Annotated in this window: 173 protein-coding genes and 1 pseudogene (1 of these 174 cut by a window edge); 66 read left to right on the top strand and 108 right to left on the bottom strand. The window is 73.3% G+C overall.

Going from position 1 to position 230,686, the window contains the following annotated elements; genetic code table 11:
• Positions 1–54: 54 nt before the first annotated feature.
• Both B6R96_RS31350 and B6R96_RS31345 read right to left on the bottom strand, forming a co-directional pair.
• On the bottom strand, positions 55–1,197 hold the full coding sequence (locus B6R96_RS31350) for a nitric oxide synthase oxygenase (RefSeq protein WP_053701570.1): 1,143 nt from the start codon (positions 1,195–1,197) through the stop codon (positions 55–57).
• 229 nt (positions 1,198–1,426) lie between these two features.
• The gene (locus B6R96_RS31345) at positions 1,427–2,026 is read right to left on the bottom strand and encodes a GNAT family N-acetyltransferase (protein WP_081524317.1); all 600 of its coding nucleotides are present in this window, start codon (positions 2,024–2,026) and stop codon (positions 1,427–1,429) included.
• A 141-nt stretch (positions 2,027–2,167) separates the two neighbouring features.
• Here B6R96_RS31345 and B6R96_RS31340 point away from each other — a divergent pair, with 141 nt between their 5' ends.
• Positions 2,168–4,465, top strand: a complete 2,298-nt coding sequence (locus tag B6R96_RS31340; protein WP_081524316.1) for a HelD family protein — start codon at positions 2,168–2,170, stop codon at positions 4,463–4,465.
• Here B6R96_RS31340 and B6R96_RS31335 read toward each other — a convergent pair.
• On the bottom strand, positions 4,455–5,948 hold the full coding sequence (locus B6R96_RS31335; RefSeq protein WP_030384254.1) for an FUSC family protein: 1,494 nt from the start codon (positions 5,946–5,948) through the stop codon (positions 4,455–4,457). The two genes, B6R96_RS31340 and B6R96_RS31335, sit on opposite strands and share 11 nt — an antisense overlap.
• 391 nt (positions 5,949–6,339) lie before the next feature.
• On the opposite strand from B6R96_RS31335, the gene B6R96_RS31330 reads away from it, so the two are divergent.
• Both B6R96_RS31330 and B6R96_RS31325 read left to right on the top strand, forming a co-directional pair.
• Positions 6,340–6,810 (top strand): MarR family winged helix-turn-helix transcriptional regulator, encoded by a 471-nt coding sequence (locus tag B6R96_RS31330; protein ID WP_081524315.1) that lies wholly within the window; start codon positions 6,340–6,342, stop codon positions 6,808–6,810.
• Positions 6,811–6,970: 160 nt separating this feature from the next.
• Positions 6,971–10,021, top strand: a complete 3,051-nt coding sequence (locus B6R96_RS31325; RefSeq protein ID WP_237291565.1) for an AfsR/SARP family transcriptional regulator — start codon at positions 6,971–6,973, stop codon at positions 10,019–10,021.
• An 89-nt stretch (positions 10,022–10,110) separates the two neighbouring features.
• Here B6R96_RS31325 and B6R96_RS31320 read toward each other — a convergent pair whose 3' ends face one another.
• Positions 10,111–10,332 carry a hypothetical protein gene (locus tag B6R96_RS31320; RefSeq protein WP_030384251.1) on the bottom strand — a complete coding sequence of 74 codons (222 nt, stop codon included), beginning with the start codon at positions 10,330–10,332 and terminating at the stop codon, positions 10,111–10,113.
• 212 nt (positions 10,333–10,544) lie between these two features.
• Between B6R96_RS31320 and B6R96_RS31315 the strand changes: the two genes are divergently transcribed.
• The 6 genes from B6R96_RS31315 (at position 10,545) to B6R96_RS31290 (ending at position 19,634) form a co-directional block, all read left to right on the top strand.
• Positions 10,545–12,404: an AfsR/SARP family transcriptional regulator gene (locus B6R96_RS31315; protein WP_237291564.1), complete on the top strand. Its 1,860-nt coding sequence runs from the start codon at positions 10,545–10,547 to the stop codon at positions 12,402–12,404.
• Between the two features lie 91 nt (positions 12,405–12,495).
• The gene (locus tag B6R96_RS31310) at positions 12,496–15,858 is read left to right on the top strand and encodes a non-ribosomal peptide synthetase (RefSeq protein WP_081524312.1); all 3,363 of its coding nucleotides are present in this window, start codon (positions 12,496–12,498) and stop codon (positions 15,856–15,858) included.
• On the top strand, positions 15,855–17,249 hold the full coding sequence (glyA, locus tag B6R96_RS31305) for a serine hydroxymethyltransferase (protein WP_081524311.1): 1,395 nt from the start codon (positions 15,855–15,857) through the stop codon (positions 17,247–17,249). The genes B6R96_RS31310 and glyA overlap by 4 nt, the downstream gene beginning before the upstream one ends.
• Positions 17,246–17,959: a DUF2461 family protein gene (locus tag B6R96_RS31300; RefSeq protein WP_081524310.1), complete on the top strand. Its 714-nt coding sequence runs from the start codon at positions 17,246–17,248 to the stop codon at positions 17,957–17,959. The genes glyA and B6R96_RS31300 overlap by 4 nt, the downstream gene beginning before the upstream one ends.
• Positions 17,956–19,026 (top strand): threonine aldolase family protein, encoded by a 1,071-nt coding sequence (locus tag B6R96_RS31295; protein ID WP_081524309.1) that lies wholly within the window; start codon positions 17,956–17,958, stop codon positions 19,024–19,026. The genes B6R96_RS31300 and B6R96_RS31295 overlap by 4 nt, the downstream gene beginning before the upstream one ends.
• Before the next feature lie 26 nt (positions 19,027–19,052).
• Positions 19,053–19,634: a GNAT family N-acetyltransferase gene (locus tag B6R96_RS31290; protein ID WP_053171901.1), complete on the top strand. Its 582-nt coding sequence runs from the start codon at positions 19,053–19,055 to the stop codon at positions 19,632–19,634.
• A gap of 66 nt (positions 19,635–19,700) precedes the next feature.
• On the opposite strand, the gene B6R96_RS31285 is transcribed toward B6R96_RS31290, so the two are convergent.
• From B6R96_RS31285 to B6R96_RS31215, 15 genes are all read right to left on the bottom strand, one after another.
• Complete coding sequence (locus B6R96_RS31285; protein WP_081524308.1) at positions 19,701–20,852, bottom strand: acyl-CoA dehydrogenase family protein; 1,152 nt, start codon at positions 20,850–20,852, stop codon at positions 19,701–19,703.
• Entirely contained in the window at positions 20,849–22,039 is a 1,191-nt protein-coding gene (locus tag B6R96_RS31280) for an acyl-CoA dehydrogenase family protein (RefSeq protein ID WP_079404105.1), read from the bottom strand. Before B6R96_RS31280 ends, B6R96_RS31285 begins: the two co-directional genes overlap by 4 nt.
• 10 nt (positions 22,040–22,049) lie before the next feature.
• A complete protein-coding gene (locus B6R96_RS31275) occupies positions 22,050–23,456 on the bottom strand; it encodes a condensation domain-containing protein (RefSeq protein WP_081524307.1) in 1,407 nt (468 codons plus the stop codon).
• The gene (locus B6R96_RS31270; RefSeq protein WP_081524306.1) at positions 23,456–26,812 is read right to left on the bottom strand and encodes a non-ribosomal peptide synthetase; all 3,357 of its coding nucleotides are present in this window, start codon (positions 26,810–26,812) and stop codon (positions 23,456–23,458) included. The genes B6R96_RS31275 and B6R96_RS31270 overlap by 1 nt, the downstream gene beginning before the upstream one ends.
• Positions 26,805–30,947 (bottom strand): non-ribosomal peptide synthetase, encoded by a 4,143-nt coding sequence (locus B6R96_RS31265; protein ID WP_159396390.1) that lies wholly within the window; start codon positions 30,945–30,947, stop codon positions 26,805–26,807. The genes B6R96_RS31270 and B6R96_RS31265 overlap by 8 nt, the downstream gene beginning before the upstream one ends.
• A gap of 222 nt (positions 30,948–31,169) precedes the next feature.
• Complete coding sequence (locus B6R96_RS31260; protein WP_051778896.1) at positions 31,170–32,444, bottom strand: MFS transporter; 1,275 nt, start codon at positions 32,442–32,444, stop codon at positions 31,170–31,172.
• 89 nt (positions 32,445–32,533) lie between these two features.
• Positions 32,534–33,595, bottom strand: a complete 1,062-nt coding sequence (locus tag B6R96_RS31255) for a winged helix DNA-binding domain-containing protein (protein ID WP_081524304.1) — start codon at positions 33,593–33,595, stop codon at positions 32,534–32,536.
• Positions 33,596–33,607: 12 nt separating this feature from the next.
• Positions 33,608–34,267, bottom strand: a complete 660-nt coding sequence (locus tag B6R96_RS31250; RefSeq protein ID WP_081524303.1) for a 4'-phosphopantetheinyl transferase family protein — start codon at positions 34,265–34,267, stop codon at positions 33,608–33,610.
• Positions 34,267–38,205, bottom strand: a complete 3,939-nt coding sequence (locus B6R96_RS31245; protein ID WP_081524302.1) for a non-ribosomal peptide synthetase — start codon at positions 38,203–38,205, stop codon at positions 34,267–34,269. Before B6R96_RS31245 ends, B6R96_RS31250 begins: the two co-directional genes overlap by 1 nt.
• A 15-nt stretch (positions 38,206–38,220) precedes the next feature.
• Complete coding sequence (locus B6R96_RS31240; protein ID WP_081524301.1) at positions 38,221–39,435, bottom strand: cytochrome P450; 1,215 nt, start codon at positions 39,433–39,435, stop codon at positions 38,221–38,223.
• 1 nt (position 39,436) lies between these two features.
• Positions 39,437–39,649 carry an MbtH family protein gene (locus B6R96_RS31235; RefSeq protein ID WP_199815926.1) on the bottom strand — a complete coding sequence of 71 codons (213 nt, stop codon included), beginning with the start codon at positions 39,647–39,649 and terminating at the stop codon, positions 39,437–39,439.
• 64 nt (positions 39,650–39,713) lie between these two features.
• Positions 39,714–40,502, bottom strand: a complete 789-nt coding sequence (locus B6R96_RS31230) for a thioesterase II family protein (protein ID WP_081524300.1) — start codon at positions 40,500–40,502, stop codon at positions 39,714–39,716.
• A 3-nt stretch (positions 40,503–40,505) separates the two neighbouring features.
• Positions 40,506–42,413, bottom strand: coding sequence for a non-ribosomal peptide synthetase (locus B6R96_RS31225; protein ID WP_081524299.1), 1,908 nt, complete (start codon positions 42,411–42,413; stop codon positions 40,506–40,508).
• A complete protein-coding gene (locus B6R96_RS31220) occupies positions 42,410–43,921 on the bottom strand; it encodes an aldehyde dehydrogenase family protein (RefSeq protein ID WP_081525340.1) in 1,512 nt (503 codons plus the stop codon). The genes B6R96_RS31225 and B6R96_RS31220 overlap by 4 nt, the downstream gene beginning before the upstream one ends.
• A 128-nt stretch (positions 43,922–44,049) precedes the next feature.
• Positions 44,050–45,045 carry an AfsR/SARP family transcriptional regulator gene (locus B6R96_RS31215; protein ID WP_081524298.1) on the bottom strand — a complete coding sequence of 332 codons (996 nt, stop codon included), beginning with the start codon at positions 45,043–45,045 and terminating at the stop codon, positions 44,050–44,052.
• Positions 45,046–45,219: 174 nt separating this feature from the next.
• Here B6R96_RS31215 and B6R96_RS31210 point away from each other — a divergent pair, with 174 nt between their 5' ends.
• From B6R96_RS31210 to B6R96_RS31200, 3 genes are all read left to right on the top strand, one after another.
• Positions 45,220–46,821, top strand: a complete 1,602-nt coding sequence (locus tag B6R96_RS31210; RefSeq protein WP_081524297.1) for a tryptophan halogenase family protein — start codon at positions 45,220–45,222, stop codon at positions 46,819–46,821.
• Between the two features lie 84 nt (positions 46,822–46,905).
• The gene (locus B6R96_RS31205; RefSeq protein WP_107475620.1) at positions 46,906–47,526 is read left to right on the top strand and encodes a flavin reductase family protein; all 621 of its coding nucleotides are present in this window, start codon (positions 46,906–46,908) and stop codon (positions 47,524–47,526) included.
• Entirely contained in the window at positions 47,513–48,793 is a 1,281-nt protein-coding gene (locus tag B6R96_RS31200) for a cation:proton antiporter domain-containing protein (protein ID WP_081524296.1), read from the top strand. The genes B6R96_RS31205 and B6R96_RS31200 overlap by 14 nt, the downstream gene beginning before the upstream one ends.
• A gap of 70 nt (positions 48,794–48,863) precedes the next feature.
• Here the strand turns inward: B6R96_RS31200 and B6R96_RS31195 are convergent, their stop codons facing one another.
• From B6R96_RS31195 to B6R96_RS31185, 3 genes are read right to left on the bottom strand one after another with little or no spacing between them, the layout of a single operon-like run.
• Positions 48,864–49,289, bottom strand: coding sequence for a universal stress protein (locus B6R96_RS31195; RefSeq protein ID WP_030384226.1), 426 nt, complete (start codon positions 49,287–49,289; stop codon positions 48,864–48,866).
• Entirely contained in the window at positions 49,289–50,830 is a 1,542-nt protein-coding gene (locus B6R96_RS31190; RefSeq protein WP_053701592.1) for an APC family permease, read from the bottom strand. Before B6R96_RS31190 ends, B6R96_RS31195 begins: the two co-directional genes overlap by 1 nt.
• A gap of 51 nt (positions 50,831–50,881) precedes the next feature.
• Positions 50,882–51,475 (bottom strand): histidine phosphatase family protein, encoded by a 594-nt coding sequence (locus tag B6R96_RS31185; RefSeq protein WP_030384224.1) that lies wholly within the window; start codon positions 51,473–51,475, stop codon positions 50,882–50,884.
• A gap of 70 nt (positions 51,476–51,545) precedes the next feature.
• On the opposite strand from B6R96_RS31185, the gene B6R96_RS31180 reads away from it, so the two are divergent.
• The 3 genes from B6R96_RS31180 to B6R96_RS31170 are packed head-to-tail and all read left to right on the top strand — an operon-like array spanning position 51,546 to position 53,536.
• A complete protein-coding gene (locus B6R96_RS31180; protein WP_159396389.1) occupies positions 51,546–52,307 on the top strand; it encodes a YoaK family protein in 762 nt (253 codons plus the stop codon).
• Between the two features lie 25 nt (positions 52,308–52,332).
• On the top strand, positions 52,333–52,812 hold the full coding sequence (locus tag B6R96_RS31175) for an Lrp/AsnC family transcriptional regulator (protein WP_030384222.1): 480 nt from the start codon (positions 52,333–52,335) through the stop codon (positions 52,810–52,812).
• Between the two features lie 46 nt (positions 52,813–52,858).
• Positions 52,859–53,536, top strand: a complete 678-nt coding sequence (locus B6R96_RS31170) for an HAD family hydrolase (protein ID WP_107475618.1) — start codon at positions 52,859–52,861, stop codon at positions 53,534–53,536.
• Between the two features lie 46 nt (positions 53,537–53,582).
• On the opposite strand, the gene B6R96_RS31165 is transcribed toward B6R96_RS31170, so the two are convergent.
• A complete protein-coding gene (locus B6R96_RS31165) occupies positions 53,583–54,011 on the bottom strand; it encodes a MarR family winged helix-turn-helix transcriptional regulator (RefSeq protein ID WP_081524294.1) in 429 nt (142 codons plus the stop codon).
• Positions 54,011–54,427: an SRPBCC family protein gene (locus B6R96_RS31160; protein ID WP_081524293.1), complete on the bottom strand. Its 417-nt coding sequence runs from the start codon at positions 54,425–54,427 to the stop codon at positions 54,011–54,013. Before B6R96_RS31160 ends, B6R96_RS31165 begins: the two co-directional genes overlap by 1 nt.
• A gap of 136 nt (positions 54,428–54,563) precedes the next feature.
• Here B6R96_RS31160 and B6R96_RS31155 point away from each other — a divergent pair, with 136 nt between their 5' ends.
• The 8 genes from B6R96_RS31155 to B6R96_RS31125 all read left to right on the top strand — a co-directional run bounded on the left by B6R96_RS31155 (position 54,564) and on the right by B6R96_RS31125 (position 61,846).
• Positions 54,564–55,991, top strand: coding sequence for a cytochrome P450 (locus B6R96_RS31155; protein WP_081524292.1), 1,428 nt, complete (start codon positions 54,564–54,566; stop codon positions 55,989–55,991).
• A 112-nt stretch (positions 55,992–56,103) separates the two neighbouring features.
• A complete protein-coding gene (locus B6R96_RS39030) occupies positions 56,104–56,187 on the top strand; it encodes a putative leader peptide (protein ID WP_351276907.1) in 84 nt (27 codons plus the stop codon).
• A gap of 168 nt (positions 56,188–56,355) precedes the next feature.
• Positions 56,356–57,222, top strand: coding sequence for an ABC transporter permease (locus B6R96_RS31150; RefSeq protein WP_237291715.1), 867 nt, complete (start codon positions 56,356–56,358; stop codon positions 57,220–57,222).
• Positions 57,195–57,917 carry an ABC transporter ATP-binding protein gene (locus tag B6R96_RS31145; protein WP_081524290.1) on the top strand — a complete coding sequence of 241 codons (723 nt, stop codon included), beginning with the start codon at positions 57,195–57,197 and terminating at the stop codon, positions 57,915–57,917. Before B6R96_RS31150 ends, B6R96_RS31145 begins: the two co-directional genes overlap by 28 nt.
• 38 nt (positions 57,918–57,955) lie before the next feature.
• Positions 57,956–58,990 carry an ABC transporter substrate-binding protein gene (locus tag B6R96_RS31140; RefSeq protein ID WP_081524289.1) on the top strand — a complete coding sequence of 345 codons (1,035 nt, stop codon included), beginning with the start codon at positions 57,956–57,958 and terminating at the stop codon, positions 58,988–58,990.
• On the top strand, positions 58,990–60,084 hold the full coding sequence (locus B6R96_RS31135; protein ID WP_030384214.1) for an LLM class flavin-dependent oxidoreductase: 1,095 nt from the start codon (positions 58,990–58,992) through the stop codon (positions 60,082–60,084). Before B6R96_RS31140 ends, B6R96_RS31135 begins: the two co-directional genes overlap by 1 nt.
• Positions 60,085–60,206: 122 nt before the next feature.
• On the top strand, positions 60,207–61,256 hold the full coding sequence (locus B6R96_RS31130; protein WP_203351757.1) for an NAD(P)-binding domain-containing protein: 1,050 nt from the start codon (positions 60,207–60,209) through the stop codon (positions 61,254–61,256).
• Positions 61,257–61,393: 137 nt separating this feature from the next.
• Positions 61,394–61,846: a hypothetical protein gene (locus tag B6R96_RS31125; RefSeq protein WP_237291563.1), complete on the top strand. Its 453-nt coding sequence runs from the start codon at positions 61,394–61,396 to the stop codon at positions 61,844–61,846.
• 43 nt (positions 61,847–61,889) lie between these two features.
• Here the strand turns inward: B6R96_RS31125 and B6R96_RS31120 are convergent, their stop codons facing one another.
• On the bottom strand, positions 61,890–62,492 hold the full coding sequence (locus B6R96_RS31120) for a TIGR03086 family metal-binding protein (protein WP_203351679.1): 603 nt from the start codon (positions 62,490–62,492) through the stop codon (positions 61,890–61,892).
• A 146-nt stretch (positions 62,493–62,638) separates the two neighbouring features.
• Here B6R96_RS31120 and B6R96_RS31115 point away from each other — a divergent pair, with 146 nt between their 5' ends.
• Positions 62,639–63,043 carry a hypothetical protein gene (locus tag B6R96_RS31115; RefSeq protein WP_081524286.1) on the top strand — a complete coding sequence of 135 codons (405 nt, stop codon included), beginning with the start codon at positions 62,639–62,641 and terminating at the stop codon, positions 63,041–63,043.
• 49 nt (positions 63,044–63,092) lie between these two features.
• On the opposite strand, the gene B6R96_RS31110 is transcribed toward B6R96_RS31115, so the two are convergent.
• The 3 genes from B6R96_RS31110 to B6R96_RS31100 all read right to left on the bottom strand — a co-directional run bounded on the left by B6R96_RS31110 (position 63,093) and on the right by B6R96_RS31100 (position 66,616).
• Positions 63,093–63,599 (bottom strand): hypothetical protein, encoded by a 507-nt coding sequence (locus B6R96_RS31110; protein ID WP_081524285.1) that lies wholly within the window; start codon positions 63,597–63,599, stop codon positions 63,093–63,095.
• A gap of 227 nt (positions 63,600–63,826) precedes the next feature.
• Positions 63,827–64,690 (bottom strand): endolytic transglycosylase MltG, encoded by an 864-nt coding sequence (gene mltG / locus B6R96_RS31105; protein ID WP_081524284.1) that lies wholly within the window; start codon positions 64,688–64,690, stop codon positions 63,827–63,829.
• Between the two features lie 63 nt (positions 64,691–64,753).
• Positions 64,754–66,616, bottom strand: coding sequence for an ABC transporter ATP-binding protein (locus B6R96_RS31100; protein WP_051778889.1), 1,863 nt, complete (start codon positions 66,614–66,616; stop codon positions 64,754–64,756).
• A gap of 91 nt (positions 66,617–66,707) precedes the next feature.
• Between B6R96_RS31100 and B6R96_RS31095 the strand changes: the two genes are divergently transcribed.
• From B6R96_RS31095 to B6R96_RS31080, 4 genes are all read left to right on the top strand, one after another.
• The gene (locus B6R96_RS31095) at positions 66,708–67,160 is read left to right on the top strand and encodes a MarR family winged helix-turn-helix transcriptional regulator (RefSeq protein WP_030384206.1); all 453 of its coding nucleotides are present in this window, start codon (positions 66,708–66,710) and stop codon (positions 67,158–67,160) included.
• A gap of 40 nt (positions 67,161–67,200) precedes the next feature.
• The gene (locus B6R96_RS31090) at positions 67,201–70,137 is read left to right on the top strand and encodes an FAD-binding and (Fe-S)-binding domain-containing protein (RefSeq protein ID WP_081524283.1); all 2,937 of its coding nucleotides are present in this window, start codon (positions 67,201–67,203) and stop codon (positions 70,135–70,137) included.
• A gap of 160 nt (positions 70,138–70,297) precedes the next feature.
• Positions 70,298–72,202 (top strand): ABC transporter transmembrane domain-containing protein, encoded by a 1,905-nt coding sequence (locus B6R96_RS31085; RefSeq protein WP_081524282.1) that lies wholly within the window; start codon positions 70,298–70,300, stop codon positions 72,200–72,202.
• Entirely contained in the window at positions 72,199–73,980 is a 1,782-nt protein-coding gene (locus tag B6R96_RS31080) for an ABC transporter ATP-binding protein (protein WP_053176459.1), read from the top strand. Before B6R96_RS31085 ends, B6R96_RS31080 begins: the two co-directional genes overlap by 4 nt.
• Positions 73,981–74,098: 118 nt before the next feature.
• Here the strand turns inward: B6R96_RS31080 and B6R96_RS31075 are convergent, their stop codons facing one another.
• A complete protein-coding gene (locus B6R96_RS31075) occupies positions 74,099–74,890 on the bottom strand; it encodes a metal-dependent hydrolase (RefSeq protein ID WP_081524281.1) in 792 nt (263 codons plus the stop codon).
• 144 nt (positions 74,891–75,034) lie between these two features.
• On the opposite strand from B6R96_RS31075, the gene B6R96_RS31070 reads away from it, so the two are divergent.
• From B6R96_RS31070 to B6R96_RS31060, 3 genes are all read left to right on the top strand, one after another.
• Entirely contained in the window at positions 75,035–77,557 is a 2,523-nt protein-coding gene (locus B6R96_RS31070; RefSeq protein ID WP_030384201.1) for a DEAD/DEAH box helicase, read from the top strand.
• A gap of 88 nt (positions 77,558–77,645) precedes the next feature.
• Positions 77,646–78,569: an acyl-CoA thioesterase gene (locus tag B6R96_RS31065; protein ID WP_051778888.1), complete on the top strand. Its 924-nt coding sequence runs from the start codon at positions 77,646–77,648 to the stop codon at positions 78,567–78,569.
• A gap of 8 nt (positions 78,570–78,577) precedes the next feature.
• Positions 78,578–78,979 (top strand): YchJ family protein, encoded by a 402-nt coding sequence (locus B6R96_RS31060; protein ID WP_081524280.1) that lies wholly within the window; start codon positions 78,578–78,580, stop codon positions 78,977–78,979.
• On the opposite strand, the gene B6R96_RS31055 is transcribed toward B6R96_RS31060, so the two are convergent.
• A complete protein-coding gene (locus tag B6R96_RS31055; RefSeq protein WP_081524279.1) occupies positions 78,943–79,758 on the bottom strand; it encodes a DUF6397 family protein in 816 nt (271 codons plus the stop codon). The two genes, B6R96_RS31060 and B6R96_RS31055, sit on opposite strands and share 37 nt — an antisense overlap.
• Before the next feature lie 135 nt (positions 79,759–79,893).
• Entirely contained in the window at positions 79,894–80,292 is a 399-nt protein-coding gene (locus tag B6R96_RS31050) for a roadblock/LC7 domain-containing protein (protein WP_030384197.1), read from the bottom strand.
• Positions 80,293–80,401: 109 nt separating this feature from the next.
• Here B6R96_RS31050 and B6R96_RS31045 point away from each other — a divergent pair, with 109 nt between their 5' ends.
• Positions 80,402–80,839 carry a PPOX class F420-dependent oxidoreductase gene (locus B6R96_RS31045; RefSeq protein ID WP_030384196.1) on the top strand — a complete coding sequence of 146 codons (438 nt, stop codon included), beginning with the start codon at positions 80,402–80,404 and terminating at the stop codon, positions 80,837–80,839.
• Positions 80,840–80,865: 26 nt separating this feature from the next.
• Here B6R96_RS31045 and B6R96_RS31040 read toward each other — a convergent pair whose 3' ends face one another.
• From B6R96_RS31040 to B6R96_RS31020, 5 genes are all read right to left on the bottom strand, one after another.
• Positions 80,866–81,528: a GTP-binding protein gene (locus B6R96_RS31040; RefSeq protein WP_384505190.1), complete on the bottom strand. Its 663-nt coding sequence runs from the start codon at positions 81,526–81,528 to the stop codon at positions 80,866–80,868.
• Positions 81,525–81,905, bottom strand: coding sequence for a DUF742 domain-containing protein (locus B6R96_RS31035; RefSeq protein WP_030384194.1), 381 nt, complete (start codon positions 81,903–81,905; stop codon positions 81,525–81,527). The genes B6R96_RS31040 and B6R96_RS31035 overlap by 4 nt, the downstream gene beginning before the upstream one ends.
• A 17-nt stretch (positions 81,906–81,922) precedes the next feature.
• Positions 81,923–82,366 (bottom strand): roadblock/LC7 domain-containing protein, encoded by a 444-nt coding sequence (locus tag B6R96_RS31030; protein ID WP_030384193.1) that lies wholly within the window; start codon positions 82,364–82,366, stop codon positions 81,923–81,925.
• Positions 82,366–85,008, bottom strand: a complete 2,643-nt coding sequence (locus B6R96_RS31025; protein ID WP_081524278.1) for a sensor histidine kinase — start codon at positions 85,006–85,008, stop codon at positions 82,366–82,368. Before B6R96_RS31025 ends, B6R96_RS31030 begins: the two co-directional genes overlap by 1 nt.
• Positions 85,009–85,171: 163 nt before the next feature.
• Positions 85,172–85,951, bottom strand: a complete 780-nt coding sequence (locus tag B6R96_RS31020; RefSeq protein ID WP_053176281.1) for an MHYT domain-containing protein — start codon at positions 85,949–85,951, stop codon at positions 85,172–85,174.
• A gap of 177 nt (positions 85,952–86,128) precedes the next feature.
• On the opposite strand from B6R96_RS31020, the gene B6R96_RS31015 reads away from it, so the two are divergent.
• A complete protein-coding gene (locus tag B6R96_RS31015; protein ID WP_081524277.1) occupies positions 86,129–86,740 on the top strand; it encodes a class I SAM-dependent methyltransferase in 612 nt (203 codons plus the stop codon).
• A 51-nt stretch (positions 86,741–86,791) separates the two neighbouring features.
• Here B6R96_RS31015 and B6R96_RS31010 read toward each other — a convergent pair whose 3' ends face one another.
• Positions 86,792–87,706 (bottom strand): oxygenase MpaB family protein, encoded by a 915-nt coding sequence (locus tag B6R96_RS31010; protein ID WP_030384189.1) that lies wholly within the window; start codon positions 87,704–87,706, stop codon positions 86,792–86,794.
• A 135-nt stretch (positions 87,707–87,841) separates the two neighbouring features.
• Between B6R96_RS31010 and B6R96_RS31005 the strand changes: the two genes are divergently transcribed.
• The 3 genes from B6R96_RS31005 (at position 87,842) to B6R96_RS30995 (ending at position 90,314) form a co-directional block, all read left to right on the top strand.
• Complete coding sequence (locus B6R96_RS31005; protein WP_030384188.1) at positions 87,842–88,621, top strand: hypothetical protein; 780 nt, start codon at positions 87,842–87,844, stop codon at positions 88,619–88,621.
• A gap of 33 nt (positions 88,622–88,654) precedes the next feature.
• The gene (locus tag B6R96_RS31000) at positions 88,655–89,110 is read left to right on the top strand and encodes an SAM-dependent methyltransferase (RefSeq protein ID WP_081525336.1); all 456 of its coding nucleotides are present in this window, start codon (positions 88,655–88,657) and stop codon (positions 89,108–89,110) included.
• A gap of 193 nt (positions 89,111–89,303) precedes the next feature.
• The gene (locus B6R96_RS30995) at positions 89,304–90,314 is read left to right on the top strand and encodes a polyprenyl synthetase family protein (protein ID WP_081524276.1); all 1,011 of its coding nucleotides are present in this window, start codon (positions 89,304–89,306) and stop codon (positions 90,312–90,314) included.
• A gap of 140 nt (positions 90,315–90,454) precedes the next feature.
• Here the strand turns inward: B6R96_RS30995 and B6R96_RS30990 are convergent, their stop codons facing one another.
• Entirely contained in the window at positions 90,455–90,637 is a 183-nt protein-coding gene (locus B6R96_RS30990) for a hypothetical protein (RefSeq protein ID WP_030384185.1), read from the bottom strand.
• A 181-nt stretch (positions 90,638–90,818) separates the two neighbouring features.
• Here B6R96_RS30990 and B6R96_RS30985 point away from each other — a divergent pair, with 181 nt between their 5' ends.
• The 4 genes from B6R96_RS30985 (at position 90,819) to exaC (ending at position 98,341) form a co-directional block, all read left to right on the top strand.
• Entirely contained in the window at positions 90,819–93,962 is a 3,144-nt protein-coding gene (locus B6R96_RS30985) for a DEAD/DEAH box helicase (protein WP_237291562.1), read from the top strand.
• Entirely contained in the window at positions 93,959–95,224 is a 1,266-nt protein-coding gene (locus B6R96_RS30980; RefSeq protein WP_081524275.1) for an SWF or SNF family helicase, read from the top strand. Before B6R96_RS30985 ends, B6R96_RS30980 begins: the two co-directional genes overlap by 4 nt.
• Positions 95,225–95,455: 231 nt before the next feature.
• Positions 95,456–96,763: a GAF domain-containing protein gene (locus B6R96_RS30975; protein WP_081524274.1), complete on the top strand. Its 1,308-nt coding sequence runs from the start codon at positions 95,456–95,458 to the stop codon at positions 96,761–96,763.
• 54 nt (positions 96,764–96,817) lie between these two features.
• Positions 96,818–98,341 (top strand): acetaldehyde dehydrogenase ExaC, encoded by a 1,524-nt coding sequence (gene exaC / locus B6R96_RS30970; RefSeq protein ID WP_081524273.1) that lies wholly within the window; start codon positions 96,818–96,820, stop codon positions 98,339–98,341.
• Between the two features lie 148 nt (positions 98,342–98,489).
• Here the strand turns inward: exaC and B6R96_RS30965 are convergent, their stop codons facing one another.
• A complete protein-coding gene (locus B6R96_RS30965; protein WP_081524272.1) occupies positions 98,490–99,320 on the bottom strand; it encodes a hypothetical protein in 831 nt (276 codons plus the stop codon).
• Positions 99,321–99,515: 195 nt separating this feature from the next.
• Here B6R96_RS30965 and B6R96_RS37380 point away from each other — a divergent pair, with 195 nt between their 5' ends.
• On the top strand, positions 99,516–99,656 hold the full coding sequence (locus B6R96_RS37380; protein WP_159396388.1) for a hypothetical protein: 141 nt from the start codon (positions 99,516–99,518) through the stop codon (positions 99,654–99,656).
• A gap of 361 nt (positions 99,657–100,017) precedes the next feature.
• Here the strand turns inward: B6R96_RS37380 and B6R96_RS30960 are convergent, their stop codons facing one another.
• On the bottom strand, positions 100,018–100,680 hold the full coding sequence (locus B6R96_RS30960; protein WP_159396387.1) for a hypothetical protein: 663 nt from the start codon (positions 100,678–100,680) through the stop codon (positions 100,018–100,020).
• A 504-nt stretch (positions 100,681–101,184) separates the two neighbouring features.
• Between B6R96_RS30960 and B6R96_RS38310 the strand changes: the two genes are divergently transcribed.
• Both B6R96_RS38310 and B6R96_RS30955 read left to right on the top strand, forming a co-directional pair.
• On the top strand, positions 101,185–101,319 hold the full coding sequence (locus tag B6R96_RS38310) for a DUF4158 domain-containing protein (protein WP_162498488.1): 135 nt from the start codon (positions 101,185–101,187) through the stop codon (positions 101,317–101,319).
• A 5-nt stretch (positions 101,320–101,324) separates the two neighbouring features.
• A complete protein-coding gene (locus tag B6R96_RS30955; RefSeq protein ID WP_159396386.1) occupies positions 101,325–102,596 on the top strand; it encodes an MFS transporter in 1,272 nt (423 codons plus the stop codon).
• Between the two features lie 516 nt (positions 102,597–103,112).
• Here B6R96_RS30955 and B6R96_RS37010 read toward each other — a convergent pair.
• A pseudogene (locus tag B6R96_RS37010) lies at positions 103,113–104,087 on the bottom strand (GlxA family transcriptional regulator); the annotation flags it as partial.
• Between the two features lie 223 nt (positions 104,088–104,310).
• Here B6R96_RS37010 and B6R96_RS30940 point away from each other — a divergent pair.
• Complete coding sequence (locus B6R96_RS30940) at positions 104,311–105,411, top strand: C40 family peptidase (RefSeq protein ID WP_107475615.1); 1,101 nt, start codon at positions 104,311–104,313, stop codon at positions 105,409–105,411.
• 38 nt (positions 105,412–105,449) lie between these two features.
• On the opposite strand, the gene B6R96_RS30935 is transcribed toward B6R96_RS30940, so the two are convergent.
• Positions 105,450–105,821, bottom strand: a complete 372-nt coding sequence (locus tag B6R96_RS30935; RefSeq protein WP_053701939.1) for a VOC family protein — start codon at positions 105,819–105,821, stop codon at positions 105,450–105,452.
• A gap of 147 nt (positions 105,822–105,968) precedes the next feature.
• Between B6R96_RS30935 and B6R96_RS30930 the strand changes: the two genes are divergently transcribed.
• Positions 105,969–106,544, top strand: a complete 576-nt coding sequence (locus B6R96_RS30930; protein WP_081524267.1) for a DinB family protein — start codon at positions 105,969–105,971, stop codon at positions 106,542–106,544.
• Between the two features lie 80 nt (positions 106,545–106,624).
• On the opposite strand, the gene B6R96_RS30925 is transcribed toward B6R96_RS30930, so the two are convergent.
• From B6R96_RS30925 to B6R96_RS37005, 3 genes are all read right to left on the bottom strand, one after another.
• A complete protein-coding gene (locus B6R96_RS30925) occupies positions 106,625–107,302 on the bottom strand; it encodes a hypothetical protein (RefSeq protein WP_081524266.1) in 678 nt (225 codons plus the stop codon).
• Between the two features lie 96 nt (positions 107,303–107,398).
• Positions 107,399–108,913, bottom strand: coding sequence for a DHA2 family efflux MFS transporter permease subunit (locus tag B6R96_RS30920; RefSeq protein ID WP_237291561.1), 1,515 nt, complete (start codon positions 108,911–108,913; stop codon positions 107,399–107,401).
• 199 nt (positions 108,914–109,112) lie between these two features.
• Entirely contained in the window at positions 109,113–110,504 is a 1,392-nt protein-coding gene (locus tag B6R96_RS37005) for a DUF5685 family protein (protein ID WP_107475614.1), read from the bottom strand.
• 271 nt (positions 110,505–110,775) lie between these two features.
• Between B6R96_RS37005 and B6R96_RS30905 the strand changes: the two genes are divergently transcribed.
• On the top strand, positions 110,776–111,153 hold the full coding sequence (locus B6R96_RS30905) for an FKBP-type peptidyl-prolyl cis-trans isomerase (RefSeq protein ID WP_030384144.1): 378 nt from the start codon (positions 110,776–110,778) through the stop codon (positions 111,151–111,153).
• A 263-nt stretch (positions 111,154–111,416) separates the two neighbouring features.
• On the opposite strand, the gene B6R96_RS30900 is transcribed toward B6R96_RS30905, so the two are convergent.
• From B6R96_RS30900 to B6R96_RS30775, 26 genes are all read right to left on the bottom strand, one after another.
• Positions 111,417–112,415, bottom strand: coding sequence for a hypothetical protein (locus B6R96_RS30900; RefSeq protein ID WP_081524264.1), 999 nt, complete (start codon positions 112,413–112,415; stop codon positions 111,417–111,419).
• A gap of 3 nt (positions 112,416–112,418) precedes the next feature.
• The gene (locus B6R96_RS30895) at positions 112,419–112,943 is read right to left on the bottom strand and encodes a hypothetical protein (protein WP_053701935.1); all 525 of its coding nucleotides are present in this window, start codon (positions 112,941–112,943) and stop codon (positions 112,419–112,421) included.
• On the bottom strand, positions 112,940–116,320 hold the full coding sequence (locus B6R96_RS30890; protein ID WP_159396385.1) for a CHAT domain-containing protein: 3,381 nt from the start codon (positions 116,318–116,320) through the stop codon (positions 112,940–112,942). The genes B6R96_RS30895 and B6R96_RS30890 overlap by 4 nt, the downstream gene beginning before the upstream one ends.
• A gap of 121 nt (positions 116,321–116,441) precedes the next feature.
• Positions 116,442–117,176, bottom strand: a complete 735-nt coding sequence (locus tag B6R96_RS30885; protein WP_203351678.1) for an ABC transporter permease — start codon at positions 117,174–117,176, stop codon at positions 116,442–116,444.
• Positions 117,177–117,186: 10 nt separating this feature from the next.
• Positions 117,187–118,101, bottom strand: a complete 915-nt coding sequence (locus B6R96_RS30880) for an ABC transporter ATP-binding protein (RefSeq protein WP_081524261.1) — start codon at positions 118,099–118,101, stop codon at positions 117,187–117,189.
• A 194-nt stretch (positions 118,102–118,295) separates the two neighbouring features.
• Positions 118,296–121,487, bottom strand: a complete 3,192-nt coding sequence (locus tag B6R96_RS30875; protein WP_081524260.1) for an eCIS core domain-containing protein — start codon at positions 121,485–121,487, stop codon at positions 118,296–118,298.
• Positions 121,484–123,490 carry an ATP-binding protein gene (locus tag B6R96_RS30870; RefSeq protein WP_081524259.1) on the bottom strand — a complete coding sequence of 669 codons (2,007 nt, stop codon included), beginning with the start codon at positions 123,488–123,490 and terminating at the stop codon, positions 121,484–121,486. The genes B6R96_RS30875 and B6R96_RS30870 overlap by 4 nt, the downstream gene beginning before the upstream one ends.
• Positions 123,487–124,734, bottom strand: a complete 1,248-nt coding sequence (locus B6R96_RS30865) for a DUF4255 domain-containing protein (protein ID WP_081524258.1) — start codon at positions 124,732–124,734, stop codon at positions 123,487–123,489. Before B6R96_RS30865 ends, B6R96_RS30870 begins: the two co-directional genes overlap by 4 nt.
• Before the next feature lie 7 nt (positions 124,735–124,741).
• Positions 124,742–125,248: a hypothetical protein gene (locus B6R96_RS30860; protein ID WP_081524257.1), complete on the bottom strand. Its 507-nt coding sequence runs from the start codon at positions 125,246–125,248 to the stop codon at positions 124,742–124,744.
• 90 nt (positions 125,249–125,338) lie between these two features.
• A complete protein-coding gene (locus tag B6R96_RS30855) occupies positions 125,339–128,698 on the bottom strand; it encodes a DUF6519 domain-containing protein (RefSeq protein ID WP_081524256.1) in 3,360 nt (1,119 codons plus the stop codon).
• A 16-nt stretch (positions 128,699–128,714) separates the two neighbouring features.
• Positions 128,715–130,889: a hypothetical protein gene (locus B6R96_RS30850; RefSeq protein ID WP_081524255.1), complete on the bottom strand. Its 2,175-nt coding sequence runs from the start codon at positions 130,887–130,889 to the stop codon at positions 128,715–128,717.
• Complete coding sequence (locus tag B6R96_RS30845; protein WP_081524254.1) at positions 130,886–133,489, bottom strand: baseplate J/gp47 family protein; 2,604 nt, start codon at positions 133,487–133,489, stop codon at positions 130,886–130,888. Before B6R96_RS30845 ends, B6R96_RS30850 begins: the two co-directional genes overlap by 4 nt.
• Positions 133,486–136,233 (bottom strand): putative baseplate assembly protein, encoded by a 2,748-nt coding sequence (locus B6R96_RS30840; protein ID WP_081524253.1) that lies wholly within the window; start codon positions 136,231–136,233, stop codon positions 133,486–133,488. The genes B6R96_RS30845 and B6R96_RS30840 overlap by 4 nt, the downstream gene beginning before the upstream one ends.
• Positions 136,230–136,595 (bottom strand): GPW/gp25 family protein, encoded by a 366-nt coding sequence (locus B6R96_RS30835; protein ID WP_053176203.1) that lies wholly within the window; start codon positions 136,593–136,595, stop codon positions 136,230–136,232. The genes B6R96_RS30840 and B6R96_RS30835 overlap by 4 nt, the downstream gene beginning before the upstream one ends.
• Positions 136,596–136,605: 10 nt before the next feature.
• On the bottom strand, positions 136,606–136,923 hold the full coding sequence (locus B6R96_RS30830; protein WP_030384129.1) for a hypothetical protein: 318 nt from the start codon (positions 136,921–136,923) through the stop codon (positions 136,606–136,608).
• Between the two features lie 3 nt (positions 136,924–136,926).
• Positions 136,927–137,454, bottom strand: coding sequence for a phage baseplate assembly protein V (locus tag B6R96_RS30825; RefSeq protein ID WP_081524252.1), 528 nt, complete (start codon positions 137,452–137,454; stop codon positions 136,927–136,929).
• Positions 137,451–138,578 (bottom strand): hypothetical protein, encoded by a 1,128-nt coding sequence (locus tag B6R96_RS30820; RefSeq protein WP_030384127.1) that lies wholly within the window; start codon positions 138,576–138,578, stop codon positions 137,451–137,453. The genes B6R96_RS30825 and B6R96_RS30820 overlap by 4 nt, the downstream gene beginning before the upstream one ends.
• Entirely contained in the window at positions 138,571–138,951 is a 381-nt protein-coding gene (locus B6R96_RS30815; protein ID WP_053176199.1) for a hypothetical protein, read from the bottom strand. Before B6R96_RS30815 ends, B6R96_RS30820 begins: the two co-directional genes overlap by 8 nt.
• Before the next feature lies 1 nt (position 138,952).
• Entirely contained in the window at positions 138,953–139,588 is a 636-nt protein-coding gene (locus tag B6R96_RS30810; RefSeq protein WP_081524251.1) for a hypothetical protein, read from the bottom strand.
• Entirely contained in the window at positions 139,585–139,848 is a 264-nt protein-coding gene (locus B6R96_RS30805; RefSeq protein ID WP_081524250.1) for a hypothetical protein, read from the bottom strand. Before B6R96_RS30805 ends, B6R96_RS30810 begins: the two co-directional genes overlap by 4 nt.
• Positions 139,845–140,726: a hypothetical protein gene (locus B6R96_RS30800; RefSeq protein ID WP_081524249.1), complete on the bottom strand. Its 882-nt coding sequence runs from the start codon at positions 140,724–140,726 to the stop codon at positions 139,845–139,847. The genes B6R96_RS30805 and B6R96_RS30800 overlap by 4 nt, the downstream gene beginning before the upstream one ends.
• Entirely contained in the window at positions 140,723–141,493 is a 771-nt protein-coding gene (locus B6R96_RS30795; RefSeq protein WP_081524248.1) for a hypothetical protein, read from the bottom strand. The genes B6R96_RS30800 and B6R96_RS30795 overlap by 4 nt, the downstream gene beginning before the upstream one ends.
• An 8-nt stretch (positions 141,494–141,501) precedes the next feature.
• Complete coding sequence (locus B6R96_RS30790; RefSeq protein WP_081524247.1) at positions 141,502–142,023, bottom strand: phage tail protein; 522 nt, start codon at positions 142,021–142,023, stop codon at positions 141,502–141,504.
• Between the two features lie 11 nt (positions 142,024–142,034).
• Positions 142,035–143,576, bottom strand: coding sequence for a phage tail sheath family protein (locus B6R96_RS30785; RefSeq protein ID WP_081524246.1), 1,542 nt, complete (start codon positions 143,574–143,576; stop codon positions 142,035–142,037).
• A 51-nt stretch (positions 143,577–143,627) separates the two neighbouring features.
• Complete coding sequence (locus B6R96_RS30780) at positions 143,628–144,401, bottom strand: AfsR/SARP family transcriptional regulator (RefSeq protein WP_081524245.1); 774 nt, start codon at positions 144,399–144,401, stop codon at positions 143,628–143,630.
• Between the two features lie 376 nt (positions 144,402–144,777).
• Positions 144,778–145,455: a DUF4232 domain-containing protein gene (locus B6R96_RS30775; protein WP_081525333.1), complete on the bottom strand. Its 678-nt coding sequence runs from the start codon at positions 145,453–145,455 to the stop codon at positions 144,778–144,780.
• A gap of 211 nt (positions 145,456–145,666) precedes the next feature.
• On the opposite strand from B6R96_RS30775, the gene B6R96_RS30770 reads away from it, so the two are divergent.
• Entirely contained in the window at positions 145,667–146,998 is a 1,332-nt protein-coding gene (locus tag B6R96_RS30770; protein WP_081524244.1) for a helix-turn-helix domain-containing protein, read from the top strand.
• Between the two features lie 89 nt (positions 146,999–147,087).
• The gene (locus B6R96_RS30765; RefSeq protein WP_081524243.1) at positions 147,088–147,528 is read left to right on the top strand and encodes a VOC family protein; all 441 of its coding nucleotides are present in this window, start codon (positions 147,088–147,090) and stop codon (positions 147,526–147,528) included.
• 7 nt (positions 147,529–147,535) lie between these two features.
• Here the strand turns inward: B6R96_RS30765 and B6R96_RS30760 are convergent, their stop codons facing one another.
• From B6R96_RS30760 to B6R96_RS30730, 7 genes are all read right to left on the bottom strand, one after another.
• The gene (locus tag B6R96_RS30760) at positions 147,536–149,158 is read right to left on the bottom strand and encodes an alpha/beta fold hydrolase (RefSeq protein ID WP_081524242.1); all 1,623 of its coding nucleotides are present in this window, start codon (positions 149,156–149,158) and stop codon (positions 147,536–147,538) included.
• 12 nt (positions 149,159–149,170) lie between these two features.
• A complete protein-coding gene (locus tag B6R96_RS30755) occupies positions 149,171–150,739 on the bottom strand; it encodes an alpha/beta fold hydrolase (RefSeq protein WP_081524241.1) in 1,569 nt (522 codons plus the stop codon).
• A 185-nt stretch (positions 150,740–150,924) separates the two neighbouring features.
• On the bottom strand, positions 150,925–151,899 hold the full coding sequence (locus tag B6R96_RS30750; RefSeq protein WP_030384113.1) for an ABC transporter substrate-binding protein: 975 nt from the start codon (positions 151,897–151,899) through the stop codon (positions 150,925–150,927).
• A 1-nt stretch (position 151,900) separates the two neighbouring features.
• Positions 151,901–153,949 (bottom strand): ABC transporter permease subunit, encoded by a 2,049-nt coding sequence (locus B6R96_RS30745; protein ID WP_081524240.1) that lies wholly within the window; start codon positions 153,947–153,949, stop codon positions 151,901–151,903.
• A 67-nt stretch (positions 153,950–154,016) separates the two neighbouring features.
• On the bottom strand, positions 154,017–155,135 hold the full coding sequence (locus B6R96_RS30740; protein WP_081524239.1) for a quaternary amine ABC transporter ATP-binding protein: 1,119 nt from the start codon (positions 155,133–155,135) through the stop codon (positions 154,017–154,019).
• On the bottom strand, positions 155,132–156,658 hold the full coding sequence (locus tag B6R96_RS30735) for a GMC family oxidoreductase (RefSeq protein ID WP_081524238.1): 1,527 nt from the start codon (positions 156,656–156,658) through the stop codon (positions 155,132–155,134). The genes B6R96_RS30740 and B6R96_RS30735 overlap by 4 nt, the downstream gene beginning before the upstream one ends.
• Entirely contained in the window at positions 156,655–158,163 is a 1,509-nt protein-coding gene (locus B6R96_RS30730; RefSeq protein ID WP_081524237.1) for an aldehyde dehydrogenase family protein, read from the bottom strand. The genes B6R96_RS30735 and B6R96_RS30730 overlap by 4 nt, the downstream gene beginning before the upstream one ends.
• 213 nt (positions 158,164–158,376) lie before the next feature.
• Here B6R96_RS30730 and B6R96_RS37375 point away from each other — a divergent pair, with 213 nt between their 5' ends.
• The 6 genes from B6R96_RS37375 (at position 158,377) to B6R96_RS30705 (ending at position 164,023) form a co-directional block, all read left to right on the top strand.
• Entirely contained in the window at positions 158,377–158,559 is a 183-nt protein-coding gene (locus B6R96_RS37375) for a hypothetical protein (RefSeq protein ID WP_159396384.1), read from the top strand.
• Positions 158,560–158,713: 154 nt separating this feature from the next.
• On the top strand, positions 158,714–159,673 hold the full coding sequence (locus B6R96_RS30725) for an STM4015 family protein (RefSeq protein WP_081524236.1): 960 nt from the start codon (positions 158,714–158,716) through the stop codon (positions 159,671–159,673).
• Entirely contained in the window at positions 159,615–160,808 is a 1,194-nt protein-coding gene (locus B6R96_RS30720; RefSeq protein WP_203351677.1) for an STM4014 family protein, read from the top strand. Before B6R96_RS30725 ends, B6R96_RS30720 begins: the two co-directional genes overlap by 59 nt.
• Positions 160,809–160,869: 61 nt before the next feature.
• A complete protein-coding gene (locus tag B6R96_RS30715; protein ID WP_053701946.1) occupies positions 160,870–161,676 on the top strand; it encodes an STM4013/SEN3800 family hydrolase in 807 nt (268 codons plus the stop codon).
• Positions 161,673–163,043, top strand: a complete 1,371-nt coding sequence (locus tag B6R96_RS30710; RefSeq protein WP_081524234.1) for an STM4012 family radical SAM protein — start codon at positions 161,673–161,675, stop codon at positions 163,041–163,043. Before B6R96_RS30715 ends, B6R96_RS30710 begins: the two co-directional genes overlap by 4 nt.
• 5 nt (positions 163,044–163,048) lie before the next feature.
• Positions 163,049–164,023, top strand: coding sequence for an STM4011 family radical SAM protein (locus B6R96_RS30705; protein WP_081524233.1), 975 nt, complete (start codon positions 163,049–163,051; stop codon positions 164,021–164,023).
• Here B6R96_RS30705 and B6R96_RS30700 read toward each other — a convergent pair.
• Positions 163,914–165,113 carry an amidohydrolase family protein gene (locus B6R96_RS30700; protein WP_081524232.1) on the bottom strand — a complete coding sequence of 400 codons (1,200 nt, stop codon included), beginning with the start codon at positions 165,111–165,113 and terminating at the stop codon, positions 163,914–163,916. The two genes, B6R96_RS30705 and B6R96_RS30700, sit on opposite strands and share 110 nt — an antisense overlap.
• Positions 165,114–165,281: 168 nt before the next feature.
• On the opposite strand from B6R96_RS30700, the gene B6R96_RS30695 reads away from it, so the two are divergent.
• Entirely contained in the window at positions 165,282–166,367 is a 1,086-nt protein-coding gene (locus B6R96_RS30695; RefSeq protein ID WP_081524231.1) for an alpha/beta hydrolase-fold protein, read from the top strand.
• Positions 166,368–166,422: 55 nt separating this feature from the next.
• Here the strand turns inward: B6R96_RS30695 and B6R96_RS30690 are convergent, their stop codons facing one another.
• The 8 genes from B6R96_RS30690 to B6R96_RS30655 all read right to left on the bottom strand — a co-directional run bounded on the left by B6R96_RS30690 (position 166,423) and on the right by B6R96_RS30655 (position 185,720).
• Entirely contained in the window at positions 166,423–168,123 is a 1,701-nt protein-coding gene (locus B6R96_RS30690) for an ABC transporter ATP-binding protein (RefSeq protein WP_081524230.1), read from the bottom strand.
• Positions 168,110–179,089, bottom strand: coding sequence for a non-ribosomal peptide synthetase (locus B6R96_RS30685; protein ID WP_081524229.1), 10,980 nt, complete (start codon positions 179,087–179,089; stop codon positions 168,110–168,112). Before B6R96_RS30685 ends, B6R96_RS30690 begins: the two co-directional genes overlap by 14 nt.
• A 61-nt stretch (positions 179,090–179,150) precedes the next feature.
• Positions 179,151–180,944 carry an ABC transporter ATP-binding protein gene (locus B6R96_RS30680; RefSeq protein WP_081524228.1) on the bottom strand — a complete coding sequence of 598 codons (1,794 nt, stop codon included), beginning with the start codon at positions 180,942–180,944 and terminating at the stop codon, positions 179,151–179,153.
• Positions 180,941–182,002 carry an iron-siderophore ABC transporter substrate-binding protein gene (locus tag B6R96_RS30675; protein ID WP_081524227.1) on the bottom strand — a complete coding sequence of 354 codons (1,062 nt, stop codon included), beginning with the start codon at positions 182,000–182,002 and terminating at the stop codon, positions 180,941–180,943. Before B6R96_RS30675 ends, B6R96_RS30680 begins: the two co-directional genes overlap by 4 nt.
• 126 nt (positions 182,003–182,128) lie before the next feature.
• Positions 182,129–182,983, bottom strand: coding sequence for an ABC transporter ATP-binding protein (locus B6R96_RS30670; RefSeq protein ID WP_081524226.1), 855 nt, complete (start codon positions 182,981–182,983; stop codon positions 182,129–182,131).
• Positions 182,984–183,029: 46 nt separating this feature from the next.
• Positions 183,030–184,091, bottom strand: a complete 1,062-nt coding sequence (locus tag B6R96_RS30665) for a FecCD family ABC transporter permease (RefSeq protein WP_081524225.1) — start codon at positions 184,089–184,091, stop codon at positions 183,030–183,032.
• On the bottom strand, positions 184,088–185,146 hold the full coding sequence (locus tag B6R96_RS30660; protein WP_079404183.1) for a FecCD family ABC transporter permease: 1,059 nt from the start codon (positions 185,144–185,146) through the stop codon (positions 184,088–184,090). Before B6R96_RS30660 ends, B6R96_RS30665 begins: the two co-directional genes overlap by 4 nt.
• 298 nt (positions 185,147–185,444) lie before the next feature.
• Positions 185,445–185,720 carry an isoamylase early set domain-containing protein gene (locus B6R96_RS30655; protein ID WP_030384091.1) on the bottom strand — a complete coding sequence of 92 codons (276 nt, stop codon included), beginning with the start codon at positions 185,718–185,720 and terminating at the stop codon, positions 185,445–185,447.
• A gap of 314 nt (positions 185,721–186,034) precedes the next feature.
• Here B6R96_RS30655 and B6R96_RS30650 point away from each other — a divergent pair, with 314 nt between their 5' ends.
• The 4 genes from B6R96_RS30650 (at position 186,035) to B6R96_RS30635 (ending at position 196,025) form a co-directional block, all read left to right on the top strand.
• Positions 186,035–188,287, top strand: a complete 2,253-nt coding sequence (locus tag B6R96_RS30650) for an MMPL family transporter (RefSeq protein ID WP_237291560.1) — start codon at positions 186,035–186,037, stop codon at positions 188,285–188,287.
• 53 nt (positions 188,288–188,340) lie between these two features.
• Positions 188,341–192,996 (top strand): type I polyketide synthase, encoded by a 4,656-nt coding sequence (locus tag B6R96_RS30645; protein WP_081524223.1) that lies wholly within the window; start codon positions 188,341–188,343, stop codon positions 192,994–192,996.
• A gap of 155 nt (positions 192,997–193,151) precedes the next feature.
• Positions 193,152–195,593 carry a SpoIIE family protein phosphatase gene (locus tag B6R96_RS30640; protein WP_081524222.1) on the top strand — a complete coding sequence of 814 codons (2,442 nt, stop codon included), beginning with the start codon at positions 193,152–193,154 and terminating at the stop codon, positions 195,591–195,593.
• Positions 195,594–195,782: 189 nt separating this feature from the next.
• On the top strand, positions 195,783–196,025 hold the full coding sequence (locus B6R96_RS30635; protein WP_053701883.1) for a response regulator transcription factor: 243 nt from the start codon (positions 195,783–195,785) through the stop codon (positions 196,023–196,025).
• A gap of 40 nt (positions 196,026–196,065) precedes the next feature.
• Here the strand turns inward: B6R96_RS30635 and B6R96_RS30630 are convergent, their stop codons facing one another.
• The 7 genes from B6R96_RS30630 to B6R96_RS30605 form a co-directional block, all read right to left on the bottom strand.
• Positions 196,066–197,085 (bottom strand): serine/threonine-protein kinase, encoded by a 1,020-nt coding sequence (locus B6R96_RS30630; RefSeq protein WP_081524221.1) that lies wholly within the window; start codon positions 197,083–197,085, stop codon positions 196,066–196,068.
• Positions 197,086–197,332: 247 nt separating this feature from the next.
• A complete protein-coding gene (locus B6R96_RS30625; RefSeq protein WP_159040439.1) occupies positions 197,333–197,890 on the bottom strand; it encodes a PE family protein in 558 nt (185 codons plus the stop codon).
• A gap of 155 nt (positions 197,891–198,045) precedes the next feature.
• Entirely contained in the window at positions 198,046–198,522 is a 477-nt protein-coding gene (locus B6R96_RS30620) for a hypothetical protein (protein ID WP_081524220.1), read from the bottom strand.
• Between the two features lie 117 nt (positions 198,523–198,639).
• Positions 198,640–199,242: a hypothetical protein gene (locus B6R96_RS37370; RefSeq protein WP_030384083.1), complete on the bottom strand. Its 603-nt coding sequence runs from the start codon at positions 199,240–199,242 to the stop codon at positions 198,640–198,642.
• Positions 199,243–199,568: 326 nt separating this feature from the next.
• Positions 199,569–200,033, bottom strand: coding sequence for a hypothetical protein (locus tag B6R96_RS30610; protein ID WP_237291559.1), 465 nt, complete (start codon positions 200,031–200,033; stop codon positions 199,569–199,571).
• 18 nt (positions 200,034–200,051) lie between these two features.
• Positions 200,052–200,243 carry a hypothetical protein gene (locus B6R96_RS38305; protein WP_237291558.1) on the bottom strand — a complete coding sequence of 64 codons (192 nt, stop codon included), beginning with the start codon at positions 200,241–200,243 and terminating at the stop codon, positions 200,052–200,054.
• A gap of 143 nt (positions 200,244–200,386) precedes the next feature.
• Positions 200,387–202,738, bottom strand: coding sequence for a WD40 repeat domain-containing protein (locus B6R96_RS30605; RefSeq protein ID WP_081524219.1), 2,352 nt, complete (start codon positions 202,736–202,738; stop codon positions 200,387–200,389).
• A 257-nt stretch (positions 202,739–202,995) separates the two neighbouring features.
• On the opposite strand from B6R96_RS30605, the gene B6R96_RS37785 reads away from it, so the two are divergent.
• The 3 genes from B6R96_RS37785 (at position 202,996) to B6R96_RS30595 (ending at position 207,539) form a co-directional block, all read left to right on the top strand.
• Positions 202,996–203,121, top strand: a complete 126-nt coding sequence (locus B6R96_RS37785) for a class III lanthipeptide (protein WP_199815919.1) — start codon at positions 202,996–202,998, stop codon at positions 203,119–203,121.
• A gap of 99 nt (positions 203,122–203,220) precedes the next feature.
• A complete protein-coding gene (lanKC, locus tag B6R96_RS30600) occupies positions 203,221–205,944 on the top strand; it encodes a class III lanthionine synthetase LanKC (RefSeq protein ID WP_081524218.1) in 2,724 nt (907 codons plus the stop codon).
• Positions 205,941–207,539 carry an ATP-binding cassette domain-containing protein gene (locus B6R96_RS30595; RefSeq protein WP_081524217.1) on the top strand — a complete coding sequence of 533 codons (1,599 nt, stop codon included), beginning with the start codon at positions 205,941–205,943 and terminating at the stop codon, positions 207,537–207,539. The genes lanKC and B6R96_RS30595 overlap by 4 nt, the downstream gene beginning before the upstream one ends.
• A gap of 27 nt (positions 207,540–207,566) precedes the next feature.
• On the opposite strand, the gene B6R96_RS30590 is transcribed toward B6R96_RS30595, so the two are convergent.
• The 9 genes from B6R96_RS30590 to B6R96_RS30550 all read right to left on the bottom strand — a co-directional run bounded on the left by B6R96_RS30590 (position 207,567) and on the right by B6R96_RS30550 (position 218,111).
• On the bottom strand, positions 207,567–210,524 hold the full coding sequence (locus B6R96_RS30590; protein WP_081524216.1) for a helix-turn-helix transcriptional regulator: 2,958 nt from the start codon (positions 210,522–210,524) through the stop codon (positions 207,567–207,569).
• Between the two features lie 107 nt (positions 210,525–210,631).
• A complete protein-coding gene (locus B6R96_RS30585) occupies positions 210,632–211,306 on the bottom strand; it encodes a response regulator (RefSeq protein ID WP_030384078.1) in 675 nt (224 codons plus the stop codon).
• A complete protein-coding gene (locus B6R96_RS30580) occupies positions 211,294–212,478 on the bottom strand; it encodes a sensor histidine kinase (RefSeq protein WP_159062076.1) in 1,185 nt (394 codons plus the stop codon). Before B6R96_RS30580 ends, B6R96_RS30585 begins: the two co-directional genes overlap by 13 nt.
• Positions 212,479–212,644: 166 nt before the next feature.
• Entirely contained in the window at positions 212,645–213,304 is a 660-nt protein-coding gene (locus B6R96_RS30575; protein WP_081524215.1) for an alpha/beta fold hydrolase, read from the bottom strand.
• Positions 213,301–214,116: a DUF1295 domain-containing protein gene (locus B6R96_RS30570; RefSeq protein WP_081524214.1), complete on the bottom strand. Its 816-nt coding sequence runs from the start codon at positions 214,114–214,116 to the stop codon at positions 213,301–213,303. The genes B6R96_RS30575 and B6R96_RS30570 overlap by 4 nt, the downstream gene beginning before the upstream one ends.
• Positions 214,113–215,408 (bottom strand): SAM-dependent methyltransferase, encoded by a 1,296-nt coding sequence (locus tag B6R96_RS30565; protein WP_081524213.1) that lies wholly within the window; start codon positions 215,406–215,408, stop codon positions 214,113–214,115. Before B6R96_RS30565 ends, B6R96_RS30570 begins: the two co-directional genes overlap by 4 nt.
• Positions 215,405–216,166: a DUF1365 domain-containing protein gene (locus tag B6R96_RS30560; RefSeq protein ID WP_443069988.1), complete on the bottom strand. Its 762-nt coding sequence runs from the start codon at positions 216,164–216,166 to the stop codon at positions 215,405–215,407. The genes B6R96_RS30565 and B6R96_RS30560 overlap by 4 nt, the downstream gene beginning before the upstream one ends.
• Complete coding sequence (locus tag B6R96_RS30555) at positions 216,163–217,419, bottom strand: NAD(P)/FAD-dependent oxidoreductase (RefSeq protein WP_257789503.1); 1,257 nt, start codon at positions 217,417–217,419, stop codon at positions 216,163–216,165. The genes B6R96_RS30560 and B6R96_RS30555 overlap by 4 nt, the downstream gene beginning before the upstream one ends.
• 5 nt (positions 217,420–217,424) lie before the next feature.
• Positions 217,425–218,111 carry a sigma-70 family RNA polymerase sigma factor gene (locus B6R96_RS30550; protein WP_078972291.1) on the bottom strand — a complete coding sequence of 229 codons (687 nt, stop codon included), beginning with the start codon at positions 218,109–218,111 and terminating at the stop codon, positions 217,425–217,427.
• Between the two features lie 98 nt (positions 218,112–218,209).
• On the opposite strand from B6R96_RS30550, the gene B6R96_RS30545 reads away from it, so the two are divergent.
• A complete protein-coding gene (locus tag B6R96_RS30545) occupies positions 218,210–219,277 on the top strand; it encodes a MerR family transcriptional regulator (RefSeq protein WP_107475611.1) in 1,068 nt (355 codons plus the stop codon).
• Positions 219,278–219,294: 17 nt separating this feature from the next.
• Here the strand turns inward: B6R96_RS30545 and B6R96_RS30540 are convergent, their stop codons facing one another.
• From B6R96_RS30540 to B6R96_RS30530, 3 genes are all read right to left on the bottom strand, one after another.
• The gene (locus tag B6R96_RS30540; protein WP_081524212.1) at positions 219,295–220,674 is read right to left on the bottom strand and encodes a cryptochrome/photolyase family protein; all 1,380 of its coding nucleotides are present in this window, start codon (positions 220,672–220,674) and stop codon (positions 219,295–219,297) included.
• Positions 220,675–220,750: 76 nt separating this feature from the next.
• Positions 220,751–222,295 (bottom strand): SDR family oxidoreductase, encoded by a 1,545-nt coding sequence (locus B6R96_RS30535; protein ID WP_081525330.1) that lies wholly within the window; start codon positions 222,293–222,295, stop codon positions 220,751–220,753.
• A 111-nt stretch (positions 222,296–222,406) separates the two neighbouring features.
• Complete coding sequence (locus tag B6R96_RS30530) at positions 222,407–223,045, bottom strand: fasciclin domain-containing protein (protein WP_030384066.1); 639 nt, start codon at positions 223,043–223,045, stop codon at positions 222,407–222,409.
• Between the two features lie 221 nt (positions 223,046–223,266).
• On the opposite strand from B6R96_RS30530, the gene B6R96_RS30525 reads away from it, so the two are divergent.
• The gene (locus B6R96_RS30525; protein ID WP_081524211.1) at positions 223,267–223,851 is read left to right on the top strand and encodes a sigma-70 family RNA polymerase sigma factor; all 585 of its coding nucleotides are present in this window, start codon (positions 223,267–223,269) and stop codon (positions 223,849–223,851) included.
• The gene (locus tag B6R96_RS30520) at positions 223,848–224,606 is read left to right on the top strand and encodes an anti-sigma factor (RefSeq protein WP_053704621.1); all 759 of its coding nucleotides are present in this window, start codon (positions 223,848–223,850) and stop codon (positions 224,604–224,606) included. The genes B6R96_RS30525 and B6R96_RS30520 overlap by 4 nt, the downstream gene beginning before the upstream one ends.
• Positions 224,607–224,632: 26 nt before the next feature.
• On the opposite strand, the gene B6R96_RS30515 is transcribed toward B6R96_RS30520, so the two are convergent.
• A complete protein-coding gene (locus B6R96_RS30515; protein WP_081524210.1) occupies positions 224,633–225,625 on the bottom strand; it encodes a GlxA family transcriptional regulator in 993 nt (330 codons plus the stop codon).
• Positions 225,626–225,785: 160 nt separating this feature from the next.
• Between B6R96_RS30515 and B6R96_RS30510 the strand changes: the two genes are divergently transcribed.
• Positions 225,786–226,376, top strand: coding sequence for an isochorismatase family protein (locus tag B6R96_RS30510; protein WP_081524209.1), 591 nt, complete (start codon positions 225,786–225,788; stop codon positions 226,374–226,376).
• 69 nt (positions 226,377–226,445) lie between these two features.
• Here the strand turns inward: B6R96_RS30510 and B6R96_RS30505 are convergent, their stop codons facing one another.
• Positions 226,446–230,686: the 3' portion of a TIR domain-containing protein gene (locus B6R96_RS30505; protein ID WP_107475609.1), read on the bottom strand. Its footprint extends 1,630 nt past the window's final position; 4,241 of the gene's 5,871 nt are visible here — the last part of the coding sequence; its start codon lies beyond the right edge, outside the window — the gene reads right to left on this strand; its stop codon occupies positions 226,446–226,448.

The raw sequence follows: 230,686 nt of genomic DNA, 5'->3' as shown, positions 1-230,686 counted from the left end.
TGGAAACCCTCTCTCTGCCGTCGGATCCGTCCGGAGCCGACGGTAACAGAAGGTCTAGACCAAATCCCGCCCCTGGGCCCGCTCCTGCGCGCCGGGGTGGTGGACGTATGCGGTGCTGCTGGCGAGGTCCTCGTAGGTGCGGTGGAACACCGGGGTCGCGGAGCCGGAGATGGGCGGCACGATCCAGGACCAGTCGGCGCCCACCTCGCGCCCCTTGCGCTCCTCCCGCTCCATGTGGGACAGGAAGCGCCGCGACTCGGTGTGATGGTCGGCGATGGTGACGCCGGCGCGGTCGAAGGAGTGCAGGACCGCCCGGTTGAGCTCGACGAGCGCGCGGTCCTTCCAGAGCGAGCGGTCGCTGGAGGTGTCCAGACCGAGGCGGCGGGCGACCGCGGGAAGGAGGTTGTACCGGTCGGTGTCGGCGAGGTTGCGCGCGCCGATCTCGGTACCCATGTACCAGCCGTTGAAGGGTGCGGCCGGGTAGTGGATGCCGCCGATCTCCAGGCACATGTTGGAGATGGCGGGTACGGCGTGCCAGCGCAGCCCCCAGTCCGACCAGCCGTCGCCGTCGCCGTCGGGGTGGTCGATCGGCACCTCGAGGACGGCGTCCGCGGGGGTGTCGAACCAGCGGGGTTTGTCGTCGACGCCCTGCACCACCAGCGGCAGGAGGTCGAAGGGGGTGCCGGCGCCGCCGGACCAGCCGAGCCGGAGCAGGGCCTCGGTGAGCGGGGCGTTGCGGGCATCGCCGACGGTTATGGAGGGGTGGTCCCCGTATCCCGCGTACCGGATCAACTGCTCGCTCCAGATCAGCGGGCCGGGGCGGTCCGGGGCGTCCGGGGCGAAGACCGTGATCGTGGGTCTGACCCTGCCCCCGTTCGTCGCCTCGCGCAGGTGCTCGAAGCACTCGGCGGCGATGTCGTCGGCGTCGGTGAGCCCGCGGCGGTCGCGGACCCGCAGCGAGTTCCAGTAGAGGCGGCCTATACAGCGGTTGCTGTTGCGCCAGGCGACTCGGGCCCCGTGGACCAGCTCCGCGGGGGTGTGCACATAGCTGCCGGTCTCGGCGAGTTCGGCGCGCACGGCGGCGAGCCGGGCGCGCGGATCTCCGGCGTCCGCGTTCTCCCTGTGGAAGAGTCGGATGAACTCCTCGGCCGCTTCCCACACCTGAGCGGTGGTGGAGCGCTGTTGAAGAATTTCCATTCCGGGCCGTTACCCCCTGTCCGAGCAGATCCACCCTGTACATGCCGCATGAATGTGCAATAAACAATTACCCGTTGTACATGTCGCAGGTCAGCGCGGGGTGGTCGGCGGGCACGGAGCACTCCTCCGGGTGATCCCTCATGAATCGGGCTGCGGCAGGACGCTCGGGGGCGTACGATCCGGCGCAATCCGGGAGTTGGCCGTGCGCCGGGACGGCGCGCCAGCGCGCTCAGCGGCAGGGACGGCTCATGTAGAGCGCCTGCTCGCCCGCCGCGGGCGTGCCGCCGTACAGGGCGGTGTCGAGACCGCAGAAGGTGAACCCCATGCGCCGGTAGGCGTGCACGGCCGGGGCGTTGACCGAGCTGACCTCCAACCACAGGTGCTCCGCGCCCCGTTCCCGGGCGAACCGCTCCGCGCACTCCATCAGCGCGCGGCCGATGCCGCGGCCCCGGTGGCCGGGAGCGACCTCGATGTCCTCGATCGTCAGCCGCCGGTTCCAGGCGGCGAACCCGACGGCGGCGAACCCGCACAGCAGCTCGCCGTCGAGGGCCACGAAGGTCCGGGCGTCGGCCTCGGAGTCCTTCCCGCCGCCGAAGACCTGCTCGTCGTGCTCCTCCGGCGGGAACGACTTGTGCACGGGCGGGTCCACCGGGACCTCGTGCAGCAGGAAGCCGAAGCCTGCGCCGGCGTCCGGGCCGGGGCCGCTCACCTCGAAGACCGTGGCGGTGGTGAAGGAGCTGTCCAGGGCCTCGATGGCGCCCGCGTCCTCGGGGCGGGCGAGGCGGTAGACGATTCCGTCGGCGGCGGCCGGGCCGTGTGCGGTGGTCATGAGATCCACCGTACGCAAAAAATCCCCCGGCCGAATTGGCTGCCGAGGGAGGAGAGAGCGTATATTTATTGATTCACGACTTCGCTCAGAACGAAGCCGTGAAGAAGCTTACGAGGACACTGTATCGCGGCAGGAGTGCAATTGTCAACCGAGGAATTCCGGAAAGAGCAGCAATTCGTCACCGACCTCTATACGCGCCTCGACGGCCTGCGTGACCAGGCCGAACGTGCGGTCGAAGGAGCGCTGCGCGATGTCGGGACCGGGTTTCAGGCTCGGCTGGAGCGGGATGTCCTGGTCGCCGAGCAGTCCGGGCTGCTTTCCGCTCTGAATGCGGGCGAGAACGGCCTCTGTTTCGGCCGTCTGGAGTTCTCCGACGGCCGGGACCACCACATAGGCCGGCTCGGAATCCGGGCGGACGACGCGGACCGCACGCCGCTGGTCCTGGACTGGCGCGCCGAGGTGGCCCGCCCCTTCTACCTCGCCACCGGGCACACCCCCATGGGGCTGCGCCGCCGCCGGCACATCAGCAGCCGCGGGCGGGTGGTCACCGCCCTGCACGACGAGATCCTCGACCTGACCGACGCGGAGCGCACCGGGCACGAGGGCGCGGACGCGGACGCCGTGCTGCTCGCCGCGCTCGACGCCGCCCGGACCGGCCGCATGCACGACATCGTGCGGACCATCCAGGCCGAGCAGGACCGGATCATCCGCTCCACGCACCGCGGGGTGCTGGTCGTCGAGGGCGGTCCCGGTACCGGCAAGACCGCCGTCGCGCTGCACCGCGCCGCCTACCTGCTGTACGCCCACCGGGAGCTGCTCGCCAAGCGCGGGGTGCTGATCGTCGGACCGGGCCCGGCCTTCCTGGGCTACATCGGCGGGGTGCTCCCGGCGCTCGGCGAGACGGGCGTCCTGCTGGCCACCCCGGGGGAGCTCTTCCCCGGGGTGCACGCCACCGGCGCCGACCGCCCCGGGGCCGCCGCGGTGAAGGGCCGGGCCTCGATGGCGGAGGTCCTCGCCCGGGTGGTGGCGGACCGGCAGCGCCTGCCGGAGACGGTGCCGGCGGACACCGGCGAGGAGTACGACACGGTGCCCGAGCCGGCGCTGGAGATCGACCACGAGGAGTACGGGACCCTGCTGCTGGACCGGACCATGGCGTACGGGGCGCGGGACCGGGCACGGGCCACCGGCCTGCCGCACAACCAGGCGCGCCCCTCCTTCGCCTTCCCGATCATCGACGCGCTGACCGCGCAGCTCGCCGACCGGCTGGGCGCCGATCCGTACGGCGGGCCGAACCTGCTGGGCCCGGACGACGTGGCCCAGCTCGGCAAGGAGATCGCGACGAGCGCCGCCGTGCACGCGGCGATCGACTCGCTGTGGCCCTCCCTCACCCCCGAGCGGCTGATCAGCGACTTCCTGGCGGACCCGACGCACCTGCCCGCGCACGAGGCCGACCTGATCCGCCGCGCGCCCTCGGCCCGGCCCGACTGGACCCCGGCCGACGTACCCCTCCTGGACGAGGCGGCCGAGCTGCTCGGTGAGGACGACAGTGCCCGGCGAGCCGCCGAGGAGCGGGACCGGCAGCGGCGCATCGCCTACGCGCAGGGCGTGCTGGACCTGTCCGAGGGCTCGCAGTCGTACGAGTTCGAGGACGAGGAGAACGAGTTCCTCGCGGCCCACGACATCATCGACGCGGAGCGGATGGCCGAGCGCCACGAGGAGGCCGACCACCGCAGCACGGCCGAGCGGGCGGCGGGCGACCGCACCTGGGCCTTCGGCCACGTCATCGTGGACGAGGCGCAGGAACTGTCGGCGATGGCCTGGCGGCTGCTGATGCGGCGCTGCCCGACCCGGTCGATGACGCTGGTCGGCGATCCGGCGCAGACGGCCGACGAGGCGGGCTGCGGCTCGTGGCAGGGCATCCTCACGCCGTACGTGGGCGAGCGCTGGGAGCTGGTCCGGCTGGGGGTCAACTACCGCACCCCGGCCGAGATCATGGAGGTGGCGGCCGCCGTACTGCGGATGCGCGATCCCGGTTTCGAGCCGCCGCGTTCGGTTCGGTCCACCGGGGTGCGGCCGTGGGCCCTGGCGGCCGACGACCTGGCGGGGGCGACCCGGGAGGCCGTGGCGCGGGAGCTGCCGGCCGAGGGGCGGCTCGCGGTGATCGCGCCGCGGGCGCGGCACGCGGCCCTGGCCGCCGTACTGCCCGGGGTCCGGGCGGGCGCCGAGCCGGACCTGACGCGGGAGGTGGTCCTGCTGGACCCGCGCCAGGCCAAGGGGCTGGAGTTCGACACGGTGATCGTGGTGGAGCCGGACGAGCTGCGGCCGAGCGACCTGTACGTGGCGCTGACCCGGGCCACCCAGGCCCTCGGCGTGGTGCACACCGCCGGCCGGCTGCCGGCGGGGCTGGCGGACGCGCGGGGCGAGCTGCTCAGGCGCTGATGACGAGCGGTGCCCGGGGGTCGGTGCGCAGCGGCGTGGCGAGGGCCACGAGGGTGTGCTCCAGGCCGTGGAGGTGGGCGAGGGCCGGCTCCGCGGCGGCGGGCCGGGGGTGCGGGACGGTCGCGGGTCCGGGGGTGCCGTGCGGGGCGGTCAGGGCCTCCACCGCGGCCTCCACGCGCCAGCAGGCGGCGGCCAGCCGGGCGTCGTGGGAGGCCTGCGGGTCGGCGGCGACCACGACGAGCCCGCGCACGTCCCGGGCGCAGTCGTCGAGCAGGGCGAGCACCTGCCGGGCGCGGGCCTTGCGGGCGCGCAGCGGGCTCAGGGGGTGGACGAGCGGCGCGAGGGCCATGCGGACCCGGGCCAGCAGCAGTTCCAGCTCGGCGGCGTGCGGGGCGGGGTCGGCGTCCGGGTCGCCGGCGAGGCGTTCCAGGGCGGCCGCGGTGGAGGCCCGTACGCAGTGCAGGGCGCGCTGGATCCAGGCGTCGTTGGCGGCGTGGGTGGTGACCGGGAGGATGAGCACGACGGCGAGGGCGGCGCCTATCGCGCCGATCGCGGTCTCCTGGAAGCGCAGGAGCAGCAGTCCGGGGTGCAGGACGCCGAGCAGGCCGTAGAGCAGGCCGGCCATGACGGTGACGAAGAACATCATCCACGAGTACGAGGGCGCGGCCGTGTAGAAGATCCCGAAGACGCATACGGCGACCAGTGCGGCGGTGGGCACCGGTGCGCCGTGCAGCGGTACGGCGATCAGCAGGCCGGCGGCGATGCCGACGACGGTGCCGAGGACCCGGCGGAAGCCCCGTACGAGGGTCTCGCCCCGGGAGGCGGTGTTCACGAAGATCCACCAGGAGGTGCCGACGGCCCAGTACCAGCGGTCGTCGGAGAGCGCCTGGCCGATGCCGAGCGCGAAGGCGCAGGCGGCGGTGGCCTGGAAGGCCTGCCGGGTGGTGGGCCGTGCGAGCCCGGTCCCGGGCAGTCCGGGCGGGGCGGCGGCGGGCGGGGTGCGCCGCTCGATGGGCCACAGCAGGAAGCGCACGGCCCCGGAGGCGACGAGCGCCAGCCCGACCGCGGCGTACAGCTCGGGCAGCTGCCCGGGTACGGCGTGCAGGAACTGGGTGACGAAGAACATCATGAAGCCGAAGATCCCGAGGGCGTGTCCGCGGGGGCCGAAGCGGCGGGCGTACACCCCGGCGAACACGACGGCGAGGAAGGCGGCGTCGCGGGCGAGCGGGATCCCGTGCAGGGTGGTGGCGAGGGCCAGGACGGGGAATCCGGCGACGGGCAGCAGGGCGGTGGTGAGGCGCTGGGCGCGGACGTCCGCGTCGAGCACGGTGAAGAGGGCGAGCAGGGCTGCCAGTCCCCCGGTGATGGAGGCGGTCAGGGAGAGACCGCACACCTCGGCGAGCGCGACGGCGGCGGCGACGCCGATCACGGCGCGGGCCGAGTTCCTGAGTCTCATACGCCCCGGATCCGGAGCCACGAACATCCTCTTCACGGCGGTGTGCCGCCCCCCTTGCAGTGCTGCGCGCCGGCCGTCTCCGCCCGGGGGTGGTGGGCGGCGCACGGGCACGGCGAAGGCGCCGCGCTCCGGAACCGGCCTCGTTGCCGTCCGGCGCTGCGCGGCGCCGTAAGTACATGGATACGACACAGATAAGCACCTGGAGGCCCACTGGCTCAACCGGACCCTTCGAGACTGTGCCATTGGTACAGCGGTGGAGCGGACATGTCGGCCATGGGCCGACCATCGGACCACCCCAGACGGCAGCGGCCCGCCGGCCGGGTCCGGCCGGGTCGCGCCCGCGGCGACGACTCTCGTCGGCGTGACCACGCGCTGTTATCGTGCAGCGACCCGCGGGGCGTACGGAAGGGGACCGACGTTGACGCGCAAGGGGGAGTCCGGGGAGGCCGAGGCCTTCAGCCGCGCCGCCGTGGCGGTCTTCCGGCTGAACGGCCGGTTCACCGCGGCCCTCGATCGGCTCGCGCTCGTGTTCGGCCTGAGCGCCGCACGGTGGCAGATACTGAGCACGGTGACGGGGGAATCACTGTCCGTGTCCGAGGTCGCCCGGCGGGTGGGGACCACCCGGCAGAGCGTGCAGCGCATAGCGGACCTCCTGGTGCAGCAGGGGCTCGCCGTCTACCTGGACAATCCGGCGCACCGGCGGGCGAAGCTGCTCACCGCCACCGAGCAGGGAGTCGCCGCGAAACGGGAGATCGACTCCTGCCTCGCCGAGCTGGCCCGGCAGTTGTGCGAGCACCTCGGCGGCGAGGACGAGGTGCACCGTACGGCCGAGGTCCTGCGGGGTCTGTCCGGCGCGTTGTCGTCGATCGGATCCGGCAACTCTGCGTGAATGCCTTGCACGTGTCCGCCGCTATACGGACAAGCTGGCCTGAAACTGACCGCATTTTTCCAAAGAGTTGACTGCACCGAGGAATGCTCTTTGCGGTACCGTTCGCGCCTGACGCGGGGTTTCAAGGCCGGGGGACCTTTTGAATCGGTTTGTCTTCAGAGTGCTGGGGCCGCTGGTCGTCCAGACCGATGACGGTCCGCTGCGCATCAATGGCCGGCGCCAGGGCACCGTCCTCGCGATGCTGGTCCTCTATGCCGACCGGATCGTTTCGGTCGACACCCTGGTGGACGCCGTCTGGCCGGAATCTCCTCCGGCGACGGCGCGCAACCAGATCGCCATCTGCATGGCCACCCTGCGCAAGACCTTCAAACAGGCCGGGGTGACCGATCTGCTGATCACCTCTCCCCCGGGCTACCTGCTGGCCAAGGGCGAGCACCGGATCGACGTCCAGGAGTTCATGGAGCGGGCCGAGCAGGGCCGGGACGCCGCCCGGCACGGACGGACCGAAGAGGCCTGCACGCACTTCGAGGAGGCCCTGAGCATCTGGCGGGGTTCCGCACTGGACGAGCCGTCCGGCTCCCGGCTGGAGGCGGAGACCACCCGGCTGGAGCAGATGCGGCTCGCACTGGTGGAGGAACGCGCCGGGCTGATGCTCCAGTTGGGCCGGCACCGCGCGCTCACCGGTGAACTCACCGAGCTGGTGGCCCGGCACCCGCTGCGCGAGCAGTGCCGCGAACACCTCATGCTGGCCCTGTACCGGTCGGGGCAGCGGGCCGAGGCCCTCGAAGTGTTCCTCCAGGGGCGCCGGTTACTCACCGAGCAGCTCGGGATCGAACCGGGTCCCGGACTGCGGCAGCTGCACGACCTGATCCTGCGCGACTCCCCCGAACTGACCCGGCCCCCCGCCGTGGCGGCCCCCGCGCCCGCGGCCCTGAACACCATCCCGGCGCAACTGCCCGCCGACGTCATGGCGTTCACCGGCCGGCAGCGGGAGATGACCTCCCTGGACAGGCTCCTGAAGGAGCCCTACAACCCGCACACCCCGGCGCTGGCGACCATCGTCGGCGTGGGCGGCGTGGGCAAGACCGCCCTCGCGGTGCACTGGGCGAGCCAGGTCGCCGACCAGTTCCCGGACGGCCAGCTCTTCGCCGACCTGCGCGGCTACGACGAGGAGCACGCGCCGGTGTCCCCCGCCGCCGTGCTCGACCGGTTCCTGCGCGCCCTCGGCATCGGCGCGCCGCAGATCCCGCCGGACGCCGACGAGCGGGCCTCGCTGTTCCGGAGCCTGCTCAGCACCCGCAAGACACTGATCGTGCTGGACAACGTACGTTCCTTCCACCAGCTCAGACCCCTGCTCCCGGGGGGCGGCCGCAGCGTGGTGCTGGCCACCAGCCGGGAGAGCCTGGGCGACCTGACCGGGGACTACACGGCCCTGACCATCCGGCTGCGGATGCTGGAGCCGACCGAGGCGACGGCCCTGCTCATCAAGCTCGCCGGGGCCGACCGCTTCGGCAGCGACCCGGTGGCGGTGGAACAACTCGGCGCACTGTGCGACTGCCTCCCGCTCGCACTGCGGATCGCCGGGGCGCGCCTGGCGGCCAAACCGGGCCTGAGCGTACGGAGCCTGGTGGCGCGGCTGCGCGACCACCGGTCCCGGCTCGACGTACTGAGCCCGGGCGAGGGCGGGGTGCGGGCCGGCTTCCGGCTCACCTACCGGGACCTGGCCCCCGAGGCGGCGCGCATGTACCGCAGGCTCGGGCTGCTGCGCACGGCGGACTTCGCCGCGTGGGCGGGAGCGGCCGTACTGGACACGGACGTCTGGCACGCCGAGGAGCTGATCGACCACCTCGTCGACGCGCAGCTGCTGGAGGTCGCCGACGCGGAGCCGGGGCGGGTCACCCGTTACCGGTTCCAGGACCTGCTGCGGCTCTTCGCCCGTGAGCGGGCGGAGTCCGACGAGCCCGAGGGCGAGACCGACGCCGCGCTGGACCGGGCCTTCGCGGCCTGGGTCTGGCTGGCGGAGGAGGCGCACCGGCGGATCGACGGCCGGGAGTTCCCGGTGGGCCGGGACCCCGCGCCGGCACCCCACTTCCTGGTGGAGCCGGCCGACGAGCTGCTGGCCGCGCCGATGGACTGGTTCGAGTCGGAGCGCACGGCGGTGGCGGACCTGGTGGGCCACGCGGCGGAGACCGGGCGGGCCCGGTACGCGTGGACCCTGACCGAGAGCACGGTCCCGCACTTCGAGACGAAGAACTACCTCGAGGACTGGCAGCGTTGCGCCGAGCTGGCGCTGGCCTCGGCCCGGCGCACCGGCGACCAGCCGGGCGAGGCGACGATGCTGCGGCTGCTGGGCTCGCTGGCGATCTACCAGCGGCGGTACGAGCAGGCCGAGGGCTGGAACATGGCCGCGCTGCGGCTGCTGCGCAACACCGGGGACGTGGGCGGGGCGGCGCTCGCCCAGCGGAACCTGGCCATGTGCGCGCGGTTCCAGGGTGATTGGGAGCGGGCCCTGGAGTTCTGCGAGGCGGCGCTCGCCGGTTTCCACGCGTCGGGAGACATCGGGAACGAGGCCCATCTGCTGGGTTTCCAGGCGCAGATCGAGCTGGACCGGGGCAACATGGGTGGCGCGCTGCCCCTCGCGGAGAGGGCGGTGGCGCTGAGCCGGCGTACCGGATCGGTACGGGCCGAGGCGCAGAGCGTGTACCGGCTGGCCGAGGTGCGGCTGCGGGCGGGGGACCTGGGCGAGGCCGCGGAGGCCTTCGACGCGGTACTGCGGCTGACCCGCGGCGAGGGCGACCGGGTCGGGGAGGCGCATGCGCTGCGGGGACTGGGCCAGACGCAGTGGAGCCAGGGCCTGCTGTCAGCGGCGGGGGGAACGCTGCAGCAGGCCCTGGAGATCACGGAGGAGCTGGCGGATCGTTTCCTGTATGCCCGCGTGGAGACCGATCTCGGATGTGTGGAGGCGATCGGCGGCCGCCTGACACAGGCGGCGGAGAGGTTCCGGCGGGCACGGGCCGCGTTCGGGGAGGTCGGCGCGCAGCCGTGGCGGGCGCAGGCGGCCAGGCTGCTGGCCGCGGTCCAGAGCGCGGCGGGCGAGCCGGGTGGTGGGGGCCGGCCGGTCGCCGGGGGCGCCGTGGGCTCCGCCGAGCCGCCGCATCGTTCCTTCACGGCGGCGGAGTTGACCGTACTGCTGACGCGTCCGGAGGACTAGGCCCAAGGGCTCCGCCGAAGGACTGGGCCGGAGAGACGGCCCGGTGGGGATTCCGCTGGGTGCGGCGCGTCGGGAGGTGCGGGGGCGGGTCAGCCCCAGGGCATGTCCCCGTTCGTACCGGGGGTGCCGGGCTGCGGGGGGACCACCGGCTGGACGATGCCCCAGGGCATGTCGTCCGCCTGCGTGGTCACCCTCGTGTCCGTCAGCACGGCCGACGTTCCCCCCGTACCCACGAACACTCCGGCAAGAACGACCAGGCAGGCCGCCGCCGTCTTCGTGTTCGCCGTCTTCGCCGTCCGCGTGCTGCGCATCTGGGAATCCCCTCTCGGTGGATCATCGCTGCCGCTCGCTGCGGCATGAATGGAACAGTAGGGACGCCTCCTTTTTCTTCTGTGTTCCATCGATTTCGTGACCCCGGCCGCCCTCGAAATCGCCACGATATCGAGGAGACAACGCACTCCACTAGCTTCGTTCAGAGATTCTTCTCCATGAATCACGGATGGGGCGGTAGATGGAATTCCGAGTGCTCGGGCCAGTCGAGGTACGGCGGGACGGCCGCCGGGTCGCGATCTCCGGGGCGAAGCTGCACACCGTGCTCGCGGCGCTCCTCGTGGCACGTGAAGAGGTGATCTCCGACGAACGGCTGTGCCGGCTGCTGTGGGGCTGGGCTCCGCCGGCCACCGTCAGCGCACAGCTCTACACCTATGTTTCCCGCTTGCGCAAGATTCTCGGCGACGATGTTCTGATCGATCGTAGGCCGCCCGGATATGCCATGAGCATCGGTAATGCGACCCTCGACCTGACGGAATTCGAGAAGCTGGCACTCAGTGGTCGTGAGGCATTGATCGCGGAGGACTTCGAAAAGGCCGGTGAGCTGCTGCGCGGCGCCCTGGCCCGGTGGAACGGACAGCCCTTCGCCAACGCCACGGAATACCTCGCCGACGCCGAGGCGCCCCGGCTGACCGAGGCCCGGGCGGTCACCCTGGAGCACCGCATCGCCGCGGACCTCGCGCTGGGCCGGCACGAGCAACTCACCGGTGAACTCACGGGCCTCGTCGCCGAGTTCCCGCTGCGCGAGCGCATCCGGTGCCAGCTGATGACCGCGCTGTGCCGCTCCGGGCGGCAGGCGGACGCCATCCACCTCTACCACCACGGCCGGGCGGTGCTCGCCGACGAGCTGGGCGTGAACCCGGGCGAGGAGCTGCGGGCCACCTACCGGGCGCTGCTGGAGGGCACGCTCGACCGGCAGCCGCGCCCCGCCGCCGTGGTGGTGTCCGGTGGCCGGCGGGAGGGCCCGGAGCGTACGGCCGGCGCCCCGGCCATGCTGCCGCCCGACACGGTGGACTTCACGGGCCGGGAGCCCGAGCTGGAGCTGCTGTGCCGCGCGCTGGCCCCCGACGGGCAGGGCTCCGGCCGGCCCCGCCGGGTCCTGGTCACCGGCATGGCCGGGCTCGGCAAGACGGCCCTCGCGGTGCATGCCGCCCACCGCTGCCAGCGGCACTTCCCCGACGGGCAGTTGTACGCCGACCTGCGCGCCCCGGACGGAACGCCCCGGCACCCCACCCGGGTGCTGCGCCGGCTGCTGCGCGCGCTGGGACCTGCGGAGGAGGTACCGGCCACCGAGGACCAGGACCAGCTGGTGCGGCTCTACCGGGAGCGGACCCGGGGCCGGCAGCTGCTGATCGTGCTGGACAACGCCTCCGGGGCCGCCCAGCTGGGTCCGCTGCTGCCCAACACCCCGGAGCCGGCGGTCCTGGTCACCGGGCGGACGGCGCTGCCCACCGTGGCGGGGGCGCACACCGTGGCCCTGGCGCCCCTCGCGCCCCGGGACTCGCTGGAGCTGCTCTCGGCCGCGGCCGGTCCCGCCCGGGTGGCCGCCGCGCCCGGCGCTGCGTCCGCGATCGTCGAGCACTGTGCCGGTCTGCCCCTGGCCCTGCGGATCGTCGGGACCCGGATCGCCGCGCGGCCGCACTCCACCCCGGACCGGCTCGCCCGCAGACTGGCCGATCCCGTCACCCGGCTGCGGGAGCTGCACTCGGGGGACCTGGACGTGCACACCTCGCTGCTGCCGTCCTGGCGGGCACTGGACCCCGAGGTGCGGGCGGTGTTCCCGGCGCTGGCCGCGCTCGGCCCGCAGCCGTTCCCCGCGGCGGACGCGGCGATGGCGCTGGGCCTGCCGGAGGCCGAGGCCGAGCGGCTGCTGGAGGCGCTGGCCGACGCGGCCCTCCTGGAGGTCAGCGGCGCGGACGAGTGGGGCCAGCCCTGCTACCTGTTCCACCCGCTCGTACGGCTCTTCGCGCTCTCCCTGGCCGAGGGGGCCGCGCCCGACTGCGCACCCGCCGCCCGTACGGAACATAACCGGCGGCTAACCCACCGCCCCTAGCCTCGCCCTGCCCCGCAGCAGGGCGCTCCGGCCCGTATCGACCCCAGGCACGCACAAGCCACCGGCCCGTAACACCGAATGGAGTTGGACCATGACCGAGCTCCTGCCCGCTCGCGCGGACAGTGCCGCGTCCTTCCCGATGACCGAGACGCAGCAGGCACTGATGATCGGGCGAGGTGAAGCAGTCGAACTGGGCGGTATCGGCTGCTACGGATACTTCGAATGGGAGCGCCCGGACCTCGACCCCGAGCGTTTCGCCGCCGCCTGGCGCAAGGTGGTCGCCCGTCACGACATGCTCCGCGCGATCGGCCGTACCGACGGCACCCAGTGGGTGCCGGCCGACCCGCTGCCCTTCTCGATACCGGTCGAGGACCTGCGCGGCCTGTCCGAGGACGCCGCGGGCGAACGGCTCGCCGCGCTGCGCGACGAGATGAGCCACGTGGTCTTCCCGGTGGGCAGCTGGCCGCTGTTCGACCTGCGGATCATCCGGCTGGGCGGTCCGCGCGACCTGGGCCGGGTCCACCTCGGCATCGACCTCCAGGTGCTGGACGCCTCCAGCGCCTTCCAGGTGCTCTTCCCCGAGCTGGTCGACCTCTACGAGAACCCGGACGCCGAACTCCCCGCGCCCGGTATCGGCTTCGCCGAGTACGCCCGCTGGCGCGCCGACGCCCTGCCGCACACCGAGGCCTTCCGCACCGCCCGCGACTACTGGGTGGAGCGGCTGCCCACGCTGCCGCCGGCCCCCTCGCTGCCGACGGGCGGCGCCGGCGACGCCGGGCGCGAGGTGCGCTTCGACCGGCGCGAACACCGTCTGTCCCCCGCGGACTGGCAGTTGTTCTCGGCCCGGGCCCACGAGGCGGGGCTGACGCCGTCGGTCCTGCTCACCGCGGCCTTCGCCGAGGTGGTCCGGTGCTGGGCGGAGGAGTCGGACTTCACCATCAACTACCCGATCTTCCAGCGTCCGGCGGTGCACCCCGACATCACCGGTGTGCTCGGCGACTTCACGAATGCCGTGATGCTCGCCGCCGACGGTTCGGGCGCGACCTTCCTGGACCGGGCGCACGCCCTGCGCGACCAGCTCGCCCGCGACGCGGAGCACGGCGCCTTCAACGGCGTGCGGGTGCTGCGCGAGCTGACGCGGCTGCACGGGGTGGGCGCGCAGGCCGGCATGCCGGTCGTCGTCACCAGCCTGCTCGACTACCCGGTGCGCCGTCCCGTCACCGACCTGGGCCGGGAGGTGTACTCGATCTCCCAGACCCCGCAGGTCTCGCTCGACGTGCAGCTGCGCGAGCTGGCCGGTGAGCTGCGCGTCATCTGGGACTTCGTCGACGGGGCGTTCGCGCCCGGCTTCGTCGACGCCGCCTTCGGCGTGTACGTGGACCTGCTGGAGCGGATCACGCGGGACCCGGAGTCCCTGCACGCCCGGCGCTTCGACCTGATCCCGGCGGCCGAGCGGACGCTGCGCCGCGAGGTCAACGACACCGCCGGGCAGATCCCGTACACCACCCTCCACGAGCTGTTCGCCCGGCAGGCCGAGCTCACGCCCGGCGCCGAGGCCGTGGTGGACGCCACCGGGCGGCGCCTGAGCTACGCCGAACTGGCCTCGTACGCCTGGCGGATCGGGCACACGCTGCGGGAGCACGGGGCGGCACCGGGTGAGCTGGTGGCCGTCGTGATGGAGAAGGGCTGGGAGCAGTACGCCGCGGTGTACGGGATCCTCGCCTCCGGCGCCGCCTACCTGCCGCTGGACCCGTCCGTGCCGGCGGAGCGGCTGCGCCGGCTGCTCGCCGAGGCCAAGGTGGACCGGATCCTGACCCAGTCCCGGCTGGACTCCCGGATCAGCTGGCCCCCCACGGCCCGCCGCTACCGGGTGGACAAGGACTTCGAGTCCGGCACGGACACCCGGCCCGGCACGGCGCAGACCCCGGCGGACCTCGCGTACACCATCTTCACCTCGGGTTCGACGGGTGAGCCCAAGGGCGTGATGGTCGACCACATCGGTGTGGTCAACCTGATCCGCGACGTCGCCGAGCGCTTCGAAGTGGGCGCCCGGGACCGGCTGCTGGCCATCTCCGGGCTGCACTTCGACGCCTCGATCTACGACGTGTTCGGGGTTTTGACGCAGGGCGGGACCGTGGTGCTGCCGCCGCCGTTCGAGCACGCCGAGCCCGATGTGTGGGCCGATCTGGTGCGGGCGGAGCAGGTCACGCTGTGGAACTCCGTGCCCGTCCTGATGGAACTGCTCGTCGGTGAGGCCGAGGTGCGCGAGCGCCGCGGCGGCGGCCGGCCGCTGGAGTCGCTGCGGCTGTCGGTACTCTCCGGAGACTGGATCCCGCTCACGCTGCCGGACCGGCTGCGGGCGCAGAGCCCGCGGATCCAGGTGGTGGGTTCGGGCGGTCCGACCGAGACGATCTGCTGGTCGCTGTTCCAGCCGATCGGCGAGGTCGACCCGTCCTGGACGAGCATCCCGTACGGCAGGCCGATCACCAACCAGCGCTACTACATCGTCGACCCGGCCGGCTACGAGCGCCCGCTCGGGGTGGTCGGCGAGATGGCCGTGGCCAGCGACGTCGGGCTCGCACTGGGCTACTGGAACGACGCGGAGCGCACCGCGAACCGCTTCGTGCACCTCCCGGAGAGCGGCGAACGCGCCTATCTGACCGGTGACCTGGGGCGGTATCTGCCCGACGGCAGCATCGAGATCCTCGGCCGGGACGACTTCCAGGTGAAGATCCAGGGCCACCGGATCGAGCTGGGCGAGATCGAGGCCGTCCTGCGCCAGGACCCCGAGGTCGAGGCGGCCGTGGTGGTGGCCCCGGCCAGTGCCCACGGGGTGCGCCGGCTGCACGCCTTCGTCGTGGCCGCCGCCGACGCGGCGGGGCCGGTGCTGGAGCGGCTCGCCGCGCAGCTTCCCGGCTCCATGGTGCCGGCCGCGCTGACCGTGCTGGAGGAGCTGCCGCTGACCCGCAACGGCAAGGTCGACCGGCTGCTGCTGGCCTCCTCCGCGGGGCGGCAGCAGTCCGCCGACGAGGAGGCCGTGCGGGAGGCCGGGGACGGGCCGGGCAGTGCGCTGGAGTTGGTGCTGTGCGCGGCGGTCGCCGACATCCTCGGCCTGGACGCGGTGGCGCCCGGCGACAACTTCTTCAGCCTGGGCGGCGATTCGCTCAGCGGTACCCGGCTGGCCGGCCTGCTCAAGGAGCTGCTGGGGGTGCCGGTGCCCGTCAAGACCGTGTTCCAGAACCCGCTGCTCTCCGAGCTGGCCGAGAAGATCGCCGCGGACGAGCAGCACGGCGCGGAGGCGGTCGCCGCCGCGGAGGCCTTCGGCGAGCTGGAGGCCGACGGGACGGATGCGCCGGACGTGGACGCAGACGCGGACGTGGACGCAGACGCGGACGTGGACGCGGTCCGGAACAGCAAGGTCAGCACGGACGATTCCGAGAGGGGACAGTCATGAGTCTCACCCTGCCCGCGCCCGTCACCGAGCCGGAGCTGCCCGCGGCACCGGGCACCGGACCCGCGCCCGCGCCCGACCTGGTCGATTTCGCCGGGCACGCCACGACGCGGCTCAGAGAGCGCGACGCCACGCTGTACGCGCTGCTGGCCAGGGAGTCGGCGCGCCAGCGCGACACCCTGATGATGGTCGCGGCGTCCAGCGTCGCGGATCCCTCCGTACTGGCCTGCGAGGGCAGCACGCTCGGCAACCTGACCGCCGAGGGCTTCCCCGGGAACCGCTACCACGCGGGCTGCGGCGTCGCCGACGAGATCGAGCGCCTCGCGATCGACCGGGCGTGCGCGGCGTTCGGGGCCCAGGACGCGATCGTGCAGCCGCACTCCGGCTCCTCCGCGAACCTCGCCGTGATCACGGCGCTGCTCGGCCCGGGCGACAGCCTGCTCGGCCTGGACCTGGACTGCGGCGGCCACCTCACCCACGGCTCCCCCGCCTCGGTGACCGGCCGGTACTACCGCGCCCACGGCTACCGGGTGACGCCGGAGGGGCTGCTCGACTACGACCAGATCCGCGAGCTGGCCCTGGAGCACCGGCCGAAGCTGATCGTCTGCGGGGCGAGCGCCTACCCCCGCAGCATCGACTTCGCCCGCTTCCGGGAGATCGCGGACGAGGCCAACGCCTATCTGCTGGCCGACATCTCGCACATCGCGGGGCTGGTCGCCGCCGGCCTCCACCAGAGCCCCGTCGACCACGCCCATGTGACGACCACCAGCACCTACAAGCAGCTGTACGGCCCGCGCGGCGGGCTGATCCTGCTCGGCCGCGATGCCCGCAAGGCCGGGCCCGAGCGCGGCACCCTGGCCGCGACCCTGCGCCGCGCCGTGTTCCCCTTCACCCAGGGCACCCCCGACCTGGCGTCGGTGGCGGCCAAGGCGCGCGCCCTGGACTTCGTGGCGAGCCCCGACTTCGCCGAGCTCGCCAAGCGGCTCGCCGACGGCGCGCAGGCGATCGCCGAGCGCCTCTCGGACCGGGGGTTCCGGCTGGTCACCGGCGGTACGGACACCCACATGGTGCTGCTCGACCTGCGCGGCAGCGGCGTCACCGGGGACATCGCCGAACAGGCCCTGGAGGCCTGCGGGATCGTCGTCAACCGCAACCGGGTCCCGGGCGACACCACGCCGGTCCGGGTGACCGGCGGACTGCGGCTCGGCACCAACACGCTGGCCGCGCGCGGCATGGACCACGCGGTGGCCGCCGAGTGCGCCGACCTGGTCGCCGACGTCCTCGTGGCGCTGCGCGCGCAGGGCGGCGTACTGCCGGACGCACTGCGCGACCGGGTGCGCACCCGGGTCTCCGAACTGTGCGCCGCCCACCCCCTGCCGGGGTATCTGCCGTGACCTTCAGCGGCTTCCCGCCCTCGGCACTGCGCCTGTACGGGGACCTCGCGGCCGACAACAGCAAGGAGGCGTGGCGACTGCGCCACCGCGAGCGGTACGAGCGCGACGTACGTGCGCCGATGGACGAGCTGGCCGCTGAACTGAGCACGTATGTCAAGGAGTCGGGCTTCAGGGAGTCGACCGGGTCGGGCGGGCCGGGCGGGGTGCAGGTGCTCGGCCCGGTCCGGGACACCCGGATGTCCCACGACAAGTCGCCGTACAAGACCTACCAGGGCGCCTATCTGGACCTGCTGCCCTGTCTGGGCCTGTGGGTCCACCTGGACCGGCACGGCCTGTACGCCTCCGGGCGGTGGTACCCGTACGCCGGGGCCGAGGTCGCCCGCTACCGCGCCGCCGTCGAGCAGGAGGACGGCGGCGCGGAGCTGGCCGCGATCGCGGGCCGGCTGGAGGCCCAGGGGTTCGTCCTGGGCGGCGACCGGCTCAGGTCCCGGCCGCGGGGGGTCCCGGCGGACCATCCGCGGCTGGGGCTGCTGCGCCACCGCAAGATCGACGCGGGCCGCCGCTACGGACCGGACGCGGGCCTGCACACGGCGCGCGCCGGGGAACTGGTGCGGGAGACCTGGCAGGCGGTGCGCCCCCTGTTGGACTGGATGGCGGCCCGCGAACTCACCCCACAGCCCCGCGAGCGAGGAGTTGACGTACCGTCATGAGCATCGGGAGTTCCGAGACCGCCGACCTGCGCAGCGACACGGTGACCCGGCCGGGTCCCGGGATGCGGGCGGCGATGGCCGCCGCGGAGGTCGGCGACGACCTGTTCGGGGAGGATCCGACCGTCCGCGCGCTGGAGGACCGGCTCGCCGGGATGTTCGGCTTCTCCGGCGCCCTGTTCACCCCGTCCGGGGTGATGGCCAACCAGATCGCCCTCCAGCTCCTCGTCGGCCCCGGCGAGGAGCTGGTGTGCGATGCCGAGGCGCACGTCCTGGCGCACGAGGAGGCCTCCCCGGCCCGCTACGGCGGGATCCAGACCCGCACGGTGTCGGCCGAGCGGGGGGTGATCACCGCGGAGCTGCTGGCCGGGGTGGTCCGGCGGGGGAACCCGTACACGCTCGGCACCCGCGCGGTGGAGGTCGAGCAGACCCACACCCGGGCCGGCGGTACGGTCCACCCCCTGGAGACGCTGCGCGCCGTACGGGAACTGACGGCCGGCGCGGGCCTGGCCGTGCACATGGACGGCGCCCGGATCTGGAACGCGATGGCCGCGACGGGAACGGCGGCGCGGGAGTACGGGGAGACCGCCGACTCGCTGTCCGTGTGCCTGTCGAAGGGGCTGGGCGCGCCCGTCGGGTCGGTCCTCCTGCTGCCGGTCGAACAGCTGTCGCGGGCCCGGAAGTTGCGGCACGGCCTGGGCGGCGGGATGCGCCAGTCGGGCATCCTGGCGGCTGCGGGACTGTACGCGCTGGACCACCACGTGGAGCGGATCGCCGAGGACCACGCCCACGCCGCTCTGCTGGCGGCGGGCCTGCGGGACGCGGGGTTCACCGTGCGCCCGCCGGAGACCAACATCGTCATCGTCGAGGTGGCCCGGGCCGACGAGGTCGTCGCACGGGCCGCGCAGGAGGGAGTACTGGTGACCGCGCCCGGCCCGGAGACGGTCCGGCTGGTCACTCATCTGGACGCAGGGCACAAGGTGTGCCGGCGCGCCCTGGACGTGCTGGCGGCCGTGATGACCGACGTCGTCACCGGGGTGCGGAACACCGCGCCCGCGGGACACCTGTAAGCAGCGGAAGAGAGCGAAGTAGCAGCATGAGCTTAGAAGTACGGCCCGCCACGGCGGATCTGTGGGACGACATCCAGCAGGTGCTCCAGCCCAAGAAGAGCGCGCACACCTGCTGGTGCATGGCGTGGCGGCTGTCCACGGGAGACTACGGGCGGCTGAGCGCCGACGAGCGCGGCGAGCACCTGCGCGGCCTGATGGAGAAGGCCGATCCGCCGCCCGGGGTGCTGGGGTTCCTCGACGGCGAGGTGGCCGGCTGGTGCAACGTGGCGCCGCGCCGCCAACTCGACCGGCTGACCTCCTCGAAGACGATCACGCCGGTGGACGATCTGCCCGTGTGGTCGGTGACCTGCTTCGTGGTACGCAAGGAGTACCGCGGCAAGGGGGTCGCCTCCGGTCTGCTGGAGGGTGCCGTCGAGCACGCGCGCGCCAACGGCGCGCCCGCCGTCGAGGGGTATCCGGTGGACCCGGAGGGCGGCCGGGTGAACCCGACCCTCGCCTATGTCGGGACGATGGACATGTTCGAGCGGGCCGGCTTCCGCCGGGTCCACCGCACCGAGGCCAAGAGCGACAAGCGCCACCGCTGGGTCATGCGCCGCGACCTGGTCTGACGGCCGCGGCCGGAACGCAGAAGGGGCCCCCGCGGTGCGGGGGCCCCTTCCTTCGTGCGGCGCCGGTCAGGGCGTGTGCGCCGCGGTGTCCCACAGGTGGGCCGGACGCCCGCAGCGCATGGCTTCCCAGGCCGCGCGCCGGTAGCAGCCCGCCACCAGGCCGTCCCGGACCAGGCCCGAGGCGCCGTGCAGGTGGACGGCGTCACGTGTCACGTCGAGCGTGGTCTCCGCCGTGAGGGCGATCAGCCCGGCGGCCTCCCCCACGGTGAGCCGGTCCTCGTCCAGGTCCCGGGCTGCGTCGCCCACGGCCCAGCGCACGGCGTCGAGGCGGGCCAGCAGGCCGGCCACGCGCAGCCGGGGGCCCTGGTGCTTGACCAGGGCCTGGCCGAACTGCTGCCGGCCGCGGATCCGGGAGACGACCGCGGTCAGGGCGGCCGCGGTGATCCCGGCCAGCAGCGAGGCCTGGTGGACGGCGGCGCGCAGACCCACCCGGGCGAGGGCCTGTTCGGCGGCGAGGCCGCGCAGCAGCACCGCCTCGGCCGGCAGTCGCACCTCGTCGAAGACGGCACTGGCGACGGCTCCGCCGCCGTGGTCGCGCAGCGGGCGTACCTCCACTCCCCCGGTGGGCAGGCCCACGAGCGCCACGCACGGGCCGTCGGGACCGCCGGCGAGGACGAGCAGGGCGCCGGGCCCGACGCCGGCGGCGAAGGGGCCGCCCACGCCGGTGAGGACGACGGCGCCGGTGTCCCCGTCCGGCTTCCACGTGATCCCGGGCGGTACGGTGCCGCGCGGATCGGGCAGCCGGCCCGGCACGGCGATCTCCAGTTCCCCGGTCCGCACCCGGTCCAGGAGGCTGTCGGTGGCCCCGGGGGCGAGGGGGCCGAGGCCGGCGACCAGGTCCAGGGCGAGGAGGGTGTCGGTCAGCGGGACGGGCTGCATCGCGTTGCCCGCCTCCTCGCAGACCATGGCGATGACGGCCTGGCCGAGGTCGAGGCCGTCCTGGCCGATGGGGAGGGCGAACTCCCAGGCGCCCACCTGGGTCAGCGCCTCCCAGGCCCCGGCGGGGGTGTCCCCGTCGACCTCCAGGCCCTGCCGGACGGTGAGCCGGAGCTGCCGGAAGAGCGAGTCCTCGTCCTCCCGTTCCCGCCACCGCTCGGGCACCGCCGGAGCGCCCCGGCCGCCGCCGGTGCCGTTCCCGCCTACCGCCTTTGTCGTCACGGCCGTACCTCCGCACCTGAGTCGAGACGCAGCCGGGCCAGCGTCTCCAGCATCATTTCGGCGGTGCCGCCCGATATCCGCATCCCCGGGGCTTCGCGCAACGCCGCGTCGAGTGGGTGTGCCACCCCGTCGACCTCGGGGTCGTCGAGGGTCATGCTGCGGTCGCCGTCGAGTTCCGCGGCCCACCAGGCCACCTCGGCGGCGAGTTCGGTGGTGTACCACTTCGCGGCGGCGGCCTCGTCCTCGTTGAGTTCGCCCCGGTCGAGGCGGGTGAGGACGCGGCGGACCAGCGTGCCGGCCGCGAGCAGCCGGGCGTTGAGCTTGGCCAGGCCGATCTGGTCGTGCTGGCCGGCCTCGAGCCGGTCGGTGTGGGCCTCCAGCCGTTCCACGGCCGCCCGGTACCAGCGCAGCGCCTTGACGTAGTAGTCGAGTCCGGTGCGCTCGAAGGCGAGGGTCTTGACGACGATCGCCCAGCCCTGGCCGGTCTCGCCGACCACGTCGTCGGCGGTGACGGCCACGCCGTCGAGGGTGACCTCGTGGAAGGCGTCGTCGCCCATGCCCGGGATCTGCCGGATGGTGACGCCCGGCTGGGCCAGGGGGACGAGGAACAGGCTGAACGCGTCGTCCTCGCCGCGGGCCAGGCACAGGCCGTAGTCGGCGAGCCGGGCGAAGAGCGAGTGGACCTTGGTGCCGTACAGCTTGTAGCCGCCCCGGCCGTCGGAAACGGCGCGGGTGGAGAGGATGTTGAGGTCGGAACCGGCCTGGGGTTCGCTGAACAGGACGCAGCCGAAGGCGGTGCCGGCCGCGAAGCCGGGCAGGTGGCGGGCCTTCATCGCCGGGCTCGCGACGTTGAGCAGGGTGGATCCGACGATCTGCACGGTGAGGGTGTGCAGCAGGTCGGGTACGTCGTGCATGGCCAGTTCCTCGACCAGTACGGCGGCCGCGACCTGGCTGATGCCGCGGCCCCCGTACTCCTCGGGCCACTGGGGCGCGAGGAGGCCCTGTTCGCCCAGGGCCCGGTGGATGGGGCGGGGGTCGCGGGTACGCCGGGCCTCGGCCACGGGAGCGGAGACCAGGATGTCGTGGATGTCCTCGCGCAGGGCCCGCATGGGGGTGCGGGGCACGTCGGCCCCGCTCCGTACGAGCCCGCAGTCCGCGGGCGCGCGGTAGAACTCGGTGGTGAGCACGGGCAACTCCCTAGGTGGTCAGCGGGGATGCGGGCGCGGCGGCGGCCCGGTCCAGCACGTCCTCGATTCCGGTGAGCAGCGCCCGCACGTCCTCGGGCGTGGCCGCGTGGCGGTTGTACTCGGCGGTGCCGCCGATCTCGCCGTCCCGTTCCACGAGGCCGATGCAGGCGAGGGCGGCAGCCGGGTCGGGGCTGTAGAGCTCGAGGTGCCGGGCGGGCGGCCCGGGCAGCTGGCCGACCGCGATCCCCGGCAGGTCCAGGGGGACCGCCGGGTAGTTGTGGAGGGCGAACAGGACGTTGTACGGCGGGGGTGTTCCCTCTCCGAACAGGACGTCGACGGGCAGGCGTTGGTGGGCCAGTGCGTCGGCTACGGCGGCCCGGGTGCGGTGCAGCAGCTCCCGGAAGGCGGGGTCTCCCGTCAGGTCGAGCCGGATCGGCACGACGGTGGTGAACTGTCCGACGGCGCCTTCGAGGGCTCCGGCGAAGCGGCCGGCCGCCGGGGTGCCGATCACCAGTGAGGTGCGGCCCTCCCGGCGGGCGAGTACGACGGCCAGCGCGGCGAGCAGCGTCATGAACGGGGTGGCTCCCTCGGCCGCGCCCAGTTCCAGCCCGGCGTCGACGGGCCCGCGGGCCAGCCGTACGGGCACATGACCGCGTTCGAACCCGCCGGGTGCCCGGGCCGCGGGCGGGTCGGCGGCGAACACGGCCCGGCGGCGGGCGAGTTCGGCGGAGCCGTCGGGTCCGGCGAGCCACCGGTGCTGCCAGTCGGCGTAGTCGGGGAACTGGAGTGCGGGCGGGGCCGAGGCGCCCGGACCCGCCGGGCCCTCTCGGTAGCCGGCGGCCAGGTCCGTGAGGAAGACCCCGGAGGACCAGCCGTCGAAGACCGCGAGGTGGGAGGCGAGGATCAGGACGTGCTCGTCGGGGGCGAGCCGCAGCAGCCGGAAGGCGCTGGTGCGGCCGCTCTCCAGGTCGAGGACGGTGGAGGCGCTCTCGTTGCTCTGCAGGGCCACGCGTTCGGCCGCGGCCTGCGGGGTGAATCCGGAGAGGTCGGCCCGGGTGAGCCGCAGAACCGGTTCCCCGTCCACGTGCAGCCGGGGTTGGCCGCTGGTGGAGACGCCGATCCGGGTGCGCAGGGCCTCGTGGCGGCGCAGCACCCCGGTGAGGGCCGCCACGAGCCGCTGCGGGTCGAGCGGGCCGGTCAGCCGCAGGGCGTGCGAGCCGGTGGCGACGGCCGGGTGGGTGCGCTCGCGGCGCCACAGCCGGGACTGGAGCGCGGTCGGGGGGACCGGCCCCGCGCCGGAGCGCGGGGCCGGGTGGGCGGGTACGGGCTGCCGGGCGGCCAGCATCAGCCGGGCGAGTTCGCGCTTCGCCTCGGGGAGCGCGGCGAGCGCCCCTTCGAACCCGGCCGGGTCTGCCATCAGGAACCGTCCGGCTGCTGGAGGGAGCCGAGGAGGGCGGCGGCCTCGTCGTCGCTCATGTTCTCGATCTGCTCGAAGACCGCGAGCAGCCGGTCCTGTTCGCCGGCGGCCTCGGCCTTGGCGGTGCGGACCAGTTCGGCGAGCCCGGAGACGGTCGGGCGGCCGAAGAAGTCGGCGAGGGCGATGTCGATGCCGAAGAGGGCGCGGACCCGGGAGACCACGATGGTGGCCTGCAGGGAGCTGCCGCCGAGGGCGAAGAAATCGCCCTCCACGTCCGGGTTCTGCCATTCCAGCAGCGGGGTGAGGATGTCCCGGCAGATCTGCTCCTCGATGGCGTCGCGGGGCGCGGTGCCGCCCTCGGCCGACAGCTCGGTGGGCTGGGGCAGTGCGGCGGTGTCGACCTTGCCGTGCGGGGTGAGGGGCAGTTCGTCCAGGACGACGACGACCGGCACCATGTAGCCGGGCAGCCGGCCGGCCGCGTACGCGCGCAGGCCCTCGGCGTCGGCGACCTCGGAGGCGTACGAGCCCACCTGCTCGACGGTGACGTAAGCGGTCAGCATGCGCTCGCCGCCCGCGGCGGGCTGGGCCACCACGACGGCCTGCTGCACCGACGGGTGGCCGGTGAGCACGGACTCGACCTCGCCGGGCTCGATGCGGTGGCCGCGCACCTTGAGCTGGCGGTCGGTGCGGCCGAGGAAGTCCAGGTTGCCTCCGGGCAGCCAGCGGACGAGGTCGCCGGTGCGGTAGAGGCGCTCGGTCTCGGGGCCGTCCGCGTAGGGGTTGTCGGCGAAGCGGTCGGCGGTGAGCTCGGGGCGGCCCAGGTAGCCGCGGGCCACGCCGGGTCCGGCGACGCAGAGTTCACCGGGGACGCCGGGCGGGACCGGGCGCAGCCGCTCGTCGAGGACGAAGGCCTGGTGGCCGGGCATGGGGCGGCCGATCGGCGGGTTGCGGTCGTAGCTGCCGGTGCAGTCCATCAGGGTGACGGCGACGGTGGCCTCGGTGGGGCCGTAGCCGTTGACGAACCGGCGCTCCCCCGCGGTCCATTCGGCGACGAGCCGGCCGGGGAAGGCCTCGCCGCCCACCGAGACGAGCCGCAGGTCGGGCAGGGCGGCCTGGTCGAGCAGGGGCAGCAGGGCGGGCGGGAGTTCCGCGACGGTGACCGCGTCCTCGCGCATCCGGGCCTGGAGCAGGGCCGGGTCGCGGCGCTCGTCGTCGGTGGCGATGACGAGCGAGCCGCCGGCGAGCAGGGTGGTGAAGATCTCGAAGACGGAGACGTCGAAGGTGAGGGGGGCGAACTGCAGGACGCGGTCCTCGGCCCGGATCTCGTAGGCCTTGGCGATGGTGCGGGAGAAGTGGGTGACCGAGCGGTGCTCGATCATGACCCCCTTGGGGGTTCCGCTGCTGCCGGAGGTGTAGAGCACGTAGGCCAGGTCGCCGGGGTGCGAGGTCGGCGCGAGGGAGGGGACCTCGCGGACGGGGGCCGCCGTTCCGGTGGTCACCAGCTCCAGCGGGACGGGCAGCTGTGCGGATTCGTCGACGAGGGCGTGCCGGACCTTGGCGTCGGCGAGGACCGTACGGGTCCGCTCGGCCGGGGCGGCCGGGTCGACCGGGATGTAGTGGCCGCCCGCCTTGAGCACGCCGAGGACTCCGGCGACGGCGGCGGGGCCGCGGGCCACGCACACGGCGACGGGATCGCCGTGCCGCACCCCGCGGTCGCGCAGCCGGTGGGCGATGGCTTCGGACCAGCGGTCGAGCGCCGCGTAGTCGAGGCGGGTGGAGCCGTGGCGGACGGCGACGGCGTCGGGGTGGATGGTGGCCCGCTCGCGGAACGCGCGGTCCAGGGTGGTGGTCCAGGCGGCCTCGTCGACGGGGCCGCCTCGGGACAGCTCGCGGGCGTGCCGGGAGGCGGCCGGCTCCTCGACCAGGCTGATGTCGCCGACCTGGAGGTCGGGGTTCTCGGCGACCTGCTCCAGCACCTGGCGGAAGGCGGCGAGCAGGGCGCCGGCGGTGCCGTGCCGGTAGAGGGAGGTGTTGTACTCGAGGGAGAGTTCCAGGCCGTCGTTCTCGCCGACGAGGAAGCTCATGTCGAACTTGGCGGCGCCGTCGTGCAGTTGGTCCATGGTGAACTCGACGTCCGCGGCCTGCGCCCGGTGGGTGCCCCAGCGGCCCAGCGAGGTGAACTCGATCTGGAAGAGCGGGTGCCGCAGCGGGTCGCGCACCGGGCGGACGGCCTCGACCACCTGCTCGAAGGGCAGCTCGCTGTTGGTGAAGGAGTCCATGACGGAGGCCGCGGTGCGGGTGACCAGCTCGCGGAAGGTGAGCCGGTCGGTGACCTCGGTCCGCAGCGTGATCATCTGGACGAAGCAGCCGATGACCTGCTCCAGGTCGGGGTGCGGCCGGGAGGCGCTGGCGGTGCCGACGACGACGTCCTCGGTACGGGTCCAGTGCCGCAGCAGCGCGTTGAACGCGGCGAGCAGGGTGGTGAAGACGGTGGTGTTGTTGGCGTCGGCGAGCTCGGTGAGCCGGTCCAGCAGCTTCTGGTCCAGGGTCAGTTTCAGACCGCGCCCGTCGCCCCGGGTCTCCGGGCCGCGCGGGTGGTCGGGCAGCACCTCGGTGGCCACGGCGCCGGCCAGGATCTGGCGCCACTTGCCCGCCAGGGCCCGGCCGTGCTCGTCGTTCTCCAGCTTGGCGCGCTGCCAGGCCGCGAAGTCGGCGTACTCGACGGCGAGCCGGGGGGACTCCGGGCGCTTGCCCGCGGCGGCCGCCGCGTAGCTGGCGGTCAGCTCCTCGGTGAAGATCCGGGTCGAGCCCGGGTCCCAGGCGATGTGGTGGACGACCCAGAGCAGGACGTGCCGGTCCGCGGCGAGCCGTACCAGGTGGGCGCGGACGGGCGGGGCGGCGGCCAGGTCGAAGGGGGCGGCGGCGCAGGTGGCGGTGAGCTCGGCGAGTTCGCGGTCGGCGTCCTCGCTGCCGGACAGGTCGGTGCTCTGGACGCCGAGCACGAAGGAGGGGACGGGCTCCTGCCAGGGGACTCCGTCGATCTCGACGAGTTTGCTGTGCAGCACCTGGTGGCGGGCGACGACGGCGTTCAGCGCCTCGTGCAGGGCGGCCCGGTCGAGGGGGCCGCCCAGGCCTATCGCCAGGGCTATGTTGTTGCGGGCCTTGCCGGCGCCGAGCTTGTCGACGAACCACATCTGCTCCTGCTGGAAGGAGGAGCGGGAGCGCGGTCCGTGGTCGGCGCGCTTCAGTTCGATGCGGCGGCCCACGCCGGCCGTCATCTGGTTGCGCATGCGTCCCAGCAGCCGGGAGCGCTGCCCCTGGGGCAGCCGGCCGAGCCGTTCGGCGAGATCAGACATGGGTTCCTCCGTTGCGGTGCAGGTCGGCGAGGAGAGCGGCGAGCCGGTCGGGCAGGTGCTTGGCGAAGTAGTGGCGGCCACCGGGGAGCACGGCGAGCCGCACGTCGGCCGCGTACCGGCCCCAGGCGCGGTAGCCGTCCTCGTAGCCCTCGGTCGCGTCGTCGGCGTCGCCGATGATGCAGGTGAGGGGGGTGGTCAGGGGCAGGTCGTAGCCGTCCGGGGTGCGGGCGAAGAAGCGGGCCGCCTCGGTCATGTCGTGGCGGACCATCCGCAGGACCGCGGTGAGGTCGCTGTCGTCGAGGACGCCGTCGAAGCCGTCCATGGTGGTGAGGTACGCGACGAGGTCGTCGTCGCCGGAGACCCGTTCCATCTCCAGGGCGTACTCGGGGTCCTCCTCCGGGAGGGCCGCGGCGAGGTCCAGGGCGATCGGGCGCTGCCCCAGCCGTTCCAGTACGCGAGTGGTCTCCAGGGCGGTGACGACTCCGGCGCAGTGGCCGTAGACCGCGTACGGTCCCCGCACGGTGCGGGCGATCTCCTCGGCGGCGCGTTCCGCGAACTCGGGCACCGGCAGCATCGGGCCGGGGCGCAGCGGGTCGTGGCCGGGCGGGGAAACGGCCAGGAGCTCGATGTGCGGCGGGAGCTGGGCCGCGAGCGGCTGGTAGGCGATGGCGTCGCCGCCGCCGTGCGGGAAGCAGACGAGGGTCAACGCGGTGGTGCCGGCAGGGCGTTCGGGAGTGAGCCGGTGCAGCAGCCGGTGGTGCTGCGCTCCCCCGCCCGCTCCCGTTCCGGGTCCCGCGAGTTCCGCGGCCCTGGCGGCGAGCCCGGCCGGGGTCGGGTTGCTGAAGAGGTCGACGACGCGCAGGGCGGCGGCTCCGCCGTCCGGCAGGGCGGTGGCGACGGCCCGGACGGCGCGCACGGCGGCGAAGGAGTCCCCGCCGAGGGCGAAGAAGTCGTCGTCGGGCGCGACGTGCGCAGCTCCGAGCACCTCGGCCCAGACGGCGGCGATCCGCAGGGCGACGGGGTCCCCGTCGGCGGGCGCGGCGGTGGTCCGGCCCTCGGGAGCGTATGCGGGGGCGGAAGCGGCCGCGGGTGCAGCGGCGGGGGCAGCGGGGCGCGGGTCGGGCAGGGCGCCCCGGTCCACCTTGCCGTTGGGGCTCAGCGGCAGCCGCTCCAGCAGGACCAGTTCGGCGGGGACGCAGTGCGGCGGCAGGACGGTGGCGAGCGCGGTGCGCAGCGCCGCGGGGTCGAGGCCGGCGCCCTCCTCGGGCACCACGTAGCCGACGAGCCGGTCGGAGCCGGCGGTGCGGCGCGCGGCGACGACAGCCTCGCGGACCCCGGGGCGCTCGCGCAGGGCGCTCTCGACCTCGCCCGGCTCGATGCGCAGTCCGTTGAGCTTGATGCGGAAGTCGGTGCGGCCGAGGAGTTCGATGGTGCCGTCGGCGCCGTAGCGGGCCAGGTCTCCGGTGCGGTAGAGCCGTTCGGTGCGACCGGGCTCCAGTTCGACGCGGACGAACTTCTCCTCGGTCAGTTCGGGCCGGCCCAGGTAGCCGCGGGCCAGTCCGACGCCGCCGAGGTGGAGTTCACCGGGGACGCCGACGGGGACGAGGCGGTCGTTCGGGTCGAGGATGTAGGTGAGCTGGTTGGCCATGGGCCGCCCGTAGGGGAGCTTCGTCCACTGCGGATCGACCCGGCCGACGGGGAACTCCACCGAGTGGATGGAGGCTTCCGTCGCCCCGCCGAGCGCGACGAAGGACAGGCCGGGCGCGAAGGCGCGGATCCGGTCGGGCTGGGTGACGGGGATCCAGTCGCCGCCGAGGAACGCGGTGCGCAGCTTCGGCAGCCGGGGCCCGCCGGCGTGTTCGAGCTGGTCGGTGAGGAGCCCCAGGAGCGCCGGGGCCGAGTTCCACACGGTGACGCCGTGCCGGTGCACCAGGTCGGCCCAGTGGGCCGGGTCCTTGGCGGCGGCCGGGTCGGGCAGGACGAGCGTGCCGCCCGCGGCCAGGATGCCGAGGGTTTCGTAGACGCTCATGTCGAAGCTGGGCGAGGACAGGGCGAGGACCGAGTCGCCGGGCCCGATGCCGTACGAGCGGTTGAGGTCGAGGATGTTGTTGACCACACCGCGGTGTTCCAGGGCGATGCCCTTGGGCGTGCCGGTGGAGCCCGAGGTGAAGATGACGTAGGCCAGGTCCCGGGAGGTGACGGGGACGGCCGGCCGGGTCGCGGGCAGCTCGGCGAGCGCGGCCCGGTCGGTGTCCAGGAGCACCTGCTCGGTGCCGGCGGGGACGGGCAGCCGGCCGATCAGCTCCGCGTCGGAGACGACGATGGGCGGTGCGGAGTCCCGCAGCAGCAGCGCCAGGCGCTCGGCCGGGTAGTCCGGGTCGAGGGGGACGTAGGCCCCGCCGGCCTTGAGGACGGCGAGGATCGCGGTGACCAGTGCGGGACCCCGGCGCAGGCACAGGGCCACGGTCCGGTCGGGGCCGGCGCCGGCCAGGGCGAGCCGGTGCGCGAGCCGGTTGGCGCGCTCCTCCAGCTCCCGGTAGGTGATGTTCCAGCCGCCGAGGCCGCCGAGGATCACGGCGGGCGCGTCGGGCCGCCGGTCGGCGTGCTGCTCGAACAGCTGGTGCAGGCAGGCGTCCTGGGGGAAGGGGGCGCGGGTGGCGTTCCAGTCGTCCAGGGCGGCCCGGCGCTCGCCCTCGGTGAGCAGCGGCAGGGCGGACAGCGGGGCGTCCGGGCGGTCGACGGCCCCTTCCAGGGTGGTGAGGAAGTGGCCGAGGAGCCGGTCCACGGTCGCGGCGTCGAACAGGGCGGTGGGGTATTCGACGAGGGCGCGGACGGCGGTGCCGGTGTCGTGCACGCTGATCATCAGGTCGTACTTGGTGGCGTGCGAGGAGAAGTCGATGGGCTCGGTGGCGACGCCCGCGAGGCCCGGCGCGGCGTCCGGGGTCTCGTCGAGGAGGAACATCACGGAGGTGAGCGGCGGCCGGCTGGGGTCGCGGGGCAGTCCGAGGGCGTCGACGATCAGGTCGAAGGGCAGTTCCTGGTGCGCGTACGCCTGGAGCGTGGTGTGGCGGGTGGCGCGGACCAGTTCGGCGAAGCCGGGGTCGCCACCGGTTCTGATGCGCAGCGGCAGGGTGTTGACGAAGAAGCCGATGAGGTCGCCGAAGGCCGGGTGGTCGCGGCCGGAGACCGAGGTGCCGACGACGATGTCCTCCTGGCCGGTCCAGCGGCGCAGGGTGGCGGCGAAGCCGGCCAGCATCGTCATGTAGAGGGTGGCGCCCTCGGACTTGCCGAACTCCCGCAGCCGGGCGATGAGCCGGGGCGGGAGGTCGATGTAGCGGGAGGCGCCCGCGTGGCCGAAGACGGGGGGTCTGGGCCGGTCGGTGGGCAGGTCCACGGGGGTGGCGCCGGCCAGTTCCTCCCGCCAGAAGGAGGTGAGGCTCTCCAGCCGGTCCCCGCTGACGCGGCGGCGCTGCCAGGTGGCGAAGTCGGCGTACTGGAGGGCGAGCGGGGGCGCCGTCTCGGCGGGTGCCCCGGTACGGGCGGCGTAGGCGCGCTCCAGTTCGGTGTAGAGGACGCGCATGGACCAGCCGTCGGTGACGATGTGGTGCAGGTTGAGGACGAGGACGTGGTCCTCGGGGCCGATCCGGCCGAGCCGGGCCCGCAGCGGGACGGCGCCGGCCAGGTCGAAGGGGGCGCCCGCGTCGGCGTCGTAGAACGGCCGGGCCGCCGCCTCGTCGGGGAGTTCGGTCAGCGGCAGGGGCAGCCGGTAGCCGTCCACGACGCGGGGCACGGCCTCGGTGGCGCCCTCGTGGTAGGTGTAGACGGTCCGCAGCACCTCGTGGCGGTCCACGATGTCCTGGAGTGCCGCGTGCAGGGCGGGGACGTCGAGCGGGCCGCGGATGCGGGTGGCCACGGGCACGTTGTAGGCGGGGCTGCCGGGCTGCAACTGGTCGATGAACCAGAGCCGGCGCTGTGCGAAGGAGAGCACGGGCGGGTCGGCGGGATCACGGGGTGCCGGCTCGGGGTCCTCCCGTACGGCGGCGCGTCCGCCGCCCCGGCCGCCCGTCAGGGCCTGGAACAGTGCCCGGCGGGACTTCGGCAGTGCGGCTATGCGTTCGGCGAGGGACTCGCTCACCTTGAGCCTCCGTGCGTCTTCGGGAGTCGGGAGTCGGGAGAGGAATACGGCGAGGTGGCGCCGCGGGTGCGCGGCGCTGGGCGTTCGGGCGGGTACGGGAGCACGTGCGGGTACGGCTGTGCCCCCTGGTGCGGGTGCGGGGGTACGGGGTGGGGCGCGGGGCGCGGTGCGGAGTGGGTGCCGTTCGGCAGGCACCCACTCCCGCTCCCCCTGGTGTGCCGGTCAGGCGGTGATCCTGGCCTCGTCCGCGGCCGGGGCCTCCTCGCCGGCGCTGTCGCCGACGGGCATTTCCTTGATCTTGGACACCGGGCCGCCCAGCAGGGTCAGGCCGCCGACGATGGTGACGGCGCCGGCCACCGCGAGGCCGCCGGTCAGACCGATCCCCTCGCCGAGCGCGCCGCCGGCGAAGTAGCCGAGGGACAGGGCGCCGTAGACCGCGGAGAGCGCGGTGCCGCTGACGCGGCCCATCTGCTCGTTCGGGGTGACCCCCTGGACGAGGCTGAGGACGTGGATGTCGAACATCGGCGAGACGAAGCCGATGACGGCCTGGACCACGATCAGTCCGACGAAGCCGCCGACCGCGCCGCCCGTCGGGACCAGGATGTAGCCGGCGCCGAGGACGACGGCGGTGATCACCAGGAGGCGGCCCACGGAGAGGCTCTTGGAGACCACCTCGGAGAGCACGGCGCCGACGATGACGAAGACCGACATGACGGCGAAGGCGATGCCGACCTGGCCGGGGCTGAGGTCCAGCACCTTGTAGGCGTAGACGATCAGGAGCGCGTCACCCATCGCGGCACCGAGGTTGACCACGACGTTGGCGGTGAACAGGCCGCGCAGGACCGGGTTGCCGAAGAGGGTCTTCATGCCCTCCTTCATCTCCGCCTTGGCGGAGGCCTTCCGCTCCTCGGTCCGCTCGCGCACGTCCCGGTGGCGGATGACGAGGAGGGCGAGCAGCGAGATGAGGAAGGTGAACGCGTCGGCGGTGATCGCGCGGGCGGCGCCGAGGACCTGGATGAGCGCGCCACCGGCGCCGGCTCCGACCGCTTCCGCGACGCTTCGGCTGATCTGGAGTTTCGTATTGCCTTCGATGAGGTTCTCGGTGCCGATGAGCTGGGGCAGCCAGGACTGGTAGGAGACCTCGAAGAAGGTGGTGAGGACACCGGTGAGGGCGGCCACGATGTAGACGTGGGTCATGCTGACGGAATCGAGGGCGAACGCCAGCGGAATCGTGCCGAGGGCCAGGAAGCGGCCCAGGTCGGCGACGATCATGACGGTGCGCCGCGAGACCCGGTCGGCCACGAGCCCCGCGAACGGGGCGAGCAGCAGGAACGGGAGGAAGCGCAGCGCGCCGAGCACGCCGACCTCCAAGGCTCCGCCGTCCAGCACCACGACCGCGAGGGTCGGCAGTGCGAGAAGGGAGATCTTGTCGCCGAAGTTGCTGACGGTCTGCCCGAACCACAGGCGATTGAAATCGGAATGCCGACCGAGTGCCATGTCGACGCCCTTTTCTGATTGGGTACGGAATTGTCGGACGGCACTCAAGCTAGGGACCCGGAGTTAGGGTCCGGTTATGAATTCCGGGACTATAGACCGCTTGTAGACAGGCGATGAGTTCCGCTGGAGAACCGTGCGATGTCGGCGCTCTCGCGGGCGATTCCGGCGGCCACGGCCGGGCTGTGGGGCTCCGTCCCGGGGAAGGGTTCGACGGTCACCGGCGCCCCGCGGCGGCCGCCCGACCAGGTGCCGACGGCCAGGCCGTCGACCAGCACGGTGGCCCGGATCTGCCCGCCGCCGGGCCACACCCGCCGTTCGTGCTCGGCGGGCACGGACAGGTCCCGGCTGCGGTAGCCGACCAGGTAGTTGTCGTAGGCAGGCAGCAGGCGTACGTCGGGTTCCCCCGGGGTGGGCGCCGGCTCGGGCCCGGTGTCCCGTACGGCGGCCCACGCGTTCTTGCCCGTGGTGGCCTTGAGGCCCGACCAGTGGACGAAGTCCAGGGCGTCGGAGGGTCCGTACGCGGCGCGGTAGCGGCGCGCGAGTTCGCGTTCGGCGGCGGCTCCGGTGAAGGGCAGCGGGCCGCTGGCGGGCAGCCAGTCGTCGAGGAGGACGAAGGTGGCCTCGCCGCCCTGCTGCGGTCCGTGGCAGATGCGGCCGGCCAGCGCGGTTCGGCGGATCAGGTGGAAGGCGGCCTGCCCCTTCGGTTCCACCCCGAGGGTGGTGAGCAGGTCGGTGAGCCGGGCGCGCGTCAACGGCCCCTCGCCGTCGATCGCTTCGGTGATGAGCCGCTCGGAGCGGGTGCACAGGGACTCGTCGAGGCCGAGTTCGCGCAGCCGCCGGGCGGCGAGGGCGAGGTAGACCGGGCCGAAGAGGGCGAGCAGCCAGCGGGCGTCGGCGGCCGGCACCAGTTGGAGGGTGCCGCGCATGAACCAGCCGCGCACGGCGCTGCGTTCGGTGTCGGTGGCCCGGCGCACCGCGTCCTGGGTCAGCCCGCGCGCCCGCGCCCGCAGGCCGAGCTCCGCCGCGGGCAGGTCCTGGGCCTGCACGGCCAGCACCCGGTCGAGGACGGCGGCGACCGTATCCTCCCGGACCTCGCCCCCGATCGCCTGTGCGCGCGCCCTGAGCAGCCGGTCGGTCGTACGTCGTTCCACGGGTCCAGTCTTTCAGCCGAGCAGCCGCAGCCGCATCTCCACGCGGGCCGCCACGCATCCGACGGCCCGCTCACCGCCCCAGTCCAGCAGCCGCCAGCCGCGCCAGCGGGGCGGCTGCTGCCCGTACACGGGAATGTCGAGGCCGGCCGCCGCGTCGAGCGCGGCCGCCCCGACCTTGACCAGGGACTCCTTTCGTACCCACTGGCGCAGGAAGGCGCGCTGCGGGTCCTCGTCCGCCCGTACGGCGACCAGTTCCTCCTCGCTGCAGACGGCCTCGGCCACCCGCCGGTCCAGCGGGTGGCCGTCGAGCGTCTCCACGTCCACACCGACGACTCCGGGGGCCGCGGCGGCCGCGACCCAGCCGCGGGTGTGGGCGAGGCTGATGCCGGTAGCGGGTGCCTCGACGAGCCGCGGCCTGCCGTGCGGCCGGTCGCAGCTCCCGCAGCTCTGAACGACGGTGAGGCCCTGCGCCGGGCGGCCGAGGAGCCGCCCGGCGCAGAGCCGGACCAGTGCGTGCGCGGCCAGGAAGTCGTCCCGGTCGCCGGCCGACCGGAGGGCGCCGGCCCGGTCCAGTTCGGTACGGGTCAGCAGCTCCCGTACGTCCCCGGCCGCGGCCAGCACCACTGCGGTCGGCCCGGCCAGCGCGAGACCGGCCGGTGCGGCAGCGGCCATCAGCGCCTGCGGCGCAGTACCGCGTAGTAGCCGGGCAGCCGCAGGGCGTCCGCGTCCGACTGGGGGTCGATCGCGTGCAGTTCTATCGCCTCGTCCTCCACGACCTCCCAGGCGTCCGCGCCGAACGCCTCGGCCAGTTCGGGGCGGGTGAAGCGGTGCGAGTGCCGGACCCCGGCCGCCTCCAGCGGGCCGACCAGGTCCTCGGCGCGGCCGCGCTTGCCGCCGACGAAGCCGAGGTAGCCGAAGGAGTTGCTGGAGTAGTCGGGCTCGTGGACGATCAGGGTGCCCTCGCTGCCCAGCAGCCGGTCGGCGACGGCGGCGAGCCGGGACCGGGCCTCGCCGTCCAGGACGTGGAAGACACCGCGGACGAAGATGTTGTACGGCCCCTCCCCCAGGACGGCGGCCTGCTCGGCGTCGGTCATGTCGATCGCGAGGTAGTCGACGTTCGCGACGCCCTCGGCCTCGCGCCTGGCGTGCTCGATGGCGCTGGCCGAGACGTCGACGCCGATGACCGAGGGGTAGTGCGGGGCGAGTTCGCGGCTGTAGCGGCCGTTTCCGCAGCCCAGGTCGATGACCGGCAGGCCGCTGCGGAAGTGGCGCTGCGCCTGGCCCAGCAGCCAGTGGAACTCCTCGCCGCTGTCGGCGTCCCAGATGACGTCGCCGCCGCGTCCCGTGCGCCGGATCCCCGCCCAGTACCGCTCCCAGGCGTCGCCGGTGTCGCGTTCCTCCGCCGTGCCGGGGGCGGCGCTCTCGTCGCCGGGCGGCGGGGAGTGGCGCTCCCAGACCTCGTCCTCGCCGAGGGCCTCCAGCAGCCCGGTGAACTCCTCGAACATGGCGTCGATGAGGCCGTCGGGGTAGACGGCGGGCAGGAAGTCCCAGTTGAAGGTGAGGCCGTCGGGCTTCTCGAAGACCTGGAAGTCGAGGGAGACCTGCGGGGTCTGGGAGATGCCGTAGACGGGTGCGCCCAGTTCGGTCTCCTCGTACTGCGGCGGGTGGCCGGCCAGGCTGGTCATCACCACGGGCATGGCCGGGGCGAGGGAGCCGCGCAGCTTGGTCAGCTCGCGCAGCACCTGGACGCCGCTGAAGTAGCGGTGCTCCAGGTCGGCCCAGAGCCGGCGCTGGACGGCCTGGGCCCGTCCGGCGAAGGTGTGGTCGGTCTGCTCGACGGCGAGCAGCAGGGTGGTCGTGGTGTCCGCGAGCAGGGCGTTGACCTGCGGGTGCAGCGGAAGGCGGTTGAAGAGCGGGAAGTTGATGGTGAACCGGGCCTGTCCGGCGGCCCGGCCGAGGACCTCGGCGTAGGCGGCGGCCAGTACCCCGGACGGGGTGACCTCGCGGGCGTGCGCCCGCTCCTGGATACGGGTCCACAGCTCCGGGGCGACCACGTGGCTGCGGCGCTCGAAGCGGACCGGCAGCTCGGGGGCGTCGGCCGGGCGCTCGGGCAGCCCGGGGGCGGGCGGGAGGGTGGCGAGGCGGTCGCGCCAGTACCACTCGGAGCGGCGGTAGAGCTCGCTGTCGCGCAGCGAGTTCCCGACGGCCAGGACGTAGTCGCGGAAGGTCAGCTCCAGCGGGGCGAGTTCCGCCCCGGGTTCCACGTAGTAGGTGACCAGGTCCGGGATGAGGACCTGGAAGTAGCTCCAGGCGTCGGCGACGAGGAAGTCCAGGCAGAGGTGGATCCGGGCGCGGCCGCCCCCGAGGAGGCTGATCCGTACGTCGAACAGCGGCCAGCTGTCGCCGTCGAGGACCTGGTGGGACAGCCGCTCGCGCAGGGCGGCCAGTTCGGCCCCGCGGCTCTCCTCGTCGAGGGCGCCGAAGTCGATGACGGGGATCGTGTAGGCCGGGATCTCCTCGAACACCTGCTGCGTGCCGTCGGGCAGCACCCGGGTGCGCAGCGCGTCGTGGCGTTCGACGAGCCGGCGCCAGGCGCCCTCGAAGCGGGCGACGTCGAGCTGCTCGCTCTCCCACTCGAAGTAGCCGTGGCAGCCGACGTTGCCCAGTTCTACGAGCCCGCCGCGGCCGATCCACAGCGCCTGCTGGCTCTCGGTGAGCGGGAAGGGCTCGAACCGGGCGGCGGGGTCGGGGACGATCGCGGGGAGTCCGCCGAAGGAGTGGCGGCCGCCGGTGCGTTCGGTGGTGACGAGGGTGGCGAGCTCGGCGACCGTGGGGCAGGTGGAGAGGTCGGAGAGGCTGAGCTCGACGCTGTAGCGGCGGCGGATCTCGTCGATCAGCTGGAAGGCGAGCAGCGAATGCCCGCCCAGTTCGAAGAAGTTGTCGTGGATGCCGACGCCTTCGGTGCGGAACACCTCGGCCCACAGCCGGCCGATGCCGTCCTCGACCTCGTTGCGGGGGGCCTCGTAGCCGGCGCCGACCGCGTCGCGTCCTTCCGGGGGCTCGGGCAGGCTGCGCCGGTCGACCTTGCCGTTGGGCAGCCGCGGGAGCACGGGCAGCACGACGACGGTGGCGGGGACCATGTAGTAGGGCAGGGTGCGGGCCACGTCGGCGCGGACCGCGGCCGGGTCCGGTTCGGCCGCGCCGGCCGGGGACACGTAGGCGATGAGCCGCTTGTCGCCCGGGCCGCGCTCCTGGGTGACGACGACGGCCTCGCCGATGTCGGCGAGCCGTGCGATGTGCGTCTCGACCTCGCCGAGCTCCACGCGGAAGCCGCGGATCTTCACCTGGGAGTCGGAGCGGCCGAGGAGTTCCACGGCGCCGTCCTCGCGGCGGCGGGCGAGGTCGCCGGTGTCGTAGAGCACCGGGTGCGGGTCGTCGGCGACGAAGTTGGGGTGGAACTTCGCGGCGGTGAGCTCGGGGCGGCCGTGGTAGCCGGCGGCGACGCCGGCGCCGGAGACGTGCAGGCGGCCGACCTCGCCCTCGGGCACCGGGCGGCCGTCCTCGTCCAGGAGGTGGACGCGGAGGTTGGCGATGGGCACGCCGACCGGGACCTGGCGGGTGGTGCGGACCTCGTCGGAGGTGGCCTGGCTGGTGAAGTCGATGCCGGCGCCGAGGTCGAGGCAGGACAGCACGTTGGTGGTCTCGGTGGTGCCGTAGGTCATCACGACGCGGAACGGGGTGTCGACGGGCGGCCAGCTGTGCACGCGCTCGGCCGTGGTCACCAGGATCCGCAGCGCGGTGTCCGCCGGCCAGTCCAGGCCCCACGCGGGCTCCGCCAGGGCGGCCACCAGCATGGTGTGGGTGATGCCCTCGCCGGCCAGCCAGTCGCGGATCTGCTCGGGGGTCTGTGCCTGTCCGGCCTCGGGGATGTGGATCGCCGCGCCGGCGGGCAGGTAGGCGAGCCACTCCATGATCTGGACGGCGAAGCCGGGGGTGGACATCCAGGAGGCGCGGTCGCCGGGGCGTACCCCGTAGGCACGGGTGGTCCAGTGCACGAGGTTGGTGAGCGCGCCGTGCCGCTCCAGTACGGCCTTGGGGGTGCCGGTGGAGCCGGAGGTGTAGATGAGGTGGCTGACGGTGTCGGGTCCGGTGACGACCGCGGGCGCGGTGTCCGGCTGCCCCTGCCCGGCGGTGGCGACCTCGGCCCGGGGGACGTCCTCGGGTATCCGGCGGCCGAGGTCGGCGGGGGTGAGGACCAGCAGCGGGGCGGCGTCGGCGATCATCGCCGCGAGCCGGTCGTCGGGGTTGACCGGGTCGAGGGCGACGATCGCGGCGCCGGTCTTGAGGATGGCGAGGGAGCCGATGACGTATTCGGCGCTGCGCGGGTAGCAGAGGCCGACGCGGGTGCCGGCGACGGCTCCGCGGGCGATCAGGGCGTGCGCCAGCCGGTTGGTGGCGGCCTCCAGTTCGGCGTAGGTCCAGCTGCGGTCGCCCTGCGCGAGGGCGGTGGCCCGGGGGGTACGGGCGGCCTGTTCGGCGAGGAGCTGCGGATACCCGGTGGCGGGGAACGCGGCGTCCGAACGGTTGAAGTCGACGAGTGCGGTGGTCACAGTGCGGGCCCTTTCTTACTTCGCGAAGGCTCGGCTGCGCAGCAGCCGCACGGGGAGACTGTTGATCCCCCAGGTGAAGTTGGAGGAGTTGAAGGTGACGGGTCCGGCGAGTTCGAAGCCGTCGAGCACGCCGAGCATCTCGGTGAGCAGGGCGCCGAGTTCGAAGCGGGCCAGCCGCGCGCCGAGGCACAGGTGGCGGCCGTGCCCGAAGGCGACGTGCCGGTTGGGGCGGCGGTCGACCCGGAAGGAGTGCGGGTCGGCGAAGACGTCCTCGTCGCGGTTGGCCGAGACGTTCCACAGCGTCACCCGGGCGCCCTTCGCCACCGGGATCCCGTTGATCTCGGTGTCGCGGACGGCGGTGCGCAGGGCGTGCACCCCGGGGGTGGTCCAGCGCAGGATCTCCTCGACCGCCGGGGCGATGCCGCTCTCGCCGAGGCCGCGCAGCAGCCGCCACTGGTCGGGGTGTTCGGCGAACATGTGGACCGCGCCGGCCGCCGAGTAGCGGGTGGTCTCGTTGGCCCCGGAGAGCACCCCGTTGAGGTTGAAGACGATCTCGTGGTCGCTGAGGGGCCGTTCGACGCCGTCGCCCTCGTCCACGAGGGTGTCGTGGGCGATCTGGCTGACCAGGTCGTCGCCGGGGCGGGCCCGGCGCTCGGCGAGCAGCTCGATGAAGTAGAGGAAGATCTCCGAGTGCGCGTTGGTGCGCACCTCGTCGTCCGGGGAGTCGAAGGCGTCGGTGGTCAGGGCCCCGATCCAGGCCCAGTCGGCGCGCGGGATGCCCATCATGGCGCAGACGACCCGGTTGGGGAGCTGCTTGGCGAGGTCGATGAAGTCCAGTTCGTCGCGTTCGGCGGCCTCGGCCACCAGCTCGCCGACCACCTTCTCGACCATCGCCTCCAGCCGCGGCATCTGCGCCGGTCCGAAGGCCTGGTGCAGGGCCCGCTTGAGGCGGGTGTGGTGGGGCACGTCGGAGACGATGAGCATGCGCTGGGCGACGGCGGCGACGGCCGCCGGGTCGCTGCCCAGCCGCATCCCGCGGGCCGAGCTGAAGGTGTCGCTGTCGGCGTACACCTTCATGATGTCGCGGTGCCGGCTCAGCACCCAGAAGCCGCCGTCGTCGCTGCCGGGCTCGGGATGCCAGTGGACGGGCGAGTGGGCGCGCAGCCAGGTGAAGGTCGGCCAGAAGTCGTTGCGGCCGAAGGGGCCCGGGTCGAGCAGGTCGATCTCCATCTCAGGCTCCTCGCAGGCTCAGCGGGCGGGTGTCGGGCCACTGGGCGTCCACGAAGCCCGCGCACTCGTCCTCGGTGCCGTCGAACCCGGCCGGCGTCCAGCCGTCGGGGGTCTCGCGTGTGGCGGGGTACAGCGCGTACTGCCCCTCGTGGTTCACGAGAACCTGGTGGGTGGTGGGCACGGTGTCCTCCGGACTCGGGCGGGTGTGGGCGATCGGACGGGCGGCGGGGCGGACGGGCGGCGGGGCTGCGGCTGCGGCTGCGGGCTGCGGGCTGGGGTCAGGCGCCGGTCGCGGTGGGGGCGGGGGCGGGGGCGGTTCCGGGCGATTCGGGGGAACCGGCGCCCGCGCCCCGCAGCAGGGCAGTCAGCTGGTCCAGTACGGGTTGCGGGCGGCGCAGTACGGCGTGGTGGCCGCCCGTGGTGGTGTGCCGGGTGAAGGCGGCGGTGGTGACCGCGGCCCAGCCGTCCAGGTCCTGCGAGCTGACGGTCTCGTCGCCGTCGGCCCCCCAGGCGTGGACGGGCACGCCGAGGCGTACGCCCGGCTTGTGGACGTAGCTCAGGGACAGTTGGGCGTCCTTGCGGAGCATCGCGACCATCAGGGCCCGGGTGTCCTCGTCGAGGAGCCGGGGGTCGAGGTCGGCCGTGTCGAAGAGCTTGTCCAGCTCCTCCCCGTCGTCGACGATGCCGCGGCCGGCGCCGTCCCAGTGACCGGGGGCCCGGCAGCCGCTGACCACCAGGGCGCTCGGGGCGACCCGGCGGGAGACCTCGTAGCCGAGCAGGCCGCCGAAGCTGTGGCCGAAGACGATCAGCGGCCGGCCGGCGGCGGTGATGTCCCGCAGTTCCGCGGCGATGGCCTCGACGGCCTCGTCGAAGGTCTCCGGCATGGACTCCCGCCAGCGGTTCTCCCGGCCCGGCAGCTGTACGCCGCACACCTGGGCGGTACCCGCCAGCACGGGCTGCCAGGAGCGGAACTGCTGGCAGCCGGCCCCGGCGGGCGGCAGGCAGAGCAGGACGGGCAGGGCCCGGTCCGCGGGGTCGTTGCTCCAGGTGGAGATCCAGGCGCCCATGGCTCAGGCCCCTTCGGCGGTGTCTTCGGCCGGGTCCGCGGCGGCGGAGGCCTCCCGTTCGGCGGCGAGCCGGTCGAGTTCGGCGGCGACGTGCGCGGCGGTCGGCTCGGCCAGCAGCGCGCCGAGGCCGACGCGCAGTCCGGTGACGCGGCGCAGTTCCGACACGGCGCGGGCGGCGGCCAGGGAGTGGCCGCCCAGGTCGAAGAAGTCCGCGTCGGGTCCGGGGATCTCGGTGGCGAGCACGTCGGCCCAGACGGCCATCACGATGCGCTCGCTGGTGGTCGGAGCGGCGCCCGGGGCCACCGCCTGCGGGGCGGGGGCGGCTTCGGGCGCCGCCAGGGCCGTGGCCAGCGCCTCGCGGTCGGCCTTGCCGGTGCTCAGGGTCGGGATCCGGTCGAGCACCCGGACCGTACCGGGCACGGCGGCGGCGGGCAGCTGCTTGCGGCAGCGTTCCACGACCAGGTCTGCGAGGCCCGCCGGGTCGGCGCCGGGAGCGGCGACGACGGCGAGGCCGAGGGTCTGGGCGGAGGCGAGCGGGCAGCAGGCCGCGGCGACGACCTCGGGAAGTTCGGCGGCGATCCGCTCCACCTCGCCCAGTTCGATGCGGTGGCCGCGGATCTTCACCTGGTCGTCGCGGCGGCCCCGGTACTCCAGTTCGCCGCTCGGGCGGCGCACGACCACGTCTCCGGTGCGGTACATGCGCGTGCCGCCGCCCTGGAACGGATCGGGCAGGAAGCGGCTCGCGGTCAGTCCGGGACGGCCCCGGTAGCCGCGGGCGACGGCGGGGCCGCCGAGGTAGAGCTCGCCCTCGGTGCCGGCGGGCACCGGGCGCAGCTCCTCGTCCAGCACGTAGGCCCGGTAGCCGGGCAGCGGTCGTCCGATGGTGGTCACGTCGTCCCCTCGTCGGCTGTCGGCCCAGGTCGCGGCGATGCTCACCTCGGTCGGCCCGTAGACGTTGAGCAGCCGGCGGCCACGGGCGAACCGTTCGGCCAGTGCGGCCGGGCAGGCCTCCCCGGCGACCACGACCACCTCGGCGGTGTCGATGCCGCCTCCGTGGGCCGCGAGCAGCGACGGGGTGAGGGACACGGTGCGCAGGCCGGCGGGCAGGGGCTCGCGGCCCTCGGCGGCGGCCCGGCGCAGCCCGTCCAGGGAGAGGTCGGTCAGGGCCACGCCCTGCCCGTGCGTCAGGTAGAGCAGGGTGCACCAGAGCCAGCCGTCGAAGGCGGGCGAGACCGCGTTGAGGCCGAGGCCGCCGGGCGGCAGGCCGAGGGTGGCGAGGGCATCGACGAAGGTGTCCAGGCCCCGGTAGGTGACCTCGACCCCCTTGGGGCGGCCGGTGGTTCCGGAGGTGTAGATGAGGTACGCGCAGCTGTCGGGGGCCGGTACGGACACCGCGAGCGCGCCGGGGGCGCTGCGGCGGATGTCGGCGGGGGCCAGCAGGGTGGTCCCGCCGGTCTCCAGCCCGGTGGGAGCCTCGGGGGCGACCAGGACGGCGGCCCCGGCATCGCGCAGGACGCGGCCGAGGCGCTCGACGGGGTGCGCGGGGTCCAGGGGGACGGCGGTCGCGCCGAGGCTCCAGACGGCGAGCAGGGCGGGCACGCTCTCCCGGGACCGGCCGAGGAGCAGTCCGACGGAGGTCTCGGGGCCGGCTCCGGCTGCGGCGAGCGCGGTGGCGTACCGGGCGGTGCGGGCGGTGAGCGCCGCGTGGGTGAGGGTGCCGTCGAAGGCCTTGACGGCGGTCTCGTTCGGCTGTTCGCGGGTCCACCGTTCCAGGCGTGCGAACAGGGGTGGGAGCGTGCCGTCCGCCGCTCCGGCGGGGGCGGGTTCCGCCCGGGCCGCGCGGGGCGGTGCGTCGTCTGCCGGTACGCGCGGGGCGGTGGCCCCGGCGGACTCGGCGTGCCGGTCGGTCATCCGTCGTTCCTCTCGGTGTCCGCGGGGCGGGCGGCCGCGGTGGCCCGCAGCCGCGGGCCGACCACCTGGCCCCCCGCGCCCTGCGGGAGCTGCATCGACTTGGTCTCCAGGAAGGCCTCCAGTCCGGCAGCGCCGCACTCGCGCCCGATCCCGGACTGCTTGAACCCGCCGAACGGGGCGGCCGGGTTGAACTGGCCGCCGTTCACGTCCACCAGGCCGGAACGGAAGCGCCGGGCGGCCCGCTCGGCGCGGGCGCCGTCGGCGGACCAGACGGCTCCGTGCAGCCCGTAGCGGGTTCCGTTGACGATCCGGACCGCCTGGTCCTCGTCGTCGTAGGGGATGACGGAGAGCACCGGCCCGAAGATCTCCTCCTGGCCGATGGTGCTGAGCGGGTCCACGTCGGCGAAGATCGTCGGCTGCACGTAGTAGCCGGTGTCCAGGCCGGCGGGCCGGTCGGGGCCGCCGCGGACCAGGCGGCCGGCGCCCTCGCCGATGCCGCGCCGGACGTAGTCGCTGACGCGGGCGTGTGCGGCGGCGGACACCAGCGGGCCGAGGTCGGTGGCGGGGTCGCGCGGGTCTCCGGTCACGTACCCGGCCATGGCCTCGTCGGCGAGGCGTACGGCCTCGTCCTGCCGGTCGCGGGGCACCAGCAGCCGGCTCCACTGGAGGCAGGTCTGGCCGGTGTTGAAGAGCATCTGGTCGACGGTGGCGGCCACGGCGGCGGCGAGGTCGGCGTCGTCCAGGACGAGGCTGGCGTTCTTCCCGCCGAGTTCGAGGTGGATGCGCTTGACGGTGTCGGCGCCGAGGGCGGAGACCTCGCGGCCGGCCCGGGTGGAACCGGTCAGGGAGACCACGTCGACCAGCGGGTGGGTGACGAGCGCGGTGCCGACGGCGGCGCCGGTGCCGACCACCATGTTGAAGACGCCGGGCGGCAGATCGGCCTCGGCGATCGCCTCGGCGAGCAGCCGGGCGTGCAGCGGGGTGATTTCGCTCGGCTTGTGCACGACGGTGCAGCCGGCCGCGAGCGCGGGGAGGATCTTCTGCACGGTGAGCAGCAGGGGGGTGTTCCACGGGGTGATGCACGCGGCCACTCCGGCGGCCTCGCGCACGACGAGCGAATGGCCGACGCGCTCCTCGAAGGCGTAGGAGGCGGCGGTCTCGACGCAGTGCGCCGCCATGCCGAGGGAGAGCCCGACGTGGGTCTGGCGGGCCATCCGGGCGGGCGCGCCGACCTCGGCCGTGATGGTCTCTGCGAAGCGGTCGGCCCGGACCTCCATGGCCTCGACGACCCGGCGCAGCAGTGCGGTGCGCTCGCGCAGCGGGGTGGCGGCCCAGCGCGGGAACGCGGCCGCTGCGGCGCGCGCGGCGAGGTCGGCGTCCCGGGCGGTGCCCGCGGGCACGGTGGCGAGGGCGCGCTCGGTGGCGGGGTCGGTGACGACCAGGCGGCCGTCGGCGTCGGAGGCGACCCAGGCGCCGCCGATCCACTGGTCGGTGTGGCGGGGCGGCAGGGCCGCCGCGCCGGGCTCGGCCCCGGTCGGTCTGGAGTCCTGCGGCTGGGTCGGCACGGTCAGCACGGTCACGGTGGGGTCCTCACTCGGTCACGGGATCACGGGCTCGCTGAACAACTGGGTCGGTGTCACGCGGTCGCCTGGTCGGCCGCGCGGGCCAGGGAGGCCCCGGCCCGGTTGTCGGGCCTGGCCCGCCGTACGGGGCGGGCCAGGACGGTCGTACGGGCTTCCGGGCTCCAGGCGGGGGTCCCGGCCCGGCGGGCCGGGGGCCGCAGGGCCCGGACGACGGCGGGCGGGGCGCCGGACGCGGTAGGGGCGTTCGGGGCGGCGGCGCGTGCGGCGGCCGGGACCAGGGTGGCCAGCAGCCGCCGGGTCTCCGGTTCGGGCGCCACGGCCAGCTCGTCGCGCATCCGGCGGGCGCACAGCTCGTACCAGCGGCGGACGCAGGCGAGTTCACCGCGTCGGCCGTGTGCGGCCATCAGCGCGCGGTAGGTCTCCTCGTGGTGGCGGTCGATCTCCAGCGTGCGCCTGCAGACCTCGATGAGCTCGACGAAGTCCTCGCGGGCCTCGGCGTCGGCGCGCAGCACGCCGAGGGCGCGCAGGGCGAGCGCCCTGAGGTATTCGCGCTGTTCGACGACCCAGTCGGCGCTCTCGCCGCGCAGGAACTCGCCGCCGTAGAGGGCGAGCGCCGCCCGCAGCCGGGTGCGGGCGAGCGGGGCGTCGCCGGCCGCGGAGGCCCGCAGCCCGGTGTGCACCAGTTCCTGGAACCGGTCGAGGTCGGACCAGAGCCCGGTGATGTGCAGGACGTAGCCGAAGTCGCGGTAGACCAGCCGGATCCCGGAGTCGCCGGGGCGGTCGGGGTGGGCGTCGAGCACCCGGCGCAGTGCGTGGGCGGCGACCTTGAGGGAGCTGCCCGCGGCGGCGTCGGCGCCGGGCCACAGGGAGGCGTAGAGCCGGTCGCGGGTGAGCATCTGGCCGCGGTGGACCACGAGGTACTGGAACAGGCCACGGGCCTTGCCAGCTCGCCAGCGTTCGACGGGGGTGCCGTTGACGGTCAGCTCGAAGTCGCCCAGGAAGCGGACTCGTACCGCCGGCCCCGCTGTCCCGTTCGCTGCGGTGGTCATCGCGTCCTCCCGGTGGTTTTCAGCCTGCCGCTCTGCCTGCGAGGAGTGTGTCCGGGGGGTCTACGACGGCCCTACAACGGCCGGATCGCATCGGTGTAGAGCGGTGATAGGGCGGCTTTCGACACTGATGAGCACGACCACCCGAACCGCCGAATCCGAAATGAGGGCTGTTTCATGACCAGCAGCGACACCCGGCTTCAGAAGGTCGTCATCCTGGGCGGCGGCACGGCCGGCTGGATGACGGCCGCATACCTCGGAAAGGCGCTGCAGGGAACGGTCGACATCACCGTGCTCGAAGCGCCGTCGATCCCGCGCATCGGTGTCGGCGAGGCCACCGTGCCCAACCTGCAGCGTTCCTTCTTCGACTACCTGGGCATCGCCGAGGACGAGTGGATGCGGGAGTGCAACGCGAGCTTCAAGATGGCCGTGCGCTTCGTCAACTGGAGGACCGACGGTCAGGGCGAGTCGACGGCGCGCGAGCTGCCGGGCGGCGGTCCCGACCACTTCTACCACCCGTTCGGGCTGCTGCCCGACTACGACCAGACCCCGCTGTCGCACTACTGGTTCAAGCGCAAGTACGAGGGCCGCACCACCGAGCCGTTCGACTACGCCTGCTTCCGCGAGCCCCCGGTGATGGACGCCATGAAGGCCCCGCGCTGGCTCGACGGCCGTCCGGCGACCCGCTACGCCTGGCACTTCGACGCCCAGCTGGTCGCCGACTTCCTGCGCCGGTTCAGCACCGAGAAGCAGGGTGTGAACCACGTCCAGGACGAGATGGTGCGCGTCGAGCAGGACGGCCGCGGCTACGTGACGACGCTGCACACCAAGGGCGGACTGGCGCTGGACGCCGACCTGTTCGTGGACTGCTCGGGCTTCCGCGGCCTGCTGATCAACCAGGCGATGGCGGAGCCCTTCATCGACATGAGCGACCACCTGCTGTGCGACAGCGCGGTGGCGACGGCGGTGCCGCACGACGACGAGGCGAACGGGGTGGAGCCGTACACCTCGGCGATCGCCATGTCGTCCGGCTGGGCGTGGAAGATCCCCATGCTGGGACGCTTCGGCACCGGCTACGTGTACTCCAGCAAGTTCGCCGACCAGGACACCGCCACCCGCGAGTTCGCGGACATGTGGGGCCTGGACGTGGAGGAGACGAAGTTCAACCACATCCGCTTCCGCGTCGGCCGCAACCGCCGCGCGTGGGTGAAGAACGTCGTCAGCATCGGCCTGTCCTCCTGCTTCCTGGAGCCGCTGGAGTCGACGGGCATCTACTTCATCACCGCCGCCATCTACCAGCTGGCCAAGCACTTCCCGGACAAGACCTTCAACGAGGGCCTGGTCAACAGCTTCAACCACGAGATCGAGGTGATGTTCGACGACACCCGCGACTTCATCCAGGCGCACTTCTTCTACGCGCCGCGCAATGACACGCCGTTCTGGCAGGCCAACAAGAAGCTGGTCCTCCCGGAGAACATCCAGCAGAAGATCTCCGCCTACAAGGCCGGCCTGCCCATCAACTCGCCGATCACCGACGAGTCGACGTACTACGGCAACTTCGAGGCCGAGTTCCGCAACTTCTGGACCAACGGCAGCTACTACTGCATCTTCGCGGGCCTCGGCCTGGAGCCGGACGCCCCGCTGCCCTCCCTCGCGCACCGGCCGGACTCGGTGGCCAGTGCCGAGCCCCTCTTCGACGCGGTCAAGCGCCAGCAGCAGAACCTGCTGGAGACCCTGCCCAGTGCCTACGACTACCTGCGCCAGCTGCACGGCGCGTAAGGCCCGCCGCTCGGGCGGCCCGGCAGCACGGCCCTCCCGCCGGCTGCCGGGCCGCAGTAGCTTCAGCCACCTCAGGAGTCAGACATGCCCCATCGCTCCGTGCCTCATCCCGCCGCACCGGACGAGTCGGCCGGGGGCCGGCCGGCGGACCTCCGCCCCTTCATGGCCGCCTTCCCGACCGGGGTGTCCGTCGTCACCACGCTGGATTCGGATTCCGTACCGCACGGCCTGACCTGCACCTCCCTCGCGAGCGTCGCCCTCGAACCGGCGACGCTCGTGGTGTGCATACGGGCCGCGAGCCCGACCCTCGCGGTGCTGCTCGCCGAGGGGCACCTCGCGCTCAACCTGCTGCACGAGCGGGCCCGCGGCACCTCGGACCTGTTCGCCTCCGGGGCACCCGACCGCTTCGACCGCGTCGAGTGGCGGCTGCCGCTCGGGGCGGGCGGACCGCACCTGACGGCGGACGCCCACGCGGTCGCGGACTGCGCCGTCGTCAGAACCGTCGGCTTCGGGGACCACACGGCCGTCTTCGCCGAGGTCCGCCGCGTGACCGTACGGGACGACCGGCAGCCGCTGCTCTACGGGCTGCGCCGCTACGCCCCCTGGTCCGCGGCGGCCGCGGCCCCCCAGCCGGCGGCGCGCGCAGCCGTGCCCGCCGCCCTGAGACCCGCCACGACCGAAGGAGGTACCCGTGTCGTCCGTTGACCCGCTGCCCGCCCTGCTGATCGCCGTTCCGGTGGTGATCCTGGCCAGCCAGGTGGGCGCCGCCGTCTGCCGCAGGTTCGGCCAGCCCCCGGTGGTGGGCGAGATCGCGACCGGCATCCTGCTGGGGCCCTCGCTGCTGGGCTGGCTCTGGCCGCAGGCCCAGCACGCGCTCTTCCCGCCGTCCGTCCTGCCGTACACCTCGGTGCTCGGGCAGCTCGGGCTGCTCGCCTTCATGTTCCTGGTCGGGCTGGAACTGGACCTGAAGAGCCTGCGGGGCCACACCCGGGTCGCGGTGGCGGTCAGTCAGGCGGGCATGCTGCTCCCGCTGGCCCTGGGCGCGCTCCTGGCGGTCGCGATGTACGGCGGGTTCGCTCCCGAGGGGGTGGGCCGGATGCCGTTCACCCTGTTCATGGCCGTGGCGATGGCCATCACCGCGTTCCCGGTCCTGGCCCGGATCCTCATCGACCGCGGCCTGTACGGGACCCCGCTCGGCGCGCTCGCCATGGCCTGCGCGGCCGTGGACGACGTCGTCGCATGGTGCCTGCTGGCCCTGGTGGTGGCCCTGTCCACGGCCGGGTCCCCGATGGAGGCGGCCACCACGGCCGGGCTCGCCGTGGCCTTCACCCTGGTGATGCTGTATCTGGTGCGGCCGCTCCTGGCCCGCTGGGCGGCCCGCGCCGACCGGGCCGGGGACGCGGTGGTCCTCGTGGCGATCTTCAGCGGGCTGAGCCTTTCCGCGCTGGCCACCGACCTGATCGGCGTGCACGCGCTGTTCGGGGCGTTCCTGTTCGGGGTGATCACCCCGCGCACCGGGCAGCGCATCGAGGCCTCGGCGGCCCGGCTGCGCGCGTTCACGGTGCCCGTGCTGCTGCCCCTGTTCTTCGTGCACACGGGGCTGCGTACGGACATCGGGGGCCTGACGGCCTCGCCGGAGCTGTGGCTGTGGACGGCCGCCATCCTCCTCGTCGCCTTCCTCGGCAAATGGGGCGGCGCGACGGGTGCGGCGCGCGCCTGTGGAAGACCGTGGCGGGAGGCCCTGTCGATCGGCGCCCTCATGAACTGCCGGGGCCTGACCGAACTGGTGGTGCTCAACGTCGGGCTGGAACTCGGTGTCATCGGACCGCAGCTGTTCACCATGCTGGTGCTGATGGCCCTGGTGACGACGGCGATCACCAGCCCGGCCCTGACCCGGCTGCGCGCGGGGAAGGAGGTGGAGCGCCGGGCCCCGGTGAAGGCCGAGCCCGAGAACGCCCTCTCCGGTCCCTGACGGCCGGCCGGCGACCGGCACCGGGCCGGGGGATCCGTCCGCGGCAGCCGCGCCGCGGCTGCCGGGACGTTCAGGCGTCCTCCGGCCCGGTCGGTACGCACAGCACCGGGATCGGCGACAGGTGCAGGAGCTTGTGCGGGGTGGAGCCGAGCAGGGCTCCGCGCATCGGGCTGTCGCCCCAGCTGCCGACGATGATGACCCTGGCGTGGTGCCGCTCGGCGGCGTCCAGCAGGGCCTGGGCGGGCTTTTCGTCCGCCACTTCGACCGCCGTCGGCACGCCGGCCGCGTCGGCCTCCTCGACCGCGTGCGCCAGGGCGCTGCGGCCGGCCTGGCGTACGGCCTCGTGGTGGGCGCGGTACTCCTCGCCCGTGGGGCCGGGGGCGGCCGCGCCGTAGACGAGGACGAGGGGTTCGCCGAAGGCGGTGGCCACCTCCAGTGCCACGTGCAGGGCCCGTTCCGCGCCCGGTGACTCGTCGTACCCGAGGACCACGGACATCAGGACACCCCCTGGTGCTTGCCGGCGTGGACCAGGGCCGGGTCGGCGACCGTGCGCCGCTCCTGCCAGAACCTGCCGTCCCGTACCCGCCAGAAGCACATGACGGCCACGCCCACGAGGGCGATCGCGATGCCGATGACCAGGGGCGGGCCGAGCCCGAACCAGGACACGCCGCTGGCCGAGTTCTCCGGGTTGGACATGTCGCCGATCGACTCCACCAGCAGCCAGGCCAGCAGGCCGGCGCCGAGGACCGGGCCGAGTCCGATCAGCAGGAAGTTGTGCAGGTTCTCCAGCAGGTGGCGGCGGTAGTAGATGGCGCAGGCCAGGCCGGTGAGCGCGTAGTAGAAGGCGATGAGCAGGGACAGCGCGGTGAGCGAGTCCAGGAGCGCGTTCTCGCTGATCTGGTTGACGACCAGGTACCAGCCGATGGCGATGCCGGCCACCCACCAGGTGCTCACGTCCGGGGTCCGGAACCGCGGGTGGATGTGCGCCAGTCCGTGCGGCAGCGCGTGCCGGCGGGCCATGGACAGGGCGGTGCGGGAGGCGGGGATGATCGTGGTCTGGGTGGAGGCGAGCGCGGAGGTGGAGACGGCGAGGAGCACCACCCAGTCCCAGCCGCCCATGACCTCGTGGGCGAGCACCGCGAAGATGGCCTCCTCCTCGCCCGCGTTCTCGGCGAGGTAGGCGGTACCGGAGTAGGCGACGACCGCGAAGCCCACGGACAGGTAGGTGACCAGGAGGATGACCGTCGACCAGATGCCCGCCTTGCCGGGCGCGGTGGCGGAGTTCTCGACCTCCTCGGTGAGGTTGACCGCGGACTCCCAGCCCCAGTAGATGAACACGCCGAGCAGCAGCCCTCCGGTGAGGGCGGCGCCGCCGGCGCCGAAGGGGTTGAGCCAGGAGAGTGAGGGCTCGATCTCGTCCAGGGTGCTGGTGCCGGCGTAGACGCGGTAGATGGCGACCACGGCGAAGGCCAGCAGGAAGAAGACCTGGGCGAGGATGAGGATGTCCTGGAGGTGGGCCGAGAGTTCGGTGCCGATGACGCAGATCGCGGTCATGACCAGGATCACGAGGACGGTGAGGATCTGCCGGATCCAGGCGTTGGCGGCCCAGCTGTCGAGTCCGACGGCGAGCAGGCCGAAGTGCACGGCGACGTCCGCGAGCGAGCCGATGACCAGGACGCCGGTCATGGCGATGGCCCAGCCGCCGAGCCAGCCCGCCCAGGGGCCCATGGCCCGGGTGACCCACGAGAAGGTCGTCCCGCAGTCCTGGTCGACCTTGTTGAGGTAGTAGAAGGCGGCGGCGATGAGCAGCATCGGGACGAAGGAGGCCAGCATCACGCCCGGTGCGTAGATCCCGACCAGCGCCACGATGGGCCCGAGGACGGCGGCCAGGGAGTACGCGGGCGAGGTGGAGTTCAGGCCGATGACGAGCGCGTCGAGGAAGCCGATCGCATTGGCCTTGAGCCCCTCGTCCTGCTCGTCCGCCGGCCGCGGTCCGCCGCCCGCACCGCCCCGGTCCGTGTACCCGTCGTCACCCATGTACGAATGGTCACGCAGACGGCACCACCGCGCGAGGCGAGGACTCCGAGGTCAGGGGCGGGTGTTCCAGCCCGCGATCACGGGGAGGGCGTGCTCGGTGGAGAGCATGCTGACGGTTCCGGTGCGCAGCAGGAAGAGCCGGCCGTGCTCGGGCTCCAGGTGCAGGTATCGGGCGGTGAGGACGCGCAGGAAGTGGCCGTGGGCGACCAGCACCACGTCGCCGTCGTCCGCGCGGAGCACGGGGGCGACCCGGGCCAGGACGTGGTCGGCCCGGGCCCCGACCTGGGCGGCGCTCTCACCGGGGTGCTCGGCGTCGCCGGGCGGGACGCCGTGGGTCCACAGGGACCAGTCCGGAGTCGTCCGCCGGATCTCGGCGGTGGTGATCCCCTCGTAGCCGCCGTAGTCCCACTCGTACAGGTCGGGGTCGGGCTCGCCGCCGGTGAGCCCCGCGAGCTGTGCGGTGGCGACGGCCCGGCGCAGCGGGCTGGTCAGTACCAGGGCGGGGCTGTGGCCCCGGAAGAAGGGGGCCAGCGAGATGGCCTCCTCGACCCCGCGCGCGGTCAGCGGGATGTCGGTGCGTCCCGTGTGCCGCCCGTTCGCGCTCCAAGCGGTCTCGCCGTGCCTCACCAGCAACAGGTCACTCATCCTTCGGACCCTATGCCTTCCGGCATGTCGGCGCGGGGGGACCCGGGCGGGCGTGTCACTGTCGGGCGTCATGGACGAGAACCGGGAGGCCGGGCGAACGGCCGGTCCGCCGCTGCTCCCCCCGCACATGCCCGCGCTGATGGTCGTACTGACCGGGGTGACGGGAATGGTGGAGGCGGCGAGCCTGCTGGCGCTCGGGCCGGCCTTCACGGCGATGCAGACGGGCAACGTGCTGTTCCTGGCCTTCGGCGCGGCCGGGGCGGGGAAGCTGGAGACGCTCGCTCCTGGGGTCTCGCTGGCCGCGTTCGCCGTCGGGGTGGTCGCCGGGTCGCACCTGGAGTCCGTGAGCGAGATCCGCGGGAGGCGCTGGTTCGTCATCGGCCTCCTCGCCGAGGCGGGGCTGATCCTGATCGCCGCGGGCATCGGCTGGGGGCTGGCCCCGCAGTACGGATCCCCCGCCCCGCGGCATCTGGTGGCCACGGCGGTGCTGGCCCTGGCGATGGGGCTGCGCAACACCACGATCATGCGGGCGAACGTGCCGGGCGTACCGACGACGCTGGTCACCCGGTCCATGACCGCCTTCATCGGCGCTTCGGCCATGGGGCGGGAGAACACGTACGGATTCGGGACGGCGGGCTGGAAGCTGCGCGGCCTGTCCATCCTGGCCATGTTCGCCGGCGGGTTCCTCGGTGCGCTGATGCTGCGGGCCGGCTGCACGGTCGGCTGGCTGCTGCTGCCGGCCGCCGCGACGGTGCTGGTCGTGGGCCTGCTCTACCGGAGCCAGCCCGGGCTGCACACCGACCAGGCGCCTGGCCGGGAACGGCCGGGGTGAACGGGGCCATTGGTACAGTCGAGGCGTGGCGGTGGACGAGCTCGACACCAGAATCCTGCGCCTGCTGATCGAGCAGCCGCGCACCAGCGTCCGCGAGTACGCCCGCATCCTCGGCGTCGCGCGCGGCACCCTGCAGGCACGGCTGGACCGGCTGGAGCGCACCGGCGTGATCACCGGGACCGGACCGGTGCTCTCCCCCGCCGCGCTGGGCCACCCGGTGCTGGCGTTCGTGCACATCGAGGTCACCCAGGGCCATCTGGACGACGTGGGTGACGCGCTGGCCGCCGTACCGGAGATCATCGAGGCCTTCTCGATCACCGGCGGCGGGGACCTGCTGACCCGTGTGGCGGCCCGGGACAACGGACATCTGGAGGATGTGATCCAGCGGCTGATCCAGCTGCCGGGCGTGGTCCGCACCCGGACGGAGGTGGCCCTGCGCGAGCGGGTGGCGCACCGGCTGCTGCCGCTGGTCGAATCCGTGGGCAGAAGCGCCGGCAAAACCTGACAGGATGAGCAGGACAGGACACAAGCGGGCAGGACGGGTGCAACGGATGATTTCTGTCATATTCGATCTCGATGGCACCCTCGTGGACAGCGAGCCGAACTACTACGAGTCCGGACGCCGCACCCTGGAGCGGCACGGGGTCCCCGATTTCACGTGGGAGCAGCACTCCCGCTTCATCGGCATCGGCACGCGGGAGACGCTGGAGATCCTGCGGGAGCGGTACGGGATCCCGGCGCCGGTGGACCGGCTGCTCGCCGAGCAGAACGCCGCCTACCTGGAGCTGGCCCGCACCCGGACCGAGGTCTTCCCGCAGATGCGCACGTTCGTCGAGCGGCTGCACACCGAGGGCGCCCCGATGGCGGTGGCCTCCGGCTCCTCGCGCGAGGCGATCGACGCCGTCCTGGCCGGCACCGGGCTGGACGCGCTGCTGACCACGGTGGTCTCCGCCGAGGAGGTCGCGCACGGCAAACCCGCTCCGGACGTGTTCCTGGAGGCGGCCCGCCGGCTGGGCGCCGATCCCGCCGACTGCCTGGTCGTCGAGGACGCGGCGCCCGGCGCGCGGGCCGCCCACGCCGCGGGCATGGCCTGCATGGCGGTTCCGTACACGCCGGACATCGCGGACGACCCGGCCTTCGCGTCCGCGGGGCTCCTCTTCCCGGGCGGGCAGCCGGAGTTCACCGCGGACGCGGCGTACGGCTGGCTGACCGCGCGCCGCAGCGGCTGAGCCCACCGGGCTCCGCCGCGGCGCGGGCGCGGGCGCGGACGGGGTGTCAGCTGTCGGGCCGGGCCAGGCGGCCGAGCAGGGCCACCGCGTCCTCGACGGGTACCGGCCGGAAGAACTGGGCGTCCGCGCCCTCGACGGCGGCAATGGCCCGCGGGGCCAGGTCGGCGCCGGCGTCGGTGACGCGCAGCCGTTTGGCGCGGGTGTCGGCCGGGTCGACCTCACGCGCGACAAGACCCTTGTTCTCCAGGGTGCGCAGGACCTGGGAGGTCATCTTGACGTCGGTACCGGCCTGGCGGGCGAGCGCCAGCTGATTGGGCTGCTCGCCCTGGCTGTTGAGCCACCAGGTGCAGGCGAGCAGCACGAACTGCACATGGGTGAGATCGAGCGGGGCCAGCGCCGCGGCGATCTCGCGCTGCCAGCGCAGGGTGGCGTGCCACAGCAGGAATCCGGGACTTTCACCGGGGCTCAGGGCCATCAGCGAAGCGCCGCCTCGGCCAGCGAAGCCATCGTGTCGGGCCAGTCGGCGGTGATGCCCGGGCCGATCTGCGGGCCGACCTCGTCGGCGCCGGTGCCGGTGATCTCCATCCGGTACACCACCCGGATCCGGTCCTGGCCGATCCGGTCGATCCGGTGGGTGGTGCGCAGCAGGAGGCCGTCGAAGCGCGCCTCGTCGACGAACCGTTCGCCCTCGACCGCCTCGGCGATGTGCAGCACGATCGGGTCCTCCCCCGGCGGCGTCATCGTGATCCGCGTACCGGCCGCGAACGGGCCGCTGATGTCGATCTTCTGGATCTCGGCGTTCCAGGCGCCCCAGTTCTCCACGTCCGCCCAGAGCCGCCAGATCGCCTCGGGGGTGGCGCCGGTCTCGATGCTGTGCTCGTACTCCCACATGGCGGGCTCTCCTCGACTAGATGATCCATCCAGAGATTATCTGCGCGAAGACTATTAGTCAACGGCGCGGGGCCGTGTCCGAGGAGACCCGGTCCGCTCTCTGGCGCCCTGCGGGGACGGCTGTCACCATGCCTGCGTGACCGCGACCCTGCCCCCGGGCGCCCGCAGCGGCGGACCGCGCCGATGGCCGCTGCTCGGCAACCTGCCCGCATTCGCCCGCGATCCCCTGGCCTTCTTCGAGTCCCTGCGCGACGACCACGGGGACTGGGTGCCCTGGGCGCTCGGCCCGCAGCGCAACATCCTGGTCTCCCGGCCCGAGCACGCCGGCGAACTCCTCGGAGCCGTCGAGTCCACCTTCCGGCCGACCGAACTGGGCTGGGCCTTCCGCCAGTTGCTGGGCAACGGGGTGGTCGTCGCCACCGGGGACGACTGGCGGCGCAAGCGGGCCCTGGTGCAGCCCGCCGTCCGGCCGCGTCAGGTCCGCTCGTACGCCGCCACGATGGTGGAGTGCGCGGACGCCCTGGCGAGCCGGTGGCGCGCGGGCGAACGGATCGACGTGCACCGCGAGATGGCCGGGCTCACCCAGCGGATCGCGGTGCGCACGCTGTTCGGGAGCGACGCGGCCGGCCGGGAGGCGTCCATCAGCGCGGCCATGGCCACGGCGCAGCGCGAACTCGGGGCGGAGTTCCGCGGGCTGACGCTGTTCCTGCCGCCGTGGGTGCGCACGCCCGGGCGGCGCCGGATGCGGGAGGCCGTGGCCGTGCTCGACCGGGAGATCGAGCACGTCATACGGGAGCACGAGGCGGCATCGAGCGCCGGTGCGGAGCGCGACGACCTGCTGAGCCGACTGCTCGCGGCCCGCGACGAACACGGCGAGCCGCTCTCCCGCACGGAGCTGCGGGACGAATCGATCACCCTCTACATCGGCGGCCACGAAACCACCTCGACCACCCTCACGTGGGCCTGGCAGCTGCTGTCGGGGGCGCCGCGGGCGCGGGCCCGGCTGACGGAGGAGCTGGACCGGATGCTCGGCGGACGGCTGCCGGCCTACGACGACTACGCGCGGCTGCCCTGGACCCGGCAGGTGGTCAAGGAGGCCCTGCGAATCTATCCGCCGATCTGGCTGATCTCGGCGGTGGCCACGCAGGGGGCCACCCTCGGCGGGCGCGCCGTACCGGCCGGGACCTCGGTGTGGACCAGCCCCTGGTCGGTGCACCGGGACGCCCGGTGGTTCCCGGACCCGGAGGCCTTCCTTCCGGAGCGGTGGGACGCGGACGCCCCGCATCCGGTGCCCGAACACGCCTGGTTCCCCTTCGGCGGCGGCCCGCGGGCCTGCCTGGGGGCGCGGTTCGCGCTGGTGGAGGCCGCGCTCGTACTGGCCGTGCTGGCGCAGCGGTTCCACCTGGACAGCGGGAGCGAACGGGTCGGGGTCTTCCCGGGACTCACCCTGCAGCCGACCGGTCCGGTCCTGGCCACGCTGCGCCCTGCCGGCAGCGGCACGGACACCGGGACCGGCAGGGGGTTCGGCACGGGGTTCGGCAGGGACGACACGAAGGCCCGTTGAGTCACCGGGGACGCGTCCTGCCTCACCGGCCGAACCCCGTTTTCGAGACGGCACGTCCAGTGAGCGAGACGCCCATTGACCCCGACCGGGCGGGGTGGCTAGGTTTCGCCGCATGTTGCGTTCAGCCATGCTCACCACGCGCGGTCACATCGACCTGCTGCGGGTGGCCTCCGCCGCGTGTCGCCGCGGCTGCTGACGCCTTCTTCCTGATCTGTCACGAGCGCTCCGCGCTCTCCCCCGGCGTGCCCGCACATCCCTGAACCCCTCCCCCGACCGGCCCCGTTCGGCCGCGCGGGTACGAGGGCGGCCGGTGTGCACGCTCGCGCCCGCCTCGCCGCCCTCCTTTCGTGGAGCTCCCATGAGCATCAGCATCAGCCATGCCCCGCCCGACATATCCCCCGTAGCCGGATCCGCGCAGCCCGCCGCCCCCGCGCTCGTGCCCGTCGTGGCGATCTCCGCGCGGCGCCGTCCCGTACCCCGCTGGATCCGCCGGACCGCCGGACCGCTGCTGCTGCTCGGCCTGTGGCAACTGGCCAGCAGCCTGGGGTGGTTGCCGGCCGACACGCTCGCGCCGCCGTCGACGATCGCCGCCGCCGGGGCGGACCTGATCGGGGACGGCACGCTGCCGGGGGCGATGGCCGTGTCGCTGCAGCGCGTCGCGATCGGCCTGGTCATCGGCGGGACGGCGGGGACGGTACTGGCGCTGCTGTCCGGCCTGTCCCGGCTCGGCGAGGACCTGATCGACGCGAGCGTGCAGATGCTGCGCACGGTGCCCTGGGTGGGCCTCATCCCGCTCTTCATCATCTGGATGGGCATCGGCGAGGCACCGAAGGTGGCACTGATCGCCCTCGGCACCGCCTTCCACCTGTACCTGAACGTGTACGCCGGGATCCGCGGGGTCGACGAGCAACTGATCGAGGCGGGCGGGGCGTTGGGGCTGGGGCGCTGGGGCCTGGTGCGGCACGTGGTGCTGCCCGGGGCGCTGCCCGGCTTCATGACCGGCCTGCGGTATTCGCTCGCGACGGCCTGGCTGGCCCTGGTCTTCGGGGAGTCCATCAACGCCGACGCCGGAATCGGCTTCCTGATGAACCAGGCGCGCGAGTTCTTCCGTACCGACGTGATCGTGGTCTGCCTCGTCGTCTACGCCTTCCTCGGTCTGACCGCCGACCTCGTCGTCCGCACTCTCGAAAGGCTGCTGCTGCAATGGCGACCGACGTTCACGGGGCAGTAGCCACCGCCGCCGCCGTCAGGGTGACCGGGCTGACCCGGTCCTTCGACGGGCGGGCCGTCATCGACGGGCTCGAACTGACCCTGCGGGCCGGGGAGTTCACCGTCCTGCTCGGCCGCAGCGGCTGCGGCAAGTCCACCCTGCTGCGGATCCTGGCGGGCCTGGACCGCGAGATCGAGGGCGACGTACTGGTACCCGAGCGGCGGGCGGTGGCCTTCCAGGCACCGCGGCTGATGCCCTGGAAGCGGGTCTGGCGCAACGTGCTCCTCGGCCTGCCGGGCCGGCCGGAGCGCGAGCGCGCCGAGCGGGCTCTGGCCGAGGTCGGGCTGGAACACCGTACGGACGCCTGGCCCAAGACGCTGTCCGGCGGCGAGGCCCAGCGGGCCTCACTGGCCCGGGCGCTGGTGCGCGAACCGGATCTGCTGCTGCTGGACGAGCCGTTCGGCGCGCTCGACGCGCTGACCCGGATCAAGGCCCAGGAGCTGGTGGCCCGGCTGTGGCAGCGGCGCGGCTGTGCGGTGCTGCTGGTGACGCACGACGTCGACGAGGCGGTGCTGCTGGCCGACCGGATCCTGGTGATGAACGAGGGGCGGATCGCCCACGACACGCAGGTGCCGCTGGAGCGGCCGCGCACGGTCGGCGACCCGGGATTCGCGGCGCTCCGCACCCGGCTGCTCGCCGAACTCGGCGTCTTCTGAATACCTTTCACCCCGTCAAGAGAACGAAGAGAAGCGACATGAGACGCCATTCCCTGCCCCTGCTCGCCACCCTGATCCCGCTGTCCCTGGCCCTCTCCGCCTGCGGCGGCAGCTCCGCCGCCGACAGCGGTACGGCGGCGACCTCCGGGAGCGGTGCGAAGGTCACCCTCAGCATCGGGGACCAGAAGGGCGGCAACGAGTCGCTGCTGAAGGCCGCCGGCGAGCTGGAGAACCTCGACTACACCATCAAGTGGTCCACCTTCACCTCCGGTCCGCCGCTGCTGGAGGCCGTCAACGCCAAGGCCGTGGACATCGGCGGCGTCGGCAACACCCCGCCGGTGTTCGCCGCGGCCGCCAAGTCGAAGATCACGGTGGTGGCCGCCACGCACGGCTCCTCCGCGGGCGAGGCGATCCTCGTACCCAAGGGCTCCGCCCTCCAATCGGGCGCCGACCTGCGCGGCAAGAAGATCGCGGTGGCGCAGGGCAGTTCAGCCCACTTCCAGCTCATCGCGAGCCTGGAACAGGCCGGCCTGAAGCCCACCGACGTGACGATCAACTTCCTCCAGCCCGCCGACGCGCTGGCCGCCTTCAACAGCGGTTCGGTCGACGCGTGGGCGGTCTGGGACCCCTACACCTCCCAGGTGCTGCGCACCGGCGCCCGGGTCCTGACCTCCGGCGAGGGACTCGTCAACGGGCTCGGCTTCCAGGTCGCGGCGCCCGCGGCCCTGGAGGACGCGGCCAAGAGCAAGGCCATCGACGACTACCTGAAGCGGCTCCAGCGCGCCCAGGAGTGGGTGTTCAAGCACCCGGAGGAGTGGGCGAAGGTCTGGGCGAAGGAGACGGGACTGCCGTACGAGGTCGCCCTCGACGCGGTGAAGCGCAGCAACGGCACCCGGGTCCCCGTCGCCGTCGACGATGCGGCCGTGGTCTCCGAGCAGAAGATCGCCGACACCTTCACCGAGCTGAAGCTGATCCCCGGGAAGGTCGTCTTCAAGGACTTCGTCGACACCCGTTTCAACGGGAACCTGCCGCCGTCCACCACCGCCCCGCGCAGCTACGGGAAGGACTCCTGATGACCGTTCGCCTGCACTGGTTCCTGCCCACCGGCGGTGACGGCCGCACCCTGGTCGACCGGCACGCCTACGCGCACAACGCGTCCGCGCCCGGCGTGCGCGAGCCCGACATCGAGTACCTCGCGCAGATCGCCAAGGCCGCCGAACGGCTCGGCTTCGAGGCGGTGCTGACGCCGACCGGCACCTGGTGCGAGGACGCCTGGCTGACCACGGTGGCGCTCTCGCAGCACACCGAGCGGCTGAAGTTCCTGGTGGCCTTCCGGCCCGGGGTGATCTCGCCGACCCTCGCCGCCCAGATGGCAGCGACCTACCAGCGGATCACCCGCGGCCGGCTGCTGCTCAATGTGGTGACGGGCGGCGACTCGGCCGAGCAGCGGCGGTTCGGCGACCACCTCGACCACGACCGCCGCTACGCGCGCACCGCCGAGTTCCTGTCCGTCGTACGCGGTGCCTGGCGCGGGGAGCCGTACGACTTCCACGGCGAGCACTACCGGATCGACGGCGGGCTGACCGCGCTGCCGCCGGACCCGCTGCCGGAGATCTTCTTCGGCGGGTCCTCCGCGGCGGCTGGGCCGGTCGCCGCCGAGCACGCCGATGTGTACCTGACCTGGGGCGAGCCGCCGCAGCAGGTCAAGGAGAAGATCGACTGGATCCGTTCGCTGGCCGAGGAGCGGGGGCGGACGGTCCGGTTCGGCATCCGGCTGCACACCATCTCGCGCGACTCGGCGAAGGAGGCCTGGGGTGCGGCGGACCGGCTGCTCGGCGACCTGTCCGACACGGACATCGCCCGCGCGCAGTCCCTGCTGGGCGCGAGCGAGTCGGTGGGGCAGCAGCGCATGCTGGCCCTGCACGGCGGTTCCCGGGACGGGCTGGAGATCTCGCCGAACCTGTGGGCGGGCGTCGGCCTGGTCCGCGGCGGCGCCGGGACGGCCCTGGTCGGCAGTCATGGGGACGTCGCGGACCGGATCGAGGAGTACCACGCGCTCGGGATCGAGAACTTCGTCCTGTCGGGCTATCCGCACCTGGAGGAGGCCTACTGGTTCGGCGAGGGGGTGACCCCAGAACTGGCGGCCCGCGGGCTGCTCGCGCCGTAGCGGGGAAGATCCGGCGCCCACCGCAAGTTGGTAGAACCGTGAACGAAACGGTGCGGTATGCGGTGGAGCCGGGAGAACCGGCGGGATCCGCGGGATCCGCGGGATCCGCGGACGTCGACGTGGTGGTCATCGGCGCCGGGCAGGCCGGCCTGTCCAGCGCCTACCACCTGACGCGGGCGGGGCTCGACCACGTGGTCCTGGACCACGCGCCCCGGCCGGGCGGCGCCTGGCAGTTCCGCTGGCCCTCGCTCACCTACGGCAGGGTCCACGGCATGCACGCGCTGCCCGGCATGGAGCTGACGGACGCCGACCCGCTGCGGCCGTCGTCCGAGGTGATCGGGGAGTACTTCGCCGCGTACGAGGACCGCTTCGACCTGCGCGTACGCCGCCCCGTGGACGTGTCCGCCGTCCGCGAGGGAGAGGCGGGGCGGCTACGGGTGGAGACCTCGGCCGGGGTCTGGTCGCCGCGCGCCCTGATCAACGCCACGGGAACCTGGGACCGGCCGTTCTGGCCGCGCTACCCGGGCCAGGAGACCTTCCGCGGCCGGCAGCTGCACACCGCGAACTACCCGGGGCCGCAGGAGTTCGCCGGGAACCGGGTGATCGTCGTGGGCGGCGGTACCTCGGCGGTGCAGCACCTGCTGGAGATCGCCGAGGTGGCGGCGGAGACCACCTGGGTGACCCGGCGGCCCCCGGTCTTCCGCGACAGCGGCTTCGGCGAGGCCGAGGGCCGGGCCGCGGTGGCCCTGGTGGACGAACGGGTGCGCCGGGGGCTGCCGCCGCAGAGCGTGGTGAGCGTGACCGGGCTCCCGCTGAACGACGCCGTCCGGGCCGGCCTGGCCTCGGGGGTGCTCGACCGGCGGCCCGTCTTCGACCGGATCACCGCCACCGGGGTCGCCTGGGCGGACGGGACCCGCATCGACGCGGACGTCATCCTGTGGGCCACCGGGTTCCGCGCGGCCGTCGACCACCTCGCCCCGCTGCGCCTGCGCGAACCGGGCGGCGGCATCCGGGTCGAGGGGACCCGGGCAGTCCGCGACGAGCGGATCCATCTGGTGGGGTACGGCCCGTCGGCGTCGACCGTCGGGGCCAACCGCGCGGGCGGCGCGGCGGTCCGCGGGATACGCCGGCTCCTGGCCCGCGAAGGGGCGGCGACCCCGGTGACGCGGTGACCCGGCACGTCACACCCCCACCTGCACCCATTGGGGGGAAAAGCGGCTGAAATCCTGCCCGCCACAGCTCGGCGCGGGCCATCGTCTCTCCCGAGACAGTGCTCGACGGCCCCACGGCCGGGCGAAAGGATGAGACCTTGCACCTGAGGCGCACCGGAACGGTCCTGGGCGCAGCCGCGCTGACCCTGCTGACGATCCCGGCCCCCGCGCACGCCGCGGCGGTCGCGTGCGGCGGGGGTACGTCGACCGGCCGGGTGGCGGTCAACGGCTGCATCAGTGCCCAGCGGGGATCGGCGGGAAGGTTCCCCACCCGGGACATCACCGCGCACATCAGGGCGCGCAACACCGGAGCGAAGGGGCTCAACGTCTCCTACGAGGCGTTCTTCCGGGTGGTCGACGGCGGCCACTGGGAGAAGATCGGCAGCAGCCGCACCTACGTCGGGGCGGGTCAGAGCGTCGGCCCGCTGGAGGTGGGCAGCACCACCCGGGTCTGCGGCCCCGTGAAGGTGGAGATCCGCGTCCACGCCCGGGCCGACGGCGCCGCCTGGAGCGGCTGGTCCCCCGCGGCCACGAAGCAGTGCCAGACCTGAGAGCCGGATGCGCGGTGCCCCGGGCGGGCCGGACCCGGCCGCGTCACGGGGACGTCGGCGGCTTCCAGCCCGGGTCGCGCCCGCTCAGCCCGACGGCCCGGTCCAGCAGCGGGGCGTCGTCCGGTACGGGCACGACGGGGCCGAAGATGCCGCCGCCGCGGTCGTCCTCCTCGGCGGCGGCCAGCAGGAAGGCGTGGGAGGCGGTGAGCGCGGCCGGGTCGGGCGCGTAATCCTGGCCGGTGGCCCGGGCCAGGTCCCATCCGTGCACCACCAGTTCGTCGGCCGCCACCGCTCCCGCGATGTCACCGGGCAGGTCCACGCCGCCGGCGCGGGTCATGCCGGTCCAGGCGGCCGGGTCCGTCCAGGCCTCGGCCAGTTCGCCGAGGACGGCGGGCAGCTCCTCGCGCCAGTGCGCGGGGAGCGCGGGCACCGCCGAGCCGGGGTCCGTGTCCGTGGTGGGACCCAGGTCCTTGCGGGCGGCGTCACGGAACGCGACGGCGAGTCCGGTGAGGTGACCCAGCAGGTCGCCGACCGTGTACGCGGGGCAGGGCGTCCGGTCCGCGAGCGCGGAGTCCGGTACGGCCTCCGCGATACGGGCCACGATGCGGGCCTGGGGCCCCAGGTCGAACGTTCTCATTTCGGTCATCTGCCGCTCCTCCCGGGCAATGGGTCTGAAGGGTAGACCGGCCGCGGAGCCCGTACTCATCGCAACACGGCCGGGAGATTCACGGGCGCGCGGCCGGGCGCCCGGCTCGACGGGTGCGCGGCCACCCCGGAGAATGAGGCACTGTGATGACGGTCCTGGTGGTCGGCGTAGCAGAGGGCGCGGAGCTGGAGCTCCTGCGGTCGCGGATCCAGCGCAACCCCCACTTCCGGGTCATCTCCCACGCCCACACACCCGACATCGCCCTCGCGCACGCCCGGATCCTGCTCCCCGACATCACCGTGCTCACCCTGTCCGGCGGACTCGGCGACGACCCGGACGCGCTGGACGTCTTCCAGGGGGTCCGTGCCCTGGATCCGCCGAGCGGGGTGGTGCTCCGCACGAGGGCCGAACGGGCCCCCGGCGACCTCGAAGTCGCCACCGTCGACGGGGCCGTGCACCTGGTGCGCGCGGGCGACGAGGAGGGGCTGATGCGGGCCCTGCGTACGATCGGCCTGCGCCGCGCGACGTGCGACCCGGACGAAATGCCCTGACGGGCCGGCCGGGTGGCCCGGCCGCCGGTCGGCGGCCGGGCCGCAAGGGTCAGGCCGCCTGGCAGAGTTCCGCGGGGCGGGCCGCGCTCCGGGCCACGGGCCGGGCGGTGCGCACGGTGGCCGCGGCCTGCGAGCGGCCGCGTGCGAAGACGACGAGACGGAGCACCGCGAACCGTGCGACACCGGCGAGCGCCGAGGCCGACAGGTAGACGACCTGGGTGAGCAGCGCGCCCGGCGCCACCACCAGTTGCTGGAGCACGAACATCGCCACGCAGGTCACCCCGTACGCCGCCACCGCGGATCCGGCCGACTGCACGTGCTGGTGCCAGGTCGCGCGCCCACCCGCACCGAAGGTGAAGCGGGCGTGCAGCTCGGTGGCGAGGAGCGTGGAGACCGCGGTGATCAGGGCATTGGCCAGGATCCACGGAACCCAGGAGGCGAGGGCGGCCACGGCGAAGCTGGAGGCGAGCCCCACGCCTCCGCCGCAGAGCACGAACCGGGCGAAGGCGGTGGCCGCGCCCGGCGCCGCCTGCCGCCGCCTCTGTGCTGTCTCCATGATCCGACCCCCTCGACGACACACCCCGCGCAACGCACTCCACGGCTTTCGAGGCCGATGAGCGCGCCGCTCATGGCACCATCATGGCGCATCGATGGCACCATGGCGAGCCATTTGGTGCCATTAATGGGGTCAAGGATCTCGAGGTGCACGAAAACAGCAGGTCAGAGGCTGTTGTGCGATGGCTCCGACCGGCATCATTGCGTGCGGGGCGCCGGACGCGCCACTCATTTCGCGGAGGGACCCGCCTGCCCGGTCCGGGCGCCGGCGCTCGCGCGGAGCCGGTTGAACTCGGCCACGTGCCGCCTGTGCTCCTCGTAGGTCGCCGAGAAGCGGGTGTCCCCCGGCTTCACGGTGACGAAGAACAGCCAGTCCCCGGGGGTCGGGGCGACCGCGGCCGCCATGGCCGCCAGCCCCGGGCTGTCGATCGGCGTGGGTGGCAGGCCCTGGCGTTCATAGCTGTTGAAGGGGCTGTCGATCCGCGTGTCGCTCAGCTTGGTGTCCACCGTGCTGCGGTTCAGCGCGTAGTTGATCGTGGAGTCCATCTGGAGCGGCATCGACTTCGCGAGCCGGTTGTGCACCACCCGGGCGACCTTGCCCATGTCCGCGCGGCCCTCGGCCTCCGCCTCGATAATGCTGGCCAGGGTGGCCGTCTGGTACGGGGTCATCCCGTGGGCCTTGCCGCCGTCGGCGACGGCTTTGGTGGCGAGCTTCTCGTTCGCCGTCCGCACCATGTGCGTCAGGAGCGTGGCCGGGGTGGACTTCGAGGTCACCGGGTACGTCGCCGGGAAGAGGTACCCCTCCGGGTTGCCCTTGGCCTCCTCGGGCAGGGCCAGTCCGGCGGTGGCCACCGCCGCCTTCGTGGAGCCCGGCGGGAGCTTCAGCTCGCGGTCGACCGCGGCGTACACCTGCGTGGCCCGCCACCCCTCGGGGATGAGCAGCCGGCGTGGCGCCTCCGGCACTTCGCCACCGCGCAGTATGGGGATCACGACGGCCGAGCCGATCGCCAGCAGCGTGCCGAGGAAGAGCGCCAGCCGACCCCGGCGGGTCAGCCGGGAACGGCGCTGCGGCGGCAGATACTCATGACGCATACGCGCACGCTAACCCGCAATACGTGGCATTTCCGGCATCTAACCCGTGTGCCGGTCATACGGTCACACATTCACCGGAGCCAGCTGGAGGCCCTCGGGCGGCTCGGGCGCCAGTGCGGCGTCGCGGTCCCGGCGGACCAGGGCGGCGTACCGGCCGTCCGCCTTCAGCAGCTCCTCGTGGGTGCCGCGCTCGGCGATGCGCCCGGCGTCGAGGACCACGATCTGGTCGGCGTCGCGGACGGTGGAGAGGCGGTGCGCGATGGTGATGGTGGTGCGGCCCGCCGAGAGGTTGTCGATGGCCTGCTGGACGGCGTGCTCGGTGCGGGTGTCCAGGGCACTGGTGGCCTCGTCCAGGATCAGCACCGGCGGGTCCCGCAGGATGGTGCGGGCGATGGCCAGGCGCTGCTTCTCCCCCCCGGAGAACCGGTAGCCGCGCTCGCCGACGAGGGTGTCGTACCCGTCGGGCAGGGAGGCGATGTGGTCGTGGATCTGCGCCGCCCGGGCCGCGTCGGTGATCTCTTCGTCCGTGGCGTCCGGCTTGGCGAAACGCAGGTTGTCGGCGACCGAGGCGTGGAAGAGGTAGGTCTCCTGGGAGACCACGCCGATCGAGCGGGCCAGCGAGTCGAAGTCGAGGTCGCGCACGTCCACCCCGTCGAGGGCGACCCGGCCGCCGGTGACGTCGTAGAGCCGGGGCACCAGATAGCTGAGCGTGCTCTTGCCCGAGCCGGTCGGGCCGACCACGGCGAGGGAGCCGCCGGCCGGAACGGTGATGTCGATCCCGGAGAGGGTCGGGCCGTTCTTCGCGTCGTACGTGAAGTGCACGTCCTCCAGCGTGACCTCGCCCTTGGCCCGGTCCAGCCGGACCGGGTCCGGGCGCTCGGTGATGTCCACCGGCAGGTCGAGGTACTCGAAGATGCGGGCGAACAGGGCCAGCGAGGTCTGTATCTGCACGCCGGTCGACAGCAGGCTCACCGCGGGCCGGAACAGGCCCTGCTGGAGGGTGACGAAGGCGACGAGGGTGCCGACGGAGAGCGAGGGGGTGCCCGTCTGGAGGGCTATGCCGGCCGCCCAGTAGATCAGGGCGGGCATCGCGGCCATGACGATGCCGATGGTGGACATCCGCCAGCGCCCGGCCATGCTCGAGCGCACCTCCAGGCCCACGAGCTTCTCGGACTCTGCGGAGAAGGCCGAGGTCAGGGATTCGGAGCGGCCCATGGTGCGGCCGAGCAGGATGCCGCTCACCGAGAGCGACTCGGTGACCGTCGCGGCCATGGCGGCCATCTGCTTCTGCCGCTGCGTGGTGATCCTCTTGCGCTCGTGGCCCACCCGCCGGCTGATCCACACGAACACGGGGAGCAGGAGCAGCGAGACCAGGGTGAGCCGCCAGTCGAGCGCGAGCATGGCAACGACGGTGGCGATGACGGCCGTCAGGTTCGAGACGAGCGAGGTCGCGGTGGAGGTGACGGTGGCCTGCATGCCGCCGATGTCATTGGCGATGCGGGACTGCACCTCTCCGGTGCGGGTCCGGGTGAAGAAGGCCAGTGGCATCCGCTGGAGCTGCGCGTAGACGGCGGTGCGCAGGTCGTGCATGACGCGCTGGCCGACGGTGGTGGAGATGAAGGTCTGGAGCACGCCGAAGACGCTGGTGACGACGGCGGTCAGGATCATGCCGAGCGCCAGCAGGCTGAGCAGCCCGGTGCGGCCCTCGGGTATCGCGACGTCGAGTATCTCGCGGAGCATGAACGGCGAGGCGACGCCGACCAGCGAGGAGGCGCCGACCAGCAGGCCGACGACGGCGAGGCGGCCGCGGTAGGGCCGGAACAGCCCCACGATGCGCCGCAGCTCCCGCGGCTGCTCGGCCGGGGCGGGGCGGGTGGGGTCGAGGGGGTCTTTCGATGGGATCCACTTCGGTTCGTCGTGCGGCATGGGCACCCTCTCGGGGTTCGGGAGTCAGAGTTGGAGCATAGGTCATTGTTACCTATGCTCACAATGAACGTCATCCTGATATTGTTCCCGCATGAGCTCCGCCTCCGACAGCGATCGTCTCCTCGCCGAACAGCTCCTGCGCCTGACGCGCAGGCTCCACCGGATCCAGAAGCGCCACCTGGTGCCGCTCGGGATCACTCCCGCCCAGGGTCGTTTGCTGCGCCTCGTCTCGCACTACGAGGGCGAGCGGGCACCCCGGATGGCGGATCTCGCCGCCCGCCTCGAAGTCGTCCCCCGGGCCGTGACCACCCTGGTGGACGGCCTGGAGGCGGCCGGATGCGTACGGCGCGCGCCCGACCCCGCGAACCGCCGCGTGATCCGGATCGAGCTCACCGACGCCGGCCGCGCCACGCTGCGCCGTCTGCGCAACGCGCGGACCGACGCCGCGGAGGAGATCCTGGCTCCGTTGACCCCCGACCAGCGCGAGGTGCTCGGCGGTCTGCTCAACGCCCTGTCGGACGCCCCGGCGGAGCACACCTGCTGAAACGGTCCGCCCGCGGGCGGGGACGACGCGAGGGGCGCCCATGCCGCTGCTGGAACCGAAGCCGGGAGCCCTGCGCCCCCGCAGCGTCGACGGGCCCGCCCCCGACCGGGTCCCCGACCACCGGGCCGCCGGCACGCCGGAGCCGCTGCGCACCGAGCTGGCCGAGCTGCTCGGCCCGCAGAAGGTGCTGTGGAAGGTCTCCGACCTGGTCCGCTACGCCTCGGACGCGTCCCCGTACCGCTTCGTGCCCCAGGTCGTGGTGGTCGCCGAGGACATCGACGACGTCTCCGCGGTGCTCTCGTACGCCCACGGCCGACAGCGCGAGGTCGTCTTCCGTGCCGCCGGTACCTCGCTCAACGGCCAGGCCCAGGGCGAGGACATCCTGGTCGACGTACGCCGCCACTGGGCCGGGATCGAGGTGCTGGAGGAGGGCCGGCGGGCCCGGATCAGGCCCGGTACCACCGTGGCCCGGGCCAACGCCGCCCTCGCCCGCCACGGCCGGGTCCTCGGCCCCGACCCGGCGAGCGCCATCGCCTGCACCGTCGGCGGGGTCGTCGCCAACAACGCCTCCGGGATGACGGCCGGCACCACCCGCAACTCCTACCGCACGCTCTCCTCCCTCACCTTCGTCCTGCCCGGCGGCACCGTCGTGGACACCGCCGATCCGCTCGCCGACGAGGAGCTGGCACGCGCCGAACCGGCCCTGTGCCACGGGCTGATGGAGATCAAGCGGGAGATCGAGGCGGACCCGGCGCTGGTCGCCCGGATCCGGGCCAAGTACGAGATCAAGAACACCACCGGCTACCGCCTCGACGCCTACCTGGACGGCACCACCCCCGTCGAGATCCTGCGGGGGCTCATGGTCGGCTCGGAAGGCACCCTCGGCTTCATCTGCGAGGTCGTCTTCGACACCCTCCCGCTGGAGCGCGAGGTCTGCACCGCCCTGCTGTTCTTCCCCTCGCTGCCCGCGGCGGCCGCCGCGGTCCCCCTGTTCAACGCGGCGGGAGCCGTCGCCGTCGAGCTCATGGACGGCAACACCCTGCGCGCCTCGGTCAGCGTCCCGGGGGTGCCCGCCGACTGGGCGGACCTGCCCCGGGAGACCACCGCCCTGCTCGTGGAGTTCCGGGCGCCGGACCCGGCCGGCCGGGACGCCTGCGCGCAGCGGGCCGCCCGGGTCCTCGACGCGCTCGACCTGGTCGCCCCGGTGCCCTCGGTCACCAACGCCTTCACCAGCGACCCGAGGACCGTCGGCGGCTACTGGCAGGCCCGCAGGGCCTTCGTCACCGCCGTCGGCGGCGCCCGCGCCCGGGGCACCACCCTGATCACCGAGGACTTCGCGGTGCCGCCGTCCCGGCTGGCCGAGGCCTGCGAGGCGCTCCTCGCCCTCCAGGCGGAGCACGGCTTCGACGCGGCCGTCGCCGGTCACGCGGCCCACGGCAACCTTCACTTCATGCTCGCCTTCGACGCCGCCGACCCGGCCGACGTCGAGCGCTACGGGGCCTTCATGGAGGCCTTCTGCCGGCTCACCGTCGAGCGGTTCGACGGCTCCCTGAAGGCCGAGCACTCCACGGGCCGGAACATGGCCCCCTTCCTGGAACTGGAATGGGGGCCCGTCGCCACCGGGCTGATGTGGCGGACCAAGCACCTCGTCGACCCGGAGGGGGTACTCGCCCCACGCGTGCTCCTCGACCGCGACCCGCGGGCCCATCTGCGCGGCCTGAAGACGATTCCGCAAGTGGAGGAAGTGGTCGACCCCTGCATCGAGTGCGGCTTCTGCGAACCGGCCTGCCCCAGCGGGGACCTGACGACCACTCCGCGCCAGCGGATCGTGCTGCGCCGCGAGATGCTGCGCCAGCAGCCCGGCTCCGCCGTACTGGACGGACTGCTCGCCTCCTACGGCTACGACGCGGTGGACACCTGCGCGGGCGACTCCACCTGCCGGCTCGCGTGCCCCGTCGGAATCGACACCGGGGCGCTGATGAAGGACTTCCGCCACCGCCGCCACGGCCCGCGCGAGGAGGCCGCCGCCGCGCTGGCCGCGCGGCGGTTCGGGGCCGCCGAGTCCGCCGCCCGGCTGGCCGTGTACGCCGCCGACCGGATCCCCTTCCGCATCGGCGCGGGGCTGCTGGGGGCGGTGACCGCGGCCGCGCGCAGGGCCGTACGTCCCGACCTGGTTCCGCAGTGGCCGGCGCGGCTGCCCGGCCCCGCCGCGCGGCACCTGCCGCCGACCCGGCGGGTGGGCGCCACGGCCGTGTACTACCCGGCCTGCGTCAACCGGATCTTCGGCGGCCCGGAGGGCCGGCCCGGCCCCTCCCTGCCGGAGGCCGTGGTGGCCCTGTCGGAGCGGGCCGGGCGTCCCGTCTGGATCCCCGGCGACCTGGGCGGCACCTGCTGCGCGACGATCTGGCACTCCAAGGGCTACGAGGCCGGCGCCCGGGTGATGGCCAACCGGATCGTCGAGGCCGCCTGGGGCTGGACGGCCGGCGGGCGGCTGCCGCTGGTCGTCGACGCCTCCTCCTGCACGCTGGGCATCGCGCGCGAAGTGGTCGCGTACCTGACCCGGGAGAACCGGGCCCTCCACGCGCAGCTGCGGGTCCTCGACTCGATCGTGTGGGCCGCCGAGGAGCTGCTGCCGCACCTGGAGGTCCGGCGCACGGTGGGCTCGGCCGTGCTCCACCCCACCTGTTCGATGCGGCACCTGGGCGACGAGGACCGACTGCGCGCCGTCGCCGAGGCGTGTGCCGAGGAGGTGGTGGTCCCCGAGGAGGCGGGCTGCTGCGCCTTCGCGGGCGACCGGGGCATGCTGCACCCGGAGCTGACGGCCTCGGCGACGGCGCGCGAGGCGGCGGAGGTGACCGCGCGGCCCTTCGACGCGCATCTGTCGGCGAACCGGATGTGCGAGGTGGGCATGGACCGGGCGACGGGGCGAAGCTACTATTCGGCGCTGCTCGAACTGGAGCGCGCCACCCGCCCGTGAGCGCCGGGGCGCGCAACCCCCGTGACCAGGCAGCACGTTGCCGCCCCACGCGGTAAACCCGGCGGCCCGAGCACCTGGTCCACGGAAAATCGATTGCCCGGCACTGGTCCGGAAGGCGAACCTTGCACGGTTTGGACCACTCGACCAGTCATGGGGCGTCATGCAGATCAGCGATCTTCCGTATCCGGATCCAGGGGTACCCGACGCTCGTTCCGGCCCCCGGTTCCTGCTGTGGCTGGGGCGCGGTCAGCTCGGCGGACAGCTCAAGAGCCTGTGCTGGGGGATGCTCCACTTCTCCGGCGTCGCCGGACTGCCCTACGCCGTGGGCCTCGGCGTCGACGCGGTCGTCGACCGCGAGCCGGACCGGCTGCTGCTCGTCGGCGCACTGCTCCTGGTCATCGGCGTCGCCATCTCGGTCGGCGATGCCATGCTCCACCGCACGGCCGTCACCAACTGGATCACCGCCGCGGCGCGCGTGCAGCAGCTCCTCGCGCGCAAGACGGCGGAGCTGGGCTCCGCCCTCACCCGACGGGTCGCGGCGGGCGAAGTGGTCGCGGTGTCCACGGGCGACGTGGAGAAGATCGGATGGTTCGTCGAGGCGGTCTCGCGTTTCCTCGCGGCCGTCTTCTCCATCGTTCTGGTCTGCGTGGGCCTGCTGTTCTTCGCCCCCGACCTCGGCGTGGTCGTGGCCGTCGGCGTCCCGCTGATCGCACTGGCCTCGCTGCCGCTGCTGCCGCGCGCCACCAAGCGTGCCGACGTCCAGCGGGAGAAGGCGGGCAAGGCCACGGAGCTGGCCTCCGACACCGTCGCGGGGCTGCGCGTGCTGCGCGGCATCGGCGGCGAGGAGCTGTTCCTCGGGCGCTACCGCGAGGCTTCGCAGGAGGTCCGCAAGGCCGCCGTGCGCAGTGCACGGATGTGGGCGCTGATCTCCGCGATCCAGGTGGTGCTCCCGGGCGCGCTGATGATCACGGTGGTCTGGTACGGCGCCACGCTCGTCTCGGACGGGCGCATCGCGGTGGGCGAACTCGTCGCCGCGTTCAGCGCGGTGGCCACCCTGCTCTATCCGCTCCGGCACTTCGAGGAGATCGCCATGGCGTACTCCTTCTCGCGTCCCTCCGCCAAGCGGGCCGCCCGGGTGCTGTCGCTGACCCGGACGGACGCCGCCGAGCGTCCTGCGGGCACCGATCCGGTGAAGGCACCGGCCCCGGGCGGGGACCTGTACGACCCGCAGACCGGCCTGCTGGCCCCCGCGGGCCGGTTCACCGCCGTCGTGTGCGGGGACCCGGACCTGGCGGGGCGGCTCGCCGAACGCCTCGGCGGCCACCCGATGGACGTGGCTCCGGCGGCGGACGCCGGGGCAGAGGCGGCCACGGGGGCCGAGGACGGGGCAGGGGCGCGAGCCGGGGCCGACGCGGCTCCGGCGCCGTCCGTGCTCCTCGGCGGGGTCGCGCTGGACGAGCTCGAACTGAACACGGCGCGCACCCTGGTGCTCGTACAGGACAAGGATCCGGTGCTGCTGTCCGGGACCCTGCGGGAGCTGTTCGACGTACCGGCCTCCGGAACGGTCGCCCCGCCCGCAGCGCTGGACGCCGCCCAGTGCGCGGACGTCCTGGACGCGCTGCTGCAGTCGGCGCCGGACGGGGTCGAGGACCCGATGGACGCCCGGATCACCGAGCGCGGCCGGTCCCTGTCGGGAGGCCAGCGCCAGCGTCTCGCGCTGGCCCGGTCCCTGGTCACCGACCCGGAGGTGCTGGTGCTCGACGAGCCGACCTCCGCGGTCGACTCGCACACCGAGGCGCGGATCGCGGACGGCATCGCGGCCCTGCGTGCCGGTCGGACCACGGTGGTACTGGCCTCCTCGCCGCTGCTGCTGGACCGGGCGGACCGGGTCGTCCTCATCGACGGGGACACGGTGGCGGCGGTCGGTACCCACCGCGGGCTGCTGCACCTCGAACCGCGCTACCGGGCCGTGGTCACCCGCGAGACCGACGAGGAGCAGCGGCTCGGCGGGCTGGAACTGACAGAGCTGGAAGAAGCACTCACAGAGATCGAGGAATCCGCATGATCGGCGTGGCGCCGCCGGAGTACGATCCGGCCGCCCCCGAGTCGGCCGCGACCCTGCCCGTGGGCACGTCGGCGACCGTACGGGGCTATGTGCGCGGCCTGTTCCGGCGCCACCGGCGGGCCTTCGTGGTGCTGGTGAGTGTCAACGCGGCCGCGGTGATCGCCTCCATGGTCGGCCCGTACCTGCTGGGCCGGATCGTGGACGATCTCTCGGCGGGGGCGCGCGAACTGCATCTGGGGCGTGTGGCACTGCTGTTCGCGCTGGCACTGGCGGTCCAGACGTTCTTCGTCCGGCTGGTCCGGCTGCGCGGGGCGATGCTGGGCGAGGAGATGCTGGCCGATCTGCGCGAGGACTTCCTGGTGCGCTCGGTCGGTCTGCCGCCGGGCGTGCTGGAACGGGCCGGTACCGGTGATCTGCTGTCGCGGATCACCACCGACATCGACCGGCTGGCGAACGCCATGCGCGAGGCCGTCCCGCAGCTGGCCATCGGCGTGGTGTGGGCGGGCCTGCTGTTCGGGGCGCTCGCGGTGACCGCGCCGCCGCTGGCGCTGGCCGCGCTCGTAGCGCTGCCGGTGCTGGTGATCGGCTGCCGCTGGTACTTCCGGCGGGCGCCCTCCGCGTACCGCTCCGAGGCAGCCGGCTACGCGGCCGTCTCGGCCGTACTCACCGAGACGGTGGACGCGGGACGCACGGTCGAGGCGCACCGCCTCGGGCCGGAGCGGATCGCGCTGTCCGAGCGGCGGATCTCCCAGTGGGTCGCGTGGGAGCGGTACACGCTCTTCCTGCGGACGGTCCTCTTCCCCGTCATCAACGTCACCTTCGTGACGATCCTCGGCTCGGTGCTGCTCATCGGAGGCTTCTGCGTGCTCCAGGGCTGGATGTCCGTCGGGCAGCTGACCACGGGGGCGCTGCTGGCGCAGATGCTGGTCGACCCGATCGGTCTGATCCTGCGCTGGTACGACGAACTACAGGTCGCCCAGGTCTCGCTGGGCCGGCTGGTGGGCGTACGGGAGATCGAGCCGGCCGCGGGGGACGCGAAAGTGGTGCCCGAGGGCCGGGACGTGCGGGCGCAGGAGGTCCACTTCGGCTACCGGGAGGGCGTGGACGTCCTGCACCAGGTGTCCATGTCCGTGCCGCCGGGCACCCGGATGGCGCTGGTCGGGCCCTCGGGCGCGGGCAAGTCCACTCTGGGACGGCTGCTCGCGGGGATCTACGCCCCGCGGACCGGTGAGGTCACCCTCGGCGGGGCGCGGCTGTCGCAGATGCCCGCGGAGCGGGTGCGCGAGCACGTGGCCCTGGTCAACCAGGAGCACCACGTGTTCGTGGGCACGCTGCGGGACAACCTCCGCCTCGCGCGGACGGGCGCGGGCGACACCGAGCTGTGGGCGGCGCTGGGCGCGGTGGACGCGGACGGCTGGGCCCGGGCCATGGAGGCCGGGCTCGACACGGAGGTCGGCTCCGGCGGCACGGCGCTGACCCCCGCGCAGGCCCAGCAGATCGCGCTGGCCCGGCTGGTGCTGGCGGACCCGCACACGCTGGTCCTCGACGAGGCCACCTCGCTGCTGGACCCGCGTGCGGCGCGGCACTTGGAGCGCTCGCTGGCCCGGGTGCTGGACGGCCGGACGGTCATCGCCATCGCGCACCGGCTGCACACCGCGCACGATGCGGATGTGATCGCGGTGGTCGAGGGCGGCCGGATCAGCGAACTCGGTTCGCACGACGAGCTGGTCGCGGCCGACGGGGCGTATGCGGCCCTGTGGCGGTCCTGGCACGGCTGAGCCGGGCATCGGACGCCGAAGGGCGGCGGGCGGGAGCTGATCCCACCCGCCGCCCTTCGGCGTCCGGGCCTACAGGAGCACCGCCCCCGCCGGCGTCGTGCGGATGCTTCTGCTGCCCCTAGATGAAGCCCAGGGCCGAGGCGCCGCCGAAACCGCCCAGCAGGATGAAGACCGGCATCAGGACCTTGAGCTCCACCCAGCTGCCGGCCCGGAAGCGCATCGCCTTCGGCGGGCCGATCGGGTACCAGCGCTTGCCGGCGATCGGCAGCGGCCACAGGACCGGGCAGCCCGAGACGGTCAGCGCGTCGCCGATGTCGTGGACCAGGGCCCCGAGCACGATCGGCAGGCCGAGCCACAGGTACTCCTGGCCCGGATCGGTGAACAGCCAGTTCGCTCCGTTGCCCGGCTGGTCCAGCACCCCGGCCAGGATCCACGCGCTGGTGGCGCCGAGCAGCCAGACCAGGACGTCGCTGGACATCCTGGCCGCCCGCCACAGCAGGCCCTCGACCGCCAGTACCAGGTGTACGAAGAGCAGGGCGAGGACGCCCCAGCGCTCGGTGGTGACGGCCAGCACGGAGGCGCCGCCGCCGATGAGGACGGCCCAGAGCCAGGTGTGCGTCAGGGTGCGGTGGCCGCCGGTGCGGCGGGCGTCCTTCTTGGAGCGGGTCCCCTTGTAGACGGCGTAGGAGATCTTGTCGACCACCTCGCACACCCCCTTGGAGAGGGGGCCGAAGGCACGGGAGATCGTCGCCGACTTGTGGTCCAGGTCGGGGGCGAGCGCAGCCCCGGCGCAGATCAGAGCGCCGACGACGAGGACGGGCCAGGGCATGGGGTATCCGGCGGCTGCGGTGGCCGCGCCCACCCCCAGCCAGGCCGCTGCCCCGGACAGTGAGTGCGCCGGACCCATCATGGTCGTTTCCCGCCCCGGTGGTGTGTGGTCGGGCCCGGTCGACTGTTTCGTTCGGGCCTCATCGACGGCACAGCGTACCGTCGGTGATCTTCGTTCCGTCCGCCGGTTCCCTGATCCGGGGGGAAGCCAGGCAAGATGGGGGGTGTGACCCTCATTGATCAGCTCCCGCCGAACGCCGACCCCGACGCCCTCTTCGAGGCTTTCTCCTCGTGGGCGGAGGATCAGGGCATCACCCTGTACCCGGCTCAGGAGGAGGCGCTGATCGAGGTCGTCTCCGGGGCGAACGTGATCCTTTCCACCCCGACCGGCTCCGGCAAGAGCCTGGTCGCGGCCGGCGCGCACTTCACGGCCCTGGCCCAGGACAAGGTCACCTTCTACACCGCCCCGATCAAGGCGCTGGTGTCGGAGAAGTTCTTCGACCTGTGCAAGCTCTTCGGCACCGAGAACGTCGGCATGCTGACCGGCGACGCCTCCGTGAACGCGGACGCCCCGGTGATCTGCTGCACCGCAGAGGTGCTGGCCTCCATCGCCCTGCGCGACGGCAAGCACGCCGACATCGGCCAGGTCGTGATGGACGAGTTCCACTTCTATGCCGAGCCGGACCGCGGCTGGGCCTGGCAGATCCCGCTGCTGGAACTGCCGCAGGCACAGTTCATCCTGATGTCGGCGACCCTCGGCGACATGAAGCGGTTCGAGGAGGACCTGACCCGGCGCACCGGCCGGCCCACCTCGGTGGTCCGTTCCGCGACCCGGCCCGTCCCGCTCTCGTACGAGTACGTCACGACGCCGATCACCGACACGATCACCGAGCTGCTGGAGACCCGGCAGGCGCCGGTCTACATCGTGCACTTCACGCAGGCCCAGGCGGTCGAGCGGGCGCAGTCGCTGATGAGCATCAACATGTGCACGCGCGAGGAGAAGGACAAGATCGCCGATCTGATCGGCAACTTCCGCTTCACCACCAAGTTCGGCCAGAACCTCTCCCGCTACGTCCGGCACGGCATCGGTGTGCACCACGCCGGCATGCTGCCCAAGTACCGCCGCCTGGTCGAGAAGCTCGCACAGGCCGGTCTGCTGAAGGTCATCTGCGGTACGGACACCCTCGGGGTCGGCGTCAACGTCCCCATCCGCACGGTGCTGTTCACCGCCCTCACCAAGTACGACGGCAACCGGGTCCGCACGCTGCGCGCCCGCGAGTTCCATCAGATCGCCGGACGCGCAGGCCGGGCCGGCTTCGACACCGCGGGCTATGTGGTCGCGCAGGCGCCCGAGCACGTCATCGAGAACGAGAAGGCCCTCGCGAAGGCGGGCGACGACCCGAAGAAGCGCCGCAAGGTGGTGCGCAAGAAGGCTCCCGAGGGCTTCGTCGCCTGGTCGGACACCACCTTCGAGAAGCTCATCGCCGCCGACCCGGAGGCGCTGACCTCGCGCTTCAAGGTCACCAACATCATGCTGCTGTCGGTGATCGCCCGGCCGGGCGACGCCTTCCAGGCGATGCGCCACCTCCTGGAGGACAACCACGAGCCCCGCAAGGCCCAGCTGCGGCACATCCGCCGGGCCTTCGCGATCTACCGCTCGCTGCTGGACGGCGGCGTGGTGGAGAAGCTCGACACCCCGGACGCGGAGGGCCGCACCATCCGGCTCACCGTCGACCTCCAGCAGGACTTCGCGCTCAACCAGCCGCTGTCCACCTTCGCCCTGGCCTCCTTCGACCTGCTGGACCCGGAGTCGCCCTCCTACGCGCTGGACATGGTGTCCGTCGTGGAGTCCACGCTGGACGACCCGCGCCAGATCCTGGCCGCCCAGCAGAACAAGGAACGCGGCATCCAGGTCGGGCAGATGAAGGCCGACGGGATCGAGTACGAGGAGCGGATGGAGCGGCTCCAGGACGTCACCTATCCCAAGCCGCTCGAAGAGCTGCTCTCCCACGCCTACGACGTGTACGCCAAGAGCCACCCGTGGGTGCGCGACCACCCGGTCTCGCCGAAGTCGATCATCCGCGACATGTACGAACGCGCGATGACCTTCACCGAGTTCACCTCCTTCTACGAGCTGGCCCGCACCGAGGGCATCGTGCTGCGCTACCTGGCCAGTGCCTTCAAGGCGCTGGACCACACCATCCCCGACGACCTCAAGTCCGAGGACCTCCAGGACCTGATCGAATGGCTCGGTGAGCTGGTCCGCCAGGTCGACTCCAGCCTGCTCGACGAGTGGGAGCAGCTGGCGAACCCGGAGGTGGAGACGGCGGAGCAGGCCCAGGAGAAGGCCGACCAGGTCAAGCCGGTCACCGCGAACGCCCGCGCCTTCCGGGTCCTGGTCCGCAACGCCATGTTCCGCCGTGTGGAGCTGGCCGCCCTGGACCACGTCAACGTGCTGGGCGAGCTGGACTCCGAATCGGGCTGGGACGCGGACGCCTGGGGCGAGGCCATGGACGGGTACTGGGACGAGTACGACGACCTGGGCACCGGCCCCGACGCGCGCGGCCCCAAGCTGCTGCAGATCGAGGAGGACCCGGCGCACGGCCTGTGGCGCGTCCGGCAGACCTTCGCCGACCCCAACGGGGACCATGGCTGGGGCATCAGCGCCGAGGTGGACCTGGCCGCCTCCGACGAGGAGGGCAGGGCGGTCATCCGCGTCACCTCGGTCGGCGAGCTCGGGGCGCTCTGACCTCCTGCCGCCGCCCGCCGTACCCGCCGTACCTGCCCGACCCGCCGGACCCGCCGGACCCGCCGGACCCGACAGTGGAGATCCTCTGATGACGAACCCCGCCGAGAGACTGGTCGATCTGCTCGATCTGGAGCAGATCGAGGTCAACATCTTCCGCGGTGCCAGCCCGCAGGAGTCCCTCCAGCGCGTCTTCGGCGGCCAGGTCGCCGGCCAGGCGCTGGTGGCCGCGGGGCGCACCATCGAGAGCGACCGCCCGGTCCACTCGCTGCACGCGTACTTCCTGCGCCCCGGCATCCCCGGGGTGCCGATCGTGTACCAGGTGGAGCGGGTGCGCGACGGGCGTTCCTTCACCACGCGCCGGGTCACCGCGGTCCAGCAGGGCAAGACGATCTTCAATCTCACCGCCTCCTTCCATCATCCGGAGGAGGGCGGCATCGAGCACCAGCTGCCTCCTCACCACGTCCCTCACCCGGACACGCTCCCGAAGGTCGCGGACGAGATCCGCGAGCACCTCGGGGCGTTGCCGGAGGCGCTGGAGCGGATGGCCCGCCGCCAGCCCTTCGACATCCGGTACGTCAACCGGCTCCGCTGGACTCCCGAGGAGCTCAAGGGATCCGATCCCCGCAGCGCGGTGTGGATGCGTGCCGTCGGCCCGCTGGGCGACGACCCGCTCGTCCACACCTGCGCCCTCACCTACGCCAGTGACATGACCCTCCTCGATGCCGTGCGCATCCCGGTGGAACCCCTGTGGGGGATGCGCGGTTTCGACATGGCCTCACTGGACCACGCCATGTGGTTCCACCGGCCCTTCCGGGCGGACGAGTGGTTCCTCTACGACCAGGAGTCACCCATCGCGCACGGCGGCCGGGGGCTGGCCCGGGGCCGCATCTACGACGTGGAGGGCCGGCTGCTGGTGTCCGTGGTCCAGGAGGGGCTCTTCCGTCCCTACCCCGCCAAGCCGTCCCGGCCGGCCCAGCCGGACCGGCAGTCCGAGCCCACTCCGGAGAACTGAGCACACCCATGCCCACCCCTGCCCTCCCCTGCCCCTGCGGACTGCCCGCCGCCTACCCCGAGTGCTGCGGCCGCTTCCACTCCGGTGCCGGGTCGGCCCCCACCGCCGAGCTGCTGATGCGTTCCCGGTTCAGCGCCTTCGCTGTCGGCGACACCGCCTACCTGCTGCGCTCCTGGCACCCCTCCACCCGTCCGGCCCGCCTCGATCTGGATTCCGAACAGCGCTGGGAGCGGCTGGAGATCCTGGCGACCGAGCGCGGCGGGATGTTCGAGACGGAGGGCTCGGTGGAGTTCCGCGCCCACTACCGCGAGGGGCGGCACACCGGCTCGCTGCACGAGCACAGCAGCTTTTCCCGCGAGGCCGGGGCCTGGGTCTACGTCGGCCCCCTCTCCCCCGTCGACTTCGACTGATCCCGCGCCCCCGTGAGGGCGAAGTCGAGACTGGTGCGGTACCAGTGGATCTCGTCCGGCGGCCCGGCCTTCAGCAGCCGCAGCGCCACCGCCGCGGCTGCCGGAACCTGTGGGTGCCCGTACGGCGGGGGCGGGGCGAGGGCGGCCAGCACGATCCGCTCCGCCGGGTCGGGCACGGCCTCGCGCAGCTCGTCCTCGGGAAGCACCCAGGCCAGCACGGCGGCGCGCTCCCAGGGGTCGACGGTTCGCCGCAGCAGCAGCCCGACGTGCCGGCCGCGCCACGTGCGCGGGCGCAGATCCGCCCCGGCCGCCATCAACTCCCGGTCCGCCGGGGGCGCGACCCCGCGCAGCATCCCCGGGTCCCGTGCGGCGAAGCCCCGTAGCTCTGCGGTCAGATAGAGCCACACCACCGCCCGGTACCGGTTGATCCGGTAGCCGACGGGTGTCACGTGGCCGCAGCGTGCGAGCCGGGTGAAGCGGCTCGGGCCGACTCCCACCACCTCGGCCGCGGCCTGCGCCCCGGCCACCGTCTCGACCCGCTCGCGCAGTGCCTCCGGCGGGCCCGCCGCCGACCTGACGCGGTCCAGCTCGGCCCGTGCGTAGCGCGCGGCGCCGCCGAGCGCCCGCGGCCCGGGCCGCACGATCCCCAATTGGACGGCCCTGGCGAACTCGCTTCGGCTCAGGCCCAGTTCACCGGCGGCCTGCACGCCGCCCACCAGCACGTCCGCAGCTGCGTCGGCCACGCCGTCCCGCAGCACGGTCCCTGTCTGCATCGTCATCACGGTCCTCCCCCACGAGCAGCAATTACTCTGTGTGAAGACCGTAACCGAACGTGACGACACCTCGCGAGGCCTGTGGAAAACCTCGCGCGAACACCCCCCCCCGTACCAGCCGCGCCGGCCGGATCAGCCGCCTCAGCCGCCGGTGATGCGCCGTTCCGCCACTCCCAGGTGCTCGCCCACCCGGTTGACCAGCAGCGTCATCTCGTACGCGACCTGACCGATGTCCGCCTCGGCGGCGCTCAGCACGCACAGGCTGCTGCCGGCGCCCGCCGCCATGACGAAGAGCACCCCCTCGTCGTACTCGACCATCGTCTGGCGCACCTCACCGGCCCGGAAGTGCCGCCCCGACCCCTTCGCGAGGCTCTGCAGTCCCGCCGCGACGGCCGCCAGGTGCTCCGCGTCCTCCCGCGCCAGCCCCGCACTCGCCCCCGTGACCAGGCCGTCGTTGGACAGCACCACCGCGTGCCGCACCTGCTGGACCCTGCGCGTCAGGTCGTCCAGCAGCCAGTCCAGTTGCTTGTCCAGTGCCATTCCCAGCCCCTCCCCGTCGACGCCGGCCGGTTGGCCGTCGCGCCCCACCCCGCGTACTCGTGCCGCAAGCCTTCCCCACCAGCGCCTTTCGGGCAAGGAGGATGTCCCCATGGCGAAGAAGATGACTCAAGAGGAATGGCGGGCTTTCGTCTCCCACTCCACCCGCACCGGAAAGCTCTCCACCGTGTCCGCCGACGGGAGCCCGCACATCGCTCCCATCTGGTTCGTACTCGATGGCGATTCCTTCGTTTTCAACACCGGAAAGGACACCGTCAAGGGGCGCAACCTCGCCCGTGACGGCCGGGTCGCGCTCTGCGTGGACGACGACCGGCCGCCCTTCTCCTTCGTCGTCCTCCAGGGCCGCGCCGAGATCAGCGAGTACGGCGACGACGCGGACGCCATGCTCACCTGGGCCACCCGGATCGGCGCCCGCTACATGGGCGAGGAGCACGGCGAGGCCTTCGGCCGCCGCAACGCCGTCCCGACCGAACTCCTCGTCAGGGTCCCGATCACCAAGGTGATCGCGCTCGCCGACGTCGCCGACTGACACCGGCCCCGCCGGACCGGGCCGGTTCACACGGAGTCGGCCTGCGGCTCCACCGAGTCCAACAGCCGGGCGGTGTGCACCCGCCCGGCGTACTCGACCAGCCTGATCAGGACTTCCTTCCCCGAGTCCCGGTCCCGCGCGTCACACAGCACCACGGGTGTGCCCTGCTCCAGGTCCAGTGCCCGTGACACGTCGTGCGCCCCGTACCGCCGTGCGTCCGTGAAGCAGTTCACGGCCACGACGAACGGGATGCGCCGGTGCTCGAAGTAGTCCACCGCCGGGAAGCAGTCCTCCAGCCGCCGCGTGTCGGCGAGCACCACCGCCCCCAGCGCGCCCTGCGACAGCTCGTCCCACAGGAACCAGAACCGGTCCTGCCCCGGGGTGCCGAACAGGTACAGCGACAGACCGGACCGGATGGTGATCCGGCCGAAGTCCATGGCCACGGTCGTGGTCGTCTTCTGGTCCACGCCGCCCGTGTCGTCGACCAGTTCGCCGGCCTCGCTCAGCACCTCCTCCGTCCGCAGCGGCCGGATCTCGCTGACCGCGCCGACCAGCGTGGTCTTGCCCACCCCGAACCCGCCCGCCACCAGGATCTTCAGCGCGAGTGCCGCCAGTTCGGGATCCTCCCCGGGGCCGGTGTCCACATCCGGCGCCGCTCCGGCAGTCCGGTCGTCATGCTGTCCCATCAAAGCGCTCGCAATCCCTCGATGACTTCACGCAGAATCCGCTCGTCCGGCAGTTGTGCGGGCGGCACGGGCCGGCTGACCCTCACGTGGCCGCCCTCCAGCAGGTCGCCGAGGAGCACCCGCACCACGCCCACGGGCAGGTCGGCGTCCGCGGCGAGTTCGGCCACCGACTGGGTCTCGGAGCGGCAGAGCCCGAGCAGCGCCCGGTGTTCGGGGCCCATCAGGGACTCGGCCGCCGCGTCCGCGCCCTGCGGGTCGACCGCGACCAGCGCGATCAGGTCGAAGCGGACCCCGTGGGGTCCCGGCTTGGTACGCCCGCCGGTCATGGCGTACGGACGGACGAGCGGGCCCGCTTCGGCGTCGTACCACTGGCCGTTCATGTGCCGGACCGCCGCGCTCAGCCGGCGGCCGGCGGCCGCGCCGCGAACCGGGGCGGGGTGTAGAGGTGCTCGCCGACCCTCTTCACCAGCCGGGCCATCTCGTAGGCGATCAGGCCGATGTCGGCGCTGGCGGCGCTGAGCACCGCCAGGCAGGAGCCGTCGCCGGCGGCCGCGACGAAGAGGAAGCCCTCGTCCATCTCGACCATCGTCTGGCGCACGCCCCCGGCGTGGAAGTGCCGGCCCGCGCCCTTGGCCAGGCTGTGGAAGCCCGAGGCCACCGCCGCCAGGTGCTCGGCGTCCTCCCGGCTGAGTGCGCTGGAGGCGCCCACCGCCAGGCCGTCGTTGGAGAGGACCACGGCGTGCCGGACCTCGCGGACCCGGTGCACCAGGTCGTCGAGCAGCCAGTCCAGTTCGCCGGACCTGCGGCCCCCGTCGAGGCCGATTCTCTGGTGTTCGATCATCACACTTCTCCTTCGCTGCCTGCGTGGGGGGAGTTCTCCTGCTCGCCGCGGACCCAGCCGGCCCGGTAGGCCGCCATCCGGTCCCGGGCCTGCTCCGGGCTGCGGCCCGGCGGCTCCTCGGGAAGGAGGGAGCCGGCCGGTTCCTTGGCGGCGGGCGCCTCCCGGAGCTGGGGGACGAGGCTGGCCTGACGCACCCGGCGCGGCAGTTCCGTCACCGACGCCGACGCCGAGGCCGAGGGCGTCGCGGCCGGGGGACGGCCGGCCGCGCCACCGGGGGCGCGCGGCCGCAGCGAGGCCACCGGGGCCGGGCGCGGCTCCTCCCGTACGGGGGCCGGGTCCGGGGTCTGGGCCGCGGCCGGTACGGAGGCGCGCGCGTCCTCCCGCACGACGGTCATGGCGGGTGGCTGTTCGGCCATGACGACCACCTTCGGAGCTGTCTTCGGAGCCGCCTGCGGCGCGTCCTTCGCCGCTGCGGACGGGTCCGCAGCGGCGGTCTGCGGCACGGCCGCCGCCTCGGGTCCGGGAGCCGTGGCGGAGGCGGCGCCGGGGGCGGACCCCGGGGCGGTGCGGGCGGAGCGCCCCGGGGCGGCTCCGGCCGTGATCGCGCCCTGGAGCATGGAGTTCGGCAGGAGCACCACCGCGGTGGTGCCCCCGTAGGGCGAGGTGCGCAGGTGCACCTTCACTCCGTGGCGGGCCGAGAGGCGGCTGACCACGAAGAGCCCGAGCCGGTCGCTGTCGAACAGGTCGAGGGACTCCGACTGCTCGATGCGCCGGTTGGCGTCGTTCAGGGATTCGCGGCCCATGCCGAGTCCGCGGTCCTCGACCTCCAGGACGTAGCCGGTCCCGACGGGTTCGCCGCTGACGCGGACCTTGGTGTGCGGCGGGGAGAACTGGGCGGCGTTCTCGATGAGTTCGGCGAGCAGGTGGGTGAGGTCGGCGACGGCGCCCCCGACCACGGCGGCCTCGGCGAGCTGGCGGACCTCGATCCGCGGGTAGTCCTCGATCTCGGAGACCGCGGCCCGCACGACGTTCGTGAGGGGGACCGGCATCCGCCAGGCCCGGCCGGGACTGGCACCCGACAGGATGATCAGGCTTTCCGCGTGCCGGCGCATCCGCGTGGTCAGGTGGTCGAGCCGGAAGAGGTCGCCGAGCTCGTTCGGGTCGTCGGCGCGCCGTTCCATCGAGTCGAGCAGGGTGAGCTGCTTGTGCACGAGGACCTGGCTGCGGCGGGCGAGGTTGACGAAGACGCCGGAGATCCCGCTGGCGAGTTCCGCGCGCTCGACGGCGGCGCTGAGCGCGGCCCGGTGGACGGTGCCGAGCGCCTCGCCGACCTGGGTGATCTCGTCCTCGGCCGGCGGCCCGGGCGGGGTCTCGGCGGCGACGTCGATCTCCTGGCCGGCTCGCAGCCGTTCCATCGCCTGCGGCAGTTTGCGGTGGGCGATCTCCAGGGCGGTGTTGCGCAGCGAGACGAGTTCGACGACCAGGGCCCGGCCGATCCGGACCGAGATGACGAGGGAGGCCGCGACGGCCGCCAGGCCGAGCAGTACGGCGGCTCCCGCCGGGGTGAGCGCCCCGTCGGCGAGCGGGTCGGCCCGGTCGGCGGCCGCGGCCTGCGCGCTCTGCTGGATCTCGCGCATCGAGGAGGCGATGGCGTTGTGGGCGCCCTCCCATCCGGTGGGCGCCCCGCGGCTGTCCTTGGAGGTGCCCAGGGCCAGCGCCCGGTCCTCGGCGCCGGTGAGGTCAGCGTACGCGGCGCTCTTGGCGGCGGATTCCCAGGCGGCCTGCTGGGCGGCAGGGAGGTCGCGGGCCGAGGCGTCGGTGAGCGCGCGGCGGGACTCGATGGCGCCGGTCAGCTGCCGAAGCGTTTCGGCGGTGCGCGGGCCCGGGGCGGCGAGCAGCGCGTCCTCCCGGGACAGCAGTTCCGCGGCGCGGGCGAATTCGAGCAGGACGCGGGCGTCGGGGCCGAGTTCGGCGGCCTCCCCGCCGGTCAGGGCGCCGCCGACGGCGAAGGCGGAGTCGACCACGCGGGTGTAGATCGCGTGGGCGGCCTCGGGGGTGGCACGGCGGTCGGTGATGTCCTTGCGGGCGGATCCGAGGCCTTCGGCCGCGGCGACGAACTCCTCCAGCCGGACCACGATGTCGGAGCGGTAGTCGCCGGAGTCGGCGACGGTGTGGCGGTCGCCGAGCCGCAGCCGCTGGACGGCGGCGTCGGTGCGCCGGGCCTGCTGGTCCAGGGCGCCCGGGTCGGCGGCGGCCGGGTCGGCCAGCAGGCGGACGGCGGCGCGCCGTTCGGCCTGCAACTCGGTGACCGCGGCGGCGACGGGCGTGCGTATCTCGGCGTCGACCTGGTGGATGCGGCTGAGCCGGGCCATGTCCTGGGCGGTGTTGACGGTGGCGAAGGCCCAGAGGGCGAGGAGCGAGACGACCGGGACCATCAGCAGCGAGACGATCTTGGCGCGGACGGTGGCGGGGCGCAGCCTCAGCCGGGGTCCGCTCGTGCGCGCGGCGGCCGGCTGGGGCTGGTGGGACCGGAGTTCCGCCGGTTCCTCGGCCGGCGGCCCGGCGTGGGCCCGGCGGCCGCGTGCCGGGGGCGCGGGCAGCCGCGGCGCCGCTGCTTCCGGTTTTCTGCGGGGTGTTCGCATGGGCTCCTCGTTCCGGGGCGGTGCTTACGGGTGCGGTACGGCGGTGAGGTGGGGGGCCGGTCCTACGGGGCGCGGGCGGTCCTACGGGGCCGGGGCGCGGGCGGGGCCGGAGCGCGGGCGGGGCCGGGCGCGGGCGGGGCCGGGGCGGCGCCGATCGGCCCGCTCAGTGGGCGGTCACGGTGGGCTCCCCCAGGTGGCGGACCGAGGCGGAGGCGTCGCGCTCGCCCACCGTCGGGGAGAGCGCGACGAAGGCGGCGGTGATGAAGAGGTAGGAGCCGAGCCCGACGGCGAGCGGGAAGATGAACTGCATGGCCGTGGCGCCGGGCAGGGCCGTGTCCGCCGGGCTGACGCTGACGGCGACGGCCATCATCCCCGTGTAGTGCATGCTGCTCACGGCGGCGCCCATGACGAGCGAGGCCACGGCGACCGCCACCGGCGACTTGATGTTGAGCGCGGCCCACAGGGCGGCGGTCGCCGCGATCACGGCGATGGCCACGGAGAGTCCGACGGCGAGCGGGTCGTAGGAGATCTCGCCGTGCAGGCGCAGGGCCGCCATGCCCAGGTAGTGCATGCTGGCGACGCCGAGCCCGGTGGTGAGGCCGCCGAGTACGAGGGACCGCCTGCGGTCCTTGCCGTAGCCGACGGCGAAGACTCCGGCGCCGACGACCAGCACGGCGACGAGCAGGCTGAGGATCGTGAGCGGCACGTTGTAGTGGATCTCGGTGCCCGTGACCTCGAAGCCGAGCATCGCGACGAAGTGCATGGTCCAGATGCCGGTGCCGATGGCGGAGGCCGCGGTGAGGAGCCAGTTGCGGCGGGAGGCTCCGGTCGCGGCGAGGGCGCGGACGGTGCAGCGCAGCCCGAGGGCGGCGCCGATCGATGCCATCACGTATGACAGCGCGGGTGTCAGCCACCCATAGGCGGCGTGGTCCAGATGTCCCAGGTGTCCCATGGCCACGGGACGCTAGTCCGGGTGAGGGCGCGAACAGGGGGCGCATTTCGAAAGCCGCTGGAACTGCTGGAATATGACAGAGCTACGTTCATCTCCGATCACACCACGTGCCAGCTTGCGCACGGCCCGCAGAGCCGCGCTCGCGCGCCCTTGGGGGATCATGGGCGCATGAGCGACGACCACACACACGTGCAGGAGTTCTTCGGGGCGCGCGCTGCCGACTGGGACCGCAAGTTCCCGGGGGACGGGCCGGCCTTCACCACCGCCGTGACCGAATGCGGACTCCGCCCCGGGGACCGCGTGCTCGACGCGGGCTGCGGCACCGGGCGGGCCATCACCGCTCTGCGGGCCGCGGTAGGGCCCACCGGGATCGTGCTCGGCGCGGACGTCACCCCGCAGATGCTGGCCGCCGCCCGGCGGGCCGGGCGGGACGCCGAGGGCTCCCTGCTGCTCGCCGATGTGGCCCGGCTGCCGCTGCGCGACCACGTGCTCGACGCGGTGTTCGCCGCCGGGCTCATCGCCCACCTGCCCGACCCGGCGGCAAACCTGCGCGAGCTCGCCCGGGTGGTCCGCCCCGGCGGCCGGCTCGCCCTGTTTCACCCGATCGGGCGAGCGGCCCTCGCCGCCCGCCACGGTCGCGAGCTGACCGCGGACGACATGCGGGCCGAGCACAACCTCGGGCCGCTGCTGTCCGGTTCGGGCTGGCAGATGACCTCGTACGCCGACGAGGACGACCGCTTCCTGGTGCTCGCCGTCCGTCCCCGTCATCCGCATCCGTGACATGCGCCTGTACGTCGGCCCCGCGCCCGGGGTCCGCGGAGGTGCCCGGGATCAGGCCGGAGGCTGGGCCTCGGCTCCGGCGGGCCGGCGTGGATGCGGAACGGGGCAGCCGCCCGAGCCGGGCACCGGGAACGTGCCGAGCTCGCCCACGTCGTAGCCGTGGGGGTAGCCCTTGATCTCCGGGTTCTGCCGGGCGTAGTGCGGGTCCCGGCGCGGCGGCAGGAGTCGTACCGCGCGACCGCGCAGCCACAGGGCGCCCCGGACCAGCCGCCGGAGCGGCGGGCGCGGGGGCTCGTACCGGAAGGTGCTCAGCAGCGGCTCGTCGAGGAGGGCGAGGCTCGCGCGCCGCACGGCGGGGGCGACGGGCGCCGGGTACCAGGAGGCCATGAGGTCGAGGGTGGAGTCGGCGACCCTGCGCCCGCCCTCGTCCCAGCCGAAATGGGCCTCCTCGTAGGCGTCCAAGGTGGATTCGAACTCCTCGTAGGAGTCCGGAATGTCCGTGATGCCCAAGTGGCGGCCGAGGGTGGCGTAGTAGTTCGCGCAGGCCCGGCGCTCGTGGTGGGTCAGCGGACGCCAGCCGTAGGCGTCCAGCCAGCGTGCCGGAATCACCACGAACGTGCACAGGACGTAGCGCATGTCCTCGTTCGAGATGTCGTAGCTGCGGTGCATCTGGTTGACACGGCGGATCGCGGTGCGTGCGGTGTCGTTCTCGAAGCCGTGCTCGACGACCGCGTCCAGGAGCAGCGCCGTGTCGTCGTAGCGCTTCTGGGCCCGGTCCGTGAACTCGGCCGTCTCGGCCAGCAGGCCACCGATGCTCGGGACGGCATAGGTCCGGAACAGGGCGAGTTCCAGGGCCCGGGTGAAGTCCCAGGGGAACTCGTAGGTGGCGGTGAGCCGGTAGATGGCGAGGAAATCCTTGTCGGGGTCGAGACGGAGGATCTCCCTCAGCCGGTCGTAACGCTGCACCGGGTGTCCCTTTCTGTGGCGGGTTCCCAACTCTACGTGCAGGTAGCAGCCTTGGAAATCGTCGCCCGCAAGCTCTCGACGTGCGGGTTACCCGCTGGTTAAGGTGCGCCGACGAGAGAGCTACCAGGAGGCCAGGTGTCCGACGACGAGGGTGGCGGCTCGCTGTACGTGCTGACCGCTGTGCTGCTGACCCCGGCGCAGTTCCCCAGCATCCTGGGCGACGACTTCCCGGGTGCCTGCTCCCTGCTGGGCGTGGCGCCGAACAGGGACGGGTACGGGTTGGTGCTCGGCCAGGACGAGGAGGGCGCGCGCTGGACGGTCGTCGTGAACGACGTCTCGCTCGTCGCCGCGGCCATCGCCTCGTGGGACTGCGGCATGGAGTACGACCTGTCCCCCGACGAGCGGAGCATCGTGGTGTCGCTGGCGGGCTGGCCGCTGGAGCTGTCGGTCGCCGCGTCGGGCATCCCCGAGCCGCACGATCCGGAGCAGGGCGCGGACGGTACGGGGCGTGTCCCGCTCACGCCGCCCTCGGCGGAGGCGTGGGGCCCGGTGCAGCGGCGGATGGGCGCGGACCAGATCGCACGGGAGTGGGCCGACTGGCGCGAGCGCGTGGCCGTGGACGGCGGAGCGGCGGCCGCCGCGCACCCCGGGCTGGCGCGGGCCCTGGAGGAGGCCGTGGGGTATACGAAGACCCCGCCGCCGCCGGGCCGGGTACGGTCCTCGTTCGCCGGCGAGGGGGCCCGGACGCTGCGGGTGGACGGGCCGGGCTGGTCGCTGGTGGCCCGTACCGGCGAGGCGGCCTTCGTGCTGCTGGACGAGGAACCGGGCGAGGTGCTCACGGTCCCTCACGAGGGGGATCCGGACCTGCCGCACCTGCTGGCGGAACTGGACCGCATCGCGGTCCGTCCGTCGTGAGCGCGGGGCGGCGCGACGAAGGGGGACGCAGTGGTGGAGTGCGAGCCGGTGGGCGTGGTCGTGGGAGGCCGCGCCGAGGTGGCCGATGACGACTGGGGGCGGGAGACGGCGGTGATCCGGCTCGACGACCACCGGTTCGGCCCGGAGGCGCTGTACGGGCTGGAGGACTTCTCGCACGTCGAGGTCGTCTACCACTTCGACCGGGTGCCGGTGGAGAAGATCGAGACGGGCGCGCGGCGCCCTCGCGGCAACCCGGACCGGCCGCTGGTCGGCATCTTCGCCCAGCGCGGCAAGAACCGGCCCAACCGGCTGGGGGTCTCGCGCTGCCGGGTGGTGAAGGTGGACGGCCTGGACGTGCACGTGGAGGGACTCGACGCCGTCGACGGCACCCCGGTGCTCGATCTGAAGCCGTACATGGACGAGTTCGGGCCTCGGGGCGAACGGCGGCAGCCGCAGTGGGCGACGGCGCTGATGCGCGACTACTACTGATCGGTCCGGCGGCGCCCGGCCTCCGGGCGCCGTGCAGTTCTGACCCCCACGTTCGAAAAGAACCGGCCAATTGGGCCGGAAATCGCTCTGGATCCCCTTCCTCCGGAATGATCGAATCGGCCAGTCACGCGGCTCAAAGGTGCGCACCTCGCCCCGGCGGCCCATTCCACGACGGAGGCCATTCTTGAATTCCATGTCCTACCTGGACCTGCACCGGGAAGTTGCGCAGGACATCGACGCGGAGATCGAAACCGCGCTGGAGCGGCTCGGCCCGATGGCGGGCACGACCAGGAACTCTGTGGCCAAGCTCTTGGACCACCGCAAACTGAGACATCCCCTCTCCGTACTGCCGCTGCTCGCCCACGCCATAGAGACCGGAAATCCAAGGCCGGCCATTCCGCTTTCCGCCGTCCACCTGCTGTGGTGGACCTCGGCCTGCTACCTCGACGACCTGGCGGACGCCAACGGCGCCTCGATCTCCGGTGAGCTCACGGAGAACGAAGCGCTGCTCGCGTCCGTCATCACGGGAAACGCGCTCCCCATTCAGATCCTCCTGGAGCAGGATCTCCCGTCGCCGGCGCGCAGCGCGCTCATTGCCGAGATCCTCAACGGCTGGATCATCGGCGTCGACGGCCAGATCGACGACATGCGCGGGGACGTCCGCAGCGCCTCACGGAAATCGGTGATCGAGACCTATCGCGGCAAGTCCGGCGCACCTTTCGGAATGATCACCGCAATGGCCGCGATATTCTCGGGCACGTCGGCCGAAAAGGTGGAGCTGTGGCGTGAATTCGGCTTCGTCTTCGGCATCCTGTGGCAGATCTTCAACGACCAGGAAGACATTCTGTCCGGCCGGGACGAGGACCTGCTCAACGGCACCGTCACCTATCTTCTCGCCTCGGTGATCGAGGACGCTCCGCCCGGTGCGCGGGAGCACCTCCTGAGCCTGTGCGCCGCTGCCGGCCGCTCGCATCACGCCAGGTCGGAGCTTGCGGGCCTGCTGCGGACGCCCACCGCCCTCGACCGGTACCGGGCCGAGATCGACGCGTTCCGCGCCGAGGGGTACCGCATCCTGGACGAACTGGGCGGCGACGAGACCTACTTGCCGGTGCTGCGGCACCTCGTGGACCACGCGTCCCAGATGCTGCTCGAACCGGACTACGCCGAGGAACTCGCCCCGGCCGTCGTGAGCGGCGCCGCCTGACCCGGCCGCCCGGGCGGGCCACACCCCCTGCGGCGCCACCGCCTCCCGGCGGCAGCGCCCGGTACCCAAGCCCCGCGGCCGCGCCTGCCGGGCTCCGCAGTGACGCCGGAGCCCGGACAGGACCTACGCCTCGGCCGCGGTCAGCGGCCGATCTGCTTCCTGGACAGACCCCGCAGGCGACGCCGCTGGGAGGAGTCCAGCAGGAGGTAGGCGGCGACCGGCACGCCGATCAGGACCAGCAGCCCGGCCCAGAACCCCACCGCCCAGAACAACACGATGGCTGCCACGACTCCGGCAACCGCGACTTTTCCGCTCGTGGACATCTGCGGACACCTCCTCCTGCCGTCGACCACTACCCCCTCAACGCGCCGCCGCGACCGCGCGTTCCCCGGCGCCCGATCGCCCTCGGAAGTGACCCGGGTCACGGCCGCGCCCCCGTCGCCGGGCGCTCCCGGTGGGGTACTCTCGGCCGCCCCGTACCCGGTAGTCAAGTTTGAGGAATGCGTGCTCCCCGAGATCTCCGGCCTCATCCACCACTGTGCCGTCTTCCTTCCCGCCGACCCGGCCCGCAACGGCCGAATCGCCCTGTGGCGGGCCGACGGCGCGGCGCCCCGTGCCGACACAGGCCGTTGCGACGAGCTCACGGTCATCACCCCCGACCTGAGCCGGGCCACCGTGGTCGCGCTCGTGCTCTCCGTGGACGAGGCCCTGCCCCTGCTCACCCGCGCCCGCTCCACCGCGGCCGGGGCACGGGCCTCAGCCGGCGCCGGGGCAGCGGCTGGGGCCGGGGCCTCTGCCGGAGCCGAGGCCGCGGCTGGGGCCGGGGCAGCGGCTGGGGCCGGGGCGACCGGAACCAGTGCCGACGGCGAGGCCGCCGGTAGCAGCGCCACTGCGTTCTGGGGCGCTGCCGCGCTGCTCGCCCTGCGCTTCGCCGCGCGCGGGCAGTTGCTGCCCGGGCTGAGTCCCACCGGGCACGACACCTGGCGGATCGGCCCGCTGGATGCCTCCGACCTCGCCGAGGTCCGGGAACTGGCCGCCGCGATGCCACCCACCGCCCACTGCGTGCCGCTGACCGCCGACGGGCCGCCCCGGCTGCCCGCGCCGGAGCCGCTGCTGCGGGCCTTCCTCGACGCCGTCGCCGACACCCTCCCGCGTTCCCCCGCCGCTCCCGCGGCCGCCGGTGGGCCGGCCTACGCCGCCCGCCCCCCGCGCCGCCACCCCGAGCTGCGCGGCTGGGCCGCCGAGGTGGCCGCCGGCCACGACGCCGGCGTACGGATCTCCGTACGGATCGAGCTCGACCGGGATCCCGAGGCCGGGCCCGGGGCGGGACCCGACGCCGACTCCGGGCCCGGGACCGAGCCCGGGGCCGACCACGAGGCCGCTCCCGTCTTCCGCGCCGTCCTCCAGTTGCACAGCCCGGCCGACGCCGCCCTCGTCGCCGATGCCGCCGAGGTGTGGGCCGGATCCTCGGCCGCCGCTGCCGCCTTCCCGCCCGGCGCCCGGATGGACGCCCTCCGCGCGCTGCGCCGCGCCGCCCGGCTGTGGCCCCCGCTCGCCCCGCTGCTCGGTGCAGCCGTCCCGGACTCCGTCGAACTCGCCGACGAGGAGGTCACGGAGCTGCTCGGCGAAGCCGCCGCCGCCCTGGCAGCCGACGGGGTCCAGGTGCACTGGCCGCGCGGGCTGCTGCGCGACCTGAGCGCCCGCGCCGTCCTCGGCTCCCCCGACGACACCGCCGCGAGCACCCGGCCCTCCGGGCTGCTGTCCCCCGGCTCCCTGCTCTCCTTCAGCTGGCGCCACGCCCTCGGAGACCAGGGCGATCTGACCCGTGCCGAGCTCGACCGGCTCGCCGAGGCGAAGCGCCCCCTGGTCCGGCTGCGCGACCGGTGGGTCCTGATCGACCCGGCCGAGGCCCGCCGGGCCCGCGCCCGCCAGGACCGCAGGATCGCGGCCGCGGACGCGCTGGCCGCCGTACTCACCGGGTCGGCCGAGGTCGACGGCAGGCGGGTCGCCGTAGAGGCAACCGGTCCGCTGGAGGGACTGCGGGCCCGCCTGGCCGCCGACCCGCAGGAGGAGGCCGACGCCCTCGGTGCGCCGCCGGAACTGCGCGCCACCCTGCGCGACTACCAGCTGCGCGGCCTGCGCTGGCTGGCCCGGATGACCTCGCTCGGCCTGGGCGCCTGCCTCGCCGACGACATGGGCCTCGGCAAGACCGTCACCCTCATCGCGCTCCACCTGCACCGCAACCGCCCGGAGGACCCGGGCACCGCCCCCGATGCCGACACCGGCGCCGGCACCGGCCCGGACACCGGCACCGGCACCGGCCCGGACACCGCCGGGCCCACCCTGGTGGTGTGCCCGGCCTCGCTGCTGGGCAACTGGCAGCGGGAGATCGAGAAGTTCGCGCCGGGCACACCCGTACGCCGCTTCCACGGTCCGGGCCGCAGCCTCGCCGGCACGACCGGAGGCTTCGTCCTCACCACCTACGGCACCATGCGCCTGGACGCGCCCGAACTCGCCGCCACCCGCTGGGGCTTGGTCGTCGCCGACGAGGCCCAGCACGTGAAGAACCCGCGTTCCTCCACCGCGCGGGCCCTGCGCACCATCCCGGCCACGGCCCGCGTGGCCCTCACCGGCACGCCCGTCGAGAACGACCTCTCCGAGCTGTGGGCCGTCCTCGACTGGACCACGCCCGGGATCCTGGGCCGCCTCGGCACCTTCCGCTCCCGCTTCGCCGACCCCGTCGAGAGCGGCCGTGACCCGCAGGCGGCCGCCCGGCTGTCCGCGCTCGTCCGGCCGTTCCTGCTGCGCCGCAAGAAGTCCGACCCGGGCATCGCGCCCGAGCTGCCGCCCAAGACCGAGACCGACCACACCGTCGCCCTCAGCCGCGAACAGACCTCCCTCTACGAGGCCGTCGTACGCGAGACACTCGCCGCCATCTCGGAGGCGGACGGGATGGAGCGGCGCGGTCTGGTGGTCAAGCTGCTGACCTCCCTCAAGCAGATCTGCAACCACCCGGCCCACTACCTGCGCGAACACGCCCCGGCGGATCGCGGCGCCAAGGAGTCCGCAAGCGGCACGGGCGCCGCCGCCGACACCGGCTCCGCCCGCTCCGGGAAGCTGGAGCTGCTCGACGAACTCCTCGACACGATCGTGGCGGAGGGCGGTTCGGCCCTCGTCTTCACCCAGTACGTGGCGATGGCCAGGATCCTGGAGAAGCACCTCGCCGGGCGCGGGATCGCTTCGCAGCTGCTGCACGGCGGGACGCCGGTGCCGCGCCGCGAGGAGCTGGTCGACCGGTTCCAGGCGGGCGAGGTCCCGGTCTTCCTGCTGTCGCTGAAGGCGGCGGGCACCGGCCTGAACCTCACCCGGGCCGGGCACGTCATCCACTTCGACCGCTGGTGGAACCCGGCCGTCGAGGAACAGGCCACCGACCGCGCCTACCGCATCGGCCAGACCCAGCCCGTACAGGTCCACCGGATCATCGCCGAGGGCACCGTCGAGGACCGCATCGCACAGCTCCTGGCACGCAAGCGGGCCCTCGCCGACTCCGTCCTCGCGGGCGGCGAGAGCGCGTTGACCGAACTGACCGATGCCGAACTGGCCGAGCTCGTGGCATTGCGCCCGACGCACGCGGGGAGTGAGCGATGAGCACCCGGGACCGGGACCGAGACCCGTACGAGAAGACCTTCCCCGCCCTGCCGCCGGCCCCCGGCCGCGCTTTCGCCCGCACCTGGTGGGGCCACGCCTGGCTGCGCGCCCTGGAGGACAGCGCGCTCGACGGGGCGCAGGTCAAGCAGGGCCGCCGGTACGCGCGCTCGGGCGCGGTCGGTGCGGTCTCGGTGCGCCCCGGCGGGCTCACGGCGGTGGTGCGCGACCTGGACGGGACGGCGCACCGGACGGACGTGCTGGTGCAGGAGTTCACGGAGGCGCACTGGGACCGCCTGCTGGGTCTGGCGGCCGCCGAGGCGGGGTACATCGCGGCGCTCCTGGACCGGGAGGTGCCGCCGGAGCTGGCCGAGGACGCGGCGGCCGCCGGGGTGGAGCTGCTGCCGGGCATCGGGGACCTCGATCCGCGCTGCGACTGCGGCGAGTGGGACCACTGCCCGCACACGGCCGCGCTCTGCTACCAGGTGGCCCGGCTGCTGGACCAGGACCCCTTCGTTCTGCTCCTGCTGCGGGGGCGCGGCGAGCGGGAGCTGGTGGAGGAGCTGGAGGAGCGGAGCACGGCGGGGGCGCAGGCTCCGCGGGAGCCCGTCGACGAGGGCATCCCGGCGGCGGTGGTCTTCGCCGCCGGGCGTGCCCGGCCCGCGCTGCCGCCGCTCCCGGGGCTGCCGCAGGCGCCGGGCCAGCCGCCGACGCTGGACACGGAGACCGAACCGGAACCGGACCTCGATGTGGACGCGGTGGAGTTCCTGGCGCAGGCGGCCGCGACCGAAGCCCATCGGCGGCTCGCGGAAGCATTGGCTCCGAGCCACGCCGATCGCGCCCCGGCGGCCCCGCTCACGCTCTCCGAGGACGCCGTACGACTCACGGCCGAGGCCGGTGACTTCCGGGTCAGGTCCCGGCTGGCGGCGGCTACCGGGCGCAGCCGCGCCGACATGGAACTGGCCGTACGCGCCTGGGGCTTCGGCGCGGCCCCGGGCCTCGCGGCGCTGGAGGACGACTGGACGCCGGACCGGAGCACACTGGCCCGCGCCCGTGCGGCCCTGGTCGCGGCGTGGGCGGACGGGGAGGCGCCGGTGCTCCGCCGGGTCCGCGCCCGCTGGACGGAGGCGGGCACCGACCGCCAGCTGCGGCTGGGCCGGGAGGGACGCTGGTGGCCGTACCACCGCGAGGCCGGACGGTGGATCCCGTCGGGCCCCTCGGCCCCGGATCCGGGCTCGGCGCTGGAGGCCGATCCCGCCCGGTGAGGGTCCGGCCGCGCGGGTTCGGCGTACGGCCGCTGCCCGGGCGGACGTACGCGCGGGCGCCCTGGCCGACGTACCCGCCGGCGGCCTGGCCGACGTACGCGCGGGCGCGCTGGCGTACGCGCGGCGCTGGCCGACGTATCGCCGGCGCCTGGCCGACGTACCGCTTGCCGGGACCCGGTGCCGGTACGACGATGGGGGCGCTCCGGTACCGCGGCACCACGGGAGGGTGACATGGGCGATCCGTCGGTGGCGCTGCCGGGCGGGGCCGATCCGGCCGCGCTCACGCGCGAACTACGGCGGGCCCATGCGGCTTTCACCCGCGACGGGCGGGTCGAGGGCCCGGTCCGGGCGGTGATCGCGCGGTCCTGGCGGCGGTGCGCGCGGGCCCGGGTGAGCCCGGAGTGCGCGCCCCGGGTGGAGCTCGGGGACGCGGAGCTGCGCGCGTACCGCGAGGAGCATCCGCTGGCCCGGGTGATGCCGCTGTTCCGGGATCTCGTCGGGGCGTTCGCCGCGCACGGGGCGCATCTGCTGGCGGTGTGCGACGTGCGGGGCAGCCTGCTGTGGGTGGAGGGCGAGCCGGGCACCCTGCGGCGGGCCGAGGGCCTCGGCTTCGTCCCGGGTGCGCGCTGGGCGGAGACGGCGATGGGGACCAACGCCCCCGGGACGGCGGTCGCGACGGGCGAACCGGTGCAGGTCTTCGGGGCCGAGCACTTCAGCCGCCGGGTCCACCCGTGGACCTGCGCGGCGGCTCCGGTGCGGGATCCGCGGACCGGCCGGGTGCTGGGTGCGGTGGACATCACCGGCGGCGACGGCCTCGCCCACCCGCACTCCCTCGCCTTCGTACAGGCGGTGGCGCGGGCGGCGGAGGACCGGCTGACGCTGCTCGCGCCCGACCCGGCGACCGCCGGGGACACCCTCGCCGCGCTCGGGCAGGACGAGGCGCTGCTGGTCACCGCCGGTCGCACCGTCCGGCTGGGACGTCGGCACAGCGAGATCATGGCGCTGCTCGCGCACCATCCCGAGGGGCTTTCGGGCGAGGAGCTGGCGATCGCCCTGTACGAGGACGAGTCGGTGTCACCGGTGACCCTGCGCGCCGAGATCTCCCGGCTGCGCGCCCTGCTGGGACCGTCGGCGCCGCTCTCGCGCCCCTACCGCACCGCCGCTCCGCTGGACGCGGACTTCACGGCCCTGACCCGGCAGTTGGCCGCCGGGGCCGTGTCCGCCGCCCTCCACCGCTACCCCGGACCGCTGCTGCCGGCCTCCACCGCCCCCGGCATCGTCCGGTTGCGCCGCCGGATCGAGGACCAGGCGCGGGCGGCCGTGATCGCGCGGGCCGATGCCGGGCTGCTGACCGACTGGGTGTGCGGCCCGTGGGGCGCGGACGATCCGGAGGCGTGGCGGGCGCTGGCGGCGGCGCTGCCGCCGGAGCGCAGGCCGGCCGCGCTGGCCCGCGTACGGGCCCTGGACCGTGAACTCGGCGCGCGCCCGGACCCCCGCGGGCGGCGGCGTGCAACGTATCCGCAACCTGCCCGCTCCTAGCCTCCACCCGAGCGCTGTCCGACGGCGGCCGGCGCCCGGCAAGGGGAGGACTCCATGGCCCGTTACGCTGCCCCCGGTACCGAGGGGGCGCTCATGTCGTACGCGCCCCGCTACGACCACTTCATCGGCGGCGCGTACGCCCCGCCCGCCCGCGGCCGGTACTTCGAGAATCCCTCCCCCGTCGACGGCCGGGTCTTCACGGAGGTCGCGCGGGGCACCGCCGAGGACGTGGAGCGGGCGCTGGACGCGGCGCACGCGGCGGCCCCCGCGTGGGGGCGCACCCCGGTCGCCGAACGGTCGTCGGTCCTGCTGCGCATCGCGGACCGGATGGAGCAGAACCTCGAAGCCCTCGCGGTCGCGGAGACCTGGGAGAACGGCAAGCCGGTCCGGGAGACGCTGGCGGCCGATCTGCCGCTGGCCATCGACCAGTTCCGGTACTTCGCGGGGGCGCTCCGCGCTCAGGAGGGCGCGCTGAGCCAGCTCGACGACGACACCGTCGCGTACCACTTCCACGAACCGCTGGGTGTGGTCGGGCAGATCATCCCCTGGAACTTCCCGATCCTGATGGCGGTGTGGAAGCTGGCCCCGGCGCTGGCGGCGGGCAACACCGTGGTCCTCAAGCCGGCCGAGCAGACCCCGGCCTCCGTCCACTACTGGCTGAGCCTGGTGGCGGACCTGCTGCCGCCGGGTGTGGTCAACATCGTCAACGGCTTCGGGGAGGAGGCGGGCAAACCGCTCGCGTCCAGCCCCCGGGTGGCGAAGATCGCCTTCACCGGGGAGACCGCCACCGGCCGGCTGATCATGCAGTACGCGGCCGAGCACCTGAAGCCGGTCACCCTGGAACTGGGCGGCAAAAGCCCTAACCTCTTCTTCGACGACATCTGGAGCACGGACGACGACCTGCGCGACAAGGCCCTGGAGGGCTTCACGATGTTCGCCCTCAACCAGGGCGAGGTGTGTACGAGTCCGTCGCGCGCGCTCATCGAGCGCGGACGGTACGCGGACTTCCTCGACGCGGCCGTGGCCCGCACGGAACTGATCGTCCCGGGGCACCCGTTGGACACGGACACGATGATCGGGGCGCAGGCCTCCGAGGAGCAGCTGAAGAAGGTCCTGTCGTACGTGGAGATCGGCCAGCGGGAGGGTGCGAAGATCCTCACGGGCGGCGAGCGGCAGCATCTGGAGGGCGAGCTCGCGGGCGGCTTCTACGTACAGCCGACCATCTTCGAGGGCGACAACCGGATGCGGATCTTCCAGGAGGAGATCTTCGGCCCGGTGGTGTCCGTGACCTCCTTCCAGGACTTCGAGGACGCGGTCCGGATCGCGAACGACACGGCGTACGGCCTGGGCGCGGGCGTCTGGACCGGGGACATCAACACGGCCTACCGCGCGGGACGCGCGATCCAGGCGGGCCGGGTCTGGACGAACTGCTACCACGCCTACCCGGCCCACGCCGCCTTCGGCGGCTACAAGCAGTCGGGCATCGGCCGCGAGACCCACAAGATGATGCTGGAGCACTACCAGCAGACCAAAAACCTTCTCGTGTCGTACTCGCCGAAGCGTCTCGGCTTCTTCTAGAGAACAGAAATCCGTTGCCTGGAGCGGGCATAGCCCTCTCCAGGCAACGTTCGCTCCGCGGGTCTCACTGGCTCTTCCGAGCCGGGCCCACGTCCTGACCGCCCGCACGCATCGCATCACCCGGATCTCCGATGGAGGGCCCTTCGCGTCAAGCGAGCGGATGTCCTCCGTGGCCGGCTTGGCCTGGGGGCACAACGTCGCGCTCCCATGGCGAGACGCGGTACGCATGGGGAGCCTGGTCGTCTCGGTGTCCGGTCTCCGCACCCCTGACGTCGGAGGGATCCAAGCGGATCGTGGCGAGAGACTCGCGCTGGTCTCGGAAGTTCTCCATGACCCCGGAGAAGTTCTTCAAGAGGCCCTGATCCAGCATCAGCTTGGCCAGCACCAATTCCCCTCCCCTTTGCGGCTCGTCCTGCTCGCCCGCCCGAATGTCCCTCAAGAGGAAGAGAACGTCAGCGACGGTCTCGGGGCTCGACGCCCAAAGGTGGTCCAGGAAGTCGCGCGGCTCACTTCCCGGCTCAGGCCGCACGGTGGGTCGTGCGGGCACGACGAGCCCCTCAGGCAGCATTCCTGGCAACTTCCAATACTCAAGCCCGTCCCGCACAGCCTCCGCGACGGACTCCTGAAGCTCCACGGGGAGCGACGGCACGTCCGCGACGAGTTCGGCGATTTCGTCCACCGCCGCCGCCTGCCACAGGGCGTCGAATCGATCGATCTGCTCCTCTGGAGTGGTTCTGCGGGCACGCGCACCCAAGACCTCAACAAGTGAGTCCAAGACGTCCCGGCTCGGCAGCACCGGGCTGGTGAACGCGGCATGGAGCGTGCTTCGCGAGGCCCGTGTCGACGCATCCATGGCCTGGAGCATCACGCTCAGAGACGGCCGCCCCGCCCAGAGGTGGAGCGTGTGCAGCGCATCGTTCAGAGCCTTCAGCGGCCCCTCTGGCAACTCCGGCCTCTTGAACAGACCCGGCTTCCCCATAGCGCGCCCCCTGCGTCCAGAACCGTCCAGAACCGTCCACCAGCATCTCACCTCGTACGCGGCCGTCGGATTGCTTCGCACTGCGTTCGGGTTCGTGGGAATCCGTGGCCGTCCGTCTCCATGCGTCCTAGCAGGTCACAGCCCCGTGCACTCTGGAATCAGCGAGCAAGTCACTACAACTCAGGGGCCGTTGACATGCACGAGTTGCTGAACCTCGCCCTCGAAGGGCTCCTCACCAACATGCCATCGCAGATCCTCTGCAGCGCAGTAGGAGCCGGCGTCGCCATCGCCTGGAAGCGGTGGCGACGCCGCCGCCAGGAGCCGCCGCAGCAGTAGCAGGGCCCTCTTTGCCGAGTCGGCAGAGGGGGATCCTTCCCTGCCCCTGTGCGCACTTCGGCAACACGCCACCGGACGTGTCCGCCTGAGTGTCCGGGCAGGGGCGGACGAGCCCCCGCACGAGGTGTTCCGCACCCGCGGCATGACGGACCACGCCGTCAGCCTGCACGGCTTCTCCAAGGGCCGTGCTCCCGGGCTCCCTCTTCACGCCCTCCGACGGGCGGTACCTGCGGTTCGGCGTCGCCGCACTGCCGGAGCGCCAACTCGGCCGACTGCGGGCACGATGACGGGCTTCGGGGGCGTGCGGGAACACATGACCCCGCGGACGGCCCGTGTCATGCGGGGCCGCTCGGCGCCGTTCTCACCAAGGGCTCCGCACCCTGACGCCGAGGGCCCGGACGCGATCCTGGGCCTGCGGGTCGAGCTTGCGCAACAGGTCCTCGCCGACGACTCCGTCGCGCCGCCAGATGGTGCAGAGGGTCTCCAGACCCGCTTCGGCGACCTCCGGCTCCGCGTCGGCCGAGGTCCGCACCAGGGCCTCGACGACCGGCCTGCCCTGCAGTCCCGCGAACGCCCGTGCCATACGGGCCCGCTGCTCCGCCGGGACGGCCGGGTCGGCGAGCGAGCGCAGCACGTCCGCCGAGTCGTGGGCGTCCTGGCAGGGCAGCACCCAGACCAGGTACACGACCTGCGCGCCGAGCACGATCAGGTACTGCAGCAGCGCGAGCAGGGCCGCGGGCAGCAGCAGGAGCAAGGGCAGCACGATCAGCCAGCCGCCCCGGATCCGCGAGGCGCCGCCGGTCGGCGGTTCGAACCGCCGACCGGCCAACAGGACGAGTACGAACATGGTCACGAGCGTGAGGAGCGGCACCACGATCAGCCCCGCTCCCAGCCCCGCGCCGAACGACGACCAGAAGGGATCGTCGCCCAGAACGGGCAGCACCAGGGCCGCGGCTACCCAGCCGAGAGCGGTGGTCATGACGTAGCGCTGTAGGCAGACCCACAGCCATCTTCCCGTACTCATGGCAGCTTCCTCATCCCAGCAGCGGTTCATGCAGGTGCCATTGCCCCACGCCCGGCCGTCACGACCCCTTGCAGAAGAGGCCGTCGAGAGCGTCGGGGGCATCGTAGCCGCTGGTACGGGCCGTGCTGTCGTGGGGCGTTCCACTGCGGCCTCTGCGGCTTCTGGTGCTTCTGATCCTGCACGACCTCCCTGTCCGGGTACGCGTCGTCCGTGCGGCTCACGGACACGGAATCCTTGGTGGGAGCGCTATGAAGCCATTGGCCTCGAGACTGACATGGAGTGCCCAGCGGCCAGTTGACGGCGCTTCGGGGGCAGCGCCATCAGCCATCACCTCGACCTGGTCGAAACCCGATCCGACGAAGGTGTGCTCCGTCGAGTGGATCGCTGCGCCACACCCACACGACGCAGTGAGCACCGCTCTCGAGGAGGGCGGACGATCGCCCATCGCCGGGCGTAGGGTGGCTCGTTGAGCTGGTCGGGTGACGGTGAGGCGAGGGGCGGCGAATGGCGACGCGGGGTTCCAGTGATGAGGAACCGGAGGTCCTGCGGTCGTTCCCGACGATCGTCAAGGACGAGCTGGTCCGGTGCTTCACCCTCACCCCCGCCGACGAGGCCCGCCGGGACGGTGCCGCCCGGTGAAGGCCGTGACCCAGCAGAGCGGGCTCCTCGGCCTCCTGCGCGTTCGCAAGGTCCGCCTTCCGCTCGTCGCCCAGACGGTCTCCGTCTTCGGGGACATGGCCCTCTTCATCACCCTGGCCATCTGGGCGAAGGAGCTCACCGGCAGCAGTTCGGCCGCGGGCGTCGTCATCCTCGCGCTCAGTACGGGGAGTCTGACGGGGCCGGTGACCGCGCGATGGATCGATGCGCACCCGCCCCGGCGGTGGCTCATCGCGGCCAACCTGGCCGGCGCCGCGGTCACTCCCGCCCTGCTGCTGGTCCACAGCGCGGGCGGGGTCTGGATCATCCATGCCGTCGCCTTCCTGTACGGCCTGATCGGCACGGTGGTCTCGGCTGCGCTCACGGCCTACCTCAAGGAGACCGTCCCGCCCGAACTGGCCGTTCCCGTCAACGTGGAGATCCGGGCGCTCACTGAACTGATGCGGATCGCCGCGCCGGCCGCGGGAGCGGGGCTCTACGCCCTCACGGGAATGCAGGCCGTGGTCCTGATGGACATCGTCTCGTTCACCGCTGCGGCGATCCTGTTCAGCCGGTGCGCAACGGCGGAGCCGAAGGGGACCGCTTCCGCCCCGCCGCAGGGCTTCGGCGAAGAAGCGCGTGCGCTGATCACGGACCGACGTCTGCGAACGGTCGTTCTCCTGGTACTGGGTGCCCACCTGGTTCAGGGCTTCGCGCAGACCCTCGGCTTCCTGATCGCCGATGCCCTGGGCCGCGATGCGAGTCTCGTCGGTGTCTTCGTCACCGTCCAGGCCTCGGCCGCGTTCGTCATCACGCGGTTCCAGCGGATCAGGGCCCTCAGTCCCCTGGCCCTGGCCAGGACGGGCGTGCTGGTGGCGGCGGTCGGCTACGCGATCCTCCTCGTGCCCAGCCTGCCGACGGCCATGGCCGCCTTCGTGGGCGTCGGTGCCGGATTGCCTCTCATCCTGATCGCCTTCGCCAGTGCTCTGCAGCTCTACGGTCCCGGGGAGTCGACCGGCCGTCGAGCCCTGGCGGGGTACTCCGCGCTCGGACTGGTCCAGGTGATCTCCATCGGCGTGGGCGCGGCGCTCGCCCTTTTCGCCTCCTGGCAGGTGCTGGTGCTGATCATGGCGATCGCCCTGTTCGGCCTGGGTGCCGCGCCGGTTAGGGTCCGCTCCGGGCAGCACGCGGTACGAGCATCCCCGGCGGCACGCCTCACACAGCGCGCAGCTGACGAGGAAGGAACCACGGCTCGGAGCCACGATCCTTCCTCGTCCTGAACGGCTTCGACAACGGCCTCCCACCATGCCTGTTGCTCGTCGGCCGCGACCGCTCGCGCTCCGATCCGTCAGATCGCCCAGCCCCGTGCCTGACGGTTCACCGCTGGCCCGGCCCACGACGTGCCGGGCCGGGCTGCGGCTGCGGCCGATCTACTGGCCCGGGACTCCGTCGACCACGTGTGCGGGCGGCACCGTTGGTGGACCCGCCAACTCGGCGACCAGCAGGCCGACTCGGCTGACAGCCCTCACAGACGCGCCGTGCCCACACTCCACACCGTTTCTACGAGACCGCGGATGAGGTCGTTCTCCACCTCGGTGCGCCATACCAGGCCCCACCGTAGGGACCGTTCCTCGTCGAAGGGCAGGTAGACGATGTCGGGGTGGGCGTTGTAGCGGGTGGCGTGTGCCCCGGTGAGTGTCACCATTCCGCCGTCGGCCACGATGGCTATGTTCTCCTCCCAGTTCGCCGCCACCTCCAGGCGCGGGACCTCGCGGCCCGCCGGAGTGAAGAAGGGTTGGAAGGCGTTCTCCCAGGGAGCGGGCACGGGCGTCGCCGGCGACAGCACCCCGAAGTCGGCGAGATGTTCCAGCGGGGCTGGGATAGCCGCTGTCGCTCGCGACGCGTCCCACGCTCTGCTTCGAGTCCTCCAGCAGGCGGCGAGCGGTTTCGAGCCGGGTCCGGTCGACATAGCGGCCGGGGGGCGTACCCGTTTCGGCGGTGAAGGCCCGGGTGAACTGGCGAGGTGAGAGGTTGGCCCGCCTGGCGAGGGCCTCGACGGTGAGGTCGGCGCCGGGGTGGGTGGCGATCCAGTCCTGTACGTCGCGCAGGCACTGCCGGTCGGCGAGTTGTGCGCGCAGGTGGGTGCTGAACTGGCGCTGGGTACCGGGACGGCGCAGGAAGACGACCAGATGGCGGGCGAGTGCGGTGGCCGCGTCGTGGCCCAGGTCTTCCTCGATGAGGGCGAGCATGAGGTCCATGGCACTGGTGCCGCCTGCGGAGGTGGCGATGCGCCCGTCGCGGATGAAGATGGGGTCGCCGTCCACCCGGACTTCGGGATACGCCGCCGCGAGCTGCCCGGCCATGCTCCAGTGGGTGGTGACCCTCTTGCCGGACAGGAGTCCGGCTGCGGCGAGCACGAACGTGCCGGTGCACAGGCCCACCACCCGCCGGGACCGCGCCGCGTTCTGCCGCAGCCAGCGCACCACGTCCGCATTGACGGGGGCCATGCCGGCGCCGCTGTACGGACCGGGCACGAGCACGGTGTGCGGCGCGACGGTCTTCTCCAGGACGGCGTCCGGGACAAGGGTCAGACCGCTCGGACTGCGTACCGGCGTGCCGCCCGGACTGGCGGTGAGAATGCGGTAGGGCGGCCTTTGCCCCCGGGCTCCCGTGGCGTGCGCGTTCGCCGCGGACAGCAGTTCCAGCGGACTGACCGCGTCCAGTGCGTCCATGCCGTCGAAGAGCACGACGACGGCGGTACGGCTCCTCATGCCACAAGCCTGCCCCCGCATCCCGGCGTCCGCAATGCCGTGTATCCCACCTTTTACGCCACCGGCTGGGGGCTGCGGTGCGGAGCTCGCGGTCGACGCGGCGCCGCGGAACCCGCGGCGGCGGCGCGTACCTACTGTCCGCATCAAGCCGATTCCACGACCCATTGGGGGACAGCCGGGTCGGCGGGGTTCGCGGGTGCGGCGCGCTGGACAGGATCGACGCATGTACTCCGCGAAGACCGTCCTTGCGACCACTGCCGCAGCCCTCCTCGCCCTCACCCTCGCGTCTCCGGCCACCGCGGTCCCCGACGCCCCCACCGCCGCGCCACGCCCCTGCGACGCCGCCCCGACCTGCTACGTCGACGTGGCGGTCGCCCAGGTCTGGGTCAGCCCCGAACAGGTCCGTCCGGTGGACGCCCGGGCGACCACCAATCCCGCTGACGTCCGCGGCTGGCTGGCCGGCATGTCCCTGGACGAGCGGCGTGACGTCGCCGGGGAGACGCAGGCCCTGCACGGCATCCGGGTGACCGTCGACCGCAGCGAGTGGCACGGCGGCCTGCGCTGGGACCACGTATGGGTGCACGGCCAGCCCACCCCCAGGGACCAGGCCGGACTGGGCGCGTACCCCGGCTGGATTCCCGACCGGCAACTCACCTCGGAGCACCGCCGCCCACCCGCCGGTACGCACGAGGAACGCGTCGACCGGCCCACGGCCCGGGGCTTCGCCACCGCGCGGGCCGCGCTCGACGGCCGCGGAGCCGGGCAGGTCGGTGAGTACTCGTACAACACCTCCTTCCCGGTGGAGGCCGGTCCGCTGCCCGGAGTCGTCACCGCCCACTCCCCCAGCGGTGGCCGGGTCTTCTTCCGGGCCGCCGATCTGGCGAGGGTGCCGTCCGTACGGAGCGGCGCGGACGTGGTCGCCGCCGCACGCGCCTTCCTGGGCCTGCCCTACCTGTGGTCCGGCACCTCCGGATTCGGCTACGACTGCTCCGGCCTCACCAGCCAGGTCTACTCCGCGCTCGGCGTGACGATCCCCCGGGACGCCGAGCCGCAGTTCGACGCGGGCGGCGGGCAGGTACCCGCCGGCTCGGCGGCGGGGGTGCGGATCACCGGCACGGAGGACCTGCGGCTCGGCGACATCGTCGCCTTCCGTCCCGCCACCGGCACCGGCACCGAGGTGACGCATGTCGGCATCTACTCGGGCACGCGGAACGGCGAACCCATGATGATCAATTCACCGCGAACGGGTGACCCGGTAAGGGAGGAACCCATCGGTTCCACCGGCCGTGTCTACGTCGGAGCCACCCGCTTCCTCACCCGCTGACGCCCGTTTCCGCAGGCGCGCCCCCAGCAGGGCCGGAATCAGGCTCCCTCAGGAGTGATCAGGCAGAAGGGATGGCCGACGGGGTCCGCGTAGACGCGGTAGCCAACCGGCTTGTCCGAACCGTCCAGCAGCGTCGCACCGAGGGCGAGCACCTGGGCCTCAGCCGTATCGAGGTTCGCGACCATCACGTCGAGGTGCATTTGCTGAGGGCGGGCGGAATCCGTCCACCGCGGCGCGCGAAAGTCGTCCACCCGCTGGAAGAGAACCACCGGGGTGCCCGCCGCGTTCTCGAGCACGACGAATTCGCCGGTGTCCGGCTGCCGTGAGAGCGACAGCAGCTTCTCGTAGAATCCGGCGAGCTCATCCGGGTCGGGGCAGTCGATGACAACGGTGTACAGGCTTCCGATCATTGGGCTCACTATGCCACCGGCCCGCAAACGGGCCAACGCGCAGGCGCCCCGGCCCAAGGTTGAACGACAGGCTGAGACGGTGCCTGTCGTTGCGGACCGTGTACGGGATCTTGAGGGCATGGGCGGCCCATGGCAGGCTCGTGCCGCATGATCGATGAATTCGCGAAAGACAACCTGCACGGCAGACTGCGGCGGGACCGCTTGGCGCTGATCTGGAAGCTCGACGGCCTGTCCGAGTACGACGTCCGCCGGCCTTTGACAACGACCGGGACCAGCCTCCTCGGCCTGGTCAAACATGTGGCCAGCGTCGAGGCCAGGTACTTCGGCGAGGTCTTCGACCGTCCTTCCCCGGAAGCGCTGCCCCGGTGGCAGGACCACGACGGCAGCGATCTGTGGGCGGCCGAGGACGAGACCCGCGATCAGATCGTCGGGTTCTACCGGCGCACGTGGGAACACTCGGACGCGACGATCAACGCGCTTCCCCTCGACGCCCCCGGGCACGTGCCGTGGTGGCCGGAGCCTCGTCCCAACACGAACCTGTTCGCCGTCATGGTCCATGTCCTCGGCGAGTCCAACCGGCATACCGGGCACGCCGACATCCTGCGCGAGGGCCTCGACGGCCGGACCGGGTTGCGCCCCGAACACGAGCAGCAGATCGATGCGGAAGCCCGTGCGGCCCACTGCGCGAAGATCGAGCGGGCCGCCAGGTACCACGTGGCGTGATGTTCGTGCGGCATGCCGGTCGTCGGTCGCGGGCCGTCGTTCGCTGCTCGTCCGCTCGCGGCCTGACGGCGAGGCACCCGCTAGTTCTGCCGTGCGGGCCCGAAGGCGGGGGGCCTCCGGTGGTCCCCGGCAGGGCCGGGGTCGCCGTGCTTCCACTGCGGGTCGTAGGCGCAGGGCATGCTGGCGCCGCCCCTGACGTACTCCCGGTCCGCGTACCAGGTGAAGGACATCCGCTCGGCGCCGCCGTCCCGCTGGACGAACAGCTGCCAGTCCCTGCCCTGCTCGCCCTCGCCGTAGGACGTGACCTTCCAGCCCTTGTCCTTGAGGAACTGATGCAGCCGGCGGAAGCCGGGGACCGCCTGGCTCGCCGGCACGTGGTCCAGTGCCCAGTCGTGGCTCATCGAGTAGGCGCCTTCGACGGTCTTGGCGTCCAGCCCCAGCAGGCCCCCGTCGTAGCAGAGGCTGGATCCGAACGTGTTCTCCGTACTGACGCCGAGCTTCTCGACGCCGGGTGGGATGGTGCGTTCGAACCCCATGACCTCGTAGGCCTCCTGGGAACGGTGCAGCGCGCGGTTCGCCATCTCCTCGGGTGCGACGCGGTCGTAGTCCGTCGCCGACCTCCATGCGAGCGCGATGACGAGAACGAGTACGCCGACGAGCGCGGCGCCCCCGCATCCCAGGACCCCGCGGAGGCAGGAGGAGGCCATGGACGGGCTCGGGTCAGGGACGGCGGCGCTCGGCACGGTCTCGTGGGGCATACGAGGACGCTAGGCGAGCGGGATGCGCGGCGGATGAGTGCGGTTACCGGTCCCGGAGTGAGTACGCGTACTCACTCCGGGACCGGTGCTCGTAGGTCAGCCGGGGGTGTGGGCGGCTTTGCTCGTCGTGGTGCCGTCCTCGTCCTGGGGCTGCGCCGCGGCAGGCTGTTGCGGAGCGGGCGGGGTGCGGATCAGCAGCGCGACCAGTACGGCCAGGACGCCGATCCCGGCGCCGATGCCGAATCCCCACCGGATGCCCGTAGCAAGTGCGCCGGTGGCGTCGGCTCCCTCGGCGGCTGCCGTGGCGGCGCGTCCCGACATGACACTGATGACCAGGGCGGTGCCGGCGGCGGCCGCGACCTGCTGGAGCGAGCCCAGGATGGCGGAGCCGTGCGGGTAGAGGTGCGGCGGGAGTACGGACAGACCGGAGGTGAAAACGGGGGTGAAGACGAACGCCATGCCCGCACTCAGGGCCACGTGAAGGGCGAGCACCAGCCACGGCGAGGTCTCTTCGCCCGTGAGGGCGAACAGCGCGAGGCAGAGCGCCGTGAGTGCGGCTCCGGGTACGACCAGGCGTGGCGCGCCGAGCCGGTCGTAGAGCTTGCCGACCTGCGGTCCGAGCAGGCCCATGGTCAGGCCGCCGGGGATGAGGAGCAGCCCGGTCTGCAGGGAGGTCAGGCCGCACACCTCCTGCAAGTAGATCGGCAGCAGGATGAACGCACCCATGAGGGCCATGAACGACAGGCACATCAGGCCCAGCGCCACGGAGAAGTGGCGAAACGTCAGTGCGCGCAGGTCCAGGAGCGGGGTGGAGGAGCGCTGCAGTGCCAGTTGCCGCCATACGAACAGCGCCACGAGCACGGCGCCGGCCACGGTGGTGGCCTCCGGGGGCACGGGCGCCTGGGCGGCGTTCTCCGCGCCGAGCCCGCTCAGGCCGTAGACCAGGGCGCCGAAGCCCGCTGCCGCCAGGGGGACGGACATCCAGTCGATGGGGGCGGCCTGCGGCTCACCGATGTTGATCAGGTTGCGCCGGCCGAATATGGCCATGGCTCCGGCGATGGGAAGCACGGCCAGGAACAGCAGGCGCCATGAACCCAGCTGCAGCAGCACACCGGAGACGGCGGGGCCGAGGGCGGGTGCGACGGAGATGACGAGGGTGATGTTGCCCATGACACGGCCGCGGTCCTGCGGGGGCACGAGGGTCATCAGCGTCGTCATGAGCAGCGGCATCATGACGGCGGTGCCGCTGGCCTGGATGACGCGGGCGGCCAGCAGGACGGGGAAGGCGGGCGCGACCGCGGCCAGAGCCGTGCCGACGAGGAACAGGGCCATGGCGAGGCCGAAGGCGGTTCGGGTCGTCACGCGCTGGAGGAACCACCCCGTCACCGGGATGACGACGGCCATGGTGAGCATGAAGGCCGTGGACAGCCACCCTGCGGCGGCCGCTGTGACGTCGAAATCGCGCATGAGCCGCGGGATCGCATTGACCATGATCGTCTCGTTGAGGAGGACGACGAACGTGGACAGCACGAGGATCCGCAGCACGGCGGTGACGCGGGCGGGCGAGAGGGTGGGCGTTGCATGGGGTGCGGACATGGTGCCTTCCGTCATGTGAGTGTCCTCCGTACGTGGCGGGTCACACTGACAGACTGCGGCGCCGGGAAGAACTCATCGGTCTTCCCTGATCCTGTCGGTGCCGGCTCCCGGGCTCAAACCATTTTCAGGGTCCGCGCCGGAGTGCGGCACCCGGTTCCCCGCCGGGCGGGGACCCGGGCGGGGAACCGAGCGGGGGACCGGGCTCAGCCGTCGTTCAGTCGCAGCAGTCGCAGCAGCACTTGCACGGATTGCAGCAGCCACCGCCACCGCCGCCGCATCCGTCACCCGACCCACCGCCGGAGCCACCAGACCCGCCGGAACCACCGGAACCACCGGACCCCTGACCGCCGCCCCACCCGCCGGAGGAGCCACCCGAGTGGCCGCCGCCCTGGCCGCCGAACCAGCCGTCACCGCCGGAACCGTCCCGGCCCGACCCGCCGCTGCGGTTGCCGTCGCCGAACTGCACGGGCTCCCCGTCATCCGGGCCGGCGTCGTCGTTGCAGCGGCAGCATGCGGTGCACAACCTGCAATCGCGGCACAACCGGCCCCACTCGCGACACCTCCGGCACTGCCCCTGCGACGGCCGGCCCGACGCCGTCACCCCGCGTTCCGGGGCCGCGCCCGCAAGCTCCCCCACACCGCAGGCCGCACCCGTGTCGGTCCCCGACGGCGCTTGCGTCTCCGCACGGCGTCCCAGCCAGGGCAGCATGCGCGGGCCCCGCACCTGGCGGCGCTGCTGATGGTGACGATGCCGAGGGTCGAAGACCCGATCGACGGCACGCTCCAACTCGCCGCCCAGCAGCGCCTGCACCAGCCGTTCGTCGACGAACACCGCGTCGGACAGGGCGAGTCGGATGCCGTGGACGGCGTCGTCGCAGAGCCGGCGCACCTCGGCGCGGTCCGCGCCGGTCACGGCGATCGGGTTCCACGCGCCGGACGCCGCGTCCGCGTCCAGGTCCTCCACCGCGTCCAGCAGATGCGCCAGCCGACCGAACAGACGGCCGGCCTCCGCCAGCGGTTCGGCGTTGCCCGGGCGGTCCGTGAGCACTGCGGTGTACGAGAAGGCGGCTGCGGTCGCCGTCTCCGCGGGCTCCGTGACCGTCAACAGCGAGCCACCGGGGCCGGTCGACCGCTCGATGTCCGGCTGGCGCTCGACCGCCGCGAGGAGCAGCGCGGTGTCGAAGCCGAGTCGTTCGCCGCCTGCGACTCCCGCACGGTCCCAGTTGTGGGCGATCCGGCGGGCCGCCATCGCCACCGGGCGGCGCCCCACCAGGCCGTCGCCATCGGCCACATGGTCACGCATCTTCGCTGCGGCAAGCACCAGCGACACCGTCGCCGCCAGCCGCGCACCCTCACCCTGCGCCACGTCCGCCGACCGCATCCCGCGCAGCGGGCACGGACCGGCACCCCGCCGCCAGTCCCCGGTACGCTCCGACTGCGCTTCGGTCAGCACCGAGACGATCAGGCCGTCGTAGTTGGTGGCCACCCTCGCGAACTGCCCGTACTCGCTGCGCAGAGCCAGGCACAGCCCGCACAGGTGCGCCATCCACTCGGTACGCAGGCCCTCGCCCAGGCGATGACGGCATGGTCTGATGATTCCGAACACCGAAGTCTCCCCCGTAGGAACAGGCGCGACGTCAACCGCATGTGACATCAGCGCGCGGCCGACATCCTAGATGGTCCGTTCGAAGGGTTTCCGGGCAGTCGCGTACGACGGCGTCCGAGGCCGGTGCGTGAACGTCCGGTCACGCCGCGGCGTGCTGCGTGGGGTTTGATGTACTCCGGCCGATCGGTGTTCACGGTGGCGTGCAGGGAGCGACCGTGCGCCCGGCGGCTGGTCTGTACGAGGGATTCCGGCGGAGAGCGATGAGGCGGCGATGAGTGAACTGACGAAGCCCGAGATCGAACTTCCGGGGGGTGACGCTCCCGAGGAGCTGACCGTCCGGGACCTCGTCGTCGGGGACGGGCCCGAGGCGAAGCCGGGCAGGGTCGTCCGGGTCCACTACGTCGGGGTCACCTTCGAGTCCGGGGTGGAGTTCGACGCCTCCTGGGACCGGGGGCAGCCGTTCAAGTTCGCCGTGGGTGGCGGCAGGGTCATCAAGGGCTGGGACCGGGGACTCAGGGGGATGAAGGTCGGCGGTCGGCGCGAGATCATCATTCCCCCGCGCCTCGGCTACGGCAACCAGTCCCCCTCCCCGTTGATCCCGGCGGGTTCCACGCTCGTCTTCGTGGTGGACCTGCTGTCCGTGGTCTGAGGAGGGCCTCCTTCCGGAGCGGTGGAGTTAGGTGGAGCCGGGTGGAGTCCGGAGGAGTCCGGTGCCCGTCGGTGCGTGGCCCGTGCGGGCACCTACGCCGACGGGCACCCGTCGGCGTAGGTCACCCGGTCGGTCGCTCGAGGAACCTGTCGATCGCGGCCGCGATGGGGTACTGCACCCCGGCTGCCAGCTTCGCCTCGATATCCTTGCGCTCCGCGGACGCCTCGCGGTACCGCCGCGCTGCCGCGCTCTGCTGTTTCTGCTTACAGGGTCAGGGCTCCCACGACTCCGGCAGCGGCAGCGACCGCCACGGTCAGCTGTGTCAGGGAGATGCCGGGGCCGGTCCGCGCGTCCGCAAGGGCGGGGGCCGTTCGCGGGCTGTCGTCCGGCGGGATCGCGTGATGCGTGGGAACGCCCCGGTGCCAGAACAGGCAGATCCGCTTCCAGCGTTCCCGCTCCGCGTCCGGTGAGGGTCGCCGCTCCTCGCCGAGTGCCTCCAGGAGGTCGACGCGGTGCAGATCGAAGGCCACCCGGAGGTGCTGCCCGTAGACCAGCGCGGCGTTCAGGGCGCCCCGGTAGGACGCCCAGGCCAGCAGGATGCCGCCCCACAGGCACCCCAGCAGCAGGACGGGCGGGCCGCCCAGGACGGCCACGCAGCCGGCGCCGAGTGCGGCGAAGGCGCAGGAGAGGACGGCGCGCACCAGGAGCGCGGACAACTCCGCACGCGCCGTCACCAGTGCTCCGAGCAACCCTCCGGGGAGCAGGTGGAACAGACGGGGCCAGACGAGTACGGCGTCGATTCCGTAGCGCAGTTGTGGGTACAGTTCGGCGGCCTTGAGGATGTTCCCCAGGCGGGTCGGCCGCAGCTCATGCGGTCGTGATCTCGGCGGGTAGAGGTGCTGTGCCGGTCCGTCGGCGCACCTCAGGAGGCGCATCCGGTGGCATCGGCGTCCCAGCCGGCCGAGCGACAGGTCCGCGATCCGGCCCCAGTACCCTTCCGCGCACCTCAGCAGGGCGGACTGGGCCGAGTCCAGGAACGCGGAGACGAGCAGGACGGCGGCCAGGAAACCTCCCACCAGGAGGACCTTCACCTCGATGGGCTGCGAGGTCCAGCTCCGCAGAACCGCGCTCGGAGGCCGTTCTCCGCCGACCAGCGCGACGGCGGCCAGCAGGGAGCAGAAGAGCAGGCTGGGCAGCAGCACGACGCGGACGAACCGACGGCCCGCGAACTGTGCCGCCTCGCCCAGGGTCGTCGTGAACATCGCTCACTCCGCCCTGATGGCCAGCGGATGCGACGCGTCCTGCGGTCCCGGTCCCGGTCCGGGACCGGGACCGGGGCAGACCGGCGGGAAGTCGGGGTCGTACGCGGTGAGGGTGGTGAGCCGGCCGCAGTGGCAGACGACCCGCGCCACGGGGGTGGCGTACGTACCGGCGAGTACGGCGTCCAGGGGCGACGGGGTGTCGTTGCGCAGCGTGCCACGCGCGGACAGGGTGACCAGGTACGCGGATACGGTGTGCCGTTCCAGCACGCCCAGCGTGCGACCGCGGTCCTGGACCAGCGCACCGTACGGATTGAGCGCCAGCAGGTCGAGCGCCCCGCCGGTGCACAGCTGCGAGAGGGTCATCGGTGCGGGCAGCAGCACGGCGGGCGGAAGGCCGGCCTCCGCGTCGTCGAGCCTGCCCAGTGCGGTGGGCCGGCCCTGCGCATCCACCGTCATGACGTAGCCGCTGTCCGCCCCCGCTTCGGACAAGGGGGTGACGGGGGCCAGGGTCAGTTCGCCGAGTGTCATCGCCAATCTCCTACCAGGGTGAACGGGGCCCAGAAGAACGGGGAAGCGAAGGCGGGCGACGCGTAGTCGGCGGACAGCCTGCCGTGCTGGAAGCGGACCTGTCGTCTCAAGTCGGTCAGGGACCGGCGCTCTTCCGTACCGGGGCCGGTGTCCGGCAGCAGTCCCTCGATCACCGCTGCGGCCCCTGCCGTGTCACCGGCCCGTAGTCGCAGTTGGGCGAGGTCGTGCCCCAGCCGAACGGCGATCGGCCGGTTCGCCGACAGGTTCCGCAGCCGCCCGCACTGCTCGACGGCGTCTCGGAAGCTCATCCTGCGCAGCTCGCCCCGTGCCGCGGACAGCGCCGCCGCGGCGGGGCGGCCGCGCCCGAGCTCCCGGTAGAAACCGGCCATCAGCAAGGCGGTGGAGACGTCGTTGACCGCCCACTGGCTGACGATCACCGCTCTGGCCCCGGCGTGCAGCAGTGCCCTGGTGAGGCCGATCAGTTCGTTGCCCCTGCGGTACTGCTGGGCTCCGGTCTCGCATCCGCTCACGACCACCAGGGAGGCGTCGAGCCGGACGGAGAGGAAGTCCTCCACGGTCAGCCGCCCGTCGGCCAGACGGACCGCCGACCCGGAAGGCCGGGCCGGGTCGAAGCCGTAGTGGCAGGCGAGGTGGAGTACGTCGTACGGCTGCGAACCCAGCCGCTCCAGCAGTCGGCGGCGGGTCGCCGAGCCGCCGGTGTGCACCTCGGCGCGGGGCAGCAGGTCACCGATGAGATGGGCTTCGGCCCGGGCGTGCGGCAGGTCGCCGTCCGGATCGGCCATGATCAGCGCCCGTCCGACGCCCGATCCGCGGTCCTGGTCCCGGGCCCGGTCCCGGCCGAGACGATGCCGCAGCAGGGAGGCACTCGGGGTGGTGCAGAGCGGATTGCGCTCGCCGAGCGGGGTACCGTCCACCTCCACGGCGTGCAGGGGCAGCCCGTGGAGGGGCCCGTCGGGCACCAGCCACAGGGTCTCCCCCGGTGCGGAGTACTCGGTCACCGCCCGCAGCAGGGGCTGCAACGGGTCCCCCCACTGCGCCGGACCGTCGGGGGCGGGCAGCGGCAGCAGGTGGGGGTCCTCGTCCAGGGGCACTGCGAAGGCGGCCGGCGTCGGCCGGTCGGCGCGCACCACCAGGACCAGCATCCGCGAGCCGCGGCGGACGAGTTCACAGAGCACCACGCCCGGCGGCAGCACCGCGCGCAGTTCCTCGAAGCCGGCCGGTGCTCCGCGCCGGTGCCTGACATAGGCCGCGCCGAGCGGTCCGGACGCCTCCAGTTCCGCCCAGACCGCCTCGCGGGCCGCCCGGTACCGCCGCTGATGGGCGGGGTTGATGTCCCCGTGCGCGAAGACGTGGCCGCCCGGGCGCGGGAGGACGCCCTCGCGTACGCGCCCCTGCTCCATGCCTCGTTCCCGGTCACGCAATGCCGTCAGCTGTAGCGGAAGTTCGGGGGCGACGGAGGAGCCGAACACCTCCAGCAACAGCCGGGAGCGGCTGCGTTCGGCGAGCTCGACGGCCTGGGCCGCAGTGAGAGGGGAAGCCCGCCCGTCGACGATGAGTTCGATCAGCCGGGTGCAGGCGGGGGTGAGGTCCAGATCGATCCGTGTGTCGCCGTCACCGACGCGTTCCCGCAGCCGCTCGACGAGATCCACCACGGCCAGGAGCGCGGCGGAGAGGTCCGCCCAGCGGCGCTCCGCCTCGGCGAGGCGGGCCAGCAGCCGATGGGCCTCCGCCTCGATCGGCAGGTCGCCCAGGGAGCGGGCGGCGGCGGCCACCTCTTCGGCGATGTTCCGCGCGGCCGGGGATCCGTTCTCCTGGCACTCCCGCGCGCGCTGCAGCGCCTGACGCAGATCGTGGGCGGCCGGCATCCCGTAGAGATCCAGCGACGCGGCGTGCATACTGCGCGCCCGGGCCGGGGCGGGAAGGTTCGGCCCGAGCATCTCTGCCGCGCGGACGAAGCGCTGCTCGACGAAGCGCACGAACGCGATCTCCTGGGGGTGGTGGCTGCCGAACGGGAGCCACGTCGGCAGCTCGTCGAACAGCCCTTTGGCACACCGCAGGTCGAGCGGCATCATGCGTGCTGCGGCCTGGCCCGCCGTCCGGTCACCGGCCGCCGCCTTCAGCACCAGGGCCAGACAGGCCACCGCCCGGGGCAGATCCGGCCGTACGGCGATCCGTGCCAGCTCCTGGCGGGCTTCCTCCGGCCGGTGCAGGTCGAAGACCAGCACGTCGGCGGCGAGGCAACGAGCGGCCGCCGCATTGCCGTCGAGGCCCGCGGCCGCGTACAGCTCGGCGGCGTGCCGGCGGTTGCGGAGCGCGTAGTCGAACTCCCCGGAAGAGCAGCTCGCTTCCGCCCGGGCCATCGCGGTCATCGCCGTGACGATCCGGGCCGTCGCCGACAGTTCCCGGCGTTGCCCGGCATCCAGTCCGGTGCGCTGGTGGCAGAGCCAGCGCAGCGACTCGGCGGAGGCCTCGGCGGCGCTGATCCACGGCTCGCCCTCCGAGGCGGGCACAGCCCTGACCGGCTGCCAGAGCGTCGGCACCAGGTCGTATCCCCTGCGGGGGGACAGCAGTTCGCGGTGGCGCAGCCACAGCTCCCACAGCGCCATGTCGGGCCGGTGCGGTGGTCGTGTCGCCGTCTCCCACCAGCGTTCGCGGGCGATGGCGTAGAGGCCGAGGGGGAAACGGTCGCGGGCGATCCGCGTCATCAGGAGCGCGACCGCGGCGTCCGCGCGCAAGGCCCAGTCGCCGGTGCGCAACGCGATGAGGGCGAAGCCGATCTCCAGGACGGTCATGGCCGTCGCCGCGGGCAGGAGCACGCCCGCATCCGGCTGGACCACGGCGACGAGCGTCGGAGTCCAGCCGTAGCAGAACCAGGTCCGGAGGCGGCCGAAGCACCGTATCCAGGGTGAGGACACTCCGCGTACCTGCGGCCAGGTGCGGAATTCGCACAGGCAGCCGAGGACGGTGACCGCGGCGGCCGACCCCACGCACAGCACCACCTCGCCCGGGGAGGGGTCCGCTCTGCCCGGCGGCAGCAGCGCCGCGAGCCCCGCCCCCGTCAACAGCAGTGCGGCCTCGGTGCGGGCCCGCCGCCGCCTCGCCGCCCGGCTGATCGCGCGCATGCGCCGTTCGCCGATTCCCGCACGCACCATGACCAGGACGGCGAGGAGCAGGCGCAGGACGTCGGAATCCGATTGGGCGTCCGGCCGGTACGACCAGAGCACGATCGCCAGCGGTGCGGCGGCCCCGGCCAGCCGGACCGCACGCCACCCGCGGTCGCGCAGGTCGGTGGGCCGGGCCTGGATGTCCTCGTAGCGCCGGAGCCGCTCTCGGCCGCGCAGCCGCATCGTGCTCATCCCCCGCGTGGAAGTGGATCGACGACCAGGCTAGGGGTCGGCCGTTGCGGAAACCGGCTCCACGCGGCCTGTCACCCGATCGTGGCAACCGCGGGTCTGCGACCCGGTCGAACCGGTCCCGCTAGTTGGCCTTCCACTGCATGCGCGATCCCGCGAACCAGAGGGTGACGGCGCTGAGCACCGCGAGGACGAGCAGGTCGATCCACAGGCGCCCGGTGACCGGGCCCACCAGAACCTGCCGCAGCGCCGAGGCCGCGTACGTGGTGGGGCTGACATGGCTGATCGTCAGCAGCCATTGGGGCAGCTGGCTCGCCGGGATGATCACCGGCCCGAAGAACAGCAGGAGCATGGTGACGAGCAGGGTGAACGAGCTGGATTCCTCCTGGGTGCGGGCCAGTACCCCGATGACCGCTCCGATTCCGGCAAGGGGAAGGACGCACAGGGGGACGACCACGAGGACGAGCCAGCTCACCGAAAGGCCGACACCGAGCAGCGTGGAGCCGAGCAGCAGGGTGACCACGAGTGCCGGTGCGGAGAGCACGAAGAAGGCGAGAACCGTCGCCAGGATGACCATGTAGCGGCGCACGGGAAGGGTGCCCAGGAAATCCAGCGTCCCCATCGCCTTCATGAAGGCGAAATTCTGCGCCACCTTGTTCTGGTTCTCGAACATCAGCGACAGCAGGATGCTGCCGGTGAGTACGTACGTGAGCGCTTCATGGCCCCGGCCGTGGGCGAATGCCCCGAGGGCGGCGATGCTCATCATGGGGGCGAAGATTCCCGTGACGACCATGGCGCGCCAGGACCATCGCCAGTTGGACAGTTGCATGAGCCACAGGTCGACGAACTGGGCTCCCATTCGCGGGCGTTCAGTCTGCAGTCGCATAGTGAAGGTACAAGTCTTCCAGAGTTGCCGAGTAGAGCCGGTAGTCAACGGATTCGTGCAGCCGCAGTTCGGACAGCAGGGCCGGCGCGCGATCACGCGGGACGGACAGGACGACGTTGTCGTCCGACTTCCAGTGCTGGGGAATGTCCGGCGGGAAGGCGGGTAGCTCACCCGGAGCCAGCCACACTTCGAGACGCATGTGGTCGAGCAGCCCTCGCTTCAGCTGCGCGGGCTGACCGGTCACGAGGAATCGGCCCTGCCGCATGATGCCGACGCGATGGACGATCCGCTCGGCCTCGATCGCGTCATGGGTGATGAACAGGATGGTCGTGCCGTAGTCGGCGTTGAACTTCTTCAGCACCTCCCAGACGTGCTTGCGGTTGACCGGATCGAGGTCGTTGGTCGGCTCGTCCAGCACGGCGACGGGCAACCGTCCGGCCAGGGCCAGAGCGAGCTGCAGAAGGCGCTGCTGACCGCCGGAGAGGCGGGAGCTGGACTTGTCCCGTACCTGTCCCAGCTGCCAGGTCTCGATCATGGCGTCGCGCTCCAGGCGGGCGTCCCGGCGCGTCATACCGCGCAGGTGAGCGGCGAAGTAGATGGCCTCGCGCACCTTCAGCCGATTGAGTGCGCTGCTGCTCTGCGGCATGAAGGCGACGGACCGGCTCACGTGCAGCGGGTCCTGGGCGATGGGGCGGCCGAACAACCGGATCTCACCCGATGTCGAGCGCAGCAGGTTCACCATCTGCCGTACCAGTGTGGTCTTTCCGGCTCCGTTGTCGCCCAGGATGCCGAACACTTCCCCGGTGCGGATGTCGAGCGAGACGTCATCGGTCGCGGGCTCGGTCTGGTGCGGGTAGATCTTCACGAGGCGTTCGATCTCGTATGCCAGGTCCGTCAATTGGCACTCTTTCCGTCTGCGCGCGCACGGCACGAGCGATCGCGAATCACCATTCGTAGGAGACGCTGTGGCTCTTGTCGAGGTCCAGACGGTCCTCTGTGTGATCTGCTGGCTGAATTCCGTGCCTGCTTCGCGTCGTTTCCAGGTGCGTCCGCCGCGGTCGCCGCCCCTGCCCCCATAGAACCGGACGCGGTCTAGAAGCCGAGGCCGGAGCGGACCTGGCCCGCCACGCGGTTCGCGAGGGCGCCGAGGTCGATCTGGGGGACGATCCACTGGATGTCCCGTGCTTCGGGAAGGCGGAGGGGCTGGTCGGAGCGGTAGTGGAACGGGGCGACGAGACCGAACTCCAGCCCCGTGGCGTACGCGTAGGACGCCAGTTGATAGGGGAAGCGCCAGGTACCTCCGACGGCCGCCTCGATCAGGATGTCGGCCTCGATGCGCAGGGTCAGGACGGGCTGCACGCTGATGCGGGCCAGGGTGTCGAAAGCCAGGACCCCCTTCGCGTAGGCGAGCCGGGCACTGGCGTCCAGGCCGCCCCGCAGCAGGACTCCGCCGGTGAGGGTGATGCCGCCGGTGGCGCTGGCGATGGCCACGGACGCGCCGATGCCGGCGCGCACGAACATCTCCAGACCCGCTTCCGCGGGCAGCACGAGGCGGGCCTCCGCCGCGAGTTCGGCGTTGGCCTCCTCCTCCAGGGGATTGAACGCGCCCCGGATGACCATGTCCCGGATCTCGCCGGGGCCGAAGCGGTAGAAGACGGCCAGGCCGCCGCCGATGCGGGCGACCAGACCGACCGCCCCGATACCGAGGGGGATCGCGAAGATCGGGATGTCGGGCAGGCTGTGCCGGAACAACTCGTGCCGGGCACCGCGGGGTTCGAGAAAACGGTACGGGGGGAAGCGCAGCTCGCCGGAGACGCGGAGCTTGCGGTCCCGGCCGTACTCGACGCCGACGGTGGCGACGAGTCCGGGGCGGATCGTCAGGCTGCCGGTGCCACGGCCGCTGATCCGGCCGTCCTCGTCGAGGTGTGCGTCGAGCCGGCCGGCGAACCGTCCGCGCCTGAGCTCGACGGATCCGTCGCCGCCGAAGAGGCCGTCCCGGTAGCGCAGTGCGATCTCGCCCTCGGCGCCGAGCAGGGTGAAGGTCGTGCGGGCGGTTCCCGTCACGCGTTCGCCGTCGTAGGTCACCGCGACGTCCACCGGCCGCAGGCCCGGCACCTTCAGGAGGGTCCTGCCGCCGTAGAGGAGACGGTCCCCGGACCGGCGGACGGTCAGCTGGGCGGGACTGTCCCCAGGCAGCATCACGTCGATCCGGCCGCCGACGCGCCACGCGCCGCCGCCGAGGTCGAGCCGCACCTCGCCGCCGCGCACGAGCCCGGAGGGCCTCGACGCCCGTGCGACGAAGAAGCCGGTGAGCCCCGTCGCGGGGCGGTACTCCACGTCGCCGGTCGCCTCGTCGAGACCGGGGACGTGCCCGACCAGCCGGCCCTTGGCGAAGAAACCCTGCGCGTCCGCACCCGCTTCGACGCGTCCGGTGACCAGGGAGCCGAGGACGAACGCCACATGGCCGCCCACCTGGAGCTGTGGGGCGATGCTCAGCGCGAGGGCGGCCTCGGTGACCTTGAACGGCGGCAGCGACAGTTTGTCCGCGGGCGCCTGCGCCGACCCGCGGAAGCCGTCGCGGTCCCAGTCCACGGTGATCGGGACCCGGGACAGCAGGGGAACGCTGGGGGTGAGGGTGCCGTGCCCGACGAGCCCCTGGTCCGTCGAGGAGAGGGTGAGCCGGCCGGCGGACAGGTACGGGTACAGGAAGCGGATCTCCTGGTTTCCGCCGTGCAGCGAGAGGGCGCCGGTCGTGAAGGGGTCCTTCACGTCCAGGGTGAGCTGCTTGTCCTCGGCCTTCGGAATGCTGATGGGCAGTCGGGTGCCCGTGCGTACCGGGTGCGCGTCGGAGTCGATCCACGCGGTGACGGTGTGCGCGCCCTTGCCCGACGAGGGCCGCTTGAGCTTCTCCAGCATGACGCCGGCGATCAATTCGCGCGCGGCGCGGTTCTCCGGTACGGCACTGGTCTCGATCTCGTCGTGGCCGTCGCCCGCCGGTTTGTCCGGCACCCGCAGTCCCTGCCGGTTCGGGCCGCTGACCAGGGGATAGCTCTTGTACGCGGCCCAGGCGTCGGCGGCCTTCTTCAGGTCGTCCGCCGAGGGCCGCCTCCCGGCCCTGCGGTCCGCCTCGGCGGTGAAGTGGACCTGGAGCGCCGACTGCGCCTTGCGGGAGCCGAAGGGCGGGTCGAGGGGCTTCACCTCCTTCTTGTCGTACCTCTTGGGCTGGTCGGCGCTGCCGAACCACAGCACGATGTGGTCGGGCCGCTTGCGTCCCTTGGCGTGCAGCGCGTCCGAGACGGAGGAGGCGGCCTGCTGCACGTGCCGGGCGATGGTGCGCCCGCTGTCCTCGTTGTCGGGTCCGTCGTGCGGGGCCAGGTTCTCGGGGACGTTGGAGCCGCCGAGCTGGAGCTCGACGATGTGGTCGATCTGCGACTGCACGGAGTTGACGTACGGATCGAAGTCCGCGCCCTTCGTACGGTCGTCCCCGCCTGCGTCCTTCCACCACGCGGCGGCCTGGTCCTTGGGCCACTGCTCGCGCAGCAGCCACAGTCCGCGCAGCTCCTTCGTGGGGGCCCGCTTCTCCCAGAGGCCGGAACTCGGCCGGTTCCCGGACATCTTGACGACCGCCTGGAGGCCCTTCTCCTTGGCGATGGCGTCGTACGTCTCCTTCCACGGGCCCTTGGTCTGCGGGACGAGGAAGGTGCCCAGGTTGACGCGGACCATGTCGGCCGGGTCTCCGGGAGAGCGCTGCTCCTCCTTGACGGTGCGCTGCTCGTCCGCGTACTCGACCGTGTACTGGTCCTTGGCCTCCAGCTTGGTCCAGCTCATGTCGGCGCGGCCCAGGAAGGGGCCGGCGGGCCGCTCCCAGCACCACCCGGCGGGCAGCGGCTCGCCGCGCGCGTGGAAGGCGGACGCCGTGTGCGCCTGCTGTTCCAGCCGGGCGTCGGCGGGCGGCGGCGCCACGGAGGGGTGTGTCCGCAGGAAGCCGGGCGCCGCGGGGTGGCCACGGTGCTGGGCGACATGGGCCAGCTCGTGCGCGATGAGGCTCCGGCCGCGGCGCGACAGCGGATCGTAGGCGCCGTGCGAGAAGACCACGTCGTTGCCCACGGTGTAGGCCAGGGCGCCGAGTTCGGCGGTGGCCCGGTCGGCGGCGGGGCCGGCGTGGACGCGTACGGGGGAGAAGTCGTGGCCGTAGCTGGTGGACAGCTGGTCGCGCACGCCGGGTTCCAGGGGTGCGCCCGCTCCCTGGAGCCCCGAGGCGGCGGCGCTGCCGGCGGCGGTCATGAGGGCAGCCAGCCGCGGATCTCGGCCGCGGCCAGGGGGCGTTCGAGCTTGTCGCTCTCGATCCTGGTGGCCTCCAGCACGTGGCGCATGCCCACGGGTGCGCCCTCGTCGGCGGCGAGGAACGCGGCGTGCAGGGCCAGCTGGGCGATGGTGCCGCCGCTGACGGCCAGTTGGGCGAGGCGGCGGGGGTCGAGCCCCTCGGTGGGCACGCCCGGCGGGAACGCCCCGGCCCACAGCCGTGCGCGCTGCTCGGCGTCCGGGAAGGGGAACGTCACGACGAACCGCATCCGGCGGACGAAGGCGGGGTCGATCGCCTCGCGGGCGTTCGTGGTGAGGATCGCGATGCCGCGGAAGGTCTCCAGGCGTTGCAGCAGGTACGACACCTCCAGGTTGGCGTAGCGGTCCCGGCTGTCGCGTACTTGGGTGCGCTTGGCGAAGAGGGCGTCGCCCTCGTCGAACAGGAGCACCGACCCGGTCTCGGCCGCGTCGAACAGCCGGGCGAGGTGCTTCTCGGTCTCGCCGATGTACTTGCTCACCACCTGGCTGAGGTCCGCGGCGATCACGTCGAAGCCCAGTTCGTGCGCGACCGCCTCCGCGGCCGTGGTCTTGCCGGTGCCGCTCGGGCCCGCGAACAGGGCGGTGACCGCGAGGCCGCGGCTCCGCTCGGCGTACCCCCACTCGCCGTGGACCCGGCGGCGCCGTCGTACGTGCGCGAGCAGCGCGCGCAGGGAGCGGTTCGCCTGATCGGGCAGGACGAGGTCGTCCAGCCCGGCCGCCGGGCGGCGCACCGTCGCGAGACCGTGCAGCGGCCGCTCGGCGACGGCCCGGCAGGCCGCCGCGACGTCGGCGGCACCGGCGCCGGGGTGCTGCGGCCCGCCGGCTCGGGCGCGGGTGTCCCCCACGGCCCCGGTGGCGGGGGCGGAGGCGAGCCGGCCGGTGCGTTCCACGGCCAGCGCGATGCCCGCCGGGGTGAGCGGATGCCGTTCGGCGAGTTCGGCCGGGTCCTCGTTCAGGCGGGCGGCGCCGAGGGCGGCGGCGAACAGGTCCCGTCGCTCGCCCGCCGAGGCGGGCGGCAGGCGCAGCATCGGGAGGTCGCTGCCGGGGGGTGCCTCGTCCGCCGACAGGACGGCGGCGACCCCGAGCGGTGCTCCGGCGGTCAGCAACCGCACGCAGCGCGGGAGGGATTCGGTGGTTCCCTCGACGAGCAGCAGCCGCAGCCCGAGCCCCGCCTCGCGGGCGAGCAGCCGCGCCAGGGTGTCCATGGCGGGCGCGGTGTCGGGGAGGTCGGGGCCGTCGACGGCGAGCACGGTGAGTCCGATCCGCTCGGCGGCGTCGACGACGGCCTGGCGGCGGGTGAGCCGGTCCTCTCCGGTGAGCAGACAGCCTTCGGCGCCGGGTTGGGGACGGACCAAGGCGGCCAGGGAGGCCACGGCGGCACCCTGGCCGGGCGCCAGGCGGCACACCGGGGCGACGAGCCGGGCGCGCCCGGCCAGGCGGTCGTCCGTCGTGTCGGCGCCGAGCAGGGCGTGCAGGATGCGCTCGTCGACGGCGAGGGGCAGCTGCGACAGGCCGCCGGACTCGGTCGGCGGCAGCTGCGCCGGTACGTCGAGCAGGCGCCAGCCGCGCAGCGGTGAATCGGGCAGCAGCGCGCTCCAGTGCGCGTCCGGCAGCCCGGCCAGGGCGCGGGCGAAGGTGACCGGCCCGGTCGCCGCGGGCAGGCCCAGTTCGGGAGCGGCAACCGCGACGAGTACGTCCCGCTCGAATGCGGTGAGGGTGAACAGGCCGCAGAGCCGGTCGAGGGCCGTGGGTGCTCCGGTGCTCTCCCGGACCTCGGCGGCCAGCAGCTCGGCGGCGCGGGCCGGTTGGTCCGCCTCGTCGGGGCGGGCGTCGAGACGGGCCGCGGCGGCGGCCGCGGCCAGGGCGAGATGCCGCTGGTTGTCACGGGCCCACACCCGGTCGCGGTCGGCCGCGTCGAGGCGGGGTTCGGTGTCGGAGAGGGTCACAGGGTCACCACCGTGGGGACGTACAGGCCGTTGGCGTCGAGGCCGGGGAGGCTGCGCGCACCGTCGACCTCGAGGGTGAGGCGGTAGGGGCCCGCGGGGGCGTCGGTCACCGTGAAGTCCACCTGTGCGGTGGGGGGACCGCCGGCCGGCAGGCCGGCCGTGAGGGCGAGCGACACCGCCGAGCCGGGTGTCATGGCATCGAGCAGCAGCCGTACCCGGTTGCCGGGTCCGACCGGTGGGGTGACGGCGGCGGAGACGGTGCCGGTACGCAGCCCCGGCCGGTGGCCGCTGCCGGTCGTGGCGACGACCGCGCCGAGGGTGGGGACCACAAGGACGACGACGGGGGCGCTCACCTGCGCGGGGCGGGTCGGGGACAGGGTGGGGTGCGGCGGCGGCCCGCTTCTGCGGACGGAGATCCGCCGTCGGCCGGGCGCGAGGGCCGGAGCGGTGAGGACGAGGTGGGTGTCGTCCGCGGCGGTCACCCCGGTGACGGGGGCGCCGTCGACCAGCACCTCGCTGGTCTCGCCCTCGCGGGCGGCGAGGGCGTGGCCGTGGAGGTGGAGATCGGGCATCGGGTCGGCGGCCCGGACGGGCGCTCCTCTGCCCTCGGGGCCCGCGGCGCCGTCCAGCCGGGGCGGTGCGAAGGGCGCGGCGCCGACGAGGACGGTACGGACGGGGAGGACCGCTCCGGGGTCTCCGTCGCCGTCCACGAGCACGGGGCCCGCGGTGACGGCGAGCGTCACGGTGAAGGTCGCGGGCGGGAACAGGGCCCACAGCCGGCTCAGTTCGTCGGTCGAGAGGGCCTCGGGAGTGACGCGGACCGGCTCGTCGGCCTGCGCCAGGTCGTTCCCGGCGATCTCGGGGTGGTCCGCCTCCGCGTCGGCGAGCAGGGTGGCGGTGACGTGGGGGACGGTGTGCAGTACGGCTGCCGTCCCGGCGAGGAGCTGCTGTGTCTCCCATTCGTTCGAACCGCGGAAGGTGAAGAGGTAGTGCAGGTCCAGGGCCGCCCGCGGTTTCTGCCGCAGGTGGCCGGCAGAGGAGCGGGTGGGCAGGTCGGCGAGGGACAGGGTCGCATTGCGCGAGACCCGGTACAGGTGCACGCCGACGCGCGCGTGGTCCCCGGTGTCGTCGAGGGGGCCGGGGACGACGACCGGCCGGGGGTTGATCCCGAGCCCGTCCACGGCGTTCTGTACGAGGGTGGTGAGGGCGGCGGTGACGGCCGGCACGGCCAGGGCGTTGCTCATCGGGTCCTCACCACAGCGTGCTGAGGTCGTCGAGGTCGGTGTACCACTGCTCGGTGCCGTTGATCAGGCTTTCGGTGCTCTCGACGGCGCTCTGTCCGTCGTCGGCGAGCGTCTGGCGGACCCGCTCCAGGTTGTACTGGAGCAGGGGGTCGTTCTGGGCCGCGGCCTGCACGGCCTCGGCGTCGAGGATCTCGGCCGTCGCTTCGCGTTCGGCCGTGTCGGCCTCGAGGGCGCTGTTCGCGGTCCGGATGAGCGCGTCGAGTTCCGTACGGATCTGGTCGAAGAGGGGTGCAAGGGCCTCCGTCACCACGTCGGGTACGTCCTCGCGTGCCTCCGGCGGCCGGGGCACGAACACGATCATCCCCGGTCGCAGCCGGTCGAGGTCGAGCCCCGGATTGGCTTCGCGGATCGCCTGCGCGGCCCTCTCCTTCGCCGCCTTGGACGTTCGGGTCTTCACGAGCCGTGCGGCCAGGGCGGCGACGGTCTTCTCCTGATCGACGACGATGATCGGCATCGGTACGGTCCTTCCGGCGTGGGGGTCGGGGGGAGTCGAGGGCGGGAGGGAGCGGGCGGTCCCCCGGCGGCGGGGGTGCCGGAGCCGTCGTCAGAGCACCCCGTCGACGTTGAGCTGGAGCCACTTGGGGTCGATGGTGCCCTCGGCGTCGATGCCTCCTGTGGTGATGTTGCCGAGCACGGCCAGGAATCGGGGTTCGACGTCGAGGTGGATCGACGGACGGCCGCCCCTGGCCCGGTTGCCGGTCACGGTCGCGGTCCCGGCCCGTACGATGAGCGCGGCGGGGTCCGAGTCGCCGTGCTGGCGGAACTGGTTGCCGCAGACGACGGCGTCCCTGGCCACATGGATCCGCGCGGCGGGGTGCTGGGCGGCGCCGGTGAAGGTGTTGGCGGAGATGATCGCGCTGACGTCGTCCGAGACATGGGCGAAGGCGGTGTAGGGGCCGATGAGGTACGAGGCCCGCTCCCCCACGACGGAGACGTACCGGCCGATGTGTCCGGTGAGGCCGTTCTCGGTGCCGGGGTCGGCGTCGTCCTGCGGGTCGTCGCCCACCAGCAGACCGCTCCACGGAGTGTGGCCGTCGTGGTCGACGTCCTCGGTGATCCGCCGGCAGACGTTGCCCTCGATGGTGGTACGGGTGAAGACGCAGATGTGGATGCCGAGGAGCCGGGCGGTCCACTCGGGATCGGTCGGGCCGATCCGCTCGACGGTGTTGGCGTGCACCCGGGACTCCCGGCAGGCCAGCAGCACCACCCCGGTCCTCCGGTCCGGTTCGTCGCCCTCCCCGCGCTCGCCCCGCCCGCCCCGCCCGCCGTCCCCGCCGCGGTCCTGGCCCTCGTCGAACTCGGTGGTGAGTCCGGAGACGGTGTTGGACCCGACCAGTGCATGGGCCGCGCCGACGATGCGGATGCCGTCGGTGCCCTCGGCCACGGTCCACTCCTGCGTGACGAGGTCCCGTACGGTGTTGCCGACGATCACGGCGTCGGCGACCCGGCCGCGATCCGCGACCACGATTCCCCCCGCGGTGGCTCCTTCGACGGTGTTGTGGGAGACGTCGAGGTCGCCGGCGGGCACCCGCACGAGGATGCCCACTCCCCCGATCCGGTTGATGCGGTTGCCGCGGATGCGGGTGGCGCCGCGCAGTACGCCGGACACGCCGCTCCGCAGGACGATCCCGTCGCCCGAACCGGATTCCGGGTCCGGGGTGCCGGAGACCGTGTTGTCCCGGATGGTGTATCCGCTCGCCCCCACCTCGATGCCGACCCCGTTGCTCTGCACGTGGTTGTCGGTGATGTCGAAGGAGGCCCACGGGGAGACGGCGCCGAGGAAGCGAAGCCCCGCGCCCTGGGCGAACACGACCGTGTTGCCGCGGACGGTGTTGCGGAGCATGTGGGCGGCACTGCCGCGGAACTGCACGCCGGCCCACCAGCACATCAGCAGGTTGCCGCTGATCTCCAGATCGGCGGTCAGCAGGTGCGCCCTGACACTGCCGCCTTCGGCATCGCCGGCGGCTTCCGCCTCCGCCTCCGCCTCCGCCGCTGCCTCTGCTTCTGCTTCTGCTTCTGCTTCTGCTTCGCCATCCGTATCCGCGTCCGCGTCCGTGTTCAGGTTCTCCCGGGCCTCGATGCCGATACGGCCGGCGAAGTCGCAGTCCTGGATGCGGGTGCGCAGGCACGCGTGGGACAGCTCCACGGCGGGGCCCTGGCCGCTGCCCTCTCCGCCTCCGGCGATCAGCACGGTGAGCCGGCGGACGGTGACCTCGGCCGCGATGGAGATCTTGATCCCCGGCCGTCGGCTGCTGGAGATCAGCGCGAAGTCCTCCAGGGTGACGAAGGCCGAGAGCCGGATGTCGAAGCCACCCCGCTCGGCGATGAGCAGGGTGCCGGGGCCCTGCCCGTGGATGCGCACCGACCGTGCCCTGCGCATCCGCACGGGTTCGTCGCCGAGGTGGTAGACGCCCTGCGCGAGACAGACCGTGCCTCCCTCCTCCGCGACCGAGTCGACCGCCGCCTGCACCGTCATGACACCGCTGGCGTGCGACTCGGGCGTCACGCAGACCGTGCAGTCCCCGCAGTGCCCGGCGTCCGGCCACAGGGTGCGGCAGTCGTACGCGGTGCCGGGGAAGGTCACCACGGCCAGGCGTGCGTAGTGGTGGTGGATGCCCAAGGGGGGTGCCTGGTCGAGCTTCTCGACGTCGGCGGTGGACGTGCGCGCGGTGAAGATCCAGTGGTCGCCGGGGCGGAAGGCGCCGTCGGGGGCGTCGAGCGCGACGGTGATGCCGTGTTCCAGGACGACGGCCGCTCTCCCGGTCGCCACGGTGATGACCCCGGTGGAGTCCGCGGCGTCGAGGTCCTGGAGTACGGCGCCCTCCGCGTTCTTGATCGTGCCCGCCTGGTCCCAGCGGCGGATCCGCAGATTCCGCCTGAGCGCCTCGTCGGTCGTGGCGGGCAGGTCGCCGGGGAGTGCCGGGCTGAAGGAGACCGTCCCGTCACCGTGCACGGTGGTGATCCGGCGCATCTCCCCCGGCTGCTCGTCGAGTTCCCGGTGGTCGTCGAGGATCTCCACCCAGTCGTTCTCGCGCAGGCCGAGCACCGTGTCGCGGCCCAGGTGCTCGGGCCGCAGCCGGTCGGGGGCCACGACCTCGACGACCCGCATCGCGACGGAGCCGTTGTCGCGGGACCACTTGAAGGTGGCCGTGCCGGGGATTCCGCCGTCGTGGACCTCCACCCGGTAGGTCTGGTTCTCGAGTCCGCGGTAGTCACCGCTGGGCGGCAGCGAGCAGGGGTCGTCGGCGGCCGCCACGGCCACCGTGCCGGTGGTGAGCCTGCCCCCGGAGGGGGCGATGACCCCGGACCAGTCGGGAATGTCCTCGTCCGGGGTGCTGCAGTCGATGTCGGGAGTGTCGGGCTCGTGCACACGCACCCGCCAGACGGTCTGGGTCCGGGCGGTGGTGTCGACGCCCACCGCCTCCTCGACCAGGTCCGGCGCCTGGAGCGGGGTGACCTCGCGCTGCCACACGTCCAGATAGACGAGATGGGTCCCGGTGGTGGGCAGGTCCTTCGGGGCCTCCCAGTAGGGCTGCTGCGCGTACGGGGTGTCCTGCGCGCGCACCGGTTCGGCCAGCAGCGGGTCGAGCACGGTGGCTCCGGTGCCGTGGTTCTCGGCCTGCAGCCCGTCGACGTACATCCGGCCGCGACCGATGGTCATGCCGTCGGCCGAGCTCGTGATCAGGAAGGCGTCGGGTGTCGTACGGGGGACGACGGCGGCTCCGGAGAACCCCTCCGTGACCCCGGGGGTTCCGAGGTCGGCGGCGGCGGCGCGCAGTCGGCGGTCGACGATCGCCACGAACTCGTTCCAGTCGGAGTCGAGCAGCAGTCGGCCCTGCTGCATGACGACGCCGGAGTGGTCGCGCAGCGCGTCGAACCGCACGCGGCTCAGATCGGCTCCCATCGGGAGGCCTCCTTGCTCAGGTCGCGTAGAAGAAGCCCGCTTCGAGTCCGAAGCGGAGGTACTCGTCGAGCCGCAGCAGGAGATCGCTCTCCCGTTGTGGCGTGAACAGCAGGTGGGTGGCGCCCATCTCGCCCTCGTCGTCGGCGCCGCGCCGGACGGTGTCCGGTGTGGCGGTGCCGAGCTGGGCGTACGCGGGGTCGCCGAAACGGAGCGAGGTGAAGTGCGGGCGGTCGGCGCGCCGGGTGCCGGGCGGATCGGCGGGGTCCGGGCGGCAGCGGTACCGGCGGCCCGTGCGCGAGCCCTCCGGCACGTAGCTGAAGCGCAGGCAGCCCTGCTGGCGGCGCCGGGCCCACACCGCGGCTTCCCGGCTGTCTCCCGGTGCGAGTTCGGCGACGAGCAGGGAGTTGGACGCGTCGAGCTCGACGGCGTGGATGCCGCCGACGACGGTGGACTCGTGCAGATGGAGGTGGCCGCCGGGCTCGGCGCCCGGGCCCGTCTCCTGCGCGGCCTCGTCGGGGACGGTGCGCAGTCCGCCGCCGGACGGGGGGCGGCCGCAGTGGGCGACGGCCGTCGGGGCGCCGGCGTCGACGACGCAGTCGGTGAGCGTGATGTCGGCGCCTTCGACGGCGACGATCGGCCCGATGACGCACCGGGTCAGCCGCACGGTGGCGAACGGGTCGAGGACCAGGAGACTGGCCCGCTCCGGGTGGGCCGGCTGCCCGTTCGCGGTCCGGCTCTGGCCGGGGACCAGGGTGCAGTCGCGCAGCTCCACGGTGCGGTTGCCCCCGTCGCCCTGCTCCTCGAGGACGACGGGACCGCCGGTGACCAGGAGCCCGTCGAGGACGACGGTGGTGCGCGGGCCCATCGCGAGGCGCAGTCCGTCGCGGACGACGACCGTGGGGCGGGTGCCGTCGTCGGCGCGTACCCACACCGTGGTGTCCGGGCCGTCCGCCCCGGCCGTGGTGGTGCGTACGGTGTGCAGCTGCTCGTACCGGTCGGAGTCGGTGATGCGCAGGGTCCCCCCGGCGGCGAGCCCGTCGAGGAGGGCCTGCTGCGCCTCGCCGTCGGCGACCTCGCGGTGCGGACGGGGGGCCGCGGCCTCGCCGCGCGCCGAGCCTCGTGCGCCCAGCGGCACGGCGAGGCCGTAGTGGTGGGTGGCGACCGGCTTGGTGGTTCCGGGAACGGCCGTACCGAAGAACACCCGCCCGAGCTCGGGGTCGACCGCGACCTTGCCCGCCGCCGGTTCGTGCCCCCACGCACCGCCGCCGCCGGGCAGGTCGGACAGGTCGCACACGGTGAGGTCGGCGGCCGGGACGGGGGTGAAGGCCCATGCGCCGCCGGGGGTGCGCACGCCCTGGGACAGCAGCAGATCGCGCCCGTTGCCGTAGAAGGCGTCGAGGCGGGTGCCCAGCCCCCGGCGGGTGAGCGGCAGGGGGACGTCCGCGGGCTCGGCGAGGTGGGTGATCTCCGCCTCGGTGCGCGGCGCGCCGAAGAGGGCCGAGTCGCTGCCCAGCGTGTCGAAACGGAAGCGGCGCCGGTCACCCGGGGTGTGGGGGGTGAGCGGTGTGCGGTCGAGGCGTACGGCCTCGGTGCGCCACAGGAAGAGGCCGACGTTCGGGATGGCGTACCGCCCGGCGCGGCGCGGCGGGCGAGCGGCGATGGCGCGTACGTCGGCGGTGTGGGCCAGGTCGTCGAAGGCCCCGTTCATCCGGGTGCTCCAGGACAGCGCCTCCGCGTCGCGCATGTCGGGGGTGGCCCGCGCGTGCGGCCTGGTGTGGTTCATGTACTGGGTGGTCACGAGGCGTTCGAAGTACTCGACGGCGCGGGCCGGCCAGCCGGTGACGTCCCGGGCCAGCTGCTCCAGCGCGGCGGCCGTGCCCTTGCGGCGCCGGTAGGCGATGGTGTGGGCCACCTCGGCGCGGGGTGAGCGCACCTTGCCGGCCACGCCGTGCAGCGGGCGGTAGCCGATGAGGTCGCCGATGTAGGGCGCCACCCAGGGCGCGCAGGTCTCGATGAACTGGTCGTCGTACAGCTGCTCCAGGTCCTCCTCCAGGGCCTCGAGCTGGGTGGCGAGCACGTCGACGAACTCGCGCAGCGGGCCGCCCCGCTCGGCGTCGCGCAGCCGGTACAGCTCCGGCAGCAGGGCGTACAGCCGGTCGGCGGCGCCCGGTTCGGGCCGGGGCGGGGTCACGGCATCTCCTCCAGCCGGTCGAAGGGGGTTTCGGCGAGGGCGAGCAGCTCGGCCGCGACGGGCCTGCCCGCGTGGACGGTCGCCCCCGCGGCGGCGAGGCGGCTCTCGAGGCCCGGTCCGTCGCGGTACAGCGCGTCCAGGTCCACGGCGACGACGCCCGGCACGCCGGCCGCGACGGCAATCACCTGCGAACGGTGCACCGCTGCGGCCAGTCCGCGGGCGAGCGGCGCGTAGGCGGCGCGCAGTGCGGTCTCGACGGCGGCGAGCACGGCCTTCGTCTCGCGGGCGGGGTCCACCCGCACCTTGAGGGCCAGCCGGAAGCGTGGTTGGCGGGCCGGCAGGACCTCGACGCGGGCCAGCGGGTCGCCGTACCGGCGCAGGGCCGCGGTGAGGTGGGCGACGGTGGCGTCGGGGGCCGCCGCTCCGTGGGGCCCGCAGACGCTGACGACGATCGTGCGGCCGGTCCGCAGCCGCAGCACGTCGGCGCGGGCGAGCGAAACGCCGGAGAAGGCGAGTGCGAAGTCGGCGTAGTCGCGCAACGAGACGGCCCGGCCGAGGGTGCGGGTGGCGAGCGGTACGGAGGCCCGTGCGTGGCCCTCGTCCTCGGGGTCGACGCCTCCGTCGGCGGCGACCGGGTTGGTGACGGCCTTGACGCCGAGGGGCCGGTCCATGAGCAGGGACACCCGGTCGGCGGGCAGGTTGCCGGCGAGGCCGGTGCCCTTGCGGTACACGGCCCGGACGTTGTGCGAGCCCGAGGGCAGCCGGGCTCCGCGTACGCCGTCGCCGAACTCCACCACCACGGGGCCGTCGGGTTCGTCGCGGGTGGTGAAGACCCGGTCGCCGGCCTGCGCCCCGTACAGGGTGGGCCGTTCGCGCCAGGCGACCTCGTCGGCCCGGACGGTGAGGGTGGACGCGAAGCCCTGCGGGGTGTCCGCGCGGACGTGGGTGAGCGGGCCGTGCAGCAGCGGCATGCTCTGGAAGGGGCGGCGGGCGTCTCCGTCGCCGAGGACCTGTTGCACGGTCTCGCCGTGGGTGGCCTTCGCGACGTTGCCGAACAGGACCGCGCTCGCGCGTTCGTAGCGGTGCCGGGGCGGTTCGGTCAGGGTGACCAGGGTCCGCCCGCCCGTGTCCCGGACGGTGTCGAGGACGACGACCTCGGCCACCGGTTCGTCCTGCCCGGTCCCGTCGTCGAGCCGGCCCGACAGGACGAGCCGGCGTCCCGGCAGCATGGCGCTCGCGTCGCCTTCGACGAGGAAGGCGCGGGTGGTCAGTGGTTCGGTGTCGGGTGCCTCGACGACCGTGAGGGGTTCGGGCACGGCGAAGACGGTCACGTCGCGCGGTGTCGCCGCCGGGAACCGGTATCCGCCGGACCGGTCCCCGTCCGGGGAGCTCTGCTCTCCGCGCAGGGTGAGCCGGGTGACGGTGCCGGAGACGGCGAACTCCGCGCGGGAGAACTCGGTCCGGTCCACCACCTTGAACAGTTCTCGGTAGAAGGGGGTGTGCTCGCCTTCGTGTTCCTGGGACAGGACCACCCAGGACCCGACCACGACGTCGGGTTGCGATCCGTCGAGGTCGACGACGGTGTGGACCCTCACGGACTCGTCGACGCCGGTGACCGCGCCGAACTCCGGCCACTCGAGGTCGCTCACCTCCCCGCCGTGGACCAGCACGTATCCGGCACGGAACTGCTCGTTCATCGTCGGCCAGAGCGGCGCGTTGTGGCCGAACAGCCGCAGCCGCTTGCGCAGGACGAAGGCGTCCGGGCGGGCGGCCGGTTCGTTGTACGGGGCTCGCGAGCCCAGCCGCCGGTCCCAGCGGACGTGCGTGCGCCGGTGCGGCGGGTCCGGTTCGACGTCGGTCACCAGCCGCACGTCCCATTTGTCGTGGGCGAGGTCGTCGCTCGCGAAGAGGATCGCGTCGCCTCTCCTCACGGGCAGCGTGTCGCCGTCGAACCAGGCGTCGACGCGGCCCTTGACCGGCGGGTGGGGCTTGGTGGGGACGACCGGCAGCGCGTTCCATTCGGGGCGCGCGGCGAGTTCCTCGACCGTCTCGAACATCTGCGGGCGCTCGTCGGGCCCCGGCACGCTCTGCACCCGCAGCCCGCGGGGCAGGTCGGCGGCCGGGGGCGGCGCCGGTGGGCGCAGGCCCGGGTCGGGAGGGAGCCCGGTGGGCTGCCCGGCCTGCGGTGGCTTCTCCAGGGAGAAGGCGAGGTGGGTCTCGGCCGCGACACCGGGCGCGAGCCGGTAGGCGACGAGCCGGCCGAGTTCCTGGAGCGAGATCCGTTCGGTGGCGGTGCGCAGGTACGACTCGTTGGCCAGGCGCTCGTTGTAGAAGGTCAGGACGTCGCAGACGACCGCCCAGGCGTCGATCAGGGCGATCGTCGGGTCGCCGGGGTCACGGGTGAGCAGCCGGGACAGCTTCGGGCGGCTGGTGTGCGAGAGGGCGGTGACCATGCTCGACCGGAAGTCGCCGTGCACACCGCTACGGTAGGCGATCTCCGGCAGCCCGGGCCGGTTGCCGAGGGTGCCGGGGGTACGTGCGGACGTGCCCGAGCAGCAGCCGCAGGTCCCTTCGTCTCCGGTGCGGATGGTCTCGCTCATCGGCCGCCTCCCAGGGTGAGGTCGAGCATGCCGCGCTCGGGGAAGTTCGGGTCGTTGTCCAGGCGGGCGATCTCCAGGCGGCCCATCTCGAGGACGCCGTTCTCGAGACCGCTGGTCTCCGGCAGGCGCTGCCGCTGGAACGTGTGGACGTCCACCGATTCCACTCCGGGCACGGCGTGCACCTCGGCGAGGACCGTGGACAGGTGCACCGGCCGGCCGAAGGTGAGGCGGTCCGGGTGGAACAGGCCGGTGCCGCCGCCCGGCAAGGTGGCGTCGCCGAGCCGGGCGAGGACCGCCGCCCCGACGTCGGAGCGCAGATGGGTGCGTTCCACGCACACCCGCAGCCCGATCTCCAGCGGTACGAACACGGGGCCGTCCACCTCCAGGTCGTAGCCGGCCAGCCGGTAGCGCTCCAGCCGGGCGCGCAGGTCCCGTTCGAAGGCGGCGTCGACGGGCCTGCCGCCGCGCCGGTCCGCGGTGACGAACACGCTGTGCCAGGAGCCCGTCCAGCGGAGGGTGGCCGCCGCGCGCTGGACGCCACCGACGCGTTCCGTCACCTCGGCCCAGTCCGCCTCGGTGACCGCGCGTTCCTGCACGGCGAAGGCCCGGGGCGCGTCGCGGCGGATCTCCCCCGCGGACTCGGGATCGGTCCCGCCCGCGGCGGGCAGCGGGTTGCGTACGGAGGCGACGGCGCCGACGTCGGTCACGACGTGGGCGATCGACTCCGCGCCGACATTGCCCGCGCGCCCGTTGCCCACCCGGTACCGGGCGGTGAACCGGGTGCCCTCCTTGGGCCGCATCCCGTGTTCGTCGTCGCCGAAGCGCAGCCGGACCGTCCCGTCGTGTTCGGCCTCCACGGTGAAGTCGACGGCGGCCGCCGCGCTGTCCAGCAGGTCGGGCCGCGCCTGCCAGTCGCGGCGGTCGGTGCCCAGTTCGCCGACGAGTGCGATGGCCGGGCGCGCCCCGCGGGGGGCGGCGGCGGGGACCGCGGATGCGGGCAGGGGCTGCTGCGACACCAGCAGTTGGTCCCCGGCGAGGAGGACGCGCAGCACGGTCGTGCCGTCGCTGATCGACCAGAGGGGGTCGGCGCCCCGGACGGTGACAGTGTCGCCCGTCGGCTGCCGTCCCTGCGAGCGCAGCAGCGTCCGTAGTTCCTCGTCGTAGGTGAGCGCGGTCAGCTCGGCCAGCAGGGCTGCGGTGGCGCTGTGCCGGAACAGGACGGCGGCGGGGTGGGCGCCGGCGTGGGTGAGGGGGCCGCGGGCGAGCGTGGGGCGGTAGCGGGCGGGTACCGGGTCGGGCGGTGCGGTGCCCGCCCGGCCCGGTCGGCCCACCCTGGCCAGGCGGGATCCCGGGACCTCGCCGAGCGGCTCGCCGGGCCGGTCCTGGCCGGGGACGCTCTGCCCGTGGTCGGCGAGGACGATGTTGCCCCAGGCGCGCGCGGTCTCCCGGCCGTCCTCGACACCGAGGCACAGCGGGAACGGCAGGGCGTCGTCCTCGTGCCAGGCGATCTCGGTCACCGGGAGCGGATCGGCGGTCCGCGGGTCCTCGAACAGACCGCCCACCGGGTCCTCGGAGCCGCGGACGTCGGTGAGGCGGACGGCCCACCGCCGGGTCGGGTCGGCGTCGACGGCCAGTCCGGTGGTCGGCGACACGGACATGGTCTCGGCGAGGACCAGGACGTCTCCGGCCCGCAGGTGCGGATGGGCGCCGCGCAGCGTCGCCGACGTGGCCCCCGCGGGCAGGCAGCAGCCCTGGTCGCCCCAGGTGTGGAAGCGCATCTCGGCGAGATCGGCGTGCAGGAGGGCCGGCTCGACGGTCTCGAAGACGACCGGCTGCGCCGCCAGCGCCGACCGGTGCGCCCGGGACCCGGGCTTCAGCACCGGTGGCGCGTTCGGCACCGTCGTCAGGAGCGTGGTACCTGCGGGCAGTGCGACTGCTGTGCTCCCTTCGACACCGATACGCACCCAGACCCGGGCGTTGCATCCCTCGTGGACGCGGTAGTCGACGAGCCGGGCGTGCCGGCGCAGCGAGATCCGGCTGCGGGCGGTCCCGAGGTAGGCCTCGGTCGCCACGGCGTCCTGCCGGTAGGACAGCTCGTCGGCGGCGTAGGCCAGCAGTTCGACGAGGGCCGTTCCGACGTCCGCCGGGTTGCGCTCGGTCCAGTCGGGTGCGAGCAGCGAGATCCGGTCCAGCATCAGCCGGCGGAATCCCCGGTAGTCCTTGGCCAGGTAGTCGATCGCGGGGGTGTCGGGCGGCTCGGGCCGGCAGGTGTCGACCGGGGCGCAGTCGAACTCGCCCGGGCATTCGACCTTGAACGCGAACTCGGCCTCGGCGAGCAGCGTGTCGAAGCCGGCGGGGGGCAGGTCCGAGCCCGGGCCGGCGACGAGCCGCAGCCGGTAGGTGGAGAAGTCCCCGCGCTCCGCGGTGCGGACGACGAGCACGTGGTCGGGTTCGTCGATGCCGGCGAGCAGTTCGGGCGGCACGTCGGGGCTGTTGCCCGCGGCCGCCCACGCGACGGTCACGGCCGGGATGCGCTCGCCGCCCTCGACGAGGACGTTGTCCTGGTCGAGTCCGGCGGGCACGGGCCGCACCAGCCGGACGTACAGGACGCGTTGGCGCAGCTGCGGGGAGGGGGCGGCGGTGTCGAGGACCTCCACGTACTCGATGCCGTTGAGGTCGCTCAGGGGGCCGGCCTGCTGGAGCGCGAGCAGGCGCTGCGGCTTGGCGCACGGGTAGCGGGTCACGGGCGGCCGCCGGGGGTGCGGAAGGTGGCGATCGCGCGGGTGCGGGTGCGCAGCACCACGTAGGAGACGGTGATCAGCAGGGCGGAGTCGACGGCCTCCACCTCGACCCGGTCGGCGGTCAGGACCTGGCCCAGGTGCCGTTCGAGGGCGCTCTGCACGAGGTACTGCGCGGTGGCGGCGGCCTCGGGGCCGCCCGGTTCGAAGACGAGTTGCAGGAGCCCCGCCCCGAAGTCGGGCCGCATCACCCGTTCTCCGGGCGCGGTGAGCAGCAGCTGCTCGATCATGTCGCGCACGTGGTCGTCCGGATCGGTCGTCGCCGTGCGTCCGCTGCCGCCGATGTCGTAGGGATGATCGATGGTCATGCCGACTCCCTCATGAGGCGATCGCCCGGGTCTGGGCGGCCAGCGGGGTGAGTGGGGTCCCGGTGGGGGTGCACATCGAGGTGCCGGACTGGAGCGCGACGGGTGTGCCGCCCGCCAGCACCCGCACGGCGCCGGCGAGCCACTGGGCGGTGGCGCACGGCGGGGTGGGGGTGCCGGTGAGCCCGCAGGCGGCCACCACGTATGGGGTGGCGAGGGTGACGACGGGCTGGCCCGAGACGGTCACCCGGGGGAAGGGCGTGGTCGGTGTGGCCTGTCCGGCGTGGGTGCACAGGACGGTGGCGCCGAGGTGGAGGATCGGTCCGGGCATCGGTCACACCACCGTCAGTCCGCCGAGGTTGATGTCGGTGGTCGGTCCGGTCAGGGAGATCGTCGCGCCCTTGCCGTTGCTGATGACGATGCCGACGTCGCTGACCGAGATCATGGCGCCGGTCGCGGTGGTGATCAGGATCCCGCCGGTCGGTCCCGGGGCGTCGCTGATCACCAGACCGTTCTTGAGGGTGGTCTGGAGGGTGATGCCGCAGATGCCGGGCGGCACGGTGCGGGACAGCAGCGGGACTTCGGCCGGGCTCCCCCAGTAGCCGCCGACCCAGACCGGGTGGTCGGCGTCGCCGTGCTCGTACTCGATCCAGACTCCGGAGCCGATGGGTGGCACGGTGAAGACGCCGGTGTTGATCCCGGCGAGGGGCAGGCAGGGCATCGCCCACGAGGACACGCTCGGCGAGACGTCGGGGACGATGGCCTGGATCCGGCCCAGTTGCAGCGGGTCGACGTTGTTGGCGACGGTGCCTCGGTACTTGCCGACGAAGCCGGTCACAGCGGGCGTCCTGGTCTGGGTCATACCGGCACCGCCGGGACGGTCGAGACGACGCCGTTGCGGGCGAGCGAGAACGACTGGGTGTAGGAGCCGCGCCGGATGTCGTGCGTGACGCGGGTGACGTAGTAGAGGCCGTCGAAGGCGGTGCCCGCGCCGCGCACCCCCACCAGTCGGCGGGAGCGCAGTACATGGCCGTACTTCGCCACGTCGAGGGTGCCGGCGGCGAACACGGCGTCGGAGTGCTGGGCGGCGTGGGCGACGCCCCTCATCACGGCGGCGAGCGGGGTGAGGTTCGCGGTGTCCGTCATGCGGTGCAACTTCGGGGGGAGCGGGGGGACGAGTCCCAGCGGCGGCCGGATGGGGGCCACGTCGGGGACGGGCAGCTGGAGCGGGGCCTTGCTGGTGCGTTCCTGGATCGCGACGATGGGAAGCTCCCTCTTCTCCTTGTCGAACGTGAAGTTGAGGGTGGCGACGTTGTCGTGGGCGGCGTCGAGGCCGACGCTGAGCGCGGGCTGCGGTGCTCCGAGCCGGATCTCCGGCCCCCAGTACGCCTTGCTCACCCCCGGCACAGGTCCTGGTTCGATGTAGAAGACGTGACCGACCTCCTTGGCGAGGGCCATGACGTAGGCGTAGTCGGTGCCCTGGTGCACGGGGATGCGGTCGACGGGGATCGGTACGTCCTCCAGCAGGCTCGGGATCACGACCGGCGCGCAGCCCAGTGCCGCGTACTTCGCGAGGACGGTCAGGGCGCGCACGGCCGGTGACATCGCCGGATAGGGCAGGCCGTCGAACGGCACCAGGTCCATGACGCAGCTGATGTCCTTGCCCTTCACGTGGAGCACCGAGGTGGGTCCGGCCGCGGTCATGTCCTGGTGGGTCACCACGCCGTCGACGAGGACTTCGGTGATGCCGCGCACCGTGACGGCGACGACGCACCGGAACACGGGCACGGTGATCGGGAAGAACGCCTGGACCGGGGAGTCCTTGGCGATCGAGAAGGTCAGCTCGAACCCGCTCTGTGCGTCCCCGGCGCCGCTCTCGACCTTGAGGCCGGTCAGCGCGTCGACCACGAAGCGCGGCGCGGGCACGGGGACGGCAGGGCCGAGGAACAGCTGGAGCCGGACGGGGCCCGGGGGCAGGTCATTCATCCGGTGCTCCGGGCACGCCTTCGGCCAGGGTGATGCGCAGCCGGCGCCCCGGCGGCAGGGTCATCCGGGCCGGGTCGATGATCCCGTTGGCGTCGGCCAGCCGCCACCACAGCTCCGGGTCGCCCAGCAGGCTCGCCGCGAGCAGGTCCCGGCGGTCGCCCGCCGCGGTCGCGTACTCGTGGAGCAGCGCGAAGCGTTCCGGGGACGGGCACAGCCGGCGGCGGAAGTACGGGACGGGCGGCGCGGGTTCCTCACCGGGCTCGTGCGGCCGGACGTGGGCCGTGATGCCGGCGTCGGCGTAGCGGCTGGTCGGCGGAAGCGCGACGGTGGGCACGGCACCGGCCGCGAGGAGTGCCTGGAGCGGGTCGGGCACCTCAGATCACCTCCAGCCCGAGGGCGGACAGGGCGGCCGAGCCGGCGCGGGAGGCCAGCGCCTCCTTGTTGCGCAGGTGGCTCATGAACAGCGCTCCCCCGCGGTGGCCGAAGCCGAGGTCGTCGACGGACAGGACGCGCATGCCGAGGGTGACCTTGGCGCGGATCGGGTTGAGCAGGGTGTCGAAGGCCTCCTCGGCGATCGACAGCTCGGTCACGCGGACCGGTACGACGCGCTGCTTGCTCCATACGAACAGCGTCAGCGGCGATTCCATGGGCAGGACCTCCAGCATGCCCCTGGCGGCCAGGGCGTCGTTGTCCACGAGCGTGGTGGCCCGTGGGTTGACCAGCAGTTCCAGGGCGGCGAGCTGCGGGTGGATGCCGAATTCGACCGTTCCCGGGTTCTGTTCGGGGAATTCGAGCCGGTCCGTCGCGTCGATCTCCGCCTCCAGGCGCAGCGTCTCGACGGCGACGCCCTTGAGCCGCAGCGCCTGGCCGGTGTCTCCGCCCGCGGCCTGGACGGCGACGGTGCGGGTGAGCGCGTCCGGGTTGTACTGGAGGGCGATCGTCCGCAGGACGCGGCCGCTGGTGACCTCCACCTCGACGAGGCCTCCCTTGACGACACGGGGCGAGATCAACGGTCGCCTCCCAGGGCCGTCCAGATCGCGGCCGCGGCCTGGGCGCCCAGCGCGGCCGCGTTCGGTGCGGGGGTGGGGGCGAGCCGGGGGCGGACCACCGGCAGGGCGCGCCCGGTGAGGGCGGCGGGGTCGGCTCCGGCGGCGAGGGCGCCGAGGGACCGCTCGAGACCGGACACGACGGAGCCGGCCTGGTCCGGTGTCAGGCCGCGCAGCACGACCTCGTCGATGACGATCCGCACCTGCGGCCGCCCGGCGCTCATCGCGGGTCCCGGGTGCCGCGGAGGAAGTCACCGAGGGACAGCGTGCCGGCGCCCGCTGCCGTCCCGCTGCGGAGGACACCGTCCGGCTCCGAAGGGGCGGGCGCGCGTACCGCCGGGGGGACCGCGCGGATCTCGACCCTGCCGATGGTGATCGTGACGGCGGGGGCCGGCTCCCCGGGGGCGGGGAGCGTCGGGGCCGCGGCGGTACGGGGGCGCACCGTCGCCGGGACCGGGGCGGGGAGCGGCGCGGGCCGGGCCACGGGGATCCCGAGGGCCTTCCGCGTCCGCGCCGGCCGCGCGGATTCCTGACCGGGGGCCGCGGGGCGGCGGTGCGGTCGGGGCCCGTCCGGTCCGGGCCGGCCGTGCGGGACCGGGGAGGCGCCTCCGTCATCGGCGGGGGCCCGTACGGCCGGTGCGCCGGACGACGGGGCGGCGGTGGTCGCGGGCGTGGCGGAGACCGGCGCGGCGAGTGGCCGGTGCGGCGCGGTGTCCTGCGGTTCGACGCGGCGTACGGGGCCGGGCGTACCGCGCTCCGCGGCGTCCGCGGCGGGGACCGGCGAAGGCGTGGCCCCGCGGGCGGGGAGGGCGGGAACGGCAACGGGCGGCAGGCCGTGCGGCGCGTCCGCGGGCCCGTGGACGGGCCGGTCGTCGGCCGCACCACGGCCGGTCCCGGCGCCCCGCGCGGTCGCCGCGTCGTCCGGCGGGCGCGCGGCCCCGTCCGCTGCCTCCTGCGGCGTGGTGTCCGCGCCGGGCCCGACGGGCTCCCGCTCCCCGAACGCCCGCCCGGCGGCGGGGCGGGGCGGCAGGACCGCGACGGCGGCGGGCCGGCCGCGCCGTCCTGTGGCCCGGGAGGCGAGGCGGTGCAGCAGATCGGTCATGGCAGTTCCCCTGTGACGATGCGGAGGTAGCTCGCCCTTCGCGGCTCGCTCAGCGCGAGCACCTCGCTCTCGGACCAGCCGTAGGAACGGGCCAGCACGTCGACGTCGAGCAGCAGCTGCCGGCCCCGCGAGTCGAGCTCGGCCCACACGAAGGCGGCCACGTCGAGGTCGGCGGTGAACTGGTGCTCGCAGTCGGGGCACCGGAGGTCGACCAACAGGTCGGCGAGCGGGTCCGCGGACGACATGGCCTCGGTGAGCGCCTCGCGCACCGCACCGGGCAGGTCGGCGGCGGACGACGCCCGGGTGCGCTCCTCATGGCGTGGGCTCAGCAGACATCGCTCGAGCAGCAGCAGCGCGCCGTTGTCCGGGGCGTCCGCCTGCTCCGACTCGGGCAGTTCGGCCACCGCCCGGAGGTCCCCGTACGAGGGGCATCGCCAGGCCACCTCGTACCCGCCGTGCAGCAGGGGCGGCGGGGAGTCGACGATCTTGTCCTCCAGGGCGAGCAGTGCTTCCGTCGTGGCCTGGAACTCCACCGTCCCGCAGCACCCCGGGCAGCCGACCGTGGCCGTCATCAGCGGACCGGCCAGCGCGTTGCGCAGGCGCAGCAGCTGCGCGGTGATGCGGCCGATGGGCCGCTCGGCCGGCGGGACGGCGCAGACGGTGTCGTCGTCGGCCGCGGCGGCCAGGGCGAGGGCACGCGTCTGCGGGGACGCGTCCCGGCACTCGTCCCACAGCCGCAGCACCTCTCCCGCGGGCAGTGTGCGCATGTCCCCTCCTACGGCTCGACGAACGAGGGCTCTTGCGGCTCGACCACGTCCAGGTCGCGCTCCCAGCCCTCGTGTTCGAGCTTGAGCGTCTGGATGGCCACGGCGTTGGCGTTGGAGTCGAGCTCGGGGAGGGACTGGAACTCCGAGACCCAGGCGCGGAAGACCTTGTAGGCGATGACCAGTTGGCCCGCCTCGTTGTACAGCTCGATGATCAGGTCCTTGCGGAAGTCCTTGAGGGAGACCTCCGCCCCGAGCCCGGAGCCGAAGTTCCAGACCTTGTTGGCCCACCGCTCGAACTCGACGTCGTGGGTGACGCCGCGGGTGAGGGTGATGGCCTCGTACTTCGTGCGGCCCGGTGATTTGCGCGCGGTGGAGGGGTCGGCTCCGTCGCGGTGCTCGACGACCTCGGTGGTGCGCTTGAGCGCGCTCACCTTGCTCACGCCGGCCACGAAGCGGCCGTCCCATTTCACCCGGAACTTGAAGTTCTTGTACGGGTCGAAGCGCTGGGCGTTGACGCTGAACTGTGCCATGGGGTCGACTCCTAGGCGGGGATCTGGCCGGCGATCTGCTGCAGCCGGAGGACGACGAACTCGGCGGGCTTGAGCGGAGCGAAGCCGACGAGGATGTTGACGACGCCGAGGTTGATGTCGGTCTGGGTGGTGGTCGTCGCGTCGCACTTCACGAAGTACGCCTCGCGCGCGGTCTTGCCCTGGAAGGCGCCCTGCCGGAAGAGGTTGTTGAGGAAGGCTCCGATGTTCAGGCGCAGCTGGGCCCACAGGGGTTCGTCGTTCGGTTCGAAGACCGCCCACTGGATGCCGCGGAAGAGGCTCTCCTCGATGAACAGGGCGGTACGGCGCACCGGTAGGTACTTCCACTCGGAGGCGATGCGGTCCGCGCCGTTGCGGGTACGGGCTCCCCAGACGGCGTGCCCCGCGCCGGGTGCCAGCCGCAGGCAGTTCACCCCGACGGGATTGAGCAGCCCGATCTCCGCGTCGGTCAGCGGCAGGGCCAGCTCGGTGACTCCGGGCAGGGTGGCGTCGAGTCCGGCCGGGGCCTTCCAGACGCCCCGCTCGGCGTCGGTGCGGGCCAGCACACCGGCGACGGTTCCGGACGGGGCGAAGGACATCACCTGGCCGTCCCGGAGGGGGTCCGGCTGCCTGATCCGGGGGAAGTAGACGGCGGCGTTCTTGCTGCTGGTCAGCGCGGCCGCGCCGGCGGTGGCCAGGGCCACCGTGGTCCAGGACGGGGGCGGGTCGAGCACGACGACGGCACGCCGCTTGGCGGCGTAGGCGAGGGCGGAGGTGATGACCTGGCTCTCGACGTCGCGGTCGCCCGGGTCGCCGGTGCCCGCGTAGGGCGGGATGACGAGCAGGTTGAACAGGTCGGCGTGCTCCAGGGCGTAGAGGCCCTTCTTGTCCGTCTCGAAGTTGGTGCCGGCGGTGATGTCCGCCGCGGTGATCGGCCCGCCGTCGGCCCCTCCGGTGGCGGTGGCCTCCACCGGAAAGCCGCTCTGCGGCTGGGTCGGGAGCGCGGAGTCCGCCCTGACGAGCTGGGATTCGGCCGCGAGGACGAGGTCGACCCGGCGGCCGGCGCCGGGCGCGATGGAGACGTTGCGGAACACCTCCTTGACTCCGGTCGCCGTGTCGAGGACGGTCAGGTTGAACAGCGCCGGGTCCTTCGTGCCGTCGTCGTTCAGCCGGACGTCGTCGTCGACGGTCGCCTTGAGTTTCGCGCCCCAGACCCCGGGCGAGGCCGCGTTGAGCCTCAGCCGCCTGTTGCCGGATCCCAGGGTGATGACGGATGTGTCGTTGGCGGCGGCGGCGTGGACCCGTACGACGAGGGCCACTCCGCCCCCCTGCTGAAAGAAGTCCCTTACGGAGTAGCCGAGATGGCTGTCCGACCAGAGGCCGCCGAAGCTGCGCTCGAAGTCCGCGTAGGAGGTCAGCGTCACGGGCTTGTGGAGCGGGCCGCGCAGGGCGCGGCCGACGAAGGCCGTGACCGAGGTGGGGACACCCGTGATCGTGCGCACGCCGCTGGACAGCTCTTCCACGTACACGCCGGGGTAGGACAGTTGCACCGCCATCGGCTTTCCCTCCGCCAGGTCATCTGTTGGGTATGGCTTATCCCGCCCGTGTCACCACGGCGTCACCGCTCGATCACCGGTGGTGCCGCGCGGGGCCACGACCTGCCCCCGGGCCAGTGCCGTCAGCTGCGCCGAGGGCCGCAGCCCCAGTTCCGCGTCGAGCAGCCGGCGGAACCACTCGTAGTGCCGGACCGCATCGACGGCGTTCCCCTCGGACTGGTGCACCGCGATGACCGCCCTGCTGGCACTCTCCCGGAGCGGCTCCAGGCGAACGGCCTCGAAGGCGAGCTCCAGGGCCCCTGCGAAGCTGCCGTGGACGGCCATGCGATGGGCTGCCGCCTCCAGCGCGTGCAGTCGCAGCTGGCGGGTGTGCTCCTGCTCGAGCAGCACCCACTCGTCGTACCAGCCCGGCAGCAGCTCCCCGCCCCTGAGCAGCCAGGCGTAGCCGTCCTCGTCCACCGGCGGCGGCTGACCGCCGGCGGTCGGTCGCAGTATCCGCCTGATGCGGGCGGTGAATTCCCGGTTGTCGACGACCGTGTCCGGTGCCAGGGCGACGTGGATCCCGCGGGTGACCACCAGGCCGGGTGCCGCCCGGTTCACCCGCCATACCGCGGTCCGGAGGCTGGCCTGCGACTTCTCATCGGGCACCTCGGGCCACAGCACGGCCGCGGCCGCCGATCGTCCGGCGCCGATCCGCAGGGCGAGGTAGGCGACGAGCCGCTGGCCGCTGGGCGGCACGTCGACGGCACGGTCGGCGCACCGCACGGCGAAGCCGTCGAGGAGCCGGATGGTGAACAGGGAAGGGGCGACGCTCGGTACGGACATGAAGTTCCTCACGCAGAGCGACTATCGAGCGATTCGATCGCAGACGGTAGCCGAGCGGCATGGGGCACGCCCTGGCGCGGCAACCCGGCGGCCACCCCTCGGGGTGCGGTGCACGGGCCGCAAGGCCGGGCCCCGGGCGTCCCGCATCGCGGGCGGCGTGTCCACGTACCGGGTGAAGGCCCCCCAAGGGATCAGGTTGACGACCCACCCCGGACCGGGCCTGCGCCGTCCTGTGCCGGGCCGTTGGCGTGCTCCTTGTCCTTCGGCCGGTCACTCCCCGAAGCGGCCCGGCTTCGGGCGTACGCACAACCAAGCCGTCCAGTGGTGGAGTTGGGCGACGGGTCGCGTTCCGGGCGCCCTCGCTGCTGATCCCGGCTCAGGAGCCGAGGGCGTCGTCCATGTCCTGCTGCCAGTAGGTGACCGTCAGCGAGCTGTCGTAGTAGAGGCCCTTGGCGGGCAGCGGCGGGATGGCGGATGCTCCGCCGCTGCTGTTGGGCGTCACGCCCTGGAAGGCGATCGTGAGCCGCTGTCCGGTCGTCCCGCCCTCCCCGCTGCCGTCGGCCGCCGACAGCACGGCTGCCGCGTAACCCGACTCGCCGGGTGCGAGGGAGACCACGGCCTGGGGCTGCGTCTCCTTCCGCGCGGCCGGCGCCCACTGCATCTCGTCGAAGCGGAGCACCGGGTAGTACGTCAGGTCGCAGACCTTCGACCCGGTGTTCTTCACGGTGATCAGCATGTGGTTGAGCGGACGGGGAACCGCCTGGACGGTCACGGCGGTGTTGGAGCCGTTGCACAGGACGCGGCGGTCCGCGGCGGACGGGTCCGCGGAAGCCTTGGGCGCGGCCGGGTCGGAACCCGCCGTGCCGCCACCGGTGGTGGGCGTGGCGGGAGCCGAAGTCGCGGCGCCCGTCGCCGAGGGCGAGGCCGGGGCGGAGCCCGTGTCCGTCGCGGGCCCTCCGTCCTTGAGACCCCCGCCGCCCTGGCACCCGGTGAGGACGAGCACGGCGAGGGCGGCAGCGACGGGCAGGGTGGGGATGCGGCGGGACACGGACATGACGGGGTCCTCTCGGGTACGGGCCTGCGGCGGCCGGTCGATACCGGCTGCCCGGAGGCCGTGTGCTTGGATGACCTGAGCCTGCGCGGTGATCCGTCCCAGGGACCACATCCGATGGACGGTCAGGGATGCTGGGACGGCGGCACAGGGTCTGAGCTGCAGAAACAACCTGTTCCTGGGACGTGGAACGGAACACGGGGTGGGAGGAACGGTGTCACAGGACGCGGCCGGGACCGGGTTCGCCGAGCTGCTGCGGGAGTTGAAGGACCGATCGGGTCTGAGCTACGGAACGCTCGCCAAGCGACTCCACATGAGCACGTCGACGCTCCACCGCTACTGCGCCGGTGACGTCGTCCCGGCGGACTACGCACCGGTCGAACGGCTCGCCCGCCTCTGCAAGGCCTCGTCCGAGGAGCTCGTCGAACTGCACCGGCGCTGGGTACTGGCGGACGCCAACCGCCCGCGCAAGGGCGGCGAGCCGGGCGTCAAGCGACCGGTCGGCGAGCCGACCGCCACCGGCACCGGCACCGCCCGGACGACCCCGCAGGCGTCGGAGGACTCCGCGCCGCCTGCGGTGGCGGAGTCCCCGGTGGACCTGCCCGAGCTCTCCGGTCGGCCCGTACCGGAGCAGCGGCGCCGTCACCGGAAGGCCGCCCTCGCCGGAGCCGCCGTGGCCGTGATCGCCTGCGCGGTCGCGCTCGCCCTGAACCTGCCGGCGCGGCATGCCGATGCCGGCGGTCCGGCCGGCGGCGCCGCGTCCCTCCCGGCCGGCGCAGCGGAGCGTACGGCCGGCCGAACGGCTTCCGCGTCGCCGGCACAGGCCTCGCCCTCGTCCTCGGCATCCGCTCCCGCCGCCCCCGGGGCCGGGGGCGCCGGCACCGACGCCGCCGCGAGCCCGCACCCGTCCGGCCCCGGCGAGCACCCGGCGACCGGTACGCCGGTCACGGTGACGGCCCAGCCCTACACCTGGGAGTCCCCCTGCGGCCAGCACTACCTGATCGACAAGCCGCCGGCCCAGGTGTCCCCGCCGCCTCTGGAACGGGACGCTCCCGCCTGGGTGGCGGCGTCCGGAGCCGTCTCGGCCCGAGAGCAGTACGTCACCCTCACCCTCCAGGGCTCCGGCAAGGAGACGGTCGTCCTGGACGGCCTGACCGTCCGCACCGCCGGGAAGCGCGCTCCCCTCGCCCGGAACGACTACGCCATGGGCTATCCCGGCGTCGGCTGCGGCGCGGGCGTACGCACCCGCTCCTTCAGCGTGGCCCTCGACGCCGCGCGCCCGGCCGTCGTACCGGCGGCGGGGCAGGCCACGTTCCCGTTCAAGGTGAGCGAGTCCGAGCCGGAGGTGTTCTACATCAAGGCCGACGCCTCCGCGTACGACGTCAGCTGGTACCTGGAACTGGCCTGGACCAGCGGCTCCCGCTCCGGCACCCTCACCGTCGACAACCACGGCACGCCCTTCCGTACCAGCGGCAACAACGGGCGCCCCGGCTACGAGTTCCCCCTCGGCGGCGACGGCTGGGTGAAGGCGGGGACGACGTCCTGACCGCTTCGGCAGGGGCGCGGCGCGCACCGCGATCCGCGTGGACACCAGCGGCCACCACCGGCCGCACGAGGGAAGAAGGAGAGACCAGCATGGCGATTCAACGGATGGACAACGTCGGCATCGTCGTCGAGGACCTGGATGCCGCCGTCGCGTTCTTCGTCGAACTCGGTATGGAGCTGGAGGGCAGGGCGCAGGTCGAGGGCCCCGTCGCCGACCGGTGCACCGGACTCGACGGCGTCCACTGCGACATCGCGATGGTCCGGACCCCGGACGGTCACAGCCGGCTCGAGCTGGCGAAGTACCGCAGCCCCGCGGCGATCAGCGCGGGGCCGCACAACCGGCCGCACAACATCCTGGGCACCCACCGCGTCATGTTCGCCGTCGACGACATCGAGGACACCGTGGCCCGCCTGCGCCCTCACGGCGCCGAACTCGTCGGCGGGATCGCCCGGTTCGAGGACAGCTACCTGCTCTGCTACCTCCGCGGCCCGGAAGGCATCATCGTCGGACTGGCCGAGCAACTGCGCTGAGCAGGCCTTACGGGCCGATCTCGAACTCGGGCGCCTCGAGGGTCTTCAGGCATTCGGTCTTCGGCGCGGCCGGGTCGTCGAAGAAGGAGACGGCGATCTCCTGCGCGCACTTCGAGGTCGCGAACACCACGTGCGGCTCGTACGGCACCGTGACGACCTTGGCCCTGTTCAGCGTTCGGGCGACGTACGGTCCGTTGTCCGCGCCGGTCTGGGAGTCGAAGCCGCCCGACAGGGCGAGGGTCGGGATGTCACCGCTCGTGGCGTCCCGGATCGAGGGCGGGGCCGGGGGGACCTTCCACACCTCGCAGTCGGGGTGGAGGTAGGCCAGCTGCGGGGCCTGGGCCTGGACCGAGCGGGGGAAGGTCGGGAAGGTCTCCTGACCGCCCTTGAGCGCGGCGTCCTGCGCCTCGTACGGCGTCCACTCGCTGCAGAAGACTCCGTAGACGAGACCGTGCGCGACCCGTCCCATGGCCTGCGGGCTGAGCTTGCCGCCCGCCCACTGCTGGGCGATCCGCTGCGGCTTGCCGTGGGCCAGTTCGTCGAGGGCGAGCGGTACCTGCGGCGCGATGTGGGTCGCCGAGGTCATCCAGTTCACCAGGGCTGCGCCGTCCAGTACGACCTTGACCGGCTTGTCGCTGCCGGGGACGGTGACGGTGGTGGTGACCGGCTTGGCCTCGAGGTCGCGGACGAGCTTGTCGAAGGTGGCCGACAGGTTCGGATAGCGCTTGTTGCAGGCCGGCTGCGCCGTGCAGGCCTTGAACAGGCCGTCGAAGCCCTGCCGGGCGCTGCTCCAGGTCGCGGCCGAACCGGCCCTGGACGGCGGCAGAATGCCGTCGATGCCCACCGAGCGCAGGCCTTCGGGGTGCAGGCGCATGTAGACCAGCGCGAGGTGGGTGCCGTAGGAGATCCCGTACAGGTTCCACTGCTTGATGCCCAGCGCGGCGCGCAGGTCCTCGTAGTCGGCGGCGCTCTCGGTGTCGTTGTAGGCGCCGAGGTCGATCCCGCGGGCCGCCAGCTGGTCGCGGCAGGCCTTCGTGGCCTCGATGTGCAGGCGTTCGGTGGTCGGGGCGTCGTGGCCGAGGCCGACGGCGCGTGCGTTGAACTCGTCGATGTTGGGGCACAGGAGGGTCGGGTCGGCCGAGTAGGTGCCGCGCTGGGACATGAAGATCACGTCTCGGTCGCGGTTCAGGCCGCCGTCGATCGCCATCTTCGCCTCCCCCACGGCGTCGTCGCCGGGTCCGCCCGCGAGCCACACGATGGGGTCGGGCTTCGGCTTGTCGGTGGCGGCGGGCACGATCGCGACACCGAGTTCGATCGTTTTGCCGGTCGCCCCGGCGCGGTTCTCGGGCACGGTGAGCGTTCCGCAGCGGGCTCCCTGGAGCGCGTCGACCGGTTCGGGCGTCCTGGGGCAGGGGCCGGGTTCGAAGCGGGCGTCGCCCACCGTCCGTGCGACCGTGCCGATCGGGGCATCGGAGCCGGGGCTGGGGCCGGGGCCGGTCCCGGTGCGCGACTGCGCCCCGGCGGGCGCGGCGAGCAGTCCGGTGACCAGGAGACCGGTCGCCAGCCCGGCCGACGTGGCCCGCAGGCGTCGTACGGTGCGGTGGCGGCGGGACGGTTGCCGGTGTGTCATCTGGCCTCCCGGTCACTTCGGGGCGATCGTGAACGGCCCGGGTTCGAGGTCGTCCACGCATGCGGTGTCGGGTGCGGTCGGGCGGGCGAGGAACGAGGCCAGTACGCGCTGGGCGCACGGCGATTGCGGCACCACCCAGTGGCCGATTCCGGGGACCTGGACGGCGGTCGAGCGGGACAGGTCGCGGGCCACGTCCTTCGCCCAACTCGCCCCGGTCTTCGCGTCGAACGTGCCGGAGACGAGCAGGGCGGGCACGCTGCTGACCGTGGCCACCCGCTGGACGGCCGCGCGGTCCGGCACGTTCCAGATCCGGCACACCGGGTACTGGAAGGGCAGTTGCGGCGCCTGGGCCAGGACCGTGTCGGGCCAGCCTGGGAAGGCCTCCCGGCCCGCGGTCAGCACGTCGGCCTCCGAGTAACCCGGCGCCCACTCGCTGCACGCCACCGAGTTCGTCAGGCCGTGCGCGAACATGCCCACGGGCTGGACCGAGCCGGCCGCGCGGGCCTGCGCGAAGCGTTGCGGGTTTCCGCGGGCGAGTTCGTCGAGCGCGGCCGGAAGGTCCTTGGGCCGGGGGGTGGAGGCGACGATCAGGTTGAGCAGTGCGCCTCCGTCGAGGACGACCTCGACCGGCTTTCCGCCGCCCGGTGGCGGGACGTTCAGGGTCAGGGGGTGTGCCTCCAGCTTGCGCACCTGCTCGGTCAGCGTGCGGGCGAGGTCCGGGTACCGGTTCTTGCAGGCGGGCTGGGCGGCGCAGGCGTCGAAGATGTTGTCGATCCCCTCGGCGGCGCTCCGCCACCCCCACGGCAGGGCCGCGGACTGGGGAGGGGTGACCGAGTCGAGCGCCACGGCGCGGATTCCCTCCGGGTGCAGGCGCAGGTAGGTGAGGGCCAGATCGCTGCCGTAGGAGTACCCGTAGACGTTCCACCGGGGGATGTGCAGCGCGGCGCGCAGGTCGGCGAAGTCGGCCGCGTTCTCCGTGGTGTTGTAGGCGCCGAGGTCCACGCCGTCGGCCGTCAGGCGGTCGCGGCACTCCTTCACCGCCTTCAGCATGAGCTGCTCCGCCTGCTCGGCGTCGTAGCCCAGGCCCACGGACTGCTCGTTGAAGCGGTCGATCTCCGGGCAGGCGAGGTTCGGCCGGTCGTGGAGGTTGCCGCGCTGGGCCATGACGATCAGCTCGCGGTCCTTGTTCAGGCCGGACTCGACGAGGAAGGGAATGTCGTCGAACGTGTCGCCGCCGGGGCCGCCCGCCATGAACACCACGGGGTCCTGCGCCGGCTTCGCCGGGTGGGCGGCCGGGAGGACCGCCACGGCCAGCTCGATGGTCCGGCCACCGGGGCGGGCGCGGTTCTCGGGGACTTCGAGGACGCCGCACCGTGCGGTGGCGAGCGCTTCGGCGGCCTCGGGCGACTCGGGGCAGGGACCGGGCACGAACCGGGACGGGGCCGCCGCACCGGGCTGACCGGCGGACTGGCCGGCGGGCCGGCCGGATGCCGTGGCGGCGCCGCTCGCTGCGGGGCCGATCGCTGCCAGGCACATCAGGGCGGCCGCGGCGGTCATCACGTGGATGCTGTGCTGAGGCATGTGGTCTCGTGCCTCCGCCGATATCGGCGGCGGCCCCGCCGGGCCCGGCCGCCACGGTTGGGACGGAACACTCCCTCTCGACGCTACTCGGCGCGGCGTACGCGCGCACGCGGAGCGCAGTCGGGTGCCCGGAGGGGGTCGTCCCTCCGGGCACCCTCACCCGGCGCGGCCGGGCGGCACCCGCGTCAGGACGGGAGCCACGACCGCCAGGTGGCCTCGTTCTCCTTCACCCAGCGGCCCGCGGCCTCCTGGGGGGACAGCTTCTCGTCCGCGATCATCAGGGCGACGTCGTTCTGCATGTCGGTCGTCCACCGGAACTTCTTGAGGAAGGCGGCGGCGTCACCCCCGCCGTCCGCGAAGCGGGCGTTGAGGAACTTCTGCAGCGGGGTGTGCGGGTAGGCGCACTCCACCTTCTGCGGGTCGGCGTCGCAGCCCTCCTTGTACTCGGGCAGCTTCACCTCCGTCATCGGGACCTTCTCGAAGAGCCACTGGGGCTTGTACCAGTAGCTCAGGAACGGCTTCTTCTCCTTGGCGAACTGCTTGATCTGCGTGATCTGCGCCGCCTCGGAGCCCGCGAACACGACCTGGTAGTCCAGGTCCAGGTTCTTCACGAGGGCCTTGTCGTTGGTCACGTAGGACGGGGAGCCGTCCAGCAGCTGGCCCTTGCCGCCGCTCTCCGCGGTACGGAACTGGTCGGCGTACTTGTTCAGGTTCTTCCAGTCGGTGACGTCCGGGTGTTCCTCGGCGAAGTACGTGGGCACGAACCAGCCGATGTGGCCGGTCACCCCGAGGTCGCCGCCCCGCTCGATGGTCCCCTTGTCGTCGATGTACCGCTTCTCCTGCTCCGGGTGGCCCCAGTCCTCCAGGATGGCGTCCACCCGGCCCTGGCTGAGCGCGTCCCAGGCGGGGACTTCGTCGATCTGGACGGTGTCCACCCGGTAGCCGAGCTCGTGCTCCAGCAGGTACTGGGCCACGGCCACGTTGGCCTGTGCGCCGACCCACGACTGCACGGACAGCGTCACCGTGCGTGAGCCCTTCGCGTCGGCGTACGGGGAGGCCTGGCGGGTCATGTCGGCGGCGCCGCAGCCCGTGAGGGCGGTCAGGGAGACGGCGACGGCGGCGGCCGCCGCGAGGGCGGCGGAGCGTGTGGTGCGAGCCATGTCAGGCCCCCTTTCCGGCGAGGTCGCGGCGCTGTGTCGGCTGGGTGACGCGGTCGAGCATCAGGCCGAGGCAGACGATCGCGGCGCCGGCGACGAGGCCGGTCGCGAGGTCGCCCTGGGCGAGTCCGAAGACCGCGTCGTAGCCGAGCGCGCCGCCGCCGACGAGGCCGCCGATGACGACCACGGCGAGGACCAGGACCACGCCCTGGTTGACGGCCAGCAGCAGCGCGGGCCGGGCCAGCGGCAGCTGGACCTGGAAGAGCTGCTGGCGCCCGGTGGCGCCCAGCGAGCGCGCGGACTCCAGCGCCGCCGGGTCCACGGCGCGCACGCCCTGGGCCGTGATCCGTACCACCGCGGGCAGTGCGTAGACCACGGCGGCCGCGGCCGCCGGGGCGCGGCCCACACCGAACAGGGCCACCACCGGGATCAGGTACACGAACTGCGGCATCGTCTGGAAGACGTCGAGGACCGGGCGCAGCGCGCGTCCCAGGCGGGAGCTGCGGGCCGCGGCGACGCCGAGGGTGAAGCCGATCAGCAGGGTCACCGCGACGGCGGCCAGGACCTGGGACAGCGTGTCGAGCGCCGGGTCCCAGACGCCGAGGACGCCGATCGCGGCCATCGCGAGGACGGCGGTGGCGGCGGTGCGCCAGGTGCCGATGAGCAGGGCGAGGGCGCCGACGGCCAGCAGGACCGCCCACCAGGGCAGCCATTGGAGGCCGTCGCGCAGCGGGCCGAGGACCCAGGTGGTGAAGTGGCCGGCCCAGTCGGCGGTGCCGCCGACGAACGGTACGCCGGAGTAGAGGTGGGCGGTCATCCAGTCGACCGCCCGGTTGACGGGTTCGGCGATGTCCAGCGTCCACCCGGCGGGCCAGGAGAGCCCGTCGACGAGGCGGCCGCCGACGACGACCGCGGCGGTCAGCAGCGCGGCGACGTTCCGGGCGAGCCCGCTCCGGGGGGCCACGGGAGCGCCGATGCGCGCGCCGGCCGCGGCGGTGACCCGGTCCAGGACGATGGCGAGCAGCACGATCGGCACACCGGCGGCGAGTGCGGCGCCGACGTCGACGGAGGCCAGGGCCTGGTAGACCCGGTCGCCGAGGCCGCCCGCTCCGATGACGGAGGCGATCACGGCCATACCGAGCGCCATCATGATCGACTGGTTGACGCCGAGCAGCAGTTCCTTGCGGGCCAGCGGCAGCCGGGCCGTCAGCAGGCGCTGCCGGCCGGTGGCGCCGAGGGAGGTGGCGGCCTCCACGACGCCGGCGTCCGCGTCGCGCAGGCCGAGCGCGGTGAGGCGGGCCATGGGCGGAGCCGCGTAGACGACGGTCGCGAGGACGGCCGCGGGCACGCCGATGCCGAAGACGAGGACGACGGGCAGCAGGTACGCGAAGGCGGGCAGCACCTGCATGGTGTCCAGCACAGGCCGCAGGATCCGGTGCATCCGGTCCGACAGGCCGGCGGCGAGTCCGAGGAGGCCTCCGAGCAGCACGGACGCGGCGACGGCGACCACCATCAGGGCGAGCGTCTGCATGGTGGGCACCCACATGCCGAGCAGTCCGCACACGGCGAAGGCGGCGATGGAGGTCAGTGCGAGCCGGACTCCCGCGACGCGCCAGGCCAGCAGCCCGGCGGCGGCGGTGACGCCGGCCCAGCCGAGCGCGAGCAGCACCAGGTACGCGGCGCGGACGGACACGACCACGATGTTGCTGACGTGCCCGAGGAAGTAGAGGAACAGCGGGTGGCTGTCGCGGTTGTCGATGATCCAGTCGCTGGTCCGGTCGAGCGGGCCCGACAGGTCGACGGCGAGCGCGGACGGCCAGCCTCCGCCACCCAGGAGGACGGCGCCGAGGAGGAGGGCGAGGGCCGTGCACAGGCCGATCAGCCGACCGCGGTGGCGCGCGAGCGCGCGCAGCACACCGGGTCCTGCGTCGGTGGAGGCCTCGGTGGTCCCGGGGGCCTTGGTGGTCGCGGAGGAGGTCGCGGGGGCAGCGGGGGCCGCCGCGTTCTCGGTGCCCGTGGACTCCGGGGGCACAGGGGTGACGGTTGCGGTCATCGGGCCCACCGCCCGGTGTCGGCGCCGGTCGTGCCGCACGGCGGCGGCCAGGTCGTATGGTCGTACATCAGGCCACCGCCTTCCCCGTCGCGGCGGGGACCCCGGCGACGACACCGAGCAGTCCCGCGTGGTCGACCACACCGAGGCACCGGCCGTTCTCGACGACCCGGGCGTTCTCGCCCGTGCGGGCGACGGCCTCGATGGCCTCGTGGACGGTGGCGCCCGGGGCGAGTGCGGGGCCGGCCTCGGACTCGCCGATGAGAGCGGGGCGCATCGCCGAGCGGACGGTCAGCACCTGCTCGCGCGGCACGTCGCGGACGAAGTCCCGGACGTAGTCGTCGGCGGGGGCGCCGACGATCTCCTCGGGCGTGCCGAGCTGGACGATCCGGCCGTCGCGCATCAGCGCGATGCGGTCGCCGAGCTTCAGCGCCTCGTTCAGGTCGTGCGTGATGAAGACCATCGTGCGGCCCTCCTCGCGGTGGAGGCGTACGACCTCCTCCTGCATGTCACGGCGGATGAGCGGGTCCAGTGCGCTGAACGGCTCGTCGAAGAGCAGGACCTCGGGGTCCACGGCGAGTGCGCGGGCCAGGCCCACGCGCTGCTGCTGGCCGCCCGACAGCTGGCTCGGCCTGCGCAGCTCCATGCCCTCGAGGCCGACCTTGGTGACGAACTCGGCCGCGCGGTCGCGGCGTTCGCCGCGTCCCACGCCCTGGATCTCCAGCCCGTAGGCGATGTTGTCGAGTACCGTCCGGTGCGGCAGCAGCCCGAAGTGCTGGAAGACCATCGCCGCCCGGTGCCGGCGCAGCTCGCGGAGCCGGCCGGTGTCCATGGACAGCACGTCCTCGCCGTCGATGGAGATCGTGCCCGAGGTCGGCTCGATGAGCCGGGTGAGGCAGCGTACGAGCGTCGACTTGCCCGAGCCGGACAGGCCCATGACGACGAAGACCTCGCCCTTGCGGACGTCGAAGGAGACGTCGCGGACGGCGGCGGTGCAGCCGGTGCGCTCGCGCAGCTCGGCGGCGTCGAGGGCGGCGAGTTCCTTGTCGGCGGGCACGCGGTCGGCCTTCGCGCCGAAGACCTTCCACAGGTTGCGTACGGAGAAGACGGACTCCGCGGGTGTCTGCGGCGGGGCGGCGGAGTGCGGGGTCGTGCGGTGCGGGGTCGTGCTGTGCGGCGGAGTGTTCATCGGGTGGTTCCTCCCAGCAGGTCGGCGCATTTCTCGCCGACCATGAGCACGCCGATCATGGGGTTGACGGCGGTCATGGTGGGGAAAACGGACGCGTCGGCGATCCGGATGCCGGTCAGGCCCCGGATCGTCAGATCGGGTGCGACGACCGCGAGTTCGTCGTCGACGGCCCCCATCCGGCAGGTGCCGGCGGGGTGGTAGACGGTGTGGGCGACCTTGCGGGCGTACGCGCTCAGCTCCTCGTCGGAGGTCACCTCGGACCCGGGGCACACCTCGCGCTTCAGCCATCCGGCCAGGGGTTCGCTCGCCGCGATCTGCCGGGCGATGCGGATGCCGTCGACGAGGGTGCGGCCGTCGTAGTCGTCCTCGTCGGTGAAGTACCGGAAGTCGAGCGCGGGCTTGACCTCCGGGTCGGCGCTCGTCAGGTAGAGCCGGCCGCGGCTGCGCGGCTTGGGGATGTTCGGGGTCATCGACACGCCGTGCGCGGGCCGTTCGTACCCCAGGCGCTCCGGATTGTCGGTGAAGGGGATCTGGTAGAAGTGGAACATCAGGTCCGGGCCCTCGGACGCCGGGTCCCGGCGGACGAACAGCCCGGCGTCGGAGTCCATCGCCGAGTTCTCCGGGATCGGACCGTGCGTCTCCCACACGATGACCGACTCGGGGTGGTCGAGCAGGTTCTCGCCGACGCCCGGCAGGTCGTGCACGACGGGGATGCCGAGCTTCTCCAGATCGGCGCGCGGCCCGATGCCCGAGTGCAGCAGCAGGCGCGGGGTGTCCACGGCCCCGGCGCACACCAGCACCTCGCGCCGGGCGCGTACGACGTGCTCCGCGCCCTCCTTGGTACGGATGTGCACGCCGGTGGCGCGGGTGCCCTCCAGCTCCAGCCGGTACGCCCAGGTCTCCAGCGCGATGTGCAGGTTCGGCCGGTCCAGGAAGGGGTGCAGGTAGGCGACGGAGGCCGACGAGCGCTTGTTGGTCTCCGGGTGGTAGGCGAGGTCGAAGAAGCCGGCGCCCTCGTGGAAGGGGGCCTTGTTGAAGCCCTCGACGTGCGGCACGCCGAGGGCGCTCTGCGCCGCGTCGACGAAGTCCCGGGCGATGGCGTTCCGGTCGGCCTCGCCGACGGGGACGACGTTGTTGCGCAGCCGGGCGAAGTAGGGGTCCATGGCTGCCGCGTCCCACCCCTCGGCGCCGGCCTGCGCCCACTCGTCCCAGTCGGAGGGCAGCGGCTTGAACGCGATGAGGGTGTTGTGCGAGGAACAGCCGCCGAGCACCCGCGCACGACTGTGGCGGATGTGCGAATTGCCCCGGGGCTGCTCGGTGGTGGGGTAGTCGTAGTCCAGCTCGCCGCCGAGCAGGCCCATCCAGCGGCGCAGGGTGAGGACGTCGTCGCGGCCGACGTCGCTGGGGCCGCCCTCGATGACGGCGACGCTGACGTCCGGGTCCTCGGTGAGCCGGGAGGCGATCACGGAACCGGCGGTGCCGCCGCCGACGACGACGTAGTCGTACAGGTGCTGGTCGCTCATGCCTGGCCCTTCGCCGTCGCGCCCGCGAACCAGCGCACGGGGCGCGGAGCGAGGTTCTGGTAGATGTGCTTGGCCTCGCGGTATTCGGCGAGGCCGCCGGGGCCCAGTTCGCGGCCGATGCCGGACTTCCCGAAGCCGCCCCATTCCGCCTGCGGCAGGTAGGGGTGGAAGTCGTTGATCCAGACGGTGCCGTGGCGCATCAGGGCGGCGACCCGCCGGGCGCGGTTCTCGTCGGAGGTCCACACCGCTCCGGCGAGGCCGTACTCGGTGTCGTTGGCGAGGGCGACGGCCTCCTCCTCGGTGCGGAAGGTCTCCACGGTGAGGACGGGGCCGAAGACCTCCTCGCGGACGACCCGCATGCCGCGGTGGCACCGGTCCAGGACCGTGGGCCGGAAGAAGTAGCCGGGGCCGGCCGGCTTCGTGCCGCCCGCGCGCAGCTGCGCGCCCTCGGCGAGGGCGGAGGCCACGTACGCCTCGGTCCGTGCCAGCTGCGCCGCGGAGACGAGCGGGCCGCACTCGACGCCCTCGTCGGTGCCGCGTCCCAGCCGGATCAGTTCGGCCCGGCGGGCGAGCTCGGCGACGAAGCGGTCGCGCAGCGGCTCCTCGATGATGAGGCGGGAGCCGGCGGAGCAGACCTGACCGCTGTGGATGAAGGCGGCGTTGAGCGCCTGGTCGACGGCGGTGTCGAACCCCTCGGGCGTGGAACACGCGTCGGCGAACACGACGTTGGGGTTCTTGCCGCCCAGTTCGAGGGCGACCTTCTTGATGCTGTCGACGGCCGCCCTGGCGACCTTCGTACCGCTGACGAGTCCGCCCGTGAACGAGACGAGGTCGACGTCGGGGTGTTCGGCGAGCCGGGCGCCGACCGTGTCGCCGGGACCGGTGACGATGTTGGCCGCACCGAGCGGGAGTCCGGCCTCCAGCAACAACTCGATCAGCACGACGGTGGTCAGCGGGGTGATCTCACTGGGCTTGATCACGAAGGTGTTGCCGGCGGCGAGGGCGGGAGCGATCTTCCAGCTGGCCTGGAGCAGCGGATAGTTCCACGGCGTGATCAGGGCGCAGACGCCGACCGGCTCGTGCACGACGACGCTGCGGATCTCGTTCGAACCGGCGTCGACGATCCGGCCGCCATCCTCCTTCTCCACGAGGTCGGCGAAGTAGCGGAAGGCGTCGCGGACGCAGTCGACGTCGACGCGGCCCTCCTCGAGCGTCTTGCCGGCGTCCTGGCTCTCCAGGGCGCCGATCCGCTCGCGGTCGCGCTCCAGCAGGTCGGCGACGCGACGCAGCAGGGCGGCCCGCTCGGCGACGGGGGTGCGCGGCCAGGCGCCGGCGTCGAAGGCGGCCCGCGCCGCGGCGACCGCGTCGTCGGTGTCCGGTACGCCGCCCTCCGCCACGAGCGCGAAGGGGCTCGCGTCGACGGGGTCGATGATCTCGCGCGTGGCCCCGGACAGGGCTTCGCGCCACTCTCCGCCCACGTGGATGGTCTGCTGTGGTGCCGTCACGTTCCGTATAGCCTTTCGTTCCTTTGCGTCCCCCTGCCGGTCAGACCGACTTGATCCGCCCGCCTGCCCCGGCTCCCCGAATCCATGCGCAATACATTGCGGAGAGTGGCCTGCTTCACGCACGAAAATGCACCAAATTTGGACATACGTGATATCTGCTCGGCATCCCGGACTCACCCGTTCGGCGTACTCGCCCAGGGCGCCGCGGGTCGGGTGTTCACGCAGGTCGCATGCGCCGGGAACCGGGTGCGGACGGGGAGCCCCAGGAACGGCATCGCTTTCCCCGGACGCTGGCTCAACCGGATCGCCCACGACCACGCGCCCGGCTCGGCCGGCATCGGCCTGTTCCTCTCCCGGCTCGTGTCCCCCGGCGAACGCGCCTTCGCCGACCTCTGACGGCCGGACACCGCCGTCCCGCCGCGTCCTCCTCCGACCACAGGGGCCCGGTCCGGCAACGGCGTTCCGCCCGACCTGCCTCCGGGGCTGTCAGTGCCGCTTGGTACAACTTGCAGCACATCGGACGCGACAGGCGAGGAACGGCGGGCACCCCATGAGCTACGCGAACCATCTGACGGGATTCGGCGGACTGCCCGTCATCGACTTCCCGGGCCCCGGCGACGCGGACACGACCCGCCTGCCCGAGGCCGACGACGTCGCGTGGCGGATCGCCAGCGACAGCTACGACAGCGAGGAGAGCTGGACCGAGGCCTTCGCCCGGTTCCGCAAGGCGGTCGACACCACCGCCGTCCGCGCGATCGTCGTCGGCTCCTGGGAGGAGGCCTACGACAGCGGCCCCGAGGAGATCATCGCCGCCCTCCTCGACGCACGCTCCCAGCTGCCCGCCCTGCGGGCCCTGTTCCTCGGGGACATGGAGTCGGAGCAGTGCGAGATCTCCTGGATCAACCAGGGGGACGTCGGCCCGCTCCTCGACGGCTTCCCGGAGCTGGAGCAGTTCGGCGTACGGGGCGGCTCCGGGTTGGTCCTCCCGGCCGTGACGCACCACAAGCTGCGCTCCCTGACCGTCGAGACCGGCGGGATGCCCGCCGAGGCCGTCCGCGGCGTCGCCGCGAGCGACCTGCCCGCCCTGGAGCACCTCGACCTGTGGCTCGGCACGTCCGAGTACGGCGGGGACGCCGCCCTCACCGATGTGGCGCCGATCCTCGACGGGGAGCGGCTGCCGCGCCTGCGCCACCTGGGCCTGCGCAACAGCGACATCCAGGACGAGATCGCCACCGCCGTCGCGTCCGCGCCCGTCGTCGCCCGCCTGGAGACCCTCGACCTGTCCATGGGCGTCCTCACCGACGAGGGGGGCGCGGCACTGCTCGACGGCCGGCCCCTGACCCACTTGAAGAAGCTGGACCTGCACCACAACTACCTCACGGAGCCGCTGCGCCGGCGCTTCCAGGAGGTGCTCGGCGGCGCCGGCGTCCTCCTCGACCTGGACCGCGGCCATGCCGAGGAGGACGAGTACGACGGCCGCACCTGGCGCTTCGTCGCCGTCGGCGAGTAGCGCGCGGACCGTGACGGACCACGCGCAGCCGCCGCGCTGGGCGGTCGTCGGCAACCCGGAGAACCGGCGCGTCGCCCTGTTCTCCGGGGCCGTGCGCGCCGCCGGGCTCCCCGCGCCGCGCGTCGTGCCCTGGACGGACGTGCTGCGCGCGGGCGGCGCCGCCTTCGCCTCCGACGAGATCGTCCGGATCGAGTCGCCTGGTGAGAACGCCGCGGTCGACCGGCTCCTGCGCGGCGCCGACGACCCCACCCGGGTGGAGGGCGGGGCCCGCTGGTACGCCGCCTTCACGGCTGCCGTCCGTACGCTGACCGGCGGCCTGCGCCTCGACGACCCCGACGAGCTGGCGGTCCTCTTCGACAAGCGGAGCTGCCACCGGACCCTCGCCCGCGCCGGGGTCCCCGTACCGCAGGCGCCGACCTCCGGCGGCGCGGCACCGGTGCGCGGCTGGGACGACGTACGGGCCCTCATGGCCGCGCACGGCATGCCGCGGGTGTTCCTGAAGCCCGCCCACGGGTCCTCCGCCTCCGGTGTCGTCGCCGTCGAGACGGCCGGCGGGGGCCGGATCAGGGCGACCACGTCCGTGGAGAGCGCGGCGGACGGCCGGCTGCACAACTCCCTGCGGGTACGTCGCCTCACGCGCGAGCCGGAGGTGGCCGCGCTGGTCGACGCCCTCGCCCCCGACGGACTCCACGTCGAGCGGTGGTGGCCCAAGGCCTCCCTCGGCGACGGTGCGGCCGACCTGCGGGTGGTGGTCGTGGCCGGGCGGGCCACCCACGCCGTGGTGCGCACCAGCCGGACCCCCATGACCAACCTGCATCTCGGCGGCCGGCGCGGCGACCTGTCCGCCGCGGTCCGGGCCGCGGGCCCGGAGGCCTGGGCCGAGGCCCTGCGGATCTGCGAGCGGGCCGCGTCCTGTTTCCCCGGCACCCTGTGCGTCGGCGTCGACCTGCTGCCCGCCGTCGGCTGGCGCCGGTTCGCCGTCGCCGAGGTCAATGCCTTCGGCGACCTGCTGCCGGGCCTGACCGGTCTGCCGGGCAGCGGCGCCGAGGGCCTGGACACCTACGCCGCGCAGGTCGCCGCCGCGCGCAGACATCTGCAGCACCACCCCACGAGGAACCACCGTGCACCCGACTGACACCCCAGCGCTCCCCCTGCCCGTCCCCGTCCCCGTCCCCGTCCCCGTCCCCGTCCCCGACATGAACGAGGTCGTCGGCCGCGACGACCTGCTCCTGCTCACCCTGGACACGCTGCGCCACGACGTCGCCGTCGAGCTGGCCGCCGCCGGCCGCATCCCGAACCTGGCCCGGCACCTGCCCGGCGGTGCCTGGGAGGAGCGGCACGCCCCCGGCAGCTTCACCTACGCCTCCCACCAGGCGATGTTCGCCGGTTTCCTGCCCACCCCGGCCCGGCCCGGTCCGCACCCGCGGCTGTTCGCCGCCCGCTTCGCCGGCAGCGAGACGACCGCCGGCCGGACCTACGTCTTCGACACGCCGGACCTGGTGTCGGGCCTCGCCGCGGCCGGCTACCGCACGGTGTGCATCGGCGGCGTCGGCTTCTTCAACAAGCAGGGCGCCCTCGGCGACGTACTCCCGGGCATGTTCCAGGAGAGCCACTGGGAACCGGCGTTCGGCGTGGCGTCGCCCACCTCCTTCGAGGCCCAGGTCGAGCGGGCCGAGCAGGTCGTCGCCGCGCTGCCCGCCGAACAGCGGCTGTTCCTCTTCCTCAACGCCTCCGCCCTGCACCAGCCCAACTGGTTCCACCTGCCCGGTGCCACCGCCGGGGCCGGCGACACCCGCGCCACCCACGCCGCCGCCCTCGAGTACATCGACCGGCACATCGGCCGGCTCCTCTCCGCCATGAGTTCGCGGCGCCGCTGCTTCGCGATCGTCTGCTCCGACCACGGCACCACCTACGGCGACGACGGCTACACCGGCCACCGCCTCGCGCACGAGGCCGTCTGGACCGTGCCGTACGCCCACTTCTTCCTGGAGCCGTCCGCATGACCTCCCCCGCCCCCGCACCCGCCCCCCTCGCCCCCACCGCGCCCCTGCCGGGCAGCCCGTACAGCGCCTACGTCTACGCGTACCCCCACAAGACCGCCTACCGGGAACTGCCCGACCCGCCCCTCCTGCGGGACCTGTGGCGGGGCGAACGCAAGGACGCCCTCTCCCTCTACCTCCACATACCCTTCTGCGAGGTCCGCTGCGGCTTCTGCAACCTCTTCACCCGCATCGGCGCCCCCGACGGGCTCACCGGCCGCTACCTCGACGCCCTGGAGCGCCAGGCCGCCGCCGTCCGCGACGCCCTGGGCGACGAGGCACCCGTCTCCTTCGCCAACGCCGCGTTCGGCGGCGGCACCCCCACCTTCCTGACGGCCGGCGAGCTGGAACGGCTCTGCGACATCGCCGAGCTGGGCATGGGGGCCGACCTGCGCGCCGTACCGCTGTCCGTCGAGACGTCCCCGGCCACCGCCACCGCCGACCGGCTCGCCGTCCTCGCCGGGCGCGGCGCCACCCGCATCAGCATCGGCGTGCAGAGCTTCCTCCCCGAGGAGGCCCGGGCCGCCGTGCGCCCCCAGCGCCGGGCCGACGTCGAAGCGGCGCTCGGCCGCATCCGCGACGCCCGCGTCCCCGTCCTGAACATCGACCTCATCTACGGCATCGACGGCCAGACGCCCGCCACCTGGCGCACCTCCCTCGACGCCGCGCTGGCCTGGCGCCCCGAGGAGCTGTACCTCTACCCCCTCTACGTCCGCCCCCTCACCGGGCTCGCCCGGCGCACCGCCCTCACCGACCGGGCCTGGGACGAGCAGCGCCTGACCCTCTACCGGCAGGGCCGCGACCACCTCCTCGCCCACGGCTACGAGCAGGTCTCGATGCGCATGTTCCGGCTCGCCGGTGCGGCCCCGCAGGGCCCCGACGACCACGCCTGCCAGACCGACGGCATGATCGGCCTGGGCTGCGGCGCCCGCTCCTACACCTCGTCGCTGCACTACTCCTTCGACTACGCGGTCGACATGGGCGAGATCCGCGGGATCATCGACGACTACACCGCGTCCGAGGACTTCACCCGCGCCGTCCACGGCCGGCCCACCGACGGCGACGAGGCGCGCCGCCGCCATCTGCTCCAGTCGCTGCTCCAGGCCCGGGGCATGCCGGTCGCCGACTACCGGGACCGGTTCGGCAGCGACCCGCACGAGGACTTCCCCGCCGAGCTGTCCGCCTTCGCCGCCCGCGGCTGGCTCGCCGAGGACGGCGCGGGCCCGCTGCTGCAGCTCACGCCCGAGGGGCTCGCCCACTCCGACGCGCTCGGCCCCGAGCTGTTCTCACCGGCCGTGCGGGCCGCGATGGCCGCCTACGAGACCAAGTAGCCGCCGTGGACCTCACTCTGCTCTACCGCGGCCCGCTGGCCTCCTGCGACTACGACTGCCCGTACTGCCCGTTCGCCAAGCGGCGCGACACCACGGCCCTGCTGCGCGCCGACCGGGCCGCGCTGGAACGGTTCACCGACTGGGCGCGTTCGCGTACCGAGGACCGGCTCTCCCTCCTGTTCACGCCCTGGGGCGAGGGGCTCGTGCGCTCCTGGTACCGCCGCGCCCTGGTCGAGCTCTCCCACCTGCCGCACGTCGAGCGCGTCGCCATCCAGACCAACCTCAGCTGCCGCACCGACTGGCTGGCGGACGCCGACCCCGCCACCCTCGCGCTGTGGTGCACCTACCACCCGGGGCAGACCCCGTACGACCGCTTCCTGGCCAAGGTGCGCGACCTCGCCGACCGGGGCGTGCGCCACAGCGTCGGCATCGTCGGCCTCCCGGAGAACCTGGAGCACGCCCGCCGGCTGCGGGCCGCCCTGCCCTCCCACGTCTACCTGTGGGTGAACGCCGCCGACGGCCACACCTACACCGACGCCGAGGCCGGCACCTGGACCGCCGTCGACCCGCTCTTCCCGTACAGCCGGCACCCGCACCGTTCGGCCGGAATGCCGTGCCGCACGGGCGAGTCGGTGATCTCGGTGGACGGCGACGGCACGGTGCGCCGCTGCCACTTCGTGCGCGCCGAGCTCGGCAACCTGTACGACGGCTCCTACCGGAGCGCGCTCGGCCCCCGCCCGTGCCCGCTGACCAGCTGCGACTGCCACATCGGCTACGTCCATCTGGAGACGCTGCCCCTGTACGACGTGTTCGCGGGCGGCGTCCTGGAACGCGTCCCGGCGGCCGGCACGCCGACGCTCGTCCCCCTGCTCAGGAAGCGTCCGGAAGGTCCCGATCGGCAGGATCCGCCAGAGACGGACCGGCCGGCCGCCCACCGGCCACGACCAGCCGGACCGCACGCAACGCCGCGAGATCGGTGAGCGGATCCCCGTCCACGACCAGCAGGTCGGCCCGGAACCCGGCCGCGAGCCGGCCGGTGTCCCCGTCGATCCCCAGGGCCCGCGCCGCGCCCGAGGTGGCCAGGTCGACGATCTCGGCCGGGGCCAGCCCGATGTGCTCGAAGAACTCCAGGCTGGAGACGAACCCGTCGAAGACGGCGTGCGGGACGCCCGCGTCCGTCCCTGGCAGCAAGCGGACGCCGCGTTCCGCCATCCACCGGAGCCGCCCGAACATCTCCTCGGCCCGCTCGGGCCCGAACCGCTGCGCGAAACCCCGCCAGTCGGGGCTCGCCGCGGGACAGACGGCGATACCGCCCGCCGCGATGGCGTCGACCAGGTCCTCCCGTACGTCGAAGCCCGCCCGCCCCATCCACGTGCAGTGCTCGATGGTGTCCACCCCGGCGGCCACGGCGGCCGCGATGCCCTCGGTCCCGTGGGCGTGCGCGGCCACCGGCAACCCGAGGCTCCGCGCCTCCGCCACGACCACGCTCAGCTCCTCCTCGGTGAACTGCGCCTGCCAGACGGCCGGTCCGCCCTTGGTGATGCCCCCGCCGGTGGCCATGACCTTGATCAGGTCCACTCCGGCGGCGGCGTTGCGGCGGACCGCCTCACGGATCGCCCCGATCCCCTCGACCTCACCGCCCATGAACCAGCAGTGCCCGCCCACAGCGGTCAGGGGTGTGCCGGCGGACAGCAGCCTCGGCCCCGGCACCCGCCCGGCCGCGATCTCGTCCCGCAGCCGCACGGCGAGTCCGCCCCGGTCACCGAGGTCGCGCGCGGTGGTCACGCCCGTGGCCAGCAGTCGTCCGGCCCGGTCCGCCATCCCGGCGTAGAGCTCGGCGTCACCGGCCGCCTGCAGGCCTGCCACGGGGTCCGGGCCGGCGTCGAGCGCGAGATGGACGTGGGCATCGATGAGACCGGGCAGCAAAGTGCCTTCGGGGAAAGCCAGTCGGGGAACGTCCGGCCCTGCCTGCGCCTCGACCTCCGCGCGCGGTCCGGCCGCCGCGATCAGGCCCCCGTCGTACAGCACGGCACCGTCCGGGACCACCTCTCCGCCCGGGCCCGTGACCATCCGACCCGCCGATAACACTGCCTGCACGATTGCCCTTCCGCCGTCCCACGGCGCCCCCGCCGCCACGATCCGCCGGGGGAGCCCCTGTCCCGGGCCATCCTCCCCCGGACCCCGCGGGAACGCTGTAAAGTTAGGCTGACCTAACTCCCGTTCCCACCAGGAGACTTCATGCCGCTGGAGACCGTCTTCGCCGCATACGGGCTGCCCGGCGAGCCGGGGTCGCGGGAGTTCTGGGCGGCGGCCGCGGGCCCCGGATCGGTGCCTGCCGGAGACGGTGGCTGGACGACCCTGTTCCTGTGGCGCGGCTCGGCGGCCGACCTCACCTTCGAGAGCTGGTCGCAGGACGTGCCGTTGCGCCGCTGGCGCGACACGGACTGCTGGTACGCCGAGGTACCGATGCCCGCGCGGCTGCGGGTCACATACCGGTTCCTCGTGGGCGGCACCGCGTACGCCGATCCGCTCAACCCGGTCGGCGCCGGGGGCGACCGGTCCGTCGCCGCCACCCCGGACGCCCCGGCCCAGCCGCATTGGCCGCTGCTGGGCCCCGACGACGTACTGCCCGTCCCGCGGACCCGGGTCCGCTGGGCCGGCGAACGGCTCGGCGGGCGCCGGACCGTACGGGTCCACCCGGCGGGCGGCGGCGGACCGGTGGTGCTGCTGCTCGACGGGGACGACTGGCTCTACCTGCACCCGGCGATGACCGCCTTCGACTCCGCCGTCGCCAGTGGCGAGATGCCCCCCGTCACGCTGGTCTTCCTGCCGACCAGGGACCGGGAGGCCGAGTTCGGGTGCCGGCCGGAGCTGTGGCGGGCCGTCCGGGACGAACTGCTGCCGCTGGTCGCGGAATCCGGCGTGCCGGCTGATGTGGACCGCCTGGTGGTCGCCGGTCAGAGCCTCGGCGGGCTGAGCGCGGTCTACGCGGCCCTGGAGTTCCCGGATCTCGTGTCGCGCGTCGCCTGCCAGTCGGGGTCGCTGTGGTGGACACCCGACGCCGTGCGGTCGCCGGACCCGCTCGGCGGGCCGGTCGGCGGCGCCATCGCCGCCCGGTTGCGGGAGCGGCCCGACCTGTCCGGCCTGCGGATCGCCTTCGACGTGGGCGAGCACGAGACCCGGATGCTGCCCCACTGCGAACGGATCGAGACCCTGGCCGAGCAGGCGGGCGCCACCGTACGGGTCTCCCGCTCGCCGTCGGGCCACGACCGCGCGGGCTGGCGCCACGCCCTGCTCCGGGACGTCGGCTGGGCGCTCGCCTAGGGGTGCGCGCGGGGAGGGAGCGGGGTCCCGTTCACGGTTCGGCACCCGCTTCCGGTCAACGGGCCACCGCCAGGCAGTAGTTCTCGTCGCCGGCGAGGAGGTTGCGGTGGGTGTCCTCGGCGGTGATCACTCCGTCGTCCAGGACCAGGACCCGGTCGGCGGCGTCCAGCAGGGCCGGGCTGCTGGTGATCACGACCGTGGTGCGGCCCCGCCGCAGCTCGGCGATGTTGCGTGCGACGATCTGCTCGGTGACGGCGTCCACCGCGGTGGTCGGGTCGTGCAGGACGAGGATGTCGGTGTCGGCGGCCAGGGCCCGGGCCAGGGACAGCCGCTGGCGCTGTCCGCCGGACAGGTTCGCGCCTCGGTCGCGGACGCCGTGGTCGAGTCCCTCGCGGTGGAGGGCGACGACGTCGGTCAGCATGGAGGCCTCGACCGCCGCGTCGACCGTCCGGCTGGTGCCCGACGGGTCGATGTTCGTACGGAGGGTGCCCGCGAAGATCTCCCCGTCGTACGGGTTCACCAGCATGTGCTCGCGAACGGCCTCGATCGACAGCGCGGCGAGTTCCTCCCCGCTGACGCGCACCGCGCCCTCGTAGGCGTGCGGCGGCACCCGCACGGACAGGATCGCGGCCAGGTCGGCCGCGGCGCGCGGCTGGTAGACGGCGATCGCCACGAACTCGCCGGCGGGCACCTGGAACTTCAGGTCGCGCAGGGCCCCGTACCGGACGCAGTCGATCTCCAGGTCCCCACCGGCCGCCGGGCGCTCGGGCCCGGGCGTCGCCACCGGGGGTGCGGTCAGCACCAAGGCCATCCGCTCGGCCGACGCGCGAGCCATCATCACGTACTTGGGCATGTCCGAGAACAGTTTCAGCGGCTCCATGATGAACTGCGCGAGCCCCACGGCCATGACGAGCTCCCCGACGGTGATCCGGCCCTCGAAGGCCAGCCATCCCGCGGTCAGGGTCACACCGGCGGCGAGGGCCGCGTTGAGTGCCGTCGCGGTGCCCGCGTACGCGCCGTTCACCCCGGCCACGGTGATCGCCTGGTGCTTGGCCTCCGTGCTCACCTTCCGGTAGGAGCGGAAGGCGGCGTGGTTGCCGCCGAATCCGTGCAGCGGGCGCAGGCCGGTGATCAGGTCGGCCACCTTGGCGCCCGCCCGGGCCACCCGGGCCTGCTGTTCGCGGGTGCTGGTTCCGATCCGCCGGGACATCACGCTCAGGACGGACAGGATCAGGGCGGTGCCCACGATCACGAGGAGGCCCAGCCGGATGTCGGCCAGCCCCAGGGCGACCGCCGCGACCAGCACCGCGACCACGGAGCTGATCAGCAGGGGCACCACCTCGATGATGTCGGCCGTCTGGTCGGCGTCCTCGGTGGCGATGGTCAGCACCTCGCCGGATTTGAGGCCGGCGTCCCGGGCGACGGGCTGGAGTCCGCAGTCCGCGACCTTGACCCGCCAGCGGTGCGCCTCGGTCGTGTTGGCCTTCTGCAGGATGCGCATGCCGAACCGCCACGACAGGGAGACGGTCGTGATGATCACGGCGAGTACGCCGATCGACAGGGCGAGCGCACCGGGGCTGCGCTCCTGCATCGTGTGCTCGACGATCAGGCCGAGCGCGATCGGGAAGGCGGTCTCTCCGGCCTGGTAGAGGCCCATGAGGACGGTGCCCCAGGCCATGGCGCCCATGTTGCGGCGCAGGGCGGTCTTGAGGATGTCGGACCCCGGTCGGGGCCGCTGCGCGTCAGGCGTTTTCATCGAGGTGGCGGGCAATCATTTCCGGGGTTCGCAGGGTGAACAGGTCGCGGACCGTGATCACTGGCCCGTACTCGCGGCGGAGCAGGCCGATCAGCCTCACCGCCAGCATGGAGTGTCCTCCGAGGGACACGAAATCGCTCACCGCGCTCACCTCGTCGTCGTCCAGGTCGAGTGCTTCGGCGAAGAACTCGCACACCACGGTCTCGGTCCCGGTCCGCGGTCCGCGCTCCCCCGCCGTGGTCAGTGTGCCCAGCGGCCGGGCCTCAGGCAACGCCCTGTTGTCCGCCTTCCCGTTGACGGTCAGCGGGATGCGGTCGACCCGGGCGTAGTGCGTCGGGCGCAGGAAGTCCGGCAGGGCGTTGCCGACCTCGGCGGCGACCGTCGCGAGGTCGCAGCCGTCCAGGACGAGGTAGGCGGCGAGCCGGTACGCGCCGTCGACCTGCGGGTCGGGCTGGGCGACCGCGGCGGCGAACCGGACCGCGGGGTGCGCGGCGAACGCGGCCTCGACCTCGCCGAGTTCGACGCGGTGTCCGCGGATCTTGACCTGCTGGTCGGTGCGGCCCAGGTACATCAGGTTCCCGTCGGGCCGCCGGGCCACCAGGTCCCCGGTGCGGTACATGCGTGCACCGGGTGCGCCGAACGGGCAGGCCACGAACCTTTCGGCGGTCTGGGCGGGCTGCCCGAGGTATCCCCGCGCGATGCCGATGCCCGCCACGTACAGCTCGCCGGGGACCCCGTCCGGCAGGGGGCGCAGCCACGGGTCCAGGACGTAGACGTCCGTGTTGTCGATCGCCACGCCCACCACGGGGTCCTGGCACTCGAAGGTGCCGACGCCGAGGGTGTTGATGGTGTACTCGGTGGGTCCGTACAGGTTGTAGCCGACGGTCCCCCCGGTCTCGGCGAGCCGCTGCCACAGGGTCGGGGTGACCGCCTCGCCGCCCAGCAGCACCAGCGCCGGGCGCCGTCCGGGGTGGTCGAGCAGGCCCTCGGCCACCAGCTGCTGGGCGTAGGTCGGCGTCACGTTGATGACGTCGATCCCGTGCTCCAGGCAGTACTCGACCAGCCGGGGGGCGTCGCGGCGCAGTTCCTCGTCGCAGATGTGCACCTCGTGGCCGTCGGCGAGCCAGAGCAGCTCCTCCCACGACATGTCGAAGGCGAACGAGACGGTGTGGGCGATGCGGAAGACGCGGTGGCCGTGCTCGGCCAGCACCGGCTCGAAGATCCGGCGCTGATGGTTGACGAGCATGTTGGTGAGCCCGGCGTACTCGGTCACCACGCCCTTCGGCCGGCCGGTCGATCCGGAGGTGTAGATGGTGTACGCGGGGTGGCGCAGGCGGTCCGGGTCGTCCGGGGCGAAGGTCACGTACGGCGGGGCCTCGGGCAGGGGCCGGTCCAGCTCGATCAGGTCGCCGGTCAGCCGGGGCGACACGGCGCCGACGGTGAGGGTCACGTCGGGGGCGGCGTCGGCGACGATGGCGGCGATCCGCTCGTCCGGGTGGTCGAGCTCCAGCGGTACGTACGCGGCGCCCACGCGCAGTACGGCGAACAGCGCGACGATCGAGTCGAGGGAGCGCGGGATCGCGAGGGCCACCGTCGTCTCGGGTCCGATGCCGCGGGTGGCGAGCACACCGGCCAGCTCCCGGCTGCGGTCCCGGAGCCGGGCGAAGGTCATGCTCCGGCCGTGGGCGACGAGCGCGACCCGCTCCGGGTCCCGGTCGGCCGCCCGGTCGAACCGGTCGACGACGGTGTCCGTTCCGACGTCCGTGCGGGCGGCGGCCTCGGGCTCCGGTCCCGGGCCCGGCAGCGCGCCCACCGGTCCGGTCCAGGTGGTGAGGTCCCCGAGCAGGCTCAGGTAGTGGTCGAGCAGGCGGCGGGCCGCCGCCGTGTCGTGGTCGCGGTACTCCAGCTTGACGGTGAGCCGGTCGCCGGGGGTGACCACCCAGGTGAACGGGTAGTGCGTGGAGTCGTCGGCCCGTACGGCGGTGATGCCGTGCCGGGCGTTCATCTCGGCGAACGCGTCCATGTCCAGGAAGTTCTGGAGCACGAACAGGTTGTCGAAGAGGGTGTCGTGCCCGCCGGCCCGCTGGATCTCGCCGAGCCCGAGGTGCTCGTGCTCCATCGCCTCGACGCGGGCCGCCTGTACGGCCGTCAGGTAGTCCCGGACCGTGTCGTACGGCCGGGCCCGCGTCCACATCGGCACCGTGTTTAGCAGCACGCCGACGACCTCGGAGAGGTCCGCGCCCTCACGGCCGGAGACCGTCACGCCGAAAACGGCGTCGGCGCGGCCCGTGTGCGCGCCCAGCAGCAGGCCGAACGCGCCGGTCAGCACCGTGTTCAGGGTGACGCCGTACGCCCGGGCCGCCTCCCGCAGGCGCTGCGAGTGTTCGGCGGGGAGCCGGTGCACGAGCGTCCGCGGCAGGTCGTCGACCAGGGTCGGTGCCGGTCCGGCGAGCAGCGTGGGGCCGGGGAGGCCGGTCAGGTGCTCGGCCCAGAAGCGTTCGGAGAGTGCCGGGTCCCTGGCGTCGAGCGCCCGGGCGTGCTCCTCGAAACTCGGCGTGGCGGGGGCCGGGGGCGTGAGCGTGCCCGCGACGGCGGCCTCGTAGGCCTCGAACAGGTCCCGCAGGACGATCTCGCGGGACCAGCCGTCCCAGAGCAGCAGGTGGTAGCTCAGGAGCAGGCCGTCGCGGCCGTCGGGCAGCCGCACCACGGTCAGGCGGATCAGCGGTGGCTCACCGGGGTCGAATCCGGTGTCGCGGTCCCGGGCGAGCAGGGCGTCGACCTCCTCGTCCGTCGCGAGGTCGACGGTCCGGACGCCGACCCGCCGGCCCGCGCCCAGGACCTGGACGGCCCTGCCGTCGTCGTCGGTGGTGAAGCCGGCGCCGACGACCGGGTGCCGGGCGATCACCCAGGCCATCGCCTCGGCGAGCGCGCCGGTGTCCAGGCGCCGGTCGAAGGTGAACCAGCTCTGTGCGACGTAGCGTCCGTCCGGGCCCGCCAGTTGTGCCTGGAAGTACAGGCCGCGCTGGAGCGGGGTGACCGGCGCCGTGCGCTCGGCCGTCGTGGCGGCGTGCACGATGTGTTCCAGTGCGGCGCGCCAGTGCGCGGTGATCTCGTCGGGGATGCCGTCGGCGAGGGTGAAGACGGCGTGCAGGCTTCCGGTGGCGGCGTCCGTCCACGCGTTGACCTCGACGGCGTAGGGGCTGCCCTGGTCCGCCCGGTCGCCGCCGGTGAGGTGGAGGGCCTGTGACTCGCCGCCCCGGCCCAGGTAGTTGAACAGCACCTGGGGCCGGGCGGTGAGCAGCGGGGCCGTCTGCGGGTTGAGGTACCGCAGCCGGCCGTACGCGACGTGCGCGTGCTCGTCGGGCTGGCGTTCGGCGAGCTCGCGGGCCGCGGCGACGGGGTCGGTGTGCGCCGTGAGCCGCACGGGGGCGATGGAGGTGAACCAGCCGACGGTACGGGTGTAGTCGTGGTGGGGCAGCGCGGGGACCCGGCCGTGCCGCTCCAGCTCGATGGCGAGGTCGGTGGGCGAGGACTGCACGCGGGTCAGCGCGGTGCGCAGGGCACCGCACAGCAGCTCGGTGAGGCCGAGGCCGAGTGCGGTGGGCGCGGTGCGCGTCACGTGGTCGCTGAGCTCGGGCGGGAGCACGAGCGTGGTGTCCCGCAGTCCTTCGGCCGCGGGCAGCAGCGGGGGTGCCTGGAGGGTGGTGATCCAGTGCCCGAGGTCGTCGATCTCGTGGGCGGACCGCTGCGCCAGTGCCATGGCGTGGGCGGCGTAGGAGGTGGTGGGGGGCGGGAGCGGCGTCCCGCGCAGGGCGGTGGTGATGTCGTCGAGCAGGACCAGCCAGGACACGGCGTCGACGGCGAGGTGGTGCACGGTGACCACGAGGGTCCGGCTGGTCTCCAGCCAGGAGAAGGCGATGACCTCCCCGGCCTCCGGGTCGAGCCGCCCGGCGGCCTCGTCGGCCGCGCTCGTGGGGTCGGGCGCCTGGCTCCGTACGACGGTGACGGGGCGGGCGGGTTCGGTGCGCAGGGCCCACACCCCGTGCTCGACGAGCAGCCGCAGCCGCAGGGCCGGGTGTGCGGCGACCACGGCGTCCGCGGCGCGCGCGATGTCCGCGAACCCGGTGCCCTCGGCCGTGACCAGGGCCCTGGCCTGGGCGAACCGGGCGAGTGTGCCGCCGAGTTCGCGCTGGCGCAGGATGATCGGGGTCGGCGTCAGGAGGCCGTCCTCGGCGGGTACGGGGGCGGGTACGGCGGGCTCCGCGGCATGCGGCGTACCGGTCGCGGCCTGCGCGGCCTGCGCGGCCAGTTCGCGCGGTGTCCTGAGCAGGAACACGTCGCGCGGGGAGACGGCGAGGCCCAGTGCCCGGGCCCGGTTGACGACGGTGATGGCGAGGATGCTGTCGCCGCCGGCCCGGAAGAAGTCACTGTCGGCGTCCACGGCGGTGCCGGGGAGGGTCTCGGTGAAGATGTCGACCAGTGCGGTCAGGGCGGAGCCGGTCGTGGCGGCCGACGGGTCCCGCGCCGTGTCGTCGCACATCGTGTCGTCGCGCGGCGCGTCGTGGAGCGCGGCGCTCTCGGTGAGGGCCTTGCGGTCCAGTTTGCCGTTGACGGTCAGCGGAAGGGCGTCGACCGGCAGGACCAGGCCGGGGATCATGTGGACGGGCAGCTTCGCGGCGAGGGGCCCGGCGAGGTCGGTGGGCGCCCGGCCGACGATGTGGGCGACGAGGTGGTCGCCGCTCGCGGCCACGGTGACGGCCGCGTCGACCACGCCGTCGAGTTCCCTGATCGCGGACTCCACCTCGCCGAGCTCGATGCGGAACCCCTTGAGCTGCACCTGGTCGTCGGCGCGGCCGATGAACTCCAGCTCGCCGTCGAGGGTCCGGCGGGCCAGGTCGCCCGTGTGGTACATCCGGGAGCCGTCGCCCGCGAACGGGTCCGCGACGAACCGGCCCGCGGTGAGGGCCGGGCGGCCCAGGTAGCCGAGGGAGACCTGGTCCCCGGCGACGTAGACGGCACCCACCCGGCCCGGTGGGACGGGGCGGAGCCGGTCGTCGAGCAGGTGGGTGACCAGGCCGGGGATCGGGCCGCCGATCGGGCTGGCCCCGTCCGCGTGGCGGAAGTCCTCCTCGGTCAGGATCCGGTGGGTGACGTGCACGGTGGTCTCGGTGATCCCGTACATGTTGACCAGCTCGGGCGCGGCGGCGCCGTGCCGCTCGACCCAGGCGCGCAGCCGCCCGAGGTCCAGCGCCTCGCCGCCGAAGATGATCCGGCGCAGGGCGGTGACCGGCTCGTCGGTGTGCCGGTCGGCCTCGATGAACCGGTAGAAGGCCGACGGGGTCTGGTTGAGGACGGTCACCCCGCGCTCGCGCACCAGGCGGTGGAAGTCGACCGGCGAGCGGGTCAGGCCGTAGTCGGGGACGAGCAGTTCACCGCCGTGCGCGAGGGCGCCCCACAGTTCCCACACGGCGAAGTCGAAGGAGTACGAGTGGAACTGGACCCACACGTCGTGCGGGCCGAACTCCATGTCGGGCCGGGTGTTCGCGAGCAGGGTCACCACGCTGGAGTGCGGGACGACCACGCCCTTGGGCCGGCCGGTCGAGCCCGACGTGTAGATCACGTACGCGGGGTCGTGCGGGCCCGCCTCGGGCACGGCGGCGTCCCGGGCCTCCCGCGGCTCCGGCCCGTCGCCCTGTACGAGCACGCGGGCCGGTACGCCCGCCCGGTCCAGCAGCCGGGTGAAGCGGTCCCGGTGCTCCGGGTCCACGAGGACGACCTGCGGGGCCGCGTCGGCGAGGACGTACTCCAGCCGCGCGTCGGGGTGGGCCGGGTCCAGGGGTACGTAGGCACCGCCCGCGGTGACGATCGCGACCAGGGCGACGACCTGTTCGAGGGAGGGCGGTACGGCGACGGCGACCCGTTCGCCCGGCCCGACCCCGGCGGCGCGCAGGGTGGCGGCGAGCTCGTCCTTGGCGGCGGCCAGTTCGCCGTAGGTCAGTGACCGGGCGCTGCCGTCGAGGGCGCACTGGGTGACGGCGGTGGCGGCCGGATCGCGGTGGGCGGTGGCGTCGAAGAGGGCGCCGAGGGTCGTCGGGGTGGTCCGCGCCGGCGGCCGGGCGCCGGTGGGCGCGAGGGCGTCGGCGAGGGCGTCGGGCCGGGTCAGCAGGCCGTCCAGGGCGCGGGTGAAGGTGTGCAGGATCCGCCGGGCGGTCGCCTCGCGCAGCAGCGCGCGGTCGTAGATCAGGTTGAACCGCGGGCGGCCGTCGAGGGCGCGCTCCACCACGAGGGTCAGCGGGTAGTGCGGGGCGCCCTCGTTGACGATGCCGGTGATGGCGAGCGTGTCCCCGGGCCGGCGCAGGCCTGCCGTGTCGGTCGCGACGTCGAAGACGACGAGGGTGTCGAAGAGGGGGCCGGCGCCGCTTCGGCGGCTGATGCGGGCCAGGGAGACGTGCTGGTGCGCCAGCACCGCGCTCTGGTGTGCGCGCACCGAGCCGAGCAGGTCGCGCGCGGTGGTGGCGGCGGTCCACCGGGCGCGCACGGGGACGGTGTTGATGAACAGGCCCACCATGTCGCCGATGCCGGGGACGGGTGCGTCGCGCCCGGACACGGTGGAGCCGAAGACGACGTCCCGGCTGTGCAGGAGGCCTCCCAGGGTCGCCGCCCAGGCGCTGTGGACGGCCACGCTGAGCGGGACGCCGGCGGTCCGGGCGGCCTCGTCGAGGTCGCCCTCGGGCGGTGCGCAGGTGTCGTCGAACCGGTCGGACGGGGTGTGCCCCTCGGCGACGAGCGAGGGGCCGGCCAGTCCGGCCAGTTCCTCGCCCCAGACCCGGTCGCTCTCGTCCTCGTCGCGCTCGGCGAGCCAGCGCACGTAGTCGGTGAATCCGCCGAGCGGGTACACGGTGCCCGGCGCGTGGTACTCGGCCAGCAGGGCGCGCAGCATCGGCGGCACGGACCAGCCGTCGGCGATGATGTGGTGCACGGTCTGCACCAGGACGCTGCGGGCGGTGCCCGTGCGGATGAGGGTGTACCGCATCAGCGGACCCGTGGCCAGGTCGAAGCCGGCGCGGCGGTCCCGCTCGGCGTGCTCGCGGATCTCCTCGTCGGTGATGCCGGGCCGGTCCAGGCTGGTGAACGGGGCCTCCAGCCCGGCCTCGAGTACGGAGACCACCCGGCCGTCGGCGAGGGCCACGAACCGCGCGGCCAGGTTGGGGAACAGGGTGAGCAGCCGGGTGGCCGCCGCGGCGAGCCGGTCGGCGTCCACCTCCCCGTCGAGGGTCAGCAGCTGCTGTTCGACGTAGCTGCCGGCGGAGTCGTCGTCGAAGACCGAGTGGAAGTACAGGCCTTCCTGGAGCGGGGTCAGCGGCAGGACGTCGCGCAGTGCCGGGCCGTCCAGTTCGTCGACGTCGGCCTGGGTGAGCGCCGCGAGGGGGAAGTCGCTGGGCGAGTGGCCGCCCAGGTCGAGCACGGCCGGCGCGGCGAGCCCGGTCAGGGCCTCCCGGAAGTACCGGCCGATGGTCTCGATGTCCCCGTCGGTGAGCAGCCCGTCGGGCCAGGAGAGGGTGGTGACCAGTTCGTAGGCGCCGCCGGCCGGGGCGGGTTCGGCGATGGCGTTGAACTCCAGGACGCGGGGCAGCCGCATCCTCGGATCCCGCCTCTCACCCAACTGCTTGGTGGTGCCAGAGAGTTCCCAGTCGCCGGACGAGCCGGCGTCGTAGCGTCCCAGGTAGTTGAACAGCACCTGCGGGGCAGGGGCGTCGAAGGCGGTGCCGGCCAGGTGGCGCAGGGCGCCGTAGGAGACTCCGTTGCCGGGCACCCGGGCCAGGTCCTCCTTGACCGCCTTGAGGGCGGCGGCCAGGTATCCGGGATCCGTGGGGTCGGTGGCCGCGCCGGGGTCGACGGTCACCGGGAACAGGGTGGTGAACCAGCCGACGGTCCGCGAGAGTTCCGGCTCGAAGCCGGCGGACTCCGCCACGTACCGGCCCTCGCGGCCGTGGCCCTCCAGCTCGATGTGCGCGAACGTCTGGTCCTGGCCGAGGTCGCGGCGCCACCGGGCGAGGGTGACGGCGAGCGCGGTCAGCAGCACGTCGTTGAGGCCCGCGTGGAACCTGGCGGGGAGCTCGCCGAGCAGCGCGGCCGTGACCTCGGGGCGGACCGAGAGGGTCGTCGTCCGCTCCCGGTCGACGGTGTCGGCGGCGGACAGTGCGCGCCGGCCGAGCGGCCGGTCCGGCCCCGGCAGGGGGCGCCGGTAGTGGTCGCGGTCGGCGTCGAAGGCGGCGCGCGCCAGCAGTTGCGTCCAGCGGCGGAACGAGGTGCCGACCGGCGGCAGGTCGATCGGTGCGCCCGAGACGAACCAGCGCCATGCGGTGGAGAGGTCCTCCATCAGGATGCGCCAGGACACGCCGTCGACGACCACGTGGTGCGCGACCAGGACCAGCTGGCGCGCCTCGCGGCGCCAGACGGCGCGCAGCATCACGCCGCCGTCCGGGTCCAGTTGTGCGGTGGCGAGCGCGACGCACTCCTCGAGCGGCCGGTCGCTCTCCTGCCAGCATGCCGCGGCCCGGCCCGCCTCCGGGATCTCGAAGCCCCAGCGCTCGCCGCGCACCAGCTTGGCGCGCAGCATGTCGTGGCGTGCGACCACGGCGGTGAGGATCGCGTCGAGGGCCTCGGCCGTGAGGTCCGCCGGGGTGTTCAGGACCACCGACTGCACGAAGCCGTCGACGGCGTCGGTGGTCTCGCCGAGCCACTGGACGATGGGCGCGCCGACGACGGTGCCGGTGGCGACGTCGCCGTGGTCGACGGCGGCGGCCTCGCGGTCCGCGACCGCCGCCAGCGCGCCCACGACGCTGTGGGTGAAGATCTGGCGGGCCGTGACGTGCAGGCCCGCTTCGCGCAGGGCGCTCAGCAGCGAGATCGCGAGGATACTGTCCCCGCCGAGCTGGAAGAAGTCCTGGTCGACGCCGACCGCGTCGCGCCGCAGGACCGCCGCGACCGCCGCGCACACCAGCCGCTCGTTCTCGGTGACCGGCGGGGCGAGCGCGCCGGCCCCGGTCGCGGGCTCGGGCAGCGCGGCGCGGTCCAGCTTGCCGTTGGCGGTGAGCGGGAACTCCTTCATCACGACGATGTGGGCGGGCACCATGTACTCCACCATGTGCCCGGCGGCCCATTGCCCGACCTCGTCCGCGCGCAGGTCCTCGCTTCCGGCGGCCGGGATCACGTACCCCACGAGGCAGGTGCCGCCCGCGGTGTTCTTCTTCGCGACGACGCAGGTGTGCCGTACCCCGGGGTGCTCGGCGAGGCCGATCTCGACGTCCTCGATCTCCAGCCGCATGCCGCGGATCTTGATCTGGTTGTCGGCGCGGCCGAGGAAGTCCAGCGAGCCGTCCGGGGCGAAGCGGGCGAGGTCGCCGGTCCGGTACAGCCGGGACCCGTCGGCGGCGAAGGGGTTCGCGACGAAGCGGGAGGCCGTCAGGCCGGGCGCGCCCACGTACCCGCGGCCGAGCAGGAACCCTCCCACGTACAGTTCGCCGCCGACCCCGACGGGGACCGGGCGCAGCTCGTCGTCCAGTACGTACAGCTGGGTGTTGGGGTTGGGCCTGCCGATCGAGGTCGACAGGCGTTCGGCCGCGCCGCGGTAGACGACGTGCGAGACGCCGATGGTCGTCTCGGCCGGGCCGTAGCCGTGGTACATGGGTATGTCGAGCCGGGTGCGGAAGCGTTCGTACAGCTCCGGGGTGAGTACTTCGCCGCCGCACCAGACGTGGCGCAGGCTGTCGAGCCGTCCGGAGTCGCCGGCGATCTCCAGCAGGACGTCCAGCATGGACGACACCAGGTAGGTGAAGGTGACGCGCTGCTCGGCGATCACGCCGATCAGGTGGTGGGGGTCGCGTTCGCCGCCGGGGCGCAGGACCACCAGCCGGCCGCCGCACACCAGGGGCAGGAAGATCTCGTTGATGGAGATGTCGAAGGACAGCGGTGCCTTGAAGAGCGAGGCGTCGTCGTGGCCGAAGCCCAGGATCTCGTCGACCTGCCAGAGCAGGCGCTCGCTGATCGCCTCGTGACGGATCATCGCGCCCTTGGGCCGGCCGGTGGAGCCGGACGTGAAGATCACGTAGGCGAGGGCGTCGCCGGCGACGGTGACCCCGGTGTCCCCGCCGGGGTACGCGCCGAACCGCCAGTCACCGAGGTCGACGGGTACGGCTTCCGGTTCGTCCGGAGCGTGCTCGCCCGTGGCGGCCAGTTGCAGGACGACGCGGGCGTCGTCGATGACGACGGACCGGCGGGCGGCCGGCCACTGCGGGTCGAGCGGTACGAACGCGGCTCCGGCCTGGAGGACGCCGAGCAGGCCGATGACCATGGCGGCGGAGCGGTCCAGCGAGACGGCGACGACCTGTTCGCCGGTGACGCCGCGTTCGAGCAGGTGGTGGGCGAGCTGGCTGGAGAGCTCGGCCGCCTGGCGGTAGGTCAGTGAGCGGTGTTCGTCGACGACGGCGACGGCGTCCGGTCGCAGGCGTGCCTGCTCGCGGAACATCTCCACGATGGTCGGGCGGACCCGGTCCGCCCCGGTGTCGTTCCACCGGGCGAGGGTCTCGAGCCTCGCCTCGATGCTGGAGGGGCCGATGGTGGAGACGGGGCGGTCCGGGAAGTCGGCCAGGTCCTCCAGGGCGAGCCGGGCATCGTCGGGTACGACGCCTTCCGGGACGGTGATGCTCCGCCCGCCCGCGGGGTCCGGGGCGACCTCCCAGCCGGTGGGCCCGGCGCCGCCGCTGTCCGCCCAGCCGAGGACGTCCGCGAACAGTGTGCCGGGGGTGAGCTCGAGGCCGTCGGGGCTGTGGCCCGTGGACCAGTACGCCAGCCCGATCGCGCACGCCCGGGCGATGGTCGTGTCCGCGTAGTCGCCGCAGCGCCGGCGCACGTCGGCCAGCCGGGTGGGAGAAAGCAGCACGAGACGAGCGGTCGATTCCGACATCGAAGGCTCAACGTCCCTTCCAGATCGATGAGTTGACCCAACCGGAAAAAGGGCCGGCCGGCTAGCTGCCCTCCCGCCAGGCCCGCCACAGTCGTGCGTAGCGGCCGCCGAGGGCCACCAGCTCCTCGTGCGTGCCCTGCTCCACGACACGCCCCGCGTCCAGTACGGCGATCCGGTCCGCCGCCATCGCCTGGGTCAGCCGGTGTGCCACGAACAGCGTGGTCCGGCCCGCGCACGCGGCCAGGACGGCCCGCTCCAGCTCGGCCGCGCCCTCGCTGCCCGCCTCCGCCGTGGACTCGTCGAGCACCACGACCGGTGTCCGGCCCAGCACCAGCCGGGCCAGCGCGACGTGCGCGACCTTGGTGACGTCGAGGCGTTCGCCGCCCTCGCCGACCGGGGTGCCGAGCCCCTCGGGCAGTGCGTCGACCCATCCGTCGGCCCCGACGGTGCGGAGGGCGTCCCACAGCTCGGCGTCGCTCGCCCCGGGCGCGGCCAGCCGCAGGTCTTCCGCGAGCGGGCCGGAGAACACGTGCGTCTCCTGGGTCAGGATGCTCACCAGGGCTCGCGCCCCGGCCTCGTCCAGGCCGGCGAGGTCGGTGGACCCTATGCGCACCGACCCGGACTGCGGGGTGCCGATGCCCGCGATCAGGGCCGCCAGGGTCGACTTGCCCGCGCCCGTCGCCCCGACCAGCGCGAGCGAACCGCCGGCCGGGATCGTGAGGTCGACGTCCCGTACGACCGGCTCCTCGGAGTCGGGGTAGCGGAAGGTCAGCCCGCGCACCGTGACGGGCACCGGGTCCGGCAGGTCCGCCGCCCGTGCCACGGCCAGGGCGCCCACCAGCCGGTCCTCCGCGTCCTCCTCCAGCACTCCGACGAGGCGGGTCAGGCTCGCGCCGGACTTCTGCGCCTCGTCGAAGGTGAACATGATGGAGCCGAGCGGGGTGAAGAGGCGGTGGAAGAGCAGCGGGGCCGCGGACACCTCGCCGAGGGTCGCGGCGTCGGCCTCCAGCAGGGCGTACCCGACCACGATGATCAGGGTCAGTCCGATGAACTCGGCGCGGTTCTCCCGGCCGACGAAGCGGCCGAAGAGCCGGAACACCTCGATGCCGAGGTCGCGTACCCGCCACGACTCCTGGGTGACCTTCTCGCGGACGGCTCCTTCGAGCCGGTAGGCCCGGACGGTGTCGATCCCGTTCAGTCCGCTGATCAGGGCCTGCGCACGGTCGGCCTGGGCCGCCCGCTGCTTCCGGTAGAGCGGGGCGGAGCGGGGCAGGTACCAGCGCAGGGCCAGCCCGTACGCCGGCAGCGCGCAGGCGCCGGCCAGCCCGAGCCGCCAGTCGAGGCCGAACATGCCGATCGTGGCGATGACGACCAGCACGCCCGCCGAGAACACGGTGGGCACGGCCGTTCTGATGCCCTTGGACAGGACGGCCACGTCGTCCCCGACCCGGGAGAGCACGTCTCCCCGGCCGACCTGCTCGATCCGTGCGCTCGGCATGCCCAGCACCGCCCGGACGGCGCCTTCGCGCAGCCGCGCGAGCAGGTCCGCGCCGAGGCGCCCGATGAGGTACGTCGACAGGGCGGTGGCCGCCGCGCCGAGCAGCGCGGCGGCCACCATCAACACCCCGGTCGTGACCAGGATCGAGCGCGGTCCGCCCGCGACCACCCCGTCGACGACCCGGCCCAGCAGGAGCAGGGGGAGCACCTGGAGGGCCGCCCCCGCCACCGTGGTGAACACGGTGGCGAAGGTCAGCCACGGCACCTCACGACAGTGGGCCGCGACCCAGCGGGTGGCCTCGCGTCCGGTCGTCGTGCGCAGGGTCGACGGGGCGACGCGCGTGGCGGCGATGCTCACACCTGACCGACCGACTTGACGAGCTCGTCGATCGCGTACGGCAGGGAGAGCAGGGTGCCCTGGGACATGGCCGCGCCGACGGCCGGGCCCTCGCTGTCGAGGAGGTAGGAGACCTTGCCGTTCTTGACCGCGTTCAGGTTGGTGAAGAGCTGGAACTTCTTCAGTGCTTCCTGGTCGGCCTTGTCGGCGATGACGAAGATGCGGTCGACGTCGACGAGGTCCATGCGCTCCGGGGAGAGCGTGGTGTAGAACTTGCCGTCCGCGATCTTGTCGATCTCGGTCTGGCCCTTGTAGCCGATGCCCGTCACCAGCCGTCCGCGCACGTCGGTGGTGGTGAACGGGGCCACCGAGTCCTTGTACCAGGACAGCGGGACGGCGGTCTGGGCGGCGAACTCGGGGTGCGCCTTCTTGGCCGCGTCGAGCTTGTCCTGGATGCCCTTCACCAGCTCGGTGCCCTTGGCCTCCTGGCCGAGCGCCTTTCCGATGTGGACGGCGTTGTCCTGCCAGGGAGCGCTGAAGGGCTCCTTCTCGGCCTTGGTGCGGCCCACGGTGGGGGCGATCTTGGAGAGCTTCTCGTAGCCCGCCTGGTCGATCTCGGAGTACACGGCGATGATCAGGTCCGGCCGCAGGGCCGCGATCTTCTCGTAGTTCGGGCCGGTGTCACCGTTGTTCATGATGACCTCGGGGCGGGTGTCGCCCCACTTGTCCTTCACCCACGGCCACTGGGTGTTGATGTCGGGGGACGTGCCCGGCGGGTTCGGGTACTGGTCGACCATGCCGACGGGCTTGATGCCGAACGCCAGGACGGCCTGGTCGTCGGTGTATCCGACCGAGACGACCCGCTGGGGGGCCTTCTCGACCTTCGTGGATCCGAACGCGTGCTCCACGGTGACCGGGAACGTGCCGCCGGCGGCGGGCGCGTTGTCGCTCTTCTTGTCCCCCTGGTCACCCGAGTCGGAACCGCATCCGGCAAGGAGCCCCACGCCGAGGGTCGCGGCGGACAGTGCCGCCGCCCACCTCCGCCAGGGCTTCGTACGTGTTGTTGGCTGGAGAAGCATCCGAAATCCCTTGCTTTCGTGCCGTCCGTCGCGGTCCCGCCCCGTGGGGGGTGTCTGGCGCAGCCAAACCCTATCGCGCTCAAGTGAGGCTAGCCTAGCCTTACTTGCGCCGTAACTTTGTTTGATCTAGAGGGTGTCCTGCTCATCGATCCGCACGTGGGTGCGCCCGATCGGAACGATGAGGGGACGGTCCCCCACCGGGTCGTCGATCACCTGGGCGCGCAGCCCGAACGCCTCGTACAACAGCTCGGCGGTGATCACGTCACGGGGGTGCCCCTGCGCGAGGATCGAACCGGCCTTCATCACGATGAGGTTGTCGCTGTAGCGCGTGGCGAGGTTGAGGTCGTGCAGCACCAGGACGACGGTGCAGCCCGACTCGTGCAGGTCGTCCACGAGGTCGAGCACGTCGATCGCGTGCGCCAAGTCCAGATAGGTGGTCGGCTCGTCCAGCAGCAGCAGGTCGGTGCCCTGAGCCAGCGTCATCGAGATCCAGACGCGCTGGCGCTGCCCGCCGGACAGCGCATCGACGGGGCGGTCGGCCAGGTCGGACACACCGGTCATGGCCAGGGCGCGCGCCACGACGTCTGCATCGTCCGAGGACCACTGGCGCAGCCAGCTCTGGTGCGGATGGCGGCCCCTGGCGACGAGGTCGGCCACCGTGAGCCCCTCCGGCGCGACCGGCGCCTGGGGCAGCAGGCCGAGCTTCTTCGCCACCTCCCGGGTCCGGAGCCTGCCGATGTCCTCGCCGTCCAGTACGACCGTTCCGCTGGTCGGCCGCAGCAGCCGCGACAGGGTCCGCAGCAGCGTCGATTTCCCGCATCCGTTGGAGCCGATGATCGTCGTGATCACCCGTGGCGGGATCGACACGTGGAGGTCGTCGATGACGGCCCGGCCGCCGTACCCGACCGTGACCCCTCTGGCGGCCAGCCTCGAGGTCCCCGTTTCCCCGGACTCGACACCGGCGATCTGCTGTACGGCCACAACTCCCCCTGAGGTAGGCATGTCTGAAGAGGTATCGAGCGATCGGCTAGCGGAGGTTGGCCCGCACCAGCAGGTGGATGAGGAAGGGGCCGCCGATCACGGCGGTCACCACGCCCACCGGGAGGGTGATCGGCAGTGCCGTACGGGCGACCAGGTCCGCGCCGATCAGCAGCAGGGCTCCCACCATCGCGGAGGCCGCCAGCGGCGGCGTCGGGCACTTCGCCAGGCGCATCGCCACCTGCGGCGCCACCAGTGCGACGAACGGGACCGGGCCGGCCGCGCTCACCGCCACACCGGCCAGCAGGACCGCGCACAGCAGCAGCACCGCCCGCACCCTCGTGTAGCGGACGCCGAGGCCCGCCGCCACGTCGTCGCCGAGGTGCAGGGGTTTGAACTGGAAGGCGACGCCGGTCACGACCACCATCAGGGCGAGGGTGCACCACAGCGCGACGCCCACGTCGTCCCACGACCGGTTGTCCAGCGAGCCGACCAGCCACGCCTGGGCCCTGGCCACGTCCCTGATGTCGGCCGTGACCAGCAGCCAGGTCGTCACGGCCTCCATCACCGCGCTCACCGAGATGCCGATGAGGATGAGCCGGAAGCCGTCGATCCCGCGCCGCCACGCCAGGAAGTAGACGAGGAGGCCCGTGCCGAGGCCGCCCGCGAGCGCCGCCCCGGACAGGCCCACGGAGCTGACGACCGCGGCGGCGGTACCGCCGGACACGGTCACCAGGAACACCGCGACCGCGCCGGCGCCTCCGGTGATGCCCAGGATGTCCGGGCTGGCCAGCGGGTTGCGCGCGATGGACTGGGTGATCGCCCCGGAGACCCCCAGCGCCGCCCCCACGACCAGCCCGGCCAGGGCCCGCGGCATCCTCAGGTCCATGATCACGAACTTGTCGACCTGCTCGCCCCCGCCGAGGATCGTGGTGACCACCTGGGGCAGGGCGATGGGGAAGTCCCCGACGCCGATGGACAGGCAGAAGACGAGGAAGGCGGCCGCCGCGAGCAGCAGCGTGACGCACACGACCCACGGCCGCCACACGAAGGAGACCGGGCCGAGCCGCACGCCCGGCGTCACCGCGGCCTTCACGTCGGTCCCGGTCATGCGCTCTTGAACTTTCCGCGCCACACCAGGACCGCGAAGAACGGGGCTCCGAGGAGGGCCACGACCACACCCGCGTCCAGCTCCCCCGGTCGCACCAGCAGCCGCCCCGCCATGTCGCAGACCAGCAGGACGATGGCGCCGAGCAGACCCGCGCAGGGCACCAGCCACCGGTAGTCCGGCCCGGTCAGGTACCGGGCCAGGTGGGCCACCATCAGGCCGAGGAAGGCGATGGGGCCGCACGCCGCCGTCGCCGCCCCCGCCAGCAGGGTGATGGCGACGATGCCGACGGTCCGGCTCAGCACGATGTTGACCCCCAGCCCCCGTGCGACGTCGTCGCCGAGGTTGAGCAGGTTGAGGGCGGGCAGCGTGATCAGGGCCAGTACCAGCCCGACGGCGACGAAGGCGGCCACCGGCCGGATGATGCCGAATCCGACGCCGGCCACGGAGCCCGCGTTCCAGAAGCGCAGGGCGTTCAGCGAGGCCTTGTCCGACAGCGCGACCGCCGTGGTCATCGCGGCGAGGAACACCGTGACCCCCTGTCCGGCCAGTGCGAGCGTCAGCGGATTTCCGGCGCCCCGGCCGATGCTCGCGAGCCCGAAGACGATGACACCGGCGACCGCGGCGCCCAGGAAGGCGAACCAGACGTACTGGAGGGGGTTGGCGAAGCCGAAGAGGGCGATCACCAGCACCACGGCGAACGAGGCGCCGGAGTTGACCCCGAGCAGGCCGGTGTCGGCGATCGGATTGCGCGTGTACCCCTGGATCAGCGCTCCGCCGACCCCCAGGGCCACGCCCGCCACGACCGCGAGCACCGTGCGGGGCACCCGTACGGTGCGCACGATGAGCCGTATCTCGGTGAGCCGCTGATCGGGATCCGGCGGGGCCGATAAGCCGCGCCACACCTCGCCGGGGGTCAGCGCACGCGCGCCGACGGCCAGCGACACCACCATGGCGGCCAGGAGGACCAGCACCAGGATGACCGAACCGGCAACCCGCCGCCGACGGGCCTCTGTTACGCCCCTGGGCACGGGGCGTTCCACTGCGATCGTGCCCATGTCGCTCTACGTCGTCCCTTCGAGCCGCAGCGGGGATCAAGCATGCTCAGCGGGCAGTAACTTAGGCAAAGCTAAGCTGATCCCATGGCGCACTGTCGATAGACAAAACGGGCAGCCGGGAGCGGGGCGGCAGCAACGCGCCCCCCACTGCGCACTGTTGAACGCTTAGCTTAGCCAAACCTAAGCATCCCGTGCGGTGTCATGCGTCCCCGGGGCGGGACAGCGGCGCGCCCCGGCCGCCGCCCCCGGTGCGGGGGTCGACGACCGGGGCGCGCCCGGTGCCGGTAGGTGCCGGCCGTCAGGTGTGCAGGCGGCTGTTGGGGCCGTCCTGGTCCCCGGCGCTCTCGTCGTTGAACCAGTAGTCCCCGGCCGCCAGGTACCGGAACGAGTGGGTGCTCTTGCTGGGCAGCTCGACGGTCACGGCGCGCTTGCCGTCCTTCCGGCGGGCCAGGGTGTGGACACCGGGCTGCCAGTCGTTGAAGTCGCCCACCACGCTGACCGGTCCCGGCGGGGTGTCGACAGGCAGGATGAAGGTGACCTCGGTGCGGTCCTTGCGCAGTTTGCGCTCCAGCATGGTGAGCTCCTGACAACGGCAGTGGGGGTGGTACGCCGCCCATAGTCGGCGGCGGACGCACCGGACGCACCCCGGCGCCGCCACTCCCGTCACGGACCCACCACATCGAGTGACCCCCGCGCACGCAATGTCACCCTGCGTATCGGTGGGCGCCTCCGGACACCGCCGCCCCGGCTCCTGTCAAGGCACGAATGGCCGGGACTACGGCCGTCTCCCGCCCGCGGGCACGGTGGATATCGACCTTCCTGCGCACGAGCAGGAACGCATCGCGTCCGCCATCGGAGGCAGCCATGTTCCGCCGCGCAGGGGCTTTCGTGACCCGCCGCCCCCGACTCGTCCTCGCCGCCGCGCTGGTGTTCCTCGTCCTGTCCGTGCTGTTCGGTGCGGACGCCACCGGCCGGCTGAAGACCCAGGGGTACGACGATCCCCGATCAGGGTCCAGCCGCGCGGCCGTCGTCGCCGCCGAGCGGCTGGGTGCGTCGCCCAATCTCGTGCTGGTGGCACAGACCCGCGGCGGGTCCGTCGACGACCCGGCGGCCCGTACCGCGGGCGGGGAACTGACCCGAAGACTCGCCGCACAGCCCCACGTGAACTCCGTGGCCTCCTACTGGACCGGCGGCGCGGCCGAACTGCGCAGCCGGGACGGCCGCGCGGCAATGCTGGTCGCCCACGTGGCGGGCGAGGGGACGGAGCTCGCGGCGCGCGTCGAGCGGCTGCGCGAGGAACTGGCCACCCCGTCCACCGGCCCGGCCGGCGCCCCGGCCCCCGCCGAGACGGCCCTGACCGTGGACGTCGGGGGGAGCGCGCTCGTCGACGCCGAGCTCCAGGACCTCTCGGAGTCCGACCTGAAGCGGGCCGAAGCCGTCGTCCTGCCCGGCACCCTGGTCCTGCTGGTGCTGGTGTTCGGCAGTGTGGTGGCCGCGGCGCTGCCCCTGCTGATCGGGGTCCTGGCCATCGCCGGGACGCTGCTGGTCCTGAGCGTTCTCGGCAGCGTCACCGACGTGTCCGTGTTCGCGCTCAACCTCACCACGGCGCTCGGCCTGGGGCTGGGCATCGACTACGGACTCCTGATCGTCTCGCGGTTCCGTGAGGAGCTGGCCGCCGGTTTCCTCCCCAGCACGGCCGCCGTACGGACCGTGCGCACCGCGGGTCACACGATCGCCTTCAGCGCCGCGACGGTCTCCGCCGCACTCGCCACGCTGCTGGTGTTCCCGCCGTACTTCCTGCGCTCCTTCGCCTACGCGGGCATCGCCGTGGTCGCGATCGCGGCGCTCAGCGCCGTGACGGTCCTGCCCGCCCTGCTCGCGCTGCTCGGCAAGCGGGTCAACGCCTGGGCCGTGCCGTGGCGCCGCGGGACCCGCTCCGGCTCCGGGTCGGGCTTCTGGGAGAAGCTGGCGCGGATCGTCGTACGCCGCCCGCTGATCGCGGCGCTGCCAGTGATCGGCCTGCTGGTCCTGCTGGCGGCGCCCTTCGCGCACGCCGACTTCGCCACCCCCGACGACCGGGCGCTGCCGGTGAGCGCGTCCGGCCGGCAGACCGGTGACCTGGTGCGCGAGCGGTTCGACATGGCGGGCTCCAGTGCGCTGACGGTCGTCACCACGGGCAGCGCCTCCCCGCAGGAGCGCGAGGGGTTCGCCCGCCGGCTGTCCGCCCTCCCGCAGGTCGCGCAGGTCACGGGGCCCGACGGCGGCTTCCGCGGCGGCGAGCGGGCAGCCGTCCCGGGCGCGGCCGGATCCGCCGCCCGGCCGGCCGCCGGTGACGGCCCGGTCCAGCTCTCCGTGGTGCCGCGGGTCGACCCCCAGTCTCACGCCGCCCAGGACCTCGTCGGCGAGATCCGCAGGGCCCCCGCCCCGGCGGGCACCGAGGTGCTCGTCGGCGGACCCAGCGCGGTCCTGGTCGACGCCAAGGCCACCGTCGGCGACCGGATCCCGCTGGCACTCGCCCTGATCAGCGTCACCACCTTCGCGCTGCTGCTCGGCTTCACCCGCAGCCTGCTCCTGCCGCTCAAGGCCATCGCGCTCAACGGGCTGAGCCTGGCGGCCGTCCTCGGCGCCATGGTGTGGGTCTTCCAGACGGGTCACCTGCACGACCTGCTCGGCTTCACCCCCGGCCCCCTCAGCACGACCATGCCGGTCCTGCTGTTCTGCATCGTCTTCGGGCTCTCGGTGGACTACGAGGTGTTCGTGCTGGCCCGTATCAAGGAGGCGCACGACGCCGGGCAGGACAACGCCCACTCGATCGTCTCCGGCATGGCCCGCACGGGCGGCATCGTCACCACCGCGGGTGCCCTGCTCGCCTTCACCCTGCTGAGCTTCGGCACCTCGCAGGTCTCCCTCCTGCAGTTCTTCGGGATCGGTGCGGGCCTCGGCGTCCTCCTCGACGCCACGCTCGTCCGCGGCGTCCTCGTACCGGCGCTCATGCGCCTGGCGGGCGGCCTGAACTGGTGGGCCCCGCGTCCCCTGCGGCCGGCGGAGCCGAGCCCGGTGTCCCGCCCGCCCCCGGCCCCCGTCCGCCGGTGTCCCGCGGCCCGACCCGCCCTGCGCAACCCGGCCCGCGCACGCCACTGACCACCGCTGCACCCCCTCGCCCCTGCCCCGCCTCACGACAAGGAAGACCTCCCATGACCGACATCGCCATCACCGGACTCGGCTGCCGCTTCCCCGGCGCGCCCGACATCAGCGCCTACTGGAAGCTCCTGCTGAGCGGGCAACGGCAGTTCGCCGCCGTCCCGAAGGAGCGCTGGAACCACGAGACCTTCCACGAACCCGGCGATCCCTCGGCCCCCCACGCCGCCTACACCGACCAGGTCGCCTTCCTGGACGGCGTGGACCGCTTCGACGCCGGGCACTACGGCGTACCGCCCGCACGCGCCCGGGCCATGGACCCGCAGCACCGCCTGCTGCTCGACGTCACCCGCGAGGCCCTGGACGACGCGGGCCTGGGCCGGGGCGACTTCGACCGGGAGAACACCGGGGTGTTCTGCGGACTGTCGGTGTCCGACTACAAGGACCTCATGTCGGCCCCCCTCCGGGCCATCGCCCTGGCCGACGACGCACGGCAGACGGCGGACGGCCACGGCGGCGTCCTCGACGCCGTCAAGGAGCACGCGCAGGCCCTCGGCAGCGTCCAGCCGTTCAGCCTCCCGGGCAGCCTGCTCAACATGGCCCCCGGCACCGTCAGCCGGCACTTCGACCTCGGCGGGCCCAGCTTCGCCGTGGACGCCGCCTGTTCGGGCTCGCTGGTCGCCCTGGACCAGGCCGTGGCGCAACTGCGCCAGGGCCGCTGCCGGATCGCCGTCGTCGGTGGCGTGTACCTCAGCCTCACGCCCGACGGCCTGATCGGCTTCTCCACGCTCCGGGCGCTGTCCGCCACCGGGGTCTGCCGCCCCTTCGACGAGGGCGCCGACGGATTCGTCCTCGGTGAGGGCGCGGGCGCCGTCGTCGTACGGCCGCTGGAGGACGCCCTCGCCGCGGGCGACCGGGTCTACGCGGTGATCAGGGGCATCGGCGCCGCCAACGACGGGGCGTCGCCCGGCCCGCTCGCACCCGCCCCCGAGGGCCAGCTGCGCGCCATGCGCCGGGCCTACGACGACGCGGGCCTGGCTCCGTCCACCGTGGGCTTCGTGGAGGCCCACGGCACCGGTACCGTCACCGGCGACCTCGTGGAGGTGGAGGCGCTGCGCCGGCTGCGCAGCGAGTACCCCGACGACGACCCCTCGCTGTGCTACCTGGGCGCCGGCAAGGCCCTCATCGGGCACTCCCTGTCCGCGGCCGGTATCGCCGGGCTGATCAAGACGGCCCTGGTCGTCCACCACCGCACGATCGTCCCGCAGCCGAAGACCGCCGCCCGGCCGGACCTGGACATCGAGACCGCGGGCCTGCGCCTCGCCGACGGCCCGCGGCCCTTTCCGGCCTCCGGCGCCCCGCGCCGGGCCGCCGTCAGTTCGTTCGGGTTCGGCGGGACGAACGTCCACGTGGTTCTGGAGGAACGGCCCGCCCCCGCACCGGCCCCCGCTCCCTCCCCCGGTGCTCTCCCGGAACGCGGCGGGGCCGCCCGACCGCAGCTCGTCCTGCTCTCGGCCGGTGACGCCGGGCTGCTGGACCAGCACATCGGCGACGTTCTCGACGCACTCGACACGGCGGACCCCGCCCCGCTGGCGGCTGTGGCCCACACCCTCGGCTCCCGCCGGCCGCTGACGGCCCGCCTCGCGATCGTGGCCGACGACACGGAGGCCTTCGTCCAGCGGCTGCGCCACGCCCGCCGGCAGCTCGCCGGCGGGGAGCGGGGCGACCTCGGCGACGGCGCCCACGCCGCCGACGCTCCACTGCCGGCCGACAAGCGCCGCCTCGCCTTCCTCTACCCCGGCCAGGGCAGCCAGCGGCCGGGCATGATGCGGGACCTCCACGAGCGGTTCCCCGGCTTCCGGGCGACCGTCGAGGGGCTCGGCGCCGCGGCCCGCCGGGACAGCGGCTTCGACCTCGGCGACCTGCTGTACGGCGGGGCGCCCGGCGCCGCCGACGACACCGGGTCGCAGGCCGAGGAGATCGGGCGCCGGATCGCCTCGACCGAGGTGTGCCAGCCGCTGCTCGGCACCGTCCAGATCGCCGCCACCCGGCTCCTCGCCAACCTCGGCGTCCGCCCGGACCTGGTCCTCGGCCACAGCGTCGGCGAGTTCGCGGCGGCCGCGGCGGCCGGCGCCCTCACCCCAGAGGACACCGTCCGGCTGCTGGTCCACCGGGGCGCGACCCTGCGGGAGGCCGAGAGCGGGCTGCGCGGCGGGATGCTCGCCGTACAGACGGACAAGGAGACCTGCCGCCGGCTGGTGACCGGCATCGACGACGTGTGGCTCGCCTGCTTCAACCAGCCGCGGCAGGTCGTGGTCAGCGGTACCCCGCAGGGGCTCGCCGCGATGCGGCAGGTCTGCGCGGAGGCGGGCGTCGTCACGGTGGCGCTCGACGTGTCGAACGCCTTCCACTCGCCGCGGCTCGCCGCCGCCGACGAGAGGATGCGCGCGGACCTCGCCGACCGCTCCGTGAGCAGCCCGGTCCTGCCGTTCGTGTCGTCCGTGAGCGCGGCCCTGTGCACCGACCCCGGGCGGCTGCGCGAGCTGTGGGGCCGGCACGCGTCCGCGCCGGTCCGGTTCGACGAGGCCGTCCGTACCGCCTACGACCAGGGGGCCCGCGTCTTCCTCCAGGTGACCGGCGGCAACTCGCTGCTGACGTCGGTCCGGCGCAACCTCACCGACCACGGCGACGTGCACGTCGTCCCCGTCACCGGGGACGCTCCGGACGATGCCCGCAGCCTCGTACGGGCCCTGGCCCGGCTCGCGGTCCTGGGCGTGGCGGTCGACCCGCGCGCCCTGGTTCCCCGGGAGGAGCGCCTCCTGCTCGACCTTCCGGTGGCGAGGCTCGCCACCCGGTCCTACTGGGTGCCCGGCCGGCGCCCCCGGAAGACGTCCGGCCGGGCCGCCGCATCCCCCCTGCCCGTACCGCCCGAGGAGAGCACCATGGACGCGTCGATGCACCACCCGATGGACGAACTGCTGCGACTGGTCCAGCAGCAGACCGCGCTGCTCGCCCGGCTCGCCGGGGCGCTCCCGGAGCACGGTCCCGCCGCGCCGGCGGCAGACCCGCCCGCGGCCGCGCCGCCCGCCGCGGTCGCCGTGCCCGTCGAGGAGGATCCGGCACCGCCCGGGGAGCCCGCCGACGTCAGGGCGGCCGTGCTCGCGCACGTGGCCCGGGTCAGTGCCTTCCCCGTGTCCCGGCTGGGCGACGACCAGCTGCTGGTCGACGACCTCGGTTTCGACTCGCTGATGCTGACCGACCTGTTCACGGCCCTGGGGCAGCAGTGGCCGCAGTGGACGTACAACGAAGCGGTCACCGACCGGCCGACCGTCGCAGCGATCGTCGCGTCCATCGCGGGCGCATCCCCGGACGCCGCCGCGGCCGTACCCGAGCAGCGCTCCGAAGGCGACGAGGTGCAGGCCCCGGACCCCGCTCCTGCCCCCGCTCCGGACCCGGCCCCGGATCCCGCCCCGGGCGCCACCGCGCCGCCCGAGGAGCACACGCGGATCGAGTGCTTCCCCGAGGTCGTCGCCCACGGCGAGCGCATCGCCGCCCTCTCCGGACTGGGGCTGCCCAATCCGTACTTCCTCGTCCACCAGGGCGGTATGACGGACACGACCGTCGTCGACGGCCGGGAGCTGCTCTCCTTCTCCAGCTACAACTACCTGGGCCTGGCGACCCACCCCGAGGTGAGCGCGGCGGCCCGGGAGGCGACGGAACGCTTCGGCACCTCGGTGTCCGCCAGCCGGCTCCTGTCCGGCAGCCGGCCGCTCCACCTGGAACTGGAGAGCGAGCTCGCCGACCTGCTCGGATGCGAAGCGGCGATCACCCTGGCCAACGGCCACGCCACGAACGTCACCGTGATCGGGCACCTCGTCGGCCCCGGGGACCTCATCGTCCACGACGCCCTCGCCCACGACAGCATCCTCCAGGGGTGCAGGCTCTCCGGCGCGACCCGGCGGCCCTTCCCCCACAACGACGCGGCCGCCCTCGACGCCCTGCTGACGCAGGTCCGCGGCGAGTTCCGGCGGGTCCTCGTCGTCGTCGAGGGCGTCTACAGCATGGACGGGGACATCGCCGACCTGCCCGCCCTCATCGAGGTCAAGCAGCGGCACGGCTGCCTGCTGATGATCGACGAGGCGCACAGCATCGGAACGATCGGCCGGAGCGGGCGGGGCATCGGCGAGCACTTCGACATCGACCGCACCGCCGTCGACCTGTGGTCGGGCACCCTGTCCAAGGCCCTGGCGAGCTGCGGCGGCTACGTCGCGGGGAGCCGCCCGGTCGTGGAGTACCTGCGCTACACCGTTCCCGGCTTCGTCTACAGCGCCGGGATGACCCCGGCCGACACCGCGGCGTCCCTGGGCGCCCTGCGCATGCTGCGCGGCGAGCCCGAGCGCGTGGCGCGTCTCGCGGAGAACGCGGCGCTGTTCGTCCACCTCGCGCGCGAGGCCGGCATCGACACCGGCGACAGCCACCGCACGCCGGTCGTCCCGTGCATCGTCGGGAACTCGCTGAAGACTCTGCGCCTGGCCGAGGCGCTGTTCCAGCAGGGCATCAGCGTGAACCCCATCCTCCATCCGGCGGTACCGGAGGAACTGGCCCGGTTGCGCTTCTTCGTCACCTACGACCACACGCCCGGTCGGATCCGGCAGGCCGTGGCCGCGCTGGCGCGCGAGCTGCTGCTCCTCGACACGACCCCGGCCGCGTGACCGCCGTGGACACCGCCCTCCGGCCGTCCGCGCAGGGCCGTGTCCTGCGTTGGTGCTCCTTGCCGCGCTGGATCATCCTGGTCACAGGAGCGCCTGGCCGTGCGGGTCCCGGTGGGACGGCGGCAGCGGAACGAGCGAGGGCGAGATGAGTGGCGATGGAGCGAGTTCCCACCTCTCCTGGTGAGCGGCCCGAGGAGACGGGCGCCTTCGAGTCGGCGTACACGGCCTCGGCCACGATCAACGAGGAGGGCATCGTCACCGAGTGGAGCGAGGGAGCCACCCGTCTCCTCGGCTACGTACCGTCCGAGGTCGTGGGACTGCCCGCCGCCCACCGGCTGGCCGATGTCCTCAGTGACGCGGCGCGTCGGGTTCCGTCCGGGCAGGAGCGGTGGAGCGGCACGGTGGCGTTGCGGCACCGGGACGGCCACCGGATGGACGTGGCGCTGCTCGCGCACCGCTGGACGTCCAGCGGTGGGACCACCAAGTGGTTCGTGGTGTCCGCCGTCGGCGGCGGGGGCCGCTCGCCCTGGGAGGAGCCGCTGAAGGAGTGGGCGTTCACCCAGTCCCCCTGCTTCCTGGCGATCTTCGATGCCGACCTGCGGCTGGTGCGGGCGAACTCCGGCATGGAGCGCACGCTCTCCCTCACGGAGGCGGAGATGCGGGGGCTGCGGCTGCCGGAGATCGCCCCGGATCCGGTGAGCGACGAGACCGAGCGCAGGATGCGTCTGGCGCTGGAGTCCGGTGAGCCGCAGTACATGGACTCCTTCGTCCATCCGACGGGCGGTGGCGCGGATCACGGCTGGGCCACCTCGGTGGCGCCGTTGCGGGATCCGGACGGCCGGGTGCACGCCTTGTGCCTGGCCGCGCACGACCGGAGCGGGGTGGAGAGCGTCCAGCACCAGATGCTCCTGACGGACGAGGTCGACAACGCCGCCGCACCCATCGGGACCACCCTGGACAGTGTCCGCACCGCGCACGAACTGGCCGACGCCGCCGTCCCGCGGTTCGCCGACTTCGCGGTCGTCGACCTGCTGGAGCCCCTCCCGCGCGGCGACGAGCCGTCATCGGTCCCGCTGGACGGGCCGGTCACCGTGTGCCGCGCCGCGGCCCGGTCGGTCCTCGACGGAACCCCGGAGTCCCAGGTCGCCGTCGGGGACACGACGAGCTATCCGCCGCTGTCCCCGCCCGTCGAGGCGCTGATCGCGGGCCGCGGCGCGGTGTACGGGGCGGCGGACCCTGCTCTCGCCCGGTGGGCGGCCGAGGACCCGGGGGCCGCCTGGATCGGCGAGTACGGGGCCCACTCGATCATGGTGGTGCCGATGCGGGCGGGCGGGGGCTCGCTCGGTGTGGCCGTCTTCAGCCGCCACCGGCGGCGGGAGCCCTTCCGCCCGGAGGACCTGCGCGAGGCCGGGGAGCTCACGGCCCGGGCGGCCGCCGGGATCCGCAACGCGTACCGGTCCGGCCGCGAGCACACCACCACCATGACCCTGCAGCGCAGCCTGCTCCCGCACACCCTGCCCGATCAGGCGGCGCTGGAGATCGCCTCCCGCTACCTGCCCGCCGCCGGCGAGGCCGGGGTGGGCGGCGACTGGTTCGACGTGATCCCGCTGTCCGGCGCCCGGGTGGCCCTGGTCGTGGGCGATGTCGTCGGCCACGGGATCCGTGCCACCGCCACCATGGGCCGGCTGCGCACCGCGGTACGCACCCTCGCGGACGTGGACCTGGGGCCCGACGAGCTGCTCACCCACCTCGACGACCTCGTCATCCACCTGTCCGCCGACGAGGGCGACCAGGAGGCCGGCGGGGAGACGGCCGGGGGCATCGGCACCACCTGTCTCTACGTGGTCTACGACCCGGTCATCCGCCGGTGCACGGTCGCCCGGGCCGGTCACCCGCCACCCGCCGTGGTCACCCCGGAGGGCTCCGTGTACCTGCTCGACGTCCCGGCCGGGCCGCCCCTGGGCCTGGGCGGTCTGCCCTTCGAGACGATCGAGGTCGAGCTGCCCGAGGGCAGCATCCTCGCCCTGTACACGGACGGTCTGCTCCAGCCGCGCGACCACGACATCGACGAGGCGCTGGACAGCATGTTCGCGGCTCTCGTTCGACCGGCGGACACCCTGGACGCGGTCTGCGACCGGGTGCTGACGACCATGCTGACGCACCGCCCCGACGACGACGTGGCCCTGCTCGTGGCCCGGACCCGGGGCCTGCACGCCGACCAGGTCGTCGTCTGGGACCTGCCCTCCGACCCCTCCGTCGTCGCCACGGCCCGGCGCCAGACCACCGACCAGCTGACGGCCTGGGGTCTGGAGGAGGCCGCCTTCGTCACCGAGCTCCTGGTCAGCGAGCTGGTCACCAATGCCATCCGGTACGGCCAGCCGCCCATCCAGCTGCGGCTGATCCACGAGAAGAACAGCACCCTGATCTGCGAGGTCTCGGACGCGAGCAGTACCGCCCCGCACATGCGGCGGGCCCGGACCTTCGACGAGGGCGGGCGGGGTCTGCTGCTGGTCGCCCAGCTCGCCCAGCGCTGGGGCACCCGGCACGCGGCCATCGGCAAGACCATCTGGGCCGAGCAGTCCCTCACCGGGTTCTGAGGACGCCCACACGGCGGGGCGGTATGCACAGAAATGTTCCCTGTGACGCGCCTGTGACAGTCGACGGACACCTCCATGAAGTCGCGCCCACAAGCTCTTTAACAGGGACAAACACCGACATTCAGGTACGAGTCCCCTGCTTCCGAGGACGTGAGCAGTGATGACCGGGCCGATCCGTCGGAGGAAATCATGAGTCTCACTCTCACCGCCCCGCAGACCGAAGCGCAGACCGAAGCCACCGCCCCCGCGCTCGCCCCGCGCGAGCAGGAGGCACTGCGACACATCGCCGCAGGCTGCACCTACCTGCAGACGGCCCGCCAGATGGGACTCTCGAAGCACACGGTCGACGCCTACCTGCGCCGCATCCGCGCCAAGCTGAACATCAACACCACGGCCGAGATGACCCGCATGGCCATCTCCATGGGGCTGTGACGCACTCGGGAACGCAAGCGCCCGTAACGGGCGGGGCGGCCTACGGGCCGCCGGCCAGGCCGTAGAACACCGGCCGGGCCCAGGCCGGGGGCTCCTTCGGGGGCCTGGAATTCCCCGGCGCACCGGGGGGACGGGAATTCTCCCGCGCAGGCGGATCGGCCCCACGGCCGGTGCCGCCTCCTCCCGTGGCCACGCGCAACGCGGCCACGAATTCGAGGCAGGACCCGTAGCGGTCCTCGGGGATCTTCGACAGGGCCTTGGTCAGCACGTCGACGGCGGCGGGAGCGATTCCCGGCCGCCTTTCCGTGATGGGGGGCGGGGGGTCGTACTGGTGCGCCCAGAGCAGCGCCGCGTCCTCCTCGCGCTGGAAGGGCGGCGCGCCGGCGAGGGTCTCGTAGACGACGCACGCCAGGCTGTAGAGATCGCACCTGCCGTCGACCGGTCTGCCGGAGATCTGTTCCGGCGCCATGTAGTCGAGCGTGCCGACGAACTCCCCGTCCGTGGTGAACCCGGTGAGCGCCAGCGCCTTCTTCGTCAGCCCGAAGTCCGTGAGGTAGATGTGCTCGGGGTGCTCGCTGTCGGTGCCCGCGGCGACCAGGATGTTCCCGGGTTTCACGTCCCGGTGCACCAGGTCGTGGTCATGGGCCGCGTCGAGTGCGGACGCCACCTGGGCGGCGATGCGCAGCGCCGTAGCGACCGGCAGCGGGCCCTCCCGGTCCAGCAGCGCGCGCAGGTCCAGGCCGGAGACGTAGCGCATGGCGATGTAGAGCACGCCGTCGGTCTCACCGGCTTCGAAGATGGGCACGATGTGCGGGTGGTCGATCGATGCGGCCACCCGTGACTCGTGGGTGAAGCGGCGGCGGAAGGTCTCGTCCCGGGCGCGTTCCGGGGCGATCAGCTTGAGCGCGACCGTACGGTCCAGCCGCAGGTCCTTCGCGCAGTAGACGACGGCCATGCCGCCGCGGCCGATCATGCGCTCCACCCGGTAGCCCGCGATCTGCTTCCCGATGAGGCCCGAGGCGCGCCCCGCGTACACGCTGAGGTTGGAGACCTCGCTCATCGGACGCCCCGCTCCCCGGGCCGTAGGACGCCGCCGGACGCGGCGGGCCGCTGTTTCCCTACCTGGAAGTCTATCGACCGGTCCACCCGTGTGCCCGGTCCCGGCCGCGGGTCCGGGGGTGGATCGCGCCGTGGATCGGGGACACGCGGACGCATCGCGCAGGTGACCGGCCCCCCGTCGGGGGCCGGTCACCTGCGCGATGCTGTCGGTGGTGGTCGTACCGGCCGTCGCGGCGGCCGGTGGGCTCTCAGTCGTCGTCGAAGCCGCCGGCGCCGCCGGCCCCGCCGGTGACGGCGCAGCCGAAGCCGAAGCAGATACCGCCCTCGCCGCCGGTGCCGCCCTTGCCGCCGTCACCGCCGGGCAGCGCGTTCCCGCCGGTGCCACCGGTCCCGCCGTTGGAGCTTCCCTTGCAGGAGCCGGCGCAGATGCCGCCCTTGCCGCCGGTGCCGCCCGTGCCGCCCGGAACGCCAGTGGTGCCGGTGCCGCCGTTGGCGCTCCCGTTGCAGAGCCCGGCGCAGATGCCGCCCTTGCCGCCGGCGGTGCCGTTCACCGTTCCGTTGCAGTTGCCCGCACAGACCCGGTCACCGACACGGACGCTGCCGTTGCCGACCTTGATGCTGTCGAGGACCGCCCTGCCGTCGAAGCGGCCCCCGCCGGGATGGGAGTCACCGGCGGCGTACGCGGGGGCCACCTGAGCGGTGGCCGCAGCCGGCGCCGCCGTGGCGACCGGTGCCATGGCACCCGCACCGATCAGCGTGACCGAAATGACGAGACCGAGTCGAAACTTCGTGGACCGCATACGCATGAGATTCTCCCTTGCCCAGTAATTGCTTTTCCGTATCGGGTGGCCCGATCCAGATCCGGCCGGCTGTTCCCCGAGAGTCGTCGGCGCCCCGGCCTGCTGGAGGCCGGGGCGCCGCGGTGCGCCTTCGTGCTTCGTGCTTCGTGCTTCGTGCTTCGTCAGGGGCGGTTGCTGTCCGCCATCAGTGCGAACCAGTCGCCGTCGACGTAGTACTTCTTCCAGTCGTCGATCTGCTTTTCCGAGATCTTGTACTTGTCGGCGATCTTCTTCGTCATCTCTTCCGGGTCGTCGGCCGCCAGCACGATGAGTGCGATGCGCACCTTGTCCACCACCGTCAGGTCCGCCTTCGGCGTGTTGGGCAGGTCCTCGAACCTGAAGCAACCCACTCCGCCGGGCTGTCCGGGCTCACCCGGCTGACCGGGCTCGCCGCCCCGGCCGCCCTTGCCGCCCTCTCCACCCTTGCCGCCTGCGCCGAAGCCGATGCAGTGCTCGGGCTGGTCGGCCGGGGCCGAGGCGCTGATGCCGGTGGGGGTGTGGGACTGCTGCGACGCCTGCGCGGCGCACGCCGTACCGGCGACGAGGGCCAGAGAGGCCGTGACCAGGATGATCGGACGCTGCCAGGACTTCGTGAACATGGCGTGGTTCTCCGTTTCCGCAAATACCGAGGTGGGGGGATGAGAGAGGGGAAGGGGGTGGGGAGGGTGGAGGCCCGAAGGCCTCCACCCGTTGAGCCGGGTACTGCGGTGTGCGGTTTAGAAGATGCTTCCGCCACCGGCGCCACCGTTGCCGCCCAGGCCACCGATCAGGCCGCCGAGGCCGCCGTCTCCGGCCTTGCCGCCGTTGCCGCCGTTGAAGATGCCGAAGCCTCCGTTACCGCCGTTGCCGCCCTTGCCGCCCTTGAGGAAGCCGTCGCCGCCCCCGCCGCCGCCACCGGCGTTGCCGCCCTGGAGGACGCCGAAGCCGCCGTCGCCACCGTTACCACCGGCGCCACCGATGCGGCCCTCGCCGCCCCCGCCGCCGCCGCCACCGGCGCCACCGAGCAGGAAGCCGTCCCCACCGGTACCACCGTTGCCGCCCTTGCCACCGGTACCGGTGACGCTGCCGCCACCGGAGCCACCGGCACCACCGGCGCCACCGACGAGCCCGCCGGTACCGCCCTTGCCACCGTCACCTCCGGCGCCTCCGGCGTTCGGGAGGACCGTTGCCACGTGGGAGGCCACGGGGGCCGCGGAGGCCATGGACGCCGGGAGCAGGACACCACCGGTGACGACAGCAGCCGCAGCGGCCAGGGTCGCAATGCGGAAGCCGCGACGGGTCGGACGGACAGTGCTGTTGGTGTGCATCTTGCGGTTCATGACTTTCTCCTACCGAATGAAGAGGGATATGTGACCTGCCCGGATTTCCGGGAGGTGCGGATATGAAGGGGAGAAGTGGTCCTCGGTGAGGATTTCCGTCTCTTCCGTCTGCCTCGTTTTGTTTCCGGTGAGGCCCGCACCACAAGTAAGCCCCGGGGGCCATACCCGGGTCATGTTCCGGAATCTCGGGGCTTGACGCCCTCATAAACATCGGCTAAAAGCGCCCGACGGGGGCGAGCGTGTATGCGTCGGTGCCGGGTGAAACGAGCCCGGCCTCCCCTGGCCCCTATAGGGGGGGTGGGGAGGCCGGGCAGAGGGGGGGTGGGTCAGCGGGGTGCGACGAAAGTGCGGCCCTGGTGGCCCTCGGCGGTGCAGGATCGCTTCTCCGCGGCGGTCATCTTGCGGGTCTTCACCACCACCGCGTTGCTCTTGCCGTCCGTGCCGTTCTTGGCCGGGCTGGTGATCGTGTCCTGGAAGAACCAGTAGTAGTGGTCCCACTGAGGGCTGTCGTAGTGGGTCTGCCAGGTGCCGGAGACCCGCTGCATCACCTGGGCGCGCGAGATCCACCCCACCTCGCCCGGCTTCACCGTCATATTGAGCGAGCTGCTCTCGGAGTGACTGCTCGACCAACTGTGGCTGTAACTCGCCGTTACGCTCAGGTCTACGATGCCCGCTATCTTCCCTCCCGCAGTGACGGAGACGCCCAGGGAATCGGTGGAGCCCACCGTGTCGTCCCAGGTCATCGACTGGGTGGAGTCGGACGTGCTGCAGTTGAACAGCGAGTTCGACACCTGGCGGAGCTCACCGAGCTACGCCTCACCGAGCCGGGGCGCATTGAACGTGCACTTGCCTGCGCCCGAGGCGCAGTCGGCCATGAGCTGCTGCCGGGTCGGCTGGTCGGAGGCGGCTGCCGGAAGGACGGTCGCCGCGGCGACGGCACAGGCCGCCACCGTCATGGTCAACGCGCGGGCTGCGTGGCGCCTGACGCGGTGTGTGGTCATCGTGGAACCTCTCACGGTGCTGGGGGGATCGGTGAACCGCCTTACGGCGGGCGCGAATTCACTCGCAGCCCGCCGCACGTTCGATCACCGCCTGTTGCTCCTGAGATTCTCCCGACCGACCGGAGGGGTACGGTCCGATTGAGTCAATCCGCTGCCGGGCGCAGCAGCGCGACCTCCGGGCCGAAGCCGACCACGAGCCGGCCGCCCGGCGCGGCCCCCAGCGCGCCCACCGCGAGCGGCAGCACGTATTCGTTCCCGGCCTCGTCCCCGGTGACCAGGTCCCAGCAGCGCACGGTCTGTCCCTGGCCCACGGCCACCACCGGCAGCCCGGCGCCCGCGCCCGCGCCCGTGCCCGTGCCCGTGCCCGTGACGGCCATCGGCCCGTTCGGGTCCGCGTGAGCGGTCCGCGCCCCGCCGATCTGCCGCATGGCCGCCAGGTCCCACAGGCACACCGTCTTGTCCCGGCTCCGGCTGACCGCGGCGGGCCTCCCGTCGACCAGCACGGTGGCCACCGAGGTCACCCAGTCGGTGTGCCCGGTCAGCGGTTCGCCGATCTGCCGCCCGTCGGCGAGGTCCCACACCCGTACGGTCTTGTCCCAGCTGCCGGTGACCGCGACGGGCCGCCCCGCCAGCTCCACGGTCGCGACGGAGGTCACCCGGCTGGAGTGGCCGGTGAGCGGCTCGCCGACCGGCCGGCGGGTGGCGGGGTCCCAGACGGCCACGGTGCGGTCGGCGCCGGCCGTGACGAGCACCGGCCGGCCGGTCAGGGTCGCCGTGGCCAGGGCCAGCACCCGGCCCTGCCCGGTGGTGACGCTCTCGTGGGGGTGTCCCCCGACCGGGTCCAGCAGGCCCAGCGCGTCGCCGCAGCCGGCGGTGACGACCAGCATCCGGCCGTCGACCACCACCGTGACCATGGCCGTCACCTCACCCTCCAGGCCCGTCACGGGGGCCGTGACGGGCCGCCCTGCGGCCAGGTCCCAGACGCGCACGGCGTGGTCGGCGCCCGCCGTGACGGCCACCGGGGTCCCGTCGAGAACGCCCGTGGTGAGGGCGCACACCGTTCCGGTGTGCCCGGAGCGGGGCGGGCCGTCGCCCTGGACATGGGTGAGGTCCCAGGTCCGGATCGTGTGGTCGGCGCCCGCGGTGACGGCCACCGGACGGCCGGCCAGGGCCGTGGTGGCCACGTCGTGGACCTTTCCGGTGTGGCCGGTCAGGGGCGGTCCCACGGGCCTGCCGGTGGCGCGGTCCCGTACGGTCACCGTGCCGTCCGCTTCCACGGTGAGGGCGATCCGATCGCCGCCGCTGCCGCCGACGACGGCCACAGGAGCGTTGCCGGTCCCGGTGGGGCGGCCGGAGAGGCGTTGCCAGAGGTCACCGGCCCGCTCCGGTTCGTGCGGGAGGACCGGGGCCGCCTCGCCGGCGCCGACGCTCCGGATCACCCGGATTCCGGTCACGTGCTGCTGCCCGTCGTCCGCCAGGTCCCAGATGCGCAGCGTCCCGTCCTCGTCCGCTCCGGCCGTGAGGGCGACCGTACGTCCGTCGAGCAGCGCGGTCTCGCGGGCCCGGTGCCGTGCCAGGGCGCCGTTCTGGCGGGCGAGCGCCAGGGGGCCGATGAAGCGGGGTTCCTCGCCGTCGAGCCCGACGGCCACCAGGCGTCCGTGCACCACGGTCGCGGTGGACACCCCGCCCACCTCCGTGCCCTGGGACAGGGCCGCGGCGGCCGCTGGGGCCGGGGCCGGCTCTCCCGTGGCCAGGTCCCACAGCCGCGGCTCCGCACCTGCCGCCGTCCCTGCCTCCCCTGCGGTGACGGCGAGGACGCGCCCGTCGAGGGTGAGCGTCCGCTCCACCTCCACCGACCGGGCCAGCTGCTCGCCGGTGCCCAGGTCCCACACCCGTACCGTCCGGTCCACGGCGATGTCGTCGACGGTGAGGACGACACGGCGGCCCTCCAGCACCGCGAGGCCGGCCGCCGACGGGAAGGCACCGACCCGGCTGCCCGTGAGCAGGTCCCACGCGCCCAGGGTCCCGTCGGCCCCGAGGGTGAGCAGCACCCGGCGCCCCTCCAGGACGGTGCTCTCGACCAGCCTGACGAACTCCCCCGCCGCGCGGCCCGTGGCCAGGTCCCACGCGAGGACCGAGTCGTCCTCGTGCAGGGTGAGGGCCACCGGCCTCCCGTCGGCCTCCGCCGTGGCCACGGACAGGACCCCTGTCGTCATCGAGGACACCGGGTCGGTGCGGCCGGTCACCGGAGCGTGCAGCTGCTCGCCCGTCGCCAGGTCCCAGAAGCGCACCGTGGTGTCCCGGCTGCCCGAGACCACGATCGCCCTGCCGTCGACGACCGCCGTGGCCACCGACCGGACCGGGGCGCTGTGGCCGGTGAGGGAGCGCAGCCGCCGGTGGTCGGGCACGGGTCCGTCGGCCCACTGCACGGTCCACCGCTGATCGGGCAGCGGGGCATTCACGTCGTCGGGCGCACCCGCGGAGGTCTCAGACATACGGCCGAGGCTAGCCACCGGGTCTGACAGGGCCCGTCTCTACCACACCGCGGGCCGCCGGCCGGAGCGTACGGACCACCACCATTGTGCGCGCTGCGGGTCGGCACTGCGGTGGGGGGCGCGGGCGGAGATTATGCGGGGCCACCGCCCATGTGCGGGTGGAGCGGATGGCGTTGAGTCGGAACTGCCGATCGGCCGGCAAGGAATCGACATCAGCCGCGCGACCCGCGCACTCGACCTTCGAGGAGGTGATCCGGATGAGCGTCCTCAAGCTTCAGAACATGGAAGCCCGCACCACACAGAGCGCTGCCGCCACCGTCAGCCTGACGAGCAGCAACAGCAACTGTTGCAAGTCTCCGCACGAGCCGGAGAACCCGAACTGACCCGGCGGTCCGTGCGGGGGCTCGGCGCGCCCCCGCACGGACCCGCTGTTCCCAACGGCCGCTGCCGTCGGCGGTCCTCGGACGATCACAGAGGCTGACATGCGCAACGAACGCTGGGTCTACCGCTTCCTCTTCGCGTGGAACGACACCCTGTTCTTCGACCCGCTCGACGTCTTCTACGAGCCGAACGCGGACCACTTCCTCGCCGCGTTCGACGAGACGGTGCGGGCCCGGTTCGTCCGCAGCGGCATCTGGTGGAGCCACCGGCACAACCCGGCCCTGCCCGCTCAGGGCTGGAAGATCCACGTGTCGTCGAGCCACCGCCACGTGCGCGAGGTCGCCACCTCGGTGATCGGGCACCTGACGGAGCGCGGGATCGATTTCAAGATCGCTCTCGACCTCAACATCTTCGAGATGCTCAACTCCAAGTCCATCTCCCGGGGCAGCGGCGGCAAGCTCGTCACCGTCTACCCCCGCGACGACGACGAGTTCCGCAGCTGCCTGGCCGACCTGGCCCGCCTCCTGGACGGCGTCGAGGGGGCCTACGTCCTGTCGGACCTGCGCTACCGGGACAGCAAAGCGCTCTACTTCCGCTACGGCCAGTTCCTCGACACGCACACCGTCGACGTCCTCGGGCGCAGGCGGCCGCGGATCCTCGGACCCGACGGCCCCGTCCCCGACGACCGGCGCCCGGGGCACGCGCGGCCCGGCTGGGTGCCCTGGCCGTTCGACGACTGGAAGCCCGAGGGGGACGAGGGGGACGAGGGGGACGGCGAGCTGCTGGGGGGCCGCTTCCGGGTGACCGGCGCGATCCAGTTCTCCAACAGCGGCGGCGTGTACACCGCCGAGGACACCGAGGACGACGACCGCCCGGTGCTCCTGAAGGAAGCCCGCCCGCACACCAACATCAACCCCCGCCAGGACCACGACGCCGTGGACATCCTGGGCCGCGAGTGGATGTTCCTGAACCGGCTGGCCGACGTCGGTGCGTACCCGGCGCCGATCGCGCGGTTCCGGCACTGGGAACACCACTACATCGCCGAGGAGTTCGTCGACAGCTCCGACATCCGCTCCGTGCTCCTCGAACGCAATCCGCTCGCGCGGCCGGGGTTCGACATCGAGCGGTCGCGGGAGTACCTGCGGATCTTCCTGGCGGTCTTCCGCGGGCTGGCCCGCGCGATCCGGGCCGCACACGACCGCGGCGTGATCCTCGCGGACTTCACCGCCGCGAACCTGCTGATCGACCCGGACACCTACGAGGTGACCATCGTCGACCTGGAGGCCTGCCGGCTGGCCGAGACCCCCGACGGGGGCGCCGGGAGCACCGGGAGCGCCGAAGCGGCGCTGGAACAGCCGGTCGAGCTGTACACCCCGGGCTTCAGCCTCTCCCGCAACCGCTTCAAGGCGTACGGGCCGGAGGGCGACCGGTACGCCCTCGCCTCCACCATGGCGTACTTCGTCTTCCCGATCGCCGCCATGTCGTACCTGCGCGAGGACGTCCTCGACCTGTACCGCATCTTCATCACCGAGGGACTGGGCTGGCCGGCGCGGGTCCACGACCTGATCACCGACCTGGCCCGGGACCGCATCGACCTCGACGGCGTGCTGAAGGCCCTGGAGGACGAGGGCGACCTGCTCGACCGGGTCGAGACCGCGCCCCGGCGCCCGGTCGTCGAGGAGCGGCTCGCCCTGGCGGAGGCGGAGGCCGCGGTGGGCGCGTTCGTCCTGGCCACCGCCGACACCGGCCGCGACACGCTGTTCCCCGTGGACCCGTTCGCCCACGTCACCAACCCGCTGAGCCTGGGCTTCGGAGCCGGCGGGGTCCTGTGGGCGCTGCACTCCAGCGGCATCCCGGTCCGGCCCGAATGGCGCGCCTGGCTGAGCCGCAGACTGGCGGGCATCGATCCGGCCCGCTACCCGGACGGCCTGATGAACGGCCTGTCCGGCATCGCCTGGGCGGCCGACACGCTCGGGCTCGGCATCCAGGCGCGCGAACTGCTGGCACAGGCCAACCGGCGCGCGGTGGAGAAAGGCGACCACACCTTCTACTACGGCCTCTCCGGGGTCGGCATGACGAACCTGCGCTTCTTCCTGCGCAGCCACGACCCCCGCGACCTCGCCGCGGCGCAGGAGTGCGCGCAGGCCCTGTGCGAGACGGCGCGGCGCGACGGCGGACGTACCCACTGGCTGAACGAGTTCTCCGCGAAGGGGCCGCTGACCGGGCTGGGCTTCGGGCAGGCCGGGGTCGCCATGTTCCTGCTGCGCATGCACCAGGTGACCGGGGAGGCCCGCTACCTGCGGCTCGGGCGGGAGGCGCTCGACTGGGAGATGGCCCACGCCGAGCCGATCGACGACGAGGGCGGCCCGGTCATGTTCGCGCACGAGGGGACGATGGAGCCGTACGTCGAGGTCGGTTCCGCGGGCGTGCTGAAGGTACTGCTGCGCTACGGGGACCTGGACGCGGCCCGCACCGTCCTGCGCGGGCTGGACGTCCGGTACTCGGTGATGCCGGGGTACGCCTTCGGCATGGCCGGGGTCGCCGACGCGCTGCTGGACGCGGCGCAGTTCACCGGCGACCGGTCGTACCGCGATACGGCGCTGCGCCAGCTCGACTTCGTCCGCAGGGTCTTCCTCTTCGAGCCCTCCGAACGCTTCGGGCCGCCGCGCGCCGCAGGCCGGCCGCCCCTGCTGGCCCTCCCGGGCGACGGACTGCTGCGCTGCTCCACCGACTACCTGACCGGCTCGGCGGGCGTGCTGCGGGTGCTGAACCGGGTGAACCGGGGCGGCCCGGCCGACTTCCTGCTGGACGAGGTCGGGCGGTGAGGCAGCTCTGGCGCACGCTGCGGGGGCACCGGGCCCCGTTCGTGGTGATCCTCGTCGCGGAGACCACCACGAGCGGGTTGGAGGCGCTGCTGCACCCGCTGCTGCTGAAGGCCCTGTTCGACGAGGCGATCCTGACCGCGGACCTGCGGCGCTTCCTGTTCCTCGGCCTCACCTACCTCGTGCTCGGGCTGACCCTCAATACGACGGGGTACTGGATCGCGTGCCGCCGCAAGCGGTTCGAGAACGCGTTCACGCTGGTGCTGGAGACGGAGCTGCTGGGCCGCGCGCTCGGCCTGGACGGCCGGAAGGTGTCGCGGGAGGGCAACGCCTCGTTCGTCAGCCGCATCCACAACGACGTCGCGCAGGGGGTCCTGCCGGCTCTCGACGTGGCGCTGCGGATCGCGCGGCAGGCGGTCACCTCGGCGGTCTTCCTCGGGGTGCTGCTGTACCTGTCCTGGCAGGCGAGCCTGATCCTGCTGGTGATCGTGCCGCCGCTGGTGTTCGTCAGCAACCGGCTCGGCAGGCGGATCGAGGCGAACACCGGCCCCGAACGCGAGGCGGAGGCCCGGTACGTCAACACGCTGACCCGCACGCTGGAGGCGTTCCCCGCCCTGCGCGGGCTGCCGTCGCTGCTGCCGGGCACGCGCGCCGCGAACCGGGACGCCCTGAGCGGGTTCCTCGGCATCGTGTTCGTCAACTTCCGGCTGGCACAGCGCCAGCGGACCCTCAGCGACCTGGTGATGAACCTGTCGGACACCGCTTCGATGGTCGTGGGGGCCTTCTTCGTCTTCTCCGGCCGGATGTCCTTCGGCAGTTTCCTCGCCTTCGTCAACTCGTTGTGGCGGGCGGTGACCGGGATGTTCGACCTCATCAACATGATTCCGCAGGCCCGCCGGAGCACCGCCGTCCTCGAGCGGATCGAGTCCCTGCGGGAGTCCCGGGCAACGCCGTACCACGACGAAGGGGCCCTGGTACGGGTCCACGGGGCCCGCGTCGTGTACGGCGGGGCGGCCGGGGGCGAGGGCGGGTCCGGGGCCGGTGGGGCCGGTGGTGCCGGCGGCGGCGGTAACGGCGGGGTGGCCGGGGTGTCGATCGACGCGTTCGAGCTGCGGGCCGGCGAGCACGTACTGCTGCGCGGCCCGAACGGCTGCGGGAAGACCACCCTGCTGCACATCGTCTCCGGAACGCTCGCCCCCGACGCCGGGTCGGTCACCCTGCCGCCCCGGGTGGCGAGCCTGACCGCCCCGGTGAACCTGCCTCCGCTGCCGGTGCGCGACCTCGTCCCCGACGAGCGGCTACGCGCGGCGCTGGACCTCGGGGCGCAGGCCGGCCGGCTGCCCTCGGAGCTGTCCTCCGGCCAGCGCCAGCGCGTCGCGGTGGCCGCGCTCCTGTGCGAGGACGCGGACGCGTACCTCGCCGACGAGCCCTTCGCGAACCTCGACGACCGCGGCAGGGAGCTGGTGTTCGGGCTGCTGCGCGAGCGGACCGCGGGGCGGGCCCTGCTGGTGGTGCACCACGGGGACGAGGACCTCGACGGACGTTTCGACCGGGTGGTGACCCTGGCGGCCCGGCACCCGCTGGCCCGGCTCTCGTAGCCCGTGGTGTGCTGCCGGTCGGGCCCGTCAGGCGACCAGGTCGCGGGCGGCGCTCGCGAAGGCCGTCCGGTTCGGGTGGCCGGTCTTCTGCAGGAGGTTCGCCACGTGCTTCTCGACGGTGCGCAGCGAGATGTGCAGCCTTCCGGCGATGTCCTTGTTGCTGATCCGTTCGGCGACCAGCCGGGCCACCTCGAACTCCCGGACGGTGATCCCGCACCGGCGCAGGTCCGGCGGGACCCGTTCGGTGCCCGTGCGCCGTTGCCGGACCGATGCGCCCATGCCGCGCAGCAGGGCCCGGCTGGCGCCGGCGACGGCCTGGAGGCCCGCGCCGTGGAAGTACTCCTCCGCCTCGCGCAGCCAGGCGACGGGCGTGCCCCAGCCGTCCTCGTACGCGGCCTGCGCGACCAGGCGCAGGGACAGCCGGCGTGCGACGGGGAAGAGTGCGGCGGCCTCCAGTGCCTTGCCCGCGGCGGCCGTCGCCTCGTCGGGGCGGCCCTCGCGGCCGAGCAGCACGGCGTCCGCGAGGCCGGTGAACTGGTGGTTCCAGCGGGTCCCGCTGATGCTCGCCCGCGCGACCTCGGTGTGGTGGCGCCGCCCCATCCGGCCGTCGAGGACGCCGAGCAGCAGGACGATGCCGTGCTTGCCGAAGTCGCCCAGCGCGGGGTTCTCCGCGTCGTAGGCGAGTGCCTGGGCGAACTCCTGTCCGGCCGCCTCGGGCCGCTCCTCCAGCAGCGAGCAGAACGCCCGGGCCAGCCCGTACGACATCGCGCGGACGCCGGGCGCGGCGTCCAGCAGCGGGGCCAGTCGCTCCAGCGCCCCGCGCATCTCGGCGCGGCGGCCCTGGTGCGCGTACCGTACGGCGTCGGCGAGCCGCAGCATGGCCAGGGGGCGGCCCAGTCCGAGCCGTGAGGCGTCGGCCGCGGCCTCGCGTATCCGGTCGCGGGCCTCGTCGAACCGGCCGTGCTGGATGCGGTCCAGGGCGAGGACGAAGCCCGTCTCGTGGGCCAGCGGCAGCAGGCCCATGCGCAGGGCCTCCTGCCGGGCCGCTTCGATCCGGGCGGGGTGGCCGTCGTGGCTCGCGACCACGGTGGCCAGGTGCACGTCGGCGGCCATCCGCGGTACGGGGAGCCGGCGTGCGAGGGCGATGGCGCGGGCCCTTCGGAAGTGGGCGGCGGCCGTCGGCTCGTCCTGTTCCCGGGCCAGTTGGCCGAGCAGCAGCAGCGCGCGGCAGGCCACGTCCGGCAGGTCGACGCGCTGGGCGGCCTCCAGGGCCCGGTGGGCGTAGCGGGTGGCGGTGCGCAGCCGGTCGGGGGCGAGCCGGCTCAGTTCCACCTGTACGGCGCAGAGGTCCACGAGGGCGGCGTACTGGTCGGCGGGGTGGCCGCCGAGCAGTGAGCGGGCGATGTCGAGGTGCCACAGGGCTTCCGCGGGGCGGCCGGTGAGGGTGGCGATGTCGCTGAGCCGGGCGTGCAGTGCGGCCCGCCGCTGGGCGGGGATGTCGTGTTCGCCGCCGTCGCCGCCGAGGGTGTCCAGGATGGCGGCGGGCGCGGGCAGCCGGTCGAACCGCGCAGAGCGGGCGACGGCGTCGAGCAGCCGCTCCAGCACCGTGGCGTGCAGTTCGGGTGCGGTGCCGGGTTCGACGAGCCGGTGGGCCCGGGTGAGCAGTTCCACCGCCCGGTCCGCGGTGCCCTCGCCGGTCGCGCGGCCGGCCGCCTCGCAGTACAGGCGGATGGCTTCCGGGGTGTCGCCGGCGTGCTCGTGCAGCAGGGCGGCGTGCTCGCACCAGGTGCCGGGCAGGGCGGGGTGCAGGTCGGTGAGCGCGCGGGCCGCCCGGCGCAGGTGTCCTGCCCGCTCCCCCGGGCCGAGGTCGTCCAGCAGGACCTCGGCGACCAGCCGGTGGCGGAAGGTGTACCACTGGGCGCCCGGCCCCTCCGGCGTGATCAGGTACGAGGCGACCGCGGCGCGCAGTACCGCGGACAGCTCGGCGTGGTCGCGGCCGAGGGCGCGCTCCAGTACGGGCAGGGGGAAGCGGTGGCCGAACAGGGCGGCCATGCCGAGGAGTTCCCCGCCGAGCGGGCCGAGGCGCCCGGTGCGGCGCCGGACGTCGTCCGCGACGGTGGGCGGTACGGAGGGGGTCCGCGGGCCGTGGTGGGCGGGGCGGCCGCCGAGGTCGTGGACGAGTTCCTTGACGACGAAGGGGATTCCGGCGCTGCTGTCCACCGCACGGTGGACGAGGTCGGGGCAGACCTCGGCCGGGGGGACGCGCAGTTCGGCGGCGATGAGCAGGTGCACGTCGGGGCGGCTGAGGGGGTCGAGTTCGAGCACGGCGGCGGCTCCGCGCAGCCGGGCCCGGGTGGTCAGCTCGGCTGCTTCGCAGGGTGCGCACCCGGTGACGAGGAGCAGGACGGCCGGTTGCTGCGCGAGGTTGTCGAGGAGGTATTCGAGGACCGCCAGGGTTCCGGGGTCGGCGTCGTGCAGGTCGTCGAGGACGAGCAGGCAGCCGCGGTGTTCCCCGACGACGTCGAGCAGGCGCAGCATCGTCTCGGCGACCATGAGGTGCGAGGCCGCGTCGGCATCGGCGTCGGCGGCCCGGGCGCCGCTGAGCAGCCGGGTCAGGACCGGCCCGTAGCGGCCGAGTTCGTCCGGCTCGGGCAGCAGGCCGGCGCGGGCCAGCAGGAGCAGGGCCTCGACCAGTGGCCGGTAGGGGACGGGCGGGCCGACCGCGCTGGCCCGCCCCCGTACCGTGACCATGTCCGTCTCGGCGGCCATGGCGAGGGCCTCGGCGGCGAGCCGGGTCTTGCCCACCCCGGGCTCGCCGGTGACGAAGAGCGCCGCCCCGCGGCCGGACCGGGCGGCGGCCAGCGCGGCCATGATCTGCCCCATCTCCGGTCCCCGCCCGATGAGTTCGCCCCGTCTGGGGTGCGGGCTGCCGTTCGGAGCCGCGGCGGTACAGTCCTCCGGCAGCGCCGGCCAGAAAATGGACACCGGCTCGTCCCCTTTCCGGCGGGCCCTCCGAGGCGCCGCCGGGGGTGACGATAGGGGTGGTGCGGGTGCCCCTTGTAGCCGTCCGTTTGGGGGGCTTGTGCGGGGGGTCAGCCCGCGTCGAGACTGTCCTCCCGTACCCGCCTGGCCAGATCGAGCTTGGTGTGGGTGGGGCGGCCCGCCTGCTGGTACTTGGCCTTGACCCGGTCCAGGTAGTCCTTGGCGGTGTGGACGGTGATGCCGGCGCGCCGGGCGGCGGACTTCAGGGTGAGTCCGGAGGCGTAGTCGAGCAGGATCTGCCGTTCCCGCGGCGAGAGCCGGGGGCGTGCGGGGCTGTCGTCGTAGGCGCAGGCGAAGGCGAGCTCCGCGGAGAGGGCGCCGCTGCCCGATGCCAGGTCCTTGATGGCGGCGACCAGGGTCGGCAGGTCGTGGTCCTTGGTCAGGTAGCCGTCGGCGCCGGCCCGGACGGCCTCGATGATCCGGGAGCGGTCCGGCACGGTGCTGATCATCAGGACGCGGCTCCCGGTGCGCAGCAGGCGGCGGATGTTGTCGGTGGGGGCGGAGCCGTCGCGCAGGACCAGGTCGAGGAGGACGACGTCGGGCGGGGCGTACCCGGTCCGGCCGAATCCGTAGGGGAGTTGGGCGTCCGGTGCGCCGAGGAGCTCCCCGACGGTGGCGGCGGTCGCCACGAGCCGCAGTTCCGGCACGCCGGCCAGCCAGGCCCGCAGGCCGTCGAGGAGCATCCGGTCGTCGTCGACCACCGAGACGGTGATCACCCGGGCCATCTCAGCTCCACCCGTACGCCCTCGCCGGGAGCGGTGTCCACGGTCGCCCGGCCCCCGACCTCGGCCATCCGGCCGTGCACCGAGCCGCGCAGGCCGAGCCCGGGCACGCACCGCTCGGGGTCGAATCCGGGCCCCCGGTCGACCACGGTGACGAGGGCGCCGCCGTGTGCGTCCGGGTCCCGCGTGGCGGTGAGGTAGGCGTGTCCGGTGCCCGCGTGGCGCCGTACGTTGTTCAGGGCCTCGCGCACGGCGTCGCCCAGGGCGGCGGCGACCTCGGGCGGCACCTGCGGCAGGTCGTGGTACTGGGCGGTGACGCGCAGTTGGAGGCTCTCGACGGAGCAGACGGCGTCCTCCAGGGCCGTGCCGATCTCCCGGTGGTGGACCTCCGCGGCGGTCTGCTGGATCAGCCGGCGCAGGTACGCGGCTTCGCGCGCGCAGCGCCGGCGCACCTCGGGGGCGTTGGCGTCGACCGCGCCGGACGCCAGGGTGGTCAGGGTGGCGAGGACGGTGTCGTGCAGCGCGCGGTGGTGTTCCAGGCGCTCGGCGTAGCGCGCCTTGTGGGACTCCGCGGCGACGGCGCGGGCGTTGGCCTCGTCGAGGAGGCGGCCCTGGCGCAGCAGGTACCACCGGAACAGCCAGGTCATCACGGCGGAGGAGACGATGGAGTTGAGATGGCCGAGAATCACGGCGGGGCTCGCGCCGACCGCCTGGTAGCCGATGAAGTGGGTGATCGCGAGGAGGGCGATCACGGTGAGGGCGTGGAGTCGTTCGAGGGAGATGGCGGCGACGGCGCTCGCCGACCCGCCGAGCAGCATCGCCCAGGCGATCACGGGTGGTTCGCGCACGCCGCCCCAGGCGCAGAGGGCCAGGGGCAGTACGCAGCCGACGACCAGGGCGTCCGCCCAGATGTGCCGCCGGTCGAACCAGCCGCGCCGCAGGGCGGTGGCGTAGGTCAGCGCGCTCAGCCCGAGGGCCACCGCGTATCCCGCGTACTGCAGGGGGAATGCGGAGCCGCGTTGGGCGACGGCGAGGGCGCCCACCGTCAGATGGCTCGCCCGGTACAGCAGGGTGGCCACGACCATGAAGGACTGGGCGCGTTGCAGGCCCGATCCGACCCCGCTCGTCCCCCGTAGTGCCCGTATGCGCCGTACCGGTAAGGACAGCAATGCCAAGACCACACCTTCCCGTACCGCTTTGCCCGTGACATCTGCCATTTTGCCCTAGCAGGTGCACGTCAAATAGGCGCGTATCGGCCTGCTCACGGGCTTGGCCGAGGGAGCACCACGGGTCGGCCGGCGCCGGATCGCTGCCCGGTCGGGTTGTCGGGCGGGCGGGCGGTCAGTCGCGCGTGACCAGACCCGTGACGAGTGCGGCGGTGCGCCGGTGCCAGGCGCCCGCGCCCCGGAGCATCACGTGGCCGCCCGTGTGCATCGGGATGGCGGTGGCGTCGGCGCCCGCGAGCCGGGAGCGGCGGACGAACTCCCAGGATCCGGCGGCCGAGGTGACCCGGTCCTGCTCGTCGTGCAGCAGGTAGAGCCTGCGGCCCGCGAGGTGGTCCACCGGCTCGCCCGGCGGACACCAGGGGGCCAGCGCCACCACGCCGTGCACCAGGGGGGCGCCGGCCGCGCGCAGCGCGGCCCGGCCGCCCATCGAGTGGCCGACGAGGACCACCGGCACGTCCCCGGCGATCCCCCGCAGCCGGTCGAGCGCCGCCTCGGCGTCCCGGGCGGCGTCGCAGCGGGGGCCGTTCCAGCCGCGGTGGCGGTAGCGCACCTCGGCCACCAGGACGCCGCGTCCCCGGGTGGCGCGGGCGACGGCGGCCGCGAAGGGACGCATCCGCAGGGCGGGCAGGTTCAGCCGGGGCGGCGGCTCCGGCCCGTCCTCGCGGCCCCCGTGCAGCAGCAGGACCGCGGCGGTGGGTATCTCGGGGGCGGTACGGACCACCAGCGCCGGGCTCTCGCCGGCTCTCGCCGCGCCGCGCTCCGTCCCGGCCGTCACCGGGCCTCCCCGGTCGTGCGACGGGGTGGGCGCGGGAAGAACCCGCTGGTGCGGGCCGCGTAGGCGGCGTAGCCGGGACGGTCCGCCATGTGCGCCTCCAGCAGTCTCTTGCCGCTGCCCCAGATCAGCAGCGCGCTCATCACCAGCGGTGAGACCAGTGTGAGTGCCGCAGTCTGCCAGGTCGCGCAGGCCAGCAGGTACAGCCCCCACCAGACGAGGAAGTCGCCGAAGTAGTTGGGGTGCCGCGTCCAGCTCCACAGCCCGCGGTCCATGATCGTGCCGCGGTGCTCGGGGCGTTCCTTGAAGCGGGCGAGCTGGAAGTCACCGACCGCCTCGAAGAGCAGTCCGGTGGCCCACAGCAGCAGGCCCGCCGCGGCGAGCGGCCCGAGGGGCTCGGGCGCGTACGAGGCGACCTGCACGGGCAGGGAGACCAGCCAGACCAGCGCGCCCTGGAGGAGGTAGACCTTGCGCAGGGCGTAGAGCCGGGGGCTGCCGGGCGCCCGGGCGAGCATGCGGGCGTAGCGCGGGTCCTCGCCGTGGCCCCGGCCGCGGCCGGCGATGTGCAGGGCGAGGCGCAGCCCCCACACGACCGTCGCGGCGGCGACGGCGAGCCGCCGGCCGTCGTCGCCGTACCCCGCCGACAGCAGCCAGCTGGTGAGCGCCACCGCGGCGAAGGCGACGCCCCAGGCGATGTCGACGATCCGGTGCAGGCCCCGGACGGCGGCGATGGCGAAGGTGACCAGCATGACGGCGAGCGCGGCGCCGGCCGCGGCGGCCAGGTTGAGGGACAGCGCGCCCCCGTCGAGGGTCATCGGGGCTCCCCCGGCTCGTGGTCGGCGGTGAGGAGCAGTTGGCGTACGTCCAGGTAGCGCGAGCGGAATCCGGCCTCGGAGTAGCCGAGGTAGAGCTCCCACATGCGCCGGAAGGTGCGGTCGAAGCCGAGGGCCGCGACCGCGTCCGCCCGGCGGTCGAACTCCTCGCGCCACAGCCGCAGCGTTTCCGCGTAGTGGTCGCCGAAGCCGGTGTCCGAAACGGTGCGCAGTCCGGCCGCGGCGCTCTCGCGGGCGATCGCCTCGCGGGAGGGGATGAGCCCGCCGGGGAAGACGTACTTGCTGATCCAGGTGTGCGTGCGGGCGGTACGGAGCATCCGCTCGTGCGGCATGGTGATGGCCTGGAGGGCGACGCGGCCACCGGGGGCGAGGAGCCGGCGCAGCGCGGCGAAGTAGACGGGCCAGTACTCGGCGCCGACCGCTTCGATCATCTCCACGCTGACGACGGCGTCGAAGGAGCCCTCGACCTGCCGGTAGTCGCGCAGTTCCACGGTTACCCGGTCGCCGAGTCCGGCCGCCGCGATGCGCTCCCGGGCCAGGTCGCGCTGCTCGGCGGAGAGCGTCACGGTCCGCACGCGGGCGCCCCGGGCGGCGGCCCGGATCGCCAGCTCGCCCCAGCCGGTGCCGATCTCCAGCAGCCGGGTGCCCGGTCCGACGTCCGCGAGGTCGAGGAGCCGGTCGATCTTGCGGTGCTGGGCGGCGGTGAAGGTCACGGGCGAGGCGGGGAAGGCGGCGAAGACCGCCGAGGAGTAGCTCATGCTCCGGTCCAGGAACAGCGTGAACAGCTCGTTGGACAGGTCGTAGTGGCGGTGGATGTTCTCCCGGGCGCCCTCGGGGGTGTTGAGCTGCTGCTCCGGTCGCCGGTGCACCCATGCGTCGCGCAGCTTGCGCAGCGGCGCCGGCACCAGGTCGTCGACGTGGACGGCGAGCACGGTCAGGGCGCCGACCAGGTCGTCGCTGTCCCATTCCCCGGCCATGTACGACTCCCCGAAGCCGATCAGGCCGTCCGCCGCGATGCGGCGGTGGAAGGCCTCGGCGTCGTGGAGGATCAGCGTGGGCAGCGCTCCGGCCTGCCGGGGCACTCCGGGCACGGGCCGCTCGCCGTTCCCGTGCCGTACCCGCAGCGGGAGCCGGGCGAACGCGCGGCCCAGGATCCGCTCGGCGACGGCGGTGCGCAGCGCCGAGGCGCGGGGCGGCCGCGCCACGTCGGGCCAGCGGGCCGGGTCGACGGGGGCGAGCGCGTCCTCGTGGGCCGGGGAGTACGAGACGGTCACAGGGTGCCTTCCTGCGGGGGGTGGACGGGGCGGGGGCGGACCGGGAGTCCGCGGAGGTAGAGGCGTACGCCGTGGAACCGGATGCCGACGGAGACCCGGGCGGTGGACCAGGGGTGCCGCAGGGCTGCGCCCAACAGGGCGCGGACGCCGGCCGGACGGTGGCGGCCCCGTACGGTCGCGGTGAAGGGGCAGGTCCCGTCCTCGTGGCGCAGTTGCACGGTCAGGTCGAGGCGGTCGCCGGGGACGGGCAGCCGCATCCGGTAGAAGCCCTCGACCGCGAAGAACGGCGAGACGTAGAAGTCCTTGGGGACGTCGGCGAGTCCGTCGGAGCCGGGGCGCAGCACGTAGCAGTGGCGTTCGCCGTAGGTGTTGTGGACCTCGGCGACGACGCAGACGGGGGTGCCGGCGCGGTCGTGGCACCAGTAGAGGGTCAGCGGGTTGAAGACGTGCCCGAGGACCCGGGCGTGGGCGAGCATCAGGATGCGCCCGTCCGCGTTCTCCACGCCGTGGGCGGCCAGTTGGGCCTCCAGGCCCGCGCGCAGGGTGGGTGCCCGGCCGCCGAAGTGGTCGCGGTGGTCGAACCGGGCCAGCGGGCGCAGCGCCCGGGGTATGCGGGGCGGGTCGTCGATGTCGATGAGCCACAAGTAGGTGCGCTGGCGGAAGGCGTGGTGGACCGGCGCGGTGCGGGCGTGGTCCACGGTGCACTCGTACAGGGCCGGGACGCGGGGCAGGGTCCGCCGCGCGGAGGTGCCGTTCACCACCGCACCCCCAGTGCCTCGGCGGCGGCGACGCCGGAGGCGCAGCCGTCCTCGTGGAAGCCCCAGCCGTGGTAGGCGCCGGCGAAGGCGGTCACCGACGTGTTCAGCCGGGGCAGTTCCTGCTGCGCGGCGACGGAACGCGGGGTGTAGACGGGGTGTTCGTAGACCATGCGGGCGATCACGTCGAAGGGGTCGACGCGGCCGCAGGCGTTGAGGGTGACGATGTGCGGTTCGGCGGTCGGGAGCCGCTGGAGCCGGTTCATGTCGTAGCTGACCTGGACGCTCTCGGGCCGGGCCGAGCAGGACGGGAGCCAGTAGTTCCAGGAGGCGCGCGCATGCGGTGAGCGGGGCAGCAGCGAGGTGTCGCGGTGCAGCACGGTGGGGTTGCGGGAGTAGGTGAACGCGCCGAGGATCCGTACCTCGTCCTCGGTCGGGTCGGCGAGCAGCCGCAGCGCCTGGTCCGGGTGGACGGCGATGACCACGGCCGCGTACGGGGTCGAGTCGCCGTCGGGGGTGAGCACGCGCGCGTGGTCGGGGGCGCGCACGACGGCCCGGACCGGGGTCCCGGTGCGGACGGAGGTGAGGTTCTTGGCCGCCCTGGCCACGTAGTTGGCCGAACCGCCGGTGACGGTGCGCCACTGCGGGGATCCCTTGACGGACAGCAGTCCGTGGTGGGCCAGGAAGCGGAAGAGGTAGCGGGCGGGGTACTGGAGGGCCGTGTCCGGGGCGCAGGACCAGACGGCCGCGACGAGCGGGATGGCGAAGTGGCCGACGAAGTACGGGGAGAAGCGGTGCCGGTCGAGGAACTCCCCCAGGGTCTGCCCGTCGTCCTCGCCGTCCAGCAGCCGGCGGGCGGCGCGGTGGAAGCGCGGCACCTCGGCCAGCATGCGCAGGTGGCGGCCGCGCAGCACGTTGCCGCCGCCGAGCAGGCCGGCCGCGCCGCGGGCGCCCGCGTACTCCAGTCCGCAGCCGTCGCACCGCACGGACATGCTCATCTCGGATTCCTGGGTGGTGACGCCGAGTTCGCCGAAGAGCCGCAGCAGGTGCGGGTAGGTGCGCTCGTTGTGCACGATGAATCCGCTGTCCACGTGGACGGTGCCCGCGTCCCCGGTGGGCAGTTCATGGGTGTGGGCGTGGCCGCCCAGGCGGTCGTCCGCCTCGTACAGCACCACGTCGTACGCGCGTTGCAGCACATGGGCGGCCGTCAGTCCCGCCACGCCCCCGCCCACCACAGCGATTCTCCGCCGGTCCACGTCACTCAACCCCTCGCGCTCGCCTGCCCGGCACGGCCGGTGCCGGGCATTTCACGGGTACTTCGGTGCCGGTCGGCCCGCGGATGGGAATCTTGTTCCGGCGGGTGCCGGTCGCCGTCGAGGCCGTGGCGCATCCGGTGCAGTCCGCGGCGCGCGTGGCTCTTGACGGTGCCGAGCGGCAGGCCGGTGCGCTCGGCGATCTGGGCCTGGGTGAGGTCCGCGTAGAAGGCCATGGCCAGTACCTCCCGTTGTGCGCGGGGCAGTTTCGCCAGCTCGCCGGTGACGAGCAGCCGGTCCAGGACGGTTTCGGGGCCGGCCACCGGCTCGCCGGCGGGCGGCAGGGCGGCGCCGGCCGCGGCGACCAGGTCGAGCCGCCGGGTACGGGCCGTGAGCGCGTCGGCGATCTTCCGGCGGGTGATCCCGACCAGCCAGCCGGGGAAGGAGCCGCGCTCCGGCCGGTATCCGGCGCGGCCCACCCAGGCCGCCAGGAAGACCTGCTGGCTGACGTCCTCGGCCTCCCTGGAGTCGCCGAGGGTGCGGGCCGCCAGGGTGTGGACGAGCCCTCCCCAGCGGCGGTACGCGGCGCTCAGGCAGCGTTCGTCGCCGCGCACGAAACCCGCGGCGACCTCGCGGTCGAGCAGCTGCTCCCCGACCGCGGGCAACGGCCGGGCGGTGACGCTCTGTGCGGTCATGGCGACTGCTCCTCGGGGGCGGGACCGGTACGCGTCCAGACTCCGACCGTGCGCGCATCGATTCCACTCGCATCGGTTGTGCGTCGCATGATGGAGGTATGGACGAGTCAGCAGAGCAGCCCGCCGAGCAGCCCGCCGGGGCCGCGCACGGTGTCACCACGGGAGCCGTCGCGCGCCGGCTCGGGGTCGCCCCCACGACCCTGCGCTCCTGGGACCGGCGGTACGGGATCGGGCCGGCGGCCCGCGAGGACGGCCGGCACCGGCGGTGGACCCCCGGGGACATCGCCGTCCTCCAGGAGATGTGCCGGCTGACCTCGTCGGGGGTCCCGCCCGCGGAGGCGGCCCGCGCCGCCCGGGCCGGATCGGGGCCGGCCGCGGCCGCCGCGCCCGCCGAGCCGGGCGCACCCGCAGTGCCGGTCGCACCGGTCGCACCCGTCGTTCCCGCCGCGCCGGCCCGTCAGCCGGGGTCCGGCAACGGACTGCCGTTCGGCCACGTCCGCCAGGAGTGCCGGGGGCTGGGCCGGGCCGCCGTCCGCCTCGACTCGCCCACCATGGACGAGATGCTCGGCTCCCTGATCAGCGAGTACGGCCTGGTCACCACCTGGGAGGAGGTGATGGTGCCGACGCTGCACGCCGTGGGGCGCAAGTGGGAGACCTCGGGCGACCAGTACATCGAGGTGGAGCACCTGCTGTCCTGGCACGTCTCGACCGCGCTGCGCCGCGTGAGCATCGCCGCGCCGGCCGGACCCCGGGCGGCCGCTCCCCCGATCCTGCTCGCGTGCGTCCCGGGAGAGCAGCACACGCTCCCGCTGGAGGCGCTCGCCGCGGGGCTCGCCGAACTGGGCCTGCCCGCCCGGATGTTCGGGGCGGCCGTGCCGCCCGAGGCGCTCGACCAGGCCGTCCGCCGGACCGGCCCTTCGGCGGTCGTGCTGTGGGCCCAGGCCCGCTCCACCGCCCACCACGCGCTGGCCCGGCACATCGCGGACACCGCGTGGGGGGTCAAGGGGGCACGGGCCCGCAGCACGGTCCTGCTGGCGGGCCCCGGCTGGGCGGGACCTCCGCCCGCCCCGGGCATGCTGCGGCCCGGCGGCCTCCGGGAGGCCCTGGCCCTGCTGCGCGGGCTGTGCGAATCCGTTCCGTCCACGCCGACCGCCGGGCGGGGGTGAGCGGGTCCGAGCGGCCGTCAGGGGGCGTCCTTGCCGCGGGCCTGCCGGAAGCGGGCCAGTCCCTCCGGGAGGCCGACCAGGGGGTCCGGGTAGTCGTACTCGGCCCGCTCCAGGCCGGTCAGCTTCCACGGCTCGTGGACCGAGGGGCCCGGCAGCCCGGCGAGTTCGGGCACCCAGCGCCGTACGTACGCGCCGTCGGGGTCGTACCGCCTGCCCTGGATCACCGGGTTGAGCACCCGGTTGGGGCGGCTGTCCGTGCCGGTCCCGGCCACCCACTGCCAGTTGAGCTGGTTGTTGGCCACATCGCCGTCGACCAGCAGGTCGAGGAAGTGGCGGGCGCCGGCGCGCCAGTCGATGTACAGCGTCTTGGTCAGGAAGGACGCGGCGAGCAGCCGGCCGCGGCCCGGCATCCAGCCCTCGTGGGCGAGTTGCCGCATGGCCGCGTCCACGACTGGATAGCCGGTGCGGCCCTCCTTCCAGGCCAGCAGGTCCGCCTCGGCGGCCTTGCCGCGCCGCCAGCGGTCGGAGCGGGGCCGGTAGTCCTCGACCGCCGCGGCGGGGCGGGCGGCGAGGAGCTGGTACTGGAAGTCGCGCCAGCACAGCTGCCGTACGAAGGCCTCGGCCCCCGCTCCGCCCCGCGACCGCGCCCGGTGCACCGCCTCGGCCGCCGAGACCGCGCCGAAGTGGATGTACGGGGAGAGCCGTGAGGTGGCGTCGCCCGGGAGGTCGTCGTGCCCCTCCTCGTACCCGTCGGCGTACTCCTCCAGCCAGTCCGCGAGCCGTTGCCGGCCCTCCTGCTCGCCCCCGGTGGCCAGGCCCTCGGAGACGGAGGCCACGGCCTTGCGGGAGGGCAGGGGGTCGGAGCGGATCGTGCCGGGCACGCGAACCTCCTGCGGCGGCGCCAGCGGCTCGCGCAGCCGCTCCGCCGACCAGCGTCTGAAGTACGGGGTGAAGACGGCGAAGTGGTCGGATCCGCTCGGTGTCACGGCCCCGGCGGGCAGGGCGGTGACGACGCCGTCGTGGACGTACAGGCGCCGCCCGTCGGCCTCCAGCGCGCTGCGCAGCCGGTGCTCGCGGTGCAGGGCGAAGGCGCTGCACCCGGCCGCCATGTGCACCTCCTCGGCGTCGGCCTCGCGTACGACGGCGCACACCTCGGCGACGGGGTCGCCGGAGCGCACCACGAGCCGGCCGCCGCGCTCGCGCAGCCCGGAGTCGAGACCGGCCAGGCAGTCCGCGAGGAAGGCGAGCCGGTTGGGCGCCGCGAAGCCCGCGCGGTCCACCGCCGGGTCCCGGACGAAGAGCGGAACCGTCTCGTTGCCCGGTCCCAGCGCGGCGCGCAGCGGCGGATGGTCGTGGACGCGGAGGTCCGAGGTGAACAGGACGACCGAGACGTTCATGGAGCTGCTCCTGGCATCGGGCCACCGGACGGCTCTCGACGGGCAGTGCGGTGGTCGCTGGGCTGGGCCTGCCCTGTCATTCGGTGCGGGCGGCCGCGGCGGATGCAGCCGGTCCGCGTTCACCGTCCGCCTCCGCGGTGCGCGCGATGTTGCGGGCCATGCCGCCGAAGACCGCGGCGTGGAACGGGGAGACGCTCCACCAGTAGAGGTGGCCGGCCAGGCCGCGCGGGTGGAAGAGGGCCCGCTGCCGGTAGTGGGTACGGCCCTCCTCGTCGCCCTCGGCGTACATCTCCAGCCAGGCGAGGCCGGGCAGCCGCATTTCGGCGCGGAGCCGGAGCAGCCGGCCGCGTTCGATCTCCTCGACCCGCCAGAAGTCCAGGGAGTCCCCGACGCGCAGGTGTACGGCGTCGCGGCGGCCGCGGCGCAGCCCGACGCCCCCGACGAGCCGGTCGAGCCAGCCGCGGACGGCCCAGGCCAGCGGGAAGGAGTACCAGCCGTTCTCGCCGCCGATGCCCTCCACCACCCGCCACAGGGCCTGCGGCGAGGCTTCGACGGTCCGCTCGCGCACGTCGGAGTACAGGCTGCCGCCGGCCCAGTCGGGGTCGGTGGGCAGCGGGTCGCTCGGCGCGCCGGGTACGGAGGCCGAGGACCAGCGGGTGATGACCTCGGCGTCGCGGACCTTCTTCAGGGCGAAGGCGAGGGCCGTGTCGAAGGGGAGGGGGGCGCCGGGCGGGTCGGGCACCCAGGTGGCGATGTCGTGCTCGTCGCAGACGACCTCGTACTTGAGGGACTCGGCGAGGGGCCGGGCGATGGACCGGGGCACCGGCGTGACCAGCCCCACCCAGTGGCTGGAGAGCCTCGGTGTGAGGACCGGTACGGGGAGGATGAGCCGCCGCGGCAGTCCGTCGACGGTGGCGTAGCGGCGCATCATGTCGAGGTACGTGAGGACGTCGGGACCGCCGATGTCGAAGGCGCGGCTGACGGTGGCGGGCATACCGGCGCTGCCGACCAGGTAGCGCAGTACATCGCGGACGGCGATCGGCTGGATGCGGGTGCGCACCCAGCTCGGGGTGACCATCACGGGCAGCCGCTCGGTCAGGTAGCGGAGCATCTCGAAGGAGGCCGAGCCGGATCCGATGATCACGGCGGCGCGGAGCACCGTGGTGGGGACTCCGGAGCCCAGCAGGATGCGCCCGACCTCGGCGCGGGAGCGCAGATGCGGTGAGAGGTCGTGGTCGGGGACGCCGGGCGGGGTCAGTCCGCCCAGGTAGACGATGCGGCGGACACCCGCGGCGCGGGCCTGCTCGGCGAAGTTCTGCGCGGCCTGCCGGTCGGTGCGCTCGAAGTCGCGACCGGTGCCGAGGGCGTGCACGAGGTAGTAGGCGACGTCGACGTCCCGCAGGGCGGAGGCGAGCGACGCGGCGTCGGTGACGTCGCCGCGGACGATCTCCGCCTGTCCGGCCCAGGGGTGGTCGCGCAGCTTCTCCGGGGTGCGCGCGAGGCAGCGCACCCGGTGGCCCGCGGCGATGAGCTCCGGGACGAGCCGGCCGCCGATGTAGCCGGTGGCTCCGGTGACCAGGCAGCGCAGGCCGGGGGCCGAGGGTCCTTGTGCGTCCGTCATGGAGTCGCTCCGATCCGCCGTCACGGGTGTTTTCCCCCGGAACTCTTCCGGGGGCGCGGTCCGGCCGGATGCACGGACCGTCGCCCACGAGCCGATCGTGCGGGACCGCGGCTACTTCGGCATGAGGACCGTGTCGACGATGTAGACGGTGGCGTTGGCGGTGGGGACGTTGCCGCAGACCACCTTGGAGGTGTTGTTCACCGTGTAGTCGTTGCCCGATCCCATGCTGTTGATCATGCCCTTCTGGAGGGTCTGGAAGGAACCGCTCCCCAGCTGGTCCGGGGCGATCCGCTCGCCGACCACGTGGTACGTGAGGATCTTGGTCAGGGTTTCCTTGTCCGCCAGGACCTTGTCCAGGTCGGCCTTGGGGATCTTCGCGAACGCGTCATTGGTCGGCGCGAACACCGTGATGTCCTGGGCGTTGTTCAACGTGTCCACCAGGCCGGCCTTCTTCACGGCCGCGACCAGCGTGGACAGGGCCGGGTTGTTCGAGGCCGCGGTGGCCACCGGAGCCTCGGCCATACCGTCGAAGGAGCCCGCTCCGGTCTTGGGAACCGAGGCGCACGCCGGGCCGAACGGGTCGCCCGCGGCGGCCCCGGTACCGCCGAGCGGCTCGGGCGAGGAAACGGCATCGGGCGCGCCGGCCCCCTGCTTGCTCGTACTCTCCTGCGAACAGGCGGACAGCGCCAGCGGCAGCAGCACGGCGGCGGTCACCGCGAGGGCGGCACGGCGGAAGGGGTGAATGCTCATGGTCTCTCCTGAGTCTGCGGGGCTCACCCATCGGTGAAGCACGCCGTCTGTTCGGCGCCCGCCGCCGTCCGGATGGCCGACTCACCCGAACGGGTAAGACTTCGAACGCGTATCCGATCCACCGCCTGCGGCTGCCGCCATCCTTGTCCGACACGACCAATCCGGCCGGTCCGCGGCTCCGAATGGGCCGTGCAACCGAGAACTCCTGGAGGACCTCCCCGGTGAGAGAGAACGTGCGCATAGGCCGACACCCGTCGGCCGCTCCTGACCTGCCGGAGCTGATGGGCCGGGTGGCCCGCGGCGATCAGCAGGCGTTCACGGCCGTCTTCGAGGCCGTGTCCGGCCCCGTCCTCGGCCTCGTGCGCTCCGTGCTGCGCGACCCCGCCCAGTCGGAGGAGGTCGCCCAGGAAGTGCTGGTCGAGCTCTGGCGGACCGCCGCCCGGTACCAGCCCTCGCGGGGCTCGGTGATGAACTGGGTCCTGACGCTGGCCCACCGCCGGGCCGTCGACCGGGTGCGTTCCGCGCAGGCCGCGTCCAACCGCGAGAAGCGGGCGGCCCTGCTGGAACACACCACGGCCTACGACGAGGTGGTGGAGCAGGTGGAGACCCGGCTGGAGCGCGAGCAGGTGCGGCGCTGCATGAACGGCCTCACCGAACTGCAGCGCCAGTCGGTCACCCTGGCGTACTACCGGGGCCTGACCTACCGGGAGGTCGCCGAATTGCTGGCCCTGCCGTTGGGTACCGTCAAGACACGGCTGCGCGACGGCCTCATCCGGCTCCGTGACTGCCTGGGGGTGAGCGTGTGAACGCCGTGGATCTGCACACGCTGACGGGCGCGTACGTGCTCGACGCCCTGGAGCCCGCCGAACGGGCCGCCGTCGAACGGCACCTCGCCGACTGCATCTCCTGCACGCAGGAAGTCCGGGAGCTCTCCGAAACCGTCACGCGCCTCGGGCTCGCCGTCGCCGCGACACCCAGCCCGGCACTGCGCGACGAGGTGATGCGCCGGATCGGCACCGTCCGCCAGGAGGCACCCTCGACGGTGCGGTCCACCCGCGGCGGGCACGTACGGCCCCGCTGGCGGTGGGCACCGAACTGGGCCCTGGCGGCCTGCTTCGCGGCGGCCGTCGCGCTCGGCGGCGTCGCCGTGTCGCAGTACGAGCAGGCGCAGGAGGCGCGGCAGCAGGCGTTGCAGGCCCGGATCGCGAACGATGCGGTCGGCGCGGTCCTGGCGTCGGCCGACGCCCGGGTCTCCACCGCGCCCCTGCGGGGCGGCGCCGTGGGCACGGTGGTCGTCTCGCCCTCCCGCAACCAGGCCGTCTTCGCGGCCTCCGGGATGCCGGCGCCGCCGAGCGGGAAGGTGTACCAGCTCTGGTACAACGACGGCGGCGGCAGGATGCGTTCGGCGGGCCTGATGGACAGCGCCACCCCTGCGGCGGCCACGCTGCTGCGCGGGCCGGTCGACGCGGCATCGGGGATGGGCATCACCGTCGAACCGGCCGGCGGCTCGCCGCGGCCGACCTCGGCGCCGGTGGCGCTGCTGGCCTTCCCCACGGCCTGAGCCGGTCGGCACGACCGGTCGGGCCGTCAGACGGGAGAGGACCGGAAGCGGCTGCGGTACTCCGACGGTGTCGTGTCGAGCTTGCGCCGGAAGGCGCGGACGAGGGTGTCGGTCGTGTTGAAACCGCAGACGGTCGCGACGCGTTCGAGGGTGTCGTCCGTGGACTCCAGCCGGTTGCGCGCCACTTCGACGCGGGCCGATTCGATGTAGGCGGCCGGGGTCATGCCCAGTTCCGTCTTGAAGATCCGGGTGAGCTGCCGTTCGCCGACATGGGCCTGTTCGGCCAGGTCGGCGACGGTCAGCTGCTCGGCGATGTTCCGCGTGATGTAGTGGCGCAGGTCCTCGATGCGCCGGGTCGTCGACAGGGGTTCGAGCGGGACGCTGAACTGGCTCTGCCCGCTGGGCCGTTTCAGGTACATCACCAGCTGCCGGGCGACGCGCAGGGCGACGGCCTCGCCGAAGTCCTCGGCGACGAGGGCGAGGGAGAGGTCGAGGCAGGCGCTGATGCCGGCGCCGGTCCACACCTCCTGGTCCCGGATGAAGATCGGATCCGCGTCGACCTCGATCGAGGGGTGCTCGTCGGCGAGTTGCTGCGCGGTCGACCAGTGGGTGGTGGCCCGCTTGCCGTCCAGCAGCCCCGCGTCCGCGAGGATGTGCGCGCCCACGCAGACGGACGCGACCCGCCGGGTCGTCGCGGCGAGGGTCCGCACCCGGTCGACGACGACGGGGTCGGCGAGGGCGCGGACGCGGCCCCGCCCGTCGACCTCGACCGAACCGGGCACCAGCAGCGTGTCGATGCTCCGACCCGCCACGTCCGCGAACGTGAGGTCGGGCAGGATCCTGACCCCGGCGGAGGTGGTGACGGGGTCCAGGGTCTCGGCCGCGAGGGCCACGCGGTAGCCCGTCGCGTCGCCCGCCTCCCGCCGGAGCAGGGCGAACACCTCGGGCGGTCCGGTGACGTCCAGCAGGTCGACGCCGTCGAAGAGGACGACGACGATGAACCGTTCGACGGTGCTCAAGGGTTCTCTCCGTTCGGTGGCCGCTGCACGGCTCCACCGTATGTCGGTTTCTGCACCTTGGATGACATTGCCGACATGGAGGGGTGGGTCATAGCGTTCTGATCACGGCCGCCGCTGCGCGGCCGGCACCCCGAACCAGACACCCCAGGAGGGTATTGCCATGTCCAAGACGACCCTGCGCGAGCTGAGCGGCCTCGACGGGACCCCGGCCTCGCCGGCGGACGCCACGCTGATCCTCGTCGACTACCAGAACACCTACACCCGCGGCGTGATGGAGCTGTCGGGCTGGGAACCGGCGCTCGAGGCCGCCGCCGCGCTGCTGGCCCGGGCCCGGGCGGCAGGCGCGAAGGTGGTGCACGTGGTGAACGACGGCGGCGAGGGGACCCCCTACGACGTCCGGGCCGAGATCGGCGCGATCCACCCCCGGGTGGCCCCGGCCCCGGGCGAACCGGTGGTCGTCAAGACGGTCCCCAACGCGTTCGTCGACACCGACCTGGGCGAGCACGTCGACGCCGCCGGCCACAAGGACGTCATCGTCGCCGGGTTCATGACCCACATGTGCGTGACCTTCACCGCGGAGGGCGCCTTCCTGCGGGGCAACCGGCCCACGGTCGTCGCGGACGCCTGCGCGACCCGGCCGCTGCGCACGGCGGTGGCCGAGGTGTCCGCCGAGCAGCTCCACCACGCGGCGCTGGCGACGATCGCCGATCTCTACGGCGTGGTCGTCCCCTCCGCCTTCTCCCTCACCTGACCAACCGCCCGTACGGTCCCGACCCGCGGCGGGCCGCTCAGCCCGGCCGGGTGTCGGGGGCGTGGGTCGTCACAGTTCCTCGCCGAGGGGCAGTCGGTGGATGCCCGGGAGGTATGCGTCGAGCTCCCCCGGCGTGAACCGGGACATGCCCACCACGTGCCAGAACTCACCGGCCACATCGCCTTCGTACTTGTACCCGCCGGCCGGTGTCAGTGCCGCCCAGCCGTCCGCCATTCCCATCAGCGTCCCGCGCAGGGACGGCGGCTCGCCGTCGGCCGGAAGGTTCCAGAGCCGTACGGTGCCGTCCTCGGCGCCGCTCGCCAGGGTCGTGCCGTCCGGGGAGAAGGCGAGCGAGAGCACGCGGCCGGTGTGCCCGACGAGGTCGGCGGCCTTCTCCCCCGTCTCGGCGTTCCACAGGCCGACGCCGCGGTCGTCGCCCCCGGTGGCCAGCAGCGGGCGGCTCGGGTGGGCGGCGACCGCCCACAGCCGGCCGCCCCGTCCGCGCAGCCGCAGGCGGGCCCGTCCCCCGCGCCAGACGATGGCCGTGCCGTCCCAGCTCGCGCTGGCCAGCCAGGCGCTCCCCGGGCCGTATGCGACGCCGTACACCCGGTCTGCATGGCCGTCGCCGCCGGCGCCGAGGTGGTCCATGAGGCGGCCGCTCCTGGCGTCCCACACCCGTACGGAACTGTCGTCGCAGCCGGTGGCCAGAATGTCGGCGTCCGGGCGGAAGGCGATCGAGCGGACCCGCCCCCGGTGCCCGGTCAGAGTGGAGACGGGGGATCCGGTGGGGCGGAACCACACGTGGACGGAGTCGTCGTCGTTGGCGGTGGCGAGCAGGGTGCCGTCCGCGCTGAAGGCCTCCGCCCAGACGTGCTCGGTCTCGGCGTCGAGCTCCCTCAGGTACTCGCCGCCGACCGGGTCCCAGAGGTACATGTCGCCGTCGTTGCTCGCGGTGGCCAGGATGGCGTCGACGGGGCTGAACGCGGCCGAGACCAGCCGGTCGCCCCGTCCGGTGAGCTCGTCCGTACGCCGCCCCGTGCGGGTCTCCCAGAGCCGTACGACCCCGTCGTTGCCGGCCGTCGCCAGCTGGGAGCCGTCCGCGCTGAAGGCGACACCGCTGATCCGGCGGCCGTGCCCGCGCAGGATGCGCTTGCCCTGGCCGGTGGCGGCGTCCCAGATCTGCGCGCCGCCGTCGTTGCCGACGGTGAGGAGCTGGCTGTCGCCGGGCCGGAAGGCGCACGCCCAGGCGGTGCCGCGGTGCGCGGTCGGCTGCTGGGGGTGGAGGGCGACGGTGTAGCCGTGGGGGCGGCCGGTGACCGTCCACAGCCGGACGGCGCCGTTGCTGTCGCAGGCCACGAGGAGCCTGCCTTCATCACCGAAGAGCACCTGGTAGACGCCGCCGGTGCCCCGTTCGAGGATTCCGGCGGGGGTGCCGACCACCGGGTCCCACAGCCGCACCTGGCCGTCGGTGTCGCCGCTGGCGAGGAGGTTCCCGTCGGGGTGGAAGTCGAGGACGTACACCCGGCCGGTGTGTCCGGTGAACTCGTGCAGCAGCCGCGCGTCGGCCGTCCGCCAGATCCGCACCGTGCCGCCCTGCCCGGGTCCGCCCCGGTCGGCAGTGGCGAAGAGGGTCCCGTCGGGGCTGAACCGGGCACGGTAGACGGCCCCCCGGTGGCCTTCGATCTCCCGGACGCAGTGCCCGGTGCTCAGGTCCCACAGCCGTACCGTCGCGTTCGCGTCCCCGGTGAGCAGCGTTCCGTTCGGGCCGTAGACCGCGGTGTAGACGGGTGCGGTGTGACCCGGCATCCGGTGCAGGGGCTCGCCGGTGCCCACGTCCCAGACCGTGACCAGGCCTTCGCGGTCGCCGGTGGCGAGCAGCGTTCCGTCCGCGTCGAAGGAGACCGGCCACACGCCGTCGGGGTGGACCCGCAGGTGGTGGCGGCACGCGCCGGTCACCGGGTCCCAGAGCCGCACGGCCCCGTCGGAGCCGCCGGTGGCGAGGACGCCCGCCCGGAACTTCACGGCGTACACGCGCCCTTCGTGACCTTGGAGGGTGCGCACCGCCCGGCCGTCGTCGGCGCCGCAGACCAGGATGGAGCCGTCCTCGCTGCCGACCGCGAGGAGTTCGCCGTCGGTGCTGTACGCGATGGGTTCGGGCAGCCGGCTGGTGCGCATGCCGAATCCGTACGGGACCCCGACGGCGGAGGGCCGGAACCCGGCGTCCACCGGCATCCCCGGGGCGATCGCGGCGACGCCGAGCTCGGGGGCCGACCGCACCGCCTCGTCCATCGTCACGTCGATGAGCGCGGCCCGGTGCCAGCGGCTGCCCGTCAGCACGGCGCCCCTCAAGTCGGCCCGGGTCAGCCGGGCCCGGCTGAGGTTCGCGCCGGTCAGGTCGGCGGCGCTGAGGTCGGCCCGGTCCAGGCGGGCGCCGGTCAGCCGGGTGCCCCGCAGCAGCGCGCCGGACAGGTTCGCGCCGATCAGCCGGGCGTCCGTCAGATCGGCGTCGGTGAGGTCGACACCGGAGAAGTCGCGGTGCGAGAGGTCCTCCCCGGCCAGCCGGGCGCCCCGCAGGTCGGCGTTGGCCGGTACCCGGAGCCGGTCGGAGATCCGGACGGCGTTGGCGCGGGCGGCCTCGCTGACCGAGCGCCCCGGTGAGTCGAGGACGTCGCGCACCCACCGGGCGCACTGTTCGTGGTCGGCGAGGTCGCAGAAGAACTCGACGGCGAGCTGGCTGAGCGGCCGTGCGAGGAGCAGGGTGTGCCCGCCCCGGGCGAGCTGGCGGGCGGCCTCCCGTGCCACCAGCCATTCGATGACGGAGCCGTGGATGAACTGGAACACCCCGTCGTCGCTGCGGACCAGCAGGCTGCCCGCGCCGACGGCCTGGGCGCGTTCGGACGGGGTGAGCGGCGAGAGCGCGAGCGGGGAACCGGTGAGTTCGCTGAGGGTGCCGGCCACGGTCTCGGTGAGCTCGTCGAGCCGCAGGGCGCTGCGGCCGCTCTCCCACAGCCGCAGGGCGAGCGCGGTGACCGCCGCCCACAGCTCTTCGAGGCCGAGCCCGGGCGGCGCGCCGGGCCCGCCCTGGCCGCGCCGCTCCTCGTGGCCGAGCCAGGAGGTGAACACGTCCTCGTACAGGCGGGCGGGGCTGAGCGCCCGGCCGGCCCCGGCGACCGCGCGCAGCTGGTCCTGGCTCAGGTCGGCGACGAAGGAGAGCAGCCGGGGGTTGCGGCAGAGCATCAGCAGGTCGGGGATGTTGCGCAGGAGCTGGTAGCGCTGGTCGGCGGTGTGCTCGTCGCCGTAGCTGCGCACCAGGTAGGCGCGGATCTGTGCGGGGGTGAAGCCCTCCACGGCCAGGATCCGGCGCTGCGGGAGCAGGCCGACGCGCTCGCCGAGCGCGGTGAGGACCTGGGCGTGCGACTTGAAGTGCTGGGTGCGGCTGCTGACGACGATCTTGGCGTTGTCGACGGCCGCGTCGAGGAGGACCTGGAGGTGGTCGGCGGCGCGGTCGTAGCTGACCCGGTTGACCAGTTCGTCGAATCCGTCGAAGAGCAGGACCACGCGGCCCTGCGCGAGCATGTAGCGCAGGGCCCGCAGGTCGATGGTGTCGACGCCGTGGCCGGCCAGGTGGGCGGCGACCAGGCCTTCGAGGCTGTGCGCCCGGTCCAGGGAGTCGAGCGGGATCAGCAGCGGGGTCAGGTGCGGGAGCTGTTCGGAGATGCGGCGGGCGAGCTCGCGCAGGGCGAAGGTCTTGCCGTGCCCGAAGTCGCCGAGGAGCAGCACGAAGCGGCCGTGGTCGGACTCCAGCAGTTCCAGCAGCTCCTCGACGAGTCCGTCGCGTTCCTGGCCGCCGCCGTCCTGGCCGCCGGGGCGGTCGGCGTCGCGGTAGCGCTGGGGGAGGTAGAGCCCGGGGGCGTACTGCTCGCTGGCGTTGAGCCGGGCGCTCTGGGCGGCGACGTAGCCGCGCAGGTCGAGCAGGCCCTGGAACTCGATGAAGCTGCGCACCCTGACCCGTACGCCGTGGCCGGCGGCCCGGGTGCGCAGCCCGCCGGCCGGGGCGTCGCCCGCGTACACCAGGACGGCCTCGGAGCCGGAGTCGGTCGCGTGCACCTGGGCGATGAAGCGGTCGACCTCCTCCTCGGTGGGGCTCCCGGGGTGGACGGCGATGCGCTGCTGCTGGACGACGCCGTCCTCCTGCTCCCGCCAGGTGGCCATGATCTGCACCATGTCGCCCGGTTCGCGACGCGGTACGTCGCGCAGCCGTACGCCCTCCCGGCGCACCCGGCAGATCTCCTTCACCTGCTCGGCGAGCG

This window comes from Streptomyces sp. Sge12, from assembly GCF_002080455.1.
Lineage (GTDB): Bacteria > Actinomycetota > Actinomycetes > Streptomycetales > Streptomycetaceae > Streptomyces.
Note: the sequence above shows the minus strand (reverse complement) of the source record. Positions and strands in the feature narration are given on the sequence as shown.

Excerpts from the sequence above, each read along its gene's own strand:
- B6R96_RS31350 (WP_053701570.1), bottom strand. The coding sequence starts at position 1,197 with ATGGAAATTCTTCAACAGCGCTCCACCACCGCTCAGGTGTGGGAAGCG.
- B6R96_RS31345 (WP_081524317.1), bottom strand. The coding sequence starts at position 2,026 with ATGACCACCGCACACGGCCCGGCCGCCGCCGACGGAATCGTCTACCGC.
- B6R96_RS31335 (WP_030384254.1), bottom strand. The coding sequence starts at position 5,948 with ATGTTCGTGGCTCCGGATCCGGGGCGTATGAGACTCAGGAACTCGGCC.
- B6R96_RS31320 (WP_030384251.1), bottom strand. The coding sequence starts at position 10,332 with ATGCGCAGCACGCGGACGGCGAAGACGGCGAACACGAAGACGGCGGCG.
- B6R96_RS31310 (WP_081524312.1), top strand. The coding sequence starts at position 12,496 with ATGACCGAGCTCCTGCCCGCTCGCGCGGACAGTGCCGCGTCCTTCCCG.
- glyA (WP_081524311.1), top strand. The coding sequence starts at position 15,855 with ATGAGTCTCACCCTGCCCGCGCCCGTCACCGAGCCGGAGCTGCCCGCG.
- B6R96_RS31295 (WP_081524309.1), top strand. The coding sequence starts at position 17,956 with ATGAGCATCGGGAGTTCCGAGACCGCCGACCTGCGCAGCGACACGGTG.
- B6R96_RS31290 (WP_053171901.1), top strand. The coding sequence starts at position 19,053 with ATGAGCTTAGAAGTACGGCCCGCCACGGCGGATCTGTGGGACGACATC.
- B6R96_RS31275 (WP_081524307.1), bottom strand. The coding sequence starts at position 23,456 with ATGGCAGACCCGGCCGGGTTCGAAGGGGCGCTCGCCGCGCTCCCCGAG.
- B6R96_RS31270 (WP_081524306.1), bottom strand. The coding sequence starts at position 26,812 with ATGTCTGATCTCGCCGAACGGCTCGGCCGGCTGCCCCAGGGGCAGCGC.
- B6R96_RS31260 (WP_051778896.1), bottom strand. The coding sequence starts at position 32,444 with ATGGCACTCGGTCGGCATTCCGATTTCAATCGCCTGTGGTTCGGGCAG.
- B6R96_RS31250 (WP_081524303.1), bottom strand. The coding sequence starts at position 34,267 with ATGGCCGCTGCCGCACCGGCCGGTCTCGCGCTGGCCGGGCCGACCGCA.
- B6R96_RS31240 (WP_081524301.1), bottom strand. The coding sequence starts at position 39,435 with ATGGAGATCGACCTGCTCGACCCGGGCCCCTTCGGCCGCAACGACTTC.
- B6R96_RS31230 (WP_081524300.1), bottom strand. The coding sequence starts at position 40,502 with ATGGGCGCCTGGATCTCCACCTGGAGCAACGACCCCGCGGACCGGGCC.
- B6R96_RS31225 (WP_081524299.1), bottom strand. The coding sequence starts at position 42,413 with ATGACCGACCGGCACGCCGAGTCCGCCGGGGCCACCGCCCCGCGCGTA.
- B6R96_RS31215 (WP_081524298.1), bottom strand. The coding sequence starts at position 45,045 with ATGACCACCGCAGCGAACGGGACAGCGGGGCCGGCGGTACGAGTCCGC.
- B6R96_RS31210 (WP_081524297.1), top strand. The coding sequence starts at position 45,220 with ATGACCAGCAGCGACACCCGGCTTCAGAAGGTCGTCATCCTGGGCGGC.
- B6R96_RS31205 (WP_107475620.1), top strand. The coding sequence starts at position 46,906 with ATGCCCCATCGCTCCGTGCCTCATCCCGCCGCACCGGACGAGTCGGCC.
- B6R96_RS31195 (WP_030384226.1), bottom strand. The coding sequence starts at position 49,289 with ATGTCCGTGGTCCTCGGGTACGACGAGTCACCGGGCGCGGAACGGGCC.
- B6R96_RS31190 (WP_053701592.1), bottom strand. The coding sequence starts at position 50,830 with ATGGGTGACGACGGGTACACGGACCGGGGCGGTGCGGGCGGCGGACCG.
- B6R96_RS31185 (WP_030384224.1), bottom strand. The coding sequence starts at position 51,475 with ATGAGTGACCTGTTGCTGGTGAGGCACGGCGAGACCGCTTGGAGCGCG.
- B6R96_RS31180 (WP_159396389.1), top strand. The coding sequence starts at position 51,546 with ATGGACGAGAACCGGGAGGCCGGGCGAACGGCCGGTCCGCCGCTGCTC.
- B6R96_RS31170 (WP_107475618.1), top strand. The coding sequence starts at position 52,859 with ATGATTTCTGTCATATTCGATCTCGATGGCACCCTCGTGGACAGCGAG.
- B6R96_RS31165 (WP_081524294.1), bottom strand. The coding sequence starts at position 54,011 with ATGGCCCTGAGCCCCGGTGAAAGTCCCGGATTCCTGCTGTGGCACGCC.
- B6R96_RS31160 (WP_081524293.1), bottom strand. The coding sequence starts at position 54,427 with ATGTGGGAGTACGAGCACAGCATCGAGACCGGCGCCACCCCCGAGGCG.
- B6R96_RS39030 (WP_351276907.1), top strand. The coding sequence starts at position 56,104 with ATGTTGCGTTCAGCCATGCTCACCACGCGCGGTCACATCGACCTGCTG.
- B6R96_RS31145 (WP_081524290.1), top strand. The coding sequence starts at position 57,195 with ATGGCGACCGACGTTCACGGGGCAGTAGCCACCGCCGCCGCCGTCAGG.
- B6R96_RS31140 (WP_081524289.1), top strand. The coding sequence starts at position 57,956 with ATGAGACGCCATTCCCTGCCCCTGCTCGCCACCCTGATCCCGCTGTCC.
- B6R96_RS31135 (WP_030384214.1), top strand. The coding sequence starts at position 58,990 with ATGACCGTTCGCCTGCACTGGTTCCTGCCCACCGGCGGTGACGGCCGC.
- B6R96_RS31120 (WP_203351679.1), bottom strand. The coding sequence starts at position 62,492 with ATGACCGAAATGAGAACGTTCGACCTGGGGCCCCAGGCCCGCATCGTG.
- B6R96_RS31115 (WP_081524286.1), top strand. The coding sequence starts at position 62,639 with ATGACGGTCCTGGTGGTCGGCGTAGCAGAGGGCGCGGAGCTGGAGCTC.
- B6R96_RS31110 (WP_081524285.1), bottom strand. The coding sequence starts at position 63,599 with ATGGAGACAGCACAGAGGCGGCGGCAGGCGGCGCCGGGCGCGGCCACC.
- mltG (WP_081524284.1), bottom strand. The coding sequence starts at position 64,690 with ATGCGTCATGAGTATCTGCCGCCGCAGCGCCGTTCCCGGCTGACCCGC.
- B6R96_RS31100 (WP_051778889.1), bottom strand. The coding sequence starts at position 66,616 with ATGCCGCACGACGAACCGAAGTGGATCCCATCGAAAGACCCCCTCGAC.
- B6R96_RS31095 (WP_030384206.1), top strand. The coding sequence starts at position 66,708 with ATGAGCTCCGCCTCCGACAGCGATCGTCTCCTCGCCGAACAGCTCCTG.
- B6R96_RS31090 (WP_081524283.1), top strand. The coding sequence starts at position 67,201 with ATGCCGCTGCTGGAACCGAAGCCGGGAGCCCTGCGCCCCCGCAGCGTC.
- B6R96_RS31085 (WP_081524282.1), top strand. The coding sequence starts at position 70,298 with ATGCAGATCAGCGATCTTCCGTATCCGGATCCAGGGGTACCCGACGCT.
- B6R96_RS31080 (WP_053176459.1), top strand. The coding sequence starts at position 72,199 with ATGATCGGCGTGGCGCCGCCGGAGTACGATCCGGCCGCCCCCGAGTCG.
- B6R96_RS31075 (WP_081524281.1), bottom strand. The coding sequence starts at position 74,890 with ATGATGGGTCCGGCGCACTCACTGTCCGGGGCAGCGGCCTGGCTGGGG.
- B6R96_RS31065 (WP_051778888.1), top strand. The coding sequence starts at position 77,646 with ATGACGAACCCCGCCGAGAGACTGGTCGATCTGCTCGATCTGGAGCAG.
- B6R96_RS31060 (WP_081524280.1), top strand. The coding sequence starts at position 78,578 with ATGCCCACCCCTGCCCTCCCCTGCCCCTGCGGACTGCCCGCCGCCTAC.
- B6R96_RS31055 (WP_081524279.1), bottom strand. The coding sequence starts at position 79,758 with ATGACGATGCAGACAGGGACCGTGCTGCGGGACGGCGTGGCCGACGCA.
- B6R96_RS31050 (WP_030384197.1), bottom strand. The coding sequence starts at position 80,292 with ATGGCACTGGACAAGCAACTGGACTGGCTGCTGGACGACCTGACGCGC.
- B6R96_RS31045 (WP_030384196.1), top strand. The coding sequence starts at position 80,402 with ATGGCGAAGAAGATGACTCAAGAGGAATGGCGGGCTTTCGTCTCCCAC.
- B6R96_RS31035 (WP_030384194.1), bottom strand. The coding sequence starts at position 81,905 with ATGAACGGCCAGTGGTACGACGCCGAAGCGGGCCCGCTCGTCCGTCCG.
- B6R96_RS31030 (WP_030384193.1), bottom strand. The coding sequence starts at position 82,366 with ATGATCGAACACCAGAGAATCGGCCTCGACGGGGGCCGCAGGTCCGGC.
- B6R96_RS31025 (WP_081524278.1), bottom strand. The coding sequence starts at position 85,008 with ATGCGAACACCCCGCAGAAAACCGGAAGCAGCGGCGCCGCGGCTGCCC.
- B6R96_RS31015 (WP_081524277.1), top strand. The coding sequence starts at position 86,129 with ATGAGCGACGACCACACACACGTGCAGGAGTTCTTCGGGGCGCGCGCT.
- B6R96_RS30995 (WP_081524276.1), top strand. The coding sequence starts at position 89,304 with ATGTCCTACCTGGACCTGCACCGGGAAGTTGCGCAGGACATCGACGCG.
- B6R96_RS30990 (WP_030384185.1), bottom strand. The coding sequence starts at position 90,637 with ATGTCCACGAGCGGAAAAGTCGCGGTTGCCGGAGTCGTGGCAGCCATC.
- B6R96_RS30980 (WP_081524275.1), top strand. The coding sequence starts at position 93,959 with ATGAGCACCCGGGACCGGGACCGAGACCCGTACGAGAAGACCTTCCCC.
- B6R96_RS30975 (WP_081524274.1), top strand. The coding sequence starts at position 95,456 with ATGGGCGATCCGTCGGTGGCGCTGCCGGGCGGGGCCGATCCGGCCGCG.
- exaC (WP_081524273.1), top strand. The coding sequence starts at position 96,818 with ATGGCCCGTTACGCTGCCCCCGGTACCGAGGGGGCGCTCATGTCGTAC.
- B6R96_RS30965 (WP_081524272.1), bottom strand. The coding sequence starts at position 99,320 with ATGGGGAAGCCGGGTCTGTTCAAGAGGCCGGAGTTGCCAGAGGGGCCG.
- B6R96_RS37380 (WP_159396388.1), top strand. The coding sequence starts at position 99,516 with ATGCACGAGTTGCTGAACCTCGCCCTCGAAGGGCTCCTCACCAACATG.
- B6R96_RS30960 (WP_159396387.1), bottom strand. The coding sequence starts at position 100,680 with ATGAGTACGGGAAGATGGCTGTGGGTCTGCCTACAGCGCTACGTCATG.
- B6R96_RS38310 (WP_162498488.1), top strand. The coding sequence starts at position 101,185 with ATGGCGACGCGGGGTTCCAGTGATGAGGAACCGGAGGTCCTGCGGTCG.
- B6R96_RS30940 (WP_107475615.1), top strand. The coding sequence starts at position 104,311 with ATGTACTCCGCGAAGACCGTCCTTGCGACCACTGCCGCAGCCCTCCTC.
- B6R96_RS30935 (WP_053701939.1), bottom strand. The coding sequence starts at position 105,821 with ATGATCGGAAGCCTGTACACCGTTGTCATCGACTGCCCCGACCCGGAT.
- B6R96_RS30930 (WP_081524267.1), top strand. The coding sequence starts at position 105,969 with ATGATCGATGAATTCGCGAAAGACAACCTGCACGGCAGACTGCGGCGG.
- B6R96_RS30925 (WP_081524266.1), bottom strand. The coding sequence starts at position 107,302 with ATGCCCCACGAGACCGTGCCGAGCGCCGCCGTCCCTGACCCGAGCCCG.
- B6R96_RS30920 (WP_237291561.1), bottom strand. The coding sequence starts at position 108,913 with ATGACGGAAGGCACCATGTCCGCACCCCATGCAACGCCCACCCTCTCG.
- B6R96_RS30905 (WP_030384144.1), top strand. The coding sequence starts at position 110,776 with ATGAGTGAACTGACGAAGCCCGAGATCGAACTTCCGGGGGGTGACGCT.
- B6R96_RS30900 (WP_081524264.1), bottom strand. The coding sequence starts at position 112,415 with ATGTTCACGACGACCCTGGGCGAGGCGGCACAGTTCGCGGGCCGTCGG.
- B6R96_RS30895 (WP_053701935.1), bottom strand. The coding sequence starts at position 112,943 with ATGACACTCGGCGAACTGACCCTGGCCCCCGTCACCCCCTTGTCCGAA.
- B6R96_RS30890 (WP_159396385.1), bottom strand. The coding sequence starts at position 116,320 with ATGAGCACGATGCGGCTGCGCGGCCGAGAGCGGCTCCGGCGCTACGAG.
- B6R96_RS30885 (WP_203351678.1), bottom strand. The coding sequence starts at position 117,176 with ATGGGAGCCCAGTTCGTCGACCTGTGGCTCATGCAACTGTCCAACTGG.
- B6R96_RS30875 (WP_081524260.1), bottom strand. The coding sequence starts at position 121,487 with ATGACCGCCGCCGGCAGCGCCGCCGCCTCGGGGCTCCAGGGAGCGGGC.
- B6R96_RS30865 (WP_081524258.1), bottom strand. The coding sequence starts at position 124,734 with ATGAGCAACGCCCTGGCCGTGCCGGCCGTCACCGCCGCCCTCACCACC.
- B6R96_RS30860 (WP_081524257.1), bottom strand. The coding sequence starts at position 125,248 with ATGCCGATCATCGTCGTCGATCAGGAGAAGACCGTCGCCGCCCTGGCC.
- B6R96_RS30855 (WP_081524256.1), bottom strand. The coding sequence starts at position 128,698 with ATGGGAGCCGATCTGAGCCGCGTGCGGTTCGACGCGCTGCGCGACCAC.
- B6R96_RS30845 (WP_081524254.1), bottom strand. The coding sequence starts at position 133,489 with ATGAGCGAGACCATCCGCACCGGAGACGAAGGGACCTGCGGCTGCTGC.
- B6R96_RS30835 (WP_053176203.1), bottom strand. The coding sequence starts at position 136,595 with ATGACCATCGATCATCCCTACGACATCGGCGGCAGCGGACGCACGGCG.
- B6R96_RS30830 (WP_030384129.1), bottom strand. The coding sequence starts at position 136,923 with ATGCCCGGACCGATCCTCCACCTCGGCGCCACCGTCCTGTGCACCCAC.
- B6R96_RS30825 (WP_081524252.1), bottom strand. The coding sequence starts at position 137,454 with ATGACCCAGACCAGGACGCCCGCTGTGACCGGCTTCGTCGGCAAGTAC.
- B6R96_RS30820 (WP_030384127.1), bottom strand. The coding sequence starts at position 138,578 with ATGAATGACCTGCCCCCGGGCCCCGTCCGGCTCCAGCTGTTCCTCGGC.
- B6R96_RS30805 (WP_081524250.1), bottom strand. The coding sequence starts at position 139,848 with ATGAGCGCCGGGCGGCCGCAGGTGCGGATCGTCATCGACGAGGTCGTG.
- B6R96_RS30800 (WP_081524249.1), bottom strand. The coding sequence starts at position 140,726 with ATGACCGATCTGCTGCACCGCCTCGCCTCCCGGGCCACAGGACGGCGC.
- B6R96_RS30795 (WP_081524248.1), bottom strand. The coding sequence starts at position 141,493 with ATGCGCACACTGCCCGCGGGAGAGGTGCTGCGGCTGTGGGACGAGTGC.
- B6R96_RS30790 (WP_081524247.1), bottom strand. The coding sequence starts at position 142,023 with ATGGCACAGTTCAGCGTCAACGCCCAGCGCTTCGACCCGTACAAGAAC.
- B6R96_RS30785 (WP_081524246.1), bottom strand. The coding sequence starts at position 143,576 with ATGGCGGTGCAACTGTCCTACCCCGGCGTGTACGTGGAAGAGCTGTCC.
- B6R96_RS30780 (WP_081524245.1), bottom strand. The coding sequence starts at position 144,401 with ATGTCCGTACCGAGCGTCGCCCCTTCCCTGTTCACCATCCGGCTCCTC.
- B6R96_RS30775 (WP_081525333.1), bottom strand. The coding sequence starts at position 145,455 with ATGTCCGTGTCCCGCCGCATCCCCACCCTGCCCGTCGCTGCCGCCCTC.
- B6R96_RS30765 (WP_081524243.1), top strand. The coding sequence starts at position 147,088 with ATGGCGATTCAACGGATGGACAACGTCGGCATCGTCGTCGAGGACCTG.
- B6R96_RS30760 (WP_081524242.1), bottom strand. The coding sequence starts at position 149,158 with ATGACACACCGGCAACCGTCCCGCCGCCACCGCACCGTACGACGCCTG.
- B6R96_RS30755 (WP_081524241.1), bottom strand. The coding sequence starts at position 150,739 with ATGCCTCAGCACAGCATCCACGTGATGACCGCCGCGGCCGCCCTGATG.
- B6R96_RS30750 (WP_030384113.1), bottom strand. The coding sequence starts at position 151,899 with ATGGCTCGCACCACACGCTCCGCCGCCCTCGCGGCGGCCGCCGCCGTC.
- B6R96_RS30745 (WP_081524240.1), bottom strand. The coding sequence starts at position 153,949 with ATGACCGCAACCGTCACCCCTGTGCCCCCGGAGTCCACGGGCACCGAG.
- B6R96_RS30740 (WP_081524239.1), bottom strand. The coding sequence starts at position 155,135 with ATGAACACTCCGCCGCACAGCACGACCCCGCACCGCACGACCCCGCAC.
- B6R96_RS30735 (WP_081524238.1), bottom strand. The coding sequence starts at position 156,658 with ATGAGCGACCAGCACCTGTACGACTACGTCGTCGTCGGCGGCGGCACC.
- B6R96_RS30725 (WP_081524236.1), top strand. The coding sequence starts at position 158,714 with ATGAGCTACGCGAACCATCTGACGGGATTCGGCGGACTGCCCGTCATC.
- B6R96_RS30720 (WP_203351677.1), top strand. The coding sequence starts at position 159,615 with ATGCCGAGGAGGACGAGTACGACGGCCGCACCTGGCGCTTCGTCGCCG.
- B6R96_RS30715 (WP_053701946.1), top strand. The coding sequence starts at position 160,870 with ATGAACGAGGTCGTCGGCCGCGACGACCTGCTCCTGCTCACCCTGGAC.
- B6R96_RS30710 (WP_081524234.1), top strand. The coding sequence starts at position 161,673 with ATGACCTCCCCCGCCCCCGCACCCGCCCCCCTCGCCCCCACCGCGCCC.
- B6R96_RS30700 (WP_081524232.1), bottom strand. The coding sequence starts at position 165,113 with ATGGTCACGGGCCCGGGCGGAGAGGTGGTCCCGGACGGTGCCGTGCTG.
- B6R96_RS30695 (WP_081524231.1), top strand. The coding sequence starts at position 165,282 with ATGCCGCTGGAGACCGTCTTCGCCGCATACGGGCTGCCCGGCGAGCCG.
- B6R96_RS30690 (WP_081524230.1), bottom strand. The coding sequence starts at position 168,123 with ATGAAAACGCCTGACGCGCAGCGGCCCCGACCGGGGTCCGACATCCTC.
- B6R96_RS30685 (WP_081524229.1), bottom strand. The coding sequence starts at position 179,089 with ATGTCGGAATCGACCGCTCGTCTCGTGCTGCTTTCTCCCACCCGGCTG.
- B6R96_RS30675 (WP_081524227.1), bottom strand. The coding sequence starts at position 182,002 with ATGCTTCTCCAGCCAACAACACGTACGAAGCCCTGGCGGAGGTGGGCG.
- B6R96_RS30665 (WP_081524225.1), bottom strand. The coding sequence starts at position 184,091 with ATGACCGGGACCGACGTGAAGGCCGCGGTGACGCCGGGCGTGCGGCTC.
- B6R96_RS30660 (WP_079404183.1), bottom strand. The coding sequence starts at position 185,146 with ATGGGCACGATCGCAGTGGAACGCCCCGTGCCCAGGGGCGTAACAGAG.
- B6R96_RS30655 (WP_030384091.1), bottom strand. The coding sequence starts at position 185,720 with ATGCTGGAGCGCAAACTGCGCAAGGACCGCACCGAGGTCACCTTCATC.
- B6R96_RS30645 (WP_081524223.1), top strand. The coding sequence starts at position 188,341 with ATGACCGACATCGCCATCACCGGACTCGGCTGCCGCTTCCCCGGCGCG.
- B6R96_RS30640 (WP_081524222.1), top strand. The coding sequence starts at position 193,152 with ATGGAGCGAGTTCCCACCTCTCCTGGTGAGCGGCCCGAGGAGACGGGC.
- B6R96_RS30635 (WP_053701883.1), top strand. The coding sequence starts at position 195,783 with ATGAGTCTCACTCTCACCGCCCCGCAGACCGAAGCGCAGACCGAAGCC.
- B6R96_RS30630 (WP_081524221.1), bottom strand. The coding sequence starts at position 197,085 with ATGAGCGAGGTCTCCAACCTCAGCGTGTACGCGGGGCGCGCCTCGGGC.
- B6R96_RS30625 (WP_159040439.1), bottom strand. The coding sequence starts at position 197,890 with ATGCGTATGCGGTCCACGAAGTTTCGACTCGGTCTCGTCATTTCGGTC.
- B6R96_RS30620 (WP_081524220.1), bottom strand. The coding sequence starts at position 198,522 with ATGTTCACGAAGTCCTGGCAGCGTCCGATCATCCTGGTCACGGCCTCT.
- B6R96_RS37370 (WP_030384083.1), bottom strand. The coding sequence starts at position 199,242 with ATGAACCGCAAGATGCACACCAACAGCACTGTCCGTCCGACCCGTCGC.
- B6R96_RS38305 (WP_237291558.1), bottom strand. The coding sequence starts at position 200,243 with ATGACCACACACCGCGTCAGGCGCCACGCAGCCCGCGCGTTGACCATG.
- B6R96_RS30605 (WP_081524219.1), bottom strand. The coding sequence starts at position 202,738 with ATGTCTGAGACCTCCGCGGGTGCGCCCGACGACGTGAATGCCCCGCTG.
- B6R96_RS37785 (WP_199815919.1), top strand. The coding sequence starts at position 202,996 with ATGAGCGTCCTCAAGCTTCAGAACATGGAAGCCCGCACCACACAGAGC.
- lanKC (WP_081524218.1), top strand. The coding sequence starts at position 203,221 with ATGCGCAACGAACGCTGGGTCTACCGCTTCCTCTTCGCGTGGAACGAC.
- B6R96_RS30585 (WP_030384078.1), bottom strand. The coding sequence starts at position 211,306 with ATGGCCCGGGTGATCACCGTCTCGGTGGTCGACGACGACCGGATGCTC.
- B6R96_RS30570 (WP_081524214.1), bottom strand. The coding sequence starts at position 214,116 with ATGACCCTCGACGGGGGCGCGCTGTCCCTCAACCTGGCCGCCGCGGCC.
- B6R96_RS30550 (WP_078972291.1), bottom strand. The coding sequence starts at position 218,111 with ATGACCGCACAGAGCGTCACCGCCCGGCCGTTGCCCGCGGTCGGGGAG.
- B6R96_RS30545 (WP_107475611.1), top strand. The coding sequence starts at position 218,210 with ATGGACGAGTCAGCAGAGCAGCCCGCCGAGCAGCCCGCCGGGGCCGCG.
- B6R96_RS30540 (WP_081524212.1), bottom strand. The coding sequence starts at position 220,674 with ATGAACGTCTCGGTCGTCCTGTTCACCTCGGACCTCCGCGTCCACGAC.
- B6R96_RS30535 (WP_081525330.1), bottom strand. The coding sequence starts at position 222,295 with ATGACGGACGCACAAGGACCCTCGGCCCCCGGCCTGCGCTGCCTGGTC.
- B6R96_RS30530 (WP_030384066.1), bottom strand. The coding sequence starts at position 223,045 with ATGAGCATTCACCCCTTCCGCCGTGCCGCCCTCGCGGTGACCGCCGCC.
- B6R96_RS30510 (WP_081524209.1), top strand. The coding sequence starts at position 225,786 with ATGTCCAAGACGACCCTGCGCGAGCTGAGCGGCCTCGACGGGACCCCG.